This window comes from Anaeromyxobacter dehalogenans 2CP-1, assembly GCF_000022145.1.
Lineage (GTDB): Bacteria > Myxococcota > Myxococcia > Myxococcales > Anaeromyxobacteraceae > Anaeromyxobacter > Anaeromyxobacter dehalogenans.
Map to the genome: position 1 here is coordinate 3082501 of NC_011891.1, position 228051 is coordinate 3310551.

The 228051-nt window shown below is 75.6% G+C and carries 201 protein-coding genes and 3 tRNA genes (2 of these 204 cut by a window edge); 70 read left to right on the top strand and 134 right to left on the bottom strand.

Annotated features, from left to right (window positions below; translation table 11 throughout):
- From gmk to A2CP1_RS14115, 14 genes are all read right to left on the bottom strand, one after another.
- Nucleotides 1-376 carry the 5' portion of a guanylate kinase gene (gene gmk / locus A2CP1_RS14055; protein ID WP_012633883.1) on the bottom strand. 302 nt of this gene lie to the left of the window's left edge, so the window shows 376 of its 678 coding nt (coding positions 1-376); its start codon is at nt 374-376; its stop codon lies off the left edge, out of view.
- The gene (locus A2CP1_RS14060; RefSeq protein WP_012633884.1) at nt 366-1241 is read right to left on the bottom strand and encodes a YicC/YloC family endoribonuclease; all 876 of its coding nucleotides are present in this window, start codon (nt 1239-1241) and stop codon (nt 366-368) included. Before A2CP1_RS14060 ends, gmk begins: the two co-directional genes overlap by 11 nt.
- A gap of 91 nt (nt 1242-1332) precedes the next feature.
- Nucleotides 1333-1503, bottom strand: a complete 171-nt coding sequence (locus A2CP1_RS23000) for a Trm112 family protein (protein WP_012633885.1) — start codon at nt 1501-1503, stop codon at nt 1333-1335.
- A gap of 21 nt (nt 1504-1524) precedes the next feature.
- Nucleotides 1525-2688: a glycosyltransferase family 4 protein gene (locus A2CP1_RS14065; protein WP_012633886.1), complete on the bottom strand. Its 1164-nt coding sequence runs from the start codon at nt 2686-2688 to the stop codon at nt 1525-1527.
- Nucleotides 2685-3176 carry an adenylyltransferase/cytidyltransferase family protein gene (locus tag A2CP1_RS14070; protein WP_012633887.1) on the bottom strand — a complete coding sequence of 164 codons (492 nt, stop codon included), beginning with the start codon at nt 3174-3176 and terminating at the stop codon, nt 2685-2687. The genes A2CP1_RS14065 and A2CP1_RS14070 overlap by 4 nt, the downstream gene beginning before the upstream one ends.
- Entirely contained in the window at nt 3173-4183 is a 1011-nt protein-coding gene (locus A2CP1_RS14075) for a bifunctional heptose 7-phosphate kinase/heptose 1-phosphate adenyltransferase (RefSeq protein WP_012633888.1), read from the bottom strand. The genes A2CP1_RS14070 and A2CP1_RS14075 overlap by 4 nt, the downstream gene beginning before the upstream one ends.
- Before the next feature lie 114 nt (nt 4184-4297).
- Nucleotides 4298-5185 carry a lysophospholipid acyltransferase family protein gene (locus A2CP1_RS14080; RefSeq protein ID WP_012633889.1) on the bottom strand — a complete coding sequence of 296 codons (888 nt, stop codon included), beginning with the start codon at nt 5183-5185 and terminating at the stop codon, nt 4298-4300.
- Between the two features lie 2 nt (nt 5186-5187).
- A complete protein-coding gene (gene lpxK, locus A2CP1_RS14085) occupies nt 5188-6327 on the bottom strand; it encodes a tetraacyldisaccharide 4'-kinase (protein WP_012633890.1) in 1140 nt (379 codons plus the stop codon).
- A complete protein-coding gene (locus A2CP1_RS14090; RefSeq protein ID WP_012526705.1) occupies nt 6324-7322 on the bottom strand; it encodes a glycosyltransferase family 9 protein in 999 nt (332 codons plus the stop codon). The genes lpxK and A2CP1_RS14090 overlap by 4 nt, the downstream gene beginning before the upstream one ends.
- Nucleotides 7319-8608, bottom strand: coding sequence for a 3-deoxy-D-manno-octulosonic acid transferase (locus A2CP1_RS14095; RefSeq protein ID WP_012633891.1), 1290 nt, complete (start codon nt 8606-8608; stop codon nt 7319-7321). The genes A2CP1_RS14090 and A2CP1_RS14095 overlap by 4 nt, the downstream gene beginning before the upstream one ends.
- Nucleotides 8609-8621: 13 nt before the next feature.
- On the bottom strand, nt 8622-9731 hold the full coding sequence (locus A2CP1_RS14100; RefSeq protein WP_012633892.1) for a CehA/McbA family metallohydrolase domain-containing protein: 1110 nt from the start codon (nt 9729-9731) through the stop codon (nt 8622-8624).
- A gap of 3 nt (nt 9732-9734) precedes the next feature.
- Nucleotides 9735-11570, bottom strand: a complete 1836-nt coding sequence (locus tag A2CP1_RS14105; RefSeq protein ID WP_012633893.1) for an ABC transporter ATP-binding protein — start codon at nt 11568-11570, stop codon at nt 9735-9737.
- 67 nt (nt 11571-11637) lie between these two features.
- Nucleotides 11638-13719 carry an elongation factor G gene (locus tag A2CP1_RS14110; RefSeq protein ID WP_012633894.1) on the bottom strand — a complete coding sequence of 694 codons (2082 nt, stop codon included), beginning with the start codon at nt 13717-13719 and terminating at the stop codon, nt 11638-11640.
- A 235-nt stretch (nt 13720-13954) separates the two neighbouring features.
- Nucleotides 13955-15661, bottom strand: coding sequence for an AMP-binding protein (locus A2CP1_RS14115; RefSeq protein WP_012633895.1), 1707 nt, complete (start codon nt 15659-15661; stop codon nt 13955-13957).
- Nucleotides 15662-15849: 188 nt separating this feature from the next.
- On the opposite strand from A2CP1_RS14115, the gene A2CP1_RS14120 reads away from it, so the two are divergent.
- Nucleotides 15850-17091 (top strand): parallel beta-helix domain-containing protein, encoded by a 1242-nt coding sequence (locus A2CP1_RS14120; protein ID WP_012633896.1) that lies wholly within the window; start codon nt 15850-15852, stop codon nt 17089-17091.
- Nucleotides 17088-18191, top strand: coding sequence for an SO2930 family diheme c-type cytochrome (locus A2CP1_RS14125; protein WP_012633897.1), 1104 nt, complete (start codon nt 17088-17090; stop codon nt 18189-18191). The genes A2CP1_RS14120 and A2CP1_RS14125 overlap by 4 nt, the downstream gene beginning before the upstream one ends.
- A gap of 66 nt (nt 18192-18257) precedes the next feature.
- Here A2CP1_RS14125 and serC read toward each other — a convergent pair whose 3' ends face one another.
- The 4 genes from serC to lpxB all read right to left on the bottom strand — a co-directional run bounded on the left by serC (nt 18258) and on the right by lpxB (nt 22034).
- Nucleotides 18258-19385: a 3-phosphoserine/phosphohydroxythreonine transaminase gene (gene serC, locus A2CP1_RS14130; RefSeq protein WP_012526713.1), complete on the bottom strand. Its 1128-nt coding sequence runs from the start codon at nt 19383-19385 to the stop codon at nt 18258-18260.
- Nucleotides 19386-19418: 33 nt separating this feature from the next.
- Nucleotides 19419-20072, bottom strand: coding sequence for a MarC family protein (locus A2CP1_RS14135; RefSeq protein ID WP_012633898.1), 654 nt, complete (start codon nt 20070-20072; stop codon nt 19419-19421).
- Between the two features lie 64 nt (nt 20073-20136).
- The gene (locus A2CP1_RS14140; RefSeq protein WP_012633899.1) at nt 20137-20886 is read right to left on the bottom strand and encodes a polyprenol monophosphomannose synthase; all 750 of its coding nucleotides are present in this window, start codon (nt 20884-20886) and stop codon (nt 20137-20139) included.
- Complete coding sequence (gene lpxB / locus A2CP1_RS14145; protein ID WP_012633900.1) at nt 20883-22034, bottom strand: lipid-A-disaccharide synthase; 1152 nt, start codon at nt 22032-22034, stop codon at nt 20883-20885. Before lpxB ends, A2CP1_RS14140 begins: the two co-directional genes overlap by 4 nt.
- 53 nt (nt 22035-22087) lie before the next feature.
- Here lpxB and A2CP1_RS14150 point away from each other — a divergent pair, with 53 nt between their 5' ends.
- Nucleotides 22088-22540, top strand: a complete 453-nt coding sequence (locus A2CP1_RS14150) for a hypothetical protein (protein WP_012633901.1) — start codon at nt 22088-22090, stop codon at nt 22538-22540.
- A gap of 212 nt (nt 22541-22752) precedes the next feature.
- On the opposite strand, the gene A2CP1_RS14155 is transcribed toward A2CP1_RS14150, so the two are convergent.
- The 6 genes from A2CP1_RS14155 to A2CP1_RS14180 all read right to left on the bottom strand — a co-directional run bounded on the left by A2CP1_RS14155 (nt 22753) and on the right by A2CP1_RS14180 (nt 28845).
- On the bottom strand, nt 22753-23058 hold the full coding sequence (locus A2CP1_RS14155; protein ID WP_012633902.1) for an ArsR/SmtB family transcription factor: 306 nt from the start codon (nt 23056-23058) through the stop codon (nt 22753-22755).
- A 76-nt stretch (nt 23059-23134) separates the two neighbouring features.
- A complete protein-coding gene (locus tag A2CP1_RS14160; protein ID WP_012633903.1) occupies nt 23135-23791 on the bottom strand; it encodes a rhodanese-like domain-containing protein in 657 nt (218 codons plus the stop codon).
- Nucleotides 23788-24444 carry a YeeE/YedE thiosulfate transporter family protein gene (locus A2CP1_RS14165; RefSeq protein WP_012633904.1) on the bottom strand — a complete coding sequence of 219 codons (657 nt, stop codon included), beginning with the start codon at nt 24442-24444 and terminating at the stop codon, nt 23788-23790. The genes A2CP1_RS14160 and A2CP1_RS14165 overlap by 4 nt, the downstream gene beginning before the upstream one ends.
- A 10-nt stretch (nt 24445-24454) precedes the next feature.
- The gene (locus tag A2CP1_RS14170; RefSeq protein ID WP_012633905.1) at nt 24455-24970 is read right to left on the bottom strand and encodes a YeeE/YedE thiosulfate transporter family protein; all 516 of its coding nucleotides are present in this window, start codon (nt 24968-24970) and stop codon (nt 24455-24457) included.
- Nucleotide 24971: 1 nt separating this feature from the next.
- Nucleotides 24972-26444 (bottom strand): cytochrome b/b6 domain-containing protein, encoded by a 1473-nt coding sequence (locus A2CP1_RS14175; protein ID WP_012633906.1) that lies wholly within the window; start codon nt 26442-26444, stop codon nt 24972-24974.
- Between the two features lie 184 nt (nt 26445-26628).
- A complete protein-coding gene (locus tag A2CP1_RS14180; protein ID WP_012633907.1) occupies nt 26629-28845 on the bottom strand; it encodes a molybdopterin-containing oxidoreductase family protein in 2217 nt (738 codons plus the stop codon).
- A 216-nt stretch (nt 28846-29061) separates the two neighbouring features.
- Here A2CP1_RS14180 and A2CP1_RS14185 point away from each other — a divergent pair, with 216 nt between their 5' ends.
- The 6 genes from A2CP1_RS14185 (at nt 29062) to A2CP1_RS14210 (ending at nt 35478) form a co-directional block, all read left to right on the top strand.
- The gene (locus tag A2CP1_RS14185; protein ID WP_012633908.1) at nt 29062-30093 is read left to right on the top strand and encodes a PA0069 family radical SAM protein; all 1032 of its coding nucleotides are present in this window, start codon (nt 29062-29064) and stop codon (nt 30091-30093) included.
- Between the two features lie 173 nt (nt 30094-30266).
- A complete protein-coding gene (locus tag A2CP1_RS14190) occupies nt 30267-31505 on the top strand; it encodes a sensor histidine kinase (protein ID WP_012633909.1) in 1239 nt (412 codons plus the stop codon).
- Nucleotides 31502-31897 carry a response regulator transcription factor gene (locus A2CP1_RS14195; protein ID WP_012633910.1) on the top strand — a complete coding sequence of 132 codons (396 nt, stop codon included), beginning with the start codon at nt 31502-31504 and terminating at the stop codon, nt 31895-31897. The genes A2CP1_RS14190 and A2CP1_RS14195 overlap by 4 nt, the downstream gene beginning before the upstream one ends.
- Before the next feature lie 134 nt (nt 31898-32031).
- Nucleotides 32032-32697: a succinate dehydrogenase cytochrome b subunit gene (locus A2CP1_RS14200; protein WP_012633911.1), complete on the top strand. Its 666-nt coding sequence runs from the start codon at nt 32032-32034 to the stop codon at nt 32695-32697.
- Between the two features lie 5 nt (nt 32698-32702).
- Nucleotides 32703-34613 (top strand): fumarate reductase/succinate dehydrogenase flavoprotein subunit, encoded by a 1911-nt coding sequence (locus A2CP1_RS14205; RefSeq protein WP_012633912.1) that lies wholly within the window; start codon nt 32703-32705, stop codon nt 34611-34613.
- Between the two features lie 7 nt (nt 34614-34620).
- The gene (locus A2CP1_RS14210) at nt 34621-35478 is read left to right on the top strand and encodes a succinate dehydrogenase/fumarate reductase iron-sulfur subunit (protein WP_012526729.1); all 858 of its coding nucleotides are present in this window, start codon (nt 34621-34623) and stop codon (nt 35476-35478) included.
- A 13-nt stretch (nt 35479-35491) separates the two neighbouring features.
- On the opposite strand, the gene A2CP1_RS14215 is transcribed toward A2CP1_RS14210, so the two are convergent.
- The 14 genes from A2CP1_RS14215 to A2CP1_RS14280 all read right to left on the bottom strand — a co-directional run bounded on the left by A2CP1_RS14215 (nt 35492) and on the right by A2CP1_RS14280 (nt 50484).
- Entirely contained in the window at nt 35492-36634 is a 1143-nt protein-coding gene (locus tag A2CP1_RS14215) for a glycosyltransferase (RefSeq protein ID WP_012633913.1), read from the bottom strand.
- A gap of 4 nt (nt 36635-36638) precedes the next feature.
- Complete coding sequence (locus A2CP1_RS14220) at nt 36639-37943, bottom strand: O-antigen ligase family protein (protein WP_012633914.1); 1305 nt, start codon at nt 37941-37943, stop codon at nt 36639-36641.
- Nucleotides 37944-37951: 8 nt separating this feature from the next.
- Entirely contained in the window at nt 37952-39130 is a 1179-nt protein-coding gene (locus A2CP1_RS14225) for a glycosyltransferase (protein ID WP_012633915.1), read from the bottom strand.
- A 79-nt stretch (nt 39131-39209) separates the two neighbouring features.
- Nucleotides 39210-40412: a polysaccharide deacetylase family protein gene (locus tag A2CP1_RS14230; protein ID WP_012633916.1), complete on the bottom strand. Its 1203-nt coding sequence runs from the start codon at nt 40410-40412 to the stop codon at nt 39210-39212.
- A gap of 18 nt (nt 40413-40430) precedes the next feature.
- The gene (locus tag A2CP1_RS14235; RefSeq protein WP_012633917.1) at nt 40431-41612 is read right to left on the bottom strand and encodes a GNAT family N-acetyltransferase; all 1182 of its coding nucleotides are present in this window, start codon (nt 41610-41612) and stop codon (nt 40431-40433) included.
- Entirely contained in the window at nt 41609-42799 is a 1191-nt protein-coding gene (locus A2CP1_RS14240; protein ID WP_012633918.1) for a DegT/DnrJ/EryC1/StrS family aminotransferase, read from the bottom strand. Before A2CP1_RS14240 ends, A2CP1_RS14235 begins: the two co-directional genes overlap by 4 nt.
- Nucleotides 42790-43920: a GNAT family N-acetyltransferase gene (locus A2CP1_RS14245; RefSeq protein ID WP_012633919.1), complete on the bottom strand. Its 1131-nt coding sequence runs from the start codon at nt 43918-43920 to the stop codon at nt 42790-42792. The genes A2CP1_RS14240 and A2CP1_RS14245 overlap by 10 nt, the downstream gene beginning before the upstream one ends.
- Before the next feature lie 15 nt (nt 43921-43935).
- Entirely contained in the window at nt 43936-44946 is a 1011-nt protein-coding gene (locus A2CP1_RS14250) for a gluconeogenesis factor YvcK family protein (protein ID WP_012633920.1), read from the bottom strand.
- Nucleotides 44943-45851, bottom strand: coding sequence for an exopolysaccharide biosynthesis polyprenyl glycosylphosphotransferase (locus A2CP1_RS14255; protein ID WP_012633921.1), 909 nt, complete (start codon nt 45849-45851; stop codon nt 44943-44945). The genes A2CP1_RS14250 and A2CP1_RS14255 overlap by 4 nt, the downstream gene beginning before the upstream one ends.
- Nucleotides 45852-46399: 548 nt before the next feature.
- Complete coding sequence (locus A2CP1_RS14260; protein WP_012633922.1) at nt 46400-46585, bottom strand: hypothetical protein; 186 nt, start codon at nt 46583-46585, stop codon at nt 46400-46402.
- Complete coding sequence (locus A2CP1_RS14265; protein ID WP_012633923.1) at nt 46582-47334, bottom strand: CpsD/CapB family tyrosine-protein kinase; 753 nt, start codon at nt 47332-47334, stop codon at nt 46582-46584. The genes A2CP1_RS14260 and A2CP1_RS14265 overlap by 4 nt, the downstream gene beginning before the upstream one ends.
- Nucleotides 47335-47356: 22 nt before the next feature.
- Nucleotides 47357-48727 carry a GumC family protein gene (locus A2CP1_RS14270; protein WP_012633924.1) on the bottom strand — a complete coding sequence of 457 codons (1371 nt, stop codon included), beginning with the start codon at nt 48725-48727 and terminating at the stop codon, nt 47357-47359.
- 13 nt (nt 48728-48740) lie between these two features.
- Nucleotides 48741-49865 (bottom strand): hypothetical protein, encoded by a 1125-nt coding sequence (locus tag A2CP1_RS14275; protein WP_012526742.1) that lies wholly within the window; start codon nt 49863-49865, stop codon nt 48741-48743.
- A 40-nt stretch (nt 49866-49905) separates the two neighbouring features.
- Entirely contained in the window at nt 49906-50484 is a 579-nt protein-coding gene (locus A2CP1_RS14280) for a polysaccharide biosynthesis/export family protein (RefSeq protein WP_012526743.1), read from the bottom strand.
- Between the two features lie 292 nt (nt 50485-50776).
- On the opposite strand from A2CP1_RS14280, the gene A2CP1_RS14285 reads away from it, so the two are divergent.
- Nucleotides 50777-50968, top strand: a complete 192-nt coding sequence (locus A2CP1_RS14285; protein WP_012526744.1) for a hypothetical protein — start codon at nt 50777-50779, stop codon at nt 50966-50968.
- 60 nt (nt 50969-51028) lie between these two features.
- On the opposite strand, the gene A2CP1_RS14290 is transcribed toward A2CP1_RS14285, so the two are convergent.
- Nucleotides 51029-52456: a sigma-54-dependent transcriptional regulator gene (locus tag A2CP1_RS14290; protein WP_012633925.1), complete on the bottom strand. Its 1428-nt coding sequence runs from the start codon at nt 52454-52456 to the stop codon at nt 51029-51031.
- A gap of 134 nt (nt 52457-52590) precedes the next feature.
- On the opposite strand from A2CP1_RS14290, the gene A2CP1_RS14295 reads away from it, so the two are divergent.
- The gene (locus A2CP1_RS14295; protein WP_041450517.1) at nt 52591-52848 is read left to right on the top strand and encodes a hypothetical protein; all 258 of its coding nucleotides are present in this window, start codon (nt 52591-52593) and stop codon (nt 52846-52848) included.
- Nucleotides 52849-52930: 82 nt separating this feature from the next.
- The gene (locus tag A2CP1_RS14300; protein ID WP_012633927.1) at nt 52931-53323 is read left to right on the top strand and encodes a rhodanese-like domain-containing protein; all 393 of its coding nucleotides are present in this window, start codon (nt 52931-52933) and stop codon (nt 53321-53323) included.
- A gap of 7 nt (nt 53324-53330) precedes the next feature.
- Here the strand turns inward: A2CP1_RS14300 and A2CP1_RS14305 are convergent, their stop codons facing one another.
- Together A2CP1_RS14305 and A2CP1_RS14310 are read right to left on the bottom strand one after the other, a co-directional pair.
- Nucleotides 53331-55181, bottom strand: a complete 1851-nt coding sequence (locus A2CP1_RS14305) for a SpoIID/LytB domain-containing protein (RefSeq protein ID WP_012633928.1) — start codon at nt 55179-55181, stop codon at nt 53331-53333.
- 59 nt (nt 55182-55240) lie between these two features.
- Nucleotides 55241-56164 (bottom strand): aminotransferase class IV, encoded by a 924-nt coding sequence (locus A2CP1_RS14310; RefSeq protein WP_012633929.1) that lies wholly within the window; start codon nt 56162-56164, stop codon nt 55241-55243.
- A 138-nt stretch (nt 56165-56302) separates the two neighbouring features.
- Between A2CP1_RS14310 and A2CP1_RS14315 the strand changes: the two genes are divergently transcribed.
- From A2CP1_RS14315 to A2CP1_RS14330, 4 genes are all read left to right on the top strand, one after another.
- Complete coding sequence (locus A2CP1_RS14315) at nt 56303-56701, top strand: hypothetical protein (RefSeq protein WP_012633930.1); 399 nt, start codon at nt 56303-56305, stop codon at nt 56699-56701.
- Nucleotides 56702-56972: 271 nt separating this feature from the next.
- Nucleotides 56973-57707, top strand: coding sequence for an ABC transporter ATP-binding protein (locus A2CP1_RS14320; RefSeq protein WP_012633931.1), 735 nt, complete (start codon nt 56973-56975; stop codon nt 57705-57707).
- Nucleotides 57704-60064, top strand: coding sequence for an ABC transporter permease (locus tag A2CP1_RS14325; protein WP_012633932.1), 2361 nt, complete (start codon nt 57704-57706; stop codon nt 60062-60064). The genes A2CP1_RS14320 and A2CP1_RS14325 overlap by 4 nt, the downstream gene beginning before the upstream one ends.
- Nucleotides 60065-60067: 3 nt before the next feature.
- A complete protein-coding gene (locus A2CP1_RS14330) occupies nt 60068-61249 on the top strand; it encodes an efflux RND transporter periplasmic adaptor subunit (protein ID WP_012633933.1) in 1182 nt (393 codons plus the stop codon).
- 9 nt (nt 61250-61258) lie between these two features.
- Here A2CP1_RS14330 and A2CP1_RS14335 read toward each other — a convergent pair whose 3' ends face one another.
- The 10 genes from A2CP1_RS14335 to A2CP1_RS14380 form a co-directional block, all read right to left on the bottom strand.
- Nucleotides 61259-61555, bottom strand: a complete 297-nt coding sequence (locus A2CP1_RS14335; protein ID WP_012633934.1) for an STAS domain-containing protein — start codon at nt 61553-61555, stop codon at nt 61259-61261.
- A 230-nt stretch (nt 61556-61785) separates the two neighbouring features.
- A tRNA-Lys gene (locus A2CP1_RS14340) sits at nt 61786-61857 on the bottom strand.
- Between the two features lie 306 nt (nt 61858-62163).
- A complete protein-coding gene (locus tag A2CP1_RS14345; protein WP_245529784.1) occupies nt 62164-63108 on the bottom strand; it encodes an SDR family oxidoreductase in 945 nt (314 codons plus the stop codon).
- 64 nt (nt 63109-63172) lie between these two features.
- The gene (locus A2CP1_RS14350; RefSeq protein WP_041450518.1) at nt 63173-63514 is read right to left on the bottom strand and encodes a hypothetical protein; all 342 of its coding nucleotides are present in this window, start codon (nt 63512-63514) and stop codon (nt 63173-63175) included.
- A gap of 64 nt (nt 63515-63578) precedes the next feature.
- Entirely contained in the window at nt 63579-64469 is an 891-nt protein-coding gene (locus A2CP1_RS14355) for an endonuclease/exonuclease/phosphatase family protein (protein WP_012633937.1), read from the bottom strand.
- A 41-nt stretch (nt 64470-64510) separates the two neighbouring features.
- Nucleotides 64511-66244: a hypothetical protein gene (locus A2CP1_RS14360; RefSeq protein WP_012633938.1), complete on the bottom strand. Its 1734-nt coding sequence runs from the start codon at nt 66242-66244 to the stop codon at nt 64511-64513.
- Nucleotides 66244-67032 (bottom strand): hypothetical protein, encoded by a 789-nt coding sequence (locus A2CP1_RS14365; protein WP_012633939.1) that lies wholly within the window; start codon nt 67030-67032, stop codon nt 66244-66246. Before A2CP1_RS14365 ends, A2CP1_RS14360 begins: the two co-directional genes overlap by 1 nt.
- Nucleotides 67029-67958: a hypothetical protein gene (locus tag A2CP1_RS14370; RefSeq protein ID WP_012633940.1), complete on the bottom strand. Its 930-nt coding sequence runs from the start codon at nt 67956-67958 to the stop codon at nt 67029-67031. The genes A2CP1_RS14365 and A2CP1_RS14370 overlap by 4 nt, the downstream gene beginning before the upstream one ends.
- A complete protein-coding gene (locus A2CP1_RS14375; protein ID WP_012633941.1) occupies nt 67955-69811 on the bottom strand; it encodes a cytochrome c3 family protein in 1857 nt (618 codons plus the stop codon). Before A2CP1_RS14375 ends, A2CP1_RS14370 begins: the two co-directional genes overlap by 4 nt.
- On the bottom strand, nt 69808-72054 hold the full coding sequence (locus A2CP1_RS14380; RefSeq protein WP_012633942.1) for an NAD(P)-binding domain-containing protein: 2247 nt from the start codon (nt 72052-72054) through the stop codon (nt 69808-69810). The genes A2CP1_RS14375 and A2CP1_RS14380 overlap by 4 nt, the downstream gene beginning before the upstream one ends.
- A 268-nt stretch (nt 72055-72322) precedes the next feature.
- Here A2CP1_RS14380 and cysK point away from each other — a divergent pair, with 268 nt between their 5' ends.
- The 5 genes from cysK (at nt 72323) to A2CP1_RS14405 (ending at nt 79512) form a co-directional block, all read left to right on the top strand.
- Nucleotides 72323-73258, top strand: a complete 936-nt coding sequence (cysK, locus tag A2CP1_RS14385; RefSeq protein WP_012633943.1) for a cysteine synthase A — start codon at nt 72323-72325, stop codon at nt 73256-73258.
- Nucleotides 73259-73445: 187 nt separating this feature from the next.
- Complete coding sequence (locus A2CP1_RS14390; RefSeq protein ID WP_012633944.1) at nt 73446-74153, top strand: sterol desaturase family protein; 708 nt, start codon at nt 73446-73448, stop codon at nt 74151-74153.
- A 78-nt stretch (nt 74154-74231) separates the two neighbouring features.
- Nucleotides 74232-74304, top strand: a tRNA-Glu gene (locus A2CP1_RS14395).
- A 694-nt stretch (nt 74305-74998) separates the two neighbouring features.
- Nucleotides 74999-75625 carry a hypothetical protein gene (locus tag A2CP1_RS14400; RefSeq protein WP_012633945.1) on the top strand — a complete coding sequence of 209 codons (627 nt, stop codon included), beginning with the start codon at nt 74999-75001 and terminating at the stop codon, nt 75623-75625.
- Nucleotides 75626-76158: 533 nt separating this feature from the next.
- Nucleotides 76159-79512: a PKD domain-containing protein gene (locus tag A2CP1_RS14405; protein ID WP_012633946.1), complete on the top strand. Its 3354-nt coding sequence runs from the start codon at nt 76159-76161 to the stop codon at nt 79510-79512.
- A 23-nt stretch (nt 79513-79535) separates the two neighbouring features.
- On the opposite strand, the gene A2CP1_RS14410 is transcribed toward A2CP1_RS14405, so the two are convergent.
- From A2CP1_RS14410 to A2CP1_RS14425, 4 genes are all read right to left on the bottom strand, one after another.
- On the bottom strand, nt 79536-80759 hold the full coding sequence (locus A2CP1_RS14410; RefSeq protein WP_245529785.1) for a hypothetical protein: 1224 nt from the start codon (nt 80757-80759) through the stop codon (nt 79536-79538).
- 45 nt (nt 80760-80804) lie between these two features.
- Entirely contained in the window at nt 80805-81617 is an 813-nt protein-coding gene (locus A2CP1_RS14415; protein WP_012633948.1) for an AraC family transcriptional regulator, read from the bottom strand.
- A 51-nt stretch (nt 81618-81668) separates the two neighbouring features.
- On the bottom strand, nt 81669-82070 hold the full coding sequence (locus A2CP1_RS14420) for a low affinity iron permease family protein (protein WP_041450683.1): 402 nt from the start codon (nt 82068-82070) through the stop codon (nt 81669-81671).
- Nucleotides 82071-82147: 77 nt separating this feature from the next.
- Nucleotides 82148-82795: a DUF2845 domain-containing protein gene (locus tag A2CP1_RS14425; protein ID WP_012633950.1), complete on the bottom strand. Its 648-nt coding sequence runs from the start codon at nt 82793-82795 to the stop codon at nt 82148-82150.
- A gap of 136 nt (nt 82796-82931) precedes the next feature.
- Between A2CP1_RS14425 and A2CP1_RS14430 the strand changes: the two genes are divergently transcribed.
- On the top strand, nt 82932-83336 hold the full coding sequence (locus A2CP1_RS14430; RefSeq protein ID WP_012633951.1) for a universal stress protein: 405 nt from the start codon (nt 82932-82934) through the stop codon (nt 83334-83336).
- Here the strand turns inward: A2CP1_RS14430 and metF are convergent, their stop codons facing one another.
- Nucleotides 83337-84239, bottom strand: a complete 903-nt coding sequence (gene metF / locus A2CP1_RS14435) for a methylenetetrahydrofolate reductase [NAD(P)H] (protein ID WP_012633952.1) — start codon at nt 84237-84239, stop codon at nt 83337-83339. It lies immediately after the preceding gene.
- A 93-nt stretch (nt 84240-84332) separates the two neighbouring features.
- Here metF and greB point away from each other — a divergent pair, with 93 nt between their 5' ends.
- From greB to A2CP1_RS14455, 4 genes are all read left to right on the top strand, one after another.
- Nucleotides 84333-84824: a transcription elongation factor GreB gene (gene greB / locus A2CP1_RS14440; protein ID WP_012633953.1), complete on the top strand. Its 492-nt coding sequence runs from the start codon at nt 84333-84335 to the stop codon at nt 84822-84824.
- Nucleotides 84821-85330 (top strand): hypothetical protein, encoded by a 510-nt coding sequence (locus tag A2CP1_RS14445; protein WP_012633954.1) that lies wholly within the window; start codon nt 84821-84823, stop codon nt 85328-85330. The genes greB and A2CP1_RS14445 overlap by 4 nt, the downstream gene beginning before the upstream one ends.
- A 284-nt stretch (nt 85331-85614) precedes the next feature.
- Entirely contained in the window at nt 85615-86400 is a 786-nt protein-coding gene (locus tag A2CP1_RS14450; protein WP_012633955.1) for an endonuclease/exonuclease/phosphatase family protein, read from the top strand.
- Between the two features lie 110 nt (nt 86401-86510).
- Nucleotides 86511-86801: a YtxH domain-containing protein gene (locus A2CP1_RS14455; protein ID WP_012526778.1), complete on the top strand. Its 291-nt coding sequence runs from the start codon at nt 86511-86513 to the stop codon at nt 86799-86801.
- A 3-nt stretch (nt 86802-86804) separates the two neighbouring features.
- On the opposite strand, the gene yihA is transcribed toward A2CP1_RS14455, so the two are convergent.
- Nucleotides 86805-87455 carry a ribosome biogenesis GTP-binding protein YihA/YsxC gene (yihA, locus tag A2CP1_RS14460; RefSeq protein ID WP_012526779.1) on the bottom strand — a complete coding sequence of 217 codons (651 nt, stop codon included), beginning with the start codon at nt 87453-87455 and terminating at the stop codon, nt 86805-86807.
- 9 nt (nt 87456-87464) lie between these two features.
- Nucleotides 87465-88001: a cytochrome c family protein gene (locus A2CP1_RS14465; protein WP_012633956.1), complete on the bottom strand. Its 537-nt coding sequence runs from the start codon at nt 87999-88001 to the stop codon at nt 87465-87467.
- 22 nt (nt 88002-88023) lie between these two features.
- Between A2CP1_RS14465 and A2CP1_RS14470 the strand changes: the two genes are divergently transcribed.
- From A2CP1_RS14470 to A2CP1_RS14490, 5 genes are all read left to right on the top strand, one after another.
- Nucleotides 88024-88512: a hypothetical protein gene (locus A2CP1_RS14470; protein ID WP_012633957.1), complete on the top strand. Its 489-nt coding sequence runs from the start codon at nt 88024-88026 to the stop codon at nt 88510-88512.
- Between the two features lie 6 nt (nt 88513-88518).
- Nucleotides 88519-89154, top strand: a complete 636-nt coding sequence (gene coaE, locus A2CP1_RS14475) for a dephospho-CoA kinase (RefSeq protein WP_012633958.1) — start codon at nt 88519-88521, stop codon at nt 89152-89154.
- 7 nt (nt 89155-89161) lie between these two features.
- On the top strand, nt 89162-90307 hold the full coding sequence (locus A2CP1_RS14480) for an SDR family oxidoreductase (RefSeq protein ID WP_012633959.1): 1146 nt from the start codon (nt 89162-89164) through the stop codon (nt 90305-90307).
- A 97-nt stretch (nt 90308-90404) separates the two neighbouring features.
- A complete protein-coding gene (locus A2CP1_RS14485; RefSeq protein WP_012633960.1) occupies nt 90405-90812 on the top strand; it encodes a MaoC family dehydratase in 408 nt (135 codons plus the stop codon).
- Between the two features lie 4 nt (nt 90813-90816).
- The gene (locus A2CP1_RS14490; protein WP_012526785.1) at nt 90817-91293 is read left to right on the top strand and encodes an FAS1-like dehydratase domain-containing protein; all 477 of its coding nucleotides are present in this window, start codon (nt 90817-90819) and stop codon (nt 91291-91293) included.
- A gap of 52 nt (nt 91294-91345) precedes the next feature.
- On the opposite strand, the gene A2CP1_RS14495 is transcribed toward A2CP1_RS14490, so the two are convergent.
- From A2CP1_RS14495 to trmFO, 10 genes are all read right to left on the bottom strand, one after another.
- Nucleotides 91346-92098, bottom strand: coding sequence for a tetratricopeptide repeat protein (locus tag A2CP1_RS14495; protein ID WP_012633962.1), 753 nt, complete (start codon nt 92096-92098; stop codon nt 91346-91348).
- A 3-nt stretch (nt 92099-92101) separates the two neighbouring features.
- Nucleotides 92102-93964, bottom strand: coding sequence for a molecular chaperone DnaK (gene dnaK, locus A2CP1_RS14500; RefSeq protein WP_012633963.1), 1863 nt, complete (start codon nt 93962-93964; stop codon nt 92102-92104).
- Nucleotides 93961-94920, bottom strand: a complete 960-nt coding sequence (locus tag A2CP1_RS14505; protein WP_012633964.1) for a J domain-containing protein — start codon at nt 94918-94920, stop codon at nt 93961-93963. The genes dnaK and A2CP1_RS14505 overlap by 4 nt, the downstream gene beginning before the upstream one ends.
- 134 nt (nt 94921-95054) lie before the next feature.
- On the bottom strand, nt 95055-95984 hold the full coding sequence (gene argF / locus A2CP1_RS14510; protein ID WP_012526789.1) for an ornithine carbamoyltransferase: 930 nt from the start codon (nt 95982-95984) through the stop codon (nt 95055-95057).
- A 9-nt stretch (nt 95985-95993) separates the two neighbouring features.
- Nucleotides 95994-97199, bottom strand: coding sequence for an acetylornithine transaminase (locus A2CP1_RS14515; RefSeq protein ID WP_012633965.1), 1206 nt, complete (start codon nt 97197-97199; stop codon nt 95994-95996).
- A 76-nt stretch (nt 97200-97275) separates the two neighbouring features.
- Nucleotides 97276-98718, bottom strand: a complete 1443-nt coding sequence (gene hslU / locus A2CP1_RS14520; RefSeq protein ID WP_012633966.1) for an ATP-dependent protease ATPase subunit HslU — start codon at nt 98716-98718, stop codon at nt 97276-97278.
- Nucleotides 98718-99263: an ATP-dependent protease subunit HslV gene (gene hslV, locus A2CP1_RS14525; RefSeq protein WP_012526792.1), complete on the bottom strand. Its 546-nt coding sequence runs from the start codon at nt 99261-99263 to the stop codon at nt 98718-98720. The genes hslU and hslV overlap by 1 nt, the downstream gene beginning before the upstream one ends.
- Nucleotides 99264-99329: 66 nt before the next feature.
- A complete protein-coding gene (xerC, locus tag A2CP1_RS14530) occupies nt 99330-100361 on the bottom strand; it encodes a tyrosine recombinase XerC (protein ID WP_012633967.1) in 1032 nt (343 codons plus the stop codon).
- Nucleotides 100362-100421: 60 nt separating this feature from the next.
- A complete protein-coding gene (locus tag A2CP1_RS14535) occupies nt 100422-102020 on the bottom strand; it encodes a TolB-like translocation protein (RefSeq protein ID WP_012633968.1) in 1599 nt (532 codons plus the stop codon).
- A complete protein-coding gene (gene trmFO, locus A2CP1_RS14540) occupies nt 101966-103327 on the bottom strand; it encodes a methylenetetrahydrofolate--tRNA-(uracil(54)-C(5))-methyltransferase (FADH(2)-oxidizing) TrmFO (protein ID WP_012633969.1) in 1362 nt (453 codons plus the stop codon). Before trmFO ends, A2CP1_RS14535 begins: the two co-directional genes overlap by 55 nt.
- A 206-nt stretch (nt 103328-103533) precedes the next feature.
- Here trmFO and A2CP1_RS14545 point away from each other — a divergent pair, with 206 nt between their 5' ends.
- The gene (locus A2CP1_RS14545) at nt 103534-103917 is read left to right on the top strand and encodes a TraR/DksA family transcriptional regulator (RefSeq protein WP_232288217.1); all 384 of its coding nucleotides are present in this window, start codon (nt 103534-103536) and stop codon (nt 103915-103917) included.
- A gap of 79 nt (nt 103918-103996) precedes the next feature.
- Here the strand turns inward: A2CP1_RS14545 and topA are convergent, their stop codons facing one another.
- The 5 genes from topA to pgeF all read right to left on the bottom strand — a co-directional run bounded on the left by topA (nt 103997) and on the right by pgeF (nt 110522).
- Nucleotides 103997-106492 carry a type I DNA topoisomerase gene (gene topA / locus A2CP1_RS14550; RefSeq protein WP_012633970.1) on the bottom strand — a complete coding sequence of 832 codons (2496 nt, stop codon included), beginning with the start codon at nt 106490-106492 and terminating at the stop codon, nt 103997-103999.
- 3 nt (nt 106493-106495) lie between these two features.
- Nucleotides 106496-107371, bottom strand: a complete 876-nt coding sequence (dprA, locus tag A2CP1_RS14555; protein ID WP_168165124.1) for a DNA-processing protein DprA — start codon at nt 107369-107371, stop codon at nt 106496-106498.
- Nucleotides 107372-107540: 169 nt separating this feature from the next.
- Nucleotides 107541-108863 carry a LysM peptidoglycan-binding domain-containing protein gene (locus tag A2CP1_RS14560; protein ID WP_012633972.1) on the bottom strand — a complete coding sequence of 441 codons (1323 nt, stop codon included), beginning with the start codon at nt 108861-108863 and terminating at the stop codon, nt 107541-107543.
- A complete protein-coding gene (locus tag A2CP1_RS14565) occupies nt 108860-109729 on the bottom strand; it encodes a tetratricopeptide repeat protein (RefSeq protein ID WP_245529786.1) in 870 nt (289 codons plus the stop codon). The genes A2CP1_RS14560 and A2CP1_RS14565 overlap by 4 nt, the downstream gene beginning before the upstream one ends.
- Before the next feature lie 34 nt (nt 109730-109763).
- Complete coding sequence (gene pgeF / locus A2CP1_RS14570; protein ID WP_012633974.1) at nt 109764-110522, bottom strand: peptidoglycan editing factor PgeF; 759 nt, start codon at nt 110520-110522, stop codon at nt 109764-109766.
- 88 nt (nt 110523-110610) lie between these two features.
- Here pgeF and A2CP1_RS14575 point away from each other — a divergent pair, with 88 nt between their 5' ends.
- Nucleotides 110611-112095, top strand: coding sequence for a diguanylate cyclase (locus A2CP1_RS14575; RefSeq protein ID WP_012526802.1), 1485 nt, complete (start codon nt 110611-110613; stop codon nt 112093-112095).
- A 123-nt stretch (nt 112096-112218) separates the two neighbouring features.
- Here the strand turns inward: A2CP1_RS14575 and A2CP1_RS14580 are convergent, their stop codons facing one another.
- Complete coding sequence (locus tag A2CP1_RS14580) at nt 112219-116298, bottom strand: response regulator (protein WP_012633975.1); 4080 nt, start codon at nt 116296-116298, stop codon at nt 112219-112221.
- A gap of 199 nt (nt 116299-116497) precedes the next feature.
- On the opposite strand from A2CP1_RS14580, the gene A2CP1_RS14585 reads away from it, so the two are divergent.
- Both A2CP1_RS14585 and A2CP1_RS14590 read left to right on the top strand, forming a co-directional pair.
- Nucleotides 116498-117112: a hypothetical protein gene (locus A2CP1_RS14585; protein ID WP_245529787.1), complete on the top strand. Its 615-nt coding sequence runs from the start codon at nt 116498-116500 to the stop codon at nt 117110-117112.
- A gap of 65 nt (nt 117113-117177) precedes the next feature.
- On the top strand, nt 117178-117906 hold the full coding sequence (locus A2CP1_RS14590; RefSeq protein WP_012633977.1) for a metallophosphoesterase family protein: 729 nt from the start codon (nt 117178-117180) through the stop codon (nt 117904-117906).
- A 2-nt stretch (nt 117907-117908) separates the two neighbouring features.
- Here A2CP1_RS14590 and A2CP1_RS14595 read toward each other — a convergent pair whose 3' ends face one another.
- From A2CP1_RS14595 to A2CP1_RS14605, 3 genes are all read right to left on the bottom strand, one after another.
- Entirely contained in the window at nt 117909-118829 is a 921-nt protein-coding gene (locus tag A2CP1_RS14595; RefSeq protein ID WP_012633978.1) for an AAA family ATPase, read from the bottom strand.
- A gap of 660 nt (nt 118830-119489) precedes the next feature.
- Nucleotides 119490-121745: an amylo-alpha-1,6-glucosidase gene (locus A2CP1_RS14600; RefSeq protein ID WP_012633979.1), complete on the bottom strand. Its 2256-nt coding sequence runs from the start codon at nt 121743-121745 to the stop codon at nt 119490-119492.
- Nucleotides 121724-122800, bottom strand: coding sequence for a glycosyltransferase (locus A2CP1_RS14605; protein WP_012633980.1), 1077 nt, complete (start codon nt 122798-122800; stop codon nt 121724-121726). Before A2CP1_RS14605 ends, A2CP1_RS14600 begins: the two co-directional genes overlap by 22 nt.
- 120 nt (nt 122801-122920) lie before the next feature.
- On the opposite strand from A2CP1_RS14605, the gene pdo reads away from it, so the two are divergent.
- The 4 genes from pdo (at nt 122921) to A2CP1_RS14630 (ending at nt 127576) form a co-directional block, all read left to right on the top strand.
- Nucleotides 122921-123592: a protein disulfide oxidoreductase gene (gene pdo / locus A2CP1_RS14610; protein WP_012633981.1), complete on the top strand. Its 672-nt coding sequence runs from the start codon at nt 122921-122923 to the stop codon at nt 123590-123592.
- 189 nt (nt 123593-123781) lie between these two features.
- Nucleotides 123782-125509, top strand: a complete 1728-nt coding sequence (locus A2CP1_RS14620) for an Ig-like domain-containing protein (RefSeq protein ID WP_012633982.1) — start codon at nt 123782-123784, stop codon at nt 125507-125509.
- Nucleotides 125510-125576: 67 nt separating this feature from the next.
- Complete coding sequence (locus tag A2CP1_RS14625) at nt 125577-126689, top strand: type IV pilus twitching motility protein PilT (RefSeq protein WP_012526811.1); 1113 nt, start codon at nt 125577-125579, stop codon at nt 126687-126689.
- Nucleotides 126686-127576 carry a PilZ domain-containing protein gene (locus A2CP1_RS14630; RefSeq protein ID WP_012633983.1) on the top strand — a complete coding sequence of 297 codons (891 nt, stop codon included), beginning with the start codon at nt 126686-126688 and terminating at the stop codon, nt 127574-127576. The genes A2CP1_RS14625 and A2CP1_RS14630 overlap by 4 nt, the downstream gene beginning before the upstream one ends.
- A 16-nt stretch (nt 127577-127592) precedes the next feature.
- On the opposite strand, the gene prfB is transcribed toward A2CP1_RS14630, so the two are convergent.
- The 8 genes from prfB to A2CP1_RS14670 form a co-directional block, all read right to left on the bottom strand.
- Nucleotides 127593-128712 (bottom strand): peptide chain release factor 2 gene (prfB, locus tag A2CP1_RS14635; RefSeq protein ID WP_245529788.1). Its coding sequence is split into 2 segments (ribosomal slippage): nt 127593-128642 and nt 128644-128712, totalling 1119 coding nucleotides; the frame shifts between segments, so codons are not numbered across the junction.
- A 25-nt stretch (nt 128713-128737) separates the two neighbouring features.
- Complete coding sequence (lnt, locus tag A2CP1_RS14640; RefSeq protein WP_012633985.1) at nt 128738-130510, bottom strand: apolipoprotein N-acyltransferase; 1773 nt, start codon at nt 130508-130510, stop codon at nt 128738-128740.
- A 70-nt stretch (nt 130511-130580) separates the two neighbouring features.
- A complete protein-coding gene (locus tag A2CP1_RS14645; protein WP_012526815.1) occupies nt 130581-130958 on the bottom strand; it encodes a hypothetical protein in 378 nt (125 codons plus the stop codon).
- Nucleotides 130859-131440: an rRNA maturation RNase YbeY gene (gene ybeY, locus A2CP1_RS14650; protein WP_041450520.1), complete on the bottom strand. Its 582-nt coding sequence runs from the start codon at nt 131438-131440 to the stop codon at nt 130859-130861. Before ybeY ends, A2CP1_RS14645 begins: the two co-directional genes overlap by 100 nt.
- Entirely contained in the window at nt 131437-133686 is a 2250-nt protein-coding gene (locus A2CP1_RS14655; protein WP_012633986.1) for an HD family phosphohydrolase, read from the bottom strand. Before A2CP1_RS14655 ends, ybeY begins: the two co-directional genes overlap by 4 nt.
- 191 nt (nt 133687-133877) lie before the next feature.
- Nucleotides 133878-134957, bottom strand: coding sequence for a PhoH family protein (locus tag A2CP1_RS14660; RefSeq protein WP_012633987.1), 1080 nt, complete (start codon nt 134955-134957; stop codon nt 133878-133880).
- A 111-nt stretch (nt 134958-135068) separates the two neighbouring features.
- The gene (locus A2CP1_RS14665) at nt 135069-136265 is read right to left on the bottom strand and encodes a DUF4388 domain-containing protein (RefSeq protein WP_012633988.1); all 1197 of its coding nucleotides are present in this window, start codon (nt 136263-136265) and stop codon (nt 135069-135071) included.
- Nucleotides 136266-136268: 3 nt separating this feature from the next.
- Nucleotides 136269-138437, bottom strand: coding sequence for a tetratricopeptide repeat protein (locus A2CP1_RS14670; RefSeq protein WP_012633989.1), 2169 nt, complete (start codon nt 138435-138437; stop codon nt 136269-136271).
- Between the two features lie 49 nt (nt 138438-138486).
- Here A2CP1_RS14670 and mazG point away from each other — a divergent pair, with 49 nt between their 5' ends.
- Both mazG and rpsT read left to right on the top strand, forming a co-directional pair.
- Nucleotides 138487-139344 carry a nucleoside triphosphate pyrophosphohydrolase gene (gene mazG / locus A2CP1_RS14675; RefSeq protein WP_012633990.1) on the top strand — a complete coding sequence of 286 codons (858 nt, stop codon included), beginning with the start codon at nt 138487-138489 and terminating at the stop codon, nt 139342-139344.
- A 470-nt stretch (nt 139345-139814) separates the two neighbouring features.
- Nucleotides 139815-140090, top strand: a complete 276-nt coding sequence (gene rpsT / locus A2CP1_RS14680; RefSeq protein ID WP_012526821.1) for a 30S ribosomal protein S20 — start codon at nt 139815-139817, stop codon at nt 140088-140090.
- 21 nt (nt 140091-140111) lie between these two features.
- On the opposite strand, the gene lptE is transcribed toward rpsT, so the two are convergent.
- Nucleotides 140112-140648: an LPS assembly lipoprotein LptE gene (lptE, locus tag A2CP1_RS14685; protein ID WP_012633991.1), complete on the bottom strand. Its 537-nt coding sequence runs from the start codon at nt 140646-140648 to the stop codon at nt 140112-140114.
- A 1-nt stretch (nt 140649) separates the two neighbouring features.
- Nucleotides 140650-143148, bottom strand: coding sequence for a leucine--tRNA ligase (leuS, locus tag A2CP1_RS14690; protein ID WP_012633992.1), 2499 nt, complete (start codon nt 143146-143148; stop codon nt 140650-140652).
- Nucleotides 143149-143243: 95 nt separating this feature from the next.
- Between leuS and asnS the strand changes: the two genes are divergently transcribed.
- Complete coding sequence (gene asnS / locus A2CP1_RS14695) at nt 143244-144548, top strand: asparagine--tRNA ligase (protein ID WP_012633993.1); 1305 nt, start codon at nt 143244-143246, stop codon at nt 144546-144548.
- A 213-nt stretch (nt 144549-144761) separates the two neighbouring features.
- Here the strand turns inward: asnS and A2CP1_RS14700 are convergent, their stop codons facing one another.
- From A2CP1_RS14700 to A2CP1_RS14825, 26 genes are all read right to left on the bottom strand, one after another.
- Nucleotides 144762-145148 carry a response regulator gene (locus A2CP1_RS14700; RefSeq protein ID WP_012633994.1) on the bottom strand — a complete coding sequence of 129 codons (387 nt, stop codon included), beginning with the start codon at nt 145146-145148 and terminating at the stop codon, nt 144762-144764.
- Complete coding sequence (cheB, locus tag A2CP1_RS14705; protein ID WP_012633995.1) at nt 145145-146197, bottom strand: chemotaxis-specific protein-glutamate methyltransferase CheB; 1053 nt, start codon at nt 146195-146197, stop codon at nt 145145-145147. Before cheB ends, A2CP1_RS14700 begins: the two co-directional genes overlap by 4 nt.
- A complete protein-coding gene (locus tag A2CP1_RS14710) occupies nt 146194-147057 on the bottom strand; it encodes a CheR family methyltransferase (RefSeq protein WP_012633996.1) in 864 nt (287 codons plus the stop codon). Before A2CP1_RS14710 ends, cheB begins: the two co-directional genes overlap by 4 nt.
- Nucleotides 147058-147063: 6 nt before the next feature.
- Complete coding sequence (locus A2CP1_RS14715; protein ID WP_012633997.1) at nt 147064-149136, bottom strand: HEAT repeat domain-containing protein; 2073 nt, start codon at nt 149134-149136, stop codon at nt 147064-147066.
- Nucleotides 149133-149672 carry a chemotaxis protein CheW gene (locus A2CP1_RS14720; RefSeq protein WP_012633998.1) on the bottom strand — a complete coding sequence of 180 codons (540 nt, stop codon included), beginning with the start codon at nt 149670-149672 and terminating at the stop codon, nt 149133-149135. The genes A2CP1_RS14715 and A2CP1_RS14720 overlap by 4 nt, the downstream gene beginning before the upstream one ends.
- Entirely contained in the window at nt 149659-150564 is a 906-nt protein-coding gene (locus A2CP1_RS14725; RefSeq protein WP_012633999.1) for a chemotaxis protein CheW, read from the bottom strand. Before A2CP1_RS14725 ends, A2CP1_RS14720 begins: the two co-directional genes overlap by 14 nt.
- A 14-nt stretch (nt 150565-150578) precedes the next feature.
- Complete coding sequence (locus A2CP1_RS14730; RefSeq protein WP_012634000.1) at nt 150579-151403, bottom strand: ExeA family protein; 825 nt, start codon at nt 151401-151403, stop codon at nt 150579-150581.
- A 5-nt stretch (nt 151404-151408) separates the two neighbouring features.
- Nucleotides 151409-153466 carry a chemotaxis protein CheA gene (locus tag A2CP1_RS14735; RefSeq protein ID WP_012634001.1) on the bottom strand — a complete coding sequence of 686 codons (2058 nt, stop codon included), beginning with the start codon at nt 153464-153466 and terminating at the stop codon, nt 151409-151411.
- A gap of 34 nt (nt 153467-153500) precedes the next feature.
- On the bottom strand, nt 153501-154079 hold the full coding sequence (locus A2CP1_RS14740; protein WP_012526833.1) for a peptidase M17: 579 nt from the start codon (nt 154077-154079) through the stop codon (nt 153501-153503).
- A 10-nt stretch (nt 154080-154089) separates the two neighbouring features.
- Nucleotides 154090-154518, bottom strand: a complete 429-nt coding sequence (gene nusB / locus A2CP1_RS14745; protein WP_011421790.1) for a transcription antitermination factor NusB — start codon at nt 154516-154518, stop codon at nt 154090-154092.
- 2 nt (nt 154519-154520) lie between these two features.
- Complete coding sequence (ribH, locus tag A2CP1_RS14750; protein ID WP_012526834.1) at nt 154521-155009, bottom strand: 6,7-dimethyl-8-ribityllumazine synthase; 489 nt, start codon at nt 155007-155009, stop codon at nt 154521-154523.
- Complete coding sequence (locus tag A2CP1_RS14755; protein ID WP_012634002.1) at nt 155006-156334, bottom strand: bifunctional 3,4-dihydroxy-2-butanone-4-phosphate synthase/GTP cyclohydrolase II; 1329 nt, start codon at nt 156332-156334, stop codon at nt 155006-155008. Before A2CP1_RS14755 ends, ribH begins: the two co-directional genes overlap by 4 nt.
- Nucleotides 156331-156978: a riboflavin synthase gene (locus A2CP1_RS14760; protein ID WP_012634003.1), complete on the bottom strand. Its 648-nt coding sequence runs from the start codon at nt 156976-156978 to the stop codon at nt 156331-156333. Before A2CP1_RS14760 ends, A2CP1_RS14755 begins: the two co-directional genes overlap by 4 nt.
- Before the next feature lie 12 nt (nt 156979-156990).
- Nucleotides 156991-158169 carry a bifunctional diaminohydroxyphosphoribosylaminopyrimidine deaminase/5-amino-6-(5-phosphoribosylamino)uracil reductase RibD gene (gene ribD / locus A2CP1_RS14765; RefSeq protein WP_012634004.1) on the bottom strand — a complete coding sequence of 393 codons (1179 nt, stop codon included), beginning with the start codon at nt 158167-158169 and terminating at the stop codon, nt 156991-156993.
- On the bottom strand, nt 158166-158633 hold the full coding sequence (gene nrdR, locus A2CP1_RS14770) for a transcriptional regulator NrdR (RefSeq protein ID WP_012634005.1): 468 nt from the start codon (nt 158631-158633) through the stop codon (nt 158166-158168). The genes ribD and nrdR overlap by 4 nt, the downstream gene beginning before the upstream one ends.
- Nucleotides 158634-158699: 66 nt before the next feature.
- A complete protein-coding gene (gene glyA, locus A2CP1_RS14775; protein ID WP_012634006.1) occupies nt 158700-159953 on the bottom strand; it encodes a serine hydroxymethyltransferase in 1254 nt (417 codons plus the stop codon).
- Between the two features lie 73 nt (nt 159954-160026).
- Nucleotides 160027-160470, bottom strand: coding sequence for a ribose 5-phosphate isomerase B (rpiB, locus tag A2CP1_RS14780; RefSeq protein ID WP_012634007.1), 444 nt, complete (start codon nt 160468-160470; stop codon nt 160027-160029).
- Between the two features lie 198 nt (nt 160471-160668).
- Nucleotides 160669-161910: a beta-ketoacyl-ACP synthase II gene (gene fabF / locus A2CP1_RS14785; RefSeq protein WP_012634008.1), complete on the bottom strand. Its 1242-nt coding sequence runs from the start codon at nt 161908-161910 to the stop codon at nt 160669-160671.
- 91 nt (nt 161911-162001) lie between these two features.
- Complete coding sequence (gene acpP / locus A2CP1_RS14790; protein ID WP_011421799.1) at nt 162002-162241, bottom strand: acyl carrier protein; 240 nt, start codon at nt 162239-162241, stop codon at nt 162002-162004.
- Between the two features lie 51 nt (nt 162242-162292).
- On the bottom strand, nt 162293-163045 hold the full coding sequence (fabG, locus tag A2CP1_RS14795) for a 3-oxoacyl-[acyl-carrier-protein] reductase (protein ID WP_012526842.1): 753 nt from the start codon (nt 163043-163045) through the stop codon (nt 162293-162295).
- Between the two features lie 9 nt (nt 163046-163054).
- Nucleotides 163055-163996 (bottom strand): ACP S-malonyltransferase, encoded by a 942-nt coding sequence (gene fabD / locus A2CP1_RS14800; protein WP_012634009.1) that lies wholly within the window; start codon nt 163994-163996, stop codon nt 163055-163057.
- Nucleotides 163997-164011: 15 nt separating this feature from the next.
- Complete coding sequence (locus tag A2CP1_RS14805; RefSeq protein WP_012634010.1) at nt 164012-164992, bottom strand: beta-ketoacyl-ACP synthase III; 981 nt, start codon at nt 164990-164992, stop codon at nt 164012-164014.
- Nucleotides 164993-165000: 8 nt separating this feature from the next.
- Complete coding sequence (plsX, locus tag A2CP1_RS14810) at nt 165001-166086, bottom strand: phosphate acyltransferase PlsX (RefSeq protein ID WP_012634011.1); 1086 nt, start codon at nt 166084-166086, stop codon at nt 165001-165003.
- 5 nt (nt 166087-166091) lie between these two features.
- A complete protein-coding gene (gene rpmF, locus A2CP1_RS14815; protein ID WP_011421804.1) occupies nt 166092-166271 on the bottom strand; it encodes a 50S ribosomal protein L32 in 180 nt (59 codons plus the stop codon).
- A 39-nt stretch (nt 166272-166310) separates the two neighbouring features.
- Entirely contained in the window at nt 166311-166871 is a 561-nt protein-coding gene (locus A2CP1_RS14820; protein WP_012526845.1) for a YceD family protein, read from the bottom strand.
- Nucleotides 166872-167050: 179 nt separating this feature from the next.
- The gene (locus tag A2CP1_RS14825; RefSeq protein ID WP_012526846.1) at nt 167051-167698 is read right to left on the bottom strand and encodes a response regulator; all 648 of its coding nucleotides are present in this window, start codon (nt 167696-167698) and stop codon (nt 167051-167053) included.
- 221 nt (nt 167699-167919) lie between these two features.
- Between A2CP1_RS14825 and A2CP1_RS14830 the strand changes: the two genes are divergently transcribed.
- Nucleotides 167920-170037, top strand: a complete 2118-nt coding sequence (locus A2CP1_RS14830) for a hypothetical protein (RefSeq protein WP_012634012.1) — start codon at nt 167920-167922, stop codon at nt 170035-170037.
- A gap of 294 nt (nt 170038-170331) precedes the next feature.
- Here A2CP1_RS14830 and A2CP1_RS14835 read toward each other — a convergent pair whose 3' ends face one another.
- Nucleotides 170332-170580: a hypothetical protein gene (locus tag A2CP1_RS14835; RefSeq protein WP_012526848.1), complete on the bottom strand. Its 249-nt coding sequence runs from the start codon at nt 170578-170580 to the stop codon at nt 170332-170334.
- A gap of 2 nt (nt 170581-170582) precedes the next feature.
- Nucleotides 170583-171260, bottom strand: a complete 678-nt coding sequence (locus A2CP1_RS14840) for a NapC/NirT family cytochrome c (RefSeq protein ID WP_012634013.1) — start codon at nt 171258-171260, stop codon at nt 170583-170585.
- Between the two features lie 229 nt (nt 171261-171489).
- On the opposite strand from A2CP1_RS14840, the gene A2CP1_RS14845 reads away from it, so the two are divergent.
- The 9 genes from A2CP1_RS14845 (at nt 171490) to A2CP1_RS14885 (ending at nt 178791) form a co-directional block, all read left to right on the top strand.
- A tRNA-Arg gene (locus A2CP1_RS14845) sits at nt 171490-171563 on the top strand.
- Between the two features lie 130 nt (nt 171564-171693).
- Nucleotides 171694-171882, top strand: a complete 189-nt coding sequence (locus tag A2CP1_RS14850; protein WP_012526850.1) for a hypothetical protein — start codon at nt 171694-171696, stop codon at nt 171880-171882.
- Entirely contained in the window at nt 171882-172193 is a 312-nt protein-coding gene (locus tag A2CP1_RS14855) for a GIY-YIG nuclease family protein (RefSeq protein ID WP_012526851.1), read from the top strand. Before A2CP1_RS14850 ends, A2CP1_RS14855 begins: the two co-directional genes overlap by 1 nt.
- Nucleotides 172194-172202: 9 nt before the next feature.
- Entirely contained in the window at nt 172203-172973 is a 771-nt protein-coding gene (locus tag A2CP1_RS14860) for an SDR family NAD(P)-dependent oxidoreductase (protein ID WP_012634014.1), read from the top strand.
- Between the two features lie 116 nt (nt 172974-173089).
- The gene (locus tag A2CP1_RS14865) at nt 173090-174286 is read left to right on the top strand and encodes a polysaccharide deacetylase family protein (protein WP_012634015.1); all 1197 of its coding nucleotides are present in this window, start codon (nt 173090-173092) and stop codon (nt 174284-174286) included.
- The gene (locus A2CP1_RS14870; RefSeq protein ID WP_012634016.1) at nt 174287-175354 is read left to right on the top strand and encodes a glycosyltransferase; all 1068 of its coding nucleotides are present in this window, start codon (nt 174287-174289) and stop codon (nt 175352-175354) included.
- Between the two features lie 97 nt (nt 175355-175451).
- A complete protein-coding gene (locus A2CP1_RS14875; protein ID WP_012634017.1) occupies nt 175452-176579 on the top strand; it encodes a Gfo/Idh/MocA family protein in 1128 nt (375 codons plus the stop codon).
- Nucleotides 176576-177655: an NAD-dependent epimerase/dehydratase family protein gene (locus A2CP1_RS14880; RefSeq protein WP_012634018.1), complete on the top strand. Its 1080-nt coding sequence runs from the start codon at nt 176576-176578 to the stop codon at nt 177653-177655. The genes A2CP1_RS14875 and A2CP1_RS14880 overlap by 4 nt, the downstream gene beginning before the upstream one ends.
- Nucleotides 177652-178791, top strand: coding sequence for a glycosyltransferase (locus A2CP1_RS14885; protein ID WP_012634019.1), 1140 nt, complete (start codon nt 177652-177654; stop codon nt 178789-178791). The genes A2CP1_RS14880 and A2CP1_RS14885 overlap by 4 nt, the downstream gene beginning before the upstream one ends.
- A gap of 72 nt (nt 178792-178863) precedes the next feature.
- Here the strand turns inward: A2CP1_RS14885 and A2CP1_RS14890 are convergent, their stop codons facing one another.
- Nucleotides 178864-180240: a sugar transferase gene (locus tag A2CP1_RS14890; RefSeq protein WP_012634020.1), complete on the bottom strand. Its 1377-nt coding sequence runs from the start codon at nt 180238-180240 to the stop codon at nt 178864-178866.
- A 574-nt stretch (nt 180241-180814) separates the two neighbouring features.
- On the opposite strand from A2CP1_RS14890, the gene A2CP1_RS14895 reads away from it, so the two are divergent.
- The gene (locus A2CP1_RS14895) at nt 180815-181447 is read left to right on the top strand and encodes a polysaccharide biosynthesis/export family protein (protein ID WP_012634021.1); all 633 of its coding nucleotides are present in this window, start codon (nt 180815-180817) and stop codon (nt 181445-181447) included.
- On the top strand, nt 181444-182658 hold the full coding sequence (locus A2CP1_RS14900) for a TonB-dependent receptor (RefSeq protein ID WP_245529789.1): 1215 nt from the start codon (nt 181444-181446) through the stop codon (nt 182656-182658). Before A2CP1_RS14895 ends, A2CP1_RS14900 begins: the two co-directional genes overlap by 4 nt.
- Before the next feature lie 24 nt (nt 182659-182682).
- Here A2CP1_RS14900 and A2CP1_RS14905 read toward each other — a convergent pair whose 3' ends face one another.
- Entirely contained in the window at nt 182683-183564 is an 882-nt protein-coding gene (locus A2CP1_RS14905; protein WP_012634023.1) for a WecB/TagA/CpsF family glycosyltransferase, read from the bottom strand.
- A gap of 112 nt (nt 183565-183676) precedes the next feature.
- Here A2CP1_RS14905 and A2CP1_RS14910 point away from each other — a divergent pair, with 112 nt between their 5' ends.
- Complete coding sequence (locus A2CP1_RS14910; protein ID WP_012526862.1) at nt 183677-184174, top strand: hypothetical protein; 498 nt, start codon at nt 183677-183679, stop codon at nt 184172-184174.
- Between the two features lie 19 nt (nt 184175-184193).
- On the opposite strand, the gene A2CP1_RS14915 is transcribed toward A2CP1_RS14910, so the two are convergent.
- The 3 genes from A2CP1_RS14915 to nadE are packed head-to-tail and all read right to left on the bottom strand — an operon-like array spanning nt 184194 to nt 187463.
- Nucleotides 184194-184457 carry an acyl carrier protein gene (locus A2CP1_RS14915; protein WP_012634024.1) on the bottom strand — a complete coding sequence of 88 codons (264 nt, stop codon included), beginning with the start codon at nt 184455-184457 and terminating at the stop codon, nt 184194-184196.
- Nucleotides 184454-186490: an asparagine synthase (glutamine-hydrolyzing) gene (gene asnB / locus A2CP1_RS14920; RefSeq protein ID WP_012634025.1), complete on the bottom strand. Its 2037-nt coding sequence runs from the start codon at nt 186488-186490 to the stop codon at nt 184454-184456. The genes A2CP1_RS14915 and asnB overlap by 4 nt, the downstream gene beginning before the upstream one ends.
- Nucleotide 186491: 1 nt before the next feature.
- Nucleotides 186492-187463 carry an NAD(+) synthase gene (gene nadE, locus A2CP1_RS14925; protein ID WP_012634026.1) on the bottom strand — a complete coding sequence of 324 codons (972 nt, stop codon included), beginning with the start codon at nt 187461-187463 and terminating at the stop codon, nt 186492-186494.
- A 228-nt stretch (nt 187464-187691) separates the two neighbouring features.
- On the opposite strand from nadE, the gene A2CP1_RS14930 reads away from it, so the two are divergent.
- On the top strand, nt 187692-189263 hold the full coding sequence (locus A2CP1_RS14930) for a class I adenylate-forming enzyme family protein (RefSeq protein WP_012634027.1): 1572 nt from the start codon (nt 187692-187694) through the stop codon (nt 189261-189263).
- Nucleotides 189260-190411 carry a glycosyltransferase family 4 protein gene (locus tag A2CP1_RS14935; RefSeq protein ID WP_245529790.1) on the top strand — a complete coding sequence of 384 codons (1152 nt, stop codon included), beginning with the start codon at nt 189260-189262 and terminating at the stop codon, nt 190409-190411. The genes A2CP1_RS14930 and A2CP1_RS14935 overlap by 4 nt, the downstream gene beginning before the upstream one ends.
- A 66-nt stretch (nt 190412-190477) precedes the next feature.
- Here the strand turns inward: A2CP1_RS14935 and A2CP1_RS14940 are convergent, their stop codons facing one another.
- The 4 genes from A2CP1_RS14940 to A2CP1_RS14955 all read right to left on the bottom strand — a co-directional run bounded on the left by A2CP1_RS14940 (nt 190478) and on the right by A2CP1_RS14955 (nt 195230).
- Complete coding sequence (locus tag A2CP1_RS14940) at nt 190478-192541, bottom strand: PKD domain-containing protein (protein WP_012634029.1); 2064 nt, start codon at nt 192539-192541, stop codon at nt 190478-190480.
- Nucleotides 192542-192687: 146 nt separating this feature from the next.
- The gene (locus A2CP1_RS14945) at nt 192688-193338 is read right to left on the bottom strand and encodes an acyltransferase (RefSeq protein ID WP_245529791.1); all 651 of its coding nucleotides are present in this window, start codon (nt 193336-193338) and stop codon (nt 192688-192690) included.
- A 35-nt stretch (nt 193339-193373) separates the two neighbouring features.
- On the bottom strand, nt 193374-194207 hold the full coding sequence (locus tag A2CP1_RS14950; protein WP_012634031.1) for an SGNH/GDSL hydrolase family protein: 834 nt from the start codon (nt 194205-194207) through the stop codon (nt 193374-193376).
- A 30-nt stretch (nt 194208-194237) separates the two neighbouring features.
- Nucleotides 194238-195230: a glycosyltransferase family 2 protein gene (locus tag A2CP1_RS14955; RefSeq protein ID WP_012634032.1), complete on the bottom strand. Its 993-nt coding sequence runs from the start codon at nt 195228-195230 to the stop codon at nt 194238-194240.
- A gap of 168 nt (nt 195231-195398) precedes the next feature.
- Here A2CP1_RS14955 and A2CP1_RS14960 point away from each other — a divergent pair, with 168 nt between their 5' ends.
- Nucleotides 195399-197315, top strand: coding sequence for an alpha/beta hydrolase (locus tag A2CP1_RS14960; RefSeq protein WP_012634033.1), 1917 nt, complete (start codon nt 195399-195401; stop codon nt 197313-197315).
- Nucleotides 197316-197335: 20 nt separating this feature from the next.
- Here A2CP1_RS14960 and A2CP1_RS14965 read toward each other — a convergent pair whose 3' ends face one another.
- The 3 genes from A2CP1_RS14965 to A2CP1_RS14975 all read right to left on the bottom strand — a co-directional run bounded on the left by A2CP1_RS14965 (nt 197336) and on the right by A2CP1_RS14975 (nt 202124).
- Nucleotides 197336-198838 carry an oligosaccharide flippase family protein gene (locus A2CP1_RS14965; protein WP_012634034.1) on the bottom strand — a complete coding sequence of 501 codons (1503 nt, stop codon included), beginning with the start codon at nt 198836-198838 and terminating at the stop codon, nt 197336-197338.
- Nucleotides 198838-200937: a TIM barrel protein gene (locus A2CP1_RS14970; RefSeq protein WP_012634035.1), complete on the bottom strand. Its 2100-nt coding sequence runs from the start codon at nt 200935-200937 to the stop codon at nt 198838-198840. Before A2CP1_RS14970 ends, A2CP1_RS14965 begins: the two co-directional genes overlap by 1 nt.
- Before the next feature lie 212 nt (nt 200938-201149).
- The gene (locus A2CP1_RS14975) at nt 201150-202124 is read right to left on the bottom strand and encodes a glycosyltransferase family 2 protein (RefSeq protein ID WP_012634036.1); all 975 of its coding nucleotides are present in this window, start codon (nt 202122-202124) and stop codon (nt 201150-201152) included.
- A 271-nt stretch (nt 202125-202395) separates the two neighbouring features.
- Here A2CP1_RS14975 and A2CP1_RS14980 point away from each other — a divergent pair, with 271 nt between their 5' ends.
- The 4 genes from A2CP1_RS14980 (at nt 202396) to A2CP1_RS14995 (ending at nt 208018) form a co-directional block, all read left to right on the top strand.
- Nucleotides 202396-203781: a hypothetical protein gene (locus A2CP1_RS14980; protein ID WP_012634037.1), complete on the top strand. Its 1386-nt coding sequence runs from the start codon at nt 202396-202398 to the stop codon at nt 203779-203781.
- 81 nt (nt 203782-203862) lie between these two features.
- Nucleotides 203863-204846 carry a glycosyltransferase gene (locus A2CP1_RS14985; protein WP_012634038.1) on the top strand — a complete coding sequence of 328 codons (984 nt, stop codon included), beginning with the start codon at nt 203863-203865 and terminating at the stop codon, nt 204844-204846.
- Between the two features lie 12 nt (nt 204847-204858).
- Nucleotides 204859-206748, top strand: a complete 1890-nt coding sequence (locus tag A2CP1_RS14990; protein ID WP_012634039.1) for an asparagine synthase-related protein — start codon at nt 204859-204861, stop codon at nt 206746-206748.
- Between the two features lie 94 nt (nt 206749-206842).
- The gene (locus A2CP1_RS14995) at nt 206843-208018 is read left to right on the top strand and encodes a glycosyltransferase family 4 protein (protein ID WP_012634040.1); all 1176 of its coding nucleotides are present in this window, start codon (nt 206843-206845) and stop codon (nt 208016-208018) included.
- Nucleotides 208019-208128: 110 nt separating this feature from the next.
- Here A2CP1_RS14995 and rffA read toward each other — a convergent pair whose 3' ends face one another.
- Nucleotides 208129-209250 carry a dTDP-4-amino-4,6-dideoxygalactose transaminase gene (rffA, locus tag A2CP1_RS15000; protein ID WP_012634041.1) on the bottom strand — a complete coding sequence of 374 codons (1122 nt, stop codon included), beginning with the start codon at nt 209248-209250 and terminating at the stop codon, nt 208129-208131.
- Nucleotides 209251-209383: 133 nt separating this feature from the next.
- On the bottom strand, nt 209384-211144 hold the full coding sequence (locus A2CP1_RS15005) for a PKD domain-containing protein (protein ID WP_012634042.1): 1761 nt from the start codon (nt 211142-211144) through the stop codon (nt 209384-209386).
- 225 nt (nt 211145-211369) lie between these two features.
- Here A2CP1_RS15005 and A2CP1_RS15010 point away from each other — a divergent pair, with 225 nt between their 5' ends.
- Complete coding sequence (locus A2CP1_RS15010; RefSeq protein WP_012634043.1) at nt 211370-212755, top strand: GumC domain-containing protein; 1386 nt, start codon at nt 211370-211372, stop codon at nt 212753-212755.
- A gap of 177 nt (nt 212756-212932) precedes the next feature.
- Nucleotides 212933-214147: an acyltransferase family protein gene (locus tag A2CP1_RS23005; RefSeq protein ID WP_012634044.1), complete on the top strand. Its 1215-nt coding sequence runs from the start codon at nt 212933-212935 to the stop codon at nt 214145-214147.
- Here A2CP1_RS23005 and A2CP1_RS15015 read toward each other — a convergent pair.
- Nucleotides 214032-215285 carry a glycosyltransferase gene (locus A2CP1_RS15015; protein ID WP_012634045.1) on the bottom strand — a complete coding sequence of 418 codons (1254 nt, stop codon included), beginning with the start codon at nt 215283-215285 and terminating at the stop codon, nt 214032-214034. The genes A2CP1_RS23005 and A2CP1_RS15015 overlap by 116 nt on opposite strands.
- Before the next feature lie 92 nt (nt 215286-215377).
- A complete protein-coding gene (gltA, locus tag A2CP1_RS15020; protein ID WP_012634046.1) occupies nt 215378-218413 on the bottom strand; it encodes an NADPH-dependent glutamate synthase in 3036 nt (1011 codons plus the stop codon).
- A gap of 314 nt (nt 218414-218727) precedes the next feature.
- Here gltA and A2CP1_RS15025 point away from each other — a divergent pair, with 314 nt between their 5' ends.
- Entirely contained in the window at nt 218728-219213 is a 486-nt protein-coding gene (locus tag A2CP1_RS15025; RefSeq protein ID WP_012634047.1) for a hypothetical protein, read from the top strand.
- A gap of 53 nt (nt 219214-219266) precedes the next feature.
- On the opposite strand, the gene A2CP1_RS15030 is transcribed toward A2CP1_RS15025, so the two are convergent.
- Nucleotides 219267-220247: a PilZ domain-containing protein gene (locus tag A2CP1_RS15030; RefSeq protein WP_012634048.1), complete on the bottom strand. Its 981-nt coding sequence runs from the start codon at nt 220245-220247 to the stop codon at nt 219267-219269.
- Nucleotides 220248-220314: 67 nt separating this feature from the next.
- On the opposite strand from A2CP1_RS15030, the gene A2CP1_RS15035 reads away from it, so the two are divergent.
- The 4 genes from A2CP1_RS15035 (at nt 220315) to A2CP1_RS15050 (ending at nt 225382) form a co-directional block, all read left to right on the top strand.
- Entirely contained in the window at nt 220315-221397 is a 1083-nt protein-coding gene (locus A2CP1_RS15035) for a rhomboid family intramembrane serine protease (RefSeq protein ID WP_012634049.1), read from the top strand.
- 130 nt (nt 221398-221527) lie between these two features.
- Nucleotides 221528-221725, top strand: a complete 198-nt coding sequence (locus A2CP1_RS15040) for a hypothetical protein (protein ID WP_012634050.1) — start codon at nt 221528-221530, stop codon at nt 221723-221725.
- A 93-nt stretch (nt 221726-221818) separates the two neighbouring features.
- Nucleotides 221819-222385 carry a sigma factor gene (locus A2CP1_RS15045; protein ID WP_012526890.1) on the top strand — a complete coding sequence of 189 codons (567 nt, stop codon included), beginning with the start codon at nt 221819-221821 and terminating at the stop codon, nt 222383-222385.
- A 63-nt stretch (nt 222386-222448) separates the two neighbouring features.
- Nucleotides 222449-225382, top strand: a complete 2934-nt coding sequence (locus tag A2CP1_RS15050) for a serine/threonine-protein kinase (RefSeq protein WP_245529793.1) — start codon at nt 222449-222451, stop codon at nt 225380-225382.
- A 16-nt stretch (nt 225383-225398) separates the two neighbouring features.
- Here the strand turns inward: A2CP1_RS15050 and A2CP1_RS15055 are convergent, their stop codons facing one another.
- Nucleotides 225399-225809 (bottom strand): VOC family protein, encoded by a 411-nt coding sequence (locus A2CP1_RS15055; RefSeq protein WP_012634052.1) that lies wholly within the window; start codon nt 225807-225809, stop codon nt 225399-225401.
- A 220-nt stretch (nt 225810-226029) separates the two neighbouring features.
- Between A2CP1_RS15055 and A2CP1_RS15060 the strand changes: the two genes are divergently transcribed.
- Complete coding sequence (locus tag A2CP1_RS15060) at nt 226030-226557, top strand: hypothetical protein (protein ID WP_012634053.1); 528 nt, start codon at nt 226030-226032, stop codon at nt 226555-226557.
- Nucleotides 226558-226563: 6 nt separating this feature from the next.
- On the opposite strand, the gene A2CP1_RS15065 is transcribed toward A2CP1_RS15060, so the two are convergent.
- Nucleotides 226564-228051, bottom strand: partial view of an aromatic amino acid hydroxylase gene (locus A2CP1_RS15065; protein WP_012634054.1) — the 3' portion only. Its footprint extends 102 nt past the window's final position; the window shows 1488 of its 1590 coding nt (coding positions 103-1590); its start codon lies off the right edge, out of view; its stop codon occupies nt 226564-226566.

The following is a 228051-nucleotide window of genomic DNA, read 5'->3' on the forward strand; positions in this document are numbered from 1 at the left end:
CGGCCTGCTGCGGCCACGCCGCCTTGATCTGCGCGCCGCCCTGCACGTCGATGTCGAACAGCGCGAGCTTCCCGGCGGCGAGCGCCTGCTCCACCGTGGCGCGCAGCGTGCCGTAGCGCTGGCCGTGCACCTCGGCCCACTCCGCGAACGCGCCCTGCGCCACCAGATCGGCAAACCGCTCCGCGGTGACGAAGTGGTAGTCCACGCCCTCGCGCTCGGCGCCGCGCGGGGCGCGGGTGGTGGCCGAGATCGAGAACACGGCGTCGGGCGAGGCGTCCCGCAGCCGGTGCGCGAGCGTGGTCTTCCCCGCCCCCGACGGCGCCGAGAGCACCAGCAGCAGCCCCGGGAGCCGCTCGTGCGCGGCGTCACTCGACATTCTGCACCTGCTCGCGCATGCGCTCGATCTCCGCCTTGAGCGCCACCACGATGCCGGCTACCTCGGCGCTCTGCGACTTCGAGCCGATGGTGTTCGTCTCGCGGTGCATCTCCTGGACGAGGAAGTCGAGCTTGCGGCCGGCCGGCTCCGCCGAGGCGAGCAGCGCGCGCACCTGGGCGAGGTGGCTGTGCAGCCGCGTGATCTCCTCGGCCACGTCGGTCCGGTCGGCGAAGAGCGCCACCTCCTGCGCCAGCCGCCCCGGGTCGAGCGCGATCCCCTGCGTCAGCTCGGCGATCCGCTCCTGCAGGCGCGTCCGGTACTGCTCCACCACGCGCGGCGACAGCTCGGCCACGCGCGCCACCATCTGCTCGACCGCGTCGAGCCGGGCGCCGAGGTCGCGCGCCAGCGCGGCGCCCTCCCGCGCGCGCATCTCCACCAGCGCGTCGAGCGCGTGGGCGAGCGCCGCCCGGGCCGCCGTGCCCCCCGCGGCGGCGTCCACGGTGCGCTCCTCCAACCGGACGACGCCGTCCGCCGCCAGCACGTCCGCGAGCGTGATCGCGCCCGGGAGCCCGAGGCGCGCCTGGATCTCCCCGAACGCACGCGCGTACGACTCGGCCAGCGCCACGTCAACGCGAGCCGCCAGGCCGCCGCCGGCCGTGGCGCGCCGGACCGCGACCTCCACGCCGCCGCGCGCCAGCCGCTCCTTCACGGCCTTCGCGATCTCGTGCTCGAGCGCGGCGAGCTCGCGGGGGAGGCGGACCTTCACCTCGCAGTACTTGTGGTTGACGGAGCGGACCTCGACGTCCACCTCCTCGCCCGAGGCGGCGCCGTGGCCGGCCCCGAACCCCGTCATGCTGCGGATCATCGGCGACTCCCGGGGGTTGGACGCATCGGTCCCGGACCGTAGTCCCGGGCCCGGGGAGCGTCAAGGCGGGCGCGGCGGGGCCGCCCCCGGCTCAAAGGAGCGGGCGCGCCTCGTCGAGGAGCATCACCGGGATGTCGTCCTCGATGCGGAACGCGAGCCGGCAGCGGTTGCAGCGGATCTCGTGATCCGCCTCGCGGAACTCCAGCTCGCCCTTGCACTTCGGGCAGGCCAGGATGTCCTTCAGCTCGGGCGACAGCGCCATGCGTGCTCCTCCGCGCGGAGCTTAGTCCGCGCCGCGGGCCGGCGGCAAGGCGAGCACCTGCGCGAGGAACCGCTCCACCGCCTCGCCGCGCGCCGCCTCGGTGAACAGCGCCGCCATCCGCTCGCGCGCGGCCGCGCCCAGCGCCCGGGCCCGCGCCGGCGCGCCGAGCAGCTCGATCAGCGCGGCGCCGAGCGCGGGAACGTCGCCCTCCGCCGCGAGCAGCCCGGTGGTGCCATCCACGATCGCCTCGGCGGGCGCGCCGAAGCGGTAGGCGACGCCGGCCCGCCCCGCCGCCATGCCCTCCAGGAGCGCGCGGCACGTCCCGTCGTTGCCCTCCGCCAGCAGCACGTTCGCGTCGAACGTCCGGTACGCCGCGGCCAGCTCCGGACCGGTGCGATACCCCGCGAACACGACCTGGCGCTGCAGCCCGCGGTGCGCAACGCGCACCCGGATCGCCTCCTCGCCCTCCCCGCGGCCGACGATCACCAGGCGCGCCTCGGGCAGCCGGTCGGCCACGAGCCGGAACGCCTCCACCAGGTCCTCGTGGCGGCGCCCCGGCTTGATGCGCGAGACGATGCCCGCCACCGGCGCGCCCGGCTCGATCCCGAGCGCCGCGCGCAGGTCCGGCCCGTCCGGCCGGAACGCGTCGGCGTCCACCGCGCCCCGCGTCGCGAGCACCCGATCCTCGGGCACGCCGAACCGCTCCACCAGCGCGCGCGCGTGCGCCTCGCACACGGCGATCAGCCCGTCGGTGGCCCGGTGCACCAGCCGCTGGAGCGGGTTGGTGCGGAGCGACCGGGACGAGTGGACCGTGCGGACCACCCGACGCGCGCCGCGGCGGCGCAGCGCCAGGAGCGCGAGCGTGTGGTCGTGCGAGAAGTTCGCGTGCAGCACGTCGAGGTCGCGCGCCGCGGCGGCCAGGTGGCGCACGTCGCGCAGGTACGCGACCGGCCCGGCCTTGGTGGACAGCGCCAGGTCCTCCCGCGGCGGGAACCCGCGCGCGCGGAGCGCCTCCCGGAGGTTGCCCTCCCGCAGCGCGTCCACCGCCACCTCCACGTGGTGCCCGCGGGCGCGCAGCTCGCGCGCGACCGAGGCCATGCGCTCGGCGGGGCCGGTCCACCACGCGGACGAGAGCAGCTCCAGCACGCGCATGGGGACGCCGCTCCCGCGCACGGCCGCGCTCATCCCTTCCGCGTGGCGTCGAGCTTCGCGATGAGCTCGGTGGTGGAGTGGTCCTTCGGATCTCCGGCCACCGCCACCCGGCCGCCGTAGGCGCGCACCTCGGCGGCCTCCGGGATGGTGTCGGGCGTGTAGTCGGTCCCCTTCACCTGCACGTCCGGCCGCAGGGCCCGGATGACCGGGACCACGTCCTTCGAGTCGAACAGCACCACGTGGTCCACGCACTCGAGCGCCGCCACGATCTCGGCCCGCTCGGCCTCGGGCACCACCGGGCGGCCGTCGCCCTTGTTCGCGCGCGTGGACGCGTCGGAGTTCACCGCCACCACCAGCAGGTCGGCCTCGGCCCGGGCGCCCTCCAGGTAGCGGAGGTGACCGACGTGGAACAGGTCGAACACGCCGTTCGCGAGCGCCACCGTGCGCCCGGCCGCGGAGGCGCGGGCGCGCACCGCGGCGAGATCCTCGAGCGCGACGCGCTTGCGGGCGAGGCGGCTCACGGCCGGAGCAGCTCCGCCGCGAGCTCCTCGCGCGAGACGGTGGCGGTGCCCGCCTTCTGCACCACCAGCGAGCCGGCCACGTTCGCGAGCCGGGCCGCCGCGACCGGATCACCCCCGGCGGCGAGGCCGGCGCTGAAGGTGGCCGCCACCGTGTCCCCCGCGCCGGTCACGTCCACCGCGTCCTGGCTGCCGTGCGCCGGCACGTGGACCGGCGGGGCGCCGCGGCGGAACACCGACATCCCGTTCCGCCCGCGCGTCACCAGCAGCACGTCGCAGTCCACGCGCTTCAGCAGCGTCCGCGCGGCCTTCTCCAGGCCGCCGGGCTGCGCCAGCGACACGCCCGACGCGGTCTCGAGCTCGACCTCGTTCGGCTTCACCATCGTGAGGCCGGTGAACGCGCGCAGGCTGTACCGGGAGTCCACGCACACCGGCACACCGCCGCGCTTCAGCAGGCGGAGCGCCTCGATGGCGGCCGCGCCCAGCGCGCCCGATCCGTAGTCGCTCGCCAGCACCGTCCCCGCGCGGCGCCCGGCCCGCTCCAGGTCCTTCACGAGCCGCCGCTCGGCGGTGGCCGGGAGCGGCGCCCGCGGCGCGCGGTCCAGGCGGATCATCTGCTGGCGCCGGGTGGAGCGCCCGCCCGCGAGGATGCGGGTCTTGGCCTCGGTCTCTCGTCCGGGCACCCGCTGGATGCCCGCCACGTCCACGCCCAGTCCGGTCAGCTCCTCGAGGAGCGCGTTGCCCAGCCCGTCGTCGCCCACCACGCCGACGGCGCGGACCTTCACGCCGAGCGCGGCCAGGTTCGCGGCGGCGTTGCCCGCCCCGCCCGCCTTCAGCTCGGACGACTCGTACCGGACGATGAGCACCGGCGCCTCGCGGCTGATGCGCTCGGTCTCGCCGTACACGTACTCGTCGGCCACGAAGTCGCCGACGACGACCACCTCGCTCTCCGCGAAGCGGGGCAGGAGGCTGGCGAGCGAGGGCAGCTCGGGTTCCCTGGGGCGGCGCACGCGCGTTTCCTACCGCGCGCGGGTTTCGCCCGTCAATCGCGCACCTCGCCGCCGCGCCGCCCGCGCCGGGTGCCCGCGTGCCCTACACGCGCGCGCCGGCGGCGCGACGATGCGTCAGGCCACCGCGCCCGCGCTCCCGGCCCCCTCGCCGTCCGGCCGCGTCTTCCACCGTCGGTGCAGCCAGTACCAGCGATCCGGGTGCAGGCGGACGTACCGCTCCAACCGGTCGTTCAGGTCCTGCAGGAACGCGAGCACGTCCCGGTCGCGATCGCCGGTGTCGGGCGGGTCGATGGGGCCCTCGATGATCACCTTGTGCCGGCCGTCGCCGAGCGGCAGCGACACCGTGAACACCACCGCCGCCCCGGTGCGCATGGCCAGCACCGCCGGCGTGGGCGCGGTGGCCGCCGGCACGCCGAAGAAGGTGGGGAAGACGGCGCGCCGGCGCGGCTGGTTCTGGTCGATGACGTAGCCGAGCACGCGGCCCGCCTTGAGCGAGCGGGTGGCGGCCTGGAGCGTCTGGCCGCGCCGGACCACCAGGTCCTCCACCCCGGCCCGCTCGCGCGCCTTGCGCCAGGCGTCGTTGGCGCCCGACTTGCCCATGGGGCGCGTGATCATGGTGATGGGCACGCCGCGCAGGGTCATGGCGGCGGCGAGCACCTCGAAGTTGCCGAAGTGCCCGGTGCAGGCGATGACGCCCTTCCCCCGCGCGCGGGCCGCCTCGAAGCGGTCCCAGCCCTCGACCTCGAAGATCCGCTCCAGGTCCGCCGGCGCCAGCGCCGGGACCCGCAGGAACTCCGGGATCATCTGCCCCAGGTTGCGGTACGTGGTGCGCGCGATGGCGCGCCGCTCCGCCTCGGGGCGGTCGGGGAAGGCGAGGCGCAGGTTCTCCAGCACCACGCGCCGGCGGATGCCGAGCCCCCAGACCAGCGCGCCCAGCGCGGCGCCGAGCGCCATGATCCAGCGGTACGGGAGGCGGGCGAAGATCCAGCCGAGCAGGCGCATGATCAGGACACCGGGGCGCGCGGCGCCGGTCGGGGTTGAGGGGCGGCGGCGGCGAGCGCCGCGTCGAGCGCGGCCTCGAGGACGTCGGCGCCGCGCAGGAGCTCCGCGTCCACGCGGACCACGCGGAGCCGGCCGGCCGCTCCCGCGGCCAGCGCGGGGTCGAGGCGGACCGCGTCCTTCTCCGTGGTGACCACCCAGGCGCAGCCCGCGGCGTCGCCGTCGCGGAGGACCGCCTCGAGCTCGCCGGCGGTGAAGCGGTGGTGGTCGGGGAAGGCGCGCGCGAGCGCGACCTCGGCGCCGAGCGCCTCGAGCGTGCGCAGGAACCCTGCCGGCCGGGCGAGGCCGGACAGCGCGGCGACCCGGCGGCCCCGGAGCGCCTCCAGCGATCCCGCCTCCCGCAGGGCGCCGTCGAGCAGCGCGGTGGCCGCGTGGCGCGACTCCACCGGCGCGCGGCCGGTGGCGTCGCGGGCGAGCGCGCGGAGCGCCTCCAGCCGCTCCGGCGCGGCCCGGTCCGCGTGCGAGAGCCAGACCAGCCCGGCGCGGCGCAGCGCGGTCCGCGGCTCGCGGTTGGGCCCGCGCGGCAGGAGGTGGCCGTTGCCGAACGGGTTCGACGCGTCGAGCACCACCACGTCGAGGTCGCGCGCGAGCGCGCGGTGCTGGAAGCCGTCGTCGAGCACCAGGGCGTCGGCGCCGAGCGCCTCCACCGCGGTGCGGGCCAGCTCGGCGCGGCGCGGCCCGCACAGCACCGCCACGCCGGGCAGGCGGCGCGCGAGCAGCGCCGGCTCGTCGCCGGCCTCGGCCGCGGGCAGCAGCGCGCCCGCGCCGTCGGAGGCGACCCGGGCGTCCGCGCGCGCGGCGCCGTAGCCGCGGGAGAGGATCGCGACCCGGCGGCCGCGCCCGGCCAGGCGCGCCGCCACCGCCAGCGCCGCCGGCGTCTTTCCGGCCCCGCCCACCGCGAGGTTCCCGATGGAGACGACCGGCGCGCCCGCCCGGACGGCCGGCAGGACCCCGCGATCGTACAGCGCGCCCCGGAGCGCCGCGGCGGCGCGGAACGGCGCCTCGGCGAGCAGCAGCGGCGCGCCCGCCAGCGCCCCCAGGGGCCCCGGGCGCTCGCGCCACCAGATCGCCTCGAGCCCGCTCATCGCCGCAGCATCTCTCGCGCGCTGGCCAGCACCGCCTGCGGCGCCAGGTCCGCGAGGCAGCGGTGGTGGCCCTCGGGGCAGTAGTCGCCGCCGTGGTTCGAGCAGGGCGAGCAGGAGAGGCCGAGCGAGAGCGCGCGCCCGGGGGGCGGCGGCCCCCAGCGCGCGACCGAGGTCGGCCCGAACAGCGCCAGCACCGGCGTGCCCACCGCGGTGGCGAGGTGCACCGGGCCCGAGTCGCAGGCGATGAGGAGCTGCACGCGGGCGATGGCGGCGGCGAGCGCGTCGAGCGGCAGGAAAGACAGATCGGCGGCGACCTTCGCGCGGGTGGCGGCGCGGAACGCCGCGAACGCGTCGCGGTCGCCGGGGCCGCCGCACAGGACGATGCGCACGCCCTCGGCGTGCAGCGCGTCGGCGACCGCCGCGAACCGCTCGGCGGGCCAGCGCTTGGTGGCCCAGCGCGCGCCGGGGGCGAGCGCGACCGCCGGCGCCTCCACGCCCTGCAGCGCGTCGGCGGCGAGCGCGCGCGCCTGCGGCGAGAGCGAGATCTCGAGCGGGCCGGGGCCGCTCACGCCCAGGGCCGCGAGCGCCTCGCCGTAGAGCTGGGTCTGGTGCGCGCGGACCAGCGGCGGGTCCGAGCCGAACACCGACAGGAGCGCCCGGAGCGCGCTGCGCCGCTTGAACGCGGTGCGCAGCGGGGCCGCGGCGCGGGCCACCACCGCGCTCCGCACCTTGTTCTGGAGGTCGATGACCAGGTCGAACCGCCCGCGCAGCCGCGCCGCCAGCGGCAGCGCGGAGCTCGGGCCCTCGCGCGACAGCCGGTGCACCGCCGCGAGCCCGGGCAGCCCCTCCAGCAGCGGCGCGTACAGCGCGTCGGTCACCCACTCGATGCGCGCGCCCGGAAACCGCGCGCGGAGCGGCTCCAGCACGCTGGTGGCGAGCACCACGTCGCCCATCGCGCTGTAGCGGATGACGAGGATGCTGGAGGGATCGCTCACGCTGCGGCCACCTTCCCGCGCGGCAGGATGGACAGCATGTGGTCCACGTTGCGCGCGCTCGCGCCGCGGATGGCGCCGACCGAGCGCCGCGCCAGCACGCCCAGCTCCTGGAGCTGATCGGGTCGCGAGAGCAGCTCGTCCGCCACCTTGAGCAGCTTCTCGGGCGTCGCGACCTGGATCCCTCCCCTCCCCTGCAGCACCTGGACCGAGTCCTTGAAGTTCTCCATGTGCGGCCCGAACAGCACCGGGCGCCCCTGCGCGGCCGGCTCGAGCACGTTCTGGCCGCCGCGGGTGACGAAGCTCCCGCCCACGAACACGAGCGTGGCCAGCCCGTACGCGGCCGCCAGCTCGCCGATCGTGTCGAGCACGGTGACCTGCGCGTGCCCCGCCGCCGCGCCGCCGCTGCGCAGGCGCACCGAGAGCCCCGCCTCGGCGGCGAGCGCCATGATGCGCCCGGAGCGCTCCACGTAGCGCGGCGCGACGACGAGCTGCAGGCGAGGGTGGCGCGCCAGCAGCTTGCGGTACGCGCCCAGGATCAGCTCCTCCTCGCCCTCGTGCGTGGAGCCGGCCATGAGCACCGGCGCGCCCGCCTGCAACCCCATCTCCGCGCGCAGCGCCTCGGCCTTGCCGCCCTCGGCCGCGTCCAGCACCAGCGCGTCGAACTTGGTGTTGCCCGTCACCCAGACCCGGTCCGGCGCCGCGCCGAGCGCGAGCACGCGCTCGGCCTCCTCGTCGGAGCGCATCAGGAAGCAGTCGACGCGGCGCAGCGGGTTGCCGATGGCGAGGAACAGCGCGCGGTAGCGCGAGAGGTTCTCCGGGTTGAAGCGGCCGTTGGTGAGCGCGATGCGCACGCCCGCCTTGTGGGCGGAGCGGATCAGGTTCGGCCAGATCTCGGTGTACTCGAGCACGAGCAGGTCCGGCTCGAGCGCCCGCACCGCCCGCCGGGTGGCGCCGGGGAGGTCGTACGGTGCGTACACCACCACGTCCGCCACCCCGCCCAGCTTCTTGCGGGCCATGGCGAGCCCGCTGTTCGTCATGGTGCTGACGATCACGCAGCAGCCCGGCATGCGGGCCTTCAGCTCCGCCATCATGGGCTGGAGCGAGAGCAGGTCCCCGGCGCTCGCCCCGTGCAGCCAGATGCGCGGGCTGCCGCGGCCCCGGTCCAGCGAGCGCCCGTACAGCCCGAGCCGCTGGGCGATCCCGTGGCGCAGCTTGGGGTGCGTGAGCAGGAACGGCAGCCCGATCACGAACAGCAGGTAGGTGGCGATGGCGTAGACGAGGTGCACGGCTGGCCGCTTCTTACTCGATGCGGACCGGGTTCGTGAAGATCCAGCGACGCCCTTCGAGCGCGACCTCGGCGCGGTAGTCGCCCGGCGGGCACCGTCCGCCGCAGCGGAACGTGCCGCCGGCGCTCCCGTCGCGCGCGGCCTCGAAGCGCCCGGTCGGCGCCCCGTCGTGGAGGAGGGTGTACGTCCGGGTCCCCGCCACGGCGGCGTGGAGCGACAGCGACAGCGCGCCCTCCGCCGTGGGGGTCAGGCGCACGCCGGCGGCCGGCGCGAGGCCGTCGAGCACGCACGTGGCCCGGCCGTCCAGGAGGGCGGCGCGGACCGCGGCCGCGTCGCGCGAGGCGTCGCCGCCCAGGGTCACCGGCACGTGCATCGAGAACGCGCCGAACGCCGCCGCGTACCCGGGGTAGCCGTGCGCGTCGGCGGCGCAGAGCAGCACGTGCGCCGGCGCGCGGCCGCCGGCCGCCCGGGCGCCGCGCAGCTCGGCGTCGAGCCGGACCAGCTCGTCGGCGGGGTCGTCCTGGAGCTCGAGCACCGCGCGCGGCGGGTCCCAGGGCAGCACCGCCAGCGCCGCGAGCACGCGGCGCACGTCGCGGTCCGCCAGCGCGCGGTACCAGGCGGTGTCGTTCGAGACCACCTCCAGCCCGCGCCACGGCCCGCCGCCCCAGCCGGTGAACGCGCGCCGCGGGTGGAGCGGGTGCGCGATCACGGCCTGGCCGCCCAGCGCGCGGATGGCGGCGAGCGCGTCGCCGTCGCGCTCGGCGCGGGTGAGGGCGCGCGAGACGCCCAGCGCCACCACGTGCCCCTGGCGCGTCGACACCTCGGTGGCGGGGACGAGCAGGATGCCGTCCTGGTAGCGGGGCTCGGGCGGCGCCAGCACGTCGTGGTCCGAGATCACCACGAAGCGCAGCCCGGCGGCCCGCGCCGCGCGGGCCACCTCGTCGAGCGTCCCGCGCCCGTCGCTCGCGGTGGTGTGCACGTGCCAGGCGCCGCGCGCCTCGGCCGCGGCCAGCGCCGGGCTGGCCTGCGCCTCCCGCAGCCCGCGGCGCTGCCAGGCCACCGCGCCGAACGCGAGGTAGCCGACCACCGCCGCGGCCAGCGCGAGCGCGAGGAGGCGCCGCATCGGCTACACCGCGCCGGCGCGCGCCCCCTGCCGCTCCGCGCCCTCGGCGATGCGGTGGAGCCGCGCGTACTCGCCGCCGCGCGCGACCAGGGTGGCGTGGTCGCCGGCCTCCACCACCCTGCCGCCGGCGATCACCACGATCCGGTCGGCGTTGCGGATGGTCGAGAGCCGGTGGGCGATCACCAGCGTGGTCCGGCGGCTCGCGCCGTCGATGGCCATGAGCGAGTCGAGCGCACGCTGCACCTCGCGCTCGCTCTCCGCGTCGAGCGCGCTGGTGGCCTCGTCGAGGATGAGGATGGGCGCGTCCTTCAGGAACGCGCGCGCGATCGCGATCCGCTGGCGCTGGCCGCCGGACAGCAGCACGCCGCGCTCGCCCACCACCGTGTCGTACCCCTCCGGCATCGCGCGGATGAAGTCGTGCGCCTGCGCCAGGCGGGCCGCCTGCTCCACGTCCGCCTGCGACACCTCGGGCCGGCCGTAGGCGATGTTCGCGCGGATGCTGTCGTTGAACAGCACCGTCTCCTGCGTCACCAGCGCGAGCTGCGCGCGCAGGCTCGCGAGCGTGAGGTCGCGCAGGTCCACGCCGTCGACCGTGATCCGCCCGCCGGTCGGGTCCCAGAACCGCGGCAGCAGGTTCGCGACCGTGGTCTTGCCGCCGCCGGAGGCGCCCACCAGCGCCACCACCTCGCCCTTGCGGAGCTCGAGCGAGAAGCCGGTCAGCACCGGCCGATCGCCGTAGGAGAAGGAGACGTCCTCGTAGCGGATGGCCGCGCGGAACGGGGCCAGCGTGGCGCGGCCCGCGTCCGGCACCGCGCTGGGCGTGTCGAGGATCTCGAAGATGCGGTCGCCCGCCGCGGCCCCCTGCATCGCGATCTGCCCCATGCGCCCGAGCTGCTTCACCGGCGTGTAGAGCAGCAGCACCGCCGCCACGAACGAGAAGAACTTGGCCGCCTCGAGCTCGCCCGCCAGGATCCGGCCGCCCACCCACCAGATGGCCGCGGCCAGGCCGGCCGCGCCCATGATCTCCATGAGCGGCGAGGAGAACGCTCGGACGAGGTAGCTGCGCCGGAGGATTCGGACCAGCTTCGCGTTCGCGTCGGCGAAGCGGCGGGACTCCCACCGCTCCATCCCGTAGGCCTGCACCACCCGCATCCCGCTCACCGCCTCCTGCACCATCTCGGAGAGCTCGCCGCCGGTCTTCTGCGCGTGGCCGGTGACCCGCTTCAGCCGCTTCGCCAGCCGGATCACCGGGAACAGCGTGGCCGGGACCGCGCCGAACGCGATGAGCGACATGCGCCAGTCGAGCACGAAGCAGTTCACCAGCATCACCACCACGGTGAGCCCGTCGCGCACGTAGCTGGGCACCGCGTTCGACACCGCCACGTCCACCGCCAGCACGTCGGCGGAGAAGCGCTGCAGGATGTCGCCGGAGTGGCGCCGCGTGTAGAAGCCGGGGGAGAGCTTCAGCAGGTGGTCGAACAGCGCCTTGCGGATGTCGGCGATGACCCGCTGGCCGACCATGCCGATGAGGTAGAACTGGCCGAAGTAGGCGAAGCCCTTCACCACCGAGACCGCCACGATGACCAGGGGCAGCGCCGCCAGGATGGAGGCGCGGTCGGCGCCGGCCAGCAGGCCCGCGAGGTCCACCGAGTCGGGGAGGAACTTGCCCAGCGTGGCCACCGCGCCCGTGTCCCCGGTGAACAGGAACTGGAGCGCGGGGCCCAGCAGGTTGACGTAGATCGCGGTCGTGATGGACAGCACCGCCATGCAGGCGATGGCTGCCACGAGCCGTCCCTTGTACGGCAGGACGAAGCGGAAGAGGCGAAGGTAGGCGCGCAAGGAGGGGCCATCCTAGTCCAGATCGCCCCCCGGCGCAGCGCCGCGGACGCCCCCGCCCGGCCGGCCGCTACTTCTCCTCCTCGACGCCCTTCACCTTCCCCTCCGCGCGCCGCTTCTCGATGATCTTCTGGGCGATGTGCGGCGGCACCGGGTCGTGGTGCGACGGCTCCATGGTGAAGTAGCCGACGCCCTGCGTGAGCGAGCGCAGGTCGGCGTCGTAGCTCATCGCCTCGGCGTGCGGGCAGGTGGCGCGGATGAGCACCCCGCGCGCCAGCGGCTCCAGGCCCTGCACCTTGGCGCGCCGGCTGTTCAGGTCGCCCATCACCGCGCCCACGTACTCCTCGGGGACCCGCACCTCGAGCTTCATGATGGGCTCGAGCAGGATGGGCCTGGCCTCCAGCACCGCCTTCTTGAACGCCATCGAGCCCGCGACCTGGAACGCCATGTCGGAGCTGTCCACGTCGTGGTAGCTGCCGAACACCAGCCGGGCCCGGAAGTCCACCACCGGGTAGCCCGCCAGCGGGCCCGAGGAGAGCGCGCCGCGGATGCCCTTCTCCACCGACGGGATGAACTGGCGGGGGATGACGCCGCCGACGATCGCGTCCTCGAACTCGAAGCCCTCGCCGCGGGCCCTGGGCTGCAGCTCGACGTGCGCGTCGCCGTACTGGCCGTGGCCGCCGGTCTGCCGCTTGAACTTGCCCTGCGCCTTGGCGGCCGCGGTGATCGTCTCGAGGTAGGCCGGGCTGGGCGGGGTGAGCGTGATCTCCACGCCGTGCTTGCGCTTGGCGCGCTCCACCGTGACGTCGAGGTGCGCCTGGCCCATGCCCTGGAGGAGCATCTCGCCGGTCTCGGTCGAGCGCGTCAGCTCGAGCGACGGGTCCTCCTCGATGATCTTCTGGAGCGCCGCGGCCGCCTTGTCGTCACCGGCCTTGGCGTGCACCGCGTAGGACACCGGCCGCACGTGCTGCGCGAACGGCGGCAGCGCGAGGGGCACGTCGCGATCGCAGAGCGTGTCGCCCGTGTGCGCGTCCTTGAGCTTCACCAGCACCACGAAGTCGCCCGGCTCCGCCTCGTTCACCTCGACCGTCTGCGCGCCGTCGGTCCGGTACAGGTGGCCGATGCGCTCCTCGGTGCGCGTCCGCGGGTTCACCACGGTGGCGTCGGCCCGGAGCGTGCCGGAGAACACCCGCAGGTAGTCGATGCGCCCGGCGAAGTGGTCGATGGTGGTCTTGAACACCTGGCCCGAGAACGGCGCGTCGGGCGCGGCGCTGCGCACGGTCTCCTTGCCGGCGGGGTCCCTGCCCTTCACGGCCCGCGCCTCGGGCCCCGGCAGGATCCGCACGGCCAGGTCGAGCAGCTCGCGCACGCCCACGCCGGACTTCGCGCCGGCGCAGGCCACCGGCAGGAAGCGCTGCGCCGCCGCGCCGGCGGCCAGGCCGCGCAGGATCTCCTCCTCCGCGAGCGGCGCGCCGTCCAGGTACTTCCCGAGCAGCTCGTCGTCCGACTCGGCCGCCGCCTCCACCATCGCGGTGCGCAGGCGCTCCGCCTCCTCGCGCGCCTCGGCGGGGATCTCCGCCTCGGTCCACTGACCGAAGCCCTTCCCGTCCCAGGCGTGGAGCTTCATCGAGACGAGATCGGCGAGCCCCTTGACCCGCTCCGGCCCGAACACCGGCAGCTGCAGCGGGATGGCCTTCACCTTCAGCGAGCTCTCGATGTCCTCGAGCGCCTCGTGGAAGTCGGCCTGCTCGTGGTCGAGCCGGGTGATCACCGCGAACGCGGGGCGACCGGACTCGGCCAGCACGTCGTAGGTCCGCTCGGCGCGGTTGTGCGCGCCGTCCGCCGCGGAGATGGCCAGGATGGCGCCGTCGGTGACCTGCAGCGCCCACTCCACCTCGGTGAGGAACGCGGCGAAGCCGGGGCAGTCGAGCACGTGGAACGACCGGCCGTCCTCCTCGAAGCTCTCCGGGTGGAGCGACAGCGTGAAGTTGCGCTTCTTCTCCTCGGGCTCGGCGTCCAGGCGGGCCGTCGAGCCGTCGGGCGCGGCGCGCTTCGCGTCGGCGACGCGCAGCAGCGCCTCGACGAGCGCGGTCTTCCCGGCGCCGTCGGCGCCGAGCATCGAGAAGGTGCGGATCACGCGGGGGTTCGCCATGGCGTCGGTCTCCATCAGCCCGTCGCGCCGGAGCGTGCGGGGCGTGAGGTTCGCTGCCCGGAAGCCGGCACCTGGAGGCGCCGGCGGCGTCGGCCTAGCATGCTACGGGTCCCCCCGCCCGCGCCACGGCTTCTTTCGCAGCGCGCGGGCGCGCGCGGCCGGCCCGCCCGGACCCGCCCCGCGCGGCCGTCGCCGCGCGCCCCGCCCGCGGCCGGACGCCGCAGCGCGGCGGCGATCAGCGCCCCTCGCCCGCCGCGAGCTCCGGGAAGTCCTCCTGCCAGAACTCGAGCGGGCCCCGGGGCGCCGAGGGCGCCCGCGCCTGCTCGCGGCGCCGCAGCTCGACGCGCCGGATCTTGCCCGACACCGTCTTGGGCAGCTCGGAGAACTCGACGCGGCGGATGCGCTTGTACGGGGCCAGGCGGCGCCGCAGGAACCGGAAGATCTCGAGCGCCAGCTCGCGGTCCGGGGTGCGCCCCGGCTTCAGGATGATGAACGCCTTGGGCAGGAGCCCGCGCACCGCGTCCGGGCTCGGCACCACCGCCGCCTCGGCCACCGCGTCGTGCTCGATGAGCGCGCTCTCCAGCTCGAACGGGCTGATCCGGTAGTCCGAGCTCTTGAAGACGTCGTCGGAGCGCCCGACGTAGGTGATGTAGCCCTCCTCGTCGCGCGTGGCGACGTCGCCGGTGTGGTAGTGCCCGTGCCGGGTGACGAAGTCGTTCAGGTTCGCGTCGCCCTCGTAGCCCGCCATGAGCGAGGCCGGCCGGGCCTCGAGGTCGATGCAGATCTCGCCCTCCTCCGGCGCGGGGCGCCCCTCCTCGTCGAGCAGCGCGATCCTGTAGCCGGGGAGCGGCCGGCCCATGGACCCGGGCTTCAGCGGCTGGCCGGGCGAGTTGCCGATCTGGCAGGTGGTCTCGGTCTGTCCGTAGCCGTCGCGGATGGTGATGCCCCAGGCCTGGCGCACCTTCTCGATCACCTCGGGGTTGAGCGGCTCGCCGGCGCTGAGCAGCTCGCGGAGCTTCACCGGGTGCTTCGCCAGGTCCTCGAGGATCAGCATGCGCCACACGGTGGGCGGCGCGCACAGGGTGGTGATCTGGTGGCGCGCCAGCACCTCCAGCGTGCGGGCGGCGCTGAACCGGGCGTAGTTGTAGACGCAGACCGTCGCGCCCGCGTTGAACGGCGCGAAGAAGCTCGACCAGGCGTGCTTCGCCCAGCCCGGGGACGAGACGTTGAGGTGCTTGTCGCCCTCGCGGAGGCCGATCCAGTACATCGTGGAGAGGTGGCCGACCGGGTAGCTCTTGTGCGTGTGCACCACCAGCTTCGGCTTCGCGGTGGTGCCGCTCGTGAAGTAGAGCAGCACCGGGTCGGAGGCCAGCGTCTCGCCGTGGGGCAGGAAGAACGAGCCCTCGTCGTAGGCGTCCTCGTACTGCATCCAGCCCGGCACCGCCTCGCCCACCACGTGCCGCGTGAAGCTCCCGTTCACCACCCGGAACTTCTCGGTGCCGGCCGCGTCGGTGATGACGTGCCCCACCCGCCCCCGCTCGATGCGGTCCTGGACGTCCTCGGGCGTGAGCAGCGACGTGGCGGGGATGACGCACGCCCCCAGCTTCATCGAGGCGAGCATCACCTCCCAGATCTGCACGCAGTTCGGCAGCATCATCAGCACGCGGTGCCCGCGCTCCACGCCGTGGCGGCGCAGGTAGGTCGCCACGCGGTTGGAGCGCTCGGCCAGCTCGACGTAGGAGAGCCGGAGCTCGGCGCCGTAGTCCTCGATGATGTGCAGCGCGGTGCGGCCGTTGCCGTCCGCGATCATGTCGAACCAGTCCAGCGCCCAGTTGAACCGGTCGAGCACCGGCCAGCGGAACTCGCGGTACGCGGTCTCGTAATCCTCGCGGTGGGTGACCAGGAAGTCGCGGGCGCGGCGGAAGACGTCGGTCGACGACATGCGGGCTCCTCGCTGTGGGGTCGATCGAGTGTGCCAGCGACCCGCGAGGTGCGCGCGAGGGCGCAGCGCCGCCGCCCCGAGCGGGATCCTGGCGCAGTGCGGCACGGATCACTCCTTGGGGTTGACCTCCCGGGCGCTCGACGGTGGATCTTGCGGACGGTGCAGGGCGGTTCTTACGGAGCGTGACCATGACCGCTCGTCCGCTCGCCGCCTCCCTGACCGCCGCGCTGCTCCTCGCCTGTGGCTCCGACTCGAACCCGAAGCCCGCCGATCCCTGCGCCGGGGTCACCGCCCCGTGCACCGCGTTCCCCGCCGGGACCACCGAGGATCGCATCCAGGGCGCCGTCGCGCTCGCCCCCGACGGCGCCACGTTCGTGTTCGGCGCGGGCACGTTCCGGTTCGCGAACGCGCTCGAGGTGACCGCGAACGGGGTCACGATCCGCGGCGCCGGGCGCGACGCCACCGTCCTCGACTTCGCGGGCCAGGTGGGCGCGGAGGGCGTGGGCGCGAGCGGCGACGCGTTCACCCTGAGCGATCTCTCGATCCGCGACACCGCCGGCAACGGCGTGAAGGTGGTGGGCGCGGCCGGGGTGACCATCCGCAACGTGGGCGTGTCCTGGACGCGCCCCGATCTCTCGACCCACGGCGGCTACGGCATCTACCCGGTGCAGTCCACGGACGTGCTGGTGGAGGGCTGCTTCACCTCCGGCGCCACCGACACCGGCATCTACGTGGGCCAGTCGCAGAACATCGTCGTCCGGGACAACGAGGCCACCGGCAACGTCGCCGGCGTCGAGATCGAGAACAGCTGGGACGCCGACGTCCACGGCAACCACCTGCACGGCAACACCGCCGGCGTGCTGGTGTTCGACCTGCCCGGCCTGCCGCAGCAGGGCGGGCACTCGGTCCGGGTGTTCGACAACCGCATCCTCGACAACGACCACCCGAACTTCGCCCCGGCGGGCGGCATCGTGGCGATCGTGCCGGCCGGCTCCGGCGTGGTGGTGATGGCGAACCACGACGTGGAGGTGTTCGGGAACACCATCCAGGGGAACCAGACCGCCGCGGTGGGCGTGATCAGCTACCTGCTCACCGGCCAGGCGCCGCCCGACGGCTACGATCCGTTCCCGCGCCGCGTGCACGTGCACGGCAACACCATCTCCGGGAACGGCACCGCGCCGGACGCGGCCACCCCGCTCGGCGCCGCGCTCGGCCAGGTCCGGACCGCCCTCGGCGCCGACCTGCCCGACGTGATGTGGGACGGCATCCCGGACCCGACCGGCTCGGGCGCGAACCCGCAGGAGATCTGCGTCGCCGCGGGCGCGTCCTGGCTCAGCCTGGGCGCGGCGAGCGACCCGTGGACCCCGGATCCGGACGACACCGCGTTCCGCTGCGCGCTCGACCCGCTGCCGGCGGTCGTCCTGCCGTGAGGCGCTCCGCGGCGGCGCTGGCGCTCGCGGCCGGGCTGGCCGGGTGCGGCGGCGGCTCCTCCGGCGCGCCCGCCGGCCCGTGCAGCCCGCCCGGCGCCGGGGTCGATCCCGACCGCCCCGCGCAGCGGCTGTCGGAGCTCTGCCTGGTGGAGGCCGCGGGCGGCGGCACCGTCGCGCCGCGGCCCGGGGTCGTGCCCTACGACCTGAACACGCCGCTGTTCTCCGACTACGCGCTCAAGACCCGCACCGTGTGGCTGCCGCCCGGCACGCGCGCCGCGTACGACGCGGAGGCTCCGCTCGATCTGCCGGTCGGCGCGATCGTCACGAAGACGTTCGCGCTCCCGCCCGACCTGCGGACCCCGACGGCTGCGCTCCGGCTGCTCGAGACCCGGCTGCTCGTGCGCACCGCGCAGGGCTGGCGCGGGTACCCGTACCTGTGGAACGCCGCGCAGACGGACGCGACGTTCCAGCCCGGCGGCGCGGTGCTCCAGCTCCCGCTGGTCACGCCCTCGGGCGCGGCGGTGACCGCGAGCTACCTCGTCCCGAGCGTCACCCAGTGCGCGCGCTGCCACGCCGACACGCCCGATGGCGCGCTCCACCTGCTCGGCCCGACGGCCCGGAACCTGAACCGCACCCTGGGCTATCCCTCGGGCCCGGAGAACCAGCTCGCGCACTGGAGCGCGGCCGGGATCCTGGTGGGTGCGCCCGCGCCCGCGGACGCCCCCCGCCTGCCCGTCTGGAACGATCCCGGCACCGGGAGCGTGGCGGCGCGCGCCCGCGCCTGGCTCGAGGTGAACTGCGCGTTCTGCCACTCTCCCGGCGGCCTGGCGCGGACGACCGGCCTGTACCTCGGCACCGGGGTGACCGACCCGTACCAGCTCGGCGTCTGCAAGCCGCCCGTCGCGGCCGGGCCCGGGTCGGGCGGGCTCGCCTACGACGTCGTCCCGGGCGATCCCGACGCGTCGATCCTCGTGTACCGCGTGGCCGCGACCGATCCGGTGGCGGTCATGCCGCAGCTCGGGCGCAGCGTGGTGAGCGACGAGGGGCTGGCGCTGGTTCGCCAGTGGATCGCCGAGCTGCCTTCGCAGCCCTGCCCCTGAACGACGGCGGGCCCGGCCCTCGCGCGGAGGGACCGGGCCCGGCGGGCGCGGCGGGCGGGCTCGGCGCTAGCCGCGCTTCGCGAAGTCCTGCATGAACGCGCAGAGCTCGTCGAGCCAGGCCGGCTCGACCGCGTTGTAGGTGGACACGCGGATGCCGCCCACCGAGCGGTGGCCCTTCAGGCCCACCATGCCCTTCGCCTTGGCCTCCTTCACGAAGCGCTCCTCGTCGGCCTCGGCGGGCAGCCGGAACACCACGTTCATCACCGACCGGCTCTCACGCTCCACCGGGCAGCGATAGAAGCCCGGGTTCGCGTCGATGACGCCGTACAGCTTCCCGGCCTTGGCCCGGTTCCGCTGCTCCATGGCGCCCAGGCCGCCGAGCCCCTTCAGCCACGCGAGCACGTTGCGGATCATGTAGATGCCGAAGGTGGGCGGCGTGTTGTAGAGCGACTTGTTCTCGGCCGGCGTGCGGAGCTGGAAGATCTTCGGGATGTCCTTGCGGCCGGCGGCCACCAGGTCCTTGCGGACGATCACCACCACCACGCCCGAGGGCCCGATGTTCTTCTGCGCGCCCGCGTAGATCAGCCCGAACCGCGAGACGTCCACCGGCTTCCACAGGAAGTCGGAGGACATGTCGGCGACCAGCGGGACCTTGCCCGCGTCCGGGAACGGCCGGGCCGGGTCCACCGCGAACTGCACGCCGTGGATGGTCTCGTTCGAGGTCAGGTGCAGGTACGCCGCGTCGGGCGAGACCTGGAGGTCGGCGGCGGTGGCCGCGCGGACGTAGCGCTTCTCCTTGCCCTCGCCCTCGCCGGTGGTGCCGGCCAGGCGCGCCGACGCGCCCAGCATCGCGGTGGCGGCCTTCGCCTCGGAGAACGCCTTCTCGCCCCAGGCGCCGGTCACCAGGTAGTCGGCGCCGCGGCCCTTCTCGACGAGGTTCATCGGGATCTGCGCGAAGAGCTGCGACGCGCCGCCCTGCACGAACAGCACGTCGTAGGCGTCGGGCACGCCCAGCAGCTCGCGGAGCAGCGCCAGCGCCTCGTCGTGGACCGCCTCGTACTCCTTGCCGCGGTGCGAGTGCTCCATCACCGACATGCCGCTGCCGGCGAAGTCGAGGAACTCGTCGCGGGCGCGCTCCAGCGCGGGCAGAGGGAGGGCGGCGGGGCCGGCATTGAAGTTCTTCACGCGGGGCATGGTCTCCTCGGGGGTAGGTGGGGGACCGGGGATTTATTGGAGCCGGAAGGTCCGCGGCAACCCTTCCGCGAGCCCGTCCATCATGAACTGGACGGCGATGGCCACCAGCAGCAGGCCGGCGACGCGCTCCAGGATGGCGAGGCCGGTGCGCCCGAGCACCTTCTCGGTCCGGGCCGCACCCGCAAGGATGAGGTAGCTGGCCAAGCAGGTGAGCGCGATGGCGAGCAGGACCGGCAGCGGGTGCCACCAGTCCTCGCTGCGCGCGCGCACCATCAGCACGATGGCGGTGGCGATGGAGCCGGGGCCGGCCAGCAGCGGCATGGCCAGCGGCACGATGGCCACGTCCTCCTTGTCGGCGCTGGCGTCCACTTCACCCTGCGTGATCCGGGTCCGGGACGGCTGGGTGCGCACCATGTCCAGGGCGAGCAGCAGCAGCACCACGCCGCCCGCCACCTTGAACGCGGGCAGGCCGATGCCGAGGAGGCGGAAGATCCACTCGCCGGTGAGCGCGAACGCGGCGAGCACGGCGAACGCGGTCACCGACGCGCGCAGCGCGATCTCGCGGCGCCGGCGCGGGTCGTCGTTGCGGGTCAGCGCCAGGAAGAACGGCACCGCCGAGAACGGGTCGACCACGAAGAACAGGGCCGAGAAGGAGACGAAGCAGAGGGTCGCGAGCTGCAGGGCCATCGGGCGCGCAGCCTACCTCGCCCACGGTGGGCGGGAAAGCGCGGAGCGGCGAGCGGCGCGGCGATCACACCGCCGGCGGCAGGCCGGGGCGCGCCTCCGAGCGCGCGAACGCGGAGAAGCGGATCGCCCACACCTTGCGGATGGCCTCGAGCACGATGCGCCGGGACATCTTGGACTGCCCCACCCGGCGGTCGGCGAACACGATGGGGATCTCCGCGACCCGGAACCCGCGCCGGATGGCCCGGTACGTCAGCTCGATCTGGAACGCGTAGCCGGAGCACTCCACCGAGGGCAGGTCGATGGCCTCCAGCACCTCGCGGCGGAAGCACTTGAAGCCGCCGGTGAGGTCGCGGACGCGGACGCCCAGGATGGTGCGGGCGTAGAGGCTCCCGCCGCGCGAGATGAGCTTCCGCCCGAGCCCCCAGTTCACCGTCCCGCCCCCCGGCACGTAGCGCGAGCCGAGCACCAGGTCGGCGTCGGCGGCGCGGGCCAGCAGCGCGGGCAGGTACCTCGGGTCGTGCGAGAAGTCGGCGTCCATCTCGAGCACGAGGTCGTAGCCGCGCTCCAGCGCCCAGGCGAAGCCGGCCAGGTACGCCCGGCCCAGCCCCTCCTTGCCGGCGCGGTGGAGCACGTGCACGCGCGGCTCGCGCGCGGCGAAGGCGTCGGCGAGCCGGCCGGTCCCGTCGGGCGAGTTGTCGTCGATGACCAGCACCTCGACGGACGGTGCGGCCTCCAGGATCGCGCGGAGGATCGGCTCGAGGTTGTCCCGCTCCTCGTACGTCGGCAGGCACACCAGCGCGCGCCCAGGCGTCATCGCATCACCCCCAGCACCTCTTCCGCGACCCGGAGCGGCGCGCCCGGCTCGCCCAGCGACGCCCGCACCTCCCGCAGCGCCGCGATCTGCGCCTCCCGCGCGGCGCGATCGCCGAGCAGGCGCTCCACCTCCGCCGCCATCCGCTCGGGGCTCGCGTCCCCCTGGAGCAGCTCGGGAACGATCCCCCTCCCTGCCAGGATGTTCACCAGCGCCACGTGCGCAATCTTCACCAGCATCCGCGCGACCGCGTAGGAGAGCCACGACAGCTTGTAGACCACCACCATGGGCCGGAGCATGAGCCCCGCCTCCAGGGTGGAGGTCCCGCTCTTCACCAGCGCCGCGTCGCTCGCGCCGACCACCTCCTCGGTGCGGCCGTCCACCAGTCGCACCTCCAGCGTGCGGTGGGCCGCGAGGTACGGCTCGAGCGCGGCGCGGTCCAGCGTGGGCGCCACCGGGACCACGAACTGCGCATCCGGGTGGGCCGCGCGCAGCCGCTCGGCGGCCTGGAGCATCGGCGGGAGCAGGCGCTTCAGCTCGGACGGGCGGCTGCCCGGGACCATGGCGATGGTGGTCCGGGAGGCGGGGAGGCCCAGCGCCGATCGGTAGGCCTCGGCCGGCCCGGGCGGCGGGCGCTCGGCGAACGGGTGGCCGACGAAGCGGGCCGACACCCCGGTGCCTTCGTAGAAGCGCTCCTCGAAGGGGAGGATGCACAGCATCCGGTCCACCACCCGCGCGATCTTCTTCGCGCGGCCCTGGCGCCAGGCCCAGATGGTCGGCGACACGTAGTAGACCACCGGGATCCCGAGCTTCTTGAGGCGCGCCGCGAGCCGGAGGTTGAAGTCCGGCAGGTCCACCAGGAGCGCGGCCCTGGGGCGGCGCTCGGCGGCGGCGCGGCCGAGCATCCGCAGGATCCCGAGGATCCGCGGGATGCGGGGGAGGACCTCGGCGAGGCCCATCACCGAGATGTCCTCGGCCGGCGCGAGCGCCTCGAGCCCCGCCTCGCGCAGCCGCGGCCCGCCCACGCCGAAGGCGGTGATCCCGGGGCGGAGCCGCTGCAGCTCGTGGAGGGTCCGGGCCGCGTGAAGGTCCGCGCTGGCCTCGCCCGCCACGATCAGGATCTGGTCCGTCAAGCGCGGGCTATATAGCACGCCGCCCCCGGGCGGTCTGGCTCCGGAGGCCGATCCGTGATGTGCTGTCGCACATGGATGGGGGAACCGCGGGCGCGCGGGCGCGCGAGGTGGGATGGCTCGCGGCCACGCTGGCGGCGCTGCTGCTCGCGCTCGTGCTCGAGCACTACGTCATCCACGAGCAGATGATCCTGCCGTGGATCGCGGTGTCGCCCGAGGTGCCGCCCTGGATGATCGGCGCCCAGGTGGTCCCGGAGATCATCGTCTGCTTCCTGTTCGGCTGGCGCCTGCGCGGCCTGGGCTGGATCGTGATCTACGGGGCGGCCGCCGCGGCGCTCCGGCAAGGGTTCTACGCGCTCCTCACCCGCATCGGCGCGAGCGGGCACCCGGAGACGCTGTTCGGCCCCCCGTCCGAGTTCGCGCGCACCGCGCCGCTCGTGGCGGTGATGTACTTCCTGGCGTTCGGGCTCGCCTCGATGGGCGCCCGCGAGCCCGGTCCCCTCCCCGGCGCGCGCTCCCGGCCCTGAGCCGGCGTCCCTCGCCCGCGGCCCGGCCCGATCGCGGGCCGCCCGCGCTCGGAGCGCGTGAATCCATCCCCGGACCGAGCCAGGCGGTCGAGCCGCGAGCAGCGCGAGGCGCGACGACCGAGCATGCCCGTCGGCATGTGAGGGAGGAGCAACGACGCGATGCGACGCGGATCGGCCGCCGCGGCGACGGGAGGGGATGGGTTCACGTGCTCTCAGCGCCGGCAGCGCTCCATGCAGTGCACCAGGCCGCGCAGGTTCTCCTCGGCGATCCGGTAGCGCGCGAACCCGTCCTCGCGCGCGGCCGCCACCAGGCCGTGCTCGCGCAGCACCCGGAGCTGCTGCGAGACGATGACCGGGTCGGCGCCGAGCCGACCTGCCAGGCCGCCGACGGTCTCGTCGCCCTGGCAGAGCAGGGCCACGAGCCGCAGGCGGAGCGGATGGGCGACGGCCTTCAGGACCGCGGCGACGCGCTCGGCGCGCTCGGGGTCGGCGTAGACGGGCGGCGGGGGTGCGGACACGGGCGGACTCTAGCGGTAGCGCCGCCCGCGAGAGGCGCGGCGAGGTGCCGCGCCGAGGGGCCCGGGACGCGCCGGGCTACCCGCAGCCGCCGGAGATCTTCTTCTTCGCGCCGCCGGCCTTCGCCTTGCCTCCGGCCTTCAGCAGGTCCGGCCGGAAGTCGAGCCGCGCCAGCGTCTGGAGCGCCTCGACGCCCGAGGCCACGCGGTCGGGCGAGGGCGCCGAGAGCGCGGCCTGCGCCGCCGCCAGCGCCTCGGCGTAGCCCGCCGGCGGCGCCGCCTCGGCGAACAGCGGCACCGGCAGCGCCAGCGCCAGGTACCAGGCGCGCGCGCCGTCCACGAGGTAGTGGACCCGCGCGCCCGGGTCGGCGCGCCGCGCCTCCTGCACCAGCCGGAGCGCGACCTCGTCCTTCCCGGCGTAGACGAGCGTGAACGGCCGGCCGCGGGCGCGCGCCAGCACGTCGTCGGCGGACGCGCCCGGCAGGCTCTCCGCGCCGGGCAGGTGGTAGCGGGCGTAGGCGTCGGCGGGACGGACGTCCAGCACCGCGGCCCGGCCCGCCGCCTGGACCACCCCGGCGGCGGCCTTCCACACGTCGAGCGCGGCGTCCGCCGGCGGCGGCGTCAGGTCGGCCGGGAGCTCGGCGCGGGCCGAGTGCCCGGTGGCGAGCGCCAGCACGAGGTAGGCGGCGGCCGCGGCGACGAGCGCGGCGGCCCCGGTCCGGTTCGTGATCCTCACGGCGCCCTCCTCTCCGCGGCGGCGGCGCCGGACGGCACCGACTGCGGCCCCTGCCCCGCCGGCGCGGCGCGGCGGTTCACCCACCGCTCGATGCGGCCCACCGCCCAGAACGCGCCCACCGCGAGCAGCGCCACCGCGAACACGACCACGCCGGACGGGAGGCGCAGCCACTCGTGCAGCAGGACCCGGCCGCGGCCGCCGGCGTCGGCGAGCGGCGCGAACGTGTCGGCGCCGAGCGTGTACACGAGCGTGCCGACGAGCAGCCCGCCGATGAACAGGAGCGCGTCGAGCTTGCCGGAGACCGCCCCCACCAGCGAGGTGCCCGGGCAGTAGCCGCCCACGATGAAGCCGGCCCCGACCAGGAGCCCGCCCACCGCCTGGGCGGCCGGGAAGGTGTCGAGGATGCCGAGCGTGGAGAGCGGCACGACGCCGGCGAGGTCGAGGAAGTAGACGCCGACCATGGCCGTGACGATGGCGGTGAACATCACCCGCAGCACGCGGAAGTCGCGCCCGTAGAAGACGGCGGCGAGGTTGCGGGCGGTGCCGAAGCCGGCGCGCTCCAGCGCGAAGCCGAAGCCCATGCCCACCAGCACCGAGACGATCATCTCGACGGGGTGCGAGAACCGGAGGACGACGGAGAGAGGGCCTTCCACGGCGTGCCTCCTAGATCCACTGACGGCGCACGAACCACGCGAGGGCGTACGCGCCGCCGAAGACGCAGAGCATGAACAGCCAGCTCCCCAGCGCGAGCTGCGCGCCGCCGGTGAGCGCCTGACCGCTGGTGCAGCCGCGCGCGAGCTGCGCGCCGAAGCCCGCCAGCGCCCCGCCCGCGCCCGCCAGCACCCACCGCCAGCGCCGGTCCGCGCGCGGGCCCATCACCGTCTCGGCCCTGAAGCGCCGCGCGGTGAGCACCGCGATCCCGCCGCCGAGCAGCGTGCCGGCGGTGAGCCACACGATCCAGTCGTCCATCGAGGCGCGCGCCGGGTCGGCGAAGAACCGGCCCACGCTGACGTTCTCCTCCGTCCAGGTGGGGGAGGCGGCGTGCAGCCCGGCCGCCACCACGTGCTTGAACGACCCGCTCGCGCCCAGGCCGCGCCCGGTCAGCACGAAGCTGGCGAGGAGCACCAGGCCCAGCAGGAAGCCGGCCTTGTACGGGTTCCAGTACGGTCGCTGCTCCACGTCACTCCTCCTTCGCGTCCGGGGCGCCGGGCGCCCCGGGGTGCGGCTCGTTCGCGGCCCTCGCCACCCACTTCGCGCTGTGGCGGGCCGCGTGCGCGAGGTCGATCCGGCCGGTGATCATCGAGCGGAGCGCGGGCCGCTCGTCGGCGATGACCACCGCCATGGTGAGGTGGACCGCCAGGCCGGCGACCACGAGCGCGATGGCGAGCCCGTGCACCACGACGGCCGCCGAGACCACCTCCGCGGGTCCGAGGTGGAACGTCATCACCAGCCCGCTCGCGACGATGGTCGCGGTGGCGACCAGCACCAGCACCGCGAACAGCTTCTGGCCGGCGTTGTACTTGTCCTGCGGCGGGAGCGGGCCGCGCCACGCGCCCGCCATGGCGAGCGGCTTCCGGACCAGCCAGGCGAGGTCGTCGCGCGTCACCCGCACGTCGTCCCGGACGTGCCGGAGGCCGCCCTTGAACAGCAGGAACAGCGGGATCACCACCGCGGCCCAGGCCAGCCCCCAGCCGACGTGGAGCCTGAGGAGCGCGGCCCGCCCGCCCAGCGCGCCGGCGACGGCGCCCGCGACCTCGGGGCCGAGCAGCGCGAAGCGCGCCGCGGAGAGCAGGCCCACGCCGCTGACGACCAGCGCGATCCAGGAGAGCGCGTTCAGCCAGTGGAGCGCGCGCAGGCCGGCCGGGTGGCGGTGCAGCGTGCGCGGCGGCGCCGCCGGCAGCGCGCAGGCGCCCTCGGCCTCCTCGCGACGCACGCGGTCCATCCTCGCCTTCAGGTTCACGAGCAGCCCGCCGCCGATCGAGAGCGCGCCGAGCCCCGGGACCACCGCGCGCGTGAGCGGTCGGGCCGCGCCGTCCCAGGCCGAGGTGAGCCAGGCGGTCCGCGGTGGGCGGGCGATGCCCTGGGCGAGCACGACGTCGCGGGCACGGTCGCCGGCGTAGAGCGTGCGCGGCCGGACGTCGATCCCGGGCACCGCCAGCGGGCGCGCGACGCGCGCCGCGGCGGCGACGGAGATGGCCGACCCGGGGTCGTCGAGGTCGCCGAACACGCGGCACTCGGCCGGGCAGGTCTCGACGCACGCCGGCCGCTCGCCGCGCGCGACGAACGGCGCGCACAGGTTGCACTTCTCGACCACGTGCTTCACCGGGTCCACGTGGCGCGCGCCGTACGGGCACGCGGCGACGCAGGTGCCGCAGCCGATGCACACGTCCGCGTCCACCACCACCACGCCGTTCGCGTCCACGTACGTCGCGCCGGACGGGCAGTCCACCGTGCACGGGTGCGCCTCGCACTGCATGCACAGGCCCGGGAAGAACGTGACGGCGAGGTCGCCCCCGGCGCGCGTCCCGGTCTCGAAGGTGTGGACCCAGTCGCGCGCCGCGCCGGGGCCGGAGTCCCACTGCTCCTTGCAGGCCGACACGCAGGCCTTGCAGCCCACGCACAGGTCGAGGTCGATCAGCATCGCGTGGCGCACGGCGCCTCCCGTTCGTGTGGGGCCCGTTGCGAGGCACACGATGGCGTCGCCGAGCCGGGCACACGAGGACCGAGCAGCGCAGGCGTGCCCGTCGGCACGTCGAGCAGCGCAGGGACGAGCCTGCCCGGCGCAGGCGGCCAGCGTGCGCCGCAGCAGGGCTCTACGCGGACGGGCGGCGCCATCATCAGGCAACCTCCGCCCGGCGCACCGTGACGAGCTGGGTGCGCATGCCGGTCGAGCCGCTGATGGGGTCGACCACGTAGTCGTCGATCACCGCGCCGTCGTCGCCGCCGCGCCCGCGCGCCCGGTGGAGCCGGTGGGCCCAGTGGCCGAAGCCGTGGACCATGTACACGGCGCCGTCCGGGATCCGCTCGGTGACGTGCAGCGCGAGCGGTCCGGTCTCGCTGCCGTGGGCGTTGCCCACCATGACCCGCTCCCCGGCCGCGAGGCCGAGCGCGGTCGCGTCCGCCGGGCTCATCCAGAGCGTGTTCTCGGGCTCGAGGTCGAACAGGATGGGGTTGTTCTGGGTGCGGCCGAACGTGTGGAGCGGGCTGCGGCCGTAGAGCAGCCGGAAGCGCCCGGGCGGCGGCGGCGGGGGTCCCTTCCACACCGGGAGCGGGTCGAAGCCCGCGTCGGCGAGCCGCTGCGACCAGAGCTCGATCCTGCCGGACGGCGTGTGGAAGCGGTACGCCTCGCCGTCGCCCAGGTAGAGCGGCGTCTTGCGGGGGACGAGCGCGATCCCGTCGCGCCTCAGCTGGTCGAGCGACAGGCCGGCGGAGGCGAGACGGACCTCGAGGTACTCCTCGAACGTCGCCCACGGGAAGAAGTCGCCCACGCCGAGCGCGGTCCCGAGCTCCTTCGCGATCCGCCACGCGGGCCGCGTGTCGTGCGGCGAGGCCACCGCCGGCTGGCGCAGGCCCACGTACGGCGTGCGCGTGAAGCCGAGCGAGAGGTCGTCGTAGCGCTCGAGGTAGGTATCCTCCGGGAGCAGCACGTCGGCGTACTGGGTGATCTCGGTGGGCGCGACGTCGCAGACCACCAGCAGGTCGAGGTTCGCGATCGCCTCGCGCGTCTCGCGCACGTTGGGCATCGCCTGCACCAGGTTCGTGCCGTGCACGAACCAGCCCTTCACCGGGTACGGCTTGCCGGTGCGGGTGGCGTCGCGAAGGCCGTTGGTGGTGACCTCCTCCGCGAACGGGAAGCGGCCGGCGGCCTGGTCCACGTTCCGGGGCAGGTCCGGGAAGTCCGGCGTGGGGTAGTCGTCGACGGTCGCGCGCTCGGTCCGGTAGGTCGACCCGGGTCGCCACCAGGCGCCGAGCAGCGCGGAGAGGATCGCCTGGGCGCGCGCGCGCTGCGTGTCCTCCTCGCCGTACCAGGCGGTGTGCCGGCCGGGGTGGACGACCACCGCCGGCATCGCGTTCACCATCAGGCGATACGCGTCCACGATCCGCTGCGCCGGCACGCCGGCGCGCTCGGCCGCCCAGGCCGGGTCGAACGGCGCCACGTGGGCCGCCAGCCGGTCGAAGCCGGTGGTGCGGGCCTCCACGAAGGCGCGATCGTAGGTGCGCTCCGCGACGAGCAGGTGGAGCCAGGCCAGGATCACCGCGGTGTCGGCGCCCGGGCGGATGGGCAGCCAGACGTCGGCCTTCGAGGCCACGGTGGAGAGGCGCGGATCCAGCACCACCAGGGACGCGCCGCGGACCCGCGCCCGCACCAGCTCCTGCACCTGGCCGTTGTGCGCGTTCTCGCCGAGATGCGACCCGAACAGCACGACCGCGCGCGCGTTCTCCAGGTCGATCGGCTCGGGCGAGACCAGCTTCTCGCCGAACGTGAGCTGGTAGCCGACGTTGCGGGCGCCCTTGCACTGCGCGTACGAGGGGCCCGCGTAGTTGGGCGAGCCGTACGCCACCAGCATCTGCCGGAGCAGGGGCCCGCCGCTGCCGTGATAGAAGAGCGCGAGCGCCTCGGCGCCGTGGCGCGCCTTGATGTCGCCGAAGCCCCGCGCGACGATCTGGTAGGCCTCGTTCCACCCGGCGCGGCGGAACTTCCCCTCGCCGCGTGCGCCGGTCCGGATCAGCGGGTGCGTGAGCCGGTCCGCGTCCACGACCGACGCCGCGCCGGCCTGCCCGCGCCCGCACAGCTTCCCGTTCGCGTTCGGATACCGCGGGTGGCCGCGCAGCGAGTGCACGCGGTTCTTCCGCACGCGCGCCACCGCCCCGCAGTTCCAGAAGCACAGCTCGCAGAAGGTGGGGACCTCGCGCTCCGGCGGCAGGGCGTCGTCCGCCTGCGCGAGGCCGAACGCCTCCGCGCGATCGGGCGCCGCCGCGGCGCCCGCGGCCGCGCCCGCCGCCGCCAGCTCCAGGAACGTCCTCCGCCCGATGCGCACGCCGTCCTCCGCCATCTCGCGCTCCCCGCCGGCGGCACCGCCGACCACCGCGATGGAGCCGCGAACGGCCGCGGTGGATTCTCGCCCGGATCCGATTTTCGCGTGTGATTTCAGCGACACGCAGCGCTTGCGCCGGCGGCCGCTGCGCCGCAGCGCTTGCGCCCGCCCCCGCGAAAAGCTCGCGCCCACCGGGGCCTTGAGCCTGAACGTCCGTTCCGGTACGCATCCGGCATGACCCCGCGCGCCGCCTGGAACCCGCCCAACCCGTGGGCCGCCGCCGAGATCGAGTGGGACGACGGCCCGCCCCCCGCGCGGATCACGCTGCTCGAGGACGCGACCCGCGACGTCCTCTCCCGCAACGACAGCCCCGACATCCCGTTCCGCTGGAGCGTGAACCCGTACCGCGGGTGCATGCACGCGTGCGCGTACTGCTACGCGCGGCCGACGCACGAGTACCTGGGCATGGGCGCGGGCACCGACTTCGACACCCGCATCGTGGTGAAGCGGCGCGCGCCGGAGCTGCTCCGCGCCGCGTTCGACCGGCCCGGCTGGAAGGGCGAGGAGGTGGCGTTCTCCGGCGGGACCGACGCGTGGCAGCCGATCGAGGCGGAGCTGAGGCTCACCCGCGGCTGCCTCGAGGTGTGCGCCGCCTACCGGAACCCGATCCGCGTCGTCACCAAGTCGGCGCTGCTGGAGCGCGACCTCGACCTGCTGCAGGAGCTGGCGCGGTCCTCCCGCGTGCTGATCTCGGTGAGCCTCCCGTTCCTCGATCCGGCGCTGGCGCGCGCGCTGGAGCCCTGGGCGCCCTCCCCTGCGCGGCGGCTCCGCCTCATCGAGCGGCTGGCGCGCGCCGGGCTCTCGCCCGGCGTCCTCGTCGCGCCGGCGATCCCCGGGCTCGACGACCAGGTCCCGCGGGTGCTGGCGGCGGCGGGTGCGGCGGGCGCCGAGCGCGCCGCGTGGGTCCTGCTGCGCCTTCCCGGATCGGTGGCGCCCGTGTTCGAGCAGCGGCTGCGCGCGGCGCTCCCCGACGCCGCCGCGCGCGTGATGCACCTGGTGCGCGAGACGCGCGAGGGCCGGACGTACGACCCGGCCTTCCCCACCCGGCGGCGCGGGACCGGGGCGTACGCCGCCGTGATCGCCCAGGTGTTCGCGCGCCACGCCTCCCGCCTCGGGCTGGACCGGTCCGAGCCCCCACTCGACGGGCCGTCCCCATTCCGGCGTCCCGGCGCCGGGGGACAGCTGGGGCTGTTTGACCCAACGTGAAGACGCGGCCCTCCCAGGCGGGTGACTTTCGCGGGATCTCCCGCTAGACAGGGCTCGTGCGGATCGGGATCCAGGCCGGTGGTGACAGGCCCCTCGCCTCCCTGCCGGGGACGGAGCCCGCGCGAGCCTCGCGGTGGTGGCGCGGCCGGAGCGCCTGGTCGCCGGGCCGCATCGTGGCCGCCTACGCCCTGGTCAGCCTGCTCTGGATCGCGTTCTCCGACGCGCTGCTGTTCCACCTCGTGCCCGATCCGGTCCTGCGGGGCCGGGCGCAGACCGTGAAGGGCGCGTTCTTCGTGGTGGTCACCTCCGCGCTGCTGCTCGAGCTGATCCGGCGCGGCGACCTGGGCCTGCGCACGCTGGGCGCCGAGGTGCGCGCCACCGTGGACAGCATGGTGGACGCGGTGCTCCTGGTGGACGAGGAAGGTCGCATCGTGGAGACGAACCGCGCGGCCGTCGAGCTGCTCGGGGTCGCCTCGAAGGAGGACCTGCTCGTCCCGCTCCGCGACTGGGGGCGACGCTTCGACCTGCGGTACCTGGACGGCACGCCGGTGCCCTACGAGCGCTACGCGGCGGTGCGGGCGCTCTCCGGCGAGCGCATCAAGGCGTACGACGCGATGGCCCGGCGGGCCGACGGCGCCGACGTCTACTTCAGCGTCTCGGCCGCGCCGGTGGAGGGCGCCGGGCACCGCGTGCTGGCGGTGGCGGTGCTGCGCGACGTCACCGCCGCCCGCCGGCTCGACGAGATGCGCGAGGAGTTCCTCTCGACCGCCGCGCACGAGTTCAAGACCCCGCTCGCGGTCGTGAAGGCCTACGCGCAGCTCATGCAGAAGCGCGCGCCCGGCGATCCGGGCCTGGCGGTGATCCAGCGGCAGGTGGACCGGCTCAACCGCCTGGTGCAGCACCTGCTCGACACGTCGCGCCTGCGCCTCCAGGGTGGCGAGGGCCGCCGCGACACGTTCGACGTGTCCTCCCTCGTCGCCGAGGCCATCGAGGAGGCGCGCCCGTCCACGCCCGGCCACGCGCTCGAGGCGGACGCGCCCGCGCCCGCGGTGGTCCACGCGGATCGCGAGCGGATCCTGCGCGTGCTCACCAGCCTGCTCGACAACGCCATCCGGTTCTCGCCGGCGGGCGGCCCGGTGCAGGTGCGGGTGGAGACGCTGAGCGGCGAGGTGGTCGTCTCGGTGGCGGACCACGGGCTGGGGATCCCACCCGAGCGGCAGCCGCGCATCTTCGAGCGCTACTACCGCGCGCACGCCGGCACCGACCAGGACTACGGCGGCCTCGGCCTGGGGCTCGACATGAGCCGCGAGATCGTCACCCGCCACGGCGGCCGGATGTGGTTCGAGAGCGTCCCGGGTCAGGGCTCCACCTTCCACTTCAGCCTGCCGCTCGCGGCGCAGGAGGCCTCGTGAGGCGCAGCGTGCTCGTGGTGGAGGACGACCAGGACCTGTCGTCGCTCCTCGAGATGGTCCTCGCCGACGCGGGCCACCGGGTGCGCACCGCCCCGGACGGCCGGGCCGCGCTGGCGGCCGTGGCCGCGGAGATGCCGGGCGTCATCCTGCTCGACATGCGCATGCCGGTCATGAACGGGTGGGAGTTCGCGCGCGAGTTCCGCAGCCGCTACGGCCGGGCCTGCCCGATCGTGGTGGTCACCGCGGCGGAGAACGCCCGCCTGCGGGCGGAGGAGATCGGCGCGGAGGACTGGCTGGCCAAGCCGTTCGACCTCGACGACGTGCTGTACACGGTCGAGCGCCAGCTCGGCGGCGGGGACGAGGGCGGCGCGCCCACGCGGTCGCTGCACTGACGCCCGGCCGTCGGCCGTCGCCGGACCGCGCGGGCGTCGGGGCCCCGGCCATCCGGTTGGGTCGTCGCCGCCCCGCGCACCCGATCCCACCGTCTGAGCGCGTGGCCGCCGAGACCAGACCGATCGCACGCCCGGTGCCGCGGCCCTCGCGCGTCGCGGCGCTGTGGACCTCGTCGATCGGCAAGAAGGCGCTGATGGCGGCGACCGGCCTGGTGCTGTTCGCGTACGTGGTCGGGCACCTGCTCGGCAACCTGCAGGTGTTCGCGGGGGCGGCGCGGCTCGACCGCTACGCGGAGCTGCTCCGGGTCTCGCCGGCGCTGCTCTGGTCGGTCCGCGCGGTGCTGCTGATCGCGTTCCTGGTGCACGTGGCGGCCGGCCTCCAGCTCTCGGTGCTGCGGCGCGAGGCGCGGCCGGTGGACTACGCCACCTACCGGCCGGTGGCCTCCTCCCCGGCGGCGCGCGGCATGATCTGGAGCGGCCTGCTCATCCTCGGGTTCGTCGTGTACCACCTGCTCGATCTCACGATCGGCGTGGTGAACCCGGACTTCCGACCGGGGCAGGTCTACCACAACGTCCTCGCCACGTTCGGCCGCGGGCTGGGCGTCGCCATCTACGTCGTGGCGATGATCGCGCTCGGCTTCCACCTCTGGCACGGCATGTGGTCGCTGTTCCAGTCGCTGGGCGTGTCCACGCGGCGGAGCCTGCCCGGCCTGCAGCGCTTCGCGGTGACGGTGGCGTGGATCCTGGCGATCGGGTTCACCGCCATCCCGCTCGCGGTCGTCGTGGGCGTGGTGAGGTAGCGCGCATGCCGCTCGACGCGAAGATCCCGGCGGGGCCGATCGAGCAGAAGTGGGCGCAGCGCAAGTACGAGCTGAAGCTGGTGAACCCCGCCAACAAGCGCCGGCACCGGATCCTGGTGGTGGGCACCGGCCTGGCCGGCGCGTCCGCGGCGGCCTCGCTGGCCGAGCTGGGCTACGAGGTCGAGACGTTCTGCTACCAGGACAGCCCGCGGCGCGCGCACTCGATCGCCGCGCAGGGCGGCATCAACGCGGCGAAGAACTACCAGAACGACGGCGACTCGGTGGCGCGGCTCTTCTACGACACCGTGAAGGGCGGCGACTTCCGCTCGCGCGAGGCCAACGTCCACCGGCTCGCCGAGCTGTCGGTGAACATCATCGACCAGTGCGCGGCGCAGGGCGTGCCGTTCGCGCGCGAGTACGGCGGCCTGCTCGCGAACCGCTCCTTCGGCGGCGCGCTCGTCTCCCGGACGTTCTACGCCCGCGGCCAGACCGGCCAGCAGCTCCTGCTCGGCGCCTACCAGGCGCTGCAACGCCAGGTGGCGGCGGGCAAGGTGGTGAGCCACCCGCGCTGCGAGATGCTCGAGCTGGTGCTGGTGGACGGGCGGGCGCGCGGCGTGGTCACCCGCGACCTCGTCACCGGCGAGGTGCGCTCGCATGCCGGCGACGCGGTGGTGCTCGCGACCGGCGGCTACGGCAACGTGTTCTACCTCTCCACGAACGCGCGCGGCTGCAACGCCACCGCGGTCTGGCGCGCGCACCGCAAGGGCGCGCTGTTCGCGAACCCCTGCTACACGCAGATCCACCCGACCTGCATCCCGCGCTCCGGCGAGTACCAGTCGAAGCTCACGCTCATGAGCGAGTCGCTCCGCAACGACGGGCGGGTCTGGGTGCCCGCCCGCCGCGGCGACGGGCGCCCGCCCGCCGAGATCCCCGACCCGGAGCGCGACTACTACCTGGAGCGGATGTACCCGACCTACGGCAACCTCGCGCCGCGCGACATCGCCTCGCGGGCGGCCAAGACCGTCTGCGACGAGGGGCGCGGCGTCGGGCCCGGCGGGCTGGGCGTCTACCTCGACTTCCGCGACGCGTTCGCGCGGCTGGGCCGGCGCGTGCTCGACGAGCGGTACGGCAACCTGTTCGAGATGTACGAGCGCATCACCGGCGACGATCCGCACGACGTGCCGATGCGGATCTACCCCGCGGTGCACTACACGATGGGCGGGCTGTGGGTGGACTACGACCTGCAGAGCACCCTCCCCGGCCTGTTCGTGCTCGGCGAGGCGAACTTCTCCGACCACGGGGCGAACCGGCTCGGCGCGAGCGCGCTCATGCAGGGGCTCGCCGACGGCTACTTCGTCGTCCCCTACACGGTGGGCGACCACGTGGCCCGCGCGCAGGCGAAGGTGGACACCTCGCACGCCGCCTTCCGGGACGCGGAGCGCGAGGTGGCGTCGCGCACCGCGCGGCTGCTGTCCATCGGCGGCCGGCGCACCGCCGACGACCTGCACCGCGAGCTGGGCACGCTCCTCTGGACCGACGCGGGGATGGCGCGCTCGCGGGCGTCGCTGGAGCACGCGCTCGCCGAGATCCCGCGCATCCGGGAGGCGTTCTGGAGCGACCTGCGGGTACCGGGCACCGGCGAGGAGCTGAACCAGGAGCTGGAGCGCGCCGGCCGCGTGGCCGACTTCCTGGAGCTGGCGGAGCTCCTGTGCCGCGACGCGCTGCACCGCGAGGAGTCCTGCGGCGGGCACTTCCGGGTCGAGCACCAGACGCCCGACGGCGAGGCGCTTCGCGACGACGAGCGGTTCGCCTACGTGGCGGCGTGGGAGTGGACGGGGCCGGGCGAGGCCCCGGCGCTGCACCGGGAGCCGCTCGCGTTCGAGTACGTCCCGCTCCAGCAGCGCAGCTACAAGTGAGGGGCGCGTGCGCATCGTCCTCGAGATCTGGCGGCAGCGGGACCCGCGGGCGGAGGGCCGGTTCGTCCGGTACGAGGTCACCGACGTCAGCGAGCACATGTCCTTCCTGGAGATGCTCGACGTCCTGAACCAGGCGCTGGTGCAGCGCGGCGAGATGCCGGTCGCGTTCGACTCCGACTGCCGCGAGGGGATCTGCGGGACCTGCGGGTTCCTCGTGAACGGCGAGGCGCACGGGCCGCTCCGGAACGCCACCATCTGCCAGACGCACATGCGCCACTTCCACGACGGCGACGTCCTGCGCCTCGAGCCCTGGCGCGCCGCCGCGTTCCCGGTGGTGCGCGACCTGGTGGTGGACCGGGGCGCGCTCGACCGGATCGTCGCCGCGGGCGGCTACGTCTCGGTGCGGACCGGCGGCGCCCCCGACGCGAACGCCCTGCCCGTCCCGAAGACCGACGCCGACCGCGCCATGGAGGCGGCCGCGTGCATCGGGTGCGGCGCCTGCGTGGCGGCCTGCCCCAACGCCTCGGCGGCGCTGTTCACCGGCGCCAAGATCACGCACCTGTCGCTGCTGCCGCAGGGCCAGCCCGAGCGCCCGCTGCGCGTGCGCTCCATGGCCGAGCAGGCGCGCGCCGAGGGCTTCGGCCACTGCACCTCGATCGGCGAGTGCGCGGCGGTGTGTCCGGCGGGGATCCAGCTCGAGGTGATCGCGCGCATGAACCGCGACTTCCTGCGCGCGGCGTTCTCGCGCGCCGCCGGGGAGCCGCTCACCGTGCTGCCCGTCACGTCGCCGATGCGCCGCTACGAGTCGCAGCCCCCGGACAAGCGCGAGACGGCGGTCCCCGCGGAGGAGCCGGCGAAGCCCTGACCGCGCGCCCCGCTCACCCCAGCCCGGCCACGATCCGCGGCGAGGGATCCTCGGTCAGCTCCTGGTACAGCGCGTCGTAGGAGAGGCGCATCTGCGCCAGCCCGAACTCCTCCTCCACGATCCGCCGGCCCCGCTCGCCCATGCGGCGCCGCAGCGCCGGGTCGCGCAGCAGGTCGAGGATCCGGCGCGCCAGCGCCGCCGGCGCGCCGGGCGGCACGAGGAAGCCGTTCTGTCCCTCGCGCACCACCTCCGGCGTCCCGCCGACGCGCGTCGCCACCACCGGGAGCCGCATCGCCATGCTCTCCAGGATCGCGTTGGAGATCCCCTCCGCGTAGCTCGCGGACACGCCCGCCACCGCCTGCGCCAGCAGCGCCGGCGCGTCCAGCCGGTGGCCCAGGAAGTAACACCGGTCGGAGATGCCGAGGCGCCGCGCCAGGCGCTCCAGCAGCGGGCGCCGCACGCCCTCGCCCACCAGCACCAGACGCGCGTCCGGCCGGGTGCGCAGCACCTCGCGCATCGCGACCAGCAGGTCGGACTGCCCCTTCACCGGATGGTGCATGTTCGCGATGCACACCACCGCCCCGGGCTCCGGCACCGGGTGGTCCGGCGCGCGGCGCGCCTCGAGGTCCAGCGCCTCCAGGTCCACCCCGTTGCGCACCACCGCCACCCGGTCCGCCTCCACCCCCTCCCGCACGGCGAGATCGCGGATGCAGAGCGCGTTCACCAGCACGCGGTCGGCCACCCGGGAAGCCGCCTGCAGCAGCGGTCGCCGGTAGCCCTCCAGGTGATGGCCCAGGTCCACCCGCGTGAGGATGACCGGGACCCGCGCCAGCCGGGCCGCCAGCACCCCCAGCACGTTCGTGTACACGTCCTGGGCGTGGATGACCGCGATCCGCTCGGTGTGGACGAAGCGGACGATGCGCGCGAGCTGCCAGGCGGTGTTGGGGCGGATCATGCGCCCGCCCACGTCGAACACCACCGGCCGCACGCCCGCGACCTCCAGGTCCTGCAGGTGGTCGCCGTCGAGGTGCAGCACCGCAACCACCGGCTCGAAGCGGGCGCGGTCCATCGACCGGACGTTCAGGACCGTCTGCCGCTCCTGCCCGCCGATGCGGAAGCGGTTCTGGAAGATCAGGATCCGCCGCGGCTCGGGCACGGCGTCACCAGCCCGGCGCCGGGGCGGGGGCCGCCCGCTCCCCGGCCGCGGCCCGCACCCGGGCCAGGCGGACGGCGGCGACCGCGCAGGCGAACAGGAAGTAGAGGAACCACGAGAGCGAGTAGCCGTTCGCCATCTCGCACACGAGGTACCCGGCGAGCCCGGCGAACACGGCGCGCGCCTCCGGCCCGACCAGCGGATCGTCGCCGGCGCGCCACGTCTGCCAGAGCAGCCACGCCACGAACGCCGCGAACAGGCCGAACGCGATGATCCCGAGGTCGCCCACGATCTCGAGCAGGAGGTTGTGGGCCACGTAGCGGCGGCCCCCCGCCTCCAGCGGCGCGTACCGCGCCCAGCTGGCCAGGAACGCGCCCGCCCCGACGCCGGAGAGCGGCCGCTCGTCCACGATGTTCCCGAGCACCTTCCAGGCGTGCTCGCGGCCGGCCACCGAGGCGTCGTCGCGGTAGTCGGCGATGGTGCGCGACCGCTCCCAGAACGACTGCGGCGCGAGCGCCACCACGCCCGCGAGCAGCGCCCCGGCCGCCAGCGGCCCGCGCAGCCTGGCGCCGCGCCCGCGCAGGAGGAACAGGAGCGCCGCCAGCGCCGCCGCCACCGCGCCCGAGCGCGAGTGGGTGAGCACGATGGCCGCGACCTGCGCCGCCACCACGCCGGCGAACCCCACCCGCGCGGCCGGCCGGCGCGCGCGCATCGCCCCGAGCAGCGCGAACGGCAGCACCGCCACCAGGCTCATCGCCAGGCGGTTCGGATCGCCGTACAGGCCGCGCCAGTGCGTGCGGAAGCCCTCCACCAGGTGGTCGTCGTTGGCCCAGACCCAGACGCCGCCGAGGGCCGGGCCGAGCGAGGCGAGCGCCGCCACCCGCAGGAACCGCCCGAGGCGCGAGGGCGCGTCGAGCGCGTTCTGGATCGCGACGAAGACCACCGCCATCTTGGCGCCGTCCACCACGGCATGGAGCGTGTCCGGGCGCGACAGCGTCCAGGTGAGCGAGAGCGGGATGAAGGCGAGGTAGGCGAGCAGCAGCAGGCTCCCGCCGCCGCCCAGCCGGATGCGCTCGCCCGAGGAGAGCCGGTGCGCGACCACCGCCGCCGCGCACAGGGCCATCGTGACGAAGCCCAGGCGCAGCCGCTCCAGCTCCGGCCACCAGTACATCGGGCTCGCGTACAGCATCGCCACGAACCCGAGCGCCGCCGCGTGCGCGGTCCGGCTCCACCGCCGCGACGCGCGCTCCAGCCCCGCCTCCCGCGCCAGGAGCGCCACGTCCAGCGACGCCGCTTCCGCCCGTGCCCGCATCCAGCCCCCTAGCCCGGCACGGCCTGGATGCGCGCGGGCACCGCGCCGCGCTCGGCCGCCTCGACGTGCGCCCTCAGCTCGTCCACCTTCGCCTCCCAGCCCTCGGCACGGACCAGCGCCGAGCGCGCCGGGTCCGGCCCGCCCGCGCGCAGCGCGCGGCCCACCGCGGCCAGGAACTCCTCCGGCGTGCGGGTCACGGTGCAGCCGGGCACCTGGCGCAGCTCCGGCAGGTCGGTGCAGACGTTGGGCAGCCCCGCCGCCACGTACTCCCGCGCCTTGAGCGGGTTCGCCGCGAGCGCCAGCTCGTTGCGCCGGAACGGGGTGATGGCGACGTCGAAGCCGCGGCACCAGGCCGGCAGCTCCTGGTAGGGCCGGCGCCCGAGGAGGTGGACGTTGCGGGCGCCGTCCAGCGCGGCGGTGGAGGTGATCACCTTGCCGAGCAGCACCACCGACGCCTGCGGGTACGCGTCCGCCACCTGGCGCACCAGCGGCAGGTCGATCCAGTCCGCCACCAGCCCGAAGAACCCGATCACCGGCCGCGGCAGCGCAGCGAGCGGCGCGGGCACCTCGAGCGACGGGTCGAGCGCGCGAGCGAAGTGCGCGTGGTCCACGCCGTGGCGCACCAGCACGGCCCGCGGGTTCACGAGCCGCTTCGCCGCCAGCAGCCGCTCCGACGACGCGATCACCAGGTCGGCGCGCCGGAGCAGGCGCGCCTCGAGCTCGGCCACGTGGGCGCTCGCGTCGCTGAACGCCGAGAACTCGTCCACCACGTGGTAGACCACCAGCGCCTCGCCGAGCGTGCCGGCCACCGCGGCGGCGCTGGGCAGGAAGCTCCAGGAGATGGGCCGGCCGAAGCCCAGCCGCTGCATGGCCGTCCTGACCTGGAGGCGCAGCAGCGCGCGGTTCAGGCGGCGCACCGCGCCGAGGCCGTAGGCCGGGACGTACAGCGGCGCGAGCACGTGCAGGTTGCGCTCCGGCTCGGTGAGCCCGCGGGCCGCGTCGCGCAGCTTCTTCCAGATGCGCGCGGCGTCGGCGGCGCTGGCGCGCGGGGCGCGGTTGCCGAGCGAGTTGACCCACAGCACCCGGTTGTCCCGGGCCAGGATCCGCATGATGTGCGTCTTGGAGAGCGGATCGCCGTCCCAGTCGTTCGAGAAGCAGACGATGTCCCTGCCCTGGAGCGCGGCCACGGAGACAAGCTGGGTCCGCGGGGCCCCCGGCGGCGAGCATTTGAACGGGGCGGCGCCCCGCGCGACCCTGGCGGCGCCCTCACCCCGCCGCGGCGCGCGAGCGGCGCGGACCCGGCGAGCGGCCGGGCGGCCGGGCGCGCTCCTCCTCGGCGGCGGCGAGCGCGCGCCATTCGCCCGGCACGGGGCGCACCAGCCCGAGCGCGGTGAACACGCCCTCGAGGTTGCAGGTGGCCAGCGCGGGGCTGTAGCCGGCCGGGCCGAGCGTGGTGTTCTCCCAGACCATCTTGCGGCGGAGCGCGAGCGGGTCGCCGCCGCGCACGTTCTCCGCGTCCTCCGTGGTGACCGCCACCTGGAACCCGAGGTCGGCCACCAGCCGCCGCACCGCCGGCGTGTGGTAGCCGTTCGGGTACGCGAACGCGCGCGGCGGCCGCCCCAGCCGCTCCGCCAGCGCATCGCGGCACCCGGCGATCTCGCGGCGCGCGCGGCCGGCCGGCAGGTGCGGCAGCACCGCGTGGGTCACCGTGTGGCCGCCCACCTCCACCCCGCCCGCCTGGAGCGCCCGGACCTCGTCCCAGTCGAGCAGCCGCGTCCCCGCCGGCAGGTCGGGATCGGAGAGGCCGACGCGCGCGGCGAGCGCGTCCGCCACCTCGAGCAGGCGCGGCTGCGGCAGGCGGGCGATGAGCCGGTCCAGCGTGGCGGCCGGCCCGGCGCGCGCGCACGCGTCCAGCAGCGCCTGCGCGCCGCGCGGCAGCCCGGCCCGCTCCGGTGGGATCCCGCGCGCCGTCAGCTCGGCGAGCGCCGCGTAGATCCGGTCGTGCGGGAGCCGCCGCGCCGTGCCCACCAGGCCGGTGACGACGAACGCGGTCGCCGGCGCGCCGAGCGCCCGCAGGATGGGCAGCGCCACCCCGTGGACGTCGGCGTAGCCGTCGTCGAACGTGACGGTGACGACGTCGCGGGCGCGCGCCGTCCCGGGCGGCTCGGCCAGGATCCGTCGCGCGTCGGCCAGGCTGACGAGGTCGCGGGTCCGCCCGAGCTGCTCGAGCTGCCGGCGGAGCGTGCCGGCGGAGACGAGCAGCGAGGCGAGCCCCTCGCGCGCGCTGGCCCGGTAGTCGTGCGTGACCCGGTGGTACGAGACCACCAGCACCCGCGCGCCCCCCGCCTGCCGGCGGCGCAGCGTCCCCACCGCGCGGTGCGCGCCGGCCGCGCGCAGCGCGCCCGCCACCGCGACCTTCAGGGCGCGGCGGACGATCCAGCGCGGGCTCCCGTCGGCTCGCTCGGGCATCGCGCTCCCCGGGGACGCCTACGGCGCCGCCCCCGCGTTCACCTCGCGCGCGCGGCGCGCCCGCTGCAGGGCGCCCCAGAGCCGCTCCGGCGCCACGCGCCGCGCCAGCCGGCGCGCGGCCCGGTACGCCTCCTCGGCCGCGGCGGCGGTCCCCGCCCGCAGCGAGGGCGCGCGCAGGCGCACCGCGCACGTCTCGCGACGGTCGGCCGCCCAGTCCAGCTTGTACGGCTCCTCGCCGCGCAGGAAGTCGTAGTCGACGAGGCCGCGCGCGTACGCGTCCTCCACCGTGCGCCCGACCAGCACCATGCCCGGGCTGCGCGCCGACCAGCGCGGATCGTAGCCGGACTGGTAGTAGAGGAAGCGCCGCCCGGCCTCGAGGCCGTAGACCGCGGCGATGGCCTCGCCGTCCACGAGCAGCCGGTACAGGCGCAGCCACCCGCGCGCGGCCAGCAGCGGCGCCACCTCGAGGTGAAACGCCTCCGGGGCGCCGGGGGGGATGCCGTAGGAGCCGCCCTCCCCGGCCCAGCGGAGCCGGTGCAGGCGCAGGAAGTCCGCCATGGCGGCGGCCGCCTCCTCCGGGCGCGTGGCGACCTCGATCCGGAAGCCCGGCTGCCGCGCCAGCCAGCGCGCGCGCCGGCCGAACGTCTCGCGCCGCCGGATGCCGCGCAGGTGCGCCTCCCAGCTCCCCGCCACCGCGAACCCGGGGCAGGCGAAGCGCCGCTCCACCCGCGCCCGCACGCCGCGCGCCGCCGCGGCGGCCCGGAGCGCCGCGACCGTGGGCGAGCCGCAGGGGAGGTCCTCGAGCTCGAGCGCGTCCCAGCCTTCCAGCTCGAGCGCGGCGGCCGCGATCGCCGCCCGCACCGCGGACGCCTCGGCGGGACGCGCCAGCACGTCGAGCCCGTCGGCGCCGGTGATCCCGTTGCCGAGCAGCTGCCACCGGCGCGCGCCGAGGCCCGGCCGGCCGCACAGCACCAGCAGGCCGGCCAGCGCGCCGCTCGCGTCGCGCGCCTCGAGGATCCGGAGCGGCCGCCGCGCCCCGAAGTGCCGCCGCCAGGTCGCGAGCCACTCCCAGGACAGGAACGGGCTCGGCACGCCCGCCTGATCGAGCAGCGCCGACCACTCGGGCCGCAGCGCGTCGAGCCGCGCCGGGGCCGTCGAGCACCGGACCTCCAGGAGCGACGACCGCGCGGGCGCCGTCACTCGAGCGCCTCGCGGACGCAGGCCGCCAGGTAGGCCATGTCCTCCGGCTGGAGGTCCTGGTGGACCGGCAGCTCCAGCACGCGCCGGCGCAGCGCCGCCACCTCGGGGAACGCCTCGGGCGGGCAGAGCGGGTGGCCGGTGCGCCAGAAGTCCACCGTCTCGATGCCGCGCGCGGCCAGGCGCGAGCGCACCGCCGCCTTGTCGTCGCAGGGCAGCGGGTAGAACAGCGGCGCGGCGCCCGCGGGCACCTCGGTGAACGGCGGCGGCGCGAGATCGCGGAGGCGCCCCAGCAGCAGGAAGTAGTTCCGGCGCCGCGCGTCCACGATGGCGCGCGCGTCCAGTCGCCGGGCGATGGCGGCGGAGAGCCCGCTCATGCCCAGCCCCACCGCGCCCGGGTCGAACGTGCTCGTGCCGGTGGAGACGGGGCGGAGCCGGCCGGAGGTGCCGCGCGCCGCGCGAACCACGCCGCGCGCGGCGGCCCGGAGCGCCACGCCCGTCTCCCCGAGCCGGAACGCCGCGTTCGCGAGCAGCGCGCCGGCCGCGTGGGACAGCGTCGAGGCGAGCGGTGCGGCCTCGGGCTCGGGCAGCTCGGCGGCGATGCCGGGCGCGTTCACCACCAGGGCCCCGCCGTTCGGCACCGGGAGCGCCTTGTAGAAGCAGAAGATCGAGAGGTCGCCGGTGGAGCCGAGCGGGCGGGTCCCCTCCGCGGACAGCAGCGAGAGCGCGCAGTCCTCGATGACCGGCAGCCCCGCCCGCCGCGCCAGCGTCCGGATCTCGTCCATGGGCTGCGGGAACCCGGCGTAGTGGATGACGTAGATCGCGCCGGCGCGCGGCCCCCGGCGCGCCTCGAGGTCTTCGAGATCGAGCCGCATGCGGCCGTCCACGCGCACGAACACCGGGATGGCCCCGGCGGCGGCCAGGGCCGAGATCTCCACGCCGTGGTGGTACGCGGGCACCAGCACCTCGCGCCCCGCCAGCCCGAGCAGCCGCACCGCGTGGAACACCGCGTTCCGCGCGAAGTAGAAGGGCACCATGCGCGGGGCGCCGAACGGGAAGGGAGGCGGCCGGTCGGCCGCCAGCGGCGAGAGCATCCCGGGCCAGAGCGTGGGCAGCGCCGGGATGTAGCGCCGCCGCGCGGGCCCGGCCGCCGTCCCGCCGCGCAGCGCCATCGCTCGGCTCACCGCCACCACGAGAGGGCCTCCTTCACCGCCGGGCGCACCCGGTGCTTCAACGTGTGCATGGCCCGGCCGGCGATCGACGGGCGGTACACGTAGAGCCAGTCATGGGGCCTGTGCCGGGGCTCCCAGTCGCGCTTCCACGGCATGTCCGGTCCGAGGAAGTCCAGCTCGGCCAGGCCCTGCGCCTCGCACTCCGCCACCACCTCGCGGTGAAGGAGCTGGCCGGGCGACACCTGCGCGAGCGACTCGTCGTAGGCGATCTTGGGCAGCGCGTAGACGCCGCGGTGCACCAGCCCGAGCTGGGCCGCCACCGCGCGGCCGTCGAGGGTGAGCGCGCGCATCGCGAGCGCCCCGCGGCGGGCCGCGTCCCCGGCCACCCGGCGGTAGAACGCCACCGTGCGCGGGTCGGCGGCGATGGCCGTGCCGCGCGCGCCCTTCCACCCGGCGGCCTCCAGCGCGAACAGCTCGCGCAGCGCGCCCTCCAGGTCGCCGCGGCCGTCCTCGCGCCGCACCGCCACCGCGCCCATCTCGCCGAGCCGCCGCGCGCGCCGCCGCAGGTTGGCTCGGAACTTCGACGAGGTGCGCGCCTCCGCGCCCTCGCCGCCCAGCGCGATCCACGGCGTGCGCAGCGACTCCCAGCGCCCGGTGAGGTGGCCGTCCGCGCGCGCGAGCGGCTCGAGCAGCGCCGAGGTCGGGCCGTCGCGCGGCAGGTCCCGGAGCAGGAGCGCGTCCCAGCGCAGCCGGTCGCGCAGGTGGCCCCACAGCGCCGCCGCCGCGCCGGAGGCGTCCGGGCCGAGCGCCCACTCCACGCGGCAGGAGTGGTCGTTCGCGGGCGCCACCAGCCAGATCGCGCCGCTGCGCCGCTCCTCCAGGAGCGGCGCGAAGCCGGCCGCGGCGCCGCGCGGATCCCGCGCCACCAGCACCCGGAGCCGCGCGCGCGGCGCGAACGCGTCGAGCCAGGCGGCGAGCCACTCGTGGCGCACGTACGGGAGGTCCACCGGGCCGCGCGCGAGCAGCGCGTTCCACTCGGCCTCGAGCGCGTCGAACGCGGCGCGCCCCTCCAGCGCCTCGACGCGATACGGGAGGCGGCGGGGCGCGGGCGCGACGGGGAGCGTGGCGGTGCCGGGCATGGGATCGGGGGTCCTCTAGCGGGCGCGCGCGAGCGCGAGCAGCGCTCCGGCGAGCTTCTGGGAATCGTGGCGGCCGGGCTCGGAGGCCGAGGCGAGGTCCGCCGCCACCGGCACCGCCCCGAGCGCCTCGAGCGCGGCGCGGTCCACCTCCACCGGCCGGGCGCCGCGGGCCTGGAGCGCCGCGCGGTGGGCCGCCGGCTGCGGCCCGCGGTGCACCAGCGCCACGTCCACCACCTCGCCCGCCTGACGCTGCACCGCCCGCAGGTGTGCGGCCGCGTCCAGCCCGTCGGTCTCGCCAGGCTCGGTCACCAGGTTCACGCAGAGGACGCGCGTGGCGGCGGTGGCGCGGAGCGCCTCGGCCACGCCGTCGGGGAGCAGGCTCGCGAGCACGCTCGAGTACAGGCTGCCGGGGCCGAGCACCACCAGGTCGGCCTCGAGGATGGCCTCGAGCGCCTCGCGCGGCGCCGGGACGGGCCGCGCCAGCCGGACCCCGGCCACCCGCCCGCCGGCGGCGGCGATGGCCGACTCCCCCAGCACCTCGCGCCCGTCGTCCAGCGAGGCGATCAGCTCCACCGGGCCGTCCGCCGCCGGCACCACCCGGCCCCGAGCGCCCAGCATCGCGGCGGCGGCCTCCACCGCCCGGGCGAAGTCGCCGTGCTGCTGCGCCAGCGCGGTGAGGACCACGTTGCCGACCGTGTGGCCGGCCAGGGCGCCGGCGCCGTCGAAGCGGTGCTGGAACAGCGCCGCGAGCGGGCTGAGGCCGCCGGCCAGCGCCACCAGGCAGCGGCGCACGTCGCCGGTGGCAGGGACCCCGTACCGGCGCCGCAGCTCGCCCGAGCTCCCGCCGTCGTCGGCGGTGGTCACGAGCGCGGTCACCGCCAGCCGGCGGCCGTCCTCGTCCACGCCCCCGGCCAGCCCGGCCAGCACCCGCGGCAGCCCGGTGCCGCCGCCCGCCGCCACCACGCGCAGCGGCCGCGCCGCCGGCACCGCGGCGAGGCGGTCCACCGTGTCCTCGAGCACCCTCATCGCGCCCCCCGTCCCAGCAGCACCACCTTCGCCGTGGCGAGCAGGCACACCAGGTCGAGGAACAGGGTGGTGTTCTTGATGTAGTACAGGTCGTACTCGAGCTTCTTCGCCTGCTCCTCCATGGTCGAGCCGTAGCCGTAGCGGAGCTGGGCCCACCCGGTCAGGCCGGGCTTCACCAGCTCGCGCAGCGCGAACAGCGGCCACCGCGCCTTCAGCTCGGACAGGAACACGGCGCGCTCGGGCCGCGGGCCGACCAGGCTCATCTGCCCGCCGAGCACGTTCCAGAGCTGCGGGAGCTCGTCCAGCCGGGCGCGCCGCAGGAAGCGTCCCACCGGCAGGACGCGCGGGTCGTCGTCGGTCGCCCAGGCGGCGCCGAGCTTCTCGGCGTCGCGGCGCATGGTGCGGAACTTCCAGATCCGGTACGCGCGGCCGCCGCGGCCGGTGCGCTCCTGCGAGTACAGCACCGGCCGGCCGTCGGAGAGCCAGATCGCGGCGGCCACCGCGGCCATCACCGGCGCGCCCACCAGCAGGCCCACCGCGGACACGCCCAGGTCGAGCGCCCGCTTCACGGTGCGGGTCAGGCGCGAGACCCGGAAGCCCTCGTCGAAGATGAGCGCGCTGGGCCGGACCAGCGCCAGCGGGATGCGCTGCAGGGTGGCCTCCGCGAAGCCCACGTCGTCCACCACCCGCAGGCCGCGGGTGCGCAGCGCCAGCAGCGCGTCCACCGGCAGCCCCTCGCGCCGGTCCTCCATGGCCACCACCACCACCTGTGCCCGCGCCTGCCGGACCACGTCCAGCACCGCCCCCTGCCGCAGCGCCTCCGGCGGCACCACCGCCGGCGCGCGGCTGGCCTCCGGCACCACGAACCCGGCCACCGCCCACAGGCCGTCCGCCTCGCGCTCCACCGCCCGCGCCAGGTCGCGCGCACGGGGGCCCGGCCCCCAGGAACAGCACGCGGGTGGGCGCCCCCACCACCGCCGGCATCAGCGCGCGGGCGCCGATGACGCCGAGGGCGCCGCCCGCCGCGGCGAGCACCACCGAGCGGTGCAGCATCCAGCCCGGGAGCACGAGGTGGAGCGAGAGGTCGGCGACCGCCAGCGCGATGGTCGCGACCCCGAGGGCCCGGAGCAGCCGCCGCCCATCGGCCCGGTCGCGCACCGCCGCGTGCAGGTCGTAGAGATCGCCGAGGTAGAGCGCGCCCGCGAAGAACAGCGAGGCGAGGCCGGCGCGCAGCACCGCCGGCGCGATCGGCGCGGTGGCGCCGGTGGCCTGCGCCGCGACCGGTCCCAGCGACGCGCCCGCGAGCAGCGCCAGCACGAGGACGGTCTCCTCCGCGAAGAAGTAGAACGCCTTCCGCGGCGAGAACCAGTGATTGAAGACCCGGACCACCCACCCTCCCCCCGACCGCCCCCGCGGCCCCACGGAAAGCTGGGATCTGCCCGCGTTCCGCACATCACCCGCGAGAAGCCCTCCTCATCGCCGCTGCGCCCCGGGGCGACGACCGCCGCCGCGCGAGCAGGCGCGCGACGGCCACGACGGCGACCGCCAGCGCGACCGCGAGCGCGAAGCCGCCCGCGAACGCCGGGCCGGCGCCGCCCCCCACCTCGCGATCCACCCCGACCAGCGCGGCGGCGGTCACAGCGGCTCTGCGCGCCGGACCTCGGGCACCGGCACGGGCGGCGGCGCGACCGCGGACGCGTCCCCGTAGATCCAGCGCCCGTGCGCCACCGCGCCGGCGTCCACGGCGTTCAGCACCACGCCGGCGGCGCGCTCGCCCAGCGCGTCGAGCGCGAGCCGCACCACCTGGCGCGGCGTGGCCCCCGAGCGCACCACCAGCAGGGCCGCGTCGGCCGCCTGCACCAGGCGGTCGCCGTCCGCGCCGGCCAGCGCCGGCGGCGCGTCGAGGATGACGTGCTCGTAGGCGGCGCGGAGCTGCTCCATGATCGCGACGGCGCGCGGGCTCCGCAGCGCCTGGGCCGGATCCCGCGGATCGCCGGCGCACAGCACCGCCAGCGGGCCGACCCGCACCACCGCCTGCGCCAGCTCGGCGGCGCCCTCCAGGACCTCGGCCAGCCCGGCCCGCGGCGCCAGCCCGAACCGCGCCGCCAGCACCGGCCGGCGCAGGTCGGCCTCGACCAGCACCGTCGCGCGCCCCTCCTGCGCGGCGGTGAGCGCCAGGTTGGCGGCGGTGGTGGTCCGCCCCTCGCCGCGGCCGGCGGAGGTGATCGCCAGCACGCGCATCGGCCGGCGCGCGGCCAGGCGGAGCAGGCGCTGGTACAGGACGCGGTACTGCTCCGCGGCCGCCGAGGCGGGCGCGTCGAGCGCGACCAGGCGGCTCTCCGGCGCGAGGGTCGGAAAGGCGGCGTTCAGCGTCTCGGCGGGGATCATGGCGTTCGCTCCGGTGAGGGGTTCACGACGCGTGGCTGCGGGGACCGATGCGCGGGATGGCGGCGAGGACCGGCACGCCCAGCGCGGCCGCGTCCTCCGGACCGCGCATGGAGCCGTCGAGCCACTCCGCCAGGCCGGCCGCGGCCAGGCCGGCGGCGACGCTGGCGAGCAGCGCCAGCAGCAGCATCCGCCCGCGATCCGGCGCCGACGGGCGGGTCGGCGCGAGCGCCGGCTCGATGACGCGGAACAGCGCCTGGCCGTCCGCCGCGAGCAGCTGCTCGGCGGCCGCCGCGTCGGCGCGCCGGGAGACGGTCGAGACGTACTTCGCGCGCAGCACCTCGTAGTCGCGCGAGCGCGCCGCCAGCTCCTGGCCCCAGCGCGGCGCGGCCTCGACGCGCTTCTGGTACGAGGCCAGCTCGGCCTGGAGCCCGGTCAGCGCCTGCTGGTGCTCCGAGACCTCCTCGTCGAGGCGGGCCAGCTGCTCCGCGACGCGGCCCTTGCGGTAGCCCTCGACCTCCTCGTCGCGCCGCCCCTTCGCCTCGTCCAGCTCGCGCCGCGCGCGGCGCACGTCGGGGTGCTGCGGCCCGTAGGCCGCCTCGGCCGCCTGCACGCGCCGCTGCGCGGCGTCCAGCGCGGCCTCGCTCATGCCGGGCGCGCTCGGGCCTTCCGGGATCGACGCCAGCACCGTGTTGCGCCGGCGCCGGGCGTCGGCGATCGCGGACAGGTGCATCTCCACCAGCGCCTGGGCCCGCGCGGCGGCGCGCGCGTTCGTGTCGATCATCTCCGGCAGCTCGGCGGCGTGCTCCAGCTTGAAGCCGAGGATCTTGCGCTCGTGGTCGGCGAGCGCCTTCGACATCTCGGTGGTCTGCGCGTCGAGCGTCTCGCGCAGCGCGCGCGCCTGGCTGGCCAGCACCTCGCGGGTCATCTGCTCGTAGAAGCGCGGGAGCAGCTCCGCCGCCGCCTTCACCTTGCGTGGATCGGCGCCCCGCACCTCCACCACGAACAGCAGCGCGGGCGGACCGCCGGGCACCTCGCCCTCGAGCCGGACCTCGACCTGCCGCCGCAGCTTCTCGACCGCCTGGTCGAGATCGCCGCGCAGGTCCGGGAAGAAGTCGGTCTCCTTCACGACCTTCTCCAGGACCGGCCGCGCCAGGATGCCGTGCTTGATCGTCCGCATCCGGTCCTCGAAGGGCGCGACGCCCTGGGCCGGGAAGAAGTCCACCGGGAGCCGCCGCGGCTCGATCTGCACGGTGGAGGACGCCGTGTACTCGGCCGGCGTGAGCAGCGCGATCGCCGCCCCGGTGGCGAGCACGATGACCGACACCACCAGCGCGATCACCTTCCGCCGCCGGAGCGCCGCGAACAGGTCGTGAATCGTGTAGGTCCGCTCCATGTCCCGTATCCCCTCACCGCGCCGGCAGCGTCCACCCGAGCCGGATGCCCACGGTGGTCCTCCGGAGGTCCGCCGACGGATCGTCGATCCGCGCGAAGTGCGTCACGCCGAGGGCGACGCGGACCCCGCCCCCCACCATCATCCCGGCCTCACCGGCCGCCGCGTACCCGAGCGTCGAGTTCCTCCCGCTCGGGACCTCGCCGGAGTGCCAGATCCCGCCGTCGCCTCGCACGTCGAAGCGCAGACCGAACCTGCGCACCACGCCGACCTCCGCCGAGTCCACCAGGCCGGGGCGCGCGGTGGAGCCGATCCCCAAGCCGTGCGCGACCGCCACGCGCAGGTCCATCTCGCGCCGCGCCAGCCGGAGCTCCGCCCCCGCCTCGGGCACCAGCGCCTGATCGCGGTTCCCGATCCACATGGCAGGCCCCGCGTACCCGTCCACCTCCAGCATGCGGGTGATCCGGTAGCGGGCCCTGGCGCGGAGCCCCTGCGACCACGCCAGCGAGTCGCCGGTCGGATCGAAGCCCTGGAAGACGCCCGCGGCGTACGCCGCGCCCACCGCGAGCCGCTCGCTCGCGTGCCACAGCGCCTCCGCGCCGGGGGCGTGCATCGCGCCGCCGCTCCGGTCGGAGAAGACCACCGTCCGCTCCGTCGCGGTCACGGCCAGCTCGAGCCGTCGCGAGGCGTCCCACTCCGCGCGTCCGCGCCCCTGGACCGTCCAGGCGGAGCGCTGGCCCGTGCGGAAGATGCCCATCTGCGCCAGGCCGACCGGGTCGAACGCGTAGCCGCCGCGCGCCGACGCGGTGACCCGCGTCCGCTGGGTGGGGGCCGCGTCCAGATCGAGCGCGCCGCGGTGGTTCCAGATCCCGTGCGACGCGAGGCGCTCGTACACCAGCCAGTCCCCGCCGTACGTCGCGGTGAGCTTGAAGAGGTGGTCGAGGAGACGGAAGCCCACGTCGGGCGAGATCCGCCCCGTGCGATCGCCGCCCTGCCCGAGGTAGAGCGCGTTCGTGTCGTAGCCGCCCTCCAGGGAGAGACGGGCGATCGGCTCCGCCACCGTCACCGCCGCCACCCGCGCGGCCGGCGCCAGGAGCGCGGCCCACAGCACCGCGATCCCGAGCCCGCGCCTCGCACCCATCGCCCGTCCTCGCCCGCGCTCCGCCGGAGACCGCGCCGCCCTACGGCACGTACAGGACGTCGCCGCCCTTGAGCCAGAGCGCACCCGCCGCCTCCCCCTTCACCAGATCGTCGAAGGACAGCCGCACGCGATCCGCGCCGCCGTCCGGCTTCTGCCGGAGCCACACCACCTCGTCGCCGCCGTAGGGCGTGCGGCCCCCCGCCAGCGCGATGGCCTGGACCACCGACACCGGGCCGCGCAGCGGGAACCCGCCCGGCCGCGCCACCTCGCCCAGCACGAACACGCGGGATGCGTTGATCTCGCGCACCAGCACCGCCACCGCCGGGTCCTTGATGTACGTCCCGAGCGCCTTGCTGAGGCCGGTCTGGAGCTCCGCGGGCGTCTTCCCCGCCGCCTCCACCTCGCCGGCGAGCGGGAGCGAGATGCGCCCGTCGGGGCGCACCGGCACCACGCGGGTCAGCTCCGGCTCGTGCCACACCACCACCTCGAGCACGTCCTCGCGCCCGATGCGGTACTCGCCCGCGTCGGGGCGCGTGCCGGCCCGTTCGGAGGCGCTCTTCCCCGCGCACGCCGCAGACAGGAGCAGGACCGCCGTCATCGCCACGTTGCCACGCGCCATTCCGTTCCCCCGGTGCGGCTCTCCGCCAATCGGACGCGCTCGCACCGAGCACGGCGCATGCCATGCGCCCCGCCGCGGCACCGGCTGCCCGGGGAAACGCCGCTCGGCGGGCGGTCCGGGCCTGGCCGCGCGGCCGGGCGCACGGCGTCGCGGAACCGCGCGGGCGGCGCAGGCGAATGTTTTTCCTCGCGCGCGGAACCGGCGTGCCCGCGTTGCCGCGCGCGCCTGGGCGCCCGAACGTTCGGGAGGACGCGGCGGCGGCGGTTGGCCAGCGCGCGCCGGAAGGGGACCGATGCTGAGGGCGGCGGCGTGGACGATCGGCCTGTTCGGGGCCGGGATGATCATCTGCAGGCTGTTCCCGCTGCCCTGGATCGAGCCGGCGGTGCTGCTCGGGCTGGGCTTCGGGTTCCTGGCGGTGAGCGCGCGGACCGGGCCTCGGCCGCGGCGTGCCCGCACCATCGCCACCAAGGAGGCGGCCGCATAGCGTCACCGTGCGAGGACGCACCGCCGCGCCCGCGCAGGCCGCGCGCTCCCGGCGCCGGCGTCAGGCCTCGTCGACGGTCGCGGCGTCGCGCGGATCCACGATCCCGCAGTCCTTGATCTTGTAGAGCAGCGCCTTGTAGCTCACCTGCAGCCGCTTCGCGGCCTTGCGCTTGTTCCAGCCGGTGCGCATGAGCGCGCGCAGGATGGCCTCGCGCTCGGCGATCCGCGCCGCGCGGCGCGCCACGTCCTTCAGCGGCGCGTCCTCCGGGAGCGCCGCGTGGAGCGCGGGGGCGCCCGGCCGCACGTGGTTCGCGGCCACGTTCACCGGCGCCGGTCCGGCCGCGGCGCGGGGCGCGCCCAGCTCGCCGAGCACCATGGCCGGGTCGCGCAGCACCACCAGCCGCCGCACCAGGTTCTCCAGCTCGCGGACGTTCCCGGGCCAGTCGTACGCGTGGAAGCGCTCCATCACCTCCGGCGGCACCTCCTCCAGCCCACCCTGGTAGCGCTCGCGGTACTTGCGCACGAAGTGCCGGACCAGCGGCCCGATCTCCTCCTTGCGCTCGCGCAGCGGCGGCACGCGGACGGTGACCACGTTCAGCCGGTAGAACAGGTCCTCGCGGAAGCTGCCCTGCCGGATGGCCAGCTCGAGGTTCCGGTTGGTCGCGACCACCACGCGCGCGTCCACCCGCACCGGCCGCTTCCCGCCCACCCGGTAGAACTCCTCGTCCTGGAGGACCTGGAGCAGCTTGGCCTGCAGGCGCGGGTCCATCTCGCCGATCTCGTCGAGGAAGATGGTGCCCTGGTGCGCCAGCTCGAACTTGCCCGGCTTCTCCGCGTGCGCGCCGGTGAACGCGCCCTTCTCGTGGCCGAACAGCTCGCTCTCGAGCAGCTCGCCCGGCAGCGCGGCGCAGTTGATCTTCACGAACGGCCGCGCGGCGCGCCGGCTCTCCGCGTGGATGCGCCGGGCGATGACGTCCTTGCCCACGCCGCTCTCGCCCACCAGCAGCACCGGCACGTCGGTGTCCGCGATCCGCTCGACCAGCTCGCGGACGCGGTCCATCGCGCCGGAGAGCAGCGGCAGCGTGCCGGGATCCGGCGCGGTCTCGGAGCGCGTCCGCGCGCGCCCGTCGAGCGCGCGGCGCAGTACCAGCTCCAGCTCCGCGGGATCGAACGGCTTCGGCAGGTAGTCGGTCGCGCCGAGCTTCATGGCGCGCACCACGTCCTCGGTCTGCGACAGCGCCGAGAGCACGATGACCGGGAGCGCCGGATCCCGCTCGCGCACCCGGCGCAGCACCTCGAAGCCGTCCGGCTCGGGCATCACTAGATCCAGCAGCACCGCCCCCGCCGGCGCACTGCCCAGGTCGGCCAGCGCCTCGTTGCCGCCGCGGGCGGCGCGCACGCGGTAGCCGGCCGCGCCGAGGAACTCGCACAGGGGTGCCCGGGCCTCGTCGTCGTCCTCGATGACGAGCACGGTGCAGTCGTTGTCCATCCGGTTTCCGTTCCAGGGCGGCGGAGTGCCGCCGAGGAGAAGCTGGCGCCACCTCCGACGGCCGGCACCGGCCCGATCGCGGCGGCGGGCGAGCGAGCGTGCGCGCGCGCGCCTTCCGTGCGATACCTCTCGCCGTGCGACTGTCGCGATCGCGAGTCCTGCTGCGCGCCGCGCTGCTCCTCGTGGGCGGGGCGTTCATGCTGGTGCGGGCGTGGCAGGCATGGGAAGGCGCCCGCACGCCGGGCGGCGATCCCGTGCTGCTCCAGCGCATCGCGCTGGTGGAGGCCCTGGTGGGCGTGCTCGCGCTGGTGGCGGCGGGCATCGCGCTGCTGTCGGTGCGCCGCCGCCGCCGCACCCACACGCTCCGCCTCGACGACCTCGATCGCCGCTGAGCGGCCCCTCCGGTGGCGCGGCGAACCTCCGCGCCCCGCCGCGGCTCTCCTCCTGAGACACGCCACCATCGGAGCCCCACCCATGCCCAGCGCCCGCCTCGCCCTCGCCGCGGTCGTCGTCCTTCAGGCCCTGGTCGCATGCAGCCGCGCGCCCGCCGGCCCGCCCGCCGCCCCGGTGGTGGACGGCCCCACCGCGAAGGCGCTGGTGGACGGGGGCGCCCGGCTCGTGGACGTGCGCACGCCGCAGGAGTTCGCGGCCGGCCACGCGCCGGGGGCGATCAACATCCCGTACGACGAGATCGCGCGCCGCGCGCCCGGCGAGCTCCCGGACCGCGACGCCAGCATCGTGCTCTATTGCCGGAGCGGCCGGCGGAGCGCCATCGCGGCGAAGGCGCTCCGCGAGCTGGGCTACGCGCGGCTGCACGACCTGCAGCGCGCCGACGCGTGGCCGGGGCCGCTCGAGTCCACCCGATAGCTTCCACTCAGTAGATGGACGAGACCTCGGCGCCCGAGTAGTAGGCGCGGAGGATCTCGCGGTGGTCCTGCCCGGCCTCCGCGCGCCCCACCGCGCCCCACTGGCACATCCCGGCGCCGTGGCCCCAGCCGCCCCCGCGGAGCGCCAGCGCGCCGCCCGGCTCCGGCTCGACCAGGAACATCGCCGACGGGAGCCCGCCGAGCAGCCGGCGGATGCGCAGCTCGCCGCGGACCTCGGCTCGGCCCGCCGCGCCCGTCACCTCCAGCTCCCGCGCGCGGCCGGACACCCCGCGCGCCGTCACGCGCAGCGCCGTCGCCGGGCCGATCCCGAGCTCGGCGCCCACCCGCGCCAGCGCCGCCGCGTCCAGGCGGCGCGTCCAGCGGAAGCGGCTGCGGCTCGCGCCCGCGGCCCGCGCGCAGTAGGCCTCGGAGCCCGCCACCAGGAACCTGCGCACCAGCGCGTCCGTCCCCACGCCCACCGGCCAGCGCGCCGCCGCGGCGGGCGGGAGGTCGGGCCGCCCGCGCAGGCTCGGATCCGGCGTCCCGTCCCACACCGCGTCGTTGTGCTCGCCGTGGCCGCCGCACATCGCCGAGTAGACCGCGTTCACCAGCGTGCGGTCGGCGCGACCGAACAGCGCCTCGCCCCGCGTCGCGAGCACCGCCGCGTCGGTGCGGCCGGTGCGGGCCGCGTCGCCGCGGTACGCCTGGCAGTGCACCTCGGCGCAGAGCATGAACGGGTCCGTCAGGTGGCGCGTGCCGATCTGCGCGAGCACGTTGGAGCGGGCGGTCACCGCCTGCGCCTCCAGCGCCGCGCGCGGCGACGACGCCGGCATCTCGCTCGGCACCAGCCCCCGCAGCAGCTCCTCGAGCGGCACGCCGTGCACCGCCGCGAGCGCGCCGCCGGCGTCGAGCGTCAGGTAGAGCCGGCCGCGGTAGGTGCGGTCCTCGCGGGCCCGCCCGCCGCGCCCGTGCTCGTGCTCGACGCCCTCCACCAGGAAGCCCGCCTCGCCCTCCACGGCGAGCGTGAGCGCGGCGTCCGCCTCGCCCAGCGGCGCCCCGCCGTCGCCGAGCAGCTCGAGCCGCCCGGACGGGCGGCCCACCAGCGTCGCGTGCAGCGTGGCCCGTGCGCCGTGCGCGGCCCGGAGCGTCTCCACGGTCGCGCGCGCCCCCGCCTCCGTCCCGTCGCCGTCCACCAGCAGCAGCGCGCGGCGGTTGTCCACCACCCGCCCGGCGATGCCGTACACCGCACCCACCACCCGCGGCTCGGCGCGGACGCCGCGCACGCGCCAGGCCCGCGCCTCCGCCTCGAGCCGGGCGCGATCTGCGAGCGGCGCCTCCTCGAGCAGGGCGCGCCAGGCCAGCACCGCGGGGACGGCCTCTCGCGCGCGCACCCGCAGGCGCGTGCCGGCCTCCACGCGGAGCTCGCCTCCGCCGCGCAGGAGCACGCGCGCCCGCGCGAGCGGGCGGAACGCGATCTCGCGCTGGCCCTCCATGAGCCGGATGGTGACGAGCGGCTCGCCACCGGGCGCGAACTCCAGCCGGTGCCCCCAGAGCAGGTCCAGCGGGTCGGCGAGGTCGGCGGCCGGCGGCGGCGCGAGCACCGCGGCGTCGGGCGGCGGCAGGGGGAGCGGGAGCGGCGTGGCCGGCTCCGGTGCGGCGTCGGGCGTCGACGCGACCGGCGTCGAGGCGGCGGGCTCCGCGGGCGGCGCCGCGGCCGGGAGCGCGGGCGCGGCCGGCTCAGGCGGCGGGATCGCGGGCAGCTCCGCCGGCGCGGCGGGCTCGGGGACGGCTCCCGGCGCCGTCGGGGCCGCTTCCGCGGCGAGCGCGACGGCGAGGAGCACGGCGAGGAGTCGGCCCATGAGCGCGCCAGCTTACGACGAGCCGGCCGCCGCGCGCGAACCCCTCGGCGGCGGGACGTTCACGGCGGGCCGAGGCCCGGCGGCCCGCCCGCGAGGCGGCGGAAGGCCCGGTGCAGCCGCTCGGTGACCGCGCCGGGCCGCCCGGTCCCGATCGGCCGCGCGCCCACCCGCACCACCGGCAGGATCTCGCGCATGGTCGAGGTGAGGAAGGCCTCGGCGGCCGACTCCAGCGCGTCCACGCCGAGCGGCGCCTCCTCCACCGGCACGCCCGCCTCGCGCGCGAGCCGGAGCACCACCCCCCGCGTCACGCCCTCCAGGATCCCGGCCGCCAGCGGCGGCGTCCGGAGGCGCCCGCCGACGACGGCGAACACGTTGGAGGACGAGCCCTCGGTGACCATCCCCGCGTCGTCGAGCAGGAGCGCCTCGTGCGCGCCCGCGGCGCGCGCCTCGCGCACCGCGAGCACGTGCGAGAGGTGCGCGCCGGTCTTGGCGGCCGGGTCCACCGCGGCGGGTGAGGCGCGCCGCACGCTCGCGATCGCCACCGTCACGCCCTCGGCGTACGCGCGCGCCGGCGGCGCCGCGAGCGGCGCGACGATGACCACGGCCCGAGGATCCACGGCGAGCGCGGGGTCGAGCCCGATCTCCCCCGCGCCGCGCGTCATCACCACGCGCACGTACCACTCGCCCGCGTTCCACGGCGCAGCATCGGCGGGCGCGGGCGGCGCGCCCAGCGACTGCGCGGCCTCCAGCGTGCGCGCGATCTCGCGCGCGGTGCGCGGCCCGTCCCATCGCGGCGCGAGCCCGGTGCGCTCCGCCGAGCGCGCCAGCCGCGCGAGGTGCGCGTCGAGCTCGAACGGCCGTCCACCGTACGTGCGCACCACCTCGTACACGCTGTCGCCGTACAGGAAGCCGCGGTCGAGCACCGAGACCTTCGCGTCCGCCGGCGCGACCAGCGCGCCGTCCAGGTTCACCAGCGTCGCCATGCCCTCACCATACCGCCCCGTCGCCGCCGCGCGCGCGGCCGACGCGCCGCGTCCGGGTCGCGGACGCACCGTGAAAAGCCCGCGTGATCGTGGACGTTTTCTTGACCGCCCGGGCGGGGATGATATCTCCCGACATCGATGGAAACCGCGGTCGAGTGCACGCACTGCAAGGTGGTGATGACGAGCTGGTCGGCCCCCGGGAGCCCGATCCGCTACTACCAGTGCCCGTTCTGCGCGCGGACCCACTCCTCGCTGTACGGCGAGGTGTTCCAGCGCCGCGCCGGCGCACGCCTGGTCGGCGCCCCGGCCGCGACCACCGCCGGCATCCCCATGGCAAGCCCGGAGGACGTCCGCTGGGCGCGCGTGAAGGCCACCGCGGCCCGCTGGTTCGCGCGGCTCGAGGCCGAGCAGCGCCCGACGGCGCCGTCCGCGGCGTTCCCCCGGCGCGCCCGCACCGCGGGCCCCTCCGACGACGTGCCCGAGGCGGATCCCGCCGACGTGGTCGAGGTCGGCGGCCGCCGGCACGGGCGGGTCTGAGCGGCCCGGAGCATCCCCTCCGCCCTCACGCACCGTTCACCACCGCTTCGGTGCGGCCGCGCTGCGCGTGCTGCGCTCGGCGGTGCGCACGCGGCGGGGCCGACGCCGGCCGCGTGCCGACGCGCGCCGGGCGCCTGGCGGCCTGCGGACGCGGCGCGCACGCGTCCGCGGCACCCCGCTTTCGTCTCCCCCGCCGGACCGTGGAGGGGCGACGCTGTGCACCGGGCGTGCGCGGCGCGGTGACCCCGCGCGCCCGCCGTGCGGGGGGGACATGGCGAGCCCGGCGCGAGCGGACGGCGAGCGGATCCCCGCGTTCGAGGCGCGCGGCCTGGAGAAGGTCTACCGGATGGGCGAGGTGGACGTCCCCGCGCTCCGCGGCGTGGACCTCGAGCTGTACGACGGCGAGCTGGTGGTGATCCTCGGCCCCTCCGGCAGCGGGAAGTCCACGCTCCTCAACATCCTCGGCGGCCTGGACGTGCCCACCGGCGGACGCGTCCGTTACCGCGAGCACGACCTCGTCGGCGCCTCCGCGCGCGCGCTCACCCGCTACCGGCGCGAGCACGTCGGGTTCGTGTTCCAGCTCTACAACCTCGTCCCGAGCCTCACCGCGCGCGAGAACGTGGCGCTCGCCTGCGAGATCGCGCCCGACCCGATGCCCGCGGACGAGGCGCTGCGGCGGGTCGGCCTGGGCGAGCGGCTCGACCACTTCCCCTCCCAGCTCTCCGGCGGCGAGCAGCAGCGCGTCGCCATCGCCCGCGCGGTGGCGAAGCGCCCGGACGTGCTGCTCTGCGACGAGCCGACCGGCGCGCTCGACGCCGCCACCGGCCGCGTGGTGCTGGAGGTGCTCGAGCAGGTGAACCGGGAGCTCGGCACGACCGTGGTGGTCATCACCCACAACGCCGCCATCGCCGCGCTGGCAGACCGGGTGGTGCACGTGCGCGACGGCCGCATCGCGCGCGTCGACCACAACGCGCGGCGCGCGCCGGCCGCGGAGATCGCCTGGTGAGCGCGCTCGACCACAAGGCCTGGCACGACCTCGGGCGCATGCGCGGCCAGGCGGTGGCGGTGGGCGCGCTGATCGCGAGCGCCATGGCGGTGTGGGTGACCACGGTGCTCACCGAGCGCGCCATGCTGCGGACCCGCGACGCGTACTACGCGCGCCAGCGGTTCGCCGACGCGTTCGCCTCGGTGCGGCGCGCGCCCGAGCCGGTGGGCGCGCGCCTCGCCGCCGTCGCCGGCGTGGCCGAGGTGGAGACGCGGGTGATCTGGCCCGGTCGCCTGGACCTGCCCGACGCGCGCCGGGCGCGGGCGACGTTCGTGTCCCTGCCCGACCGCGCGGCGCCGCGGCTCAACGTGCTCGCGCTGCGGGCCGGTCGCCTCCCGCTGCCCGGCGAGCGCGGCGTGGCGGTCCTCACCGAGGGCTTCGCCGTCGCGAACCGGCTCGGCCCCGGCGACGACCTCGCTGCGGTGCTGAACGGCCGCCGCACGCGGCTGCGCGTCGTCGGCGTGGCGCTCTCGCCCGAGTACGTCTACGCCGTCGGGCCCGGCATGCTGTTCCCGGACGACCGGAGCTTCGGGGTGGTCTGGGCGCCGCGCACCGACCTGGCGGAGGCGGCGGGGCTGGACGGCGCGTTCAACGCGGTGGCGCTGCGCCTCGGCCCGGGCGCGGCCGAGCCGGACGTCCTCGCCGCGGTGGACCGGGTGCTCGAGCCCTGGGGCGGCGTCGGCGCCCACGCCCGCCGGGACCAGGCCTCGCACCGCTACCTCTCCGACGAGCTGACGCAGCTCCGGGCGCTGGCGCTGGTGATGCCCGCCATCTTCCTCGGCGTCGCCGCGTTCCTGCTGTCCGTGATCGTGTCGCGGCTCGTGGCGCAGCAGCGGCCGCAGGTGGGCATGCTGAAGGCGCTGGGCTACTCCGACCTCGCGCTGGCGATCCACTACGCGAAGCTGGTGGGCGTGGTGGTGGCGGCCGGCGCCGCCGCGGGCGCGGCCGGCGGCGCGCTGCTCGGCCGCGGGCTCGCCCGCATGTACGCGGAGTTCTACCGGTTCCCGTTCCTCGTCTACGCCGATGCCCCGGCGGTGGTCGCCTCCGGCGCGGCCCTGTGCGCGCTCGCGGCGCTGGTGGGCGTGGCCGCCGCGGTGGCCCGCGCCGCCCGGCTCCCGCCCGCCGAGGCGATGCGCCCCGAGCCGCCGCCCGCGTTCCGCGCCACGCGCCTCGACCGCCTGCTGGCCCAGCCCGGCGTCCCGCCCGCCTGGCGGATGGTGCTGCGCAACCTGTCCCGCCGTCCGGTGCGGGCCGGCCTGTCCGCGCTCGGCGTGGCCTGCGGGATCGCGGTGATCGTCCTCGCCGGCGCCATGCAGGACGCGCTCCATCACCTGCTCGGCGTCCAGTTCCGGGAGGCGCGCCGCGAGGACGCGATCGTGGTGTTCACCGAGGCGGTCGGCGCCGACGCGCTGGCGGAGCTGCGCGCCCTGCCCGGCGTGCGCGCGGCGGAGCCGTTCCGCGGCGTGCCCGCGACGCTGCGGAGCGGGCCGCGCAGCCACCGGACGGAGATCGCCGGCCTCGACCCCGGCGCGCGCCTGTGGCGCCTGGTGGACGCGAGCGGGCGCGAGGTGCCGGTGCCGCCGGCCGGCGTGGTGCTCTCGTCGCAGCTCGCGCGCATGCTCGCCGTCGGCCCGGGCGACACGGTGCTCGCCGAGGTCCACGAGGGGCGGCGCCCGGTGCTGGCGCTGCCGGTGGCCGCGCTGGTGGACGACTTCGTGGGCGTGAGCGCGACGCTGAGCCGGGCGCGCCTCGACGCCGCCCTCGGCGACGGCCCGCGCGCCAGCGGCGCGCTGCTCGCGCTCGCGACCGGCGCGGGCCCGCAGGTGGAGGCTCGGCTGGCGGAGCGGCCCCGGGTGGCGGCGGTCACGCTCGGGGACGAGCTGCGGCGCTCGATGGAGACGGTGATCGGGCGCTTCATGGGCGGCGTGGTCGCGGTGCTGGCCGGGTTCGCGCTCGTGCTCGCCGGCGGCGTCATCTACAACGCGGCCCGGGTCGCGCACGCCGAGCGGCAGCGCGAGCTCGCCACGCTGCAGGTGCTCGGGTTCACGCCGGGCGAGGCGTGGCGCATCCTGGCCGGCGAGCTGGCGGTGCTGGTCCTCCTGGCCATCCCGGCCGGCTGCGCCCTCGGGCTCGGGCTGGCCACGCTCACCTCGCGGCTGGTGTCGTCCGACCTGTTCCGGCTGCCGGTGGTCATCTCGCCCGGCACGTGGGCGCGGGCGGTGGGCGTGGTCTGCGCCGCGAGCGGGCTGCTCGTGGCGCTGGCGCGGCGCTGGGTCGGGAAGGTGGATCTGGTGGAGGTGCTGAAGGCGCGGGAGTGAGCGATGCGGCGCTGGATGGTGCTCGGAGCGATGGTGGCGCTCGCGCTGGCGGGCGCGGCGGCGGTCCTCGGCAGGGGTGCGGCCGAGGTGGAGGTCCGGCGCGCGACCCGCGGCCCCATCGCCGAGTGGGTGGAGGGCACCGGGAAGGCGCGGGTGCGAGAGCGGCATGCCGTCTCCGCCCCGGTGACCGGCGCGCTCGAGCGAGTCGAGGTCCACGCCGGGGACACGGTGCGCGCCGGCGCGGTGGTGGCCCGGGTGCTCCCGCTCACGCCGACGCCGCTCGACCCGCGCGCGCGCTCCGAGGCCCGGGCGCGCGCGGCGGCGGCGACGGCCGCCGAGGCGCAGGCGGAGGCGGCGCTGCGAAGGGCCCGGGTGGTGGAGGCCGACGCGGCGCGGACCCTGGCGCGGGCCCGCGCCCTCCTCGCCGCCTCGGCCATGGCGGCGAGCGAGCACGACGCCGCGGAGGCCACTGCGCGCGCTGCGCGCGAGGAGGTGGACGCCGCGCAGGCCACGGTCGGGCGGGTGCGGGCGGAGCGCATCGCGGCCGAGGCCGTGCTCGCCGCGCCCCGCGGCGCGGCCGGCGGCGCCGTCCCGGTCGCCTCGCCGGTGGCCGGCGTGGTGCTGCGCGTCGCGCAGGAGAGCCCGGGTCCCGTGCTCGCCGGCACGCCCGTGCTCGAGCTGGGCGACCCGCGCGATCTCGAGGTCGCGCTCGAGCTCCTCACCGAGCAGGCCTCGCGGGTGCGCCCCGGCGCGGAGGTGGAGCTGACGGCCTGGGGCGGCGACGCGCCGCTCGCGGGCCGGGTCCGCCGCGTCGAGCCGAGCGCGTTCACGAAGGTGAGCGCGCTCGGCGTCGAGGAGCAGCGCGTGAACGTGCTGGTCGATCCGGCCGGCGCGGCGGGCGCGTGGGCGCCGCTCGGCGACGGCTGGCGCGTCGAGGGCCGCGTGGAGGTGGCGCGCCGGCCGGACGCGCTGCTCGTGCCCGCGAGCAGCGTGTTCCGGGGCGACCGCGGCTGGGCGGTGTACGCGGTCGAGGGCGGGCGGGCGCGGCTGTGCCCGGTCCGGCTGGGCGCGATGGCCGCCACCGAGGTGGAGATCGCCGAGGGGCTCGCAGAGGGAGCGCCGGTGGTGCTCCGGCCCACCGGCGCGCTCCGCGACGGCGTGCGGGTGCGGGCGCGGGAGCCGTGAGCCGGCGGCCTATGCGGGGGCGTTCGCCCCGTCGTCCGGGGTCCCGGTCACGCCCAGGTAGCGCAGCAGGCGCCGGTGGTGCTGGCGCAGGCCGCGCACCGACACGCGGGCCGGGCAGGCGGCCAGCGCCCGGGCCAGCACGGCCACGCCGAAGTCGTGGAACTCGCGCACGTGGGTGAGATCGACGCGGACCTGCGCGTCGGGCGCGGCGGACGCGAGGCAGCGCGCCACGTCCTCCGCCGCCGACGCGTCGAACACGCCATCCCGGTGGATGGTGTGGCCCTCCCCCGGCTCCTGCCGCGTCATCGGTGCTTCCCCCCGGCGACCGCTGGGATCGCCGCCCGAGATCGAAGATAGCCGGGGCCGATCTCGGGCCCAAACCGACGGTCCGAGGCATGTGGCCGCGGGCGGAAGATGTAGGGCGGAGGCCGCTGGCGCGCGCCGCCGGGCCGATCGCCTCGGTGCGAGCGGGATCGGGACCCCCGACGCGCTCCGGCGAGGCCGGGGCGGCGGGGCGAGGGCGCAGCCCTCGGGAGTGGGGCGCCAGGGACTCGAACCCTGAGCCAACGGCTTAAAAGGCCGCTGCTCTACCATTGAGCTAGCGCCCCGTTCGGCGGAGCCGACCGGCGCTACATACCACGCGGACCGGCCCGGGGCTGCCAGCGCGGCGCCGAAAAGCGGCCGCGCCAGCATGCAGGTGCATGCTGGCGCGGGTCCTGCTCCCCCCTGGAGCTTGGCTGAGGAGCGGGAACCCCCCCGTCCCGGACGTCCGCTCCCGCTCCTCAGCCTCGGCGAGGAACATACCGGTGGAACCGGCGCGCAGGTATCGCGTGACCCGGCGACCCACGGCCATGAGACGACCTCGCAGCGCGGTGCGCACGAGCGCCCCATCCGAGCGCCGGCGCGTCCCCGCTTCAGGTGGCCCCACGCACGCTTCGTGAAGCCCACACCGCCCCCGCGGCCAGGAGCACCGCCCCCGCGGCCAGGCTTCGGCGGTGGAGCGTGAGCCAGAGCGATGCGCTGCGGCGCCGGGCCTCCGCCGAGAACTCGCCGTGTGCGCCGTGATCTCCCGGCACCGGCCGATCGAGATCGTCCGGCCGCCCCGGCTCGGGCGGGCGATCGGCCTGCTGCGCGCGGTAGCCGATCCGGCCCAGGTAGCGATCGAGCAGCCCCGGGATCGTCCGCTGACCGAGGATCGCACGCACCGTGCTCCACGTGACCCACAGCTCGCGGCGCGGCCGCCGCACCACCGCCAGCACCGCGCGCGCGATCACCTCGGGCTGGTAGATGGGCGGCACCGGCTTCGGGTGGCCGGGCAAGCGCGTCCGGACCAGCTCGAACTGCGGCGTGTTGACCGCCGGCAGGTGCACCATCGAGAGCCGCACGCGGCTGCGATCGTGCGCGAGCTCGCAGCGGAGCGCGTCGGTGAAGCCGCGGACCGCTGCCTTCGCGGCGCAGTAGGCGCTCTGCAGCGGGATGGAGCGGTAGCAGAGGGCGGACCCGACCTGGACGACGTGCCCCCGGTTGCGCGGCAGCATGTGGCGGAGCGCCGCCCGCGTGCCGTGGACGTAGCCGAGGTACGTCACCTCGGTGACGCGCCGGTACTCCTCCGCCGTCGTCTCCATCACCGGCGCGAACACGCTCACCATCGCGTCGTTCACCCACACGTCGATGCCGCCCCACGCGCGCACCACCGCGTCCGCGGCCGCGTCCACCGCGCCGGCGTCCGAGACGTCGGCCACCACGGCGATGGCCTCGCCGCCCGCGCCGCGGATCTCGCGGGCGGCGTTCTCGAGGGCCTCGGCGTTGCGCGCGATCAGCGCCACGCGCATCCGCGCCCGCCCCAGCTCGCGCGCCACCGCGCGCGCCCCACGCCCGCCGACGCCCCCGTCACCACCGCGACCTTCCCCGCCAGGTCCCGCCTCACCGCCGCGTGCCTCCCCCGCCCTCGCGCTCGCCCGCGCCGCGCGGCGCCTGCGGCTCGTGCGCCGGCTCGCCGCCCTCGCCCTTGTCGCCCTTCTCTCCCTCGCGCGCCTGATGGGCGCGCCGCGCCTCGTCGACGTGCGCCTTCCGCGTGCCGGCGCTCCGCTCCGCGGCATCGGTCACGGTTCGCTGCGCGTCCGGCTCGGGCGCCCGCCCGGGCGGTTCGGCCCCGGGGTGCGGCGTCCCATCGTCCACGCCGGGCGGAGCCGGCCCGGGCCCGCCGGCGAGCCCCTCCACCACCTCCGGAACCCTCGGATCGTCCGGACGCCGATCGCTGGCCATGCGCCACCCCCCGCCGAAATGTCTGGACCCAGGCGACACGGTGGAACCCCTGCGTCTCCCGGCCCTACTGCAGCCACAGGTCCAGCACCACCGGCCGGTGATCCGAGGCCGCCTGCACGTCCGGCCCTCCCGCGATCGCCGCCTGTACCACCGAGCCTGCGTCCGCCCGCGGGATGGCCAGGTGATCGAGCGCGGCGCGGGCCGCTCCGCCGGACCAGGTCCACCGCGCCTCCGGCGGCAACGCCGCGGCCGGATCGATCCAGCCGCCGTCGCCGAGCAGCGGGGCGAGCGCGGTCGACCCGGCCTCGTCGTTCAGGTCGCCGCCCGCGACCACCCGCGCGCCGGCGCGGAGCAGCCCGTCCGCGACCTCGCGCAGGCGGGCCGCCTGCTCCGCGCGGCGCGTCCCGTCGTCGGAGAGCGCCGAGCTGAGGTGGCTGCCCACCAGCGCCAGCGTCCCGCCGTCCGGGAGCGCCGCGTGCGCCTCCACGCAGTCGCGCGGGAACAGCGGCCGGCCCGAGGCGTCCCGCTCGTCCCGGTGGCTGACGTAGGCGCGCAGCGGCAGCCGCGAGAGGACCGCGACGTCGATGCCGCGCGGATCGTTCCCCTCCACCAGCCGCGCCTCCGCGTACCCCGCCCGCGCCGCCAGCGCCCCGGCCAGCGCGGCGGTCTCGACCTCCTGGAGCAGCACCAGGTCGGCGTCCAGCCGCGCCAGCACCGCCGTGACCCGCGCCAGCTTCGCCTCGACCTCGTCCGCGGTCGCGACGGTGTCGAGCGCGCCGGGCGGCTCGAGCCGATCGACATCGTCGAACAGGTCGTGGACGTTCCAGCTGACGATCCGGACCCGCTCGCCCGCCGTCCCCGGCGGCGCAGCGTCGAGCGGGGGCGGCGCGCAGCCCGGCGCGAGGGCGAGCGCGGCGAGGACGGCGGCGGGACGCGTGCGGGCGGATCGGCGCATGCCACGGCGCGCTGCAAGGCCGGCGCCGCGCGCGCCGGCGGTCAGTACGCGGCGAAGATCGTCGCGAACCCCGTCATCCCGTAGGGCATGCTCCCGCCCTCCTCCGCGGCCGGATCGAACGCGCCGCGGCCCGCCAGGCTGATCCGCAGCCCGAGGTGGCGGCCCAGGTCCGCGGTCGCGCTGGCGAGCACGCCGACCTCGTCGCGGTCGACGCCGAACGCCGCGTCGTGCGACCAGCTCGCGCGCCCCACCAGCCGGAGCGCCTGGAGCGGCCGCCACAGCAGCTGCGCGTACGCGCTCCGGCCGTCCAGCCAGCCCGACTCCTCCAGGTATCCCAGCGTCAGGCCGCCGCTCGCGCCCAGGAGCCGGGGCAGGCCCAGCTCCGGCCCGACCCAGCGCCGCTCCAGCCCGCTCGACCGGTCGCGCGAGAAGCCCCCGGTGCCGCCCACCCGCAGCCAGCGCACCGGGTCCCAGCTCACGAACCCGTCCGCCGCGCGCGCGCGCCCGGGGAACGCCGCCGGGTCGAACGTCTGCGGCCAGGCGAGCCCGGCGTGCCGGAAGCTCCCGCCGAGGAGCAGCCCGTCCACCGGCCGGAGGCTCGCGTCCACCCGGGCCGCGTCCAGGTCGGTGCCGCCGCGGTTGCCGCCGCCGCCCACGTGCGCCTCGGCCGAGAGGTCCAGGCGGCGCAGGAACACGCGGCCGGTGAGCGAGCCCTCCGCGCGCGTCCCCAGCTCCGGCGTGCGCACCATGGCGATGCGCCCCTCCTGCCGCCAGGAGGCGCCGCGGCCGAGCGCGCCGTCCAGGATCCAGTACGCGCCGCCGGTGGCGCGGCGCGTGGTGGGCCCGGTGGTGTCGGGCTCGGGCACCGCCCCGCCGAACACGCCGCCCTCGGCGCGCGCGCCGAGCAGCCGCCCGCGCACGCCGGCCAGGCCGCCGTCGAACACGGTCGCCCCGGGGATGGCCCAGGGCAGCACGCGCCCGGCGGAGAGGCGCAGCGCGTCGCCGGGGGTGGCGGTGAGCTGCGCCTGCCAGAGGTAGAGCTGGGTGTCGTCCCGCGGACGGAACCGCGGCGCGTCGCGGCGCAGCCAGCGCTCCGCGCGGGCGTCCACGTCGAGCGTCAGCCAGGGCGCGAGCTCCGCCTCCCGGATGGCGAGGTCGATGGCGGCGCGGTCCGAGGTGCCGGCGGTGGAGGCGGTCCACGCCTGGTACGACGCGCCCACCTCCGCCGTGCGGCTGCGAGGCACCGGGGCCGACGCGGCGCCGGGCGCGGCGCGGAACTCGACCTGCGGGACCGCCGCGGCGGTGACGACCGCCAGGCGCCGGGCCAGCTCCGCATCGCCGGGCGGCGGCGGGAGCTGTTTCGCCTCGGCGGCGAGCGCCGCGGGCTCGAACCGGAACGTGTCCCCGGCGCGCAGCCCGGTGCCGGCGCACGCCGCGTGGTGCGGCGCGAGCGACTCGACCGTGCACCGCCCGGCCGGCGCGCCGCTGCGCCGGAGCTCGAGCACCGCGCCCGCCGCGAGCCCGTCCTCGGCGCCCGCGTCGAGGTAGGCGCGCGAGGCGGTGGCGTAGGCGACCTGCCCGGTGCCGCGGGGGCGATCCGCCCGGCGCGCCGGCGCGGGGGGCCCGTCCTCGGCGGACGGCGAGCGGGCCACCGGCGCCGCCGGCGTCGAGACGGCGCGCACCGGCCGCCGCGGGCGCTGCTTCGCGGGAGCGGCCGCGGGGGCCGCGGCGAGCGCAGCGAGCGCGGCGAGCGCGACGGCGAGGGCGCCGGGCATCAGTTCACCCCCGTCGGATGGCAGCGGATGCACGCCTCGGTGGCCCAGGCGTAGCCGGAGATCTGGGTGTGGTGGGACGTCGTCTCCGTGTCGCCGTGGCACACCAGGCAGTCCTTCACCGCGAAGTCCGCCGCCCAGGCCTTGTCCGCGCGGGTGGCCGGGTGGCAGGTGAGGCAGGCGGCGCGGCTCCCCGAGTGCTTCAGGCCGGGCGCGATCCCGAACGGCAGGTGCGCCGCCACGCGGTCCACCTGCGCCTCGGCGTGGCAGCGGACGCAGCGCGCCGAGTCGAACGCGTAGTCCGGCACCGCCGCGTGCGCGGTCGCCATGGCGGCCTGCTCGTGATCGTGGCAGCCGGCGCACCCGAGGGTCCTCCGGTTCGCCGGGTCCACGTGGCACTCGGCGCAGCCCGCGGTGGCGTGGGCCGTCCCGGCGACGATCGGGAACAGCTTCGCGTGATCCACGCCCACCCCGGACTGGTGGCAGCCGTAGCAGGCCTCGCTCGCGAACTGGAAGCCCGGCACGGCGCCGTGCCGGGTGGTCAGCGCCGCCTCGTCGGCATGGTCGCCGGTGTGGCAGTGGATGCAGTCGAACTTCGCGAACGTGTCGAACGCGCCGTGGCAGTCGTCGCAGGTGGCCGTCGCGTGCGGCGTGCCCGCCACGATCGGGAACCAGCGCTGGGCGTGGCCCGCGCGCGACGGCATGGTGAGGGACGGCGCGGCGTCGCCGCCCTGGCTGCACGCGAGGGCCAGCGAAGCGGCCGCGGCGGCGATGGTCGGAAGGCTCCTCATCTCGGCACCCCGGTTCCGTGCAGGCCCCCGAACGCCGCCGAGAAGCGGTGGCACTCGTAGCACTTGCGGTTCACGAGCTGGAAGCCCGCCACGCCGTCGTGCTCGCCCGCGACGTTCCCGTGGCAGCGCAGGCAGTCGGCGGTGTCGGTCGCGCAGGTGAACGGCTGCGCGTAGTCCACCGCCGGGAAGCTGGCGTGGCAGTCCTTGCAGCGGATGCCGGCGTGCGGCCCCGACTTGATCGAGAAGCAGGTCTCGTGCGCGGGCAGCCCGGCGGGCGAGAACCGCCAGGCGCCGTGGCAGCCGCGGCAGTCCTGCGGGAAGCCGGCCAGGTCGTGGTTCACGGCGGCCGCGGCGGAGCCGGCGCGGGCCCAGTCGGCCTCGTGGCAGGCGATGCAGCGCGACGTGGGCCGGGCGAAGGCGCGGTCGCGGCGGTCGCCGTGACAGGACTCGCACGCCACCAGCGCGTGGCGGCCCGTGAGCGGGAACGCGGTGCGGCGGTGCGCCTCGGGCCCGAACGTCGGGGTGGACCAGGCGGTCGGGTCGTGGCAGCTCGCGCAGCGCGGCCCGAGCCGGCCGCCGTGGACGTCGCGGTGGCAGGCGGCGCAGGCGCGCGGCACCGGGTCGGCGAAGGTGCCGCCCGCGTGGCAGGCGCGGCACTGCGCGTCGCGGTGCCGCCCGTCGAGCGGGAACCCGGTGCGCTCGTGCGCGAACGTCACCGCCTTCCAGCCGTCCGCGGTGTGGCAGGCGCCGCAGTCGGTGTCCCCGCCGTGGGCGCCGGGGCCGGGCCGCGGCGCGGCGAGGTCGGCGCGCGCCGGGGGCGCGGTCGGGGGCGCGCCCGGAGGCGCCGCCGTGGCGCGGGCGGCGGCGCCCGCGAGGGCCGCCGAGGCGGCGAGGGCGAGCGCGAGGCGCGGAGCGGTGGCGATCACGGCACGTACCCCCGGAATGCGCCCTGGTGGAAGTCGGCGTGGCAGCCCTGGCACTTCACGGGGAGCGGGCGGTAGCGGCGCACCGCCGTCCCGTCCACCTGCACCGCGGGGTGGCACTTCTCGCAGGCGAGCGCGCGGTGCTTGCCGTCGAGCGTGAACGCGGTGAACGGCTTCTGGTGCACGAAGCGGAGCGGCGCCGGCGCCTTCCAGCCGGCCGTCTCGTGGCAGCGGGCGCAGTCGGTCCCCTGCCCCTTCACCGCGAGCTGGCCGGCGTGCGCGTCGGCGTGGCAGCCGGCGCACGCCTGCGGCACGCCGCGCCAGCGCACCACGCCCGCGGCGTCCGGCGCGTGGCACGAGCCGCAGGCGGTCCGCTCGTGCTTGCCCGTGAGCGGGAACCGGGCGTCGCGGGCGTGGTCGAAGCGCACCTTGCGGAAGGAGTCGAGCCCGTGGCAGGCGGTGCAGCCCTCGGCGCGCGTGCGCGCCTCGAACTGGCGGCCGTGCGGGTCCTTGTGGCAGCTGCGGCAGTCGGAGGGGCGCTGCAGATCCAGCGCCGCGAGGCTCACCGTCACCGGCCGGCGGTGGCGTCCGAGCTCCTCCCGGACCCGCGCCGGCACCTTCGCGGCGAGGCGCGCGTCCTTCGGGTGGCACAGCGCGCACGCCACCGCGCGGTGGGCGCCCTCCAGCCGGTAGGCGGTGCGATCGTGGTCCTCCGGCTCGAACCGTGCCGGGAGGAACCGGTCCACGCCGTGGCAGCGGTCGCAGGCGCGCGGATCGGCCGCCCCGGCCGCGGCGCCGGCCGTCGAGGCGGGCCGCGGGGCCCCGCCGCCGGGCGGCGCGGCGCGGGCGAGCTGGCCCACGTGCGCGTCGGCGTGGCAGTCGGTGCAGCGCGCGAACGCGATCCCCTTGTACCGCGCCTTCTCGCCCGGCCACGGGCCGTGGCACGCCTCGCACGCCACCGTCGCGTGCGCGCCGCGCAGCGGGTAGCGCGTCTTCTCGTGGAAGGCGCGCTTCGCGCCGAGCCCGGTCACCTGCTTCCAGTCGGCGGTGACGTGGCAGCTCGCGCAGGCCTGGCCGAGCCGGTCCTGGTGTGGATCCTTGTGGCAGTCGGTGCACGCCTGGAACGGCACGCCCTTGTAGCGCGCGGTCGCCGCCGACCGGACCGGCGGCGTCATGCCGGGGCCGGGCGCGCCGGCGGCCTCCACCACGTCCGCGTGGCACTTCGCGCAGGCCACCCGCACGTGCTTGCCGTCGAGCCGGTAGGCGGTGCGCGCGTGGTCGAAGCGCGCCGCCGGCTTCCAGGCGTCCTCGCCGTGGCAGCGCGCGCAGTCGGGACCGAGCTGGCCCCGGTGCTCGTCGAAGTGGCAGGCGGCGCAGCGCTGCGGCGCGCCCAGGCTGGTCCGGCGCTCCGGCTGCTTGCGCAGCATCTCGGCCACCGCCGGGTCCGCCACGAGGCGCGGGTCGTGGCAGCGGGCGCAGTCCACCCGCCGGTGCTTGCCGCGCAGCTCGAGCCCGGCGCGGGCGTGGTCGAAGCCCTTCTTCCCGCCCGGCCCCCAGTCCACCAGCGCGAAGTCGCGGCCCTGGTGCTCGTGGTGGCACTTCTCGCAGGCGCGCTCCGCCGCGGGGATCCGGCCGTGGAACCCCTGGCCGCGCGCGACGCGGTCCTTCAGCTCGGTGTGGCAGGCGAGGCAGGTGTCCGCCGAGAGCTGCTGCCCGGCGAGGTGGCACTTCGTGCAGCTCTGGAGGCCCTCCAGGTCGCGGTGGGGGCGGGAGAGCGGGCCGGGCGAGAACACGTCGGCGGCCGCCGGGGTGGCCAGCGCGAGCGACGCGAGGAGCGCTGCGGTCGAGGGTTTCACCGGTGGAGGAGCCCGTAGCCGAGGTAGAGGGAGACGCCGATGTGCGCGGCGATGACGAGGACCAGGAACCCGGCCAGGGAGGCGTGGAACACGCGCCAGCCGCGGAGCAGTCGCTTCAGCGAGGCGTAGAAGCGGATCTGCCAGCGCAGCCGGGCCAGCGCGACCAGCGTCGCCCGGAACTCGGCGTGGTGGCCGGTGCCGCGGAAGCTTCCGCGCACCCGCAGCAGCCGCAGCCGGAGCAGGAGCGACTCCGCCGGCATGCGCACGAACAGCAGCGCCAGCGAGCCGGCGCGGACCGGCGCGGTGGCGCGGTCGAGGAGCGCGCGGGCCGGCGCACCGGCCTCCTGCAGCAGCGGGCCGAGCGCGGCGCGGGAGCGCTCGAAGCGCGCCAGCAGGTCGGCCAGCTCCACCGCCTTCCCCCCGTCCGACGGGACCGCGCCGTAGATGAACCGGCCGACGATCCCGGTGCCCACCACGATGCAGAGCGCGCCCGCCGTGCCGGTGGCGAGCAGGTTGTTCGACTGGAACGCGGCGTGGAACGCGATGACGAGCGGGCTCATGAAGCCCACGAACACGTGGAAGTCGAGCCAGCCGCGGATGCTCCCCAGCGGCGCGAAGCGCTTCCAGCGCTTGCGGACCGCGTAGAGGAAGTTCGAGAGCATGAACAGCGTCGCCGCGATGCCGACGCCGTGGCCCCATGGCCCGGCGGGCTTCATCGAGGGGTGGAGCGGCGATCGGAGGCGCTCCACCCGCGCCAGCGGGTAGTACTCGCGCCCCTTCCACGCCAGCACCGCCAGGATCACCAGGCCGGCGAGCGCGTAGGCGGCGTGGAAGGCGCGGCGGCGGCGCCGTCCGGCCGCGGTGCGCGACGCGCCGGCGGCGGGCCGGGCGCCGGCGGCGCCGGGTGCGGCGGGCCGCGGGCGCGCGGGCCGGTGGACCTGTCCGGGCGCCTCGCCGTGGTAGCGCCGCAGCGCCACGCCCGCCTTCGAGAGCAGCTCCACCGGCAGCTCGCCCCCGACGTTCACCACCACGAAGTCGTTCTCCAGCGTGGCGGCGCGCCCGCCCACTTCGAGGACCACCTGGCGCGGGCGGATGGCCGTCACCTGCGAGCCGAGCAGCACGCGCACGCGGCGCGCCGCGGCGAGCTCCTGGAGCCGCGCGCGGTTCGCCTCGCGGCAGCGCGCCAGCTCGGCGCCGCGGTACGAGAGCGTCACCTCCGCGCTCGACTCGGTGGCGAGCTGGATGGCCGCCTCGAGCGCCGAGTCTCCGCCACCCACCACCAGCACGCGGTTGCCGTCGAACGCCTCCGGGTCGAGCAGGCCGTACAGGACCTTCTCCTGCTCCTCCCCGGGCACGCCCAGCCGCCGCGGCGTGCCGCGGCGCCCGACCGCCAGCACCACCTTCGACGCCTGCACCGTGCCGCGCTCGGTGCGAAGCTCGAAGCGGCCGTCCTCGCCGTCGAGGCCGGTGACCTTGACGCCCTCCTCCACCGGGATGCCGGCCTTCGCGAGCACGCGCTGCCACGACGCGAGCAGCTCCTCCTTGCTGATGAGGCGCTTCCCGAACCGGCCCACCAGCGGCAGCTCCACCGGCTCGGTCATCGCCACCTTCTTGCGCGGATAATGGGCGATCGACCCGCCCATGGTGCCCTGCTCGAGGAGGCGGAACGGGACGCCGCGCGCCTTCAGGCCGAGCGCGGTCGCGATGCCGGCCGGACCGGCGCCCACCACCGCGACCGGCGCCTGCCGCGACGCGGTCTCGGCCAGCCGCTCCGCCACCTGGAGCCCCTGCTGGATCGCGTTCTTGATGAGCCCCATCCCGCCCAGCTCGCCGACGACGTGCACGCCGGGCCGGGAGGACTCGAAGAACGCGTCGACCTCGGGCAGGTCCACGCCGCGCTCGGCGGTGCCGAACACCAGCCGGATCGCGCCGACCGGGCACTCGGCGGCGCAGCGCCCGTGGCCGATGCAGTGGTCGGCGTGCACCAGCTTCGCGGCGCCGTCCACGATGCCGAGGATGTCGCCCTCCGGGCACGCGCGCAGGCAGGAGAGGCTGCCGATGCAGACGTTCGGATCGATGATCGGGTGGAGCGAGCGGGCCAGGTGCTGGCCGCGGGCGCGCTTCGCCTCGAGCTCGGCCGCGTCGCGGCGCTCGCGGGCCCAGCGCCGGCCGAGGTGGCCGCCCGCGAGCAGGCCGACGCTGGCGAGGGAGCCGGAGACGATCCAGAGGGTGGCGAGGTCCATGAGGTTCGGGCGCGGCGGCAGCCCTGTCGCACGCTCGCGGGATTGACCTCGATCAGCAAGGCCCGGCCACGCGGGTCCCCGTCAGGGAGCGTTTGACCGTGCGTGAGGTGCGCACCCGCGCTCGCGACCGCGTCTCAACGGCGCGCAGGCGTCCGGCCGCCCCTCCCGGCGGCGACCGCCGTCGCGTCCGCTTGACAGGAGGCGCGTCCGCTTCTAAGGATGTCCGCTATAACGGAATCCGCCGGACGTCCGGCGGGAGCGAGGGCGCATGCGGATCGCGGACGACGTCACGAAGCTCATCGGAAACACGCCGCTGGTGCGGCTCAACCGGATCACCGACGGCGCCCGGGCGACCGTGGTGGCGAAGCTGGAGAGCTTCAACCCCGCCTCCAGCGTGAAGGACCGCATCGGCGTGGCGATGATCGAGGCGGCCGAGCGCGACGGGAAGATCAAGCCGGACACCATCCTGCTCGAGCCGACCAGCGGCAACACCGGCGTCGGCCTGGCGTTCGCGGCCGCGGCCAAGGGCTACAAGCTCGTCCTGACGATGCCCGACAGCATGAGCCTGGAGCGGCGGCGGCTGCTGGCCGCGTTCGGCGCGAAGCTGGTGCTCACGCCGGGCGCCGAGGGCATGAAGGGCGCCATCGCGAAGGCGCAGGCGCTCGCGGCCGAGGATCCGCGGCACCTCATCCTCCAGCAGTTCGAGAACCCGGCCAACCCCGAGATCCACCGCCGCACCACCGCGGAGGAGATCTGGCGCGACACCGACGGCAAGGTGGACATCGTCGTCGCCGGGACCGGCACCGGCGGGACGCTCACCGGCGTCGCCCAGGTGCTGAAGGCACGCAAGCCGTCGCTCCGCATCGTGGCCGCCGAGCCTGCCGACTCGCCGGTGATCTCCGGCGGCAAGCCGGGGCCGCACAAGATCCAGGGCTGGGGGCCGGGCTTCGTGCCGAAGGTGCTCGACACCTCGCTCATCGACGAGGTGATCACGGTCCAGAACGCCGACGCCGGCGACTTCGGGCGCCGGCTCACGCGCGAGGAAGGCATCCTGTCCGGCATCTCCTGCGGCGGCGCGGCCTGGGCGGCGCGCGAGCTGGCACGGCGGCCCGAGAACGCGGGCAAGCTCATCGTGGTGGTGCTGCCCGACACCGGCGAGCGGTACCTGACGACGTGGCTGTTCGAGGAGGCGCCCGCGGCCTAGCATCGGGCGCAGACGGACGATCCAGCGCGGCGGCGCTCCCGGCCCGGGACACCGCCGCGCTGCGTCATGACCGCGCGTGACAGACGGGCTCCTTGCGGGGCGCCAGCGTTCAGTTGCGACTCGGGCGCCCGCGCCCCTAACTTTTCGCGGCCCTGCCGGCGCCGCCGGCGACCCGGAGACGCGGATCATGACCCAGGCCTCTCGTTCGGAGCTCCGCGCCGAGCTGCTCTCCCGGATCCCGCGGCATTACTCGCCCTGGGTGCACCTGCTCTTCCCGACGGTGGCGGGCCTCGCCATCGCCGCGTTCGCGCTCTCGCGCATCGCGGGCCTCGGGGCGTGGCAGGTCGCCGCCGTTCCGGCCTTCCTCGTGTTCGGCAACGCCGTCGAGTGGACCGCGCACCGCGGGATGCTGCACCGGCGGCTGCGCTTCGCCGAGGTGTTCTACGTTCGCCACACGCCGCAGCACCACGCGGTGTACGTCGCCGACGACATGGCCCTGCGCGACTGGCGAGAGCTGAAGCTGGTGCTGCTCCCGGCCTACGGCCTGCTCGCCATCCTCGCCGTCACCTCGCCGCTCACGCTCGCCTTCGTCTGGCTCCGCCAGCCCAACCTGGCCGCGCTGTGGGTCGCGAGCGTGGTGCTCTACGTGCTCTCCTACGAGTGGCTCCACCTCGCCTACCACCTGCCCCAGGACCGGTGGCTGGCGCGGACCGCGCTCGTCCGCACGCTGCGGCGGCACCACCAGCTCCACCACGCGCCGCACCTCATGCACCGCTGGAACTTCAACGTGACCGTGCCGCTCTGGGACTGGGTCCGCGGGACGGTGTACCAGGCGCCCGCGCCCGGTCCACGCGCCGCGCCGCAGCCCACCGGCGCGGCCGGCCGCGCGCCTTGATCCCGCGCAGTCGGCCGCCGCCCCGTCCGGGAAACGCGACCCTTTACATGAGCCCAAGGGTCGGGTACTAGACCGCGCGACCCCATCGTCTAGAGGCCCAGGACACGGCCCTTTCAAGGCTGTAACCGGGGTTCGAATCCCCGTGGGGTCACTCAGTAATCTCGCAGTCACCCGCTGGACTTGGCCTCCTCCAGCGCCCGTCTCCCGCAGCGCTCCGCGCGTGTCACCGCGCCATGGGCGAACACGCGAGCACCTCCTCTCGAAGCCGGGGGCCGTGGGGGCGGGTCCTCGTGTGCGCTCCCGCCCTCGCCCGCTCTCGCGACGTGGCGAAGGAATGCTCGGCGCGCGACTTCGATCGCAGGACGCGCGCGGATGGCGTCCGATGCACCTGGCGCGCTCGCAAACGAGGCCGCACGTATCGCTGACGCGACGTGCGGCCTCGGACATGCTCGCCGCGCGCACCGGCTGGTTCCGCGCGCGAGAGGTGATCGTCGCGTGCTGCGCCTGCGCTGACCGTCGCGGTCGCGGGCGAGGGCGTCCGCGCTGCGAACCGGGTCCGTGGGAGGCGGCTTCGAGGCACCACGGCGAGGCCTTCGTCCGGGAGCGCCGCCCCCGCGGCCCGCCTCCAGGACAGGGCCCGCAGGAGGCGGCGGCGCGAGGCCCCTTCACGGAGCGCGCCGCGGCCGGCGCCGTGATCCCCGCGCGCGCGCCGCTGATGGCGAACCCACACGTGTCGTGAAGTTGGCGTGCGCGAGCGGCGCGCCGGGGTTATCGGGTCGCTCCGTTCCGCCGATCGCCGGCCCTCGCATCACGCGGGCGGCCTGGACGACCCGGAGGGGGAGACGATGCACCCGCTCACGCATGCACGGGCCAGGCTGATCGCGTTCGGACTGGCGGCCGTCGCTCCTTCCCTCCCGGCCATCGCCGAGACCGGCCGCGCTCCGCCTGCCGCCGCCGCGCGCGCACCCACGGCGGAGCGGGACGGGTCGCACGACTTCGACTTCGAGATCGGGACCTGGAAGACGCGGGTGAAGCGCCTGAAGGCCCCGCTCACCGGCTCGACCACGTGGCTCGAGTACGAGGGCACCACCGCCGTCAGGAAGGTGTGGGGCGGCCGCGCCAACCTGGTCGAGCTGGACGTCACCGGCCCCGCGGGCCGGATCGAGCTCCTCAGCCTGCGCCTGTACAACCCCGAGGCGCGCCAGTGGAGCCTGAGCGTCGCGAGCGTCCGCGGCGGGACGCTCGGCCCGCCCGCGGTGGGCGAGTTCCGGAACGGACGCGGCGAGTTCTACTCGATGGAGACGATGGACGGCCGGTCCGTCCTGGTCCGGTTCGTGATCTCCGACGTCACCGCGGACTCGTGCCGCTTCGAGCAGGCCTTCTCCGTGGACGGCGGCAAGACCTGGGAGGTGAACTGGGTCGCGGTGGACACGCGAACGAAGGACGGCGCCGGCTCGGGCGCGGTGCGCTAGCAGGGAAGCGCCGAGGCAGCGGGGAACGGTACCGATCCGTCGACCCCCGGTCGCCCCGCGGCTCACAGCGGACCACCGCCTCTTGCCCTCGAGGACCACCGCGCCCCGCGGGTCGTCCCGGCCGCGCCGGCGTGAGACGCGGTGACCGTGGCGTCGAGGCCGACCCGCGTCGTTCGACCCGGTAGGCCCCCTTCGTCTCCCGGTGGCACGCTCGGGCCCGGTCTCCCGGGGCTGGCGCGACCGGGTCCCGCCGCCTCCACGAGCACCGCGTCACAGGTCCGCGACGCCCCGGTGGCTGCCGCTCGCCCCAGACGCACCGTCCGCGCGCGCGAACCGTGCGTCCGCAAAACGTACGCCGGGGCGGCACACGGCGGCACACGGGCCCACGCCGTCGCTTGATCGGGCACATCGACACCATGCGAGGGTGTCCCGCGAACATGGGACGCGATATCGCGGAGGTGAAGATGCGACACGGATGGTGCGGGCTTGCGGCAGCGCTGCTGATCGTCACGGGATGTGGTGGGCCGACCGACATGACGGACAGCGACGGTGACGGCGTGGCGGCCGACCCCGCCGCGGCGACCGCCGCCACCCTGGCGGTACAGCCCGGCTTCCCGATCGGGGCCAAGACGAACGGCACCCGCACCGCCACGACGCCTACCTACGCCGTCGCCGCCGGCGACGTGGTCCTCGCCTTCGTCGCCTCCGACGCGCCCGCCGGCAACGCCGGCTTCTCCGTGGCCAACCGCTCCGTCACCGGCGGCACCCTCGCCTGGACCCGCGTCGGCTCCATCGCCAATACCCGGAACGGCGCAGTCGCCGTCTACCGCGGCACCCCGTCGGCCGCCCTCACCGGCGTCACCACCACCGTCACCGAGACCGGCGGCAACCAGGCCTACATCTCCGTCGTCGCCATCGCCGGCGCCAGCCAGACCCTCGGCGCCGTCACCGCCGGCGGCGGCTCGGGCACCGCCGCCTCCCTCACCGTGAACGCCACCGCCGCCGGCTCCTGGATCCTCGCCGTCGGCGAGGACTGGTACAGCACCACCCGCCGCACCCTCGCCGCCACCACCACCCCCACCCTCGTCGACGAGCGCTCCGACCCCGCCCTCAACGACTACTGGGTCGAGCGCGCCACCACCGCCGCCGCCGGTTCCTTCCGCATCGGCACCTCCGCCCCTTCCACCGCGGACTGGAACATGATCGCCGTCGAGGTCCTGCCCGCGACCGCGACCTCCACCCCGACGCCGCCCCCGCCCGCGCCCACCGGCGTGAAGGCGGGCTTCCCGGTCGCAACGGAGACGAACGGCACCCGCACCGCCACGACGCCCACCTACGCCCTCGCCGCCAGCGACGTGGTCCTCGCCTTCGTCGCCTCCGACGCGCCCGCCGGCAACGCCGGCTTCTCCGTGGCCAACCGCTCCGTCACCGGCGGCACCCTCGCCTGGACCCGCGTCGGCTCCATCGCCAATACCCGGAACGGCGCAGTCGCCGTCTACCGCGGCACCCCGTCGGCCGCCCTCACCGGCGTCACCACCACCGTCACCGAGACCGGCGGCAACCAGGCCTACATCTCCGTCGTCGCCATCGCCGGCGCCAGCCAGACCCTCGGCGCCGTCACCGCCGGCGGCGGCTCGGGCACCGCCGCCTCCCTCACCGTGAACGCCACCGCCGCCGGCTCCTGGATCCTCGCCGTCGGCGAGGACTGGTACAGCACCACCCGCCGCACCCTCGCCGCCACCACCACCCCCACCCTCGTCGACGAGCGCTCCGACCCCGCCCTCAACGACTACTGGGTCGAGCGCGCCACCACCGCCGCCGCCGGTTCCTTCCGCATCGGCACCTCCGCCCCTTCCACCGCGGACTGGAACATGATCGCCGTCGAGGTCCTGCCCGCGACCGCGACCTCCACCCCGACGCCGCCCCCGCCCGCGCCGGTCGCCGCGCAGCCGTCCATCAACCCGGCAGCGGGCACCTACGCGAGCAGCGTCACGGCCACCATCACCTGCCCGACCGCGGGCACCGTCCCGTACCGCACCACCGACGGGAGCGCGCCCACCACCTCCTCGCCCCAGAGCGCCACCGCCACGTTCAGCGCCACCGGCACGCTCAACGCGATCTGCTCCGGGACCGGGTACTCGCCCAGCACGGTCGCGTCCGCCGCGTACACGATCACGACGAGCACCGGCGGGACCGGCGGCACCCCCACCGGCACGCCGATGACCACCGCGCACCGGACGTCGGGCGTCGCGCCGCTGGCGGTCTTCTTCGACGCCGTGAACACCAGCGCCTCCGGCACCGCCGCGCCGTTCGCCTGGAGCAGCGGCGTGTACCAGCCGTCCGACCTCGAGGGGACCCAGTACAGCTGGAGCTTCGGGGATCCGGGCTCCGGGACCTGGAACGCGACCGGCGCCTCGAAGGACCAGGCCACCGGCTACACCGCCGCCCACGTGTACGAGACGCCCGGGACGTACACGGTCTCGCTGAGCCAGGCCGACACCACCGGGACGGTCCGCACCTACGTCCAGACCATCACCGTGACCGCGTTCGCCGGCACCACCTACTACGTGGCCGCGAGCGGCAACGACTCCGCGGCGGGCACCTCCGAGGCGACCCCGCTCCGCACCGTCGCGCGCGCCATGTCGGTCGCCCTGGCGACCTCCGGGCCGGTGAGGGTGCTGTTCCGCCGCGGGGACACCTTCCCCGTGTCCGCCGCGTATGCCATCACCAAGCCGGGCCCCGGCATCATCGGCGCGTACGGGAGCGGCAACCGCCCGATCTTCACGGTGGCCGAGCTCGGGGACGTGAACGTCTTCAGCCCGCGGGGCACCGGCGCCGACTGGCGCATCATGGACCTCGACATGCGCGGGCCGAGCCTCTCGACCGGAACCGGTCCGGTCGGTCCGGACGTCTCTCACCAGGGCGTGAACCTGCTCGTGCTGCGCCTGCGCGCGTCCAACTGGTACGTGGGGATCGGCTGGGGTGACTGGACGCCGATCTACGCGACGCCGCACGACGGCATGTTCGTCGTGGACAGCGAGTCCCCCGGCAACGGCGGCTACGGCATGTACCTCGGCGGACGCAGGATCGCCCTGCTCGGCAACGTCGTGAGCGACCCCGTCCAGACCCACGTCTGCCGCGTGTGGCAGGCGCACAAGGGCGTGATCTCCAACAACGCGCTGCTGCGGCCGGGCGGGCAGCGTCACGCCCTGAAGCTGCACGGGCCGGTCGTCAACGACGGCCGCCCGGAGACGCGCTGGGTGTCCATCAGCGACAACTTCTTCCAGGCGAGCGGCACGTCGCAGTGGACCGTCTCGATGGGCTCGCCGAGCTCGGCCCTGTCCGAGAGCAGCCCGGTGTCGCACGTCGTCTTCGAGCGCAACCGCTTCGGCGGCTCGGCGTCGCTGGTCGCGGACATCGAGAGCGAGGCGAGCCACGTCATGGTGCGGAACAACGTGTTCGACGACACGGCCGCCTCGGCGGTGTCGGTGCTCTGGGCGCAGCGCAACACCGGCGTCCCCGCCCCGGACGACGTCCGCATCTACAACAACACCGTGTACGACGGCACCGCCGGCTCGGGCTCCGGGCTGCTGCAGACGAACTCGAGCGTCACGAACCTGCGCGTCCGCAACAACCTGTACGGCGCGGCCACGCTCTCGAGCGTCTCCCTGATCCAGGGCGCGGGCGGCGCCGGGTGGGCGGCCGACCACAACCTCGCCACCTCCTCGCCAGGGTTCGCGAACGCCGCCGGGGGCGACTTCTCGCTCGGCTCCGGCTCGCCGGCCGTGGACGCCGGCGCGGCCCTCCGCGACGCCGGGCTCGACTACCAGCTGTCGGCGCGCCCGCGCGGCGCCGGGTACGACCTGGGCGCGTACGAGTCGCGCTGAGGCCCGAGCGCGCCGGCGGCGGATCACCGTCCCGCCGTCGGCGCCGCCCCGGCCAGCGCGCCGGGCCCCAGGAACGCCTCGACCGTGCGCGCCAGCCGCTCGCCGGTGAGGTCGCCGCGTCGCACCGCGTCCACCAGGAACGCCGGGACCACCACCGGGCCGCCCGCGGCCGCCTCGGCGCGCCGGAGCTCGACGTAGAGCGCGGCGGCGAGCACGTGCATGCCGCCGTCGTGCTCGCGCCAGTAGCCAGCCTGATCCGGGCGCCCGACGCCGAGCTGCTCCGCGACCACGCCCTCCATGGCCTCCACCACGTCCTCCTCCACGTAGCCCTCGACGGTGTTGTAGCCGAACGAGGGATCGTGGTGGTCCACGCGCGCCCGGATGACCGGATCGGCCCCGAGCGCCGCCACCGCCTGCGCGATCTCGGGGCGCGTGGCCTCGTACGGTGGGTGCATCATCTCGTGGATCGCGTTGCGGACCATCACGTCGGAGGGGAACGTCACGTCGGCGAGGAACCGGGTCCCGACGATGCGGATCCCGTGCGGCCTCGCGAACGCGAGCACGTGGACGGTGATGCGGCGCGATGGAAGCGCCTTCCCGAGCCGCGCCTCGACGGCCGGGACGACGTCGTGGGGGCGGAGGAACGGAGCCAGCTCGGCGATGCGCCGCTCGATCCGCGGGCGCGCCCGGCGCTCCCAGAAGTCCTCGAACCCGGCGCGGCCGAGCGCCTGGAGCGCGCGGATCAGGTGCGGCCGGGCGCGCTCGTACGTGGCCCAACCCTCCTCGCTCCAGTACGGGGTGCGCTCGAGCGCGGCCCGCGCCCGCGCCGGAACGCGCGCCACCCGCAGCAGCCACGCGATCGCGCCGCGCGCGCGGGGCGGCGCGGCGCCGAGCCCGCCCGCCTCGGCGGCCGAGAACACGAGGCCGAGGCGCGCCGAGACGATGCCCGCCGCCTCGTCCTTCAGGATCCGCTTCACGGCTCGGAAGGCGTCGCGCTCGGCGGGGGTGAGCCGCGCGTCGAAGTGGCGGTACTCCTCCTCGAAGAACCGCACGTAGAACGGATCGCCGCCCAGCACGCCGATCAGGCAGAGCGCGTCGTAGGCGGGCGCGGCGGTGACCTCCCACTCGGTGACGCGAGGGGCGGGCGAAGCCTGGACGGGCAGCGCGGGCGTCACGGCCGGCGCCGCGGCGACGAGCGCGAGGGCGGAGAGGAAGGCGAGGCGGTCGGTGGCGCGAGGTGCGATCATGAGCGCCGGCATAGCAGGCCGGCGGCGCCGCCGGCTTGTACCGGCTTAACCTCGGCGCGACGGCGCCCGCGCACGCCCCATCCGCGCGGCGCGGTACTGGCTGGGCGTCAGCCCGGTCGCCTCCCGGAAGCGGCGCGCCAGGTGCGGGTGATCCGCGAACCCGCACGCGGCGGCGGCCTCGGTCACCGTCCGCCCGGGCTCGGCGAGCAGGTCGAAGGCGCGCCGGAGCCGCACGCCCGCCAGGAACTGGCCCATCGTGCACCCCAGCACGCGCCGGAACGTGCGCGCCACGTGCACCGGGTGGACGCCTGCCTCCCGCGCCACGTCGGCGAGCCCGAGCGGCTCGTCGGACCGGTCGTGCAGGAGCTCCACCGCCCGCCGGAGCCAGGCGGGCCGCCCCGCCTCCGAGGCGGCCGGCGCGAGCGCGGCGAGCTGCAGCGCCGCGTCCTCGGCGGCCGGACCGGCGCCGGACAGCGCGCGGAACAGCCCCAGCGCGGCCGCGTACGGCACCCCCCCGCGCGCCACGCGTCCGGCGCCACCGGGCGCGGGCCGCACCCCCGCGTCCTCGAGCAGGCCGGGCGGCAGCTCCACGTTGAGGAGGTGCCCGCCCGAGGGCGAGAACCGGTCCTCGTGGGCCTCGCCCGGCGGGTGCCAGATCACGGTCCCGAGCGCGCAGTCGCGCTCGCCGGCGGCGGTCCGCTCCCGGTACGTGCCCGAGAGCAGGCACGAGACGTAGGCGCGCTCGTGCCGGTGCGGAGGCAGCGCCTCCCCGCCCGCGAACAGCGCCTCGGTCACCTCGAAACGGCCCGCGCGCCGGCGGCGGACGATGTCGCCCAGGTACGCCACGGCCGGATCCATACGGCGAATGGCCCCGAGGCGCACGCGCACGGGTGGGCTGCCGCGCCGCGCTCAGGCGCCGGATGCGCCGCCGGCCTGCTTCGCTTCCTCCCGCGCGGTGGCCCGGGCCCGCACCTTCCGGAACTCGGCCTCGAGCTCGGTCAGCTCCTCGTCGGTGGCGTGCTCGAGGTCGGCGAAGATGTTCCGCGCCCGTCGCTGCGCGCGGATGAGCTCGTCGATCTTCAAGTGCAGCGCGCGGGTCTCGCGGTTCTGCGTCGCCTGGATGAGGAACACCATCAGGAACGTCACCACCGTGGTGCCGGTGTTCACCACCAGCTGCCAGCTGTCGCTGAAGCCGAACAGCGGCCCGGTGGCGGCCCAGACCACCACCGCCCCGAGCGCCACCAGGAACGCGCGGTGCGTCCCGACCACCTCGGAGATGAAGAAGGCCAGGCGATGGAACGCGTCCTTCACCCGGTAAAGGTGAGCACCGGACGGGCCGAGCGGCGCGAGGCGCTGCGCTGCGGGCGCCCGCGCGGCCACCCGCCGCCCTAGGGCACGGTCGTCCCGTAGCCGCCGCGCTCCACGGCGATCACCCTCCCGCCCTCCAGCCGGGCGACGAGCGTGAAGCGCTGCGGCCCGAAGTCGAAGGTCCACAGATCCACCGGCACCCGCACCTCGCCCGCCGCGTCGCCCTGCCCACCCGCGGGCAGCGCGCGCGGCTCGACGACCACGTCCTTCGCGAGCGGCTCCCCGCACCGGACGAGGAGATCGAGCTTGCTCTCGCCGGCCCTCACCGCAGACGGATCGCAGCTCGCCCGCCCGGGGGGCCGCACCGCGGCCACGCGCTCCGGCGCATACCCGTACCCGCCGCGCTCGATCGCCGTCACCTTGCCTCCCTCGACGGTGACGAGGTCGATGAAGCGCTGCGGGCCGTGGTTGTAGATCCATTGCTCGACGACCGCGATCGATTCCTGGGACGCCCGGCCGGCGATCACGAGCACGCTGCGCTGGATCTCGCGCGCCTCGCGCAGCGCCGGCTCGCCGCACCGGGCGAGCAGGTCGAGCCTCGAGGCACCGAGCTCCACCGTGCCGCCGTCGCACCGGAGCGACGACTCGCCCGCGCGGGCGGCGGGCGCGAGCAGCGCGAGGAGCAGGAGCAGGAGCAGGAGCAGGAGCACGAGCGGGCGGGCGTGCATGGGGGGCCTCCGGGAGCGGGAGCACAGCGTACCACGTTCGGTGAACGCCCGGGGGCGCGGCGGGCGTGCGCGCGCCCCGCCGCCGCCCCGCTGCGCGCGGCGCCGGCGCGACCGCATCCTTCCGGCAGAGGCCGGCATGATCGAGATCCCCTGGAAGACGGTGTGCTGCCCGGTGGACCTGTCCGATGCGTCGCGCGCGGCGCTGCGCGTCGCGAGCGACGTCTGCCGGCGGCTCGACGCCTCGCTCACGCTGCTGCACGTGCAGGAGGGCGCGCCGGCGGCGGAGCGGCTGGCCGAGTGGCGCGCCGCGGCCGAGGCCGCCGGGGTGAAGCGCGTCTCCGCGGAGGAGACCGGCGGCGATCCCGAGACCGCCATCGCGGAATGGGTGGACGCGCACGGGGTCGACCTGGTGGTGATGGGCACGCACGGCCGCACCGGGCGGACGCACGCGCTGGTGGGCTCGGTGGCGGAGAGCACGGTCCGGCGGGCGCGCTGCCCGGTGATGGTGGTCCACGACGAGTGGACCGGCACGCTGCACTGATCAGCCGCGCCAGGGCTCGCAGGCCCGGAGCGCCGCCACGATGGCACGCGTCGAGGGCGAGCGGTTCAGCGTGTAGAAGTGGATCCCGGGGGCGCCGCGGCGCAGCAGGTCCGCGCACTGCAGCGTCGCGTAGGCCACGCCCAGCTCGCGGGCGCTCTCCGGGTCCGCGCGCCGGACCTCCATCGCCGCGCGGAGCGGCGGCGGGATGGCGGCGCCGCACATGGCGGTGAAGCGCTCCACCTGCTCGACGTTGGTGAACGGCATGATCCCGGGCACCACCGGCACCTCGACGCCGCCGGCGCGCGCGCGCTCGACGAAGCGGAAGTAGTGCGCGTTCTCGAAGAACAGCTGCGTCACCAGGAAGTCGCTGCCGGCGTCGACCTTGAGCTTCAGGTGGCGGAGGTCCTGCGCCAGGTCCCGGGTCTCGGGGTGGCCCTCGGGGTACGCGGCGGCGCCCACGCAGAAGCGCCAGCGCTCCGGCTGCGACCGGATGAACGCGACGAGCTCGCTCGCGTGCGTGAAGCCGTCCGGGTGCGGGACGAACCCGCCCTGCCCGCGCGGCGGATCGCCGCGCAGCGCCAGCACGTTCTGGATCCCGGCCTCCGCCACCTCGTCGAGCACGGCCGCGATCTCGTCGCGCGACGCGCCCACGCAGGTGACGTGCGCCATCGCCTCGACCTCGGCGTCGCGCTTGAGCCGCTTCACCAGCTCGATGGTCTTCGCCCGGGTGGACCCGCCGGCGCCGTACGTCACCGACACGTAGGCGGGGCCGAGCGGGCGCAGCGCCTCGACCGTCTCGAACAGGCCTCGCACCCCGTCGTCGGTCTTGGGCGGGAAGAACTCGAAGGAGAAGATGGGCTCGCCCCGCTCTCGGGCGAAGCGCAGGAGGTCGGTGATCCGCACAGGCCCGCGAGAGTAGCCCGGCCCGGCCGCGCGGCGCCAGCTTCCTGCGGTTGACAGCGGCGCCGCTCCGCGGGAATCGTTCGTCGCACCACCATGTCCAGGACGCCCCGATACATCACGCCCGAAGGGTTCCGGCGCCTCGCCGCCGAGCACGCCCGCATCTGGACCGAGCTGCGGCCGCGCATCGTGGCCGAGGTCGAGGCCGCCGCCGCGCTGGGCGACCGCAGCGAGAACGCCGAGTACATCTACGGCAAGAAGAAGCTGCGGGAGCTGGATCGCCGCCTGCGCTTCCTCTCGGAGAAGATGGACTCGCTCTCGGTGGTCGAGCCGCGGGCCCACCCGGACGGCCGGGCGTTCTTCGGCGCCTGGGTGACCGTCGAGCAGGAGGACGGCCAGGCGCGGAGGGTCCGCCTGGTCGGGCCGGACGAGTTCGACGTCGCCGCCGGGCTCATCAGCGTGGACGCGCCGCTCGGCCGGGCGCTGCTCGGCAAGCGCGAGGGCGACGTGGTGGTGGTGCACCGGCCCGCCGGCATGGTGGAATTGACCGTGGTGGAGGTCTCCTGGTCGGACCCGGAGGGCGGATGACGATCGAGACGGATCGGGCGGCGCAGCGCGAGCGCGTCGAGCGCTTCGCCCGCGAGCACCCCGGCAGCGTGATGTACGACGGCGCCACCCTGCTCGACGTCTACTCGGGCAAGCCGCTGCACCTCGACTGGATGCGGGTGGCGCGCCTGGAGGAGCGCTCCGACGCGGAGACCGGGCGCCCGTACCTGGCGCTGGCGCGCGACGACGGGAGCGAGGTCGCGATGGCCGAGCAGGGCGTGGTGTTCCCGCCGTGCACCACCGGGACCGGGCCGCTGGACGGCCTCCCGCGCGCGGTCTGCTTCCGCGACCTGGCCCAGGCCGAGGGCCGGCTCACCCACTTCCTGCTCGACCACCCGGACGAGCGCCCGAGCGCCACGCACGTCTCGCTGTTCCTGTTCTGCCTGGCGGTGGTGGACGGCGCGCGCGCCGCGGGGTTCGACGTCGGGCGCGAGGAGCGGCGCCTCGAGGCCGTCCTGAACGAGCTCGAGGCGCGCAAGCGCGGCTGAGAGCACGTGAACCCATCCCCTCCCGTCGCCGCCGGCGGCCGATCCGCGTCGGATCGCGTCGTTGCTCCTCCCTCACATGCCTCGGGGCATGCTCGGTCGTCGCGCCTCGCGCTGCTCGCGTCTCGACCGCCTGGCTCGGTCCGGGGATGGATTCACGCGCTCCGAGCGCGCCCCCTCCGTCCGCGGGTGCGCCGCCGGCGCGCGCGCCCCACCTTGCGCCCGTGGCGCGCGGCCGGCGTGCCCGGCCCCGGGCCGGGCGCCGCGCGGAGGGAGGGCGGGCGGGGGTGCGCTTCCGCGTGGTCACCTGGAACGTGCACGGCCTGCGCGGCGCGGGCCGCCGCCCCGATCCCGAGCGCATCGCCCGCGTGCTCGACGACATCGGCGCCGACGTGGCGGGGCTGCAGGAGGTCGGCGCGAGGCTCCCGGGCGCCGACGCGCACGCCGCCGAGGCGCTCGCGCGCCTCACCGGCCTGAACGGCGCGTTCGGCCCGACGCTCCAGCACGCGCGCGGCTTCGCGTACGGCAACGCCATCCTCTCCCGCCACCCCATCGACGCGACGCGCACCTACGACCTGTCGGTGCCCGGACGCGAGCCACGCGGCTGCCTGCGCGCCGATCTCGACCTCGGCCCGATGCGCGTCCACGTGTTCGCCGCCCACCTCGGCCTGCACTGGCGCGAGCGGCGGCGCCAGGCGGCCGCCCTGCTGTCGGCGGACATCCTGCGCGACGCCGCGCTCTCCCATCCCCTGGTGCTGGTGGGGGACTTCAACTCGCCCTCCGACCGCTCGGCGGTCCCGCGCTGGCTGCGCCGCACGCTCACCGACTGCGCCGTCGCGGCCGGCCGCCCCGCCGCCACGTTCCCGTCCGCCTGGCCGCTCCTGCGGCTCGACCGCGCCTACGTGGACGCCGCGCTGCGCGTCCTCGCCTGCGAGGTGATCCGGACGCCGCTCGCCCGCCGGGCCTCGGACCACCTGCCGCTCGTCGTCGAGCTGGAGCTCACCGAGGCCGCGCGCCGTCCGCCCGCCCCGCGGCCGGTCGAGGCGCCTGGCGTCCGGACGCGGACCGGGTGATCGCGCCGGCGACGGCGCGCGACCGCGTGTCCGGCCTCGGGGCCTCGATCGCGCCCCGCTCGATGCGCAGGCTGTGACGCGGGCCCGGGAGCGGGCGGGAGGGATACGACATGGCGATGTCCTGGAAGGCGATGAAGGGGATGCTCGACCGCGAGCTGCTCTTGAAGCGGATGGGGCTCGAGGAGCGCAGCCCGGCCGGCGACTTCTTCACCGGCCTCGGCCTGTTCTCGGTCGGCGTGCTGGTGGGCGCCGGGCTGGGCATGATGTTCGCGCCCCGCCGCGGCGAGGATCTGCGCGCGATGATGACGGACGCGTGGCGGCAGCGGACCGGCAAGCCGACCCAGGGGCCCGACTACCAGGCCATGGGCGCCGAGACGGCGATGCCGCCCCCGCAGCACTGACGCCTAGGCCGGCGGCTCCGCCTCGGCGGTCTGCGGCTCCTCGGCGGCGAGCGCCGCGAGCCGCGCCCAGAGCGCGTCGGTGCCGGTGCCCTCCACTGCGGAGAACGGCACCGCGTCACCGCGCGCCAGGCCGAGCGCGCGCTCGACCTGCTGGAGCGCGAGCACGCGGCGCGCCTTGGGCAGCTTGTCGGTCTTCGTCGCCGCGACCACGAGGCGCCGCCCCGCCGACACCAGGAACGCGGCGGCGTCCTCGTCGCTCTCCGAGGGCGGGTGGCGCGCGTCCACGATGAGCACCACCGCGCGCAGCACGTCGCGGTCGCGCAGGTAGTCCTCGATCATCGCCGTCCAGCGGTCGCGCTCGGCCCGCGCCACCTTCGCGTAGCCGTAGCCGGGCAGGTCGCAGAAGCGGATGGCGCGCGGCCGCGCCGCCGGCGTCGGCCGGTACGAGAGATCGAAGAACTGGAGCGCGCGGGTGCGGCCGGGGGTGGACGAGACGCGCGCCAGCCCCTTGCGCCGGGCGAGCGCGTTCAGCATCGACGACTTCCCCACGTTCGAGCGGCCCACGAACGCGATCTCGGGCGTGGCGCCGCGCGGCCACTCCTCGGGGCGGGTGGCGGTCTTGGCGAAGTCGGCGGAGACGACCTGGATCGGCACGTCGGGCTCCTAGCGGCCGCCGGGGCGGCGGGCGGGGGCCGGGGCTGGCCGCGCCGGCGCGCGGGGACCGGCCGGCGCCGCGGCATCGCCGGGCGCGGGGGTCCAGTGCGGGGACCAATGATCAATGAGCGGCAGCTTCCGCTTCGGGTCGAAGCGCAGCAGGCTCGGCGTCGAGTCGGTGTGGCAGGCGAGGCAGGTCTTCGGGCCCGGGTCCGCCAGGCCCACGGCGCGCGCCAGCTCGCGGTCGCGCATGACGTAGTCGGCCGCGTAGGCGCGCCCCGGGCCGTGGCAGGTCTCGCAGGAGACGCCGGCGAGCCCGTCCTCGCGATCGGGCGCGTGGCACGAGAGGCAGCGCGGGTCGTCCCGGCGCTCCGCCGGCAACACCTCGAGCGCGCGCGCGTGCGGGCTCACCCGCCACCGCTCGTACGCCGACGGGTGACACGCCTTGCACGCCTCGGGTCCCACCTTGTCGCCTGCGGCACGCGCGGCGGGAGCCAGGGCGACGAGGACGGCGGCGAGGAGCGGGAGGCGGAGGTCGGGGAGCACGGGCGCCGGAGTATAATGCGCCATGCGCCTCGTCTGGCTCTCCACCGCGTTCCTGCTCGCCCTCGGCCCCGTTTCCGCCACCGCACGCCCGTGGAAGGGGGTCACCCCGGGCGTCACGGCGCAGGCGGAGGTGGTCGGGAAGTTCGGCGAGCCCACCGCCCGCACCCGCCGCGGGGCGCGCACCGTGCTCGCGTACTACGGGGACCAGGCGCTGGAGGGGACCAAGCAGGCGCAGTTCCACCTCGATCCGGCCGGGACCGTCCAGGAGATCACGATCTTCCTCACCGTGCCGCTCGACGCGGACACCATCGAGGGGACCTACGGCAAGCCCACGCAGAAGACGTTCGTGGAGGACACGTTCCAGAAGGTCTGGCTCTACCCGGCGCAGGGCGTGACCGTGTACTTCGCGAAGGACGGGAGCGTCGAGGCGCTCTCGTTCGCGGCGGGGCGGCAGAAGGCCGCGCCGGCAGCCGCCAGGCCGGCCGCGGCCGAGGCCGCCGCGGCGCGCTGAGGGGGCGTGCGCGTCATCGGCCTGACCGGCGGGATCGCCACCGGCAAGAGCACCTTCGCCGCGCTCCTGCGCGCGCGGGGCGCGCCGGTGGTGGACGCGGACGCGCTGGCGCGGGCCGCGGTCGAGCCGGGGACGCCGGCGTTGGCGGAGATCGCCCGCACCTTCGGCGCGGAGGTGCTGCGCGAGGACGGCGCGCTCGATCGGAAGGCGCTCGCCGCCCGCGTGTTCGCGGACCCGGAGGCGCGGCGGCGGCTCGAGGCCATCACCCACCCCGCGGTCCGCCGCGCCATGCGCGAGGCGACCGATCGCCTGGCCGCGCAGGGCCACCCGCTCGCGTTCTACGACACGCCGCTGCTCTACGAGGTCGGGCTGGAGGCCCTGCTCGACGCGGTGGTGGTGGTGTGGGCGCCGCGCGACGTGCAGCGCGAGCGCCTGATCCGCCGCGACCGGCTCGACGCCGCCGACGTCGACGCGCGCCTGGCCGCGCAGCTCCCCGTGGACGAGAAGGCGGCCCGCGCGGACTTCGTGATCGACAACGCCGGCGCCCCCGAGGCGCTGGCCGGCAAGGCCGACCGCCTGCTCGCGGACCTCCGCGCGGGCCGGGGGCGCAGGCTTCCCAACGCGCCCCCCGTGCGCTATTGACCGCGGCATGGGCGCGCGCGTCCACTTCGTCACGGGGTACCCGGGCTTCATCGGGAAGCGGCTGGTGCGCCGCCTCCTCGAGGACGCGCTGCGGGCCGACGACCGCGTGGTGCTGCTGGTCCAGCCGCGCAACGCCGCCGCCGCGCGGGCCGACCTGGGCGCGCTCGGCGCGGAGCGGGCCGAGGTCCTGGAGGGCGACGTCGAGCAGATGCACCTCGGCCTCTCCGGCGCCGAGTGGAAGGCGCTCGCCCGCGAGGTGACCGACGTCTGGCACCTGGCGGCGCGCACCTGGCTGGGCGCCTCGCGCCCGGAGTTCCGCCGGGTCAACCTCGAGGGCACGCGCAACGTGCTGGAGCTGGGCCGCGCGGCCCGCCGGCTGCGCCGCCTCAACCACTTCTCCACCGCGTTCGTCTCCGGCGACCGGGTGGGCGTCATCCTCGAGGACGAGCTGGCCATGGGCCAGCGCTTCCACAACGCGTACGAGGAGACGAAGTACCAGGGCGAGCTGCTGGTCCGCGCGGCGCAGTCGGAGCTGCCCGCGACCATCTACCGCCCGAGCATCGTGGTGGGCGACTCCCGCACCGGCGAGATCGACCGGTTCGAGGGGCCCTACGCGCTCGCGATCCTGCTGGTGGCGTCGCCGCTGGCGGTCCCGCTGCCGCTCCCGGGCGACGCGGTGGCGCCGCTCAACGTGGTCCCGGTGGACTTCGTGGTGAACGCGGCGGTGGCCATCGGCGAGGCGCCCGCCGCGGCCGGGCGCACGGTGCACCTGGTGGACCCGGCGCCGCTCTCGGCGCGGCGCGTGTACGAGCTCATCGCCGCGCACGCGGGCAAGCGCCTGCCCTCGGTGTCGGTGCCGGCGCGCGTGCTCCAGGCGCTGCTGCAGCTCCCGCTGCTGGAGCGGCTCTCGCGCGTGCACCGGCCCGCCATCGAGTACGTGAACCACCTCGCGATCTACAACTGCCGCAACCTGCTCGAGCTGCTCGACGGCACCGGCGTCCGCTGCCCGCCCATCTCCAGCTACCTCGACCGGCTCATCGAGTTCGTGCAGGGGACGTTCGAGAAGCGGCGCGAGGCCGAGCTGGCGCAGCTCGCGGGCGAGCCCGACGATCCGCTCGACCCGCCTGCCCCGCCCGCGACCGGCGCCGCCTGAGCTCGCCCCGGGGCGCCGGCGCGGTGACGCCGCGCGTCGTGATTCCGAGGGGGTGCGCGGGCTTGTGCTCCGCCCGGACCTCCCTTACACGGGAGGGATGAAACGCCTCCAGGACTTCACCGTGGGCGACACCTTCGAAGCGTTCCGGGAGGTGGACTCGTACCGGCCGATCTACTACGCGGCCGCCTCCGGCGACTTCAACCCGATCCACATCGACCCGCTGGTGGGCCGCGCCGCCGGCTACTCCGGCGCCATCCTCCAGGGCATGTGCACCTTCTCGTGGCTGTCCGACGCGTGCGTCGCGTACCTGGGCGACCCGGCGCGGCTGCGCCGGATCCGGGCCCGCTTCACGAAGCCGGTGCAGGTGGGCGACGTGATCCGGTTCCAGGGCCGGTGCGTCGCGCTCGAGGGCCCGCGGATCGCGCTCGAGCTGGAGGCGACGAACCAGCGCGGCGAGGAGGTCCTGAAGGGCGCGGTGGCCGAGGGCCACCTCGGGGATGGGTGACCGCGTGCCGATCGACCGCAAGCACCTCGGCCGGCGCTACGGCCCGTACCGCTTCACGGTGGGTCTCGAGCAGATCCGCGACTTCGCCGCGGCGACCGGCGGCGGCGTGCCCGGCCGGGTCTTCGCGGTGCCGCCGGAGCGCGCCCACCCGTGGACCTGGGACGAGGCCGCGGCCGCCGCCTCGCCGCACGGCGGGCTGGTGGCGCCGCCCACCTTCGCGGCCGCGTTCGCCATCCAGCCGTTCGCGAACGCCTGCGCCGACCCGGCGCTGGGCGTGAACGTGCTCCGCCTCGTCCACGCGGAGCAGTCGTTCGAGCTGGAGGCGCCGGTGCGCCCCGGGGACGTGCTCGAGACCGAGGGCGAGATCACCCGGATCCAGGACCGGGGCAGCCTCGACTTCCTCGAGGTCACCACCGAGACCCGCAACCAGCGCGGCGAGCGCGTGGTGCGCGGGGTCTGGACCGCGATCATCCGGAACTGAGGCCCGCTCGTGGTGGGCCGGTCGAGCCGCGGGCGGGGCGCGCGAAGGACCGTCAGGTCGTGATGACCCCGTCCGCGATCAGGTTCGCCAGGATGCGCGCGGTGTCGAGGCGCGGCAGGCCGGAGAGCGCGAAGAGCGCCTCGTAGTCCACGAAGCCGTCGATCTGCGCGAGCAGGAAGCCGGCCCGGTGGTCGAGGTTCAGCCACATGATCTCCTCCGGCTTGATCGCGAGCCGGGGGACGCCGCCGAGCGGGCCGAGCTTCGACTCGTACATGGCGATGAGCGTGGCCTCGTTCTGGCGCAGGTACTCGCGCGCCTCGCGGTGATCCGGGTCGACCTGCAGGATCTTCTCGATCAGCTCCAGCGATCCGGTGAAGTCGCCGAGCGCGAACAGCTCGCGGGCGGCCTGCATCCAGACCTCCACGTCGCGTCCACCCGGGGAGCCGGCGGGCGCGGCCTTCGCCGGCACCAGCGGGCGGATGTCCGACTTCTCGGCCACCGCGTCGAGATCCAGGCCGCCCTCCGGCTCCAGCTGCAGCTCGATGATCTCCGCCGCCGACGGCAGCGCGTCCCACGGCGAGTCGCCGGGCGCCGGCGCGGGCCGGGCGGCCGGCGGAGGCAACGGGATCGGGTCCGCCGTGGCGCCGCCGGGCATGCCGCCGCCGAGCAGCGACAGGTACGAGCGCGCCTTCGGGTTGCCCGGGTCGCGCTCCAGCGCCTGCTGGAACGAGCGGAGCGCCTCGCCCACCCGCCCCGCCACGTAGGCCTTGATGCCGCGGTCGATGAGCTCGCTCACGTCCGCCACGGCTCACCTCGTGCCGGGCCGCGCGGTGGCGGCCAGGCCCTTGAACAGCTGCAGCGTGCGCTCGAGCGGCTCCTCCTCGGCGGCGAGCGCCGCGAGATCGCGCGCCTCGACCGCGGTGCGGGCCCGGGCGAGCACCCCCTCCGCCTTCAGCACCGCGTCCTTGCCGAACCGGGTCCGCTCCAGCGCGTCGTGCACCTCCGGGCCGAGCGCCTCGATCTCGCGGACCAGCGCCAGCACCCGGTCGCGCCGCGTCTCGAACTCGCGCGCGGTCTGCTTGCGCTCGAGCAGCTCGTCGATCTGCTCGTCGAGGATGTGCCGCATCTCGTCCTCGGTGAGGCCGGAGGTGGCGGTCACCGAGATCGACTGCTGCAGGCCGGTGGCCACGTCGCGGGCCGACACCCCCACGATGCCGTCGGCGCTGATCTCGAAGGTGACCTCGATCTCCACCTCGCCGCGGCGCGCCGGCCGGATGCCGTCGAGCACGAACTCGCCCAGCAGCTCGTTGTCGATGGCGCGCTCGCTCTCGCCCTGGAGGACGGCGATGCGCACCGAGGTCTGGTCGTCCTGCACGGTGGTGAACAGGTGCGTCTGGCTGGTCGGGACGGTGGTGTTCCGCGGGATGACCGTCTGGAAGTAGCCGCCCACCACCATGAGCCCGAGGTTCTGCGGGGTGACGTCGAGCAGCAGCATCTCGGCGCCCGCGTGCGGCGTGGACAGCGCCTGCGCCTGGATGGCGGCGCCGAGCGCCACCACCTCCTCCGGGTGGACGCCGCGGCACGGCTCGCGCCCGAAGAACTCGCGCACCGCCTGCTGCACCCACGGCATGCGCGTCATCCCGCCGACGAGCAGCACCTCGCCCACCTGCGACGGCCGCACGCCCGCGTCGCGCAGCGTGCGCTCGGTGACGGCGATGCACCGGTCCACCAGGTCCTTGGTGAGCTCCTCCAGCTTCTCCCGCGAGAGCTGGCGATCCAGGTGGAGCGCGCCCTTGCCCTCCCCGCCCCCGACCAGGAACGGCAGGTGGAGGGCGGTGGACGGGAGCGAGGACAGCTCGCACTTGGCCCGCTCCGCGGCGTCGCGCAGGCGCTGGAGCGCCATCTTGTCCTGGCGCAGGTCGATGCCGCCGTTCTCCTTCGCGAAGCCGAAGGTGAGCCAGTCCATCACCCGGCGATCGAAGTCCTCGCCGCCGAGGTAGGTGTCGCCGCCCACCGCCACCACGTCGTAGACGCTCTTGCCGATGTCGAGCACCGACACGTCGAACGTCCCGCCGCCCAGGTCGAAGACCACCACCTTGCGCTCGATCTGCTTGCCGAAGCCGTACGCGAGCGCGGCGCTGGTGGGCTCGTTGATGATGCGGAGCACCTCGAGCCCGGCGATCCGCCCGGCGTCCTTGGTGGCGTGGCGCTGTCCGTCGTTGAAGTAGGCAGGCACGGTGATCACCGCGCGGCTCACCGGCTGCCCGAGCCACGCCTCGGCGTCCGCCCTCAGCTCGGCCAGCACCATGGCCGAGATCTCCTGCACCGTGAGCGTCCGCCCGCCCAGCTCCACGCGGACGTCGTGGCCCTCCGGCCCGGCCACCAGCCGGTAGGGCAGCACCTGGCGCGCGTCCTCGATCTCCTTCGAGCCCCACCGGCGGCCGATGAGCCGCTTCGCCGCGAAGACGGTGTCCTCGGCGTTGGTGATGGCCTGGCGCTTCGCGAGCGCGCCCACCAGTCGCTTCCCGTTGCGGGCGAACGCCACCACCGAGGGCGTGAGGAGCTGGCCGCTCCGGCCCGGGATGACGCGCGGGACGCCGTCCTGCACGGTGGCGACCACCGAGTTGGTGGTGCCGAGGTCGATGCCGATGACGGGCTCGCTCGCGCTCATCCGAGGAAGCTCCAGCGCAGCCGCTTCAGCCGCTCGCGCGCCTGCTCCAGCTTCGGGTCCAGCTCCACGGCGCGCTCCAGCGCGCGGCGCGCCTCCTTGCGCGCACCCTGCGCCTCCAGCGCCAGGCCGAGCGCCTCGTGCGCGAACCCGGCCGTCGGCTGGGCGCGCACCGCCGCCTCGGCCAGCGCGCGCGCGGCGACCGCGTCGCCGGCCGTGAGCGCCGCCCGGGCGCCACCTGCGGCCGCCCGCGCGTGGCGGGGGTCGGCCTCGAGCGCCTCCCGGAACGCCGCGAGCGCCTTGACGGGCGCGCCCATGGCCTCGGCGGCCAGCCCGCGCTCGTAGGCGTCGCCGGCGCGCTGCACCGCCGCGCGCCGCCGCGCCTCGGCCGCGAGCGCGGCCACCTCGGCGTTCTGCGGGTCCATCCCCTGCGCGAGCACCAGATCGTTCGCGGCCTGGACCACCTGCCCGGCGCGCAGGGACTCCTTGCCCCGCCGCACCAGGTCGGCCACGCGGGCGGCGCGGGCCACGAGCGGGCTCTGGCGGGCGAGCCGCGCGCGGCGCTCCTCCGAGCGGCGCTCGTCCTCCAGCTTGCGCAGCTCCATCCGCGCGAACTCGTCGGCGGGCGCGGTCTCGCGCACGTAGGCGGCGCGCCTCGCCTCGTCGGCGAGCACGTCGCGCGCCTCGGTGAGGCGGCGGAACACCTTCTCCAGCCGGGCGCGGTAGCTCCCCAGCCGCTTCCCCGGATAGCGATCCGGGTGGAAGACCTTCACCTTCTCGAGGTAGGCGGCGCGCGCGGCCTCCACCGGCGCGTTCCAGGGCAGGCCCAGCACGTCCCAGTGCGTCCAGCGCGGCAGGCTCCCCTCGGCGAACAGGATCTCGCGCCGCCGCTCGGCGCCGAGGTCCACGTCCTCCTGGAGATCCGCCGGATCGAACGCGAAGCCGCTGTATCGATCCACGCTCAACCGTCTCCCCCCGCCCGTACGTCGGCGGCCCCGAGATTAACGACCGGGACCGCAGGGGGTCAAATCCGCTCCGTGCGCGCCCGCCCCACGGGCCCCGGACACGCGCCGGGGCCCGTCCGGGCGGCCAGTCACCGGCCGGCGAGCAGCAGCTCGAGCAGGGCCTTCTGGGCGTGCAGCCGGTTCTCGGCCTCGTCGAAGACCGCAGACTGCGGGCCCTCCAGCACCTCGTCGGTGATCTCCTCGCCGCGGTGCGCCGGCAGGCAGTGGAGCACCACCGCGTTCGGCCGCGCCCGCGCCATCAGCGGCCCGTCCACGATGAACCCCTCGAAGCGGCGGCGGCGCTCCTCCGCCTCCTGCTCCTGGCCCATGCTGGCCCAGACGTCGGTGTTCACCACGTGCGCGCCCGCCACCGCCTCGGCCGGCGAGCGGAACACCTTCGCCCGCCCGGCCGCGCGGGCGAGCAGCGCCGGGTCCGGGTCGTAGCCCGCCGGGCAGGCGAGGTGCAGCTCGAACCCGAGCAGCACGCAGGCCTCCAGCCAGCTGTTGGCCATGTTGTTGCCGTCGCCCACCCACGCCACCCGCAGGCCGGGCTTGGTGAGCGCGTCCGAGCCGAAGCGCTCGGTGACCGTGAGCAGGTCGGCCAGCACCTGGCACGGGTGCGACGCGTCGGTGAGCGCGTTCACCACCGGCACGCCGGCGTAGCGCGCCATCTCCTCGATCTTCTCGTGCCCGTACGTGCGCACCACCAGGCAGTCCAGGTAGCGCGACAGCACGCGGGCCGTGTCGCGGATCGGCTCTCCTCGCCCGAGCTGCGTGTCGCGCGGCGACAGCATGATCGACCCCGCGCCGAGCTGGTGCGCCGCCACCTCGAACGAGACGCGGGTGCGGGTGGAGGCCTTCTCGAACACCAGGCCGACGGTGCGCCGCTCCAGCGGCCGCGGGCCGCCCTTGCCGAGGAGCTTCCACTCCGCGGCGCGCTCCACCAGCTCGAGCAGCTCCGAGCGATCCAGGTCGGTGATGCGGAGGAAGTCGCGCTTCTCGCGGGGCGAGGTGGCCATGGGGTCCTCTCAGGGCTTCGCGGGCGCCGCCGCCAGGGCCGCGCCGAGCCGCTCCACGGCCAGGTCGGCCTCGGCGGCGGTCAGGGTGAGCGGCGGGGCCAGGCGCAGCACGTCGTCGCCGATGGCGTTCACGAGGAGCCCCTGCGCGCGGGCGGCCTTCATCACCTCGGCGGCCGCGACCCCCTGCACGATCACGCCGAGCAGCATGCCCCTGCCGCGGACCCGTGCCACCCGGCCGCCGGAGGCGAGCGCCTCCAGCCCCGCGCGGAGCCGCGCCGCGACCTCGCGCGAGCGCTCCAGCACGCCGCCCCGCAGCTCGGCCAGCACGGCCAGGGCCACCGCGCAGGCGAGCGGGTTGCCGCCGTAGGTGGTGCCGTGGCTGCCGGGGGTGAGGTGCTGGCCGACCTCCTCGGTGGCGAGCATCGCGCCGATGGGGAACCCGCCGCCGAGCGCCTTGGCGCTGGACATGAGGTCGGGCGTGATCCCCTCCCACTCGTGCGCCCAGAACTTGCCGGTGCGGCCCATGCCGGTCTGCACCTCGTCGAGGCACAGCAGCACGCCCTTCTTCCGCGTCAGCTCGCGCACGGCGCGCAGGTAGCCCTCCGGCGGCGGGACCACGCCGGACTCGCCCATGATCGGCTCGACCATGAACGCCGCCACGGTGTCGTCGAGCGCCGCCTCGAGCGCGGCGAGGTCGCCGTACTTCACGTGGCGGACGCCGGGGACGAGCGGCGCGAAGCCGGCCTGGTACTTCGGCTGGCCGCCCACGGTGACCGTGAAGAGCGACCGACCGTGGAACGAGTCGTGGCAGGAGACGATGACGTTCCGCTCGGGGTGGCCGCGGTCGTGGTGGAACTTGCGCGCGAGCTTCAGCACCGCCTCGTTCGCCTCGCCGCCGCTGTTGCAGAAGAACGCCCGCGACGCCCAGGGCGTGACCGCCAGCAGCGCCTCGGCGAGCTCGACCTGGCGCGGGATGTAGTAGTGGTTCGACACGTGCCAGACGGTGCGGGCCTGCTCCTCGAGCGCCTTCACCAGCGCGGGGTGGCAGTGGCCGAGCGCGTCCACCGCCACGCCGCCGAGGAAGTCCAGGTACTCGTTGCCGTCGGCGTCCCAGACGCGGACGCCCTCGCCGCGCGCGATGGCCACCGGCTGCTGCCGGTAGTTGGGCGTGAGCACCTGCTGCGCGCGCTGGGCGATCGACTCGTTGCGTGTCATTCCGCGCTTATAGCAGCCGGGCGGCGGAGAGTTCCAGATCCGCGAGCGCCCGGTCGGGCGCGCCCGGGCGTGCGCCTCACAGGATGTAGCGCGACAGGTCCTCGTCCTGCGCGATGCCCTGGAGGCGGTCGCGCACGTAGGCCGCGTCCACCACGATCCGCTGCCCGCGCAGCTCCGAGCCCTCGAACGAGAGCTGGTCGAGCAGCCGCTCCATCACGGTGTGGAGGCGGCGCGCGCCGATGTTCTCCATGCGCTCGTTCACCTCGGCGGCGATGCGCGCGATCTCGTCCACGGCCTCGTCGCGGATCTGCACGTCCACGCCCTCGGTCGCGAGCAGCGCGGTGTACTGCCGCACCAGGCTGTTGCGCGGCTCCTTGAGGATGCGCACCAGGTCCTCGCGCGTGAGCGGCTCCAGCTCCACGCGGATGGGGAAGCGCCCCTGCAGCTCCGGGATGAGGTCGGAGACCTTGGCCACGTGGAAGGCGCCGGCGGCCACGAACAGCATGTGGTCGGTCTTCACCACGCCGTACTTGGTGTTGACGTTGGAGCCCTCGACGATGGGCAGGAGATCGCGTTGCACGCCGCCCCGCGAGACGTCGGGCCCGCGCACGCCGCCGCCGTCGCCGCCCGCGATCTTGTCGATCTCGTCGATGAACACGATCCCGGCGTTCTGCGCGCGGTCGAGCGCCTCGCGCGTCACGCGCTCCATGTCCACCATCCGCGCGGCCTCCTCGTCGGTGAGCAGCTCGAGCGCCTCCTTCACGTTCACCTTGCGCTTCCGCTTCCGGCCGCCGCCGCCCAGCATCCCGAGCAGCGGGTTGTTGCCCAGGTTCTGGACCATGTCCTGGAGGCCCTGCGCCATGTCCTCCATGCCCGGCCCCATGAACGGCATCACCGGCATGGCGCGCTCCGAGAGCTCCACCTCCACCAGGTCGTCGTCGAGCGTGCCGGCGCGGAGCTGGGCGCGCGCCTTCTCGCGGGCGCCGGCGGCGGAGCCGGCCGGGTGCGAGGCGGGCGCGGCCTGCGGCTCGTCGGGCTGCGCGCCGCGGCCGCCGAACGGGTTCCGGAAGCCGAGGCCGAAGCCGGAGCCGAAGCCGAGCGCGTCGAGGACCTTCTCCTCGGCCGCCTCGCGCGCGCGCTCGCGCAGCTTCGCGATCTCCTCCTCCTTCACGAGCTTGACCGCCGCCTCGACCAGGTCGCGGATCATCGAGTCCACGTCGCGGCCCACGTAGCCGACCTCGGTGAACTTGGACGCCTCGACCTTGACGAACGGCGCGCCGGCGAGCCGTGCCAGCCGGCGCGCGATCTCGGTCTTCCCCACGCCGGTGGGGCCGATCATGACGATGTTCTTGGGCAGGATCTCGTCGCGCAGCTCGGGCCCGACGCGCTGCCGGCGCCAGCGGTTGCGCAGCGCGATCGCGACCGCGCGCTTCGCCTGCGCCTGGCCGACCACGTAGCGGTCCAGCTCCGCCACGATCTCCCGCGGGGTGAGGTCCTGCGGCTTCGGGCTCGGCGCCATCACAGCTCCTCGATGGTGAGGTTGCCATTCGTGTAGATGCAGATCTCGGCGGCGAGCTTCATGGCCTCCTCGGCCACCTGGCGGGCGTCCAGCGCCGAGTGGGCGAGCAGCGCCCGCGCCGCGGCCAGCGCGTAGGGGCCCCCGGACCCGATCGCCGCGGCCGCGCCGTTCGCCACCGGATCCGGCTCGATGACGTCACCGGCGCCGGACAGCACCAGCAGGTGCTCGCGGTCGGCCACCAGCAGCAGCGCCTCGAGCCGGCGCAGCATCCGGTCGGTGCGCCACTGCTTCGCGAGCTCCACCGCGGCCCGCGGGAGCGAGCGCGCGTGCTCCTTCAGCTTCTTCTCGAACAGCTCGAAGAGCTGGAACGCGTCGGCGGTCGCGCCGGCGAACCCCGCCACCACCTGGCCCTCGCCCAGCCGCCGCACCTTGCGGGCAGTGGCCTTCATGACGGTCTTGTCCAGGGTGACCTGGCCGTCGCCGGCGATCACCACCCTGCCCTCTCGGCGCACGCAGAGGACGGTCGTTCCGTGCATGGGGCGCATGCCCGAGAGGTAGCGCGGCCGCGCCCGGGGGGCAACGATTCACGGCGGCCCGCCCCGCGCCGAGCGTCAGCGCGGGCCGCGGCCGCCGCGGGCGCTGCGGCCGGGCGCCGCGCCGGGCACGTCGCCTCCGGGTCCGCCGGCGCCCGCGCCGCCCGCCGCCCCGGCCCGCGCGCGCGGGTGGGCCGCGTCGTAGACCGCCGCGAGCCGCTTCCAGTCGAGGTGCGTGTACCGCTGCGTGGTGGAGAGCGACGCGTGCCCGAGCAGCTCCTGGATGCCGCGCAGGTCGGCGCCGTTGCCGAGCAGGTGCGTCGCGAAGCAGTGGCGCAGCACGTGCGGGTGCACGTGGCGCGGCAGGCCGGAGGCGAGCACCCAGCCGTCCAGCCGGCGCGCCACCGAGCGGCTGGTGAGCCGGCCCCCGCGGAAGTTCAGGAACACCGCGTCCCCGGCGCGGGCGTGGTCCGGCCCCGCGGCCAGCACCGGGCGCGCGCCGTCGAGGTAGCGCCGGAGCGCGTCGGCGGCCGGTGCGCCGAACGGCACGATGCGCTCCTTGTTCCGCTTGCCGAGCACGCGCACCAGCCCGCCCGCGAGGTCGAGGTCCTCGAGGTCCAGGCCCGTCAGCTCCGAGACGCGCAGCCCGCTCCCGTAGAGCAGCTCCAGGAACGCGCGGTCGCGCAGCGCGAGCGGCGCCTCCGTGGCGGCGTCGGGCGTCTCCACCAGCGCCGCGACCTCCTCCTCGGGCAGCACCTCCGGCAGGCGCTTCGGCCGCTTCGGGCTCGCCACGGCGCGGGCCGGGTTCCCGGGCGCGAGCCCCTCGCGCACCAGGAAGCGGTACAGCGAGCGGAGCGCGGAGAGCTTGCGGCCGAGGCTCACCGCCCCGGCGGCCCCGGCCTGGCGCGCCAGGAAGCCGCGCACCAGCGCGGGCGAGGACGGCACGAGCGGCTGGCCCTGGTCGGCGAGGTAGGCCGCGTACTGGGCCAGGTCCACCTGGTACGCCTTGCGCGTGTGCGGCGAGGCCCGCTTCTCCGAGGCGAGGTACGCGTCGAAGCGCCGGATCTCCTCCGGCACCTCGGGCGGCAGCGCGGACGCGTCGGGCGTCATCGGGGATCGCGTACCACCGCGCCGGCCCGGGCGACAGTTCCTGGCGCCGCCGGCCCCGCGCTAGCGCGGCAGCTCGGCCACGTAGGCGCCCTGGCGCTTCTCGTGGAGCACGGCGTAGACGAGGCGGCGCGAGTCCGGGCCGAGGAGCTGGGCGGAGCCGGGCAGCACGTAGGTGTCGACCCGCGTCAGCTTGCCGTCCTTCCAGACCCCGACGTCGAGCGCGTCGCGGTCCATGCGCTGCCAGGTGACGAGCAGCCGCCCGGGATCGCGCGGGTCGTACTCGAAGCTCTTGGCTCCGTCCGCCACCCGCTCCGGCTTCGCGCCGGGGGCGAGCCCCTCGGCCGGCACGCGCTCGACGTCGCAGCCCTCGCCGTTCCGGACGCAGCGGGTCCGGTAGTAGAGCCACCGCGCGTCCGGCGAGAAGGAGAACCCGAACGCGCCCTGCGCCACCTGGACGGCGGCCGTACCGGGCGGCGCATCGAGCTGCGCCAGCATCAGGTCCACCGAGTAGCCGCCGCGCGTGGTGTGCTGAAGGAACGCGAGGCGCTTGCCGTCGGCGGAGAGCTCGAGGTCGGTCACGTTCGCGCCGTAGGTGCGCGACGGCAGGTCGAGCCCGCCTGCGCCGGCGGTGCCGGAGCGGACCCGGGCGTCGAACCGCTCCAGCCAGGCGAGCCGCGGCGCCCGCTGCGCCCAGCACAGCTCGCCCACCTCGCGCGCGAGCACCGCGTCGCCGGGCTTCGCCACCAGCGCCAGGTGCAGGTCGCCCTGCTTCCCGGGGGTCGCGTCCGCCAGGAACGCGAGGGCGCGGCCGTCGCGCGAGAACGCGAACGCCTGCACCTCCTTGCCGAGCACCGCCTGGCGCGGTCCGGCCAGGTGGAGCGCGTAGCCGCCCCCGTCCTGCACGGTGTACGCGTACGCGCCGCCCGGCGCGATCGCGTAGTCGCCGCTCCGCTCCGCCACGCGGCGGGCCCGCCCGTCGGCCCCGACCACCGACAGCGCCGCGCCCGCCGACGCGCCCTGGCGCACCAGCAGGGCGGGCCCCTCTCCGCCGGACCAGCCCGGCCCCGGCTCGAGCGAGCCCACCCGGTCCAGGCCCGCCACCGGCTCGGGCTCGCCGCCGCCGCGCGACACGAGCAGCCGGCCGTCGGCGACGAACAGCAGGTCCTCGGTCCCGGGCGCGAAGCCCGCGAACGACACCGCCGTCCCGAGCGTTCGCGGCGCGCCGCCCGCCCGCACCACCACCAGCGTGCCCCGCGCGGTCGGGTAGTCGTACTCGCCCAGCGCCGCGAGCGTGGCGCCCGCCGGGCTCCAGAGCAGGCCGTGCGGGAGCGTGGTGACCGCCCCGGCCACCCGGCGCGCGTCACCGCCCGCGCTCGGCACGAGCCGCACGTCGCAGCTCGCGGTGCGTGGCGGCAGGAACTGCCCGCGCGCCTCGTTGCAGCCCTCGAGCACCGCCAGCCAGGCGCCGTCCGCCGACGCCTTCACGGCGCGCACCGGACCGCGCAGCACGGCGCGCCCCGCGGCGCTCCCGGCGGCGGCGCCCGGCTCCTGCTTCGCGGGGCAGCCGGCGGCGGCGAGCGCGAGCGCCAGCGCGGCGGCGCGGGTCAGCCCGCGGCGGGAGCCGCGGGGACGGCGGTGGGCGGGGCGGAGTCGATCCACGGTGCCAGCTCCTTGCGCGCCCGCTCCACGTGGGCCTCCTTGCGGCCGGCCTTGCCGCGGTGGCGCCCGGTGAGCGGAGGGAACAGCGCGAAGACCACGTTGCTCGGCTGGTAATCGTACCCCGGCGGATGCGCCTCGCCGGTGAGATGTCGATGGAGGGCGCCGAGGGCGGTCGCCGGCGGGGGCGGCCGGAAGGCGCGCCCCGCCAGCCGGTCCAGCACCGCCCGCGCCGCCATCAGCCCGCAGGCGGCCGACTCCACGTACCCTTCCACCCCGGTGATCTGCCCGGCCAGGAACAGGTGCGGGGCGGCGCGAACCGACAGGTCCGGCGCGAGGACGCGCGGGGCGTCCACGAACGTGTTGCGGTGGATCTGGCCGAGCCGGACGAACTCGGCGTTCGCGAGGCCGGGGAGGAAGGCGCGGAAGATCCGGCGCTGCTCCGGCCAGGTGAGGCGGGTCTGGAAACCGACCAGGTTCCAGGCGGTGCCGTCCACGTCCTCGCGGCGGAGCTGCACCACGGCGTGCGGCCGGCGCCCGGTGCGCGGGTCCTCGAGCCCCACCGGCTTCAGCGGGCCATGGGCGAGGACCTCCAGCCCGCGCTCCGCCATGACCTCGATCGGCAGGCAGCCCTCGAAGTAGCGCGGCTCCTCGAACCCGTGCGCAGCGACCTTCTCGCCCTGGAGCAGCGCCTCCACGAACGCGTGGTACTGCGCCTCGTCGAGCGGCAGGTTCAGGTAGTCGTCGCCGCTCCCCTTGCCGTAGCGGGAGCGCGCGTACGCGATGCTCCGGTCGATCGACTCCGCCGCCACGATGGGCGCGATGGCGTCGTAGAAGTGCAGGCGCCCGCCGGTGGTCTCGGCGAGGCGCGCCGCGAGCGCGTCGGCGGTGAGCGGCCCGGTGGCGATCACCGCCAGCGCGGGCGGCGGCGGCAGCTCCTCCAACTCGCGGTGGACGATCCGCACGCCGGCGTGACCCGTGAGCCGCGCGGTGACCGCCTCGCTGAACCGCTCGCGGTCGACCGCGAGCGCGTCACCGGCCGGCACGCGCGTCTCGTCGGCGCAGCCGAGCACGAGGCTGCCGAGGCGGCGCAGCTCCTCGTGGAGCAGGCCGACCGCGTTGAGCGGGTTGTCGGACCGGAGCGAGTTGGAGCAGACCAGCTCGGCGAGGCCGGGCAGGACGTGCGCCGGCGAGCGGCGCTCGGGCTTCATCTCCACGAGCTCGACGGCGACGCCAGCGCGCGCGAGCTGCCACGCCGCCTCGGTCCCCGCCAGCCCTCCCCCGATCACGGTCACCCGCGTGTCGCCCATGCGCCCCTTTCCGTCTCCGTCCGCCCCGGCCGGTCGCCCGCCCTGCAGGCGCTCTCCGTCGCCTCGTCCGGGCGACCGTCCTGGCCGCGCGCCCGCAGGGTGCGCAACGTCACGAGGGAGCGCGCACGGCCCGGGACGAGGCGGCGACGGAGGGGATGGCCGGGCCGGGCGCGCTCCATCTATCGCCGCTGCGAAAGGAACGCAACGTGAGCGACAACGACCTCGGGCCCCTGCGAGCCCAGCTGCTCCGCCGGCGCGGCACGCTCCTCGAGACCTCGCGCCGGGCCAGCGCCGAGCTCGACGCGCTGCGGTCGGCCGATCGCGACCCGGAGTTCGAGGAGGGTGCGCAGGCCGAGCACGAGCAGTACACGCTCGCGCGCCTCGGCGAGAACCAGCGCCGCGAGCTGGTCCAGATCGACGCGGCCATCGCGCGCATCGACGCCGGGGAGTACGGCATCTGCCGCGACTGCGAGCAGGACATCGACCCGCGCCGCCTCGCCGCCCTCCCGTACGCGGTGCTCTGCACCGAGTGCGCGCAGCGCCGGGAGCGGGCGCAGTTCGCGCTCCAGGGCGAGCCGCCCACGATGTAGCCCGTGTCCCGGGCGCGACGAAGGCCGGCCCGGGGAGCCCCGGCGCCGGCCTTCGCCTGTCCGCGGCGGTCGCGGATCGCTACGCCTTGACCGGCTCCGCCCGGGCCGCCTCCGCGCCGCCCTCGCGCGGCTCGGCCTCGCGCCGGTAGCCGCACTCCTTGTTCGGGCACGCGACGAACGGGCCGGTCTTCTTCGAGTACTTGTCCAGCAGGTAGGCGCTGCCGCACTGCGGGCAGGTCTCGTTGCGCGGGCGGTCCCAGGCCACGAAGTCGCACTTGGGATACGACGAGCAGCCGTAGAACGTCTTGCCGCGGCGGGAGCGCTTCTCGCTGATGTAGCCGCCGCAGCCCTTCGGGCAGGTCACGCCGATCGAGACGGGCTTGGTGCCCTTGCAGTCCGGGTAGCGCGTGCAGGCGAGGAACCGGCCGAAGCGGCCGCGCTTCATCACCATGTCCGCGCCGCACTCCGGGCACTTGTCCTCGACCGGAACGTCCTCCTCCTTCTCCGGGACGATGTTCCCGTCCTCGCGCCGGAAGTTCATGGTGTTCCGGCACTCCGGGTACCCGGGGCAGGCGAGGAACTCGCCGTTGCGGCCCCACTTGATGACCATCTTGTGCTGGCCGCACTTCTCGCAGGTGATGTCGGTCTCGATGGCCTGCGCCTTCACGTTGCGCATGGCCTCGTCCGCCTTGGCGAGGTCCTCCTTGAACTTCGAGTAGAACTCCTCCAGCACCTGCTGCCAGCCGGCGGCGCCCTCCTCGATGCCGTCGAGCTTCTCCTCCATCCCGGCGGTGAACGCGATGTCCATCTCGCGCGGGAACGCCCGCACCAGCTCGTCGGTCACCAGGACGCCGAGGTGGGTCGGCTTGAACTGCTTCTCGAGCTTCTCGACGTAGCCCTTCTCCTGGATCGTGTCGAGGATGGCCGCGTACGTGGAGGGCCGGCCGATGCCGCGCTCCTCCATCTCCTTCACCAGCGACGACTCGTTGAACCGCGGCGGCGGCTGCGTGAAGTGCTGCTCGGGCAGCAGCTTCAGCAGGCGCAGCTCCATCCCGGCCTCGAGCGGCGGGAGCTGGCGGTCCTCGGCGCGGGCCACCGGCTCGGCGGCGTCGCCGTTCGTCTTCTCCTCCTCGGCCCCGGCCTCCTCCTCGGGCGGCTTCGCCCCGTAGACGGCGAGGTAGCCGGGGAACTTGAGGATCGACCCGGTGGCCCGGAACACCGCGCGGCCGGCGGCGATGTCGGCCGAGGTCTGGTCGTAGATCGCCGGCACCATCTGGCACGCCACGAACCGGTTCCAGATGAGCTCGTAGAGCCGGTACATGTCGCGCTCGCCCATCTGGTCGAAGAACGGCGCCACGCGGTCCGGCGTCCAGTCCATCGAGGTGGGGCGCACCGCCTCGTGCGCCTCCTGGGCGGCCTTCGCCTTCGTCTTGTAGACGTTGGCCTGCTCCGGCAGGTGGTCCGTCCCGTACGCCTGCTGGATGTGGGCGCGCACCGCGTCCACCGCCTCGGTGGCGAGCCGCACCGAGTCGGTGCGCATGTACGTGATGAGGCCGATGGCCCCCTCGTCGCCGAGCTCGACGCCCTCGTAGAGCTTCTGCGCGAGCGTCATGGTCTTCTTCGGGCTGAAGCCGAGGCGGTTCGCCGCCTCCTGCTGCAGCTTCGCGGTGGTGAAGGGCGGCGGCGGGTTGCGCTTGCGCTCCTTGCGGTCCACCGACGCGACCAGGTAGCGCGCGCCCTCCAGGTCCTTCACCAGCGCCTGGGTCTCCTCGCCCTGCTTCAGGTCGGCCTTCTGGCCGTCCACCTTGAAGATCTTGGCGCGGAAGTCGGGCGGGACGCGCGCGGCGAGGTCGGCGTCGAGCGACCAGTACTCCACCGGCACGAACGCCTCGATCTCGCGCTCGCGCTCCACCACCAGCCGCACCGCCACCGACTGCACCCGGCCGGCGGACAGGCCGCGGCGGACCTTCTTCCAGAGGATGGGGCTGATCTGGTAGCCGACCAGGCGATCGAGGATCCGGCGGGCCTGCTGCGAGTCGAACTTCTTGCGGTCGAGGTCGAGCGGCTTCTCGATGGCCTTCTGGATGGCCGTCTTGGTGATCTCGTTGAAGAGCACCCGGCGCACCCGGGCGTCGCCGCCCTCGGCGCCGAGCTCCTCGGAGATGTGCCAGGCGATGGCCTCGCCCTCGCGATCGGGGTCGGTCGCGAGGAAGACGTGGTCGGCGGTCCGCGCCGCGCGCTTGATCTCCGAGAGGACCTTCGCCTTCCCCTTGATGACGTCGTACTCGGGGAGGAAGCCCTTCTCGACGTCCACGCCGATCTTCGACTTGGGCAGATCCTTCACGTGACCGACCGACGCCTTCACGTCGAACGACCGCCCCAGGTACTTCTTGATGGTCTTCGCCTTCGCGGGCGACTCCACCACCACCAGGCTGGTCCCGGTGGAGGTCTTCCGCGCTGGGCGGCGGGGGGTCTTCGGGGCTTCCGCCTCGGCGACGGCCGTCGCTTCCTTCGGGGCCGCCGCGGCCTTCTTCTTCTTGACCGCGACCGCGCCCGTCTTCGGCTCTCTCGCCATCCTCTAGATCCCCTCTCGACTGCGGCGCAGAAAGTAATGGCCCGGCCGCTGCTCGCACAGACCTTCCAGCTCGAGCGTCAGGAGCCCCGCCAGCGCGGCTCCCACCGGGATGCCCGCCTCGCGGGCGAGCTCGTCGGCGTGGCGCGGCCGCCGGCCCAGCGCCCGGAGCAGCGCCGTGCCCCGGTCGTCGAGCGCCGGCAGCGGCGCCTGGACCGGCGCGGCGGCCGCGAGGCCCAGCCCCGCCAGCACGTCCGCCGCGCTCGACGCCACCCCGGCGCCCTCGCGCAGCAGCGCGAGCGGCCCCGCCGACAGCGCGTCGCGCACGTCGCCCGGCACCGCGAACACCTTCACGCCCTGCGCGCGGGCCCAGGAGGCGGTGATGAGCGAGCCGCTCCCGGGGCGCGCCCGCACCACCACCACCGCGTCGGCCAGCGCCGCGATGATCCGGTTGCGGGCCGGGAAGTGGCGCGGAAGCCCGGGGCTCCCGTCGGGCAGCTCGGACACGAGCGCGCCGCCCGTCTCGAGGATGCCCTCGAACAGCGCGCGGTGCTGGCGCGGGTACACCACGTCCACGCCGGTGCCCAGCACCGCGACCGTGTGGCCCCCGGCCTCGAGCGCGCCGCGGTGGGCCGCGGCGTCCACCCCCACGGCGCCGCCGGAGACCACGGAGACCCCTGCACGCGCCAGCCCGGCCGCCAGGTCGCGGGCCAGCAGCTCGCCGTACTCGTCCGTCGCCCGGGCGCCGACCAGCGCGACGCTGCAGGCCGCCGTCCCCAGCTCGCCGCGCACGCGGAGCTGCCCCGGCGCCTCCGCGAGGCGCGCCAGGCGCTCAGGATAGTGGCCGTCTCCGGGCCGGAGGGTGCGCGCGTCGAGGGACAAGGGATTACCGCGGTTCGAGGCGGTGAAGGCGGGCCATATACCCGCGGGGTCCCACAGCGTCAAGCGAGGCGCCAGTGACGCATGCATGGGGCGTGCACGGAAACGCCCCGGGAAGACGGGGCAATCCCCCGCCCGCCCGGCCGCCGCACGGCCTCGCCCGCCGGGCCGCCTACTGGGGAAGCCCGCGCGCGGTCCGCATCTCGAAGCGGTCGCCCACGAGCAGCTCGACGCGGCTGCGCGTCACCAGCGCGGCCGAGGCGTGCTCGCGCGCGTCGATGACCAGCAGGTCGCCCACGTCCTCCTGGGGGAGGGCCGGGTCGTTCGGGACCGCGTTGGGCTCCAGGCCGTACAGGTCGCCCGAACGGACCACCTTGAGGCTGTTGCCGGTCTGGACGCCGTCGGCGCTGCCGCGGTCCACGAACACCACCTGGTGCTCGGCGAACTGGGTCACGACCGACACCGGGGAGGCGATGATCACGCCCTGCAGGGCGCGCTGGTTGGCGCGCGGGTTCACCGGGCGGAACACCTTGTCGGTCCAGGGGGCGAGCAGCGCGCCGCGCTCGATGGCGTCGTTCGCGGTCGCGATCACCAGCGTGGCGGCCTTGTCGTCCACCGCCACCACCTTGGCCGAGCCGAGGATGCGGGTCTGGTAGCCGAACAGCTCCTTCGTGATCGGGTGCCGGATCGGCCGCTCGGTCTTGTAGACCACGTACGTCTCGCCGGGCTTCACGCCGGCCGCGCGCTTGAAGTGCGCGTAGCCGCGGTCGAGCGCGGAGAGCATGAGCTTCTCCTCGAACGCGGCCTCGATGGCGCCGGACTCGTCCAGCTCGCGCGGCGTCACGAAGCTCTCGTGCAGCGCGTAGCGCTGCTTCGCGGGGACGAAGCCGATCTTGTAGGGGCCGGAGACCGCCACCGCGTCCTGCTCCTCGGCCGAGGCCGGGGCGTTCATGTCGGCGCGGGAGAAGTCCTCCAGCTCGCGCACCGGCGCGGGCTCCTCCTCCACCTCGTCCACGCCGGCCACCGCCTCGACGCGCGCGGGCGCCTCGTCGGCGAACGGGTAGAAGCGCAGCAGGTTGCCCGGGAAGATCCAGTGCGGGTTCGTGATCTCCGGGTTGTAGGACCAGATCTTGGGCCAGTACCACGGGTTGGAGAGGAAGCGCCCGGAGATGTCCCAGAGCGTGTCGCCCTCGCGGACCGTGTACGTCTCCGGGGTGCCGGCGCCGCCGGCGGCAGGGACCGCCTCGGGCGCCGCGCCGAGCTCGATGGGCGGGGTGCCCTCGGCCTCGGCCGCGATCGGCACGGCATCGCCGGCGGGCGGCGCGTCGGCCGGCGCGGCGGTCGCGCCGGTGGCGGCGTCGATGGCCTGCTCCACGCGCGCGTTCCCCTGGTCCGAGGTGGCCTGGGCGCCGCGGGCCGCGCCGAGCGCGCCGGCCTGGGCGAGCGCGGCGGCCGGGACGAGGGCCAGCAGGGCGACGACGTGCTTGCGGATCATGGAGCGCTCCTTGTGGCCGCGGCGGCCGGCGACGCATCGCCCGCCCGCGCGGAGGGTTGGCCGAGGCGTCCGCCGGCGCGCTGCGCGGCCGGGGTCCCCGGGTAATCGCTGACGAGCCGCTGGAGCAGGGTGCGCTCCTCGTCGGCGTGGCCGAGCCGGGCGGCGCACGCGGCGAGCCGCTCCAGGGCGGCGCTCATGGCGTCGCCGGCCGGATACTCGTCGGCGGTCCGCCGCACCAGCGCGCACGCGGCCTCGCCGCGTCCGGCCGCGGCGTACGCCTCCGCCGACTCGAGCAGCGCGTTGTCGGCGGCGGGGTGCCGCGGGTAGCGCGCGGTGAAGTCCTCGAGCGCGTGCGCCCGGTCCAGGCCGCCCTTCCGGCGCGCCGCGCGCAGCTCCCCGTCGGCCTCCGCCGCGATCCCGCGACCGCCCGGCGCGGCGAGCGCGTCGAGGCGCCCGGGATCCGGCTCGGCGATGCGGACGGCGGTGGGCACCGGCGGCGCCGCGCGGGCCGAGCGCGCCGCGGCGGCGCGCGGCGGCGCGAGCTTCACCACCTGGAGATCCGGCGGCACCACCGGCGCCGCGGACACGAAGCCCGAGATCTCGGGGCCGACCGGACGCGGCTCGGGCGCAGCGCGCGGGGGCACCGGGGCCGAGACCGGGCGCGCCGGGGCCGCGCGGGCGCGGGCGGCCAGCGCGTCCACCTGGCCGGAGAGCGCCTCGACGCGCCGGGACAGCTCCTCGTTCTCGCGCCGGAGCGCGCGCAGCTCGCCGCGGAGCCCGTCCACGTCCTCGCGCGAGACGGCGCCGCCGGCGCAGCCGGCGACGAGCAGCAAGGCCGCCGAGGCCTCTCGCACGAAGGGTCTCAAGATCCGGGAAATTCTAGGTGACTCCGCCGCCCCGTCAAGGAAGGGGGGCCGACCCCGGCATCGGGCCGGGTGGGGCGATGAAGGCGATCTGCCGACCCGTGCGCCCGGCGTCGCGCCGGTGCGAGAAGAACCGCCCCGGCTCGCAGGCGGTGCAGCGGTCCAGCCGCTCGACGTGCTCGGGGCGCACCCCGGCCTCGAGCAGTACGGTCCGGTTCGCCTCCCAGAGGTCGAGGCGCGGGGCCGGCCCGTCGCGGACCACGCCCGGCCCGAGCGCGGCGGCGAAGCGCGCGGCCAGCTCCGGCGAGACCTCGTAGCAGCAGGGGCCGATGGACGGGCCGATGGCGGCGAGCAGCCGCTCCGGGCGCGCCCCGGCTTCCCGGCACAGCGCCCGCACCCCCTCCCGCGCGGCGCCGGCGAGCGTGCCGCGCCAGCCGGCGTGCACCGCGGCCACGGCCCCGCCGTCCGGGTCCGCCAGCAGCACCGGCACGCAGTCGGCCACCGAGACGCAGGCGGCCACGCCGGCGCGGAGCGACACCACCGCGTCCGCCTCGTCCTCCGGCGCGCACGGAGCGTCGAGCCGCACCACCCGCGCGCCGTGGACCTGCCGGACGCGGGCGAAGCCGAGCCCGGTGGCCGCCTCGAGCCGCCGCCAGTTCTCGGCCACGCGCGCCGGATCGTCGCCCACCGCGCCGCCCAGGTTCAGCGCGTCCCAGGGCGGTGGGGAGCCGCCGCCGGCGCGGGTGGTGAAGCCGTGCGGCCAGGCCGCCAGGAGCGCCGAGCGCACGAGGTCCATCCCGCTCTCATACCAGAGGGCGCCGGGCCGGGGGTGAGGGGGTCCTTGATCGCCTCCCGCGCGGGCACTACGCTTGCCGGTCCTGCCCATGCTCCGCTCGATCCGACGCTCCCTCGGCCGCAAGCTGCTCGTCGCGGTGGGGCTCCCCTCGCTGGCGTTCACGCTGGCCCTCGTGCTCTGGCTGCGGCACCGGACCCGCTTCGCCGCGCCCGACCTCGAGCCGGTCTACGGCATCGCGGTGATCGCGATCCTGCTGTTCGGCGCGCTGATGGGGGTGACGTTCGCGCTGGCCATGCGCTGGGTGATCGAGCAGCCGCTCCAGCGGCTGGCCGCCGGCCTGCGCCACGTGCGCGAGGGCGACTATCTCTACCGCCTGCCGGTGGAGGGGCCGGACGAGCTGGGGATGGTGGCGGAGACGTTCAACACCACCCTGGCGGCGCTCACCGATCTGCACGCCCGGCGCATCGAGGACGAGCGCGAGCGCGTCCTCACGGCGCAGCTGGAGGCGCGCGTGAAGGAGCTGACGCTCCTGTTCGACCTGGCGCGCCGGCTCGGCGGCACGCTCGAGCTGGACCGGCTGGTGGCGACGCTGACCGAGCTGGTGGGCCGGGGGCTCGGCGACCACGCGTTCGCGCTGCTCCTCGCCGAGGAGGGCACCGGCGACCTGGTGGTCCGGAGCGTGTCCGGGCTGCCCGAGTCCGCGAACGGCGTCCGCATCCGGGCGGGCGAGGGCCCGGCCGGCTGGGCGGTGCGCGAGCGCGCGACCGTCCTCGTGAAGGACACCGGCGCCGACCCGCGCCGGCCGGTGCTGGCCTGGCAGGGCGAGGCGCAGGGCTCGATCCTGGCCGTCCCCATGATCCACCGCGAGGACTGCGCCGGCGTGCTCGCGTTCTTCCGGCCCGCCACCGACGCGTTCCCGCCCGACGAGGTCCGGCTGCTCGAGTCGGTCGCGGGCCAGGCCGCGCTCGCCATCGAGAACGCCCGGCTGCACCAGAAGATGGTCCGGCTCTCGCAAAGCGACGCGCTCACCGGCGTCCACAACCGGCGCAGCCTGTTCGCGCGACTCGACATGGAGCGGGAGCGCTGCGAGCGGTTCGACCACACCATGGCGCTGGCCCTGGTGGACGTGGACCGCTTCAAGCAGTTCAACGAGGCGTTCGGGCACGCGGCCGGCGATGGCATCCTTCGCCGCGTCGCGGAGCTGCTCGCGGGGGCGGTGCGCAAGGTGGACCTGGTGGCCCGCTACGGCGGCGAGGAGTTCGCGGTGATCTTCCCGCGCGCCGACCGCGCGGCGGCGCTGCTCGCGGCCGAGAAGCTGCGGCAGGCGGTGGAGGCCGCGGCCCTCCCGCACGACGCCTCGGAGCGCGGCCGCGTGACCATCTCGGTGGGCGTGGCGGTGTGGCCCGACGACGCCCGGGACCTGGGCGCGCTCATCGACGCCGCCGACGCCGCGCTGTACGCGGCGAAGCGCGCCGGGCGCGACGCCGTCCGCGCCCACGAGGCGGGGATGCGCGTCCACCCCGGCCGGCGCCGCGACGTGCGGACGACCGCCGACGCCGAGGCGGACGCCTAGAGCGGCGCTGCGCCCCGCCCCGCCCTGCTCGCCGGTCCCCTGCGCCGCCGCGGGCGGCTGCGCCGCGCGCGCGCCGGCGCCCGGCGGCTCGCTCCGCTCGCCCTGCGCGCCGGGCTGCGTCCGCTACTTGACCGGATCCTTCACCGCGGCGGCCGGCCCGGCCTCCGCGGTCGCGACGCCGGGGGCCGCCGGGGAGGCCACGTTCCGGCCGCCGCGCAGCCGCGCGACCTCGAGCTCCAGCGCCTTCTCCCGCCGCGCCCGCTCCTGCAGCGCCGCCTGCAGGCGCGACAGCTCCTGGGCGCGCGCCTGGTCGCGCCGCTGCAGCTCCTCGCGGAAGCGCGCCTGCGCCTCCTCGACCGCGCGCGCGGCGCGCCCCTCCGCCTCGCGCCGCTCGGCGCCGAGCTGATCCAGCCTCCGGGCCGCCTCCGCCGCCCGCGCCTCCGCCGCGGCCGCCCGCGCCGCCAGGTCCTTCTCGGCCCGCGCCCGCGCCTGGCCCGCGGCGGCGAGCGCCGCCTCCAGCTCCAGCACCCGCGCGCGCCCGGCCTGGGCGCCGGCGGCCTCGCGCGCCGCCTGCTCGGCCCGGACCTTCAGCTCGGCCGCCCGGGCCTCGGTGCGCGTGAGCCGGCCGAGCAGCTCGGCCTCGACGCGCTGCCGCTCGCGCAGCGCCGCGGCCAGCGACTGGTCCAGCTCGCCCGCGCGCCGCTCCGCGCGCTCGGCCCGCTCCGCCGCGGCGGCGCGCTCGGCGGCGCCCTGCTCTGCCCGCCGCTCCGCCTCCTCCAGCGCCCGCTCCGCCGCGTCGCGCCCGGCCGCGGCCGAGGTCGCGCGCTCGTCGGCCTCCGCGATCCGCCGCCGGTCCTCCTCGGCCCGCGCCGTGGCCTCCTCGGCCGCGGCGCGCTCCCGCCGCTCGGCGGCGCGGAGCCCCTCGGCCCGCGCGGTCAGCTCGGCCTGCAGGTCCTCCTCGCGGCGGGCGCGCTCGCGCGACAGCTCCTCGAAGCGCGCGTGCAGCGCCTCGGCGGCCTCGGTCTTGCGCGCCAGCTCGGAGAGCAGCTCGTCCTCGCGGCGCGCGTGCTCGGCCTCCAGCGCCGCCGCCCGCGCCCGGGACCGCTCCTCGCCCTCGGCGCGCTCGGCCGCCGCGCGCGTCAGCTCCGCCTCCAGGCGCACCCGCTCGACGTCGGCCGCCTGCCGCGCCGCCTCCGCCCGCCGCAGGTCCTCCCGCAGGCCCCCGCGCTCGGCGCCCGCGGCCTCCAGCTCCGCGGCGAGCGCGTCGCGCTGCGTCCTCGCCTCGTCGCGCTCCCGCGACGCGTCCGCGAGCAGCGCGGCCAGCTCCTCGGCGCGTGCCGCGGCGCGCCCGGCCTCGCCGGCCAGCTCGGCCTCGCGCGCCGCCGCGGCCTGCCGCGCCGCCGAGAGCTCGCCCTGCAGCCGGTCCGCCTCGCTCGACGCGGCCGCGAGCAGGCCGCCCTGCGCCTCCAGCCCGGCGCCCAGCTCGGCGACCTTCCGCTCCATCTCGCGGGAGAGCGCCTCGCGCACCTCGCGCGCCTCGGCCAGCTCGCGCTGCAGCGCCGCCGCGCGATCGGCGCGCGCCGCGGCCTCGGCCTCGGCGGCCTCCGCGCGCGCCTCCGCCCTCCGGCTCGCCTCCGCGCGCGCAGCCAGCTCCGTGCCCAGCTCGCCCTCGCGCCGCTGCGCCTGCCGGCGCGCCTCGTCGCGCGCGGCCTCCGCCTGCGCCGCGGCGGCCCGGAGCGCGTCGGCCTCGCGGGCCGACTCCGCCCGCCCGGCCTCGAACGCCGCCCGCGCCTCGGCCAGCTCGGCCTCGAGCGCCTCGCCGCGGGCGCGCGCCTCCGCCTCGCGGGCCGTGAGCGCCGCCTCGCGGGCCGCGGCGGCCGACGCCTCACCGGCGGCGCTCGCCGTGGCGCGGGCGATCTCCTCCCGCGCCGCGACCACCGTGTCCTCGGCGCTGCGCGCCCGGGCCTCGGTCTCCGCCAGCGCCGCCGCGAGCTCCGCGCGCCGCTCCTCCAGCGCGCGCGCCTCGGCGCGGGCGGCGTCGCGCGCCGCGGCCGCCTCGCGCGCCCGCCCGGCCTCGGCCGCGAGCGCCTCCTCGCGCGCCGACAGCGCCGCCCGGAGCGCGTCCCGCTCGCGGCCCGCGCCCTCCGCCAGTCCGCGCTGGCGCTCCGCCTCGGACCGCAGCGCGTCGCGCTCCTCGGTGAGCGCCGCCTCCCGGGCCGCCGCCTCCTCGCGCGTCGCCGCCAGCGCGCGGCCGACGGCCGCCGCCTCCTCCCTGGCCCGGTCGCGCTCGCGCGCCGCGGCGGCGCCGGCAGCCTCGGCGGCCTCCAGGCGCTCCGCCGCCTCCCGCGCAGCCTCGGCGGCGGCGGCCCGGGCCGCGGCGCGCTCCGCCTCGAGGTCGGCCCGCAGCGCCTCGGCCTCGGCGCGCGCCTCCTCCTCGCGCTCGGCCAGCTCGCGCGCCAGCCCCTCGATCTCGCCCTCCAGCGACCCGATCTGCTGCAGGTGGTCCTGGATCTCCCGGCCGAGGTCCTCCTCGCGGCCGCGGGCGGTGTCCCGGAAGCGCTTGTACTCCTCGTCGAGCAGGCGCAGCCGCTGCTCGCGCTCGCGGATCGCGTCCTCGCGCTCGTCGATGCGCGCCTGCAGCGCCGCCTCGCTGTCGCGCGCGGCCTCCTGGGCGCGGTCGCGCTCCGCCTCGACCTCGGCGGTGGCGGCCTCCGCCGCCTGCAGCCGCGCCTCCAGCGCCGCCCGGTCGCGCTCCGAGTCGGTGCGGAGCCGATCGCGCTCGGCGCCGAGCGCCGCCTCGCGCGCCGCAGCCTCGGCGTGCCGACGCTCGTGGTCGCCCTCGCTCGCGGCGGCCTCCTGCTGCACCCGCGCCAGCTCCTCCTCCAGCGCGCGGCGCGCCGCGGTCTGCTCCTCCAGCCGCGCCGCGGCCTCGCGCGCCGCGTCCTCCGCCGCGCGCCGCGCCTGCGCGAGCGCCTCGTCGGCGGCCGCGACCTCCTCGGTCCGGCGGGAGATCTCGTCCTGCAGCTCGCGCTCGCGCGCCTCGGCCCGGGCCGCCTCCGCGCGCGCCGCCCGGTCCATCCGGACGATCTCCTCCTGCGCGCGGTCCAGCGCGACCTTGCGGTGCGCCAGGTCGTCGTCCCGGCGCCGCACCTCGCGCTCCAGCTCGTGGATGCGCCGCTCGCTGCCGGCGACGACCTCGATGAGCTCCTTCTCCTGCCCGAACTTCTCCAGCAGCAACCCGTCGATGGAGGCGCCGAACTCGCGCTCCTTCTCCACGAACAGGTCGCGCGCCTCGGCGAGCCGCCGCAGCAGGTCCTCGACCTGCAGCTTCGCGGCCTGCACCTCCACATCGCGCTCGTGCATGCGGGCGTCGAACGAGGCCAGCTCGCGCTCGCGCACCGCCCAGATCTCGCCCAGCCGGGCCAGCTGCGCCTCGCGCCAGCGCAGGTCCTCGCGCAGCAGCTCGGCCCTGCCCTCCGGCGTCTGCAGCAGCTCGCGCCGCGGCGGGGGCCGGCGCCGGTGCGCGTCGGCCAGCAGGTCCTCCCGGCGCTCCGAGATCGACTGGAAGACGCGGTCCACGAACAGCCGGTCCTCGTCCGTCACCGTGGAGCGCAGCGGCTTCCGCGGCACCGGCGGCGGGGCCTCCGCGGTCGGCGGGGGCGGCGGCGCGGCGGCGGCGTCGGGGGCCGCGTCGGCGCCGCCCTCGGGCGCGGGACCGGCGGCGCGCGCCTCCGGATCGAGGGCCGCCTCCAGCTCGGCGTCGAGCGCCTGCACCTCGTCGTCCGGCAGCACCGCGTCGTCGGCGCTCTCCGGCTCGGGCTCGGCGGCCGCCAGGATCCCGCCGGCGAGCTTGCGGAGCGCCTCGGTGTCGAGCGGCATCGCCAGGTAGCCGTTCGCGGCCCACGGCGTGCGCGCGTGCTCGGCCAGCGCCTCGGGCGCCGTCTCCGACGCGTACAGGATCACCGGCAGGCGCGCGGTGGCGCGGTCGTGCCGGAGCTGCGCGCAGAGCGAGAAGCCCGACAGGTCGGGGAGCTCGGCGCGCACCACGCACAGGTCGGGCCGGTGCGACGCGACCTCCAGCTCCGCCTCGGCGGCGCTGGCCGCGAGGCGGGTGATGCACCCGTCCTCGTGGAAGAGCGACGCCAGGGACAGCGCGAACGCGTGGTCGGGCTCGACGATGAGGACGCGCTTCGTGGGTTCCATGGTGGACCGCGGGAGGGCTCCCGCTCCGGGCGGCCGAGTGTAACCTGCCCCCGCGTCAATCTAGGCATCGGTCTTCCCGCGGAATCCGCGCACATCGGAGCCACGCCGGCCGGGTCGGCCGCGGCGGGGAGCGGGATTGCCGCCGCCCTGGGGTGGACCGAACGTGTCGGCGCCGGCGCTGCTGCGCCCGCTCCCGCCGATGCCCCTCCTCCCGCTGCTCCTCGCCGCCGCCGCCGCCGCGGGCCCCGCCGCGCCCGCCCCGGACGCGCCCCCGGAGAACCTCCTGCGCGGGCCGGCCCGCTGCGTGCTCCGATATCTCGATGCGGTGCGCCTGGCCGGGCCCCGCGCCCCGGCCGTCCGCGGGCGCGCCGGCGCGCCGCCCCCGGGCAGCTACGCCCGGGCGCGCGCGCTCACCGCCCCGCGCGCCCTCGACGACGCCGACCGCGCCACCGCGGCGGGAGGGTCTCACCCGCTCGCACCGTGGGCCGACGCCGCGCGCGGCACGGTGCTCGAGTCCTTCCAGCTCCTGGCGGTGCGGCGGGCCCCGCGCGGCACGGCGGTGGTGACGGTCCGGGAGCGCTGGTGGCGCGGCGCGAGCGCCCGCTCGCTCGCGAGCTCGGTGAGCGAGTACCTGGTCGCCCGCGTGGCGGGCGAGTGGCGGATCGCCGCCCGCAGCGCGGGGGGCACCCTCGACGACGAGGTCATCGACGTCCGCTACGGCGGCTGGTTCGATCCCCCGCCGTCCCCGGGCAGCTTCGACCCCCGCCCCGCACGCGCCACCTCGGTCCAGGGCCGGGCCGGGCCGCAGCGCTGATGGCGCCTCGTTCGCGTGGAGTCCTTTCGCGGCACCGCCCTTCCGCGGGGTACACTGCGCCCGCCATGGCCCCCTCGCGCACTCTCGTCGTCGGCGACGTGCACGGCTGCCTGGGGGAGCTCGAGGACCTGCTCGCGGCCGCGCGGTACGAGCCGATGCGCGATCGGCTGGTGTTCCTCGGCGACCTGGTGGACCGCGGCCCGGACCCGGTGGGCGTGGTCCGGCGCGTCCGCGCGCTCGGCGCCGACTGCCTGCTCGGCAACCACGAGGAGAAGCACCTCCGCTACGCGGCGCACGAGGCACGGCGCCGCGAGGACCCGCGCCACCGGAACCCCGTCCGGCTCGACCCCCGGCGCACCGAGGAGCACCTGCGGCTCTCGCCCGACGACCTGGCCTGGATGGCCGCGCTGCCGCGCGCGCTCCGGCTCGACGGCGGATGGGTCGCGGTCCACGGCGGGCTGCTGCCGGGCCGCCCGCTTTCGCGCCAGCCGCCGGACTGGCTCATCCGGCTGCGCTTCCTCGACGCCACCGGCAAGCCGGTGTCGCGGGAGCACGGCGGCGAGCCGGGCGTGGTGCGCTGGGCGGAGCGGTGGACCGGGCCGAGCTCGGTGGTCTACGGGCACCACGCGCGCGACGAGGTGGTGGTGGACGAGCCGGCCCCCGGCGTCCGGTGCGTCGGCATCGACACCGGGTGCGTGTACGGCGGGAGGCTCACCGCGCTCGCGCTGCCGGGCGGCGAGCGCATCCAGGTGCCCTCGCGCCAGCGGAAGGCGACGCCCGAGCAGGATGATTGAGGCTAGCCCAGCTGCGCCGCGGCGGCGAGCTCGCCCTTGCGCTCGCGCGCGACCGCCACGTCGGCCTCGTACTTGAGCGCGAGGTTGAGCGTCTGGTCGAGCAGCGCGGCGTCGAGCCGCTCCGCGTTCAGGATCGCGAGCGCCCGCACCCAGTCCAGCGTCTCCGAGATCGACGGCGCCTTCTTCAGGTCCAGCGTGCGGAGCTTCTGGACGGTCGCCACCACGGAGCGCGCCAGCGCCTCGGAGGCCTCCGGCGCGCGGGCGCGCACGATGGCCAGCTCGCGCTCGCGCGTCGGGAAGTCGATGAACAGGTGGAGGCAGCGCCGCTTCAGCGCGTCGGAGAGATCGCGGGCCGCGTTGGAGGTGAGCACCACCCGCGGGACCTGGCGCGCGCGGACGGTCCCGAGCTCCGGCACGGTCACCGCCCAGTCCGACAGCACCTCCAGCAGGAAGGCCTCGAACTCCGGATCGGCCTTGTCGATCTCGTCCACCAGGAGCAGCGCCGGGCGGTCGCTCGTGAGCGCGCGCAGCACCGGGCGCGGCACGAGGAACCGCTCGCTGAAGAACACGTTCCCCTCTCCGGCGATCCGGTCGGCCGCCTCGGCGAGGCTGCCGGCGCCGTCCACCGCGGCGCCGATCCGGTCCTTGAGGAGCTGCGTGTACAGGAGCTGCTTCGCGTACTCCCACTCGTACAGCGCCTTGGACTCGTCCAGCCCCTCGTAGCACTGCAGCCGGATCACGATGCGGCCGGCCGCCCGCGCGAACGCGTGCGCCAGCTCGGTCTTGCCCACGCCGGCGGGGCCCTCGACCAGGACGGGCTTCTCGAGCCGGTCGGCCAGGTAGACCGCCGTCGCGATCTCGCGCGAGGGCAGGTACCCCGCCTCGGCCAGCTTCGCGGACACCTCGTCGACCGATCCGAACATCGCCCCTCCGCCGCCGCGCCCGGGCGGCCCGCCAAGCCTAACCCCGCGGCGGGGGCGGGGCGAGCCGAACGCCTTCCTGCCTTCGGCGCCGGACCCTCCTGTCGCCTGCGACGCACCGAATTACAGCCCCGTCCCGGCCCGGGCGTGCGCAATCGCCGGATTTCACGGACGCGGCCGCCCGGCGAGCCGCGGCACGCGGATTGTAGCTGGGAAGCGCGAGTCCCGCCGGAGGCCGGCCATGGACCCCGCCATCACGCAGCTCCCGCCAAACGCTCGAAGCGCGGGGCCCGCCTCCCGTCGCACGTCCTGATCGAAGCGAGGCCGGCCGCTCGATCCTCTCCACCGCCGCAGCCGTCCTGCGGGACGCGCGGCGGACATTGCTGGGGTGGTGCCCGGCGCGGGTGCGCCGGCGGGGCCGCGCGCGAGCGCGGCCCGCTTCATGTCCCCGACCCTGCGGCGATGCGGACCGGCCGGCTCATAGCGCCGCCCATTCGCGTGGAGCCCTGCTGCGGCGCACGCTGGCTGCCTGCGCCGGGCAGACTCGTCCCTGCGCTGCTCGACGTGCCGACGGGCACGCCTGCGCTGCTCGGTCCTCGTGTGCCCGGCTCGGCGATGCCATCGTGTGCCTCGCGACGGGCCCCACGCGAACGGGAGGCGCTGTCAGACCTCGATCCGCACCTTCAGGTCGCCCCCCTGGATCTCCAGCACCTCGGCGAACGCGTTCGCCTTGCCTCGGGTGAAGCGCAGGCTCACCCGGGCGGGTCCGACGCGGAGCCCGTGCAGCACCAGCTCGTCCAGCCAGGGCGGCAGCCAGGGCTGCACCACGCGCAGCGTCCGGCGCGGCGCGTCCGCCTGCAGGCCGAGCACGGCCCGCACGAGCAGGAACCACGCCGCCGAGGACCACGCCTGCGGCGAGCAGGCCACCGGGTAGCTCACCGGGAACTGCCCCGCCGAGCGCGACAGGCCGCAGAACAGCTCGGGCATGCGGAGCTGGCGGAAGTGCTGCGCCGCGTCCCAGAGCCCGGTCAGCACCTGCCCCGCCTGCCGCGTCATGCCGTAGGCGGCCATGCCCATGGCGCAGAGCGCGTTGTCATGGGGCCACACGGTGCCGTCGTGGTAGCTGAGCGGGTTGTAGGCGCGCTGGCCGGCCGCGAGCGTCCGGATGCCCCACCCGCTCCACGACTCGCGCCCGAGCAGCGACGCCGCCACCTGGTGCGCGCGCGCGTCGGAGATGGCGCCCGAGAACAGCAGGTGCCCCGGGTTGGAGGTCACCGCGTCCACCTGGCGCTCGTCGCGGTCGAGCGCGATCGCGTAGGTGCCCTTGCGCTCCATCCAGAAGCGCTCCTCCAGCCGCTCCGCGTGCAGCCGCGCCGCCGTCACCAGCGCCTGCGCCTCGGAGCGCCGCCCCCGGCGCCGGAGCAGCGCCGCCATGCGCCGGCGCGCGTCGATGCAGTAGCCCTGCACCTCCACCAGCGCGATGGGGGGCTCGGCCGGCGTGCCGTCCGCGAACGGCACGCCGTCGTGGCTGTCCTTCCAGCCCTGGTTGCGCAGCCCCTGCTGCGTGCGCCGCTGGTACTCCACCAGCCCGTCGTCGTCGGGGTCCGCCCAGCGATCCATCCACGCGAGCGCGCGCTCCGCCGCGGGGAGCAGCGCCTCCACCGTCTCGTGGTCGTCGGTCCACAGGTCGTACTCGGAGAGCAGCACCAGGAACAGCGGCGTCGCGTCCACCGAGCCGTAGTACGGCGTGTGCGGCACCTCGCCGGCCGCGGCCATCTCGCCGAAGCGGATCTCGTGCGGGATCTTGCCGGGCTCCTCGTCGCGGCTCGGGTCGTCGCGCTCGCCCTGCAGCCGCGCCAGGAACCGGAGCGCGTCGCGCGCCACCTCGGGCTGCGCGGCGAGCGCCTCGTACCCCGCGATGAGCGCGTCGCGGCCGAACGGGCAGGTGTACCAGGGGATGCCCGCGGAGATGACCGGCGCGCCGAAGTGGTAGACCGTGAGCGCCTTCAGGTCCGCGACCGCCTGCTCGAGCGCCGAGGTGAAGAGGTCGTTCGAGGCGACGAACCGGGTGGCCTGCGCGGCGTACGCCGAGTACGCCTCGCGCGTGCACGACGCCCGGGCGCCGAACGACCGCGGCGCCGGCGGCGGCACCGGCCGCTCCTCGTCGAGCCCGCGGGCCCGCCCCGGCGCCCCGCGCTCGATGCCGGCCGCCACCGCGAAGTGGACCTCGACGTGCTCGGCCGGCTCGAGGTGCAGCCTCACGCGGGCGCCCCGGGCGTCCAGGGAGGCGAGCGCCGCCGGCGCCCCGTCCGCCCCCACGCCGCGGATCCGCACCTCGGTGGCGTAGCGCCGGCCGTCGCGGCCGTCGTAGCGCAGCACCACCTGGTCCCGCTCCACCCGCGGCGCGTGGTAGGTGCCGCGCTCGCGGCGGCGGGCGCCCCGGATCTCGAACACGTCCGCGAAGTCGGCCGCCCACTCCAGCGCGATCCACGCGTCCACCGCCTTGCCCTGGAAGTTGGTGAGCACCAGGCGGTCCACCAGCACGTCGTCGATGAGCATGTCCCGGCGCAGGTGGACGTAGTTGAGCGGCTCGCGGCCGAGCAGGTCGCCCTCGTGCAGGCTGGTGACGGTGAAGTCCACCTGGGCCACGTAGTCCGACGAGACCTGCGACGACAGGCAGAGCAGCGGCCCGCCGGACACCGACATGCGCCAGGCGGACAGGTGCCGGGTGTCGGTGAGGAACAGGCCGAGGTCCCGCGCGCCGGCGGGCATCACGTCCCCGAGCCGGTTGGCGACCAGGAACAGGTTGCCGCGCTTCAGCACGAGCTTGTCGACGCCGGTCGCCTCCGGGCGGTCGGACGGGTCGGCGTAGCCGAGCAGCTCCTCCGGGCGTGCCATCACGGTGCGACCGTCGTCCACTCTCCCCCCTCGCCCACGGCGGGCACCGCCGGCTCCGCGCGCGCCGCGGCGGCCCGGTACGCCGCGACGTAGTCCGCCGCCATCCGGTCCGCCGAGAACCGCTCGCGCGCCCGCCGCTGGATCTCCCGCCGATCGAGCCGCGCCGCGCGCCCGAGCGCCGCCGCCATCTCCGCCGCGCTGCGCACCAGGAACCCGTCGGCCCCGTCCACCACGATCTCCGGCGCGGCACCGAGCGGGAACGCCACCACCGGGCAGCCCGCCAGCAGCGCCTCGATCATCACCAGCCCGAACGGCTCCTCCCATCGCAGCGGCACGAGCAGCGCGCGGGCCCGGGCCAGCAGGCGCCGCTTGTCGGCGAGGCCGGCGCGCCGCGTCCAGGAGACGTGCGGCGCCGCCAGCGACGGCGAGAGCACCTCCTCGTCCCAGGCCTCCGGGTGATCGTCCTCCCCGTGCACGTCGCCGGCCACGTCGATGCGCAGGCCCGCCCGCCGCGCCGCCTCGACCGCCACCTCGGGCGCCTTGCACCAGGAGAGCCGTCCCAGGAAGAACGCGCCGCCGCCGCCGTCGCCCTCGCGCACGTCGGGGTAGAGGACCGGGTCGAGCCCGTGGTGGATCACGCGGTGCGCCGGCGGCGAGGACAGCTCGGCCTGCCGCCGCGAGATGGCGACGCGCAGCACCGCCGGGACGCGCGCGTAGAAGCGCGCGAGCGCCGGGTCGGGCGCGTGGTGCAGGGTGTAGACGACCGGCGCGGGCAGCGCCCCGGCGAACGCGAGCATGGCCGGGAGGTGCGCGTGCACCACGTCGAAGCCGCCGCGGGCGATCTCCGCCGCGGCGAAGCGGCAGTGGAGCAGCTCGGCGTAGGGCTCGGGCGGCCAGACCGGCGCCTCGAAGGTCGCGCGGAGCCCGGGAACCCGGGAGTCGCCGGTCGCGAACACCGCCACCCGGTGCCCCGCCCGCACCAGCGCGCGGGCCAGCGCGTCCACCACCAGCTCGGTCCCACCGTAGGCCGGGGGAGGCACCGCCACGAAGGGAGTCGAGACGATCGCGACGTGCACGATGTCAAAGCTAGGACCGGCGCCCGGCGCGGACCACCGCCGAGCGCCCGGGCGCGTGCGCCGGCGCCGGCCCGGCGCTAGGTATGGACGCTCGCGGCCCGGAGGCCGCGCGGAGGCCGCATGGCGCTCATCGGGAAGGACGACGCGGAGCAGATCCGCGCGGAGCTGGAAGGCGCGCTGCAGGGCGACGTCAAGCTGACGCTCGTCGGCCCGAGCGCCCTCGCCCCGCCGGCGCGGGATCTCACCCCGCAGATCCGCCAGCTGCTGGAGGAGGTGGCGGCGCTGTCGCCCAAGCTCGCGTTCGAGTACCTCGACCTGCCCACCCCCGAACAGCGCGAGGCGCTCGGGCTGGCGACGGACGAGGCCGGTCCGCTCACGCTCCTCTCCGGCGCGGCGCGCGGGCGCGTGCGCTACCTCGGGGCGCCCGCCGGCCACGAGTTCCCGAACCTCGTGAACGGCATCATCGACGTGTCGCGCGGCGAGTCCGGGCTGTCGCCCGCCTCGCGCGAGGCGCTCGCCCGGATCTCACGGCCGGTGCACATCAAGGTGTTCTTCACGCCCACTTGACCGTACTGCCCCCAGGCGGCCGGTCTGGCCCATGCCATCGCGGTGGAGAGCGCCCACGTCGTCGCCGACGCCATCGAGGCCCAGGAGTTCCCCGACCTCGCGGCGCGGTACCAGGTCATGGGCGTGCCCAAGACGATCGTGAACGACGTCGAGGAGTTCGTCGGCGCCGTCCCGGAGGACGAGTTCGTGGCGCACGTGCTCCGGGCGGCCGGCGTGCCGGCCTGACCGGCCGAGGACGGCGCCCGCGGCGCGACGCTCGCGCACCCTCGCGCGTGCCGCCTTGGTGCGTGCCGCGATCGCGCGTCGCGCGGTCGCGCGGGTGGCCAGGCGATCGCCCCCCTGGCAGCATCCCCTGCACGCCTCGTCGCGCCGGGTCGGGGGACCCGGGCGCCGGGCGCACGGATCGGGGGATCCATGCAGCCGAAGTCCGCCTTCCGGCGCGCGCACGTCGCGCGCCTCGCCACGCTCGCGCTCGCCGCCGCGGCCCTCGCGGCCTGCTCGTCCGGCGGCGGCGCGACCGCGCCGTCCGCGCCGTCCGCGCCGCAGGAGCCCGCCGGTGGCACGCCGGTCCCGCGGTCGCTCTCGGTGTCGCCGGCGGCCGCCACGCTCGCGACCGGCTTCACCGAGAGGCTCATCGCGATCGCCACCTTCTCCGACGGCTCGAAGCGGGACGTCACCGCCACCGCCGCCTGGGAGTCCTCGGCGCCGGCCACGGCCTCGGTGGTGGCCGGCGAGGTCACCGGCGTCGCGCCCGGCGCGGCGACGCTGAGGGCGCGCTGGTCCGGGCTGCACGGCGCCAGCGAGGTGACGGTCACCTCGGCCGTCCTCCGGTCGATCGTCGTGACCCCGCCGTTCCCGAGCCTGCCGCTCGGCGCCGACCTGCAGCTCGCCGCGACCGGCCTGTTCTCGGACGGCAGCGCGCGCGACGTGACCGCGGAGGCGGCCTGGGAGAGCGCCGCCCCGGCGGTCGCGGCCGTGCCGTCGCCCGGCCTGGTGCAGCCGGTCGCCACCGGCGACGCGTCCGTCTCGGCCACGCTGGCGGGGGTGAGCGGCGCCACCACGGTCAGCGTGACCGCCGCCACGCTCGAGTCGCTCGACGTGTACCCGGGCGCCGCCACCCTGGCCCGCGGCACCTCGACCGCGTTCACCGCGCTCGGGACCTACTCCGACGGCACGTCCGCGGACCTCACCGCGCAGGCGGCCTGGGACACGAGCGGGCCGGAGGTGACGCTCTCCGCGCCCGGCCTCGAGGGCGTGGTGGTCACCGGGGCCGCCGAGGGCACCGCGACCGTCACGGCGGCGTTCGGCGGCCTCACCAGCGCGGCGGCGGTGACGGTCACCGCGGCCGGGCTGACCGGGCTCGCGGTGTCCCCGGCCGCGCTCGACCTGCCGGTGGGCCTCTCCGGACCGCTCACCGCGACCGGCACGTTCTCCGACGGCTCGACCCAGGACCTGACGGCGCAGGTGGCGTGGGTGTCCTCCGCCGCGGCGGTGGCGGCGCCATCCAACGCGCCCGGGAGCGAGGGGCTCGTCAGCGCGCTCTCGGCCGGCGACGCCACCGTCAGCGCGACGCTGTTCGGCCGGACCGCCTCGGCCGCGGTGACCGTCCGCGCGGCGGCGCTGCGGTCCATCGCGGTGACGCCCGGCGCCGCGTCGGTGCCCGCGGGCTACCAGGTCCGGTTCCAGGCGACCGGCACCTACAGCGACGGCTCGTCGCACGAGCTCACAGGCAGCGCCGTCTGGATCAGCGCCGACCCGGCGGTCGCGACGGTGGTGGCCACCGGGACCGGCGCGGGCGCGGCCAGCGGCGTGGCGCCCGGGACCGCCCGGATCTCGGCGGCGCTCGGCGGCGTGACCGGCGAGGCGACGCTGACGGTGGGCTCGGCCCGGCTCGTCTCGGTGGCGGTGTCACCCTCCCCGTTCGACGTGGGGGTGGGCGGAACGGCGCAGCTCACCGCCACCGGCACGTTCAGCGACGGGAGCACGCTCGACGTCACGCGGCAGAGCGTCTGGAGCTCCGGCACGAAGTCGATCGCGACCGTCTCCCGGGCCGGCGTGGTGACCGGGCTGCGGGCCGGGGCGGTGACCGTCCAGGCGAACCGCGCCGGCAGGAAGGGCCGCGTCGACGGCACCGTCCGGTGAGGAAGCGGGGGCGCGGCCCGCGACCTTGCTGGCCGCGCCCTCCGGTTGACGCTAGACTCACCGTCTTATGGAAGGACAGGGTCCGCTCAGCGAGGAGCTGTTCCACTCGTTCCTGCAGCTCGCCGTGAAGCGCCAGGCGAGCGACGTGCACTTCGAGGTGGGCTACCCCCCCACCTACCGGGTGTTCGGGGAGCTGCTGGCCGCGAAGTACCCGCCGCTGACGCACGCGGACACGGAGGCGATCGCGAACTTCGTCCTCCAGGCCCCGGGTTCGGGGTTCACGCCGCTCGACTTCCGCGAGGTGGACCGCAGCTACTCGCTGCCCGGGGTGTCGCGCTTCCGCGCGTCCATCTTCAAGCAGCGCGGGAGCTGGGGCGCGGTGATGCGCACCATCCCGTTCCAGATCCCGGACTTCGACACGCTGAACCTGCCGCCCGTCATCCGCACCATCGCCGAGGCGCGCCGCGGGCTCATCTGCGTGACCGGCGCCACGGGCAACGGCAAGTCCACCACCATCGCCAGCATCATCAACACGATCATCCAGCAGGAGCGGCTGCACGTCGTCACGGTCGAGGATCCGATCGAGTTCATCTTCGCCGGCGGCAAGGGCCTCGTGATCCAGCGCGAGGTCGGATCGGACACGGCCAGCTACAGCGACGCGCTGCGCGCCGCGCTCCGGCAGGACCCCGACATCATCATGGTGGGCGAGCTGCGCGACCGCGAGGCCGCCGACATCTGCCTGAAGGCGGCGGAGACCGGCCACCTCGTCATCACCTCGCTGCACACGCCCGACGTGCCCCGCGCGGTCGGGCGCATCGTGGGCCTGTTCCCGGCCGACGAGCAGGACAGCGTCCGGGCGCGGCTCGCCGACAACCTGCAGGCGGTCATCGCGCTCCGGCTGCTCATGCGCGCCGACGCCACCGGGCTCATCCCCGGGGTCGAGTCGCTGCTCGCCACCACCAGCGTGCGCGAGCTGATCCGCGACGGCTCCAAGGTCAACGAGCTGCGCACGTACATGGACACCGCCGGCGCCGACCTGGGCATGCACAGCTTCGATCAGTACCTGTACCGGCTGCACGAGGCGAAGCGCATCGGGCTCGACACCGCGCTCGCGAACGCGACGCACCGGGCCGACCTGGAGCGGCGGATCATGATGGAGACCGGAGGCCGCCCCGCGTGATCGCCGCCGGCGCCCCAGCGGCGTCGCGCGTTCTGGTGGTGGGCTCGGACGCCGACGTCTCCATCGCGCTGCACCTGCACCTCGAGCGTGCGGGGCACGCGGTCTATTGCCTCCCCGGCCCCGGGGAGCTCGAGTCGTTCGTGCGCGCCGCCGCGCCGCACACCGTGGTGCTGCTGCTCCCGGCGGTGCCGGACGGCACCTGGGGAGCCGCGCTCACCACCGCCGCCAGCGCCGCCCGCGTCGGGGTGCGGGTGGTGATGGTCGCGCCGTCGCGCGAGATCGTGGAGCCGCTCGCGGCGGTCGCGGGCGCGGAGCGCGCGCTGGCGCGCGCCGAGGTGCTCTCGCGCCCGCTCGTCGTCATGGAGCGGCCGCCGGGCAGCGCCCCGCCCCCTGCCCCGCCGCACCCGCCGCCCGCCGGGGCGACGCCTGCCGACGTGCTGCGCGCGGCCTCGTCCGTGCTCGTCCCGGATCCACCCCTGTCCCGGCCGCGCGCGCCGTCGGTGGACCTGATGGCCCTCATCGACGAGGAGCTGGAGGACGAGCCGAAGGCCCGCCCCACCGTCACCCGGGTCGAGGTGAACGTCAGCCTGGTCTCGGAGCACAACTTCTACGTGGGCGCGACGCGCCGGGTGGACTCCGGCGGGGTGTTCATCGCCACGGCGCTGCCCCCGGCGGTCGGCACCCGGCTGCAGGTGCGGCTCGGCCTGGCCGACGGGCGCAAGCTGGACCTCGAGGGCGAGGTCGCGTTCGTGCGCGAGAAGAGCGCCACCACCGGCCGGCAGCCCTCCGGCTGCGGCGTGAAGCTGCTCGCGCTGCCGGGCTGGGCGATGGACGCCATCGACCGCTTCACGCTCGCGCGCCAGCCCATCGTCTACACGCCGCGGTAGCGGCGCGCCGCCCGGGTCACTCGTCCACGGCGCGGTCGGTGCGCCGCACGCCCATCAGGTAGGGCTGGATGAACGGGTCGAGGTCGCCGTCCAGGACGTCGTCCACCTTGCCCGTCTCCACCCCGGTGCGCAGGTCCTTCACCATCTGGTAGGGCTGCAGCACGTAGCTGCGGATCTGCGAGCCGAAGTCGATGTCCTTCTTCAGCGCCTCGGCGGCGTCGCGGGCCGCCGCGCGCTTCTTCTCCTCGAGGTCGTAGAGCTTGGCGCGCAGGATCTTCCAGGCCACGCTGCGGTTCTTCTGCTGGCTGCGCTCGTTCTGCACCGCCACCACGATGCCGGTGGGCAGGTGCGTCATGCGCACCGCGGAGTCGGTCTTGTTCACCTTCTGGCCGCCGGCGCCCGACGACCGGTACGTGTCGATGCGGACGTCGGCCTCCTTGATGTCGATGACGATGTCGTCCTCGATCTCCGGGGTCACGTCCACCGCCGCGAAGCTGGTCTGGCGGCGCGCGTTCTGGTCGAACGGGCTGATGCGGACCAGCCGGTGCACGCCCTTCTCGGCCTTCAGCCAGCCGTAGGGGTGATCGCCGCGGACGATGAACGAGGCGGAGCTGATCCCGGCCTCCTCGCCCGCGACCAGGTCGGCCGGCTCGACCTCCCAGCCGCGCCGCTCGCAGTAGCGCACGTACATCCGGTACAGCATGGCGGCCCAGTCCATCGCCTCCACGCCGCCCGCGCCGCTCTTCACCTCGACGATGGCGCCGGCCGCGTCGTGCGGGCCGGAGAGCATCTTCTGCAGCTCGAGCCCCTCGAGCTGGCGGCCCACCGCCTCGGCGGCCTCGGCCGCCTCGGCGCGGGTGGCCTCGTCGCGCGCCTCCTCGGCGAGCTCGCACAGCGCCTGCGCGTCGTCGAGCGCGCGGCGGACCGCGGCGCAGGCCTGGGTCACCTGCTCGAGCTGGGCCTTCTCCTTCAGCAGCGCCTGGGCCTTGACGTTGTCGGTCCAGAACGCCGGGTCCTCGGAGAGCTTCGAGATCTCCGCGACCCTCAGCTCCTTCCGCTCGACGTCAAAGCGACCCCCGGAGCGCCTCCAGGCGGCGGGAGAGCTCGGCGATGCGCTCGGCGGTGGGGGAAGCCATGGCTCGGGTCCTCCGGGTTCCTTCGCTACGCGGCGGCGCTCCGGCCGTCCCGGCCCTCCCGGCGCACGCGACGGGCGAGCGCGGGGTGGGTGGCCGCCAGGGCGGCGGCGGCGACGAGCGCGCTGGCCCAGGCGAAGAGGTCGCCGACTGTAGTGTAGAGCGTGCGCCCCCGCAACCGCGGGACGCGGGCGAGCAGCAGCCGCGCCGGCTCCTGCGGGTCCGGCGCGAGATCGGGATCCACCGGACCGACGTCGAGCGCGCCCGGCGCCAGCTCGCCGGTGGGCAGGATCACCGCCGACACGCCGGCATAGGCGGGTCGGACCACCGCGCGGCGCGCCTCGACCGCGCGCATGCGAACGATGGCGAGGAACTGGTACGGGCCGGACGAGTAGCCGTACCAGGCGTCGTTGGTGGGGTTCACCAGGAGCTCGGGCTCCGGCTCGCCGCGCGCGAACGCCACGTTGATCTCCGGGAAGATCGCGTCGTAGCAGATCATGGGCGCGACGCGGACCGGCCCGGCGGACGCGGGAGGCGGCGCGTCGTCCCCCTCGGCGGGCGCGCCCGGGACGGCCGAGGCGAGCGCGGGCCCGGCGGCCGGCGCGGTGGCGAGCGGGAACTCGAGCACGGTGAGCTCGCGGCCCGGCTCGGCCGGCGCGAGGCTCGGCACGAGGTGACCCACGAACGGCAGCCAGCGCTGCAGCGGCACGTACTCGCCGAACGGCACGAGGTGGTGCTTCAGGTACTTCCCCAGGACCTGCCGCCCGGGCGAGACCATGAACTGCGCGTTGCCGACCCGCGGGACGCGTTCGCCGTTCGCCCCGCGGGTCCACTCCACCGTGGTCGCCCCGAGCAGCACGTGCGCGCGCTCGAGCGGCGGCAGCCCGGCGGCGGGCGTCGCGAAGCTCCGGACGTCGGGCGCCACGTACAGTGGGTAGGCCGCCTCGGGCCACGCCACCAGGTCGGCGCCGGCGCGGTCTGCCTCCAGCGTGGGCGGCACCAGCCGCGCCAGGATCTGCGCGCGGTGGTTGCGCGCCGCGTTCTTCACCGACTGGTCCACGTTCGGCTGGACCACGCCGACCGTGATCGACGGCGCCGCGGCGGCCTCGGCGCGCACCGCGCGCACCCGCAGCGCGCCGCCCGCCACCACCGCCGCGACCAGCGCCGCGGTCCCGGCCAGCGCCCGCCGCGGGAGCGGCCGCCGCTCGCGCCGGGCCTCGAGCGCCTCCGCCAGCACCGCGTTCACCAGCACCACCAGCGCCGCGATCCCGTACACGCCGGTCGCGGCCGCGAGCTGCGCCACCGCCGGCGTGCGCGCCTGGGTGTAGCCCACGTTCGCCCACGGGAACCCGGAGAACAGGTAGTTGCGCGACAGCTCGAACGCGACCCACACCGGCGGGAGCACCGCCCAGGCCGGCCAGCCCAGCCGCGCGCGGATGCGCTGCGCGACCGCGAACGCCGCGGCCCAGTGCGCCGCCATGTACAGCACCAGCAGCGACAGCGCGAACACCGAGAAGGCGAGCGACAGGCCGCCGAACGCGGTCATCGCGTGCGAGACCCAGTAGATGGCGGCGAAGAAGTAGGCGAGGCCGCCCGCGAGGCCGAGGCGCGCCGCCTGCCACGCCCCCCGCGCGCGCCGCAGCGCCACGAACGCGGGCACGAGCGCCACCCAGGCGAGGAGCTCCAGCCAGCCGGCCGGGTCCACCTCCCGGATCGAGAGGAACGGCACCACCAGCGGCAGCGCCAGCGCGAGCGCGAGCCCGGAGGCGATCGCGAGGAGGTAGGGGACGAGGCGCGTCATCGAGCGTTCCTGCGGCGGCACGGCGCCGCGGCACCGGGGAGCCTGGCGCCGGCCGACCGGGCGCGTCCGGTCAGCGGACCTTCCCGCCGGCCCCGCCCTCCGGGCCGTCCGGCGCCTCCGCCTGCTGCGCCTGCGCGGCGCCGTAGGCCTCGGCGGCGGCGAGGTAGTACGCCACCGCCTCGCGCACCAGGTGGCCGACCGGCCGGCCGAGCCGCGACGCGGTGGCGGTCATGGCCTCGGCGAGGTCGGCGGGCATGCGGACCGGCACCACCCGCGCCTGGGCCAGCGCCGCCTCCAGCCGCTCCAGCGCCTGGCTGGGGCGCGACACGCGGAAGTCGCCCGCCTCGATCATGTCCTTGATCCGGCGCGCGAGGTCCTCGCGCGTGAACCACGCGCCGTCGAGCCAGACCGACTCGGAGTCGAGATCGATGTCGGCGAACGGGTCCATCGGTCCTTTGCCCTGCCGGCGCGCCCCTCGCGCCGGCCTTCGCGGAGCGCCGCCCCGACGAGCCCCTCCGCCCGCGCGAGCTCCGCTTCCTTCTCCGCCATCGCCCGGGCGTCCGCGGGCCGCTCGTGGTCGTAGCCGAGCAGGTGCAGGATCCCGTGCGCGAGGTAGCGGTCCAGCTCGGCGCCCACCCGCCGACCCTCGGACCGCGCCCTCCGCGCGGCGGTGTCGAGCGAGATTACCACGTCCCCCAGCAGCGCCCCAGCGCCCGGCGGCTCCGATATCGGGAACGACAGCACGTCGGTGGCCTGGTCCTTGTCCCGCCACTCGCGGTTGAGCGCGCGGATGCGCCGGTCGGTCACGAGCAGGATGGAGAGCTCGGCATCGTCGCGCCCCAGGGCGGCGAGGAACGCGGCCGCGCGAGCGCGGAGGCGCCGGGCGGCGCGGGCGCCGTCGCGGTGCTCGGAGGTCAGGCGGACGATCACGGCTTGGCCACCAGGTGCACCGCCGGCCCCTCGTCGCGGCGCCGGTCCGGGTACTCGGGGCGCGTGTGGTAGATGGCCTCGAGCGCCCGCACCATCGCGCCGGAGATGGCGTTCAGGTCGCGCAGCGTCAGCGCGCACTCGTCGAGCTGCCCCTCCCCGAACACCTCGTTGATCCGCTTGGCGACCAGCGCGCGGAGCGAGTCGGCGGTGGGGTCCTCCAGCGCGCGCGCCGAGGCCTCGCACGCGTCGGCGATCATGACGAGCGCCGCCTCGCGCGTCTGCGGCCTCGGGCCGGGGTAGCGGAACAGGGCCTCGTCGAGCGCGCCACGGCCCCCGCCCTCCTCGGCCAGGCGCTGCGCCTTTCCCCAGAAGTAGCCGACGTGCCGCGTCCCGTGGTGCTGCGCGATGGCGTCCTGGACCACCCGCGGCAGGCGCCAGTGCCGCGCCAGCTCCAGGCCGTCGGTCACGTGGCGCTTCACGATCAGCGCGCTCATGGAGGGCGCGAGCGCGTCGTGGCGGTTCTCGCCCCCGCGCTGGTTCTCCGCGAAGTAGAGCGGGTTCCGGATCTTCCCGAGGTCGTGGTAGTAGGCGCACACCCGCGCCAGCAGCGGGTTCGCGCCGATCGCCTGCGCCCCGGCCTCCACCAGCGAGCCCATAAGGATGGAGTGGTGGTACGTGCCGGGCGACTGGACGATGAGCTCCTTCAGCGCCGGGTGGTTCAGGTTGGCGAGCTCGAGCAGCTTCACGTCGGTGACGTAGCCGAAGACGCCCTCCACCACCGGCAGCAGCCCCACCACCGCGACCGGCAGCAGCACCGCGCCGCCCACCAGCGCCCCGACGGCCGAGAGCAGCACCTCGGCGCCGGCGCGGCCGGCGTAGAGCCCGAGCGCCGCGACCACCGCGGCGCCGACCAGCCCCACCCCCAGGCCGGCGCGGAACAGCCCGGCCCGATCGCGGTTGTTGCGCACCAGGCCCGCCGCCGCGACCGAGGTGAGCGTCGCGAACAGCGCGAAGGCGAGCGACTGCCCGGCGAGCAGCCCGGCCGCGAGCCCCATGGCCAGCGCGAACAGGAGCGCGGTCTCCGCCGCCAGCACCTGCCGGACGATCATCGCGCCCGCCGCGAACGGCACCAGGTACTGCAGCGCGGCGGCAGGGACGTAGGGGAAGCGCTCGTGGAGCGCGTCCATCACCGCGAAGCCCAGGAAGCCCGCCGCCAGCGAGCCCAGGTACAGGAGCGAGAGCAGCAGCGCGTCGCGGCGCGCCGGCCGGAAGCGCGCCACGTTCCGGCGCGCGAAGCGCCAGAGCAGCGACACGAGCAGCGCCACCACGGCGGCGCCGCCCGCCCGGACGCTGCCCAGGTCCTCGCCCTTGCGCTGCGCGCGGATGCCGTCGAACACCAGCAGGTGGCGCTTCTCGATCCGCTCGCCGTCCCCGATGATCTTCTCGCCGCGCTTCACCGGGATGGCCACCGGCTTCACCCGCGCGGCCGCGTCGTAGCGCCGGCGCTCGGTCTCGGCCTGGTCGTAGACCAGCGTCGGGCGCACCATCGCCTCCGCGGTGCGCGCCAGCGCCGCGCGCACCGCCGCGGGCTCCTTCTCCAGCCGCGCGGCCGCGGTGCGGGCCACCTCCTCGCGCGCCTCGGCCACGTCGCGGACCTGGGCGGCGTCCGCGAACGGCTGCTCGCCCTCCGGGCGGCCGCCGCGGAAGGTGCGGACCACGAAGCCGGCGTCGGGGGCGGCCGGGAGGAGCTTGCGGTCCTCGATCACCATCCCGGCCAGCGCGCCCCGCGCCAGCTCGGCGAGCTGGCGCTCCACCGCCTCGGTGAACCGGGTCGTGCCGAGGGCGGCCAGATCGCCGTCGCGCACGAGCACCTGGAGCCGCGCGACGAACGCGGCGCGCTGCGCGGCGTAGCGCCGCTCCAGGACGGCCGCCTCCCGCGGGCCGCGGCCGTCCTCCCGCAGCGCCCGCTCCTCGTCGCGCATCAGCTCGAAGGCGGCGTGCACCCGCGCGACCGCCTCGTCGGCGGCCCCCGCGTCCTGGTGGTAGACCGGGCGCTCCGCCGCGGCGGTCTCGGCGCGGCGCCGGGCGGTCGCCTCCTCGTCCACGATGTCGTAGTCGCGATCGGCCTTGATGGTCGCGGGGGCGGGCGTACCGAGCGCGTCCGGGCCGGGGAGCCGGTGCGCGGCCGACGGGGCGAGCAGCCAGCCGGCCGCCGCGGCGACCGCGGCGACGAGCAGCGCGCGCATCAGCCGGCCGGGCCAGTCGACGCGGTCGGCGGCGGGAGGGCCGCCGGCGGCGGGTGTGTCAGAGGGGGGACCGGACACGGCGTGCGAGAGTCGCACCGGGGTGGGAGGAGCGCAACGGAGAACCGGGGCTTCCCCCTGAACACGCGGCGAGGTGCCGCCCCTCCGCGGATCGATGGCGGACGCTTCCGGGGCTACCCTTCCGCGCCGGGCTCCCCTCCCCCGGCGTCGGTCCCCCCGGCGTCCGTGCCCCCGCCCGGCCGGCCCTTCTCCGTCCGGGCGGACTCGGTGCGGGCGCGCCGCTCCGCCTCGAAGGCGTCGTAGGCCCGCACCACCTCCTGGACCAGCGGGTGCCGGACCACGTCGACCTCGGAGAACATGCAGAACGAGACGCCCTCCACGCCGCGGAGGACCTTCTGCACCTCCACCAGGCCGGAGCCGCGGCCGCTCGGCAGGTCCACCTGCGTCACGTCGCCGGTGATGACCGCCTTCGAGCCGTAGCCGAGGCGTGTCAGGAACATCTTCATCTGCTCGGCGGTGGTGTTCTGGGCCTCGTCGAGGATGATGAACGCGTCGTTCAGCGTGCGGCCGCGCATGAACGCGAGCGGCGCCACCTCCACGGTGCCGCGCTCGATGAAGGCGGTCGCCTTCTCGTAGTCCACCATGTCGAACAGCGCGTCGTGCAGCGGCCGCAGGTACGGGTTCACCTTCTCGGCGATGTCGCCGGGCAGGAACCCGAGCCGCTCGCCGGCCTCCACCGCGGGCCGCGTCAGCACGATCCGCTTCACCCGCCGCTCGACCAGGTACGCCACCGCCATCGCCATGGCGAGGTACGTCTTGCCGGTGCCGGCCGGCCCCACCCCGAACACGATGTCGTCGTCGCGGATGGCCTGGATGTAGCGCTTCTGCGCGAGCCCCTTGGGCGTGATGATGCGGTGGCGCGAGGAGACGAAGACCGTGTCGCCGAAGATCTCCTTCAGCGGGACGCCCTGAACCGCGAGCTTCGTCGCCTGGTCGACGTCCTCGAGGTACAGCGGATACCCCGCCTCGACGAGCTCGTAGAGCTCCTTCACCAGCGACTCGGCCAGGTGCACCCGCGCCTCCTCGGGCGCGGCGATCACCACCTGGCCGCCGCGCAGCCCGAGCTGGACCCCGAGCCGGCGCTCCACGAGCTTGAGGTGCTCGTTGTGCGCGCCGCACAGGGCGCGGACCTTGTCGTTGTCGGGAAACTCGAGCCTGGCCGTCTTGAGGGGTTCCGCCGCGCTTTGACCCAAGGATGCTCCTTACGTCGGTTGTCCGTGCCGCCGTCCGCCTGGACGGCGCTCGCCCCGCGGGGGCACCCATAATCTACGCCCCGTCGCGCGGCAGCGGAGGATGGGCGCGCCCTACTCCACGGGAGGCAGGAGCACGAAGCGCCCCGCTTGCGTGCGCCGGTAGTGGTAGGGCTCCGCCCACGGGTGGCGCAGGTCGCGCGCGTCCACCAGGCCGGCCTCGACCAGCGTCCCGAGCGCCGCCGGGTACTCACCCTTCTCGAGGCGGTACACCTCCAGCGCGCCGCGCAGCCGCTCGAGCTGGTAGCGCGCGAGGAACCGCTCCGCGGCGTTGTCCCGCACGCGCGCCGCGCCGGCGGGCTCGCCCCACGCCAGGCCGCGCTCGTCCACCCAGTACGCGATCCCGGCCAGCGCCGCCGCGATCGCGACCGTGGCCAGCACGCTCAGCGCGCCGGCCCGGAGCCGGGCCTGCCAGTCCTGCGCGTAGGCGCCGACCGCCGCCTTGGCCCGGCTGGCGGGGGCGACCGCCTCGAGGTAGCCGAGGTTGAGCAGGTTCGTGAGCGCCTTGCAGGTCTCGAACTCGCCCAGGCGCGAGAGATCCACGAGCCGCTCGACGGTGCGGCCCGGGATGGCGAGCGCGAACACCCGCCGCTCGTTCGCACCGAGCGAGGCGAACTCGCCGCGGCGCTCGGTGGGCTCCTCTCCGAGCGCGTCGAACGCGTCGTCCACGTCGTCGCCGCCGCGCCTCGGCGCGGCGGGCGCGTCCGGGTCGAGCGCCCGGCGGCGCTCGAACGTCATGGCCGTGGACGGGATCCGCTTGCGGATCATCGGCCACTCGTCCACCCGGCGGAACCCCTCCATCAGCACCGACTCGGCGCGCAGCGGCGAGACGGTCTCGCGATCCCACTCCACCTCGCCCGGCTCGAACGCGTAGGTGCCGCTCTTCCAGCGGAACAGCTGGTAGACGGTCTCGGTGGTCTGCAGCGCCGTCATCTCGCGCAGGTCCTGCTGCGAGACGAAGCCCAGCTCCACCAGGATGTCTCCCAGGCGTCGCAGCGTGCGCTTCTGGACCTCCAGGCCCTGCTCCAGCTCCTCCTTGGAGATGACCTCGGCGCGCACCAGCATGTTGCCGAGCCGCTCGCGCGCCTTGCGCCCGGCCGACTCGGCCCGGACCACGTTCCCGTCGGCGAGCGCGATGTGGATCTCGTCGTCGCGGGACTCGAGGTGGAGCACGCCGCTCTTGGCCTGCTGGCCGATGAGCTGGAGGATCTCGGCGATCCCGAAGTCCTTGAGCGTGCCGGTGAGCGCCATCGGTCAGCTCCGGGTCCGGCGGAACGCGTCGCGCACCGCGAGCGTCCAGGCGATCACGCCCAGGGGAACGGCGACGGCGAGCTTGCCCGCGAGCACGTAGGGCGAGGGGTACGGGGGCGGCATGACCCCGCGCCAGAGCCCGATCACGAACACCGGGAACAGCACCGCCGCGAGCAGGAGCGCGCCCCGCACCGGCGCGCCGGCGACGACCTGCGCCGCGCCGGCGCCGGCCACCGAGAGCGCGCGGGTGACGAACCGCGCCAGCCGCTCGTGGCGCCGGACCTGCGCCTCCTTCCGCAGCCGGTCGCGCGCGTCCACCACGCCCTTGCGCGCGAACACGTTCACGCACTGGCCGCACTCCTCGCCGTCGCCGCCGTCGCAGCGGCGGCAGGCCGGCCGCCCGCAGCGGGCGCAGGCGCGCGACGGCCCCAGGCGGCGGAGCAGCAGCGCGAGCGCCCAGAGCGCCGCGAGGAAGCCCGCGCCGCCCCAGGGCCAGGCCGCCGCCGGCAGCGCGCCCATCAGCCGCGCGCGCACCCAGCGCCGCACCGCCTCGGGCGTCCCGTCGCTGGTGGCGAGCGCCGCGATGCGCGCCGGCGGGACCGGGACGTCCACCAGGTAGTGGTTGGCGGTGAACTCGTCGTCGGAGCCGTGGCGGCGCAGGTACTCGCCGGCCTCGTGCTCGGCCTTGTCGCGGGCGGCCGCGCTCTTGTCCATCTCGGAGGTGCGCAGGTAGAGCTTGGAGAGGCCGTAGTGCGCCGCGCCGAGCACCACCAGGTCGCCGCCGGCCTGATCCTGCGCCGCGAGGTAGGCGGCCTTGGCGCCGTCCAGGTCGCCTTGCAGGAACAGCACGTTCCCCACGTTCACCGAGAGCTCCGGCGCGCGCGGGTCGGCCGCGGCCGCCTCGCGGTACAGCCGCAGCGCCCGGTCGAGATCGCCGCGCCGCTTGGCGTGCCGGCCCAGCGCCGCCAGCACCGGCCCGGGCGCGGGCGACTCCGGGGCCCACGCCTCCAGCTGCGCGGCCTCGGCGTCGCTCACCGCGCCGTGCTCGAGCTCGTACACGCGCTCGGCCACGCTCCCGGTCCAGGCGGTGAGCCGCGCCACCTCGCCGGCGGCCCACGGCATGGCGAGCACCGCGCCGAGCGCGGCGGTCACCACCAGCCGCTCGCGGTTCGCGAGGTACGGCCAGGCCACCAGCGCCGCGGCCGCGAGCACCGCCGCGGCGCCCAGCCCGAACGCCGCGGGCATGGCGATCAGCACCAGCGCCAGGAACCCGGTCTGCACCGGCGCGGAGCCGCGCAGGAGCGGCAGGTGGTGGAAGTCGTGCAGGAAGAGGCGGAGCGACCGGGCGAGCAGCACCAGCACCACCGCGGCCGCGGCGGCGAGCACCGCCGCGAACGCCGCGGCGAACAGGTCCCCCTCGAACGCGCGCGCGGTGTGCGGCTCGCGGGCGGCGGCCGCGAGCGCGTCGCCGAGCGCCGCCAGCACCGGGCCGGGCCGCCCCGGCTCGCGCGCGAACAGCGCCCGGGCGCGGGCGAGGTGGCCGTCGGGCAGGTCCGGCGCGAGCGCGCTGGCGGCCTCGGCGCGCGCGAGCGCCTCGGCGGGCAGGTTCGCGGCGAGCGCGCGCCGCGACTCGCGCACCTCGGCGACGGCCATGGGGACCAGGTTCTCGATCGCGAGGTCGCGCTGGGCGGCGAGCAGCGCCCGCTGCGCGGCGTCGGCCCGCGCCGGGTCGGCCTCGCGGAGCGCGCCGCGCCGGTCGGACCAGGCCGCGAGCAGGCCGTCCCAGGTGGCGCGGACCGGCGCGATGGGCCGCGCCAGCGCGGGCGATGCGGGAGCCGATGCGGAGGCCGACGCGGACGCCGGCGCGGGGGCGGGCACGGTGGAGGGGGCGGCGGCGACGGGCTCGCCGCCGGGAGGCGCGGCGGCGGGCGAGGGCGCGGCCTGGCGCGCGGCAGGGGCGGCCTCGCGCACGGAGGCGGCGGACGTGGGTGCAGGTGCGGGCGCCGGCGCGGCGGGCGCCTGCGCGGGCGGCGCCGGCTCGGGCGCGGCGTCGTCGCCGTCCTCCACCATCCGCGGCGCCGCCACCTGCGCGCGTGGGCACGCCGGCGCGGCCGCGGCCAGCGCGGCCAGCACGGCGAACAGGGTCGGGAGGGCGGTACCGCGGGTGGACACGCGAGAACGGGATGCTAGCACGCCCGGTCCCGCGCTAAGAAGACGAACCATGTCGCGCGCCGCCGAGGCCATCGATCGCCTGCTCTCCATCATGGAGCGCCTGCGCGGCCCGGGGGGCTGCCCCTGGGACCGCGAGCAGACGCTCCACACGCTGCGCCCGTACGTGCTGGAGGAGACGTACGAGGTCCTCGAGGCCATCGACGCGGGCGACGTCCGCGAGCACCGCGAGGAGCTGGGCGACCTGCTGCTGCAGGTCGTCTTCCAGGCGCAGCTCCGTCGCGAGGAGGGCGCGTTCGAGTTCGCGGACGTGGCGGACGCCATCTCGGACAAGCTCGTCTCGCGCCACCCGCACGTGTTCGGCGACGCGCAGGTGAAGGACGCCGAGGGCGTGCTGCGGCAGTGGGCGGCGCTGAAGCGCGAGGAGAAGAAGGCGAAGGGCGCCGGCCACAGCGTGCTGGAGGGCGTGCCGCGCGAGATGCCGGCGCTGGCGCGGGCCGACCGGCTCACCGAGAAGGCGAGCCGCATCGGGTTCGACTGGCCCGACGCGGGCGGCGCGCGCGAGAAGGTGCGCGAGGAGCTCGCCGAGCTGGACCAGGCGGTGGCGGGCGGCGACCGCGCGGCCGTCGAGCACGAGCTGGGCGACGCGCTGTTCGCGCTCGCGAACTACGCCCGCAAGCTCGGCGTCCCGCCGGAGGAGGCGCTCCGCGGGAGCCTGGGCCGATTCGTCGCACGCTTCGAGCACGTCGAGCGCGAGCTGGAGCGCCGCGGCGTGCCCCACGGCAGCGCCACGCTGGCGGAGATGGACGCGCTCTGGGACGAGGCGAAGGAGCTCGAGCGTCAAGCGAAATCGCCCGGCACCGCCCCTTCGGCTGGTTCTCAACGGGGTTTGGGGAAAGATGGTGGATAAGTCGGTGGGCGGGGCGCCTCGACGCAGGGAATTCACCCCATCGGCACGTGGCGCCGCGTTCCGCAGCACCAGAAATCTCGTGTGATTTCAGCGTGCTCACCTTCCCCTTCCCCCGAGATGTCCACACCGCGGCCGGCGCCCCTCCGCACTCCACGTCTCCCCGCCCCCGCCGGTGGATAACTCCGGGACCCACCCCGGATTCGGAGCCGCGCGCCGCGCGGCCGTCCGCGGCACGGGGCGCGCGAACCCTTGAGCCAGAAGGCCCTCCGGGGGGCATACACGGCAGGGCCGCTCCGCTCTAGGGCACGCCGAGCACGTGGCTCGCGCGACCGCACGCCGTGGGCGCGAGCGAGGCACCGCGCGCGAGGGCACGCGGGACCCCAGGACCGCACCGGGCTCATAACCCCTTGACGCGGCTCGCGTTGGGCGATAGAAGCGCGCCCTCTTATTCAACCCGACGGAGAAGTCACTTGGCGAACACCGCATCGGCCGAGAAGCGCAACCGCCAGGCGCAGAAGCGCCGGGCCCGCAACGTCCAGGTTCGCACCGGCGTGAAGTCCGCAGTGAAGAAGCTGCGGGAGGCGATCGCGAAGGGCGATCCGGCCGCCACGCAGGTCGCGCTGAAGTCTGCCGAGAAGACCATCGGCAAGGCCGCCTCGAAGGGCGTGCTGCACAAGAACGCCGCCTCGCGGAAGATCTCCCGCCTGGCGAAGGCCGCGGCGAAGCCGGCCGCCGCCGCGAAGTAGGCTCCCTCCCCGCCCCGGTCGTCAGCGCCCCGCCGCGCCCTGCGCGGCCGGGGCGCGCTCGTCCCGGTCCTCGAACCCCTCGAGGATCTGGCGCGCCGCGTCCGCCGCCAGCCGGCGCAGCTCGAGCGCGCGCCGGCCCTCGGTCTCGAGCGGATCCGCGCCGCCCAGGTGATCGCCGTCGCGGCGGACGGCGAGCGAGGCGATCACCTTCCCCTCGGACACCAGGCGCGCGCGCGCGTTCAGCACCACGTGGAAGGTCGAGCCGGTCACCGACGACGGCAGGCCCTCCCCGGCGCCCACCTCGCCCTCGATCGCCACCGGCGCGTCCGGGCCGGCCGACGCCCCGCGCCGCGCCAGCTCCTCGCGCAGCGCGGCGGTGAGGGCGGCGCCCAGCTCCGGATCGCTCGAGAGGTTCTGGAACGCGCGCACGTGCACGCGCTCCGCGCCGCCGCGCGCGCGGTACGCGTGGGAGAAGCCGTAGCCGCAGCCGGCGGCGAGCGCCGCCAGGCCTGCGAGCAGCACGGCGATCGACCTGCGGGCGTCGCGCGGGCGCCGCACGTCAGGCCACCACGAAGTTGACGAGGCGCTTCGGCACGAAGACCACCTTGCGGACGGTCTTGCCCGCGAGGTGGACCTTCACCTTCTCGTCGGCCTCGGCGAGCGCGCGGACCTCCGCCTCGCCGGCCGCGGCGGGCGCCTGCACCTCGCCGCGGAGCTTCCCGTTCACCTGGACCGCGATGGTCACGGTGTCGGCCACGATCAGCGCCGGATCGAACGGCGGCCAGGGCGCGTCCGCCACCAGGCGCTCGCGCGCGACCGGCCCCATCACCTCGTGCCACAGCTCCTCGGCCACGTGCGGCGCGAACGGCGCCAGCAGCGTCGCGAGCGCGAGCAGCGCCTCGCGCACCGCCGCCCGGTCCGGCTCGGAGGCCGGCTCGAACGCGTAGAGCGCGTTCACCAGCTCCATGAGCGCCGCGATGCTGGTGTTGAACTTGAGATCCGCCTCGAGCCCCTCGGTGACGCGCTTGATGGTCCGGTGGGTGCGCCGCCGCAGCTCGAGCGCCTCGCCGGCCGCCTGGGCGAGCGCGGCCTCCGACGCGTCGAAGCAGGCCTGGCGCGCGAAGTAGATGCGCCACACGCGCGCCAGGAAGCGGAACAGGCCGTCCACCTGCTCGTCGGACCAGTCGATGTCCTTCTCCGGCGGCGCCGCGAACAGCATGAACATGCGCACGGTGTCGGCGCCGAACCTCGACACCATGCCGCCCGGCGCCACCACGTTGCCCCAGCGCTTCGACATCTTGCGCCCGTCGGGCCCGTTCACGATGCCCTGCGTGACCAGCCGCCGCACCGGCTCGTCCTCGTGCACCAGCCCGAGCTCGTGCATGACCCGGTGCCAGAACCGGAAGTAGAGCAGGTGCATCACCGCGTGCTCGGGGCCGCCCACGTACACGTCCACCGGCAGCCAGCGCCGGGCGACCTCCGGGTCGAACGGCCGCGCGTCGTCCCTCGGCGAGAGGTAGCGGGCGTAGTACCAGGACGAGTCCACGAACGTGTCCATGGTCTCCACCTCGCGCCGCGCCGGCTTGCCGCAGCGCGGGCAGGTGGTGTTCACGAACGACGCCACCTTGGCGAGCGGCGGCTCGCCGGTGCCGGTGATGATCGCCTCGGCCGGCAGCACCACCGGCAGGTCCTGCTCCGGCACCGGCACCATCCCGTGCTCGTCGCAGTAGATGATGGGGATGGGCGTGCCCCAGTAGCGCTGGCGCGAGAAGCCCCAGTCGCGCAGGTGCCACCGCACCGTGCCCTGGCCGAAGCCCTTCTCGGCGGCGTGCGCGGACATGCGCGCCCGCGCCTCCGCGGAGGCGAGCCCCGTGAACGGGCCGGAGCCCTCGAGCACGCCGTCCTCGGTGGCGGCCCGGTCGAGCGCGTCGCCGGCCGGGAGCCGCGCGCCCTGCGCCGGCTGGATGACCACGCGCACCGGCAGCCCGTACTTCCGCGCGAACTCGAAGTCGCGCTGGTCGTGCGCCGGGACGCTCATCACCGCGCCGGTGCCGTACTCGGCCAGCACGAAGTTCGCGATCCAGATCGGCACCTGCTCGCCGGTGAACGGGTTCACCGCGAACGCGCCGGTGAACACGCCCTCCTTCGGCGCGCCCTCGCCCGTGCGCTCCACCGCGTCGGTCTTGCGCATGCGCGCGACGAACGCGTCCACCTCGGCGCGGCGCTCCGGCGCGGTGACCTGCGCGACCAGCGGGTGCTCCGGCGCCAGCACCACGTACGTGCAGCCGTAGATCGTGTCGACCCGGGTGGTGAACACCTTCACCGCGGCGCCGCCGGCGGCGAGCGCGAAGTCCACCTCGGCGCCCTCGCTCTTGCCGATCCAGTTGCGCTGCATGGTCGTGACGCGGTCCGGCCAGTCCTTCAGGCCGTCCAGCCCGTCCAGCAGCTGCTGGGCGTAGGCGGTGATGCGGAACGCCCACTCCGGGTGGATCTTCTCGACCACCGGCGAGCCGCAGCGCTCGCACCGGTTGTCGTCCACCACCTGCTCGTTCGCGATGACCGTCTGGCAGCCGGTGCACCAGTTCACCTTGCCCTGGCGCCGGTAGGCGATGCCCTTCTCCAGCAGCTTCAGGAAGAACCACTGGTTCCAGCGGTAGTAGGACGCGTCGGCGGTGACCAGCTCGCGCTCCCAGTCGAAGCTGTAGCCGAGCCGCTTCATCTCGGCGCGGAACGAGACCACGTTCTCGCGCGTCCGCTCCGCCGGGTGGCGGCCGTCCTTGATGGCGGCGTTCTCGGCCGGCAGGCCGAGGGCGTCGAAGCCGATCGGGTGGAGGACGTCGAACCCGCGCATGCGCAGGTGGCGCGCCAGCGCGTCGCCGATGGTGTACACGCGGGCGTGGCCCATGTGCATGGCGCCCGACGGATACGGGAACATCTCGAGGACGTAGCGGGTGTCGGCGTCGGGACGGCGACCCGCCTTGAAGGCGCCCGCCTCCTCCCACCGGCGCTGCCAGCGCGGCTCGATCGACTGGGGCTCGTAACGCTCGTTCATCGACATAGGGGTGCGGATTCTAGCGGACGTCGCGCGTTTCGTCTGCTCAGGTATATTGCCCGCGAAACCACGTCCACCGCCCATCCAGCACGGGGTCCCGCATGTACCCGCCCGTCCACGTCGCCGACATCGCCCAGCACGAGGGGAAGGAGATCACGCTCCACGGCTGGCTCCACAACCGCCGCTCGTCGGGCAAGCTCCACTTCCTCCAGCTGCGCGACGGCACCGGCACGATCCAGTGCGTGGTGTTCAAGGGGAACGTGACGCCGGAGGTGTTCCAGGCCTCGGACCACCTCCCGCAGGAGACCAGCCTCACGGTGACGGGCCTCGTGAAGAAGGACGAGCGCTCGCCCATCGGCTTCGAGCTGGACGTGCGCGACCTGCAGGTGGTGTCGCGCCCGGCCCAGGAGTTCCCCATCGGGCACAAGGAGCACGGGGTCGCGTTCCTGATGGAGCAGCGGCACCTGTGGCTCCGCTCGCAGCGGCAGCAGGTGATCCTGCGCGTCCGCCACACCGTCGAGAAGGCGATCCGCGACTTCTTCGACCAGCGCGGCTTCACGCTGGTGGACGCGCCCATCTTCACGCCGTCCGCCTGCGAGGGCACCTCCACGCTGTTCGAGGTCCCCTACTTCGACCTGGGCAAGGCCTACCTGACGCAGTCCGGCCAGCTCTACATGGAGGCCGCGGCCATGGCGCTCGGGAAGGTCTACTGCTTCGGCCCGACCTTCCGCGCCGAGAAGTCCAAGACGCGCCGCCACCTCACCGAGTTCTGGATGGTCGAGCCGGAGGTCGCGTACATGGACCTCGACGGCGACATGGAGCTGATGGAGCAGTTCGTCTCCTACGTGGTCCAGACCGCGCTGGAGAAGCACCGCGTCGAGCTCGCCACGGTGCTGGAGCGCGACGTCTCGAAGCTCGAGAACGTGAAGGCGCCGTTCCCGCGCATCACCTATACCGAGGCGGTGGAGGTCATCCAGAAGGCCGGCCACCCGATGAAGTGGGGCGACGACATCGGCGGCGACGAGGAGACGGTGGTCGCGAGGCAGTTCGACCGTCCGGTGATGGTGCACCGCTACCCCGCCGAGATGAAGGCGTTCTACTTCAAGAAGGACCCCGCCGATCCCAAGGTCGCGCTCGGCTGCGACGTGCTCGCGCCGGAGGGCTATGGCGAGATCATCGGCGGCGGCCAGCGCGAGGACGACCTCGCCACCCTCGAGGCCGCCATCGATCACCACCAGCTGCCGAAGCAGGCGTTCGAGTGGTACCTCGACCTGCGCCGCTACGGCACCGTCCCGCACGCCGGCTTCGGCATGGGGGTGGAGCGCTGCGTGGCCTGGATCTGCGGCCTCCACCACGTCCGCGAGACCATCCCGTTCGCGCGCATGATGGAGAGGATCACGCCGTGAGTGATCTGACGGGGCTGCCGCCCCGCCCCATGGAGCGGAGCTCCATGGGGCCCCACCCCGCGCGCGGGGCCCGTGACCTCGCGCGCCCGCTGACGCGGGTGCGCGCGAGGTCCCCGCGGGGAGGGGTTGCACCCCTCCCCAGCCTGCGGCCGGGGCCCCTCCCTGCTGACGTGTCCGGCTGCGCCTGAACGGCGCTGCGCGCCGGGCCCGCGCTCACGCGGCGCCGAGCAGGCGGCGCACCGCCTCGACCACCTGGTGGGCCTGCACCGGCTTCACCAGGTAGTCGTTCGCGCCGAGGCCGAGCGCGCGGCGGCGATCCACCTCGCCGGCCTCGGTGGTGACCACGAGGATCGGCATGGCGCGGTGCGCCCCGCCGGAGCGGATCAGCGACACCAGCTTCAGCCCGTCGAGCACCGGCATGTTGATGTCGGTGACCAGCAGGTCGAAGCGGGCCGCGGCCAGGTGGCGCCAGGCGTCGGCGCCGTCCACGGCCTCGGTGGTGCGGATGCCGCCGGCGCCCTGCAGCGCGCGGCAGAGCTGGCGGCGCATGGCGCTGCTGTCGTCGACCACCAGGGCGTGGCGCGGCGGGCACGGGGTCACGGCGCGCGGGCCTCGCGTGCGAGCTCGATGAGGCGCGCCGCCAGGGCGTCCAGCCCGAGCAGCGCGTCCACGGCGCCGCGCTCGACCGCCGCCTGCGGCATCCCGTAGACCACGGCGGTCTCCTCGGACTCGGCGAGCGTGAGCCCGCCGGCGGCCTTCACCGCCGCCATCCCGGCGCACCCGTCGGTGCCCATCCCGGTGAGGAGCGCGGCGCAGGCGCGCGCGCCGAGGACCCGCGCCGCCGAGCGGAAGAGCCGGTCGATCGACGGGCAGTGGCGCGCGCCCGGCCCCGGCGCGCCGGGCGGCAGCACCGCCGCCCGCAGCACGCCGTCGGCGCGGCGCGCCAGCTCCAGGTGGTGCCCGCCGGGCGCGACCAGCGCGCGCCCCGCGACCACCAGGTCGCCGTCCACGGCCTCCACCACGCTGAAGTGCGAGCCGCGGGCGAGCCGCTCCGCGAACGCGCCGGTGAACCGCTCGGGCATGTGCTGCGCCACCAGCACCGCGAGCGGGAGATCGCCGGGCAGCGCCGCGAGCAGGCGCTGCAGCGCGGAGGGGCCGCCGGTGGAGGCCCCCACCACCGCGATCCGGGCCGGCTCGAGCTCGCGGGCGTCGAGGGCCCGGACGCCGGCGGAGAGGTTCTGGATGCGCAGCGCGCGCACCGTGGCGCACTTCTCCAGCAGCGCCTCGCGGACCGCCCCGAGCCCACCGCGGTCCGGCCGCGCCACGAAGTCGAGCGCCCCGAGCTCGAGCGCCTTGAACACGTCCGCGCGCCGCGACTGCGACGACAGCACCACCACCGGCGTGGGGCGGCGTGCCATCAACAGGCGCAGGAAGCTGAACCCGTCCATCCGCGGCATCTGCAGGTCCAGCACCACCACGTCGGGCGCGAGGCGGAGCGCCTCGGCCAGCCCCTGCTCTCCGTCCGCCGCGGTGCCGGCCACCACCAGCCCGTCAGCGCCGTGGAGCATGCGCACCAGCTCGTCCCGGCTGGCAGCCGAGTCGTCCACCACCAGCACCCGCAGGGTGCGCCGGCGCCCGTCGCCGCTCACGGCGCGCCCCCGCCCGCCGGCTTGCGGTAGACGAGGTCCGCCCGGAGCTGGACCAGCTCGAAGTCGGCGGTCACGTTGAGCAGCGACTCGGAGTGGCCGAGCAGCAGCCAGCCCCCGCCGCGCAGCTTCGCGTGGAGCGCGCGCAGCGCGCGGCGGCGCGCATCCAGGTCGAAGTAGATCATCACGTTCCGGCAGAACACCGCGTCCTGCGGCGGCACCGCCGCGAGCGCGTCCGGCGCCACCAGGTTGTCGCGGTGGAACCGGACCATCCCCCGGAGCCCCTCGTCCACCACCCACTTCCCGCCGCGCAGGTGGAACCAGCGCCGCATCGGCGACGACTCGGGCGCGCGGAACGCGTGCTCCCCGTAGCTCCCGGCCCGGCCCTGTGCGACGCACCGGCGGGAGAGATCGCAGGCCGCGATCTCGACGTCCCACCCGGCGAACAGCCCCGAGTCGCGCACCAGCACCGCGACGGTCCAGGCCTCCTCGCCGGTGCTGCAGCCGGCCGACAGGATGCGCAGCCGGCGCTCCCGGGCCAGCGAGGACGCCAGCGCCGGCAGGATCTCGTCCGCGAACGCCCGGAGCTGGCGCGCCTCGCGGAAGAAGTAGGTCTCGTTCGTGGTGAGGAGGTCGAGCGCCTCGGCCAGCTCCGCGCCGCCCCGCGGATCGAACCGGAGGTGGCGGTGGTAGGCGGAGAAGTCGCGGAGCCCGAGCGCCTCCAGCCGCGGCGCGAGGCGGCGCTCCAGCAGGCGGCGGTGGTCCTCGCGGAAGGCGATCCCGCAATGCGCCTGGATGAGCTCGCGGAGCAGCCGGAACTGCTCCTCGCTCATGGCCGGCGGCGGGGGCCCGTGGCTCCACATGCGCGCCTACCCGGCCCCGAGCGCGCGCGCCGCGTCGGCGAACGCGCGCGCGACCAGCGGATCGGCGTCTCCGGCGGCGAGCCGGACGGCGTCCGGTCCCAGCGCGGGATCGCCGCGCACGGCCATGGCGCCGGCCGCGGCGCGCCGCACGTCCCAGCGCGCGCTCGCCGCCGCCTCCCGCAGCAGCCGGGCGCCCTCCGGCCCCTCCAGCCGCGCGGCCGCCGCCACGCCCTCCTTCGCGACCTCCGGATCCGCGTGCCCGACCGCGGCCGCGACCAGGTCGGCCGGCGGCACGCCCAGGCCCGCCAGCGCGTGCAGCGCGGCCACGATCACCGCGGGCGGGCTGGCCGGATCGCGCCCCAGCGCCGCCAGCGCCGGCGCCTGCTCCACCGCGCCCGCCGCGCCCAGCGCCTCCGCGGCCGCGGCCCGCACCGCCGGCTCCGGGTCGCCGAGCGCCGCCGCGAGCGCGGCGCGCACCGCGGGCGGCGGGGCGCCGGGCGCCGCCGGGGCCGCGCGCACCACCTCCGCGCACCCCGAGGCCGCCGCGGCGCGGACCTGCCAGTCGGGATCCCGGAGCGCCGCCGCGAGCTCGGCCAGCGCGGCCGCGGCCGGCGCCGCGCCACGGCGCCCGAGCTCCGCCAGCGCGCCCGCCGCGGCGGCGCGGCCCGCCGGTGCGGCCGCGCGGAGCCCCTCGCAGATCCTGGGCAGGTCCTCCGCCTCGCCCAGCGCGCCCAGGATGCGGTACAGCGCCGGCCAGGCGCCCACCGCCGCCCGCGCGCGCGCCATCGCGCGCACCGCCGCCGCGGCGGCGGACGACTGGAGCCCGATGCGGGCGAGCGCGTTCGCCGCCATGCCCGCCACCGCGGGGTCCTCGTCGCCGAGGAGCCCCGCCAGCGGCGCCACCGCGCGCGCGTCGCCCAGGCGGCCCAGCGCGGCCACGGCCTCCGCCTGCAGGAAGCCGCCCGCGTCGCTGGCCTCGCGCACCAGGGTCTCGAGCGCCGCCGGGCTGCCGAGGCGCGCCAGCACCGCGAGCGCCGTGAGCCGGCCCACCGGCCCCTGGCTGCCGAGCGCGGCGGCCAGCGCGGCGCGGAGCTCGGCGCCCGCGGGGAGCCGCTCGAGCGCGTCCTCGACCAGCGGCCGCAGGCGCTCGTCCTCGGCGGCGCGCAGCAGCGCGCCCACGTGCCGCGCCCCGCCCAGCCACCCCAGCGCCGCGATCGCGCCCAGGGTCGCGTGCGGATCGTCCCCGCCGATCGCGGCCGCGCACGCGTCCGCCACCCCGGAGTCGCGCGCGCCCACCTCCGCCACGGCCCCGGCGAGCACGCCCAGGGCGTCCGCCGCGTCGCGGGCCACCTGCAGGCCCACCCCGGCCAGCGCCGCCTGCCGCGTGCCGCGCGCCGGCTCCGCCAGCCCCTGCGCCAGGAGGCGCAGCCCCTCCGGCTCGCCGCACGCGCCCAGCGCGCGGTACGCCGGGCGTCGCAGCGCCGGGTCGGCGAGGATCCGGGCCACCAGCGCCGCGGGCGGGCACGCGCGGAGGTCGCCGAGCGCCTCCAGCGCGGCGAGCCGCAGCGTCCCGTCGTCGGACGCGAGCGCCGCGGTGAGGGCCCCCGCCGCCTCGGGCCCGCCGACGCGGCCGAGCGCCTCCGCCGCCGCGGCGCGCACGTTCGGATCGGCGTCGGCGAGGCGCGCCGCCAGCGCGGGCACCGCGCGGCGATCGCCGATCGCGCCGAGCACGCCTGCCGCCGCCTGCCGGAGGTCGCCGTCGCCGCCGCCGAGCCGCTCCAGGACCGCGGGAACCGCCGCGGCGCCCAGCCGCTGGAGCGCCGCCGCCGCCGCCTCGCGCGCGCCCACCGTGGCCCCGCCGCCCAGCGCCTCGAGGAGGCCGCGCAGCGCGGGCGCGGGGTCGCGGAGCGCGCCGAGCCGCTCCACCGCCGCGGCCCGGACCCGCCAGCTCGCGTCCGCGAGCGCCTCCAGCAGCACCGCCAGCTCGGCCGGCGCGGCCGGATCCAGCTCGCAGGTGGCGCGGTAGCGGAGCTCCTCGTCGCCGGAGCGTGCCCGGCCGTGCGGGTCGGGAGCGGTCATGCGCGCCTCGAGGCCTCGGCCTGGGCCCTGGCTGCGGCCGCCTCGCCCGGCACCACCGGGTCGAGCAGCGCCTTCACGTCGAGCAGGAGCCGGAGCCGCGCCGGCCCCCCGCGGCGGCCGCCGGGCCTCCCGTCGCCGCCGCACACGCCCAGGAAGAAGCGCGGCCCCCCATCCGCCACCAGCGCCGGGGCCGGGCGGAGCGCGTGCCGGGGCAGGCGCAGGACCTCGCACACCTCGTCCACCACCAGCCCGATGCGCCGCCGGGCCACGTTCACCACCAGGAAGCGCGTGCGCCGGGTGGGCGGCCCGATGGGCAGCCCGAAGCGGCGCCGGACGTCCACCACCGGGATCACCTCGTCGCGCAGGTGGAACACGCCCTCCACGAACGCGGGCGCGCGCGGCACCGGCGTGACGGGCTGCGGGGGAATGATCTCGCGGACCCGCATGATGTCGATGGCGTAGTCCTCGCCGCCGACGCGGAACGTGCAGAGCTGGACCCGCGCGCCCTCCGGCGCGGCCGCCTCAGGCGCCGCCACCCTGGCCCCCCTCGGCGCGGCGCGGCGCCGCCAGCGAGCGGCGCACCAGCGCGGCCGGATCGATCACGGTGAACAGCCGGTCGCGCTCCCGCCCGATCCCGAGCAGGCACTCGGCCGCGTCGCCGCCGATGCCCTGCGGGGACGGCTCCAGGCTGCCGGCGGGCAGGCGGACCACGCTGGAGATCGCGTCCACGCGGAAGCCGCAGGGCCCATCGCCGGCGTCCACGATGACGAGGCGCCAGTCCTCGCCCGTGTCGCGGGGCGCCGGCAGGCCGAGCCGCGCGCGGGGGTCGATCACCGCCACCACGCGGCCGCGCACGGTCACCACGCCCAGCACCGGCGCCGGCGCGCGCGGCACCTCGGTGAGCGGCGGGGGGCGGAGCACCTCCTGCACGCGCTCCACCGGCACCGCGTACTCCTCGGCCCCGAGGGCGAAGGTGAGGAACTCGTCGAGCGACACCTGGCCAGGCTCGAGCGGCGCCGGCGCGCCGCCCGCCGCCCAGCCCAGCTCGGGCAGCTCCGGCGCCTCCTCGTCCGGCCGGTAGAAGAACGCGTCGAGCGGATCGCGCGCGGCCGGCGCCGCCGGGGGGCGGACCTCGACGGCGGGCGCGGGGAGCGGCGGCGGCGAGGCCGGCCCGGGGCGCGCGGCGGGCAGCGCGGACGGATCGATGGGCACCGGGGGCGGCTCGCCGGGTCGCCAGGTCGTGAAGCGCGCCGGGTCCGGCTCCGGCATGGCCTGCACGCGTCCGGCGAGCACGGCCGCGGCGCTGGCCACGCCCCCGGGCGCGTCCGCGGGCGGCTCCGGCGCCGGCGCGGCGGCGGAGGTCGGCCCGGCCGCGGCGCGCGCGGCGGCCCGCTCCCTCGCCTTCTTCCGGATCGCCAGAAAGTCCATCGCCGGAGGGGACTCTACCCCGGCCGTCCCGGCGTTCCCAGATAGGCGGCGATATCGGCCGCCGCCGCCTCGACCACCTCGGCGCCGATCGTCTCCACCTCGCGCGCGAACCCCTCCAGGAGCGCGCTGGCCGCCACCTGGTTCACGCGCCGCGGGACCCCGCCACTCAGCCGGTGGACCGCCGCCACCGCCGCCGGCTCGAACAGCGCCTCGGTCCGGCCGGCCACCGCCAGCCGGTGCTCCAGGTAGCGGCCGGTCTCGGGCCCGTCGAGGGCGCCGAGGTGGTAGGCCACCCCGACGCGCTGCAGGAACGCCTCACCACCCCGGGCGCGCAGCCGCTCGCGCAGCTCCGGCTGACCCACCAGCACCAGCCCGACCAGCGCGCGATCGTCGGCGCACAGGTTGGTGAGGAGCCGCAGCTCGTCGAACGCGGCGCGGGCCGGGAGGAGCTGCGCCTCGTCCACCACCACCACCGCGAACTGGCCCTCGGCGTCGAGCCGCGCCACGTGGTCGGCGAGCGCCGAGAACGCGTCCGCCTTCCGCCGCGCCGGCGGCAGCCCGAACCCCTCCGCGATGGTCCCGAGGAGCTGCGCGGCCGGCAGCGCCGGGTGCACCACGAAGCTGAACCGGCAGCGGTCCGCGAACGCGTCCACCAGCGCGCGCGACAGCGTGGTCTTGCCGGCGCCCACCTCGCCGGTGAGCACCGCCACCTCCCGCTCCTCCAGCGCGTGCGAGAGCCGCGCCAGCGCCTCGGCGTGCTGGCGCGAGGGGAACAGGAACGCCGGGTCCGGCGTCTTGGAGAACGGCTTGCGGGCGAGGCCGAAGTGCTCGAGGTACATCCCGGCTACCCCGCCGCCTCGCGGGGCTCCCCCGACACCACGTCCTCGATGATGGCGCCCACGTCCAGCACCAGCACCGTGCGGCGGCTGCCCAGGTCGGTGGCGCCGGCGATGCCGCGCACGCCCTGCAGCACCGAGCCGAGCGGCTTCACCACCACGTCCTGCTGCCCGACCACCGCGTCCACCGCCACGCCCAGCCGCTCCTGCGCCAGCCCGACCACCACCACGAACAGCCGCTCCGGCGCGCCGGCGCCGGGCAGCCCGAAGAAGGTGGACAGGCGCACCAGCGGCAGCGTCGCGCCGCGCACGGTGACCACCTCGCGCGTGGAGAGCGTGCGCACCTCGGCGGCGCGGACCTCCAGGATCTCCAGCACGCTGTTGAGCGGCACCGCGTAGGTCCGGCCCGCCACCCACACCACCAGCGCGCGCACGATCGCGAGCGTCACCGGCAGGGTGATCTCGAAGCGGGTGCCGCGCCCGCGCTCGGTGTGCAGGTCGATGATCCCGGACAGCGCGGCGACGTTGCTCTTCACCACGTCCATGCCCACGCCGCGGCCGGAGAGGCTGGTGACCTGGCGCGCGGTGGAGAACCCGGGCACGAAGATGAGGTTCATGAGCTCGCGGCGGGACAGCGCGCCGACGTCGCCCGCGGTCGCCAGCCCGCGCTGGACCGCCACCTCCCGGATGCGATCCTCGTCGATGCCGCCGCCGTCGTCCTCGACCACGATCCGGACCTTGTTGCCCTGCGGAGCCGCCTCCAGCCGCACGGTGCCGAGCGGCGGCTTGCCGGCCCGGGCGCGCCGCTCGGGCGCCTCGATCCCGTGGTCGATGGCGTTGCGGATGAGGTGCATGAGCGGATCGGAGAGGTCCTCGACGATGAGCTTGTCGAGCTCCACCTCGCCGCCCGAGACCCGGAGGTCGATCTCCTTGCCGACCTCGCGCGCCAGCTTGCGCACCATCCGCGAGAGCTTGTCGAACACCTGCTCCAGCGGGACCATGCGCACCTCGAGGATGCCGGCCTGCAGCTCCTCCAGGCGGCGCTCCAGCGTGCGGTTGATGCGCTGCAGCTCGGCCGCCGCGGCCGGGTCGCGCCCCTCGGCGCGGAGCCGCTCCGCGAGCGCGACGAGGCTCGTCTTGACCAGCACCAGCTCGCCGACGGCGTTCATGAGCCGGTCGAGCTCGTGGATGTCCACCCGCACCGCCTGCGAGGCGGAGCGCAGCGACGCGGCGTCGTCCGATGGGGCCTCGGGCGCGGGGGAGAGCGCGCCGCCGGCGCGCCGGGGCGCGTCGGCGCGCGGCGCGGGCGGCGGCGCCTCGACCCGCGGCACCGCCTCGACCGCCGCGGCCGGGCCCGCCTCGCGGCGGATCGCGTCCACCGGCTCCTTCGAGGCGAACAGCAGCTCGAACGCGATCGCCTGGGGATCGCGCAGGTCCGAGGACGGCAGCGTCGAGACCACCTCGCCGAGCCGCTTCAGCCGCCCGTTCAGCGCGGCCAGCTCGCGGTCGAACCCGTCCAGGTCGAAGCTCACCTTCACCCGGTGCAGCCCCAGCCCCTTGTCGAGGTTGGCGCGGAGCCGGTGCTCCTCGTACTCGGTGAGGATGCCGAGGACCTCGGGCCCCAGCGCCACGGTCGCGAGCGAGTCGGCCGCGCGGGCCGGCGGCGGCGCCTCGCCGGCGCGGAGCCGGTCGGTGAGCCGGGCGGCGGCGTCGGTGCTCGCCGGCGCCGCGCCGGAGGCCTCCTCCGCCACGATGCGCGACAGCACCTCCGGCGCCTCGAGCAGCAGGTCGAGCGCGGGGCGGTCCAGCCGGCGCCGGCCCAGCCGCACCTCGTCGAGCAGGTCCTCGAGCGCGTGGGCGAGGCGCGTGAGGCGCTCCACCCCGGACATCGAGGACAGGCCCTTCAGCGTGTGGGCGGCGCGGAAGACGCCGTTCAGGACGTCCGGGTCCGGATCCTCGTGCCCGCCCGCCTCGAGCTGCATGAGCCCGTGGCCGAGCGCGTCGATCGTCTCCTGCGCTTCGGAGACGAACTCGGCGAGCGCCTTCTGGGATCGGTCGGCCGGCATGGGGCGGCGCGGAGGCGCGGGCCCCGCGGCCGGGTCAGCGTACCACGCCGCCGACGTGCGGCAAGGCGCGGCCCCGGGACGGCATCTCCACGCGCGACGGGGGCGCCACCACCTCGACGTCCAGCCCCATGGCGTTGCGGGCGGCGGTCAGGTCTCGCTGCAGCGCGCGCGGCTCACCGAGCAGCACCTGCCGGCGCACCGGCCGGAGCGTGCTGGCCTCGAGCCAGAGCCGGGCCGCCAGCCCCGGCTCGCCGGCGAACGGGGGAAGGGACGAGGCGAACGCGTCGCTCCCGGCGCGGGCCATGGCGGTGCAGGCGCGGCGGGCGGCGCCGAGGAACGCGTCCGGCGCGAGCGGCACCGCGGGGAGGCCGAAGCAGAACACGCGCGCGGGGCGGATGCGGCCGCCGGAAGGCACGAGCAGCGCCTCCTCCGGCGCCGCCTCGAACAGCCCGCCGCGGATCACGCGCGAGACCGCGCCGCACATCCGCCAGTCCACGAAGCCGGCCAGCCCCTGCAGCGGCCGCTCCGGCCCGACGAAGACGCACAGCGCGTCCACGTCGAGCGCGTCGATGGCCTGCAGGCCCAGCTCTGCCACCTCGATCTTGAGCGTCACGCCTCGCCCCTCACCGCTCGCCGCGGCGCGCGGGCGGCAGGCCGCTCGCCACCTTGTCGAGGACGCCGTTCACGAACGCGCCCGAGCTCTCGGAGCCGTACTTCTTCCCGAGCTCGATGGCCTCGTTGATCACCACCTTCACTGGCACGTCGGTGCGCAGCAGCTCGAAGACCGCCAGCCGCAGCACGTTCCGGTCCACCTTGGCCATCCGGTCGAGGCGCCAGTTGGTGGAGACCGCCTCGATGGCCTCGTCCACCGCGCGCCGGTGCTGGGCCACGCCGCGCACCAGCCCCTCGGCGAGGTCCATCACCTCGCGCTCGACCGGCTCGAAGCTCTTCCAGAAGCGGGAGAGGGCGTCGTCGATGCCCTCGGCCGCGACGTCGATCTGGTAGAGCGCCTGCAGCGCGCGCTCCCGGGCCCTGGTCCGCCGCGACGTCACCGTCACTCCGCCTTCCGCGCGGGGGCGCGCGCGATCGCGCGCAGCACGTTGGCCTGCTCCACCGCCGCGGCCGCGGCGTCGGCGCCCTTGTTGCCCGCCTTCACGCCGGCGCGCTCCAGCGCCTGCTCCATGCTGTCGCAGGTGAGGACGCCCATCGTCACCGCGCAGCCGGCCTCCATGGCGACGTGGGCCACGCCCTTCGTGACCTCGGCCGACACGTACTCGAAGTGCGGCGTGCCGCCCCGGATCACCGCGCCGAGCGCGACGACCGCGTCGTACCGGCCGGTCGCGACCACCCGCCGGAGGACCGCCGGCAGCTCGAACGTGCCCGGGCAGCGGAACACGTCGACGTCGCCGTCGGCGACGCCGTGCCGCCGGAGCGCGTCGGCCGCGCCCACCAGGAGCTGCTCGGTGACGAGCGAGTTGAAGCGCGCCACCACCAGCGCGGCCTTGAGGCCGGTGCCGACCAGCGAGCCTTCGTAGACGTTCATCGCCTTCCCTTTCCCTTCCTGGACGCGGGGGCCGGGCGCCGCCGCTTGGCGGCCCGCGCCGGGGCCGCCGGCGCCCGTGCCGCCGCCGCCGCCGCGACCGGCGCCAGCGTGAGCAGGTGGCCCATCTTGTCCCGCTTGGTGATGAGGTACGCGCGGTTGCGGCGCGTCGCAGGCATCTCGATCGCCACCCGCTCCACCACCTCGAGGCCGTAGCCCTCGAGCCCGATGATCTTCTTCGGGTTGTTGGTGAGGAGCCGCATCTTGCGCACGCCCAGATCGCGGAGGATCTGGGCACCGATGCCGTAGTCCCGCAGGTCCGGCTTGAAGCCGAGGCGCACGTTCGCCTCGGCGGTGTCGTAGCCCTCGTCCTGCAGGTTGTACGCCTTCAGCTTGTTCGCCAGGCCGATGCCCCTGCCCTCCTGGTCGAGGTAGAGCAGGACGCCCTTGCCGGCGCGGTCGATCTGGTCCAGCGCCGCGTGGAGCTGCGGGCCGCAGTCGCAGCGCTCGCTCCCGAACACGTCGCCCGTGAGGCACTTCGAGTGCACCCGCACCAGCACCGCCTCGTTCGGCCGCCACTTGCCCTTCACCAGCGCCACGTGCTGGTGCCGGTCCACGTCGTTCTCGTAGGCGACGGCGCGGTACTCGCCGTGCTCGGTGGGCAGCGGCGCCTCCGCCGCGCGGCGCACGAGCGTGTCCTTCATCATCCGGTAGGAGATGAGGTCGGCGACGGAGACGATGGGCAGGTCGTGCGCCCGGGAGAGCTTCTCCAGCTCGGGCATGCGCGCCATGGTGCCGTCGTCGTTCATCACCTCGCAGATCACGCCGGCGGGCTTCAGGCCGGCGAGGCGGGCCAGGTCGACCGAGCCCTCGGTCTGGCCGGCGCGCACCAGCACGCCGCCCTTCCGGGCGCGCAGCGGGAACACGTGGCCCGGTCGCGCCAGGTCCTCGGGGCGGCAGCCGTCGGCGACCGCGGTGAGGATGGTGTGGGCGCGGTCCTTGGCGCTGATGCCGGTGCTCACGCCCTGGCGCGCCTCGATCGACACGGTGAACGCGGTGCCGAAGCCCGACGTGTTCGCCGTCTCGTCCACCATGAGCGGGAGGCGCAGCTGCCGCACCTTCTCCTCGGTGAGCGACAGGCAGACCAGGCCGCGCCCGTAGCGGGCCATGAAGTTCACCGCCGCCGGGGTGACCTTCTCCGCGGCGAGGCACAGGTCGCCCTCGTTCTCGCGGTCCTCGTCGTCGGTCAGGATCACCATCTTGCCGGCGCGGAGGTAGGCGATGGCCTTCTCCACCGAGTCGACGGCGTGCTGCGCGTGCTCCGTCACGGCTTCTCCTCTGCTGCGTATCCCCAGCGGGCGAGATCGCCCGCCCCGAGCCCCTCGAAGGCCCGCAGGCGCGCCACGTGGCGCGCCAGCACGTCGGCCTCGAGGTTCACCTTCGTGCCCGCGGCGGCCTGGCCCAGCGTGGTGCGGGCCAGCGTCTCCGGGATGAGCGCGAGCTCGAACCGGTCCCGTCCGGCCGTCGCCACGGTGAGCGACACCCCGTCCACCGCGATCGAGCCCTTCTCCGCCACGAGCGGCGCGATCGAGGGCGGCAGCGAGATCGTGAGGCGCGCGCCCTGCCCCTCCGGCACGCGGCGCAGCACCTCGCCCACCGCGTCCACGTGGCCCTGCACCAGGTGCCCCCCGAGCCGCTCGCCCACGGCGAGGGCGCGCTCCAGGTTCACCTTCGCGCCCGGCCTCCAGCCGCCGACGGTGGTGCGCGCGAGCGTCTCCGGGACCGCGTCGAACGACACCAGGCCGCCGCCGCGCTCGACCACCGTGAGGCACGCGCCGGAGCAGGCGATGCTCTCGCCCAGCACCAGCTCGTCCACCGGCAGCCGCGCCGGGCGGAGCGTCAGGCGAGCGCCTCCCTGCCGGGGGACGATCCGCTCCACCACGCCGACGTCGGCGACGAGTCCGGTGAACATTTCGCGCGAATCCTAGCCTCGTTGGGGGTTTTTGGCCAACGCGGCGCGGCGCGCGGGGACGCCCGTGACGAGCAGGTCGTCGCCCACCCGCTCGAACGCCACCTGCTCCAGGCGCAGCGCGTCCGCCATCCGCGCCGGCCCGCGGCCCGCCACGAGCGGCACGCCGTCCCCGCCCGCGATCTTCGGCGCGACGAAGACGGCCACCCGGTCCACCAGGCCGGCCTCGAGGAAGCGCGCGTGGACGTGCGCGCCGCCCTCCACGAGCAGGTGCGCGACGCCGCGCGCGGCGAGCTTCGCGAGCAGGTCCCGCAGGTCCACCCCGCCCTTCCCGCGGCGGCAGCGCACGAGCTCCACGCCGGGCCCGTACCGGCGCGCCGGCGCGGCAGACGCGTGCGCCACGAGCGTCGGGGCCGGCGAGCCGCCGCGGAACAGCGCCAGCGTCCGCGGCAGCGAGAGATCGCTGTCGAGCACGACGCGGATCGGGTCGCGGCCGCCGCGCGGCAGGCGCGTGGTGAGCCGCGGGTCGTCGGCCCGGGCCGTCCCGGCGCCCACCAGCACCGCGTCCACCCGGTCGCGGAGCCGGTGCACCCAGGCGCGCGCCGCCTCGCCGCTCACCCAGCGCGCGTCGCCGGTGCGGGTGGCGATGCGGCCGTCGAGCGTCACCGCCGCCTTCAGCGTCACGAACGGCCGACCCTCGGTGATGAACGTGAACCAGGGCGCGTTGAGGCGGTCGCACGCGTCGCGCAGCACGCCCTTCACCACCGCCACGCCGTGCCGGCGGAGCCGGGCCATCCCGCGCCCGTTCACCAGCGGGTTCGGGTCGCTCGAGCCCACGAACACCCGCCGCACCCCGGCCTCGAGCAGCGCCACCGAGCAGGGCGGCGTCTTGCCGAAGTGATCGCAGGGCTCGAGCGTGGTGTACACGTCCGCCCCGCGCGCCAGCGCCCCGGCGGCCCGGAGCGCCACCACCTCGGCGTGCGGCCCGCCGGCGCGCGCGTGGTGGCCTCGCCCGACCACGCGCCCGTCGCGGACCACCACCGCGCCCACCGCGGGGTTCGGGCTGGTGCGCCCCAGCCCGCGCGCCGCCTCGCGCACGGCCAGGCGCATGAAGCGCTCCGCCTCCGCGCCGGCGACGGGCGCGGGCGCGCGGGCGCTCGCCCGCCACCCCGACGGCGCCGCGCGTGCGGTCACCGCTCCTCCCCGTCCTTCCGCGCCAGCCCGGCCAGCTCGGTCATGAACTCGCCCACGTCGCGAAAGGCCCGGTACACCGAGGCGAAGCGCACGTAGGCGACCTCGTCGAGCGTGCGGAGCCGCTGCATCACCGCCTCGCCGATGACGGCGGTGCGGATCTCGCGCTCGCCCAGCTCCTGGACCTGCCGCTCCACCGCCGAGACGAGCGCCTCCACCTGCTCGGTGGAGACCGGCCGCTTCTGGCAGGCGGTGGCGACGCCCTCGACGATCTTGGCGCGGTCGAACGCCTCGCGCCGGCCGTCCTTCTTCACCACCTGCGGGAGCACGTCCTCGATGCGCTCGTACGTCGTGAACCGCCGCTCGCAGGACAGGCACGCCCGGCGCCGGCGCGTGGCCTGGCCGTCCTGCGTCTCGCGCGAGTCCACCACCCGGTCCTCGAGGTGTCCGCAGTACGGACAGCGCATGGTCCACTCACCCCGGCCCGCCGCCCGGCGCGGGGCCCCGGCCGGCCCCGGCCCGCGGCACGGCCGTCAGACGCGATCCGCGTACATCGGGAAGTGCGCGCAGAGGTCCTTCACCTCGCCGCGCACGCGCGCCAGCACCTGCTCGTCGGCCGGCGCGTCGAGCACGCGCCCGATGAGCGCGGCCACCAGCGTCATCTCGCGGCTGCCCATCCCGCGGGTGGTGAGCGCCGGCGTCCCGACCCGGATCCCGGAGGTGGTCATCGGCTTCTCCGGGTCCCACGGGATCATGTTCTTGTTCACGGTGATGCCGGCCTTGCCGAGCGCCTCCTCGGCGATCTTGCCGGTGAGCTTCTTCGGGCGGAGGTCCACCAGCATCAGGTGGTTGTCGGTGCCGCCGGAGACGAGCCGCAGCCCGGCCGACTTCAGCCCCTCCGCCAGCACCTGCGCGTTCTCCACGATGCGCCGCTGGTACGCCTTGAACTCGGGGCGGAGCGCCTCGCCGAACGCCACCGCCTTCGCGGCGATCACGTGCTCGAGCGGGCCACCCTGGATGCCGGGGAAGATCTGCGAGTTGAGCGTCTTCGCGTGCGCCTCGCGGCAGAGGATCATGCCGCCGCGCGGGCCGCGGAGCGTCTTGTGCGTGGTGGTGGTGACGATCTCCGAGTGCGGCACCGGCGACGGGTGCAGCCCGGCCGCGACCAGGCCGGCGATGTGCGCCATGTCCACCACCATGGCCGCGCCGACCTCGTTCGCGATCTCGGCGAAGCGATCGAAGTGCAGCGTCCGCGAGTAGGCGCTCGCGCCGACCATCAGGATGCGCGGCTTGTGCTCGCGGGCGAGGCGCGCCACCTCGTCCATGTCGATGGTCTCGTCGGACTGGCGGAGGCCGTACGGGACGATCTTGAAGAGCTTGCCGGAGAAGTTCACCGGCGAGCCGTGGGTGAGGTGCCCACCGAAGTTCAGGCTCATCGCGAGCACCGTGTCGCCCGGCTTCGCGAGCGCGAAGTACGCGGCCATGTTGGCCTGCGAGCCGGCGTGCGGCTGCACGTTCGCGTGGTCGGCGCCGAACAGCTGCTTGGCCCGGTCGATGGCGAGCTGCTCGACCTGGTCCACCACCTCGCAGCCGCCGTAGTAGCGCTTGCCCGGGTAGCCCTCGGCGTACTTGTTGGTGAGGGTCGAGCCGAGGGCCTCGAGCACCGCCGGCGAGACGAAGTTCTCGCTGGCGATGAGCTCGAGCCCCTCCGCCTGGCGCCGCGTCTCCTCGCGGATGAGCTTCGCGATCTGCGGATCGGCCTCGGCGAGGCGCTGCGTGGGCATCATCTTCGTTCTCTCCTCGGGAGCGTGGCGGGAGGGCGGTTCTATCGCGCCCCGCCGGGTCAGGCAACGGGGCGGTTCAGCGCTCCAGGGCGCCGATCTTGTCGACGCGCCGCTGGTGCCGCCCGCCCTCGAACGGCGTCTCCAGGAACGCCTTCACGACGGCCGCGCCCAGGCCGAGCCCGAGCACCCGCTCGCCGATGCAGAGCACGTTCGCGTCGTTGTGGGCGCGGGCCATCCGCGCGTCGAACTCGGTGACGCAGTGGGCCGCCCGGACGCCGTGGACCTTGTTGGCGGAGATCGACATGCCGATGCCGGTCCCGCACACCAGGATGCCCAGGCGCGCGCGCCCGGCAGCCACCGCCTCGGCCACCTGCCGCGCGTAGTCGGGGTAGTCCACGCTCTCGCCCGAGAACGGCCCCAGGTCCTCGACCTCGAACCCGGCCGCCCGCGCCACCTTCACCGCCTCGGCCCGCAGGTTCAGCCCTGCGTGGTCGGAGCCCGCGATCACCCGTTCGGCCATCACCGCCTCCTCTTGCGAAGGGGGCGCATTGTTCCACAGGACGCGCCCCCGCGCATCCGCCCCGCGGTGCGCCGGCCGCCCGCCGCCTCGCCCTTCCGGGCGATGGGCCGCCACCGGCCGGCGGCTCCCCCGGAACGCGAGAGGCGCCGACCCCGCGCGGCGGGGCGGCGCCTCGGGGGGTCGCGGCCGGCCGGGCCGCTACACGCGCTTGAAGAGCACCACGGCGTTCGTGCCGCCGAACCCGAAGGAGTTCGAGACCGCCACGTCGACGCGCACCTCGCGCGCCGTGTTCGGGACGACGTCGAGGTCGCACTGCGGGTCCTGGTCCTCGACGTTGATGGTCGGCGGCAGCACGCCGCGCGAGATGGCGAGGACCGTCACCACCGCCTCGAGCCCGCCGGCGCCGCCCAGCAGGTGGCCGGTCATGGACTTGGTCGAGGAGACCATCAGGCCGTGCTTCGCGTGCTCCCCGAAGACGCGCTTGATGCCCTGGCACTCGGCCACGTCGCCGACCGGCGTCGAGGTGCCGTGGGTGTTCACGTAGCCGACCTGCTCGGGCGCGACGCCGGCGTCCTGCAGCGCCATGCGGACCGCGCGCGCGCCGCCCTCGCCGCCCTCGGCCGGCGCGGTGATGTGGTACGCGTCGGCGCTGGCGCCGTAGCCGGCCAGCTCCGCGTAGATGCGCGCGCCGCGCTTGCGGGCGTGCTCGTACTCCTCGAGCACCACCAGGCCAGCGCCCTCGCCGGCCACGAAGCCGTCGCGGCCCTTGTCGAACGGGCGGCTCGCCTTCTCGGGCGCGTCGTTGCGCTCGGAGAGCGCCCGGGCCGCGCAGAAGCCGCCGATGCCGAGCGGCGTGATGGTGGCCTCGCAGCCGCCCGCGATGATCACGTCGGCGAGGCCGCGCTCGATGTAGAGCATCGCGTCGCCGATGGAGTGGTTGCCGGTGGCGCAGGCCGAGACCGGCGAGAAGTTCGGGCCCTGCATCCCGTACTTCATGCTGATCTGGCCCGGGGCCAGGTTGATGATGAGCGACGGGATGAAGAACGGGCCGATCTTGCGGACGCCCTTCTCCAGCAACGTCTTGTGCTCGTCCTCGATCGTGCCGAGGCCGCCGATGCCCGCGCCGACGATGGCGCCGACGCGCACGGGGTCCTCCTTCGACATGTCGAGGCCCGAGTCCTTCATGGCCATGTCGGCGGCGGCGAGCGCGAACTGGATGAAGCGGTCGTTCCGCCGGGCCTCCTTGCGATCCATGAAGCGGGTGGGATCGAAGGCCTTCACCTCGCCGGCGATGCGCGTCGGGTAGGTGGAGGCGTCGAAGAGGGTGATGGGCCCGATGCCGCTCTTGCCGGCCACGAGCGCGCTCCAGGACTCCTCCACCCCGATGCCCACGGGCGAGACGAGCCCCAGTCCTGTGACGACGACACGGCGCCTGCTCATCTGGTTCACCTCTCCTCGGAAAGAGCGCGTGCGGCGGCGGCGAGGCCCCCCGGCCTCGCCCCCGCGCGCGGTACCGACTCCGGAGCCGCGGCTACTTCTTGTGCGTGGTGATGTAGTTCACCGCGTCCTGCACCGTCTTGATGTTCTCGGCCTCCTCGTCGGGGATCTCGACCTCGAACTCCTCCTCCATGGCCATGACCAGCTCGACGATGTCGAGCGAGTCGGCGCCGAGGTCCTCGATGAAGCTGGCGGCGGGCTTGATCTCGTCCTCGCCCACTCCCAGCTGATCCGCGATGATGTTCTTCACCTTCTGCTCGATCGTTGCCGACATGGTGCTTCCTCCGTTGTGCTCGGGGTTGGTGCCGCCGCAGGGAGCCTGCAGCTACATGTACATGCCGCCGTTGACCCGCAGGGTCTCGCCGGTCACGTACGATGCCAGGTCGCTCGCGAGGAACGCCACCGCGTTCGCCACGTCCTCCGCGCTGCCGAGCCGCGCGAGCGGGATCATGTCCTTCATCTTCGTCTTCGCGGCCTCGGGGAGCGCCGCGGTCATGTCCGTGTCGATGAAGCCGGGCGCCACCGCGTTCACGCGCACGTTGCGCGACGCGAGCTCGCGGGCCACCGACCGGGTGAGCCCCTCCAGCCCCGCCTTCGTCGCGGCGTAGGCGGCCTGGCCGGCGTTGCCCATCTCGCCCACCACCGAGGTGAGGTTCACGATGGCGCCGGAGCGCTGCTTCATCATGGGCCGGGTGGAGGCGCGGATCAGGTTGAACGCGCCGGTGAGGTTCACCTGGAGCTGCCGGTTCCAGTCCTCGTCCTTGAGCCGCATGACGAGCTGGTCGATGGCGATGCCGGCGTTGTTCACGAGCACGTGCAGCCCGCCGAACGTGGCCACCACCTGCTCCACCGCGGCGGTGCAGGCGGCCGGGTCGGCCACGTCGAACTTGTACAGCTCGGCGCGCGGCGCGCCCGCCTGCCGCACGAGGGCGATGGCCTCGGCCGCCGCCGCGTCGTTGCCGGCGTAGTTCAGCGCCACGCTGGCCCCGCCGCGCGCCAGCGCCACCGCCACCGCGCGGCCGATGCCGCGCGAGGCGCCGGTGACGAGCGCGGTCTTCCCGGTGAAGTCGAAGGTCATCTCGGTCCTCTAGCCCTTCAGCGCGGCGAGCGTCTTCTCCAGCGACGCGCGATCCTCGACGTTGAACGCCTCGACCGAGCGGTCGATGCGGCGCAGCAGCCCCGAGAGCACCTTGCCCGGGCCGACCTCGACCACCCGGGTCACGCCCAGCCGGACCAGCTCCTCGACGCACTCGATCCAGCGCACCGGCGCGGTCACCTGCTCGACGAGCAGCGGGACCACCCGCGACGCGTCCTGGTTCGGCTTCGCCTCGACGTTCGTCACCACCGGCCGCAGCGGCGCCCTCCAGGGCATCGCGCGCAGCACCGGCTCGAGCCGGGCCTTCACCGGCGCCATGAGCGCCGAGTGGAAGGGGGCGGACACCGGCAGCGGCAGCACGCGCTTCGCGCCGGCCTCCTTGAGCCGCGCGCCGGCCTGCTCCACGGCGCCGGCCGCGCCCGCGATCACCGTCTGGGCGGGCTCGTTGTAGTTCGCGGGCGAGACCACCTGCCCGGTCTCCGCCGCCACCGCGGCGCAGATCTCGCGGACGCGCGCCGGATCGAGCCCGAGCACCGCGCTCATGGCGCCCTGCCCCGCCGGCACCGCCTCCTGCATGAACGTGCCGCGCGCCCGCACCGCGCGCGCCGCCTCGGCGGCGCCGCACGCGCCCACCGCCACCAGCGCCGAGTACTCGCCCAGCGAGTGGCCGGCCACGTAGTCCGGGACCAGCCCCTGGTTCGCGAGCACCGCCGCCGCCGCGGACGAGACGGTCAGGATCGAGGGCTGCGTGTTGGCGGTGAGCTTGAGCTGGTCCTCGGGGCCGCCGAAGCACAGGGCCGAGAGCTTCTCGCCCAGCGCCTCGTCCACCTCCTGGAAGATCTCCCGCGCCTCCGGGAAGGCGTCGTGGAGCTCCTTGCCCATGCCGACCGCCTGCGAGCCCTGCCCCGGGAAGACGAACGCCAGCTTGCCCATGTCCGGTCTCCCCGCCTACCAGCGCACCACGCTGGCGCCCCAGGCCATGCCGCCGCCGATCGCCATCATCAGGACGGTGTCGCCGGGCTTCAGCCAGCCGGCGCGGTTCGCCTCGTCGAGCGTCATCGGGACGCTCGCCGCCGAGGTGTTGCCGTACTTCTCGAGGTTCATCCAGCACTTCGACTCGGGGATCTCCAGGCGGTGCAGCGTCGCGTCCAGGATGCGCTTGTTGGCCTGGTGCGCGATCACCCAGGTCACGTCGCCGGGCGTGAGCTTCTCGTCGGCGAGCACCTCGCGGCAGCTCTCCTCGAGCGAGCGGACCGCGACCTTGAACACCTCGCGGCCGTTCATCTTCACGTAGTGCGACTTCTCCCGGACCACCTTCTCGGAGATCGGGTCGCGCGAGCCGCCACCCGGCTGCAGCAGGATGGGCACCAGCGAGCCGTCGGTGTGGAGGCGGACGGCGCGGATGCCGCGCTGCGGGTCGTCGGTCGGCTTCAGCACCATCGCGCCGGCGCCGTCGCCGAACAGGATGCAGGTGTTCCGGTCGGTCCAGTCGGTGATCCGGGTGAGCGCGTCGGCGCCCACCACCAGCGCGTTCTTCACCGCGCCGGTCGCGACGAAGCGATCCGCGACGGAGAGCGCGTAGAGCGAGCCGGCGCAGGCGGCGGAGACGTCGAAGGCGAACGCCTTCCTGTTCCCGAGCTTCCCCTGCAGCACCGCGCCCACGCTGGGGAACGGGTAGTCCGGGGTGACCGTGCCCACCACGATCATCTCGACGTCCTTCGCGTCCAGGCCGGCCGCGTCGAGCGCGCGCCGCGAGGCCTCGAGCGCGAGGTCGCTGGTGGCCTGGTCGTCGGCGACCACGTGCCGCTCGCGGATGCCGGTGCGCTCCACGATCCACTGGTCGTTCGTGTCGACCAGCTTCTCCAGATCGGCGTTGGTGACGATCTTCTCGGGCGCGTAGGACCCGGTGCCGGCGATGAGGGAGCGCATGGATCTCCTTAGGTTCGGGGCGGCGCGATGCGCCGCGGCGTGGGGCCCTGCTCGGTGGCCGCGCCGTCGGCGGGGACCTCCAGCAGCGCGTGCGACGGCGCGACGGCCCGCGCGATCTCGTCGATGAAGTGGGTGCGCGCGGCGTCGCCCGCGCGGCGGATCGCGTTCTCGATCGCGAGCGCGTCGGAGCGCCCGTGCGAGATGAACCCGACCCCGTTCACGCCCACCAGCGGCGCGCCGCCCACCTCGCGCCAGTCGATGCGCTTCTTCATCCCCTCCAGCGCGGCCCTGGAGAGCAGCCCGCCGATCTTCGACACGGTGGTGCTGCGCAGCGCGCGCTTGAGGTACTCGCCGACCACCTTGGCCGTGCCCTCCATCGTCTTCAGGGCCACGTTGCCGGTGAAGCCGTCGGTCACGATGACGTCCACCTCGCCGGTGAGCAGGTCGCGCCCCTCGCAGTAGCCCACGAAGTCGATGGGCGCGCGCCGCAGCGCGGCGGCGGCGGCGCGGGTGAGGTCGGTGCCCTTCGTGTCCTCCTCCCCGTTGGAGAGGATGGCCACGCGCGGCCGGGTCACCCCGTGCACGCGGCGCGAGTAGACCTCGCCCATCAGCGCGAACTGCACCAGGTGGATCGGGCGGCAGTCCACCACCGCGCCCATGTCGAGCATGAGCGGGGCGCCCTTCAGCGCGGGCAGGACCGAGACGATGGCGGGGCGCTCCACGCCCTCGGGACGGCCGAGCACCAGGATCGCGCCCGCCATGACCGCGCCGGAGTTGCCCGCGGACACCATCCCCGCCGCCCGGCCCGACGCGACCAGGTCGAAGCAGACGCGGATGGAGTTGTCCTTCTTCCGCCGCATCGCCTGGCCGGGGTGGTCGTGCATCTCGACCACCTCGGTCGCAGGGTGGACCTCGAGCGGCAGGGAGCTCGCGGCGCGGTGGCGCGCGAGCTCCTCTCGCACGCGCGCCTCGGGGCCGACCAGGACGACCGGCAGCCCCTTACGCGCTGCGTTAACCGCACCCTGTACGATCGCGCCGGGGGCGTGGTCGCCCCCCATCGCATCCACGGCGATGGGCGCGATCTTCCCGACCATCGCGCCTATGACGCCTCGGTGATCTGCTCGCCCTTGTACGTCCCGCAGGACGGGCACGCGCGGTGCGGGAGCACGGGCTCCTTGCACTTCGGGCACTTCACCACGTTGACCGGCTTCAGCTTGAAGTTCGCGGCGCGGCGCCGATCGCGCCGCATGCTGCTCGTCCGCTTCTTGGGAACGCCCACGTCGTGCTCCTTCCGCGCGCCGCAGCCGCGGCGCGCTCACTACAGCTTCACGTTCTTGAGGCCCGCCCAGCGCGGGTCCGGAACGTGGCGATCGCAGCCGCACTCGCGATCGTTCAGGTTGGCCCCGCACACGGGGCAGAGTCCCTTGCAGTCGTCCTTGCACACCGGATAGCCCGGCACGGCCAGGAGCAGCTGCTCGCGGAGGATCGGGTCGAGGTCGACGACCTTGCCCGTGTAGACCTCCTCGTCCGCCCGCTCGGCCTCGAAGCTGCCGCCGATCGGGCCGGTGCTCGAGTCATGCTCGCCTCGGGGCTCGTCCACGTACTCGTCCGAGGGGACGAGCGTCAACTCGAAATCCACCGGCTGGTCCAGCGACACCGGCTGGAGGCACCGGCCGCAGGGCACCGTCAGCTCCGCCCTGCCGTGCGCATCGACCCGCACCCTTCGATCGATCTTCTCCAGCTTCGCGTCGACGTGGAGCGGACCGCGCGCGCGGTAGCCGGCCTTGTCGCCTTGCAGGATGTCGTCCACCTGCTCGCGGGCGACGTCCCAGCTCCGGCGGAGGCCTGCCTCCTTGATTTCATCAATGTTGACGCGCATTTATACAGCTTTCCGAGGCGAAAAAGGGCCTCATTATAGGGGTCGATCCCGCGAAGTCAAGGCGCGCCGGGCCGTTGCCCGCGCGCGCCGGACTTCCCAGGGATGTAAGCCTCCTCGACCCCGGGAGGGACCCGGGCCTCGAGGCGGCCCCTCGCGACCCCGCGAGGCGGCGCCGGCGCCTAGGGCTTCACGAGCCCGCGCGCGACCGCGAGCAGCGCGGCCTCGGCCTTCGTCGAGACGTCCATCTTCTCGTAGATGCGCTTCACGTACGTCTGGACGGTGCCCTCGGCGATGCCGAGGGCCGTGGCCACGTCCGCGTAGGTGTGGCCGTGCACCAGCAGCTGCAGCACCTCGAGCTCGCGCTTCGAGAGCGCCGGGCCGTCCTTCGCGCGCTGGTCCGGCGGATCGCCGCGGAACTCCTGCAGCAGGACCTTCGCCGCGCGCGGGCTGATGGGCGCGGCCTCGCCGGAGAGCACGTCCTCCACCGCCTTGGTGAGATCCGCCGCGTGGAAGGGCTTCAGGATGTAGCCCGACGCGCCGGCCCGCATCGCGTTCAGCACGCGCGCGGGGATGTCCACCGCGGTGAGCGCGATGCACGCCGTCTTGGGCAGCTCCTGCCGGATGGTGGCGATGACGTCCTCGCCGCTCATCTTCGGCAGGCCGAGGTCCACCAGGGCGACGTCCGGCCGCTCGCGCCGGGCCAGGGCCACGCCGTCCTCGCCCGTCGCCGCGGTCCCGCACACCTCGAATCCGTGCGAGGTCAAGACCTGGGCGATGAGCTTCGACACCGCCTCGTCGTCCTCGACCGCGATGGCCCGGATTGCCATGAAGCGCGCCCCCCTGGGGAGTACCTACGCACCCCCGTAAAATCGCAGCCATTCGTACCAGCCCGGGGCAGGGAGGGTCAAGGATGCGCGCCCCCCGCCGGACGGTATGTGGGCGCGCACAGTGCGCACCGGCGCGCACAGCAAACCCCTGGTAGACGCAAGGCGTTCTGGGGTAACTGCTCGCTGTCCCGCTCGTCGGGGACACGAGGAGCCAACCGACCATGCCCACCCGCCCCGCCCGCCTCCGGCTCGCGTTCACCCTCTCCCTGCTCGCCGCGGTCGCGGCGTGCTCCAGCGGAGGGGGTGGCGGATCGGGACCGATCGATCCGCCGCCGCCCGCCTGCAGGCCCCAGAACGGCGCGTGCACCACGCAGTCGGACTGCTGCACCGGCCTGACCTGCTTCGGCGCGACCGGCAGCGCGACCTGCATCCAGGAGGCGCTCTGCGCGCCGGACGGCGGGGCCTGCGGCGCCGGGAAGCCGTGCTGCACGGGCTTCTGCGAGGGCGGCACCTGCACCCAGGGCTCCACCACGTGCAAGGCCGACGGCAGCGCGTGCGGCTCCGCCGCGGAGTGCTGCTCGCCGACCTGCGCCCCGCCGGCCGGCGGCGGCCAGGCGGTGTGCGGCACGAGCGAGTTCTGCGCGCCCGCCGGCGAGGCCTGCAGCGCGGCCGCCGATTGCTGCTCGCTGAACTGCGTGGGCGGGCTCTGCCGCAACGAGCCGTGCAAGCAGATCGGCAGCGCGTGCTCGAGCGAGTCGGAGTGCTGCTCCGGCACCGGCACCTGCAACGCCCTGCAGTCCGGCAGCTGCGTGGCGGTGCCGAGCGGCGGCACCGGCGCCTCCTGCCGCACGCTCGGCGAGGCCTGCTCCCAGCCCTACGACTGCTGCTCCACCAACTGCCAGGGCGGCGCCTGCGTCCCCGCGTACTCGTGCAGCGCCTACGGCGATCTCTGCTACCAGGGCACCGACTGCTGCTCCGGCCTGTGTGACACCAGCGCCGGCGCGCCGGGCCGCTGCGTCGATCCGCCGGGTGGCTGCGTCCAGGGCGGCAACCCCTGCGCCGGGCCGTCCAACTGCTGCTCGCGCCTGTGCGTGGATCCGGGCAGCGGCGCCAAGGTCTGCCAGCCCGCCGGCGGCTGCCGCATGACCGGCGACTTCTGCGACTCCACCGACGCCTGCTGCAACATCAACGGCACGGTCGACCCGTCGAAGGCGATCCTCTGCGACGGCGCCGAGCACACCTGCGACAACGGCGGCGGCTGCAACCCGCCGGGCAACATCTGCGGCGCCTCCACCGACGTGAACGCGTCGCAGAACTGCTGCATGCCGAGCACCTGGAACGGCAGCGGCAAGCCGGCCTGCAAGCCCGACTCGAACAACATCATGCGCTGCTACGGCGCGCCCCCCGGCGAGACCGGCTCCACCTGCCCGACCGGCTACGACGGCAGCGACCCGAAGTGCTGCATCCCGCAGGGCGACGTCTGCCAGTTCCGCGACCAGTGCTGCGGCCTGGCGCCGTGCGTGCCGGACGCGACCGGCGTGCTCCGCTGCGGCGGCGCGTGCGTCCCGACCACCGGGACCTGCACCAGCAACGCCGACTGCTGCACCGGGACCTGCACCTCGGGCAAGTGCGCGGCGGCCGCCTGCGGCGCGGTGGGCTCGACGTGCAGCGCCGACTCGCAGTGCTGCTCCGGCTTCTGCGACGCCGACAGCCACGCCTGCCAGCCGGTCTGCCAGCGGCAGAGCGAGGCCTGCACCGTGTCCGCCGACTGCTGCTCGGGCCTCTCCTGCGCCATCCCGCCCGGCGCCACGCACGGCGCCTGCGTCACCGACCAGAGCTCCTGCGCGGACCAGGGCCAGGCCTGCGGCACCGGCACCACCTGCTGCTCGGGGCTGACCTGCGGCGCGAACAACACCTGCCAGTCGGCCCAGACCTGCGTGGACGTCGGACAGGGCTGTGCCGTGGGCGGCACCGCGTGCTGCACCGGCCTCGCCTGCAAGACGCAGGGCGCGTCGGGCCAGGTGGACTGCGCGGCGGGCGACACCTCCTGCACCTGCGAGGTGCCGGCGGCGAGCTGCGGCCACTACGTCGAAGGCCAGCCGCTCCCGTCCTGCTCGCCCACGAACCCCTGCTGCCCGGGCGAGAACACCACCTGCCTGAACAGCGGGGTGCCGTGCACCACCGAGACCGGCTGCTTCTGCACGCCGCCGCAGAGCTGCGCCGACATCGGCGCGTCGTGCTCGCCCACGCAGACCTGCTGCACCGGGACCTGCGCCAAGGCCGGCTCGTTCGACCTCTGCGACGGGACGACGAGCTGCAGCTGCATCAACCCGGGCTAGCGGCTCGCCGGTCCCCGGACCGGACGTGAGAAGGCCCCGGCCGCCCGCGCAGGGCGCCGGGGCCTTCGGCGTTCCGGAACGACGCGCCGCCGCGCAGGGCCGCCCGGCAACGGTTGGCCCAGCGCGGCGCGGCAGGCGCGGCGCCAGCGGCGCGGGCACCGCCGCGGCGCGGCCCCACGGACATGGGCATCCGCCGCCGGGCAAGCGAAAGGCCCCGGGCGTCCTCGCCAGGACGCGCCGGGGCCTTCTCGAGCGCCGGGACGTGCGGGCCGCGCGGGGCCCCCTTCCCCTGCCCTACTGCTGCCCGCCGCCGCCGAGGCGGCTGCCCAGCTCCTCGTGCTCGCCCACGCCCTGGAGGTCGAGCGCGATGGCGAGCAGGTAGAGCGCGAGCGAGGTGGTGCCGAACAGCTGGCCGAGGCTCATCGCCGCGACGAGCAGGAACGGGTTCGGGAACACGATGCCCGCGATCATGAGCGCGAGCGAGACGAGCGACAGGACCGCCGAGACCAGCACCAGGCGGCGGATGGTGAACTTGGAGATCATCGCTACTCCCCCTTCTCGGTGGAGGCCGCGGGGCCGCGGCCGTTGCCGCCGTGCGCGAACGCGCGCGGGTGGACCTTCTCGCCGCCGTGGCAGTCCACGCACTTCGCGTCGCCCGAGCGGATCTCCTCGATCATGCCGGAGTGCTCCTCGTTCGCGAGCCACCTCGGCGCGGTGGTGGAGTGGCAGCGGGTGCACATGCCGTTCTGGAACGACTTGTACATGTGGATCTTCGGCCCGCCCTCGCCGTACGGCCCGGTGTTCGCGTACTCGGTCACGTAGAAGTACAGGTGCTTCAGGCCGTTCAGCTTCGTCGTCATCGCGCCGAACATCTGGTAGTCGGCGTGGCACGTGTAGCAGCTCTCCTCGCCGAACGCGTGGTTGCGGCTGTGGATCGCGGCGAGGCTGGTGGACGCCGGGTCCGCCGCGTCCTCGGTGTACGGCAGCATCACGTGGCACGAGCCGCAGAACGGACGCTTCAGCGTGTACTCGAAGCCGGCGATGTTGCCGGTGAGCGCGACGCCGATGGGCATGACGCCGAGCCCGAAGAGGAGCAGGACCTTGGTCGCCCGGTTGAGGGGCGGCCGGCGGACCAGGTACCAGGCGAGGATGAGGACCGCGATGGCCGCGGCGACCAGGGCGGTGGCCTTGAGCAGCTGCTCGAGCGTGTTTATCTGGGGCACGTTTGGGTGCCTAGCATGTGCGACCGGATGCCTCAACCCCTAGATGCGCGCTGGCGCACATGCGCCTGGGCGCGCAGGGGGCTTCCCGGTGGTGTCCCCGCGACCCACCGGATTCGCGCAGGGTGAACGGCGCCGGCGTGTCGCCGGCCGCGGCGCGCCCGCCGGAGCGCCGAAGGCCCGCGAACCTTCTTGCCTTTCGGGAAGGCCTGCACTAGATACCGCCCCTCGAGCGCGATTAGCTCAGATGGATAGAGCGTCGGCCTCCGGAGCCGAAGGCCACAGGTTCGAATCCTGTATCGCGCGCATCCCGAGCCCCGGTCCTGGCACTCCAGGGCCGGGGCTTTCTCGTGGCGCGGCTCACTGGGCGTCCGCCCGGGTTCGCGCTACTTTCTGGTCGCTCGCCGATCCGTCGCGGGCCGAGAGGTGGAACGAGATGCCGGTCAGCAAGAAGCGGAAGAAGGGCGGGAAGCCGGTCCAGCGGACCGCGCCGCCCGAGCAGCACCCCGAGCACGCGCACGGGCCCGAGGGCGCGCCCGCGGCCCCGCAGCCGCGAACCGCCGGCCGCCCCTCCAACCCCTTCGTCGCCCAGCAGACGCGGCGCGCCTCGCAGCGCGGCCGGTAGTGCCGACCGCGCGGCCGGGACGCGGCCGCGCCGCGGAGGCGGCGCGCTGGTGGGTCTACCTGCTGCGCTGCGGCGACGGCTCGCTCTACGCCGGCGCCACGAACGACCTCGCCGCGCGGGTGGCCCGCCACGCGGCCGGGCGCGGGGCCCGGTACACGCGCTCGCGCCTGCCGGTGGAGCTGGCCTGGCGCGAGCGCGCGGCGGATCGCGGCGCGGCGCTGCGGCGGGAGGCGGCGCTGAAGCGGCTGCGCCGGGCCGAGAAGCTCGCCCTGGTGGAGCGCGCGGCCGCGAGGCGGCGCCGGCGGCGGTAGCATCCGCGCATGGACCTCGGGCTCGACGGCAAGGTCGCGGTCGTCACCGGCGGCAGCCGCGGCATCGGCCGCGCCATCGCGCTCGCGCTGGCGCGGGAGGGCGCGCGGGTGGCGGTGGGCGCGCGCGGCGCGGAGGCGCTCGCCGACGTGCGCGCCGCGCTCCAGGAGGCGAGCCCCGGCCCGCACCTGACCGTGGCCGCCGATCTCGTCACCGCGGGAGGCGTGGACCGGCTGGTGGGCGAGGCCGTCTCCGCGCTGGGCGGCCTGGACGTGCTCGTCAACAACGTGGGCGGCTCGGGCGCGCGCAGCGTCGCCGACGCCGACGAGGCCGACCTCCGCGCGGTGCTCGACCGCAACCTGTTCCCCGCGCTCCGCGCCAGCCTCCGGGCCATCCCGGAGCTGCGGCGGCGCGGCGGCGGGTCGATCGTGATGATCACGTCGATCTGGGGGCGAGAGGCCGGCGGCGGCCCGTCGTACAACGCCGCCAAGGCGGCCGAGCAGAGCCTGGCGAAGTCGCTCGGGCGCGAGCTCGCGGCCGACGGCATCCGCGTGAACTCGGTCGCTCCGGGGTCGATCGCGTTCCCCGGCGGCGGGTGGGAGCGGCGCCGGCAGGCGGACCCGGAGGGCATCGCCGAGTTCGTGCGGCGGGAGATCCCGGGCGGACGCTTCGGCACGCCGGAGGAGGTCGCGGCGGTGGTCGCGTTCCTGGCCTCGCCGCGCGCGAGCTGGGTGAACGGGGCGTGCTGGGTCGTGGACGGCGGGCAGTCCCGCAGCTTCTGACGTCCGGTGCTGCCGCACGCGCCCCGGGCGGCAGTGCCCCCGGACGCAGCGCACCCGCCGGGACCGGCGCTCGCCATCGGAGCGCGTGCACACCTTCTCGCCGAGGAGGAGGGGGCATGCCGGAACGGGCCGACTTCAGTGCGCGCTGGATCCTGAAGCGGGCCGCGAAGGCGGCCGTGGCGGGGGCACTCACCGCGGCGGGGATCCACCACGCGGTGCGGCTGGTCCGGCGGCGCCAGGCCGGCGGCTCCCGCGTGCTCATCCTCTCGTACCACCGCGTGACCCCGGACTTCGGCGCCGAGTCCAGGCAGACGCTCGCCTCGCTGCTCGTCTCGACCGACACCCTCCGCCGCCAGCTGGAGCACGTGGGGAGGCGGAACGAGATCGTCTCGCTCGCCGACGCGCGCCGCATCCTGGCGGAGCCCGCGGGCGGGCGCCGCTCCGACGTCGTGGCGGTGACGATCGACGACGGCTACGCCGACGTGGCGCAGCACGCGCTGCCCGTGCTGCGCGCGCTGCGCGTCCCGGCGACCGTGTTCGTGCCGACCGGCTACGTCGGCACGGCGCGCCGCCTCCCGCACGACCGGCTCCACGCGGCGCTCACCGCGCTGGCGCGGCGGCGCATCCCGTTCGAGCGCGCCGGCCTCCAGCCCCCGCTCCAGACGTTGCTCTCCGCCTGCGCCGAGGGCGGGCCGGCCGCCACGCTCGACCGGCTCATCGCGCGCCTCCCGCACGAGCGGCTGGTGGCGCTGGCCGCCGCGCTGGAGCGCATGCTCGGCACCGCCGAGCAGGACCTCCCGGCCTCGACGCGCCTCATGACCTGGGACGAGGTGCGCGCGCTCGACGCCGCCGGCGTGGACGTGGGCGGCCACACCGTGAACCACGCGGTGCTCGCGAACCTGCCGCTCGCCGAGGCCCGCCGCGAGCTGGCCGGCTGCCGCGACCAGCTGGCCGAGCGGGTCGGCCGGGCGCCGCGCCACTTCGCCTACCCCAACGGCTACTACACGCCGGCGGTCCAGCGCGCCGTGGCCGAGGTGGGCTTCGAGGCGGCGGTGACCATCGAGGACGAGGAGAACCGGCACGGCGGCTCGCCGTACGGGCTGAAGCGCAAGGTGCTCTGGGAGAACACCACGCTCGGCGCGGTCGGCTGGAGCGGCGTGGTGGCGACCTGCAACCTCGGCGGCGTGTTCGCGACGCTGGGGCTGGCGCGGCCGGTCCCCGGGGAGCGGCCGGATCCCCCCGCCGAGCCCGCGGCGCGGACCGCGCGCACCCAGGCCGGGGAGGCGCCCGCAGGCGCGCGGGCGGTGAGCTGAGTGCGGCTGGCGCTCGTCGGGAACTGGCCGCGGCCGTACGGCGGCGTGGCGGTGCACGTGGCGGCGCTGGCCCGCGCGGCCCGCGCGCGCGGCGTCGACGTGCAAGTGCTCGACATCGGCCGGGGCGACCACTCCGGCGACGGCGTCCGGCCGGCGCGCGGCGCGCTCCGGTACGCCGCCGCGCTCGGCGGCGCCGCGGCGGAGGGCCGGCTGCTGCACGTGCACACCAGCGGCGCGAACGTGAAGAGCTGGCTGGTGGCCCTGGCCGCCTCGCGCGCGCGCCGCGGCGCCGCGCCGCTCGGCGTGCTCACGCTGCACTCCGGCTCGGCCCCCGCGTGGCTGCGGGGCGGCCCGGCGCGGCGCGCGCTCGCCGCGGCGGCCTGCGCCGGCTTCGGGCGGATCCTGGCGGTGAACGAGGAGATCGCGGGCGCGCTCGGCGCGAGCGGCGTGCCGCGGGCGCGCATCGCGGTCGTGCCCCCCTACTCCCCCGCGCTGCTCGAGCCGCGCCGGCCGCCGCCGGGCCTCGCCGCGTTCCGGGCCGGACACGCGCCGCTCGTCGCCGCCGCGCTCCCGCCCGGGCGGATCTACGGCGCCGACCTGCTCCTGCCCGCGTTCCGCGCGCTGCGGGCGCGGCACCCGGGCGCCGGCCTGGTCGCGTTCGGCGAGGGCACCGAGGCGCTCGGCGAGGACGCCGTGCTCGGCCTCGGCGAGCTCGACCACCCCGCCGCGCTGGCGGTGCTGGAGGCCGCGGACGTGTTCGCCCGCCCCACCCGCGCGGACGGCGACGCGGTGACGGTGCGGGAGGCGCTCGCGCTCGGCCGCATGGTGGTCGCGAGCGCCGTGGGCCACCGGCCGGCGGGCTGCCTGCTGTTTCCGGCCGGCGACGCCGCCGCCCTGGCGGCGCGGCTGGAGGACGCGGCGGGCGCCCGCCCGCCCGCCCGCCCGCCCGCCCGCCCGCCCGCCCGCCCGCGCGACGACGACCCGTTCGACGCCATCCTCGCCATCTACCGGGTGCTGTGGACGGGCGCGCGCGGCGCGCCGCGCGAGGCGGCCGCCCCGGCGCGGTGATCCCGCGCGGCGGATGCCCCGCCGCGGCGCTGGCCGGGCCGAGGCGCGGTGAGGACCTCGAAGACGGCCGCCCCGCGCGGCCAGGGGAAAGGGGACGATGGCGGAACGAGATGGGGCCGCGGTGCGGGTGGCGGTGATCGGGTGCGGGCAGATCGCCGACGCGCACCTGGCGCAGGTGCGCCGGGCCGGCGCCGAGGTGGTGGCGGTCTGCGACGCGACCCGGCACATGGCGGAGCAGGCCGCGGCGCGGTGGCGCGTGCCGGCGTTCTACGAGGGGCCCGACGCGGTGGACGCGATGCTGGCGGAGGCGCGTCCGGAGGTGGTGCACGTCACCACTCCGCCCGCGAGCCACCTCGCGCTCGCCACCCGCGCGCTCGCCGCGGGCGCGCACGTGTACGTGGAGAAGCCGGTCACGGTGGACGCGGTCGAGGCGGTCGCGCTGGAGCAGGCGGCGGCCCGGCACGGCCGCCTGGCGTGCGCCGGCCACAACCTCCTGTTCGATCCGGTGATCCAGCGGCTCCGCGCGCTGGTGGAGGCGGGCGCGCTCGGCGAGGTGGTCCACGCGGACGCGGTGATGGGCTACGACCTCGCGGGCCCGTTCGGCGCGCTGCTCACCGCGGAGCCCGGCCACTGGATCCACCGCCTCCCCGCCGGCCTGGCGCACAACAACCTCTCGCACCCGCTCTCGCTCGTGCTGCCGCTCCTCGGCCCGGGCACGCCCGCGGTCGCGCACGCGCTCGGGCGCCGGCTGCGCCCGGAGCGCTTCGGCGACGCGCGCGACGCGTTCCACGACGAGCTGCGGATCCTGCTCGAGGGCCCGCGCGCCACCGCGTCGGTGCTCTTCTCCTGCCGCATCCGGCCCGCGCAGCTCGCGCTCACCGTGTACGGCACGCGGCGGGCCGTGCACGTCTCCCTGGACGCGCGCACGCTGCGCGTGGTGGAGGGCTCCCACCTGCCCGGCCCGTTCCAGAAGGTGGACTGGGCCCGGCGCGACGCCTCGGCCGCCGGGGCGGAGCTCCTGCGGCGCAGCGCCGACCTCGCGCTCGCGCGGCTGCACTACTTCGAGGGCATGCACCGGCTCTTCGCGGCCTTCTACCGGGCGGCGCGGACCGGCGGCCCCGCCCCCGTTCCGCTCGCGGACGCGCGCGCGGTCGCCCAGGTGATCGACGCCGCGGCGGCGGCGTGCCGGCGGGCGGACGCCGCCGCGCAGGAGGCGTGCGCGTGAGGGCGGTCACCGGCGCGACCGGGTTCCTGGGGCGCGAGATCGTGCGGAGCCTGCTGCGGCAGGGGGTGGATCGGATCCGCTGCCTGGTGCGGCCCGGCACCGCGGCGGCGCGGGTGGAGGTCCCGGACGCCGAGGCGCGGGGGGCGGTCGTCGAGGTGGTCCCTTGCCGGCTCGACGACCCCGCCGCGCTCCGCCAGGCGCTCGCGGGGGTGCGGGTCCTCTACCACGCCGCCGCCGCGAAGAAGGGCGCGCCCGCGGCCCTGGTGCAGGCCACCGTGGTCGCCTCCGACCACGTGTTCCGCGCCGCGCTGGAGACGCGGGTCGAGCGGGTGGTGCTGGTGAGCTCGTTCGGCGCCATGGGCGTCGCGGCGCTGCCGAGGGGCGCGCTGGTGGATGAGGACGCGCCGCTCGAGCCCGCGCCGGAGGCGCGCGACGCGTACTCGTTCGCCAAGCAGCGGCAGGAGGCGCTGGCGTGGCGGTACGCGCGCCGCGACGGCTTGCCGCTCGCGGTGATCCGGCCCGGCGTCATCATCGGCGCCGGCCAGGAGATCCTCGGGACGCGGATCGGCCTGCCGGTGCTCGGCCTGTACCTGCACCTCGGGGGCCGCAACCCGGTCCCGCTCACGTGGGTCGAGAACTGCGCCGACGCCGTCGCGCTGGCCGGCACCGCCCTGGGGGCCGAGGGCCGCGCGCTGTGCGTGGTGGACGACGACCTCCCGACCGCGGGGGCGCTGCTCGACCGCTACCGGCGCGAGGTGGCGCCGCTGCGGGTCGTGCGGGTGCCGTACCCGCTGCTGCGCCTGCTCGCGCACGCCAACGACTGGTACGCGGAGCGGACCCGGGGGCACCTCCCCGCCCTGCTGACGCCGTACAAGGTCGCGAGCACCTGGAAGCGCCAGCGCTTCTCGAACGCACGCGCCCGCGCCGTGCTCGGCTGGTCGCCGCGCGTCCCCATGCGCGAGGCGCTCGATCGCACCTTCGCCGCGCTCGCCGCCGCGCCGGGTCGGCCGGTGCCGCTCGCGCGCCCGGGCGCGGGCGGCGCGCGCGCCGCGGCGGCGGCGGAGGTGGCGCCGTGAGCGCGGCGAAGGTGCTCGTGTTCCAGAACCGCTTCCTGATCGGCGGACAGGAGCGGCAGACGGTCCTGAACGTCCAGACCATGGACCGGGGCCGCTGGGAGCCGGTGGTCGCGTGCCTGCACCTCGAGGGCGAGCACCTCGACGACCTGGCGCGCGAGGGCATCCGGCCGGTGCTGTTCGACGTGGGGCGGCGGATGCTCCGGCCCAACACCGCCTGGCAGGTCTCGCGCATCGCCCGCTTCGTGCGCGAGCAGGGCATCGCGCTGGTGCACGCGCAGGACATCTACACGAACGTGCTGGGCTCGCTCGCCGCGCGGCTGGCCGGCGTGCCCGTGATCGTGACGCGGGTGGACCTCGGGCACCACATCACCGGTTACCGCCGCCCGCTCACCCGCCTCGCCTGCCTCCGCGCCGACCGCGTGCTCGTGAACGCGATGTGCATCCGCGACCTCGTGATCCGCGAGGGCGTCGAGCCGGACCGCGTGGCGGTGGTGCGCAACGGCGTGGACCTCCGCGCGCTCGACCGCGCCGCGCGCGAGCTGCCCGACCCCGGGCTGCCCGAGGGCGCCTGGATCGCGAACGTCGCGAACATGCACCATCCGGTGAAGGGCCAGACCGACCTGCTGGTCGCGTTCCGGGAGGTGCTCCGCGAGCACCCGACCGCGCGGCTCGCGCTGGTGGGCGACGGGGTGCGGCGGCCGCTGCTGGAGCGGCTCGCGGGCCAGCTCGGCGTCGCCGCGCGGGTCCACTTCCTCGGCTTCCGCCGCGACGCGCCCGCCGTGCTCGCGCGCTGCGCCGCCGCCGCGTCCTCCAGCCACGCCGAGGGGATCTCGAACGCGATCCTGGAGGCCATGGCCCTGCGCCTGCCGGTGGTCGCCACCGCCGTGGGCGGCTCGCCGGAGCTGGTGCGCGACGGGACGACCGGCTGGCTCGTGCCGCCCGGCTCGCCGGGCGCGCTGGCGCGCCGCCTCTGCGACGCGCTCGCGGACGGGGAGCGCGCCCGGCGGATGGGCGCGCGCGGGCGGGCGCTGGTGGAGCGCGAGTTCGAGGTCGGGCAGATGCGGCTCGGCTACGACGCGCTCTACGACGAGCTGGCCGGCTGGCGCGTCCCCCGCCTGATCGCCGGCAGCGCGTGAGCCCCGGAGCGCCGAGGGCCCGGGCGCGCCCGGCCCTGCCGGACGCCTCCGGGCCCCCCATGGCCGGCCGCGCTACTGCGCGCCGCGGGCGCCGAGCACGGCCGGGATCGTCTTCAGGCAGATGCGCACGTCGTTCCAGAGCGACCACTCGTCGATGTACTGGAGATCGAGCTCCATCCACCGATCGAAGTCGATGTCGTTCCGGCCGCTGATCTGCCAGATGCAGGTGATCCCCGGCTTCACCGAGAGGCGGCGGCGCTGCCAGCGCTTGTACTGGCGCACCTCCGAGGGCAGCGGCGGCCGCGGGCCCACCACGCTCATCTCGCCCCGCAGCACGTTCCAGAACTGCGGGAACTCGTCGAGCGAGGTCCGGCGGATGAACCGGCCGATGCGCGTCACCCGCGGATCGTTCTTCATCTTGAAGACCGGGCCGGACATCTCGTTGTGCGCGCGGAGCGCCTCGAGGCGCGCCTCCGCGTCCACGTACATGCTGCGGAACTTGAGGATGTCGAAGATGCGGCCGTGGACGCCCACCCGGCGCTGGCGGAAGAAGATGGGACCGCGCGAGTCGAGCCGGATCGCGATCATCACGCCGAGGAGCAGCGGCGAGAGGAGCAGCAGCACCGACGCGCTCACCACGATGTCGAACGCGCGCTTCGCCGCCAGCGCGAGCTGGTCGGACGGCGTGCGGGACAGCGCCAGCATGGGCAGCCCGTCCATGTCGCCGACCGACATGCGCGAGTAGCCGAACCGGAGCACGTCGAGCGAGATGAGGGCGCCGACGCCCTGCTCCTCGCAGGTGCGGACCGCGTCCTCGACCGCGCTGAGCCGCTCGCGAGGCACCGCGAACACCACGTCGTCGAGCACGTGGTCCTCGAGGATGCGGGCCAGGTTGCCCAGCCGGCCCAGGATCACGCAGTCCGGGCTGGCCGCGACCGCGCCCTCCTCGAGCACGTAGCCCGCGAGCCGCATCCCCCACTCCGGGTGCGCGCGGATCGTCTCGATGATCTCCTCCGCCACGTCGCCCGAACCGACCACCGCGTAGTAGCGGACGCGCCCGGCGCGCGTGCCGGCGGCGCGCGCCACGGCGCGATGCACGGCGCGCGCGATCGCCAGCATCGGGAACGCCAGCGCGAAGTAGAGGACCGCGAGCAGCCGCGAGACGGACTCCTGCTGCTTCGCGAGGAACACCAGCGTGAACATCACCAGCGCGACGGCCATGAGCGCGCGGGTCATGCGCCGGAGGTCGTCGGCGAGCGAGCCGGGGCCCGCCTCGTAGACCTGGTAGATCCAGGCGCCGGCCGACCACAGCAGCATCACGACGACGAGCGCGAGCCAGTAGCGATCGAGCGAGACCACCTCGAGCGCGTCGGGGCGAAAGAGCTCCCGATAGACCTCGAACGCGAGCGGCAGCGCGAGCGCCAGCGCAGCGAGATCGATGAGACGCACCGCTGCGTCTCCCGACCGTGACCGATGGTGAAACATGGAACTCCCCCCGGAACGCCTGCAGTTCGCGTTCTACATCAGCGGCACCTGTGGTTGCTCGGCCCAAAACGTGGTCGAGTGACCGTGTGACACGCACCGAGCGTCGCAGGCGCACGGCAGGTTCGTGGACGATCTCCACGATTGCGCCGTCGATCGCTGCAGGGCGCCACGCCCCCTCCATGCGCGTCCGGGCAACACGGGACGCCGCCTCGCACGTGCGCGCACCGTCGCGGTGCGTCCGCGTGACGCCGTCGAGAACGTCAGGGCACGCGCGCGTGACGGTCGCACCTGGGGCGCGTGCGGCGTGCGCACGCGGTATCACGCGCCATCGCGGCGGCCGCGCGCTCGAGGCTCCTCGGGGTCTCCGCGGAACGCGTGCGACCGCCGGCGCAGCGATCGCGTGCGGCGCCCCTCCTCACGGTCACCCGAACAGTGGATACCCGGGTACCCGCACCGGCCGTAGCATCCCGCACGCGCCGCCGCCCTCCCGGGCGGCCGCCTGGGGGAGCCGCGGCGCCGTCCGCGACGCACGTCCGACATGATCGATCCGCTCGCTGCCACCGCGCGCCGTCGCGCGGGCCTCGCGCTCGCCGCCGTCGCCGCCACCGCCCTCGCCGCCTGCGGGCCGACCGGCCGTTACGTGCGCGCCGAGGACCTGCCGCCCGCGCCGGCCGACGCCGAGTACCGCGTCGCGCGCGGCGACGTCGTCGGGATCCGGGTCTGGAACCAGGACAACATGTCGGTGGAGCGAACGCGCGTCCGCGAGGACGGGCGCGTGTCGATGCCGTTCCTCCAGGACGTCCCGGCGGCGGGGAGCACGCCGACCGAGCTCTCCCAGCGGATCCAGACGCAGCTCAAGACCTACGTCGTGAACCCCGTCGTCACCGTGACGGTGGTCGAGATGCAGCCGCTGCGCGTCTCCGTCACCGGCGAGGTGATCCGGCCCGGCGTCTACGACCTGGATCGCGGGGCGGGCGTGCTCTCCGCGCTCGCCGCGGCCGGCAGCTTCACCGAGTTCGCCCACCGGGACCGCGTCTTCGTCCTGCGCCACGGCCCGGCCCCGGGCGACGCGGTGACGCGCATCCGCTTCGAGTACGACGCGCTCGTCCGCGCCGACCGGCGATCGGCCGGGTTCCGGCTCCAGCCCGGCGACGTGGTCGTGGTGGAGTGACGGTGGTCGCCGGGGCGGCCCTCGCGCTCGCGTCGCTCCTGGCGGGCGCCGGCGAGCTCCAGCTCGAGCCAGGCCTGCGGCTCGAGGGGCGCGGGCGCCAGCTCTCGCCGCGGGACGGCGCCGACGACCGGACGCTGGAGGCCGTCGCGACCCCGCGCGCCGCGCTCAGGTGGCTCGCCGCTCCGCGCCTGCGCGTCGGCGGCTCCTACGCGCCGCGCCTCCGCGCGCCCGACCTCACCCGCTCCTCGGACGTGGTGGTGCTGCACACGGCCGAGCTCCGCGCCGAGCTCCACCCGGACGCGGCCTGGCGGCTGTCCGCCGTCGCCGGCGGCGAGCGCGGCACCACCGACCTGCTCACCGAGAGCCGGACGCTCGGGACCGAGCTCCAGACCATCACCACCACCCGGCGGCTGCGGTACCGGGCCGCGCGGGTCGAGCTCGGTTTGGAGGGCCGCGCCGGGCCTCGCACGGAGCTGCGCGCGCTCGCCGGCGCGTTCCTCGAGGGCGGCGACGGCGCGGCCGCGGAGGCGACGCTGCCGGTCCAGCGCGGCGCGCGCGCCGAGGCGAGCGTCACCTGGGCGCTCACCCGCCTGGACCGCCTCGGCCTGCGCCTCACCGGTCGCGGCGCGCGGCTGGATCGGGGTCCCACCTCCGCCATCGCCACCGCGGACGCGCTCTGGCACCGGCGCCTGGCGCGCGCGGTCGACGCATGGGCGGGCGGGGGCGTGGCCGGCGCCTACGAGGACCCGCGCGGCGACACCGCCACCCGCGAGCTGCTCCCCAGCGGCGAGCTCGGCATCGCCCACACGCCGGTCGCGCCGGCGGCCGCCGCCCCGGGCGAGGAACCGGCCCGGGCCACGCCTTCCACGGCGCTCGCCACCCGGCTCGTGGTCCGCCTCGCGCCCGCGATCGACCGGGCCACCGGCGCCGCCGACCCGCAGCTCGACGCGACGCTCGGCCTCGCCTGGCCGGTCGCCCCGCGGTGGTCGCTCTCGGGCGCCGCGGTGGGCGCCATCGCGCGCCAGTCCGGCCACGACACGCGCCGCGCGCGCCTTGAGGCCGGGCTGCAGTGGGCGGCGACGTCCGCGGTGCACCTCGGGCTCGGCGTCTACGCCAGCCGGCAACGCACGGCCATCCCCAGCGTGCCGTCGTTCGACGAGTCGGGTGCGTTCGTCTCGCTGGACCTCGGCGGTCCCACGCTGAGCCCCTGAGCCGCGCGGCGACGTCGCCGGACGTCAGGGCGTCCCGCCGGTGCGCCGGGGCGCCGCGGCGACCGCGTCGCGCGTCGGCTGCGCGCGCCGCCGCGCCTGCCGCTCGCCGGCGGGCAATCGCGCGGTCCGCGCCAGCACGCCCAGGAAGCGCGGGTCCTTCACCAGGTACCGGTGGGCGAGGCGCCGCGGCTCCTGCACCAGCCGGAACATCCACTCCAGCCCGGCGCGGGAGATCCAGCCCGGCGCGCGGCGCACGCGACCCGCCAGGAAGTCGATCGACGCCCCGAGCCCGAACGCGACCGCGGGCCGCAGCGCCTCCGCCGCGCGGTGGATGAAGCGCTCCTGCTTCGGCGCGCCCAGCCCCACCACGACGACGTGTGCGCCGGAGCGACGGACGCGCTCCAGCACGGCGGACTCGCTCGCGTCGCCGTCCACCGCGATGCGCGGCGCGTCCACGCCGACGATGCGCACCCCGAGCTCCCGCTCCAGCCGCGCCGCGGCCACCTCGGCCGCCCCCGGCCCGCCACCGAGCAGGTACACGCCCCACCGCGCCCCGGCCGCGCGCTCCATGAGCGGCCAGACCAGGTCCGAGCCCGACACCTTCTCCGGCACCGGCGTCCCGAGCAGCCGCGTCGCCCACACCAGCGCCTGGCCGTCGGCGAGCGAGAGGCTGGCCGCCGCGTACGCGGCACGGAACGCGCAGTCGTCCTCCGCCGTGACCACGTGATCCACGTTGGGCGTGAAGACGCTCCCGCCCAGGCCCGCCGCGACCAGGGCCTCGACCCGGTCGAGCGCCTCGGCCGCGGTCAGCGCGTCGAGCCAGAGCTGCCCGATCCGGACGCGGCGGACGCCGCTGCCCGCGCCGCCGTGCGCCTTCGCCTCCGCGCTCCCCGCTCCAGGCACCATCCGCGCTCCCCCTCCCCTCACGTCAACCGCCCTGGGGACAGCGCCCACGCGGCGCCGGCCGGGTCCCCGTGCTACGCTCAGCTCCTCGCGCCCGGAGGGCGCCGGGGGCGTGATGGCCGAATCGGTGCTGCCGGAGCTGGCGAAGACGATGGAGGAGCGGGTGCTCCTCCCGGAGGCGCCGCCCAGCAAGGAGTGCCAGCAGCTCTGGTTCATGCTCGCGAAGACGCGCTGGCGTTCGCTGGCCCTGGTGCCTGCCGACGAGGGCGGCTCCACCGCCGCGCTGGCCGCCTCGCTCGCCGAGGTCGGCCGGCAGCTCCGGGACGGCGCGGTGACCGCGCTGAACCTCCCGCACCTCGACTACATCACCGCGTCCGGCATCGCCGACGCGATCGCGGCGGCTGGCCGGGGCGAGGGCGTCCCGCCGAACCTGCAGATCATCGTCGCGATCCCGCCGGTGCTCGACGATCCGCTCGGCGTGGCGGTCGCGCACGCGGTGGATGCGGCGGTGCTCTGCGTCGAGATGGGCAAGGCGCGCCTGAAGTCCGCGCGCAAGACCATGGAGCTCGTCGGCCGCGAGCGCTTCGTGGGCAGCATCCTGATGCGGCCGTGACATCGCGGCGCCCCTCCCGCTAGCCGGTCGCGCCCAGCCCGCCCTGCCGCTTGCGGGCGACGAACGCCGCCATGCGCTCAACGGACTCCAGGTTCTCCGGCGTCGTCTCCTGGTCGGCGATGCGGATGTCGAACTCCTCCTCCAGGAACGCGATCACCTCGAGCATGCCGGTCGAGTCCACCAGGCCGGTGGTCACGAGCAAGGTGTCGTCCGCGACCTCCGAAGGATCGCTGACGTAGAAGTTCTCGAGGATGAACTTCCGGATGATCTGCTGGGTCGTCATGTCGCCTGCCTCTCCTGGAATCCGTTCGCAAGGCCGGGGCGCTCGCCCAGGCGGTCCACCAAGGTCGTGAGCTGGAGCCGGCCGGCCCGCTCCGGCGCCCTCCGCACCAGCCGATCGTGCAGCAGGCCCGTGGACAGCACGCCCACCACCGCCATGTTGTCCGCGTTCGAGAGCTGCTCCCCGCCCGCGGACGCCTGGCACTTCCGCCAGAGCCGGTCCACCGCACGCGGCTCGAACACGCCGGCGCGCGCGACGCCCTCCGGGCTCATCAGCTCGGCGGCCCACCCCGGCGCGCCGGGCCCGACGAAGCTGAGCGCGTCGGGCGCGCGGTAGGGCTGCTTGGGCCGGCGCACGATCTCGGGCGGCACCAGCCCTGCCGCGGCGCGCTTCAGCGCGTGCTTCTCGTCGAGCACGCGGAGCTTGTACGAGGGCGGGAGCGCGTTCGCGAGCTCGATCACGTCCGCGTCGAGGAACGGGAAGCGCCCCTCCACCGAGTGCGCCATCAGCATCCGGTCGCCCTGGGACGACAGCAGGTACCCCGAGAGCAGCGTGCGCACCTCCAGGTACTGATCCTGCGAGAGCGTGGCCCAGGCGCCGAACGAAGGCGGCAGATCGCGGAGCAGGCGCGCCACCACGTCCACCGACCGCGCCGCCTCGCGGACGCCCGGCGTGAAGATCCGCTGGAGCGCCGCCGCCGACTGCCAGCGGGTCTGGTGCGCGAAGCCGGGCACCCCCGGCGCCTCGCGGCCCCTGCCGAAGAACTCCCTCGCCATGGCCCGCTGGGCCACCGGGGACCGCGCGAGATACGGGTAGAGCCGCTCCAGCAAGCGCGGGCGGAGCACCGACGCGGGCTGCCGGCCCCAGAACCGGCGCACCTTGCCCTCGCGGAAGAGGTCGTAGCCGGCGAACATCTCGTCGGCGCCCTCGCCGGTGAGCACGACCTTGATCCCGGAGTCGCGCACCAGCCGCGAGAGCAGGAACAGCGGCGCCGGCGCGGTCCGGAGCAGGGGCCGCTCGGCGTGCGCGACGACCTGCGGGAACGCCTCGGCGATGTCGGCGCGGCGGACGACGATCTCGCGGTGATCGCTCTCGATCAGGGCCGCCACCGCGCGCTGGAACGCGGTCTCGTCGTACTCCGCGTCCTCGAAGCGGATCGAGTACGTGCAGAAGCGGTCGCCCTTCACGCGCCGGCCCAGCGCCGCCACCAGCGAGCTGTCCAGCCCGCCGGAGAGGTAGCTGCCCACCGGCACGTCGGCCCGGAGCATCCGCAGCCGGACCGCCTGCTCGAGCGACGCCCGCACGCGCTCGACGGCCTCGTCGAGCGAGCCGCGGAAGCCGCGCTCGCCTGCGGGGTACGACGGCTCCCAGAACGCGCGGTCGGTGGTGCCCTCGCGCGACACCGTGCGGACGTGGCCGGGCTCGAGCTCGGTCACGCCGGCGAACACCGACTGCGGCGGCACCACCGTCCAGAACGTGAACGTCTCCGCCAGGCCCACCGGGTCCAGCGCGCGCGGGAGGTCCGGCGCGCCCGCGAACAGCGCGCACACCTCGGAGGCGAACCACAGCCGACCGGCGTGCTCGCAGAGGTAGAGCGGCCGGACGCCGACCCGGTCGCGCGCCAGCACCAGCCGCCGGCGCGCCGAGTCCCACAGCGCCACCGCGAACTGGCCGTTGAAGCGCGCGAACGCGTCCTCGCCCCACGCCTCGAACGCGTGGACGATCACCTCGGTGTCGCTGCGCGTCCGGAACCGGTGCCCGAGCGCGACGAGCTCCTCGCGCAGCTCCAGGTAGTTGAAGATCTCGCCGTTGAACGCGATCCACAGCGTGCCGTCCTCGTTGGAGAGCGGCTGCTGCCCGGTGGCGAGGTCGATGATCGAGAGGCGCGCGTGGCCGAGGCCGGCGCGGGCGTCGCGGTACAGGCCGAACTCGTCGGGGCCGCGGTGCCGCAGCGCGCCGGTCATCGCCTGGAGCTCGTCGAGCCCCGGCGGCGGGCTCCCGTCGCGCAGCGAGACGATGCCGGCGATGCCGCACATGTCAGCCCCGCGGATCCGCCACGAGCAGCGGCGCCTGGTGCAGGTACCTGCTCACCCGGCGCTTCGCCTCGATGTCGCGGTAGACGCGCTCGACCTGCTCCGGCGTGAGGCCCAGCACCGGCGCCACCTCGGCGGCCGGCGTGTCGTGCTCGTGCGCCCACAGGCACAGGTCCATCTCGCGGTACGGCAGCGCGAAGTAGAACTCCTCCTGCGTCTGCGCCAGCGAGAACGTGTCGGTGGTGGGCGGCCGCCGGCGGATCTCCTCCGGCACGCCGAGGTGCTCGGCCAGCGCGTAGACCTGGGTCTTGTAGAGGTGCGCGATGGGCTTGAAGTCCGCGGCGCCGTCGCCCTGCTTCACGAAGAAGCCCTGGTCGTACTCGAGCCGGTTGGGCGTCCCCGCCACCGCGTAGTTCAGGCGATCGGCGTGGTAGTACTCCATCATCTTGCGCGTGCGCTGCTTGAAGTTCGTCGCCGCGACCATCTGCAGGTACGCCGCGGGCGGCATGCGCACGGTCCGCTGGGTTCCTCGGGGATCCGACACGGTGAGGCTGGTGATGTTGAGCCGCTCGCCCTCCAGGAGCGAGGGGAGCGTGAGCTTGCAGCGCCAGCCGTCTCCGTACTCCGGCACCGCCATGCGGATCGCCTCGAGCTGGCGCGCATAGCAGCCCAGCCCCTCCAGCGCCGGGGCGATGTCCTCCACCACGTGCCGGATGCCGAGGTGGGCGGCCAGCATGCGGCCCAGCCGCAGCGCGTCGCCGGACGAGTCGCGCTCCGGCATGAGCAGGCCCACCACCCGATCCGCGCCGAGCGCGCGGACGCAGAGCGAGGCGACCACCGAGCTGTCGATGCCCCCGGACATCCCGACGACCGCGCCACGGCGACGCAGGGTCCCCAGGACCTGCTCGCGGATGCTCCCCTCGATCCGCTCGGAGACGAGCGGCGCGTCGATCTTCAGGACGTCTCTGGTGAACATGTTCCCCCGACCGCGACTATCGCGCCTGCGGGGCGCGGCATGGCAGTCCCACGTTGACGGGTGCCCCCCGGCGCCGAAGTCGGGATTCTAGGCTCGATCCCCCCGCCGCTCCCGCGGGATGGCGGGGCTTCCATGAGCACGGGACGCCGCGCGGCATTGCGCGCGCGGCCGCGTGGGGGTACCGATGGTGGCGCGGTGCGGGTCTGGCGACCAGGGGTGGGCGCTGCCGTGCGATCTCCGTTCCTACACGACTGGCTGTTCGCGCACGCCGAGCGGCGCCCCGAGGCGCCGGCGGTGGCGACGCCCTCCATGCGCGTGACGTACGGCGAGCTCGCCGGGCGCGTGCGCGCGCTCGCGGGCCACCTCGCGGCCCGGGGCGTACGTCCCGGCGACCGGGTCGTGCTCGCGCTGCCGAACCTTCCGGCGACCGTCGCGGCGGGGCTCGCCGTGAACGCGCTCGGCGCCACCACCGTCGAGGTGAACCGGGAGTGGTCGCCGGAGATCCTCGGGCGCATCCTCGCGCAGACCCGGACGCGCCACGCGCTGGTCTGGGGTCGCGACGCACGGACGTGGGGTGGGCTCTGCCGGAGCCACCCGCTCGAGCGACTCTGGGTCGTGCACCCCGGCGCCCCGCCGGCGGCGCTCCTCGACGCGCTCGGCGGCACCCCTGCGACCTGGGTGATCGAGGACGGCCGGGTGGATCCGGCCGAGGGTGCGGCGCCGCCCCCGCCCTCCCCGGCGCTCTCGCCCGACCAGCCCGCGCTCGTCCTCTACACCTCCGGCAGCACCGGCCAGCCGCGCGGCGTGGTGCAGACGTTCCGGAACGTGGACGCGAACTCGCGCTCCATCGTCCAGTACCTCGAGCTCGGCGAGTCCGACCGCGCGCTGCTGATCCTCCCGCTCTACTACTGCTACGGGCGCAGCGTGCTGCAGACGCACCTGCTGGCCGGCGGCTCAATGTTCCTGGACGGCCGCTTCGCGTTCCCGCGCGTGGTCCTCGAGGCCATGACCGGCGAGGGCTGCACCGGCTTCGCCGGCGTCCCGCTCACGTTCGAGATCATCCGCCGCCAGGTGGACGTCGCGTCCATGCGCTTCCCCACCCTGCGCTACCTGACGCAGGCCGGCGGCGCGATGGCGCCGGACACGGTCGCCTGGGTGCGCAACGCGTTCCAGCCCGCGCGGCTGTTCGTCATGTACGGGCAGACCGAGGCGACCGCGCGGCTCGCCTACCTGCCGCCGGAGCGTGGCGAGGAGAAGCTCGGCTCGATGGGCGTCGCCATCCCGGGCGTCGAGCTCCGGGTGGTGGACGACGGCGGCCGGGAGCTGGCCACCGGCGAGACCGGCCACCTGGTGGCGCGCGGCGACAACGTGACGCTCGGTTACCTGGACGAGCCCGAGGAGACCGCCGCCATCCTGCACGACGGGTGGCTGTGGACGGGCGACCTCGCCTCGCGCGACGCGGACGGCTTCTTCTTCCACCGCGGCCGGTCGAAGGAGATCCTCAAGGTCGGCGGGCACCGCGTGAGCCCGATCGAGATCGAGCACGCGGTGGCCCGCCACCCCGACGTCGCCGAGGCGGCGGTCGTCGGGGTGCAGGACGCGCTGATGGGCGAGCTGCCGGTGGCGTTCGTGGTGCCGCGCCCCGGCGCGTCGCCGACCGAGGACGACCTGCGCCGCTTCTGCCGCGAGCACCTGCCGGCGTACCAGGTCCCGGTGCGCTTCACGTTCGTGGACGCGCTGCCGCGGAACGAGTCGGGGAAGCTGCTGCGTGCGGAGCTGGCGCGGAGGACGGGGCCGTGAGGCGGATCGCGATGGTCGGGCACGGAGACTACTCCGCCGCGCTCGAGCTCATCGCGCGCGGCGAGCCCGAGCCGTACTTCGGCATGGCCTACACCCTCCGGACGCTCGACGCGCTGTTCGAGGGCGATCCTCACCTGGTCGTCAGCCTGAACGCGCCCGCCTATCGAGAGCGGCGGGGAGCGGGCGAGCTCGTGGGGCTGCCGGTGCGCGCGCTGCCGCGCCCGCTGCCATCCACGATCGCGATGGCGCTCTGGGGCCGCCGGATCGTCCGGGAGCTCGAGCGCTTCCGTCCCACCCACCTCCTGCTCCGCACGGGCGGCATCCTGGCCTGGCAGGTGCTCCGGTACAGCGTCGCGCGCGGCGTCGGCACGCTCGTCGTCTTCGCCAACACCTTCGACGACCCCGACGCCAAGAACCGCTTCGTGAGCCGGAGGCTGGCCCCGCTGCTCAACGACCGCAGCGTGTTCCTCGTCGGGAACCACAAGGCCCCGGCCACCTCGTCGATGGCGCGGTTCGGCATCGACCCGCGGAAGTCGATCGCGTGGGACTGGCCGGGCACGCGCCATCCGCGAGACTCGCCGGCGAAGACCCTGAAGCCGGGCGCGCCCTGGCGCGTCGCGTACGTGGGCGCGATGACGGAGAAGAAGGGCGTCGGGGACCTGCTGGAGGGGATGCGCCTCCTGCACGCGCGAGGACGGCCCGTGCGTCTCACCGCGGTGGGCAGCGGCGCCGATCTCGAGGCGCTGCGCGCTCGCGCGAAGTCCCTGCCACCGGGTCTCGCGACGTTCCCCGGCCCAGTAGGAAACGAGGAGGCGTTCCGCCTGATGCTGGACAGCACGCTCGTGTGCGTGCCGACACGGCCGGAGTTCACCGAGGGCATGCCCCTGACGCTGACCGAGGCCCTCGCGAGCCGGACGCCGGTGGTCGCCTCGGACCACCCGGTGTTCACGCAGGCCTTCGTCGACGGCCGCGGCCTCCGCTTCTTCCGGGCCAGGTCGCCGGCCTCGCTCGCCGACGCGATCGAGACGGTGCTGTCGGATCCCGCGGAGTACGCGCGCCTCTCCCGGACCACCGCGGACGCCTATGCGACGGTCGAGTGCCCGACCTCGTTCGGCGATCTCGTCCAGCGCTGGAAGCGATCGTTCTGACGGCGATGCCGTCCCCCGAGCTGGAGGACGGCATCGGTCAGGCAGCAGCCGGCGCCCGGGTCGGGCTCAGCGTGACTCGAAGGCTCCGACGTCCAGCCCCGCACCCCGCGGCCGCGGCGCGAGCAGGTAGTCGCCCCGGACGTCGGACAGGTTCAGGCCTGCGTCCACCGCCGGAGAGCCGACCGGCAGCGTGAAGTCCCCGCCCCCGGGGTTCGCGAGCGCCGACAGGCCGACCACCAGGTTGACGTCTTCCGCCCAGCCGGCGCCGCGCGTCCCCTGGACGAGGCTGATGTTCCCGGTCGAGTCGGCGGCGTACAGGTTGTTCCGGAGCCGGAGGTTGGTCGTCGTCGAGTTGGTCCGGATGAGCCCGGAGCCGCCGCTGGCCGACCCGTTGTAGAACGTGTTGTTGTAGATGCGGATGTCCGAGGGCGCAGGGACGACGCTGTTGCGCTGCTCCCACAGGATCGAGGTCACGCCGGACGCGAGCGTGTCGTCGAAGACGTTGTTGCGGACCATGGCGTGGCTCGACTCCGTCTCGATGTCCGCGACCAGCGACGCCGACCCGCCGAACCGGTTTCGCTCGAGCACCAGGTGCGAGACGGGACCGTTCTCGTTCGCCACGCTGCTGGCCGAGCCGATCGAGACCGTCCACTGGGACGTGCCGCTCGCCTGGAACACGTTGTCGTTGATGGAGACCCACCGCGTCTCGGGGCGGCCGTCGTTCAGCTGCGGCCCGTGCAGCTTGAGCGCGTGGCGCTGTCCTCCGGGGCGCAGGAACTGGTTGTTCGAGATCACGGCCTTGTGCGCCTGCCATACCCGGCACACGTGCGTCTGGCCGGGATCGCTCGCGACGTTTCCGAGGAGTGCGATCCTCCGGCCGCCCAGGTACATCCCGTACCCGCCGTTGTTCGGGGACTCGCTGTCCACGATGAACATGCCGTCGTGGGGCGTCGCGTAGATCGGCGTCCAGTCTCCCCATCCGAGCCCGACGTAGAAGTTGCTGGCACGCAGCCGCAGGACGAGCAGGTTCACGCCCTGATGCGAGACGTCCGGCCCGATGGGCCCGGTCGCGGTCGACGGGTTCGCACCGCGCATGTCGAGATCCATGATGCGCCAGTCGGCGCCCGTTCCCCGCGGGCTGAAGACGTTCCCATCCCCCAGGTCCGCGACGTTGATGACCGGGCGGTTGCCCGAGCCATACGCACCGATGATCCCGGGGCCGGGCTTGGTGATCGCGTAGATGGAGGAGGCGGAGAACGTGTCGCCCCGCCGGAAGAGGACCTGCACCGGACCGCTGGCGGCCAGCGCGGCCGTCATCGCGCGATTGACCGTCTGGAAGGGCGTGGACTGCGACGTGCCGTTGTTCGAGTCGCTGCCGTTCGCGGCGACGAAGAACGTCGTGCCGCTGAACGCCGAGACGTTGATGGTCTGGGTGTAGGTCCGCGTGACCCCGGCGGTGTCCACGACGGTGAGCGACACGGTGTACGTGCCGGGGTTCTCGAAGACGTGGGCGGCCGTGTACCCGGTCGCCGCGTTCTTCGACTTCCCGGTCGTGCTCCAGTTTCCGGAGCCCGGGTCACCGAAGCTCCACGTGTACTGGGCGCCCTCGAGGTCGGCGGGCTGGTACACGTTGCTGGCCCAGTTGAAGGGCGAGGCGCTGCCGGTGGGCGTGGTGTCGACCGCGTCGAAGAACACCGCCAGCGGCGCGACGCCGGAGGTCCGGTGCGCCGCCGTCATCGTCGAGCCGTCCGGCGGCGGCGGGGGGGCCGTCGAGACGGTGACGGTGGCGCTGGCGCTCAGGGACGGGTTCGCGACGCTGGTCGCGACGACCCGGTACGTGCCGGTGCTCGAGGGGGCGGTGTAGAAGCCATCGGCGCTGATCGTGCCGCCGTTCGTCCCGTCCGCGATCGACCAGGTGACCCCGGGGTTCGCATATCCCGTCACGTTCGCCTGGAACGTGAGGCTCTGCTCGGGGTAGACCGTGGCCGCGCCCGGGGAGACGGTGACACCCGGCGCCTGTCCAGCAGGGTCTTCGAAGGTGGAGTTGGTGCCGGAACAGCCCAGAGCCAGCATGGAGGCGATGGCCAGCGCGGCCGCCGCCGTTCCCTTCGAGACAGGCTGGAAGTGCATCGGTGGGTCTCTCCTTGATCGGTGTCTACGAGGCTGTCCCTTATAAACACGACACCGACAGGGAGACCATTACCGGACCTGACTAGGCTAAGGGTCTTGTGAGGTTGTGGACGGACATGTAGGCATACGCTCACCGTGATGGTCCTTCAGCCTCGCGCGCCCGGAGCCCGCGGCGTCGCGGCCGCCAGCGGCGCCCCGTCCCGGAGGCGGATCTCCTTCGCTGGAACGCCCGCCACGATCGCCATCGGCCGCACGTCCTTGGTGACCACGCTGTTCGCGGCGACGACCGCACCGGCGCCGATGCTGACGCCCTTCAGCACCACCGCGCCGCGGCCGATCCAGGCGCCCTCGCCGATGTGGATCGGGCGGGATGTGTGCGGTTGTGTGCGGACGAGCCCGTCCGCGGCCAGGCCATGATCGGCGTCGCGGATGCTGACGTACTCCGCGATGAGCGCGTCACGCCCGATCGAGATCTCGGAGTACGCCACGATGAACGCTCCGGCGTTGATCCGGACGTGCGCGCCGAGCTGGATCCTCCCCCCCTCGCAGGTCTCGAGGAACACCCGGCGGCCGAGGCGGCAGTGCTCGCCGAGCTCCAGGCGCAGCCGCCCGCCCGTCTCCACCGCTCCATCGAACTGGGTGGTGACGGGTACCGTCCCGTCCACGCGCGCGCGAAGCCGCGCGAGCCGCCAGAGCCGCTGGAGCGGCGCCGCCGCGGGCTCCGCCACGCGAAGGAGCACCGCGAGCAGCGTCGCGATGCCGCCGACCATCCCGACCGCCAGATGCCTTGCCGCCATGACTCCCCCAGGCGCGAGCCGCCGCCGCGAGCGCCTCAGCGCGCCGCCGCCGGGGCCGGCTCGCGCGGCACCGACGCGATCACCGACGCGAGGGCCCGGGCCGCGCGTGCCCGCCCCTCCGCGTTCAGGTGCCCGCCGTCGTCCGTGTACGCCGGCACGAGCGACGGGACGGCCCCGCCCTGCCAGGCGGACGTCTCCGCGCTCCCGTCCGGGCGCGTGGACTCCACGCGCGCGAGGTCGAACAGCGGCGCCTTCCCGCCGTACTCCCGACGCATGAGCGCGTTGAACTCCTCGCGGCGCGCGTTGTGCTGCGTCCCCCACCGCGGCTTGCCCAGGAGCTCCTTCGCCCACCCGCGCACGCCGCCCTCGACGGTCTGGAGCGGGGCGGTCACGTGCACGAACGTCGTGGCCGGGCTCACCGCCTGGAGCTCCGCGATGGTCTTCCGGTAGGCGGCGAACAGGGACGCCACGTCGGTGTCGGCGTGGATGTCCACGTAGCAGAACTTGAGCAGCGCCACCTCGGCCCCCGCGCCCTCGCCGCCGGGGGCGAGCGCGGCGGAGAAGCTCCGCAGCTTGCGCATGGGGTCGCCGTTCTCGGCGACCGCCTCGTGCGCGAAGGTGCCCGCGCCGACGCCGGGCGCGCGGGCCTCCACGATCCGGAGCGGCACGCCCTGCTGCGCGGCGAGATCCTGGAGCCCCTGGATGACGTTTCCGCCGACCGACTGGTGTCCGAAGAACACCCGCCGCTCCGAGACCGCCTGCAGATCGCGCCGCTCGCGCGGCTCGGCGCGCACGCGCGAGGCGACCGCCATGGCCGCGAACGCGACCAGGCCGAGGAGTGCGTGGACGGCGAGCGGCGGGGTCGTCATGGTCGTCCTCGGTCCGGCAGGAGGCAGGCGCTACGAGGCCGCTCGGAACGAGTCCGGGACCTCGCCGCGTGGATTCCACACCGACGCCTGGCGCGCGTCCAGCTCGGCGGTGGCGCGCCGCTTGCCCTTGAGCAGGCACTGGAGCTGGTAGCGCCGCAGGAAGCTGCGGAACGCCGCGTCGCCGTAGCGGGGCGCGCCGGCGAGGAGGCTCCGCAGGTAACCGTAGAGGATGGCGACGCCGCCGACCACCAGGGGCGGGCGGGTCATGCGGAACGCCGCGCTCGCCAGCAGCCACAGCGGGCTCGTGCCCATGAAGTACTGGCCGGAGCCGTGCCGCGCCCGCCCGGTCCACCAGCTCTTGTGGCTGGTGCCCATCGGCCGGAGGTGCAGGAAGCGCAGCTCGGGCTCGTCCCACGAGGTCGCGATCCAGCCTCGCTGGCGGCAGCGGTGCGTGTCGATCCCGTCCCACATCACCGCGCGGACGAAGCCGCCGATCTGCCGGAAGCACGAGACCCGGTAGAACTTGCTCGCGCCCACCGAGACGTCGTCGCCGATCCGCTCCGAGACGAGGCGCGGGTCCGCGCCGAGCGGGAACGGCATGGGCGTGCCCGCGTCCCCGCGCACGTAGTACGCCTTGCCGGAGCAGGTGCCGAGGCGTGGCTGCGCCTCCATCCGGTCCATCAGCGCGGCGAAGTAGCCGGGCGGCAGGTCGAGGTCGAGATCGAGCTTGCAGACGTAGTCGAACGCGTCGAGGTCCACCGTCTCGAGGCCGGCGTCGAACGCCTCGATCACCCCGCCGCCCACCTTCCGGTCCCCCCGGTCGGCGCGGCGGAGCACCCGGATCCAGGGGACGCGCGCGGCATACTCGGCGAGGATGGCGGGGGTCTCGTCCTTCGAGCCGTCGTCCACGATCACCCAGAGCGCGGGCGGCTCGGTCTGGGCGATGACGGAGTCGAGGGTCCGGCGCGCGAACCGGGCCTCGTCGCGGCAGGGCGTGATCACACAGTACGGTCGCGGGGTCATGGCGTGGCGTCTCGACCGTGTACCGCATCGCCGCGACCGGACAAGTCCCGCGCGCGGACGGCACGACCGCCCCATCGCGTGGCCGCGTGACACCGGGCCAAGGGAGCCTCACGCGGCACGGACGCGTCTGGGCGCGGGCGCGCTCGGCATGGGATAATCGTACCGGCAATGCGCGATGCGAACATGGCGGGCCGCCCCCCGGCGGCGACGGACGAGCAGGCATTCTACTTCACCAGCGCCGGCCGGCGCCTGTTCGCGGTCCTCCATGCGCCGCCGGATCCGGCGGCGTCCCGCGGAGGGTGGCTGCTGTGCGCCCCCTTCGGCGAGGAGCGGGGGTTCGCGCAGCGCACCTGTGTCGAGTGGGCGCGCGCGCTCGCCGCCGCGGGCCACTGGGTGCTGCGCTTCGACGTGCGTGGCTACGGCGACAGCGAGGGGCTGTTCGAGGAGTTCACGGCGGACGACCACGTCGAGGACGTGCTGGCGGCGCGCCTGGAGCTGGAGCGGCGCGCGGGCGTCCGGTGCGAGGGGCTCTGGGGCCTGCGCCTGGGCGCCACGCTCGCCACGCTGGCGGCGGCACGCGGCGGGCTGGACGTGGCGCTCGCGCTGTGGGAGCCGGTGGTGAGCGGAGAGCGCTACGTGGACGGCCTGCTCCGCGCCGTGATGGTCAAGGAGATGACCAACACCGGGCGCGCACCGCGCACGCGCGACCAGCTCCGCGAGCACCTCGCCGCGGGCGGCCAGGTGATCGTGGAGGGGCATCCGGTCACCGAGGCGATCCACCGCTCCATCGCCGACATCGACCTCGGCGCGCCCGTGGCGCCCGCCCGCGGGCCGGCGTTCATCGCGCAGATCTCGGCCCGCGCCGAGCCGAGGCCGCGCCGCGACCTGGAGCGGCTCCGGACCGCGCTCGGGGACGCGCGCCTGGAGCTGATCCAGGCCCCGCCGCCCTGGCAGCAGAACGACGAGTACGCGGACACGGTTCGCCCGGCGGCGCTGTTCGAGGCGACGCTGCGCTGGATCGCGGCGCTCCCCGCCACCGCCCCCCTCCCCGTCCACGCGGCGCCCGAGCCGCCGGCCACGGAGTGGCGCGCCGCCGACGGCTGCGTGGAGCGTGCGGTCACGATCCCGGCCGCGAGCGGGACGCTCCGGGCCATCCTCCACCTCCCCGAGACCGTCGACCGCTCGCGGCCTGCGGTGCTGATGGTCACGCCTGGCTTCAACTGCCGCACCGCCCGCTACCGGCTGTACGTGCGGCTGGCGCGCGAGCTGGCCCGGCGCGGGTGGGTGGCGCTCCGGCCGGACCCGCACGGCATCGGCGACAGCGACGGCACCATCGATCACGCCAGCGTGGCGGACCTCTACAACGACATCGAGAACGGGGTGTTCGTGGAGGACACGCGGGCCGCGCTCGCCTTCCTGGAGTCTTCGATCGGCGTCGGGTCGGCGTTCCTGGTCGGCCTCTGCGGCGGCGCCAACACGTCGGTGCGCGTGGGCGCCTCCGACCCGCGCGTGGCGGGCGTCGTCGCCTCCGAGCTGCCGTTCCTGCTCACGCCGCACATCGGCGCCGACGAGGCCGCCGCGCCGGTGCCGGTGGCGCGCGCCGCGGCGGACCACTTCCTGCGGTCGTATGCCCGCAAGCTGCTCGACGCCGAGGCCTGGCGGCGCTTCTTCAGCATGAAGAGCGACTACCGGAGCCTGCTCACGTCGCTCCGGGTGGCGCTGGTGCGGCGCCTGTGGCCGCGGCGGGCGAAGGCGGACGACGCCTGGTTCCAGGCCCGCCTCGGGCCGCTGGCCAACCTCGGGCTGGTGGCGGCCTTCCGCGGTTGCCTGGCGCGGCGCATCCCCGTCCTGTGCCTGTTCGGCGCGACGCACAACTCCTGGTACTTCTCCGAGCTCTGGCCGGGGTTCCGCACGTCGGCGGGCGGCGCCGAGGCGCGCGTCTCGACGAAGAGCATCCCGAACGCCGACCCGGGGTTCTCGCTCCCCGAGCACGCCCGGGCGTTCCTCGACGCCGTGATCGGCTGGGCCGAGGCGCGCGGCGGATCGGTCGCCGAGGCCCCGCCCGCGGCCCGTCGCACCGCCTGAGCGGCGCGCCCGGACGGCCGCTAGCCGCGCCGGGCCGCCAGCGCGCCGCGAATCTTCTCGACGTACCAGCGCACGGGCTCGCGGTTCATGGCGAGCCAGGCGGCGAGCGCCGTCGCGCAAGCGACGGCGACGGCGAGGACGCTGCGCGAGCCCAGCAGCTCCAGCACGAGCATCCCCGCGCCGGCGGCCACCACGAGCTTGACCGTGCGCCCGGCGTCCCCCGCCAGGATGTGCAGGCCGTCCCTGCGGCACCCCAGCGCCAGGAACAGGTACCGTGGCAGATCCGCCACGACGACGCAGGCGAGCGCGACCTCGAACCCCCATTGCCGGAACGCGAGGGGGACGGCGCCGAGCAGCCACACCAGGCGGGCCGCGTTCGACGCCGCGAGCCACTTCACCCGGCCGCCGGCGAGCACCACCGACGCGGTGAAGTGCACGAGCGAGCTGCCCCAGATCCCGAGCGCGAGCAGGCGCACGATCCAGCTCGCCTCGGCGTAGCGGTCGTCGTACAGCACCTGGACCACCAGCGGGCCGGCCAGCATCAGCACCAGCGCGCCGGCGCCGGCGAGCAGCGCCATGGACGCGTTGGCCCGGCGGTACGCGGCCTCCAGGTCGGGATCGCTCCGGCGCATCTCCGAGAACATGGGGAAGAAGACCCGGAACGAGATGGCGGCGATGAGCGCGGTGGGGGCGTCCACCAGGGCCAGGGCGATGTTGTAGACGCCGAGGCGCTCGAGCGGGAGCACCTTCCCGAACACCAGCCGGTCGCCCTGCTGCGCCAGGAACATCACCGCCGAGCTGACGAACACCCACTTGCCGAAGTGCAGCATGCTCGCCGCTGCTTCCCGGTCCCAGCAGAAGCGGTTGCGGACGCCGCCCATCACCACGTGGCTGAGCACCGTGCGGATCGCGCTCGCGGCGATCGTGCCGGCGAGCAGCGCCCAGACGCTGCGGGTGAGCCAGGCGCCGGCGATCATGATGACCGACGCCGAGACCTGTACCGCCAGATCGAACAGCTGGAGCCGCGCCATCCGGAGGTCGCGGTTCGCGGTGTCGATCGCGGTGGAGACGAAGCCGTCCAGGCAGGCCGCCAGCCCGGCGACGGGCAGCATCCACATGAGCTGCGGCTCGCCGTACATCCAGGCGGCGGGCCACGCCACCGCGAAGGTGGCGAGCCAGAGCAGGAACCCGCGCGCCACCTGCACCGTCCAGGCGGTGTTCAAGAACGCCGCGTCGGACCGCCGGTGCTGCACGATCGAGGCGCCGATGCCCAGGTCCGAGAAGAGGTGGACCCCTTGCAGGCACACGTTGACGAGGAGCATGAGCCCGAACGCGCGCGGGAACAGGAGGCGCGTCAGGACCAGGTTCGCGCCGAAGCGAACGACCTGGCTCGCGCCGTAGCCGACCGCGACCCACGCCGAGCCCCTGGCGACGCGGCGGCCCAGCTGCTCGAGCGCCGGCGCCGGCGTCTCGTCCTCGGGCGTCAGGGGCGGCGGCGCACCGGCAGGTTGCACGTTCCGCATCAGAGCACGATCCGCTGGCCGGTCTCGCTCGAGCGGACGAGCGCGTGCTCGACCCGCATGAGCTCGAGCGCGTCGGCGCCGGTGACGGGGATCTCGCCGCTCCGGCGGTAGGCGACGTAGAACGCCTCGATCGAGCGCTGGAACGAGAGGGCGAAGCCGGCCGGCGCGTCGCCGTGGCGCATCCGGAGATCCACGCGCTTCCGCGTCGAGGCGGTGAGCGTCCCGATCGCGTCGTTGTCGAGGATGCCGCTCAGGCTGACGCACCCCTGGTCGAACACCGCGTCCAGGGTGAGGAGCAGGCCTTCGGGATCGAGGAGGCCGGAGCTGACCAGGCTCGCGCCCACCCCCTCCTCCGTCTCCAGCGTCGCCACGCAGTACGTCGAGGGGATGTACAGCATCTCGTGGGCGTACGCGTTCCACCGCTCGAGGCCGCGGGTGCCCGGCTCGTCCTGGATCGCGCCGGAGACGGCGCGGATCCGGCCGCCCAGGAAGCGCACCAGGTCGAGGACGTGGTGGTGGACGCCCGCGCTGGAGAGCGCGCGGAGCATGCGGAGCTCCCCGAGCTCGCCCGACTCGCGGAGCGCGCGGATGCGCTGGATGCCGGGCAGGAAGCGCCAGTTGTAGTTGACGCCCAGCACGCGCCCCTTCTCCCGGGCCGCGCGGACCATGTCCTCGCCGCTGGCCAGGCTCTCGGCCATGATCTTCTCGCAGAACACGTCGGCGCCCGCGTCGAAGCACATGAGCGTCGTGTCGCGGTGCGTCCACTCGCGCGTGCAGTTCACCACCAGGGTGGGGCGGACCTCGCGCAGGAGGCGGGCGGCGTCGGTGAACGAGGGGCACCCGAGGCGCGAGGCGAGCAGCTCTGCCCGCTCCGGCCGGACGTCGCACACCCCGGCGACCTTCACCCCCGGCAGGCGCAGGAAGCCCGGGCCGTGCTCGAACCGACCGGTGTAGCCGCAGCCCAGGAGCGCCACCCGGATCTCCGCCAGGTCGGCGCCCGGCAGCGCGGCCATGGGCCGCGGCGGGATCTCGCTCGCCATGCGGCCCACCTGCCACCCGGCGTGCCAGCCGGCGCGGTACTTGACCTGCCGGTACGGCACCCAGTTCGCCCGGACGTGGCGCGCGAAGCGGACCGGCGGACGCAGCACCGCCTTGAGGCGCGGGTGCGCGATCACGAACTCGCGCGGGTGGCGCGCGGTCCAGGCGGCGGTGTCGAGCGCGCGGAACCACCCCTGGCGCCGGACGCGGCTCTCCAGCGGCAGCGGCTCGCCGTGCAGGATCCGGCGAACGTGCTCGCGAGCGTAGCCGAGCTCGCGCTCCACGATGGCGCGCGACGAGGGCTCGTTCTCCAGCTCGAAGTTGAAGTCGCCCGCGTACCCGTCGCGCAGGAGCGCCTCGATCAGCGGGAGGTAGTCGCAGTCGCCCTTGCCCGGCGTGACCGTGACCTCGCCGCGCAGCGTGTCCCGCAGGTGCACGTGCGCGATCGGCACCCCGAGGCGCGCGGGCGCGTCGACGAGCGGCGCGCGGTTGCCGCGCTGGACGTGGCTCGTGTCGAGCGTGCAGGTGATGCGCGGATCCGCCACCCGCTCGAACAGGCGGGCCGCCTGCGCGACGTCCGCGGCGAGCGTGTGCGCGTGGGGAGCCTCGAGCGACAGCGTCAGCCCGGCCTGCTCGGCGAGGTCCAGGTAGCCCCGGATGCGCGCGGCGACGATGCCGGCGGTCTCCTCCCATTGCTCGGGCGGGACCAGCGGGCCGGGCGGGAGCGTGAGCACCCGCGCGCCGATGCGCCGGGCGAGGCGCATCGTGGCGCGGATGCGCCGGTCCACGAGCGCGAGGTCGTCCGACACCAGGTCCCCGGGGTGGAGGTTCACCGACGAGACCGCCAGGCCGCGGGCCGCGATCGCGGTCGCGATCGCCTCGCGCTCCGCGTCGCCCAGCGCCAGCGGGTCGACGTGGTCGCAGTGGCCCGGAACGATGCCGAGGTCCACGCGGTCGAAGCCGTGGGCGCGCGCTCGGTCGAGCGCGTCCTCCAGGCGGTCCCACGCGCGGAACGTGAGCAGCGAGCAGCCGACCCGCCCGAACGCGGCCTCGGTGCTCACGGGACCTGGTTCCTCGCGATCGACTTCGCGTGGCACGAACATGTCTTCCCCCCCGGGCATCGCCCCGGCCGCACCGCGCAGCGCCCGCCGGCAGCCGGATGCATACCCCCGGGCCGCGCTGGAATGAAGTCCTGTGATCACCGGAGCGCCGGCCGCGTCCGCCGCCCGCCCGATGCGCCGCGCCCTGACGCGCAGGCCCACCGGGGCGGAGCCTAGGGCCTACGCACCTCGTTCAGGGCGAACCCGGCGCCGAACACGCTGTGGCGGTATGCGTCCGCGAGCATGTGCGGCGGATCGAGGTCCGGTTTCCCCTGCAGGCGCCGCCGGAGCCGCCACACGGCGAACCCGGAGATGAACGCCGCGTCGGCGAGCGCCGCGTACGTCCGTCCGTAGTTCTTGAGCAGGAACCGGCGGCGCGCCTGGAACCAGTAGGCCGGACGTCGCCTCATCCGGTCGGAGATCCCGCTGGAGGCGCCCTCGAGGTGGATCACCCGGCTCTCCGGGACGAACCACGTCTCCCAGCCGGCCCGGCGCGCCCGCAGGCACAGGTCCAGGTCGTCGAAGTACGTGAACAGCCCCTCGTCGAGGAGGCCGATCTCGTCGAGCATGGTGCGGCGCAGGATCATGCTCGCGCCCGAGACCCAGTCCACCGCGCAGGCCGCCGCCGGCGTGCGCATCACCACGGCCCAGCGCGAGAGCAGGCGCGACACCGCGCCCAGGCGCAGGCCTCGATCCAGCTCGGCCGCGAGGCTGCCGAACCGGAACGGCGACGCCTGGACCGCGCCCTCGGCCGACAGCAGCGTGCTGCCGCCGATCCCCGCCGCGGGCGTCCGCTCCATGTGCTCGACGAGCGCGCCGAGCGCCCGCGGCTCCACGCGCGTGTCCGAGTTGAGCAGCAGGACGTACTCGGGCGGATCGTCCGAGGCGAGCGCCCGGCGGATCAGGAGGTTGTTCCCACCGGTGAACCCGAGGTTCGAGGGCGAGGCGGTCACCTCGGCCCAGTCCCCCCATCCATGCTCGGAGACCGCGCGCTGCAGCCGCGGGTAGGCGTCGGGCTGACCGCTGCCGTTCTCGAGCACCGCCACGCGGAAGCCGGCCGTGGCCGCCACCTCCGGCTCCAGCGAGCGCAGGCAGTCGATGGTCAGATCGGTCGTTCGGAAGTTCAGGATCGCGACCAGCAGCTTCATCCCCCGACTCGCTCCTCTCGCGCGGCGCCTGCTTCCCGGTAGCTCGTGCTTCCCACGGCCGGCCGCGGGAGCGCAACAATGCGTCGGGGCGGCGTCCCAGCGGCGAGGCTCGATGGGGCGCCCACGAACAAGTGACGCTCGCGGTGCCCCCCGACCCCACGACAGGCACCGGGAGGGCGCTCGCTCGCTGGAATCCCGGCGCGCGATGTGGCCTGATGCGGGCCGTCCCGCCGCGTGCGGCGGCCGAGGCCGCTGCCACGCCGCCCTCCGCATGGCTTCCGCGAACGCCCTCGCCACGATCGCCCTCGCGCTGTTCCTCCCGGCGATCTACCTGCTCATGCAGTCGCTCGGCCCCCGCCGAGGCGTGCTGGCGGCGCTGCTCGGCGGCTGGATGTTCCTGCCGGTCTTCGACGGCCGCCTGAACCTGCCGTTCCTCTCGAGCAAGCTGACGTTCGTGGCGGGCACGATCCTCCTCACGAGCCTGGCCTTCGACTCCCAGCGGTGGCTGCGGCTGCGCCTGCACTGGGTCGACCTCGCGGCCGCCGCCCTCTGCGCCGGCCCCTTCGCGACCGCGCTCGTGAACGGCCTCGGCGCCTACGAGGGCGCGTCGGCAGCCGTCCAGTCGTTCTTCGCCTGGACCGCTCCGTACCTCCTCGGCCGCGTCTACTTCGGCGAGCCGAGGGAGATGCGCGAGCTCGCGGTGTGGCTGGTGGGCGGCGCCCTGCTGTACCTGCCCTTGTGCCTGTGGGAGATCCGGATGAGCCCGCAGCTGCACCGGCAGCTCTACGGCTTCCACACCGTCAGCAGCTTCGCGTACGTGGTCCGCTACGGCGGCTACCGGCCCGCCGTCTTCATGCAGTTCGGCCTGATGGTCGGGACCTTCATGGCCACCGGCGCGCTCGTGGCGTACTGGCTCTGGCGCACGCGCGCGGTGACGCGGTTCGCCGGGCTGCCGGCGGGCTGGTGCACGGCGGCGCTCGCGGTGACCACGCTGCTCGTGAAATCCACCGGCGCGATCATCCTGCTCGCCGGTGGCATCGCCCTCCTGGAGGGGACGCGCAGGCTGCGCCACCCCGTCCTCATGCTCACCGTGACGCTCCTGCCGGTCGCGTTCGTCGCGGCCCGGATCAGCGGGTGGGCGGGCGCCGAGGTGATCAGCGGGGCCGCGCACATCCAGCCGGAGCGGGCCGAATCGCTCGCGTTCCGGGTGCTCAACGAGCAGATGCTCGTGGAGAAGGCCATGGAGCGGCCCGGCCTGGGATGGGGACGCTTCGGGCGCTCGCGCGTGTTCGACGACGACGGGCGCGACGTCTCCGTCACCGACAGCCTCTGGGTGATCCTGCTCGGCATGAACGGACTGCTCGGCCTCGTTTCGGTCGCGGTGCTGCTGCTCGCTCCCGTGCTGCTGCTGCTCGGGCTGGTCCCGGCGCGCCACTGGGACCACCCCGCCTTCGCCCCCGTCGCCGCGGTGTCGCTCGGGACGGTCCTGTTCGCGGTGGACTGTCTGTTCAACGCGATGACGAGCCCGGTGTTCCTGGCCATGTCAGGGGCGACGCTCACGTTCCACCAGGCGGTCCGGGCAGCGCGGCGCCGCGGCGCGCCCGCGGTCGCTCCGCGCTCCCCGGGCACGCCGCCCGCGGTCCAGACCGGCGCGTGAGGGACCCGTCGCGTGTCCCTCGCTCGCGCGGCCGTGGCCGGCCCGCGACCCGGCTATAGTCGCGGGCCGGAGCGCGGGGGGATGATGGAAGGACGAAGCGCGGAAGGCGGCCTCACGGTCGTCGTCATCGGCCTGAACGCGGCCGCGACGCTGGAGGCCTGCCTGCGCTCGGTGCACCGCGCGGTGGAGCGGTCCGGACGGATTGCCCGCATCCTCTACGTGGACGGCGGCTCGCGCGACGGCAGCGTGGCGATCGCCCGGCGCGCGTCGGCCGAGGTCATCCAGCTCCACACCGATCGGCCCACCGCGGCGAAGGGTCGCAACGCCGGGTGGCGCGCCGCCACCACGCCGCTCGTCCAGTTCGTGGATTCCGACACCGTCCTCGAGCCCGACTGGCTGGAGCGCGCCACGCTCGCCATCCAGGCCGACCCCCGCATCGCGTGCCTGTTCGGCCAGCTCCACGAGGCGAACCCTTCGGGCAGCATGTTCAACGCGGTGTGCGGCTGCGACTGGTACGTGCCGCCCGGCGACTGGCGCATGTGCGGCGGCAACGCGCTCTTCCGGCGCGAGGCGCTCCGCGAGATCGACGGGTCCGACGAGCAGCTCGCCGCCGGGGAGGAGGCGGACCTCTGCTGGCGGCTCCGGCAGCGGGGCTGGCGCATCGTGTGCGACGCCGCGGTCATGGGGCACCACGACCTCGCGATGATCGGCTTCCGTGCCTACTGGCGCCGCGCGGTCCGCAGCGGCTACGCGTACGCGCAGATCGGCGTGCGGTTCGCGCGCACCAGCGATCCCATGTGGCTCCGGGAGCTGGTCCGCAACCTCGTGGTCCTGCCGGCGGCGCTGGTCGTCGCCGTCGCGGTGGGGCTGGCGTCCGGTGGGACGGGGCTGGCGGTCCTGGCGGCGCTCGTCGCGGCGCGCCTCGCCTGGAAGTTCGGCGCGCTCCGGCGGCGCATCCCGAGCGCGCGCCTGCGCACGCTGTACCTCGCGCATCTCTCGTTCCTGCGGCTCCCGCTCTTCGTCGGCGCGGTGCAGTACCTGGCGCGCCGTCGCACCGCCGGCTGAGGGGGGATCGACGTGCCCGGGATCTTCGGCTTCGTCTCGGAACGGCCGCTCGGCGGCGCGGCCGCGCTGGCGCGCGCCATGGGCGCGCTGCTGTCGTCGCACGAGGGCCAGCGCTCGAGCGCCGTGGTCGGTGCCGGGTGGGCGCTCGGCGCCACCTGGGCACCGGGCCTCCAGCCGGACCCCGAGCCCTCCCACGCGTCCGGGACCTGGTCGGTGGCGACCGGCGAGGTGTATCCGTCGGGCGACGCGCCGACGGTCCCGCCCGCCTCGCCCCGGCCCACCATCCTGGCGGCGCTGGCGGCGGACGACGCGGCCCGGCTGGCGCGGGTGAACGGGCAGTTCGCGGGCGCCGTCGTCGACCCCGCCACCGGCGAGGCCACGCTGGTGTGTGATCGCTACGGCCTCCACCCGCTGTACTGGACGCAGCGCGACGGGGTGTTCGCGTTCGCCTCCGAGCTGAAGGCCCTGCTGGCGCTCCCTGGCGCCGGGCGGACCCTCGACCCGGAGGGCCTGGCGGCGTTCCTGCTGCTCGGCGAGCACTTCTCCGACACCACCCTCCTCTCCGGCGTGCGGATCGCGCCTGCGGCCGCCCTGCTCCGCTCCTCCGGCGGCCCGCCCCGCATCGAGCGCTGGTGGCAGGTCCGCTACGCCCGCACGGTCCGGCCCGCCGAGGAGGACGAGGCCGCCCGCGAGGCGGGACGCCGGTTCCTCCGGTCGGTGGAGCGGCAGACCGCCGGGACCGAGCGCATCGGCGTCCCGCTGTCGGGCGGCCTCGACTCGCGCCTGTGCCTGGCGGCCGTCCCCGCCGACCGCCGGCCGAAGGTGGATACGTTCACCTGGGGTGACCGCGGCTGCCTCGATCGCGCCTTCGCCGCCGGCGCCGCGCGACGGTGCGGGGTCCGCCACCTCGACTTCGACTACCGCTACGAGGCCCTCGTGGCGAGCGCGGCCCGCGGCGCGTGGATCACCGACGGGCTGGCGGGAGCCACCGACTTCCACATCCTGCCGTTCCTGGAGGAACTGGCGGCGCGCTCCGACGTCGTCCTGAACGGCTTCGCCGGCGACGCGCTGCTCGGCGGCAACTTTCACTGGCGCCGCGTCCGCGAGCTGTCGCGCGAGGGGCTCGTGGCCGGGACGTTCGCGAAGCGCAACGACGCCCTGCCGTTCCGGGAGCTGGAGGCGATCGCCGACGGGCCGGCGCGTGCAGCCGCCCGGGAGCTGCCGGCCTCGTTCGCCGCGTGCTTCGAGGCCCACCGGCAGGAGGACCCGCTCGGCACCCTGGACGCGTTCCTGCTCGACTCGCGCGTGCGCCGCTGGACGAGCTTCGGCACCCAGCTCCTGCGGGCGCGGCTCGTCTCGCGGGCACCGTTCTACGACAACGACTTCTTCGACCTCGTCGCGTCCGTGCGGCCGGAGGCCCGCACCGATCACGGCTTCTACCGGAAGGTGCTCCTCGGGACGTTCCCGGACGTGGCGAGCGTCGGCTGGCAGACCACCGGCTTCCCGGCGTCGTGGCCACCGCAGGTGTTCCGTCCGGTCGGCGTGGCCCTGCGTCGCGGGCTGGGCGCGGTCGAGCGGCTCACCCGCGGCGCGGTGCGCAGCCCGTTCCCGGTCGCCCGCCTGGCCAGGGCCTTCCGCGGCCCGCTCGCGCCGGCGCTCCATGCGGCGCTGTTCGATGGCGAGGGCCCGCACTGGGAGGTGTTCGACCGGCGCGCCGCCGAGCGGATCTGGCGGGACCTGCAGGGCGGCGCAGACGCGCGCGCGAAGCTGGTCGGCGTGCTCCTCACGCTCCGCCACTTCCTGGCCCAGTGCCGGGGCGAGCGCGGCGCCTCGCCGCTCGCGCCGGACCAGGTCGCGATCACGGCCTCGCCGGCCGCGGTGGCCGTCCGGGTGGACCCGTGACGGCATTCTCGCAACCGGACGCGCGCGGTGCGCGAGCCGGCGGCGGTGCTCGCGGCCTCCCCGTGTCGCGGCGCCGCCACATCCCTGAGGCAACATGACCCACGAGCCCACGGTGCACGTCGCAGCGTTCCTCGACCAGTTCTGCGACGGCAAGACCACGCACAGCTACGCGTCCGTGTCGGTGTGCGCGAACATGGCCGGGCCAGGCTTGTCGATCGAGCTGCACGTGCCGGCGGCCGTCCGCGGTGGCCGGCGCGAGTTCGTCCGCGCCGCCATCCCGGCCTGGCTCTGCTCCGGCTACTACCGGGCCGATCGCGAGGGACGCTTCGCCGAGCACCTTTGCACACGGAAGTTCCGCGTGGCGCTCCGGCGCGCGGACGTCGCCTACCTCTGGGCGTCGACGCCGGAGTCGGTGTACCGGGACGTGAAGGCTGCGGGGGTTCCGCTCGTGGTCGAGCGCGTCAACTGCCACCGCGCCACCTCGATACCGATCCTGGAGGAGGCATACCGTCGAGCGGGCATTCCCGCCGCCCACGGCATCACCGCGAGCTCGCTGGAGGAGGAACGGAGGAAGCTCGCGATGGCGGACTGGATCTTCGCCCCGAGTCCCCTGGTGAGGCAGTCGTTGCTGGACGAGGGCATCGCGGACGAGCGCATCCTGCCGATCAGCTATGGGTGGTCCCAGGAGCGCATCGGCAACACGCCGCGCCGCGTCGGTGCGCTGCCGGTGTTCCTGTTCGTGGGGTCCGTGTGCGTGCGGAAGGGCGCGCACCTGCTCGTGGAGGCGTGGACCGAGGCCGACGTTCAGGGGCGACTCGACATCTGCGGTCCGATCCTGCCCGAGATCCGCGCCATCGTCGGCTCGAAGCTCGGACATCCGGGCATCCGGACCCCCGGGTCGGTCTGGCCCTTCTCCCGGGCCACCGCCGAGGCGGAGGTGTTCGCGTTCCCCACCCTCGAGGAAGGCAGCTCGCTCGCGGTGCTGGAGGCCATGGCCTCGGGGCTGGCGCTCCTCACCAGCCCGATGGGCGCCGGAGACATCGTTCGCCACGGGCAGGACGGCTTCGTGCTCGACCCGTACGACAGGCCAGCGTGGGTCTCGGCGCTCCGGCAGCTCGCCTCGGATCCGGCGCTGCGAGCCCGGATGGGCGCATCGGCGCGTGCCCGCGCCCAGGAGTTCACGTGGCCGCGCGCCGGCGCGAACCGGCGCACGCGGCTGCTGGAAGCCTTCAGGACCGCGCGCCTGGCGGATCGTCGACGGGCCAGGTGATCGAGCGGGCCCGGTCCGTGCCGGTCGCGGCTCGACCGCCGCCGTGAGCGCCCGCACGTCGTCCGCCGGACGCGTCGGGCCGGGCCGGGAGCACCGCGGTTCCCGGGCGATCAGAGCGCGTCGACGAACTCCAGCGTCCGCGCGATGACCTCGTCCTGCTCCGCGTCCGTCATGTTGAAGAACAGCGGCAGGCGGACGAGGCAGTCGGTGAGCCGCTCCGCGCCGGGCAGCGCCTCGCCGCCGTGGAAGCGCTTCCCCATGGGCGAGAGGTGGAGCGCGACGTAGTGGAAGGGCGTGGTGATCCCGTGCGCCTTCATGTGCGCGATGAACCGGTCGCGCTGCTCGCGGGCGCGGAGCACGAGCCCCAGCAGGTGGTGGTTCGGGCGGTTCCGCGGGTCCGGGCGCACCAGGTACCCGCCCTTTCGCTCCACCGCACGCTCCAGCTCGCGGACGTACCGATCGTGGAGCGTCGCGCGTCGCGCCTGGATCCGCTCGAAGGCGTCGAGCTGCGCCGACAGGTAGGCGGCGTTCAGGTCCGAGAGCGCGTAGCTGGAGCCCACGTCCACCCAGGTGTACTTGTCCACGAGGCCGGTCAGGAATCGACGCCGGTTGGTGCCCTTGTCGCGCAGGTACTCGGCCCGCTCCAGCAGCGCGGGATCGGCCACGGTCAGCGCCCCGCCCTCCCCGCAGCCCACGTTCTTCGTCTCGTGGAAGCTGATCGCCCCGGCGACGCCGAACGTGCCGAGCGGCTTGCCGTCGAAGGTGGCCCCGAGCGCCTGGGCCGCGTCCTCCACCAGCGGGATCCGGCCGCAGCGGTCCAGCAGGTCGGTCATGTCGCACGAGCTGCCGGCGTAGTGGACCGCCACGACCGCGCGGGTGCGCGGCGTCCGGAGGCGCGTCACCTCCCGCGGATCCAGGTTGCCGTTCGGATCGACGTCGGCGAACACCGGGCGCGCGCCGCGCAGCACGAACGCGTTCGCGCTGGAGACGAACGTGTAGGAGGGGACGATGAACTCGTCCCCCTCCTTCACGTCGAGCAGCAGCGCCGCCATCTCGAGCGCGTGCGTGCACGAGGTGACCAGGAGCGCCGGCTGGCCGAGCATCCGCGCGAGGCTCTCCTCGCACGCGCGCGCGAAGGGCCCGCCGCCCGCGACGTGCCCGTGCGTGGTGATGGCCTCGGTGATGCGCAGGATCTCGGTGCCCAGCCACACCGGCTTGTTGAACGGAATCACTGTCCTTCCCCCCCGGCGCCGACCCACGGCGACCAAGGGCGGCATTCTCGGCGGAATGCAGGGGCCCCTCAAGTACCGTCCGTCCCGGTCTTCGGCAGGGGCGCGCCGTCCCGGCCGTGCAGCGCGGACGCGCTCAGTGGGACTCGTAGGCCCCCACGTCGGGCGCCGCACCGCGTGGCCGCGGCGCCCCGGCGAAGTCCGCGTGCACCTCGACGGTCGCCGCACCCGCATCGACGGCGGGCGACCGCGGCAGGAGCCGGTAGTCCTCGCGGGCGGGATCGACGAACGCTGCCGAGGTGGTGAGGAGGTTGTGATCCTGGAGGAGCCCCGGGATCGTCTCCCCTTGCACGAGCGTCGGGTGCCTGCTCAGCGGCGCGCTCGCGAGGTTGTTCCGGACCACCACGCCCCGAGCGCCAGGCTCCAGCCGCACGACGGCGAACGCGTCCGCGGCGTCCGTCCGGACGATCGTGTTGTTCACGACGCGCACGCCCTCGGGGTCCGGCTCGATCCCGCGGCGTCCGACGAGCACCGCGGTGTAGTACTTCGACGCCCCCGTCCCGTCGAACACGTTGTTCCGGACCATCACGTCGCGCGCCCAGATCAGGAGGTCCACCTGCACGCTCGCCTCGCCGTGCGTGCGGTTGCGCTCCAGCACCACGTGGCTCACCCGCTCGTCCTTCTCTCCATCCTGCGGGCCCACGGCCAGTGACCAAACCTTGCCGCGGACCAGATTGTCCGTCACCGTCACCCAGCGCGTCTCGGGACGCCCGTCGCCGTGCCCGGGGCCATGCAGCTTGAGCGCGTGCCGGGTCCCGCCGGGATTCCACAGCCGGTTGTGCGCGATCACCGCCTTGTGCGCCTGCCAGACCCGGAGCGCGTGCGTGCTCGACAGGTCGTGCAGGTCGTTGCCCAGGATCGCGAGGCGCCGTCCCCCCACGTACATGCCACCGGCCTTCTCAGCGGTGGCCTCGCAGTCGACCCATGCGTTGCCGTCGTGCGGGGTCGCGTAGATGGGCTTCCAGTCGCCGTTCCCGAAGCCGACGCGGAACTGCGTGGAGCGCACGCGGAGCACGAGCGCGTTCACCGTCTGGATGACGTTCGCGTACCCGATGGCCGTGTCGCGGTCGACGTTCGCTCCGGGCCCGACGAGGTCCAGATCCATCACCCGCCAGTCCGGGGCCCGGATGATGATCCCGCCATCGGCGCCGGTCGTCACCTTCAGCACCGGGCGCGCGCCCTCCCCGTACGCACCGATGATCCCGGGGCCGGGCGCCGTGAGCGTCACGCCCCCGGTGCTGAAGCTGTCTCCGCGACGGAGCAGCAGGCGCCGGTTCGGACCGCCGTTCACCGCGGCGAAGCCGCGCTCGAACGTGGCGAACGGTGCGTCCGGGCTGGTGCCGGGGTTGCGGTCGTTCCCGCTCGCCGCGACGTAGTAGGTCTTGCCGGCGAACGCCGAGACCGTGATCCGCTGCCGGTACGTCCGGCGCGCGCCCGCGGCGTCGGTCACGGTGAGCGTCGCGGTGTACACCCCCGGCGTCTCGTACACGTGCGCGGTCGTGTAGCCGGTCGCCGCGTTCCGGCTCAGCCCGGTGGTGCGCCACGCGCCCGCCCCGGCATCGCCGAAGTCCCAGACGTACTCGGCCGCCTCGGGATCGCGAGGCTGCTGGACACCGCTCCGCCAGACGAACGGCGAGGCGGGCCCCTCCTGCTGCGTGTCGACGGCGTCGAAGAACACCGCGAGCGGCGCGACGCCCGACGCGCGATTGGCCGTGGTCATGGGCGCCGGCTCGGGCGCGCCGGCGCCCGCCGGGTTCGCGGCGTGTGCCACGGACGCCGCGGCCCCCGTCGCCAGCGCAGCCAGCGCGGCCCGCCAGGCCAGGCCTCGAGCGGTCATGTCTCCCTCCCATGCGACGCGCCAACACGCGGGCGGCACGCCGCCACCGGGAGCACGCTAGCACACGGCGCTCCTGGCCCCGGGCGGCGCTCGCGCCTGCGAGGGGCCCCGTGTTCCGCTGACTCGCACCAGGCCGGCGCGCGCGATATCCTTCGCGAATCGCCACCGGAGCCGTGCTCGGGTGAGGCGGCCCCGCACCGGCCGTCGGAAGGGATTCGGAAGCGAATGACGCCCGATTTTCCACGACTGACCGACGGGTCGAGCTACGACGGCGGCTCATCGCCGGGGCCGAAGGTCACCCCGCTCGACTGGCTGAGGCTCACGGTGCGCGCGGCACGGCGCCGGAAGGTCGTCGCGATCGCGGTGTTCTCGTGCGCCTTCGCGCTCAGCCTGGCGTTCGCGGCGACGCGGAAGCCCGTATACCGCGTCTACACGACCATCCTGGCCCAGCGCTCCAGCGCGCTTCCCTCGGCCGCACGCGCGATGTTCGAGGACCTCCCCACCCGATCCGCGTGGGAGATCATCCACCGCCGCGAGAACCTGGTGGCGATCGTGAAGGAGACGCACCTCGCCGCGGGCGCGTCCGGCACCGTGGAACCCGACCTGCGCACGCGCGTCAAGCGCGCCCTGGGGATCGGACGCGCCTCGACGCCGATGGACCCGCTGGACCGGCTGGTGCTCGTGCTCGACAAGGAGCTCGAGGTCAGCACCGAGGAAGGAACCATCACGATCAAGCTCGACTGGCCCGACCCGCGACAGGCCCACGCGGTGGTCCAGGCCGCGCTGCAGAACTTCCTCGAGTCCCGTCACGTGCAGGAGGTGACGGCCATCGACGAGATCATCTCCGTCCTGCGCGGGCGCGCCGCGGTCCTCCGGAAGAACCTCGACGAGGTCATGGCCGACGTGCAGCACCGGCGCCCGCCGCCGACCCGCTCCACGGCGGCCCCGGTCGCCGCCGGCCCCAGCGAGGAGCTGGTGCGCCTGCAATCGCTGCTCGCCTCGAAGCAGCGGGCCATCGAGGATCTGGAGAACTTCCGCCGCAGGCGCATCGCCGAGGTGGAGGCACAGCTCCAGCAGGCGCTGAACGCGCTGTCGGAGGTCCATCCCACCGTCATCGGCCTTCGCCAGGAGCTCGCCGCGGCCTCGCGCGAGTCGCCGCAGATCGGGACCCTCCGCGAAGAGGAACGGAAGCTCCGGGCGCAGGTCGTCGATCGAGCGGCGCGTGAGGGGACGACCCCGAGCGCGGCGGCGCTCTCCGCGCCGCTGGTGGCCTCGGACACCACGCGAACCGGCGACGACCCGCGGGTCGTCGAGGCCCGCGCCCAGTACGAGCAGATGAACCAGCGCCTCGGCGCGGCGCAGGTGGAGCTCGAGGCGGCGCGCGCCGCGTTCAAGTACCGGTACAACGTGGTCTGGCCGCCGCAGGTCCCGCAGTCGCCGTCCGGCAACAGCCGCCTCGAGATCGCGCTGGCCGGGCTGCTCTTCTCGCTCGCGCTCGGCCTCGCGGTGGCGGCGGCCCCGGACATCGTCCGCGGGCGCATCATGCAGCGCTGGCAGGTGGAGCGGAGCCTGGAGCTCCCCGTACTCGGCGAGATGCGTCGTGACCGTTGAACCCCTCGCCGTTGCGCACGCCGGCGCGCGCGGGCGGCCCGATCTCCTTCCCTGGAGTGTGTCCGCAGCGCGCGCGGCATGAGGACGCAGGCAGGCTCGTTGCACCGCGGGCCCGTGGAGCTGCTCGCGCGAGGTTGAGAGGATGATCGCCTTCCCCGATGCTCCGGTGCGGCGGAGATGGCGAACCCGTCAATCGCGCGACCCCCACGCGCAGGCGCTCCCGAGCACGGCGCTGGCTCGTGCTCGCTCGCGGGCGGCCTGGCCATCGGGAGGGACGCGGGGATCGAGGCGCTCCGCGGCCTGGCCGTGCTGTTGATGGTGGCGGGACACGTCATCGGCGTGGACGCCGAGTGCGGGCTGCAGGTCGAGCCCGACTCCGGATGGCGGCGCGCCTACTACACGCTGGCCCCGGTCCGGATGCCGCTGTTCACGGCCATCTCGGGGTTCGTGTACGGGCTCCATCCCGCGGTGCGGCAGCACTGGCGGCGGTTCGCGTCCGGAAAGCTCCGGAGGCTGCTCGTGCCGCTCGTCGTGGTCGGCGGTGCGTTCGTCGTCGCGCGAGCGATCGTCCCCGGCACGAACGGCGGCGACTCGGTGCCGGGCCTGCCCTGGCTGCTGATCGTGCCGTATGCGCACTTCTGGTATCTCTACGCGCTCGCCTGGGTGTTCGCGCTCGTGGGGGCGCTGGACGCCTTCGGCTGGATCGCGCGGCGCTGGCAGCTCGCGCTGCTGCTCGCGGGCGCGCTCGCGCTGAAGGCCTCGGGGCTGCTCGAGACGCCCATCCTGGGCATCTCCCACGCGCAGTACTTGCTGCCGTACTTCGTCCTGGGGCTCGGGATCCAGCGCTTCTCCCTCGGTCGCGGCTGGCGGGCGGCGGGGGCGCTGATCGCGATCGGGACGATCGCCGTGGCGGTCCATCAACGCCACTGGGCCGGCGTGCCGTGGCCGAGCGAGCTCACGCGCTATGCCGTCAGCACGACCATCGGGCTCGCGGCGGTGACGCTCGCCCTGGTCCATCGCGTCGCGTGTGCCGCCCTCGCGATGCTGGGCCCGTTCTCGTACGGCATCTACTTGATGCACGTGTTCGGCACCGCGGGGAGCCGGATCGTCCTGCAGCGCGCCGGGGTGGACGATCTCGTCGTCCTGGCCGTGGTGGGGCTGGCCGCGGGGATCGCGCTGCCGGTCGCGGTCGAGCTCGCGATCGCGCGCAACCGCTACCTCGTCCTGTTCGTGCTCGGGCGCAGGCCGGCTCGGGGCCGCCCAGCAGGCGGCCCGCTCAGGCTCGCGCCGGTGCCGGCGTGGCGCGGACCGGCGCGAGCTGCTCCAGCAACCGATCGACGTTCGCCGCCAGCCCGAACTCGTGCACCACGTGGTCGAGCGCTGCCTCGGTGAGCCGTGCACGGAGCTCCGGTTCCTCGAGCATCCGGCTGATCTCCTCGGCCAGCGCAGGGGGATCGCCCGGCGGAGCGAGCAGGCCGGTCTCCCCGCTCACCACCAGCTCGGGGATCCCGGACAGGCGAGTGGAGATCACCGGGACCCGCTGCGACATCGCCTCCATCAGCACGACCGGGATGCCATCCATGTCGCCGCGCGCGTCCGGCTTGCACGCCAGGACGAAGACGTCCAGCGATCGCAGCCAGCGCGCGACGGAGCCATGCGGGAGGGCTCCCTCGAAGCGGACCCGGTCCTGCACCCCCAGGTCCCTCGCCAGGCGCTCGAGCGACGCGCGCTCGGGGCCGTCGCCCGCGATGCTCAGCTCGAGCGTCCAGGCCCCGCCGCCGAGCCGTGCCGCCGCCCGCACGAGGTCGTCCATGCCCTTCTTGTCGACGAGCCGGCCGAGCGATCCGACGCGGTAGTGGCCGCGCCGATCGAACCGTGGGAGGTCGCGGCGCGCGGCGAGGCTCACGCCGCACCGCACGACCGCGAGGTGCTCCTCCGGCACCCCGCGGGACCGCAGGAACGCCACGTTGTGCCGGGAGATGGTCAGGACCTTCCGCGCCCGCGCGGCCTTCTCGCGGAGCAGGATCCCACGCTCGAAGATGTCGTTCGCGTGCGCCGTCACCGTGAACGGGACCTCGGCGAACGCGGACGCGTACATCCCGATCTGCGCCGGGACGTGGGCGAAGTGGACGTGCAGGTGGGTACAGCCCGAGCGTCGCAGCAAGCTCCCGAGCCGCGCCCCGGCGAGCCACTGGTAGACGAGCTTCCAGGACGCGGGGCGGAGCGGTCCCACCGCGCGAAGATCATGGAGCAGCCACCGGAGCGCCCTCAGGCCGCGGCGCCCCGATCTCAGCGCCTCGATCGTGCCGGCGCCGAGCGCCGCCCACGGGCGGCCGCCATACAGCACGTGGGTGCGCCGCGCGAGCTCCTCCTGGCCCGACGCCACGGCCGCGGGCGCGCGCACGCTCACCGGGATCACCCGGATGCCCCGCCGCTCCAGGGCGAGCAGCTCCTCGTACACGAACGTGGCGGAGAGGGCCGGGAGCTCGGGCGCGAGATAGGCGACGACGATCTCGTCCTCGGGTGGCACGGCGAGTAGCCCTGGCACAGCTCCCGTGAAAAGGAAAGGCCCCGGGGGCTGAGCCCCGGGGCCTCGTCACGGTCTCCGCCGGCGCGGAGGGCCTACAGCATTCCGGGCTTGCCCTGCTTCCACCGCTCGTACTCGGTGGTGAGCAGGTCGACGTGCTCGCGCTCCTCGGCGGCGAGCTCCTTGTAGAGCTGCTTCTCGGGAGAGCCCTCGGGCGCCGCGGCGCCGCGCTCGGTGAAGAACTTCACCGCCCGCTGCTCGAAGCCGATCGCGATCCGGAACAGGTTGCCCGGATCGTCGGGCCGGTTCTCGAGGCCGGCGAACAGCGCCGCGCGCTCGATCTTGAAGCCCTCCGTCGGCGACGGGGCCTGGGCGTGGTAGCGGCGCGTCAGCGTCGCCATGTGCTCCTGCTCCATCCCGGCGAACTTCTCGAACAGCGCCTTCAGCACCGGCTCCTTCGAGTCCTTGGCCGCCTTCGCGTAGAACGCCATGCCGCCGAGCTCGATCTCGAACGCGAGCCGAATGGCCTCGAGCGCCTTGGCCTCCTCGACCTTGCGCGGGTCGGTGACCTGGAGCTTGCCGCCGCACGCCGGGCACATGCCGTACGGGAACGCGAAGCCCTCGCTCACCTTGCCGCAGTCGTCGCAGCGCCACTGCAGCTGCGCGGTGCCGCAGCAGACGTACTCCTCGTCGCCCTCGATGGGCCGGCGGCACTTCGGGCAGGTCTTCACCGCGGTCTCCGCCCCGGCCGCGACGGCGCCGGCGTGCGTGTGGAGGCCGGCCTGCGCGGCCGGCGCGGCGGCGAGCTGCGCCATGGGCTGGAACGCGGCCACCTCCTCCTGCGTGAGCGGCCACTTCTTGCCGTTCGTCAGGTAGGTCGCGATGGAGCGCGCGGCGCGGCGGCCGGCGCCCATGGCCAGGATCACGGTGGCGCCGCCGGTCACGATGTCACCGCCGGCGAACACGCCCGGGAGCGTGGTGGCCTGGGTGGACTCGAGCTTCCCGTCGTCCGCCGCGATGTTGCCCCACTTGTTGAGGCCGAGGCCGGGGGTGGACTGCGTGATGATCGGGTTCGCCTTGGTCCCGAGCGCGTAGATGACGGTGTCGCACTCGAGGTCCTTGAACCGCCCGGTGGACATGGGCTTGCGGCGGCCCTTGTCGTCGGGCGCGCCCAGCTCCATCTCCTCCACCTTCATGCCGCGCACGCTGCCCTCGGCGTCGGTGTAGATCTCCACCGGCGTGTGGAGGAAGAAGAAGTCGATCCCCTCCTCCTTCGCGTGCCGCAGCTCCTCGATGCGGGCCGGGGCCTCCGCCTCGCTGCGGCGGTAGACGCAGCGCACGGTCGGCGCGCCGAGCCGCTTGGCGACGCGCAGGCAGTCCATGGCGGTGTTGCCGGCGCCGATCACCACCACGCTCTTGCCGAGCGAGATGGGGGTGTCGAGGAACGGGAACTTGTCGCCGCCCATCAGGTTCACGCGGGTGAGGAACTCGTTGGCCGAGTACACCTGGCCCGCGAACTCGCCCGGGATCCCGAGGAACTGCGGCGCGCCGGCGCCGACGCCCAGGAACACGGCGTCGAAGCCCTTGTCGTTCAGCAGCTGCGGGACGGTGAAGGTCTTGCCGATGACCTTGTTGGTCTCGATCTTCACGCCCATCTCGACCAGCTTGTTCACCTCGCGGTCGATGATGTCGCGCGGCAGGCGGAAGGACGGGATGCCGTAGCGGAGCACCCCGCCGACCACGTGGAGCGCCTCGTACACGGTCACGTCGCAGCCGAACTTCACCAGGTCGGCCGCGGCGGCGAGGCCGGCGGGGCCGGAGCCGCACACCGCCACCTTGCCGAGCTTCTTGTCGAAGCGGGGCGGGACCACCGGCTTCGGCCGGGCGTTGTCACCGACGAAGCGCTCGAGGCGGCCGATGCCGACCGACTCCATCTTCTTCGCGATGATGCACTGCGCCTCGCACTGCGTCTCCTGCGGGCAGACGCGGCCGCAGACCGACGGGAAGATCGAGGCCTCGTTGATCACCTCGAGGGCGCCCTCGAGGTCGCGCACCACCACGTGGCGGATGAAGCGCGGGATGTCGATCTGCACCGGGCAGCCGGCGATGCAGGTGGGCTTCGCGCACTGGATGCAGCGCTCGGCCTCCCCGAGGGCGTCCTGGAGCGAGTACCCCAGGTTGACCTCCTTGAAGTTCCGGGCGCGCTCGACGTGGTCGCGCTCCGGCATCTTCGTCTGCGTCGGGACCAGCTCCTTCAGCTTCTTGTAGTTCCGCTTCTCCTCCTCGAAGAGCTGCTTCTCGAGGTTGCAGACGTGCGCGTAGTCCTCGTTCGCGCGAGACTCCTGGCTCTTGAAGCGGCGCTGGCGCGCGAGGAGCTCCTTGAAGTCCACCTGATGGCCGTCGAAGTCCGGGCCGTCCACGCAGGCGAACTTCACGTCCTTGCCCACGGTCACGCGGCAGGAGCCGCACATGCCGGTCCCGTCCACCATGATCGCGTTCAGCGAGACCATGGTCTTCACGCCGAACGGGCGGGTGGTCTCGACGCACGCGTTCATCATCGGCAGCGGGCCGATGGCGATGGCGAGGTCGGGCTTGTCCTGCTCGCAGACCTCCTTCAGCGCCTGCGTCACGAAGCCCGGCTTCCCGTAGGAGCCGTCGTCGGTGCAGACGATGAGGTCGTCGCAGTACTTGCCGAACTTCTTCTCCCAGAACACCAGGTCCTTGTTCCGGAACCCGATGATGCCGGTGGTGCGGCAGCCGGCCTCCTTGAAGGCGCGGAGCTGCGGGTACACCGGCGCGACGCCCAGGCCGCCGCCGACGAGCACCACGTGGCCGGCGTTGTCGATGTGCTGGGGCAGGCCGAGCGGGCCGACGAAGTCGTCGAACGTGTCCCCGGCCTTGTAGTTGGTCATCATCTCGCGCGTCGTCTTGCCGAGCGCCTGGATGACCATCGTGATGGTGCCCTTCTCCCGGTCGAAGTCGGCGACCGTGAGCGGGATGCGCTCGGAGCCTTCGTGCAGCCGGAGCATGACGAAGTGCCCGGGCTGGGCGGAGGCGGCGACATCGGGGGCGTGGACCTCCCAGAGGAAGGTCACGTCGGAGAACGCTTCGCGGCGAAGGATCGAGTACATCGGGAACCAATCCCTCCGTGCAGTTGGAGTGGGGGGAGGTGCGGTTTCGGCCTGCGCTTGGTATCAGCCCCCCGTGGAGGGCGTCAAGGGAGACACCCGCGAAATCTCAAGAGAATTGCCGATTGAATCGGTCCACATTGCGACCGTTCGCCCCGCGATGCCGCCCCCCGCCGCGCCGCTGGCGCGCTGGCGCGCTGCCGCCGCGGACAGGCCGGCGGGCGCGGCGGCCAGCGGCCCCACCGGGCGAGCCCGGCGCGCGGCGGCCGGACGAGAATGCCGCGCCGCCCGCCGTCCCGGCGGGCCCAGGGGATTCCATGAACGTCCTTCGCATCGCCGCCGCCGCGGCCCTCGCCGCGGCGCTTCCCGCGCCGTCCGCCCACGCCGCCGACCGCATCCCGGTCTATCCGGGCGCTCGCCTGCTCGCGGTGCCGCTCGAGCCGGGGGAGTCGCCCGAGTGCTGCACGTTCGTCACGGCGGACCCGGCCGCGAAGGTGACGGCGTGGTACGCGACGGCGCTGTCCCTGCCGGCGCTCGACCGCGCCGCGTTCGAGCGGCGGTACCCGGAGCTGCGCGAGGCGATGGCGCTGCTGGCCGCGGCGGCGGAGCACCGCGCGCCCAGGGACCTGCGCCTGTTCGTCCTCCGGGAGGAGCCGGTCGGCGGCAAGCGGATGCCGACGCTCACGCTCGCCATCCTCTCCACCACCGAGGGCACGGTGTTCGAGATCGGCGAGGAGGAGCTCGGGAGCGAGGGGCCGCGCTGGGCGGAGACGATGCGGCGCGCGCATCGCGCCAGGCGCTGACCCGGCCCGAGGCGCGGGGCGCTCCCGCGCGCCGGGGTGCGGGCGCGGGCCGCTCAGGCGCTGCGACGGCCGTCGAACGCGAGCCGCCCGAGGACGCCCGCGATCTCCGGATCTCCGGGCGCGACCGCCAGGGCGCGCCGAAGGAGCGCGATGGCCCCGTGCACCCTGCCCTCGGCCAGCTCGCCCCGCGCGCGCTCCAGGCACTCGGCCGCCTCGGGCGGCCGGGGACGCCCGGCTGCGCCGCGCCAGCCCACCCCTGCGCCCACGAAGTCCGGCGAGCGGGCCGGCGGAGCGCCGGGGGCCGCAGCGCCGCCGGCGGCGCGCACCGCGGCGCGCGCCGGCACGCCCACCGCCGCCGGAGCGGCGGCCGCGGGTGCGGGTGCGGCCATCGCGGCCGGCGCCTCGGGCGTGAGCGCCACCTCCGCCTGCAGCAGGGTCCGCTCCCAGTCCCGCGCCCTCGTCGCGCCGCCGCGCGCGAAGGTGAGGTACTGGTGCGCGAGGAGCGAGAACAGCGCCCGGCGCGCCTGCGGCCACCGCGGCCCGAGCGCGCCCGCGACGCTGCGCAGCGAGGCGCCGTCGCCCACCGCGCGCAGGATGGCGATCTCGCTCCGGTCGAGATCCACGAACCGCGGCGGCGCGCCCAGCCAGATCGTCGCGTCGAGCGGGATGCGATCCGGCAGGCGGCGCCCCGGGCCGATCCCGGAGCTGGACGCGAGGAGCGCCTGGTACCAGCGGCCGGCCCGCTCGAGCTCCGCCACGTCGAACGCGACCCCCAGCCGCCACGGCGCCTGCGCGCTCGCCCACGCGACCCGGCCGGCGATCGCGACCGGCGCCGCGAGCAGCGGGTGCGAGAGCTCGAGCCGCACCGCCTCGCCGCGGGCCACCGCGCCGGCCGCGCGGAGCTGGCAGCCGCTCGGGCCGAGGTCCTCGGTCTCCGCGTCGAGCACGCCGGCCGGCGCGGACACCCTGCAGGCGCAGCGGACGCGGGCGCGGGGAGCGCGGCGTGGGTTGACGATGGTGTCGGCGTCGCTCATCGATCCGGACGGTATCCGAACGCGAGCGGCCGCACGAACCCGGGGTCACGGTACACTCCCGCGCCGCATGCACACGGACGCCCCACGCCCTCGGGACGGGCTCGCGGCCCGGCTGCGCGCCGCGCCCGGCACGGTGGCCCTCGCCGCCGCGGATCTCGCCGTCTTCGGGTGGGTGGCGGCCCATGGCTCCACGACCGACCCCGCGCTCCTCGCCCGAATGGGCGCGCTCGACCATGCGCGCGTGTGGGATGGCGAGCCCTGGCGCCTCCTCACCGCCGCGTTCCTGCACGTCGGCCCCGTTCACCTGGTGTGGAACCTGGCGTTCGGGGTGCCGCTCTGCGCGCTGGTGGAGCGGGCCATCGGCACCCGCCGCTTCCTCGCCGTGTACGTGGCGAGCGCGCTGGGCGGCTCCGCCGCCTCGATGCTGGCCGCGATGCCGATGTCGGCGGGCGCCTCGGGGGCGCTGTTCGGCGTCGCCGGCGCCATGCTGGCGCTGTACCGGCGCGCGGTGGGGTCCTGGCGCGCGTTCCTCGCCTCGCGCGACATCATCCTGAACGGGATCCTGCTCGTCGGGTTCGCGCTGGCGGGGCTGTTCCTGCCCATCGACGGGTGGGCGCACGCCGGCGGGCTCGCCACCGGCGCTTGGCTCGGCTGGATCGCCTCGCGCCCGGCGCCCCGTCGAGCCCGGGCCTGGCTCCCGCCCGCCGCCGCGCTCGGCCTCGCGATCGCGCTGGCGCTGCGACCCGATCCCCGGTGGGCGGCGAACCGCAGCGAGCTGGAGGCGATGCACGCCGCGCTGCGCGACGGCGACCGCACGCGGGCGCGCGCGGTGCTGGACGCCGCGCGCGCCCGCGGCAACGACGCCGCCGGGCTGCCGTACTACGAGGGGCTGCTGCTCGCGCAGGAGGGGGATCTCGACGGTGCGCTGGAGCGGCTGCGGCCGCTCGCGTCCGCCGCGCAGGGTCCGGCGGGCGAGGAGGCGCGGAGGGCGCTCGCCGCGGTGGCGAAGCGCCTGGGCGTGCTGCTCGTGGTCGGCGACGGGCGCCCGCCCGATCCGGCGCGCGGCCGGGCGCTGCTCGACGAGGCCTGTGGCGCCGGGGACGCGGACGCCTGCCGGCTCGCCGCCGACGCCGCCGCGCTGGATCGGTGAACCCCCGGCGCGGAACGGACCATCGGTCCGGCTCCCGCGTTCACCTCTCGTGCATCCTCATTGGGGCGGACCGCCGCGCCCGCGTCGGTTCCGGACCGCGCCGCGGTCCAACGGTCGAGGAGATCTCGTCATGAAGAACACGCTGACCTCGAGCCCCGCTCCGCTCACGTTCCACGTCCGCTCCCGCCTCGGCCTCCTCTGGGATCTCGCCATGGTGGGCGTCTGGATCGCCATGCTGTTCGCGTTCATGGTGCAGGTCTGGAGCGCTCCCACGCCGCGGGTCCTGCGCACGCTGGGCGCGACGAGCATCACGGCGCACGCCGCCTAGGTCGCCGGCGCGGGGTGGCCCGGTCGACCACCGCCCACGAGGGCCCGGCCGCCCGGCGCTCGGCGCCGGGCCCGCGCCGCGGTAGACGGAGGCGTGGAGCTCGACGCGCGGGTGGCGGCGCTGCTGTCGACGGGAGACGCGGCGACGGCCGCGACCGAGGTGCTGCGCGCGCTCGGCCCCGGTGTCCGGCGCTACCTGGCCTCCGTGCTCCGCGACGACGACGACGCCGCCGACGCGTACGCGCGCTTCGAGGAGTCTCTGTGGCGCGCGCTGCCGGCCTTTCGCGGCGAGGCCGCGCTGCGGACCTGGGCGCTCCGGATCGCCTGGAGCGCCGCCCGCCACGTGCGCGCCGAGGCGTGGCACCGACACCGCACGCGGCTGCGGACGCACGACGCCTCGGTCCTCCAGCAGACGCAGGGCGCCTCCGCGGCGCGCCACGAGGACCGCCGGCGGAAGCTCGAGCTGCTCCGCCGCGCGCTCAGCGACGAGGAGCAGTCGATGCTCGCGCTGCGCGTCGATCAGGAGCTCCCCTGGCCGGAGATCGCGCGCGTGCTCTCGCCCGATGGGCGCCCGCTCGACGTGGCAGTCCTGCAGAAGCGGTTCGAGCGCCTGCGCGCCCGCCTCGCACGCCTTGCCCGACGGGAGGGGCTCCTCGACTGAGGTGCCCGGTGCTAGCGTCCTGCACGACGCCGCACCGGGGGGCCCTCCATGCGCGAGCGAGGGGTGCGCGAACGCGCGGCGGTGCCGCCGGGCGCGATCTCGAGACTGCTGGTGGACCTCGCGCGCGAGCCCGCGCGGCCCCCTGCCACCGCGCTCGCCCCCGGGACCGTCGTCGGCCGCTTCCAGATCCAGCGGGAGCTCGCCCGCGGCGGCTTCGGCGTGGTGTACGTCGCGCGCGATCGCGCCCTGGGCCGCAGCGTGGCGTTCAAGCTCGTCCCGGCCCGCGCGCAGGGCGCCGCCGACGACCGCGTGCTCCGGGAGGCGGAGGCCGCCGCCCGCCTGACGCACCCGAACATCGTGACGCTGTTCGACGTGGGCCGCTGCCCGGCGGGCCCGTACCTGGTGCTCGAGCTGCTGCGCGGCGAGACGCTGGCGGCGCGGCTGCGGCGCGGGCCGCTCCCCCTGCGCGACGCGCTCCGCGTCGCCGAGGCGGTCGCCAGGGGGCTCGCGCACGCCCATGAGGCCGGCGTGTTCCACAGGGACCTGTCCCCCGGGAACGTGTTCCTCTGCGAGGACGGGCAGGTGAAGGTCCTGGACTTCGGCCTGGCGCACGCGTTCGGCCGGGCGCGCACCGCCGGCGGGACGCCGCCGTACATGGCGCCCGAGCAGCGGCGCGGCGCGCCGGAGGACGAGCGCACCGACGTGTTCGCGCTGGGCGCGATCCTGTTCGAGATGCTGACCGGCGAGCAGCCCTTCCCGGCCGCGACCCCGGGCCGGACGCCGCGCCGCGCGCCGGCGCTCCAGGTGCCGGACCTGCCCGCGCTGGCAGACCTGCTGCGGCGCATGATGGCGGAGGACCCGGTGCGGCGCCCGCGCGACGGCGGCGCGGTGCTCGCGGCGCTCGGGGCGCTGGGCGGCGAGCTCGACCGCGCCGGCGTCCGGCCCGCGCGCCGCTCCCGGCGGCGGCGGCCGGTGCCGCAGGTGGCGCTCGCGCTGCTCGCCGTGGGCGTGCTGGCCGCCGCGGTCGTCGCCACCGTGAGCCTCCGCCGCGCGCCCGCGGGGGCCGCCCGCGAGGGCGATCGCCAGCTGGTGGCGGTCGCGGACTTCGTGAACGACACGGGCGACGCGGGGCTGGACGCGCTCTCCGGGCTGCTCGTCACCTCCCTCGAGCAGTCGCAGCGCATCGGCGTGCTCCCCCGATCGCGCATGCTGGACCTCGCCCGCCAGGGAGGACGGCCCGGCGCGGCGCGCATCGACGAGGCGACCGGGGCCGACGCGGGGGCGCGGGGCGGCGTGCGCACGCTGCTCGTCCCGTCGATCCGGCGCGAGGGCGAGCTCTACGTCGCGACGCTGCGGGCGCTGAGCCTCCCCGGCCGCGACCCGGTGTTCACCGTGGAGGAGCGCGCCCGCGGCCTCGCGGCCGTGCCCGGGCTGCTGGATCGGCTCGGGGCACGGGCCCGCCGCGCGCTGCGCGAGGACGACGCCGAGGTGGAGGCGCACCGGGTGCGGCTCCAGGACGCCGTCACGTCCAACCTGGAGGCCTACGGCCACTACGTGCGCGGGCTCGAGCTGTCGTACCAGGACTTCGACGCCGCCCGCGCGCTGACCGAGTTCCGCACCGCGCTCGCGCTCGACCCGCGCTTCGCGCTGCCCAGCCTCGAGATCGCGGTCCTCGCCAGCTGGCACGAGGTGCCGGGGGAGGACGGCGCGGCCCGCATCGCCGCCGCGGCGGCAGAGGCCGATCGCCTCCCGGACAAGGAGCGCCGGACCATCCTCGCGTTCCGGAGCTTCGTCGACGGCGACCGCGCCGGCGCGGAGGTCCGGTTCCGCGCCCTGGCGAACGACTACCCGCTCGACAAGGGCATCCTCTACCTCGCCGGCGAGGCGCTGTGGCACGGCGGCACCGCCTCGGGCCCGCGCGAGGCGGCCGGGCTGCTCCGGCGCGCGCTCGACCTCGATCCCGCGTTCCTGGTCGCGGCCATCCACCTGTTCCAGTGGACCGACCGCTTCGGCCCGCCGGACGAGGCGACGGCGCGGGCCCGGCGCGCGGTGCAGGCACGACCGGGTCCGGCCGCCTTCGCGATGCTGGCGCGCGCGCTGGCGGCGCGGGGGCACCTCAAGGCCGCGCTGGCGAGCGCGCGGCGGGCCTCGTCGATGGCCGGCGGCGCCCACTTCGAGGCGTCCTACGCGCTCGCCGAGATCCTGGCGCGGGCCGGCCGGGGCGAGGAGGCCGCGCGCGAGCTGCGGCGCTGGACCGAGCCGGACGCCGAGCCGGGTGACCGGCGCATCGCCTCGGAGTTCCTGCCGGTGCTGCTCGCAGGCGAGGGCCGCCTGCGGGCTGCGCGCCGCGCCTGGCGGCGGCTGTCCGAGCAAGCCTGCGGCGTGGAGTGCGCGGCGTTCGACGCGGTGCTCGCGGCCCACCTCGCGCTGGCGGACGACGACCCGCCGGCGGCGCTCGCGGCGCTTCGAGCGGGGACGCCGCGGGCCGAGGCGGACGGGGATCCCGACGCCTGGCTGTGGGCGCTGCTCGGGGACACGACCACCGGCGCCGCGCGCGCCGCGCGGCTGGCGCCCGGGTCCATCGCCGAGCGCCGCCACGCCGCCGCCGCCGCGATCTCGGCGGCGCGCCCGGACGACGCCGTCGCCATCCTGCGTCCGCTCGCCGCGCAGGATCCCGCCATCCCGACCGCCTTCCTGCTGGGGCTCGCGCTGGCCGGCGCGGGCCACGACGCGGAGGCGGTGGACGCGTTCGCGGTGGTCGAGCGCGCCTACCCGCTCTACGCGCCTGCCTGGTCCGCCAGCCTGCGGCCGCGGGCGACGTGGGAGTCGGCGCGCGCGCTGCTCCGGCTCGGCCGGCGGGAGGGGGCCCGCGCCGAGCTGGACGCGCTCCTCGCGCGCTGGACGCGCGCGGATCGTGACCTGCCGCTGCTCCGGCGGGCGCGCGCGCTGCGCGCAAGCCTCGGCGACGCGCCGCGGAGCGGCGCGCCCGCCCGCTGACCGCGGGCCGCGTCGCTCACGACGGATCGGCGATCTCGTCGTACCCGCGCCCGCGGAACTCGAGCAGGCAGATGCCGTGACCGAACGGATCGGCGAGCCGGGCCATCCGCCCCCAGGGGCGCTCGGCGACGTCGCCCTCGCGGCGCGCGCCGGCGGCCTCGGCCCGCGCCAGCGCCGGCTCGAGCGCCGGGACGGCGACGTCGAGGTGCACCGGCGTCCAGTGCCGTCCGTACTCGCGCGGCGTCGCCGCCCCCGGGTACGGGGCGCTGCCGGCGCGGTTCTCGAGGAGGTAGATCGGCGAGGACGCGCCGAGCAGCTCCGCGGCGGCGCCGCCGAAGCGGCGCCCGACGCGCAGCCCGAACGCCTGCGTGTAGAACGCGACCGCGCGCGCCAGGTCGTCCACGTCCACGTTCACGAGCAGGTCCATGGTGGTGCCTCCGGCGCAGCGGGATAACGCGACGCCGGCCACGCCGCAGCGCCCCGCGCGCGGCACGGGCCGGCGGCCGCGTCGTCCGGCGGCCGTGCGCCCGCGCTGCCGGCGGAGCGGTGCTACGCTGCGGCGCATGAGCGATCCGGTGGTCCTGCGCGCCCCTGGCTACGGTTGAGGACCGGTGGCGGGCCTCGGCTGAGGCACCGCCCTCGCGCCCGTGCTGGCGCGACTCGACGCGATCCCCGGCGTGCGCGAGAGCCGCGCCGACGCCTCCGGCCGCCACTTCCTGCTCGAGCTCCGGCCGGGCGCCGACCGGGCCGCGGCGGTGGAGGCGGCCTGCGCCGCGCTGGGCGCGCGGGCGCGCCCGCTCGAGCCCGCCGAAGCGGCCGCGCAGCTGGAGGCGCGCGGCCGCGGCGATCCCTGGTACGCGGGCGCGGACACCCTCGCGCTCTGCTACCTCGAGGCGCGGGTGCTCGCGGCGAACGCGGGCCCGGCCGCGGCGCGCGCCGCCGGGCTCGACACCGCCGCGGGCGACGCGATCTGCGAGGCGGCGCGGGCCGTCCTGTTCCAGGTGATGGAGCGGGTGCACGGCGAGGGCGGCCGGTCGTCGTCCGGGTGGTTCTACGAGGAGTGGCCGGCGATCGCGGAGGCCATCTCCGGCCGCGCCACCCGGCTGCTCCCGGCGCTCACCGACGACGACGCCACGCGGCTGCGTCGGGCGGTCGCGGCGCTCCACGCCCGGTAGCCCCGCTCACGCGTGCGCCGGGGCGTCGGCGCCCGGCGCGAGCAGCTCGTCCACCTCGGTGCGCAGCAGCCAGTCCCCCGGGAACGCTGCCGCCGCCTCGCGGATCGCGAGCAGGCGCTCGCGCGTGCCGCGCCCGGCCTCGCGCAGGCGCCGGACCTCGTCGTACAGCGCGGCGAGCGCCGGCGGGAGCGCCTTCGCCTTCCGGGCGCGCGCCCGCGCCTCGCCCTCGCCTGCGGTGAACGTGCCGTGCTCGCCGAACCAGCGATCCCACGCGCCCGGGTCGGCGGGCCCGCCCGCGACCGAGCGCAGGTCGCGCGAGACGAACAGGAGCGCCCAGGTGGGCAGGTCGAGCGGCCGGCCCTCGCGCGAGGCGCGGAGGTCCACCACCTCGCCACCGCCCACCGCGAACCCGCGCAGCGCGAGCCCGCCGGGCAGCGCCAGGTCGAAGGGCCCGCGATCGGGGACCTCCGCGTCGCCGAACGCCACCACCACCTCGCCCGGCCACGGCTTCCCCTCGCCGCGCCCCTCCCGCGAGACGAGCACCGGCCCGTCCAGGCGCACCAGCGCGGTCGACAGGCCGGGCGCGAGCTCGGCCGCCGCCGGGATCCGCTCCGCGACCTTGCCGGTCAGCTCCCGCCCGCCGGACAGCGCCAGGTGGTTCACGCTCCGGGATCGGCGCGCCTCCTCCAGCCCGTGGTCGCCGCCGCGCCTCCAGGAGAGCCCCGCGGTGAACGCGTCCAGCACCTCGAAGAGCTGGTCGAAGTCGCGGGCCACGAACAGCTGCGGCTGCATGCGGGTGATGTCGTAGGCCACGTCGGCGCAGCCCGGATCGAGCGGCAGCTTGCGCACGGCCGGGGTGAGGCAGTGCACCGCCTCGCCGATGGAGGAGAGCAGGCCCGCGCCGTAGATCCTGGGGTCGTCGAGCGTGCCCACCAGGCCGTACTCGGCGGTCCACCAGTAGAGCCGGCTCGCGCGCGTGGACTCCGACGCGTAGCGGACGCTGGCCGACGCCGCCCGGAGCCGCGCCTCGGACAGCGCCACCTCCTCGTCGCTCGCCTCGGGGTCCTCCTTCACGACGGACAGGTTGCGGATGGCCTCGAACACCGCCTGGTCCTCCGCCGAGGCGATGGCGCGGAACCCCACCTCGCCGGCGCGCTGCAGGTACTCGGCGTAGGTCGGGTCGGCGATGAACGGCGCGTGGCCGGCGCTCTCGTGGATGATGTCGGGCGCGGGCGTGTACTCGATGTGCTCGTGGGTGCGGATGTCCGCGGCGATCGCCAGCACGCGCCGGCTCTGGAGCTCGGTGAACACCGCGGGCGGGATGAACCCGCGGACCGCCACCGCCGACCACCCCACCCGCGCCAGCTTCCGGTTCATCTCGTCGAGGCTCGGGATCCGCTCCACCTCGATGCCGGTGGCGGCCAGGCCGGCCAGGTAGCGGGGGTGCGCGCGCGTGGCCAGGTGCGCGGTGAGCCGGCGGAGGACGTGGCGCCA

Bases quoted from the DNA above. Each gene is read 5' to 3' on its own strand.
- A2CP1_RS14060 (WP_012633884.1), bottom strand. From the start codon at position 1,241: ATGATCCGCAGCATGACGGGGTTCGGGGCCGGCCACGGCGCCGCCTCG.
- A2CP1_RS23000 (WP_012633885.1), bottom strand. From the start codon at position 1,503: ATGGCGCTGTCGCCCGAGCTGAAGGACATCCTGGCCTGCCCGAAGTGC.
- A2CP1_RS14065 (WP_012633886.1), bottom strand. From the start codon at position 2,688: ATGAGCGCGGCCGTGCGCGGGAGCGGCGTCCCCATGCGCGTGCTGGAG.
- A2CP1_RS14080 (WP_012633889.1), bottom strand. From the start codon at position 5,185: ATGCGCCTGCTCGGCTGGATCTTCGCCCGCCTCCCGTACCGCTGGATC.
- lpxK (WP_012633890.1), bottom strand. From the start codon at position 6,327: ATGAGCGGGCTCGAGGCGATCTGGTGGCGCGAGCGCCCGGGGCCCCTG.
- A2CP1_RS14100 (WP_012633892.1), bottom strand. From the start codon at position 9,731: ATGCGGCGCCTCCTCGCGCTCGCGCTGGCCGCGGCGGTGGTCGGCTAC.
- A2CP1_RS14110 (WP_012633894.1), bottom strand. From the start codon at position 13,719: ATGGCGAACCCCCGCGTGATCCGCACCTTCTCGATGCTCGGCGCCGAC.
- A2CP1_RS14115 (WP_012633895.1), bottom strand. From the start codon at position 15,661: ATGTCGTCGACCGACGTCTTCCGCCGCGCCCGCGACTTCCTGGTCACC.
- A2CP1_RS14120 (WP_012633896.1), top strand. From the start codon at position 15,850: ATGACCGCTCGTCCGCTCGCCGCCTCCCTGACCGCCGCGCTGCTCCTC.
- serC (WP_012526713.1), bottom strand. From the start codon at position 19,385: ATGCCCCGCGTGAAGAACTTCAATGCCGGCCCCGCCGCCCTCCCTCTG.
- A2CP1_RS14135 (WP_012633898.1), bottom strand. From the start codon at position 20,072: ATGGCCCTGCAGCTCGCGACCCTCTGCTTCGTCTCCTTCTCGGCCCTG.
- A2CP1_RS14140 (WP_012633899.1), bottom strand. From the start codon at position 20,886: ATGACGCCTGGGCGCGCGCTGGTGTGCCTGCCGACGTACGAGGAGCGG.
- A2CP1_RS14150 (WP_012633901.1), top strand. From the start codon at position 22,088: ATGGATGGGGGAACCGCGGGCGCGCGGGCGCGCGAGGTGGGATGGCTC.
- A2CP1_RS14180 (WP_012633907.1), bottom strand. From the start codon at position 28,845: ATGGCGGAGGACGGCGTGCGCATCGGGCGGAGGACGTTCCTGGAGCTG.
- A2CP1_RS14185 (WP_012633908.1), top strand. From the start codon at position 29,062: ATGACCCCGCGCGCCGCCTGGAACCCGCCCAACCCGTGGGCCGCCGCC.
- A2CP1_RS14205 (WP_012633912.1), top strand. From the start codon at position 32,703: ATGCCGCTCGACGCGAAGATCCCGGCGGGGCCGATCGAGCAGAAGTGG.
- A2CP1_RS14220 (WP_012633914.1), bottom strand. From the start codon at position 37,943: ATGCGGGCACGGGCGGAAGCGGCGTCGCTGGACGTGGCGCTCCTGGCG.
- A2CP1_RS14230 (WP_012633916.1), bottom strand. From the start codon at position 40,412: ATGCCCGAGCGAGCCGACGGGAGCCCGCGCTGGATCGTCCGCCGCGCC.
- A2CP1_RS14245 (WP_012633919.1), bottom strand. From the start codon at position 43,920: ATGCCCGGCACCGCCACGCTCCCCGTCGCGCCCGCGCCCCGCCGCCTC.
- A2CP1_RS14250 (WP_012633920.1), bottom strand. From the start codon at position 44,946: ATGAGGGTGCTCGAGGACACGGTGGACCGCCTCGCCGCGGTGCCGGCG.
- A2CP1_RS14265 (WP_012633923.1), bottom strand. From the start codon at position 47,334: ATGATCCCCGCCGAGACGCTGAACGCCGCCTTTCCGACCCTCGCGCCG.
- A2CP1_RS14270 (WP_012633924.1), bottom strand. From the start codon at position 48,727: ATGGAGCGGACCTACACGATTCACGACCTGTTCGCGGCGCTCCGGCGG.
- A2CP1_RS14275 (WP_012526742.1), bottom strand. From the start codon at position 49,865: ATGGGTGCGAGGCGCGGGCTCGGGATCGCGGTGCTGTGGGCCGCGCTC.
- A2CP1_RS14280 (WP_012526743.1), bottom strand. From the start codon at position 50,484: ATGGCGCGTGGCAACGTGGCGATGACGGCGGTCCTGCTCCTGTCTGCG.
- A2CP1_RS14285 (WP_012526744.1), top strand. From the start codon at position 50,777: ATGCTGAGGGCGGCGGCGTGGACGATCGGCCTGTTCGGGGCCGGGATG.
- A2CP1_RS14290 (WP_012633925.1), bottom strand. From the start codon at position 52,456: ATGGACAACGACTGCACCGTGCTCGTCATCGAGGACGACGACGAGGCC.
- A2CP1_RS14300 (WP_012633927.1), top strand. From the start codon at position 52,931: ATGCCCAGCGCCCGCCTCGCCCTCGCCGCGGTCGTCGTCCTTCAGGCC.
- A2CP1_RS14305 (WP_012633928.1), bottom strand. From the start codon at position 55,181: ATGGGCCGACTCCTCGCCGTGCTCCTCGCCGTCGCGCTCGCCGCGGAA.
- A2CP1_RS14310 (WP_012633929.1), bottom strand. From the start codon at position 56,164: ATGGCGACGCTGGTGAACCTGGACGGCGCGCTGGTCGCGCCGGCGGAC.
- A2CP1_RS14315 (WP_012633930.1), top strand. From the start codon at position 56,303: ATGGAAACCGCGGTCGAGTGCACGCACTGCAAGGTGGTGATGACGAGC.
- A2CP1_RS14320 (WP_012633931.1), top strand. From the start codon at position 56,973: ATGGCGAGCCCGGCGCGAGCGGACGGCGAGCGGATCCCCGCGTTCGAG.
- A2CP1_RS14330 (WP_012633933.1), top strand. From the start codon at position 60,068: ATGCGGCGCTGGATGGTGCTCGGAGCGATGGTGGCGCTCGCGCTGGCG.
- A2CP1_RS14335 (WP_012633934.1), bottom strand. From the start codon at position 61,555: ATGACGCGGCAGGAGCCGGGGGAGGGCCACACCATCCACCGGGATGGC.
- A2CP1_RS14350 (WP_041450518.1), bottom strand. From the start codon at position 63,514: ATGGCCAGCGATCGGCGTCCGGACGATCCGAGGGTTCCGGAGGTGGTG.
- A2CP1_RS14355 (WP_012633937.1), bottom strand. From the start codon at position 64,469: ATGCGCCGATCCGCCCGCACGCGTCCCGCCGCCGTCCTCGCCGCGCTC.
- A2CP1_RS14360 (WP_012633938.1), bottom strand. From the start codon at position 66,244: ATGCCCGGCGCCCTCGCCGTCGCGCTCGCCGCGCTCGCTGCGCTCGCC.
- A2CP1_RS14365 (WP_012633939.1), bottom strand. From the start codon at position 67,032: ATGAGGAGCCTTCCGACCATCGCCGCCGCGGCCGCTTCGCTGGCCCTC.
- A2CP1_RS14380 (WP_012633942.1), bottom strand. From the start codon at position 72,054: ATGGACCTCGCCACCCTCTGGATCGTCTCCGGCTCCCTCGCCAGCGTC.
- cysK (WP_012633943.1), top strand. From the start codon at position 72,323: ATGCGGATCGCGGACGACGTCACGAAGCTCATCGGAAACACGCCGCTG.
- A2CP1_RS14390 (WP_012633944.1), top strand. From the start codon at position 73,446: ATGACCCAGGCCTCTCGTTCGGAGCTCCGCGCCGAGCTGCTCTCCCGG.
- A2CP1_RS14400 (WP_012633945.1), top strand. From the start codon at position 74,999: ATGCACCCGCTCACGCATGCACGGGCCAGGCTGATCGCGTTCGGACTG.
- A2CP1_RS14405 (WP_012633946.1), top strand. From the start codon at position 76,159: ATGACGGACAGCGACGGTGACGGCGTGGCGGCCGACCCCGCCGCGGCG.
- A2CP1_RS14410 (WP_245529785.1), bottom strand. From the start codon at position 80,759: ATGATCGCACCTCGCGCCACCGACCGCCTCGCCTTCCTCTCCGCCCTC.
- A2CP1_RS14415 (WP_012633948.1), bottom strand. From the start codon at position 81,617: ATGGATCCGGCCGTGGCGTACCTGGGCGACATCGTCCGCCGCCGGCGC.
- A2CP1_RS14425 (WP_012633950.1), bottom strand. From the start codon at position 82,795: ATGCACGCCCGCCCGCTCGTGCTCCTGCTCCTGCTCCTGCTCCTGCTC.
- A2CP1_RS14430 (WP_012633951.1), top strand. From the start codon at position 82,932: ATGATCGAGATCCCCTGGAAGACGGTGTGCTGCCCGGTGGACCTGTCC.
- greB (WP_012633953.1), top strand. From the start codon at position 84,333: ATGTCCAGGACGCCCCGATACATCACGCCCGAAGGGTTCCGGCGCCTC.
- A2CP1_RS14445 (WP_012633954.1), top strand. From the start codon at position 84,821: ATGACGATCGAGACGGATCGGGCGGCGCAGCGCGAGCGCGTCGAGCGC.
- A2CP1_RS14455 (WP_012526778.1), top strand. From the start codon at position 86,511: ATGGCGATGTCCTGGAAGGCGATGAAGGGGATGCTCGACCGCGAGCTG.
- A2CP1_RS14470 (WP_012633957.1), top strand. From the start codon at position 88,024: ATGCGCCTCGTCTGGCTCTCCACCGCGTTCCTGCTCGCCCTCGGCCCC.
- A2CP1_RS14480 (WP_012633959.1), top strand. From the start codon at position 89,162: ATGGGCGCGCGCGTCCACTTCGTCACGGGGTACCCGGGCTTCATCGGG.
- A2CP1_RS14485 (WP_012633960.1), top strand. From the start codon at position 90,405: ATGAAACGCCTCCAGGACTTCACCGTGGGCGACACCTTCGAAGCGTTC.
- dnaK (WP_012633963.1), bottom strand. From the start codon at position 93,964: ATGAGCGCGAGCGAGCCCGTCATCGGCATCGACCTCGGCACCACCAAC.
- argF (WP_012526789.1), bottom strand. From the start codon at position 95,984: ATGGCCACCTCGCCCCGCGAGAAGCGCGACTTCCTCCGCATCACCGAC.
- A2CP1_RS14515 (WP_012633965.1), bottom strand. From the start codon at position 97,199: ATGACACGCAACGAGTCGATCGCCCAGCGCGCGCAGCAGGTGCTCACG.
- hslU (WP_012633966.1), bottom strand. From the start codon at position 98,718: ATGGCGCCGAGCCCGAAGCCGCAGGACCTCACCCCGCGGGAGATCGTG.
- hslV (WP_012526792.1), bottom strand. From the start codon at position 99,263: ATGCGCCCCATGCACGGAACGACCGTCCTCTGCGTGCGCCGAGAGGGC.
- xerC (WP_012633967.1), bottom strand. From the start codon at position 100,361: ATGACGCCCGACGCGTCCGCGCTGCCGCCCGAGGTGCCGGAGGAGATC.
- trmFO (WP_012633969.1), bottom strand. From the start codon at position 103,327: ATGGGCGACACGCGGGTGACCGTGATCGGGGGAGGGCTGGCGGGGACC.
- topA (WP_012633970.1), bottom strand. From the start codon at position 106,492: ATGGCGAGAGAGCCGAAGACGGGCGCGGTCGCGGTCAAGAAGAAGAAG.
- A2CP1_RS14560 (WP_012633972.1), bottom strand. From the start codon at position 108,863: ATGATCCGCAAGCACGTCGTCGCCCTGCTGGCCCTCGTCCCGGCCGCC.
- pgeF (WP_012633974.1), bottom strand. From the start codon at position 110,522: ATGGACCTCGTGCGCTCGGCGCTCCTGGCGGCCTGGCCGCACGGCTTC.
- A2CP1_RS14575 (WP_012526802.1), top strand. From the start codon at position 110,611: ATGCTCCGCTCGATCCGACGCTCCCTCGGCCGCAAGCTGCTCGTCGCG.
- A2CP1_RS14580 (WP_012633975.1), bottom strand. From the start codon at position 116,298: ATGGAACCCACGAAGCGCGTCCTCATCGTCGAGCCCGACCACGCGTTC.
- A2CP1_RS14585 (WP_245529787.1), top strand. From the start codon at position 116,498: ATGCCCCTCCTCCCGCTGCTCCTCGCCGCCGCCGCCGCCGCGGGCCCC.
- A2CP1_RS14590 (WP_012633977.1), top strand. From the start codon at position 117,178: ATGGCCCCCTCGCGCACTCTCGTCGTCGGCGACGTGCACGGCTGCCTG.
- A2CP1_RS14595 (WP_012633978.1), bottom strand. From the start codon at position 118,829: ATGTTCGGATCGGTCGACGAGGTGTCCGCGAAGCTGGCCGAGGCGGGG.
- A2CP1_RS14620 (WP_012633982.1), top strand. From the start codon at position 123,782: ATGCAGCCGAAGTCCGCCTTCCGGCGCGCGCACGTCGCGCGCCTCGCC.
- A2CP1_RS14625 (WP_012526811.1), top strand. From the start codon at position 125,577: ATGGAAGGACAGGGTCCGCTCAGCGAGGAGCTGTTCCACTCGTTCCTG.
- lnt (WP_012633985.1), bottom strand. From the start codon at position 130,510: ATGACGCGCCTCGTCCCCTACCTCCTCGCGATCGCCTCCGGGCTCGCG.
- A2CP1_RS14645 (WP_012526815.1), bottom strand. From the start codon at position 130,958: ATGGACCCGTTCGCCGACATCGATCTCGACTCCGAGTCGGTCTGGCTC.
- A2CP1_RS14655 (WP_012633986.1), bottom strand. From the start codon at position 133,686: ATGCGCGCGCTGCTCGTCGCCGCGGTCGCCGCGGCGGCCGGCTGGCTG.
- A2CP1_RS14665 (WP_012633988.1), bottom strand. From the start codon at position 136,265: ATGGCGCTCACCGGCACGCTCAAGGACTTCGGGATCGCCGAGATCCTC.
- mazG (WP_012633990.1), top strand. From the start codon at position 138,487: ATGTCGCGCGCCGCCGAGGCCATCGATCGCCTGCTCTCCATCATGGAG.
- leuS (WP_012633992.1), bottom strand. From the start codon at position 143,148: ATGTCGATGAACGAGCGTTACGAGCCCCAGTCGATCGAGCCGCGCTGG.
- asnS (WP_012633993.1), top strand. From the start codon at position 143,244: ATGTACCCGCCCGTCCACGTCGCCGACATCGCCCAGCACGAGGGGAAG.
- A2CP1_RS14710 (WP_012633996.1), bottom strand. From the start codon at position 147,057: ATGTGGAGCCACGGGCCCCCGCCGCCGGCCATGAGCGAGGAGCAGTTC.
- A2CP1_RS14715 (WP_012633997.1), bottom strand. From the start codon at position 149,136: ATGACCGCTCCCGACCCGCACGGCCGGGCACGCTCCGGCGACGAGGAG.
- A2CP1_RS14725 (WP_012633999.1), bottom strand. From the start codon at position 150,564: ATGGACTTTCTGGCGATCCGGAAGAAGGCGAGGGAGCGGGCCGCCGCG.
- A2CP1_RS14730 (WP_012634000.1), bottom strand. From the start codon at position 151,403: ATGTACCTCGAGCACTTCGGCCTCGCCCGCAAGCCGTTCTCCAAGACG.
- A2CP1_RS14735 (WP_012634001.1), bottom strand. From the start codon at position 153,466: ATGCCGGCCGACCGATCCCAGAAGGCGCTCGCCGAGTTCGTCTCCGAA.
- ribH (WP_012526834.1), bottom strand. From the start codon at position 155,009: ATGAACGTCTACGAAGGCTCGCTGGTCGGCACCGGCCTCAAGGCCGCG.
- A2CP1_RS14760 (WP_012634003.1), bottom strand. From the start codon at position 156,978: ATGTTCACCGGACTCGTCGCCGACGTCGGCGTGGTGGAGCGGATCGTC.
- nrdR (WP_012634005.1), bottom strand. From the start codon at position 158,633: ATGCGCTGTCCGTACTGCGGACACCTCGAGGACCGGGTGGTGGACTCG.
- glyA (WP_012634006.1), bottom strand. From the start codon at position 159,953: ATGATGCCCACGCAGCGCCTCGCCGAGGCCGATCCGCAGATCGCGAAG.
- rpiB (WP_012634007.1), bottom strand. From the start codon at position 160,470: ATGGCCGAACGGGTGATCGCGGGCTCCGACCACGCAGGGCTGAACCTG.
- fabF (WP_012634008.1), bottom strand. From the start codon at position 161,910: ATGAGCAGGCGCCGTGTCGTCGTCACAGGACTGGGGCTCGTCTCGCCC.
- acpP (WP_011421799.1), bottom strand. From the start codon at position 162,241: ATGTCGGCAACGATCGAGCAGAAGGTGAAGAACATCATCGCGGATCAG.
- fabG (WP_012526842.1), bottom strand. From the start codon at position 163,045: ATGACCTTCGACTTCACCGGGAAGACCGCGCTCGTCACCGGCGCCTCG.
- fabD (WP_012634009.1), bottom strand. From the start codon at position 163,996: ATGGGCAAGCTGGCGTTCGTCTTCCCGGGGCAGGGCTCGCAGGCGGTC.
- A2CP1_RS14805 (WP_012634010.1), bottom strand. From the start codon at position 164,992: ATGCGCTCCCTCATCGCCGGCACCGGGTCCTACGCGCCCGAGAAGATC.
- plsX (WP_012634011.1), bottom strand. From the start codon at position 166,086: ATGGTCGGGAAGATCGCGCCCATCGCCGTGGATGCGATGGGGGGCGAC.
- A2CP1_RS14820 (WP_012526845.1), bottom strand. From the start codon at position 166,871: ATGCGCGTCAACATTGATGAAATCAAGGAGGCAGGCCTCCGCCGGAGC.
- A2CP1_RS14825 (WP_012526846.1), bottom strand. From the start codon at position 167,698: ATGGCAATCCGGGCCATCGCGGTCGAGGACGACGAGGCGGTGTCGAAG.
- A2CP1_RS14830 (WP_012634012.1), top strand. From the start codon at position 167,920: ATGCCCACCCGCCCCGCCCGCCTCCGGCTCGCGTTCACCCTCTCCCTG.
- A2CP1_RS14835 (WP_012526848.1), bottom strand. From the start codon at position 170,580: ATGATCTCCAAGTTCACCATCCGCCGCCTGGTGCTGGTCTCGGCGGTC.
- A2CP1_RS14850 (WP_012526850.1), top strand. From the start codon at position 171,694: ATGCCGGTCAGCAAGAAGCGGAAGAAGGGCGGGAAGCCGGTCCAGCGG.
- A2CP1_RS14860 (WP_012634014.1), top strand. From the start codon at position 172,203: ATGGACCTCGGGCTCGACGGCAAGGTCGCGGTCGTCACCGGCGGCAGC.
- A2CP1_RS14865 (WP_012634015.1), top strand. From the start codon at position 173,090: ATGCCGGAACGGGCCGACTTCAGTGCGCGCTGGATCCTGAAGCGGGCC.
- A2CP1_RS14875 (WP_012634017.1), top strand. From the start codon at position 175,452: ATGGCGGAACGAGATGGGGCCGCGGTGCGGGTGGCGGTGATCGGGTGC.
- A2CP1_RS14895 (WP_012634021.1), top strand. From the start codon at position 180,815: ATGATCGATCCGCTCGCTGCCACCGCGCGCCGTCGCGCGGGCCTCGCG.
- A2CP1_RS14905 (WP_012634023.1), bottom strand. From the start codon at position 183,564: ATGGTGCCTGGAGCGGGGAGCGCGGAGGCGAAGGCGCACGGCGGCGCG.
- A2CP1_RS14910 (WP_012526862.1), top strand. From the start codon at position 183,677: ATGGCCGAATCGGTGCTGCCGGAGCTGGCGAAGACGATGGAGGAGCGG.
- A2CP1_RS14915 (WP_012634024.1), bottom strand. From the start codon at position 184,457: ATGACGACCCAGCAGATCATCCGGAAGTTCATCCTCGAGAACTTCTAC.
- asnB (WP_012634025.1), bottom strand. From the start codon at position 186,490: ATGTGCGGCATCGCCGGCATCGTCTCGCTGCGCGACGGGAGCCCGCCG.
- nadE (WP_012634026.1), bottom strand. From the start codon at position 187,463: ATGTTCACCAGAGACGTCCTGAAGATCGACGCGCCGCTCGTCTCCGAG.
- A2CP1_RS14940 (WP_012634029.1), bottom strand. From the start codon at position 192,541: ATGCACTTCCAGCCTGTCTCGAAGGGAACGGCGGCGGCCGCGCTGGCC.
- A2CP1_RS14945 (WP_245529791.1), bottom strand. From the start codon at position 193,338: ATGGCGGCAAGGCATCTGGCGGTCGGGATGGTCGGCGGCATCGCGACG.
- A2CP1_RS14950 (WP_012634031.1), bottom strand. From the start codon at position 194,207: ATGACGACCCCGCCGCTCGCCGTCCACGCACTCCTCGGCCTGGTCGCG.
- A2CP1_RS14955 (WP_012634032.1), bottom strand. From the start codon at position 195,230: ATGACCCCGCGACCGTACTGTGTGATCACGCCCTGCCGCGACGAGGCC.
- A2CP1_RS14960 (WP_012634033.1), top strand. From the start codon at position 195,399: ATGCGCGATGCGAACATGGCGGGCCGCCCCCCGGCGGCGACGGACGAG.
- A2CP1_RS14965 (WP_012634034.1), bottom strand. From the start codon at position 198,838: ATGCGGAACGTGCAACCTGCCGGTGCGCCGCCGCCCCTGACGCCCGAG.
- A2CP1_RS14975 (WP_012634036.1), bottom strand. From the start codon at position 202,124: ATGAAGCTGCTGGTCGCGATCCTGAACTTCCGAACGACCGATCTGACC.
- A2CP1_RS14980 (WP_012634037.1), top strand. From the start codon at position 202,396: ATGGCTTCCGCGAACGCCCTCGCCACGATCGCCCTCGCGCTGTTCCTC.
- A2CP1_RS14985 (WP_012634038.1), top strand. From the start codon at position 203,863: ATGATGGAAGGACGAAGCGCGGAAGGCGGCCTCACGGTCGTCGTCATC.
- A2CP1_RS14995 (WP_012634040.1), top strand. From the start codon at position 206,843: ATGACCCACGAGCCCACGGTGCACGTCGCAGCGTTCCTCGACCAGTTC.
- A2CP1_RS15005 (WP_012634042.1), bottom strand. From the start codon at position 211,144: ATGACCGCTCGAGGCCTGGCCTGGCGGGCCGCGCTGGCTGCGCTGGCG.
- A2CP1_RS15010 (WP_012634043.1), top strand. From the start codon at position 211,370: ATGACGCCCGATTTTCCACGACTGACCGACGGGTCGAGCTACGACGGC.
- A2CP1_RS23005 (WP_012634044.1), top strand. From the start codon at position 212,933: ATGGCGAACCCGTCAATCGCGCGACCCCCACGCGCAGGCGCTCCCGAG.
- gltA (WP_012634046.1), bottom strand. From the start codon at position 218,413: ATGTACTCGATCCTTCGCCGCGAAGCGTTCTCCGACGTGACCTTCCTC.
- A2CP1_RS15025 (WP_012634047.1), top strand. From the start codon at position 218,728: ATGAACGTCCTTCGCATCGCCGCCGCCGCGGCCCTCGCCGCGGCGCTT.
- A2CP1_RS15030 (WP_012634048.1), bottom strand. From the start codon at position 220,247: ATGAGCGACGCCGACACCATCGTCAACCCACGCCGCGCTCCCCGCGCC.
- A2CP1_RS15035 (WP_012634049.1), top strand. From the start codon at position 220,315: ATGCACACGGACGCCCCACGCCCTCGGGACGGGCTCGCGGCCCGGCTG.
- A2CP1_RS15040 (WP_012634050.1), top strand. From the start codon at position 221,528: ATGAAGAACACGCTGACCTCGAGCCCCGCTCCGCTCACGTTCCACGTC.
- A2CP1_RS15055 (WP_012634052.1), bottom strand. From the start codon at position 225,809: ATGGACCTGCTCGTGAACGTGGACGTGGACGACCTGGCGCGCGCGGTC.